Below are 226587 nucleotides of genomic sequence, written 5' to 3' on the forward strand. Positions count from 1 at the left end.
TGGGGTCGTCGATGCTGATGAACATACCGTCGACGGCCTCCGGATGGTCGGTGCGAAAGGCCATGACCACATGGCAGCGGGGCTGAGTGCGGTTTGCATAACCCACCGGGCTTTTCACCGTGATGTTGGTCGCGACCACGACGTGATCGGCCATGACCTGGCCCTGTGCGGTCCCGACCGACCACCGGCCGGGGCGATCGAAGCGGGTGGCCCGGCTGCGCTCGTAGATCCGTCCGCCGCGGGCCTGCACGGCCGCGGCCAATCCCACGAGGTATCGGGCCGGGTTGAACTGTGCCTGATCGCGGAATTCCAACGCCCCGGCCGTCGCGAAGGGCAGGGGAGCCTCGTCGACCACGCGGACGTCGAAGCCGAGCGCCGTCGCCGCCTCCGCCTCGGCTCGGATGTCCTCCCGGCGGCCAGGATCGCAGGTGTAGGTGAAAGCCGATTTCGGCTCGAAATCGCAGTCGATGCGAAGCGTCCCGACCCGTTCGCGAATATGCGCCATGGCGGTCCGGTTCGCCTCCGCGTAGGCCCTTGCGATGTCGGACCCGGCCGTGTCGATCAGGTCGCGATAGATGAGGCTGTGCTGGGCCGTGATCTTGGCCGACGAGCGTCCCGTGACCTGCCGCCCGACCTGACGGGCTTCGAGCACCACGACCGACCTGCCGGCCTCCAGAAGAGACAAGGCGGTGGTCAGGCCGACAATGCCGGCGCCCACGATCGCCACATCGCATTCCTGGGTGCCCGCGAGCTGCGGGAAATCGGTCTTCGGCGCGTTGGCCACCCAGCAGCAATCGGGCTTTCCGGACAGTTCCGTCATGACAAATCTCCCAGATGCGGCGAAGGCCGGAGGGCCGTCCGCCAGGAGACAATGCCCAAGCTTTCGTATGGTTCTGGCCGCGCCTGACAGGTTGGCGGCCCCGACCGACCTCTCCCTCCTCGCCGCCGGGACACCACCGGGCCGGAACAATGGGCCCTGCGCACTGTTTGTGGGCGAACGGCCGACGTGCCGGCGAGGCACGGCCATGGTGCCGGCGCGCTCTATGACACGTCCTGTCATCGCGTCGAGCGGATCCCGCTTGCGGGACATGCTCGCGGTACTGGAGGATTGCCCATGAACAACGATTCCTTTGCGGCCGCCTGGGGGCCGCGCATGCTCGCGGTTCTTCGGATCGTCACGGCCCTCATCTTCCTGGAGCACGGCACCCAGAAGATCCTCGGCTTCCCGCCGCCGACCGGTCCGACGCCGCCGGTCTTCTCCCTGTTCTGGGTCGGCGGCTTCATTGAAATGATCGGAGGCCTGCTCCTCCTCGTCGGCTTTCTCACGCGTCCCGTGGCGTTCGTGCTCGCGGGCGAGATGGCCGTGGCCTACTGGATGGTCCACGCACCTCAGAGCTTCTTTCCGGCCCTGAATGGCGGCGATGCGGCCATTCTCTACTGCTTCGTCTTCCTCTACCTCGCCGTGGTGGGACCCGGAGCGTGGAGCATCGACACGTCTCGACGCAGGTCCGGCGCGGCGCCTGCCGCGAACGATCGTCTCCGATCCACCTGACGTCGATCTCGCGTCGGATGCTGGAGAACGCTCCCTGAGCCGGAGCGTCAGCGGTCGTCCTGGCTGTCGTCATCACCATCGTCGCCGGATCCGCCAGGCATCGTGCCGCGGCCGGGGCCCATCATTCCCCGCCCCATCATCCCCGGTCCTGGCATGCCGCGCGCGCCCATGCGGACGAGGACGTGCAGCCGCCGCTTCTGAGCCTCGTCGAGGGTTGCATAGAGCGGTGACGCGGCGTCCGCGAGCTTACGCATGGCGTCCGCTCCCTGGCTCATATGGTCGGCCATGCCACGGAGGAGGCCGATCGGATCGCTGGCCATCATTCCCCGGGTCTGGCGCATGGCCTGCATGTGGCTGAGATGAAGCGTGGCCAGGTTCCGGATCGCCGTTTCGACGGGGGGCCACAGCTTTTCCTGGTCGGCGGACAGCTTCAGTCCGGCGTGGATCGCCGCGATGTGGGCGTCGATGAAGGCGTTCATGTCTTCTGGCGAGAACCGGCCCATCATGCCGCCGGGCATGCGTTGGCCCTGCATCATTCCCCGTCCCATCATCTGGCCCATCGGCGTTTGCGTCACGGATTGGGCCGGCGCGGTCTGGGCCAGGACGGGCCAGGCCAGGACGGGCCCGGCAAGGGCGAAAAGGGCGGCGAGAATAGGTGTCCTCATGGCAGGCTCTCCTTGTTCGGCCGATGTCTCGTCTAAGAAAACCAATGGGTCCGCTTTCCGTTTCAGATGCGATGCCCCCTTGAAGAACCATGAGATCATACTAAATTAGTATCATCTTATAGATAGCAGGTATGCGTATGCCCAAGTTGGACCTCGATCTGGAGACGTTCGAAAAGCAGGCCACGGACGTGGCCGACATCCTGCGGGCGCTGGCGAACGAGCGCCGGCTGATGATCCTGTGCAAGCTGGTGGAATGGGGCGAGGCCAATGTGACCTCGCTGACCGAGGCCGTGGGCCTGTCGCAATCGGCCCTGTCGCAGCATCTGGCCAAGATGCGGGACGAGGGCATCGTCGCGACCCGGCGCGAAAGCCAGACGATCTGGTACCGCATCGCCGACCCGCGCATCGAGCAACTCTTCGCCACCCTCTACAGCCTGTTCTGCAAGCAGGCCAAGGCAGAAAAGTCTGCCTAACCGGGAATCTGTCATGGAGAACTTCACCCCTCTGTCCGCCCTCGCCGGCGGCCTTCTGATCGGCGCATCCGCCGCCCTCATTCTTGTGCTCAACGGGCGCATCGCGGGCATCAGCGGCATTCTCGGCGGCCTGCTCCAACCGGCTCGAAACGAGATCGGCTGGCGCCTGGCCTTCCTGGCCGGGATGTTCATCGCCCCACTGGCCTATGTGGCGTTCGGCGGAGCCCTGCCGACCGTCGTCCTCGACACCTCGCTGCCTGTTCTGATGGCGGCCGGGCTGATCGTCGGCTTCGGCACGCGCCTGGGAGCCGGCTGCACCAGCGGCCACGGCGTCTGCGGAATCGGCCGCGGTTCCCCGCGCTCTCTCGTCGCCACAGGCGTCTTCATGGCCACCGCGATCGCCACCGTGTTCGTCACCCGCCACGTCCTTGGGATGTAAGCCATGCCCCTGATCGTTTCCGCCTTCGCATCCGGCTTGCTGTTCGGTCTCGGACTGATCGTCTCGCAGATGGTCAACCCGGCCAAGGTGCTGGGCTTCCTCGACATCTTCGGCAACTGGGACCCGAGCCTGGCCTTCGTCATGGGCGGTGCGGTCGTGGTCTCCGCGCTGGGCTACCTCGTCGCCAGACGCCGGGGCGTGCCCGTGCTCGCGCCGCGCCTGGAGATCCCGACCCGGCGCGATCTCGACCCGCGCCTGATCGGCGGTGCCGCATTGTTCGGCATCGGCTGGGGCCTCGTCGGCCTGTGTCCCGGCCCGGCGCTGGTCGGGCCGACCTTCGGCCCGGCCGAGATCTTCGTGTTCGTCGCCGCGATGATCGCCGGCATGGCGGTCTTCCGCCTCGTGCCTGCCGACTGGCCGCAGGTCACCTTCCGGCGCGAGGCCACCCGCGTGGATGGCTGAGGTTCAAACACCGGAATCGAGACGGGAGGACATGATCGACGTCGCGATCATGAACACGGCGATACCGACGATCATCGCCAGGCGATCAGCGGCGAACACAAGGGGCCAATGGAAATTGCCTGCATGGGACCCGGGATCCGGCTCCAGGCAGCCTTAAGTCAGGCACACATCACACGGGTTTCGACGGCCTAATCGCCCCCTCACCACTTTCAAGCAACGCCGGCTGGAAACCGGCCCGCACGCCGGAGCGATCCTGCCGGTTCCGGAGCAGGAACGTGGCTTTCGCGCCTGCGAGAGCCGTATCGACGATGGCGAGCCCGAGGCCGCTGCCGACGGCGCTGCGGTGGCGTCCGCGGAAGAACCGGTGGGTCACCTGGCCGATCTCGTCCTCCGGAATGCCCGGGCCTTCGTCCTCCACTGCGATCGAGGGCGGATCCGTATCCTCATCGAGAAACCACCGTACGCGACCGCCCTCGGGGGAGTGCTGAACCGCGTTCTCATGCAGGTTGCGGACGGCAAGATGAAAAAGATCCCGGTTCATTCCGACCCTCGCCCGGTAGAGCGCCGGGTCGATCTCGACGCGGATGCTCGCCTTGCCCGAACCGAGGCTTGCCGCAACCTCCTCGAGGGCGGGGCCGACCGTGATCTCCCGCGCTTCGCCGTTGTCCCCCGCGGCATCGAGGGCGGACATGGCCAGCAATTGACGCACGAGGCGGCTGGTGTGGTCGACGGCCACAAGAGTTTGCCTCAACGCCCCTTCGCGCGTCTCGGGATCCTTCGCCGCCAGGGCGACCTGGACCTGGGTGCGCAGCCCGGCCAAAGGCGTCCGAAGCTCATGTGCCGCAAAGGCCGTGAAGCTGCGCTCGTGCTCGCGCGCCGCGACCACCTTGCCGAAGAGCCCGTTCAGGGCTTCGACCACGGGGCGGATTTCCGACGGCGGCGTGCCGACATTGATCGGACTCAGATCCTCCGGCCCGCGCATCTTGAGGCCTCGCGTCAGGCGGCGGAGGGGCCGCAATCCCTGTCCGACGCTGGCCCAGATCAGGAAAGCCAGCACCGGCACCATCAGGGCGGCCGGCAGGAGCAAGCCGCGAACGAGATCGGTCACGAGGCGGTCGCGCAGGCCCAGCCGGTCGCCCACCAGCACCCGAACCCCCTTGTCCCGATCGGCGACGGCATAGATGCGCCAGGGCTCGCCATTGACCTCCCGCTCCGAGAACCCGCTGACCTCATTCGACAGTTCCGTGTCAGGGGCGCCGATCGAGCGGCCGATCAGCCGGCCGTCGAAGGACCAGATCTGACACGAGAGCTGGCGTTCGTAGCCGAGGTGAGCCGGTTCGGGCAGGGGAATGGACGCGGCGGGCTGATCCGCCCGGGCCGTCAGCGCGATCTCGCCGCTGGTCACCAGCGAGCCGACCATGCGGGCAGATTCCATCAGGCGGGTGTCGAGGACATGCTCCAGCTGGCGCTTGCTGTCGAGGTAGATCCAGGCGGCTCCGGAGAGCCAGATCAGACCGGTGGCGGCGATCAGGATCACGAACAGGCGGCTTCGGATCGAGTTCACGTCAAGCGCTCCGAAGGCGATAGCCGAGGCCGCGCACGGTCTCGACGGCGTCGCGGCCGACCTTGTCGCGGAGATGGTGGATGTGGACCTCGACGGTGTTGCTCTCCACATCCTCCTGCCAGCCGTAGAGGCGATCGGCGAGCTGGTCCTTGGACAGCACCGTGCCGGGATGCATCATCAGGGCCTCGAGGATCGAGAACTCGCGCCGCGACAGGCTGACGGGGTGGCCGCCGACCTCGACCGTCCGGCGGCCCGGATCGAGTTCGATGCCGTTCCACGACAGGGTCGGCGTGGCCCGTCCGGCGGCGCGTCGCGAGATCGCCCGCAGGCGGGCCGCGACCTCGTCGAGGTCGAACGGCTTGCCGAGATAGTCGTCGGCTCCGCTGTCGAGTCCTCCGATGCGGTCCGCCACGGTGTCCTTGGCCGTCAGCAGCAGGACCGGCGTCGCGTGCTGACGCCGGCGCAGCTCGCGCAGGACATCGAGGCCTGAGCCGTCCGGCAGCATCAGGTCGAGCACGATGGCGTCGAACTCGGCTGTGGCCAGCGCCGACCGGGCGTCGCCGCAGGAGGGGACAGCGTCGACCGTAAAGCCATGAAGCCCGAGGCCCACCCTCAGGCCGTCGAGCAGCACCGTATCGTCTTCAACCACGAGAATTCGCATCGAGCACCTCCACGGGCTCACTGGCCCGCTACCCTTAAGGCTGCCTTAAGGTTGGTCGGGCGGATCGGAGACAGTCGTCCTGTCGCGGGGAATCCCTTGTCTCAGAATCTCATCCGAATGTTGTTCGCGCTCACGGCGCTTCTTGTCGGATCCGCCGGCGCAGGAGCCCAGTTCGCGATCCCCACGCCCGATGAAGTCTTCAGGCTCAACGTCTCTAAGGGCAGCGACGGCAGCGTCAACCTCGGTTGGTCGATCGCCCCGGATATGTATCTCTATCGCGACAAAGTGATCGTCTCGACGGCGGATTCGAAGCAGGTTCCCGTCGAAACCGGTCCCGGCCAGCCGAAAGACGATCCGACCTTCGGGGAGACCGAGGTCTACCACGACGCGGCCCACGCCATCGTGACGGCCGCGGCGCTCGAAGCCGCAGGCTCGCCGCAGATTCTTCGGGTGACCTACCAGGGCTGCGCCGACAAGCTGGGCATTTGCTACCCGCCCGTGACGAAATCCGTGGACCTGACGGCGCTTACGGTCGAGGAGGTCGATGCGCCGAGCGTCACGTCCAGCCGTGCCGGCGCCGATCAGGGGGCGTCGGCGACATCCGCGCCGCCATCCGTCGCCGCTCCGGCACAACCGAACGCGGGTGCCGACAGCTGGATGAGCGGCAGCCTCGTGTCGGTTCTGGCGACCTTCCTCGGCTTCGGACTGCTGCTGACCTTCACGCCCTGCGTGCTGCCGATGATCCCGATCCTGTCGGGCATGCTCGCCCGCAGCGGCGGGCAGCTCTCGGCGGGGAGGGGCTTTGCGCTCTCGACCACCTACGTGCTCGCGATGGCGGCAGCCTACGGCCTTCTCGGCGTCGCCGCCGCCTGGTCGGGCCAGAACCTGCAGGCTGCCTTGCAGACGCCCTGGGCGCTCGGCGCCATGAGCGCGCTGTTCGTGGTCCTGGCGCTGTCGATGTTCGGCCTGTTCGAGCTCCAGCTGCCCGCCTCCTGGACCAGCCTCGTCGCGGGCCGGACGTCGGGCCTTCGCGGCTCGCTTCCCGGTGCGGCGGTTCTCGGGTTCACGTCGGCCCTGATCGTGGGTCCCTGCGTGACGCCGCCGCTGGCGGGGGCGCTGCTCTACGTGTCCCAAACGGGCGACATGATGCGCGGCGCGGCGGCCCTGTTCATGCTCGGCCTCGGCATGGGCCTGCCGCTGATCGTCTACGGCACCGTCGGCGCAAAAGCCCTTCCAAAGTCGGGGCTGTGGCTGGTGCGGGTCAAGCAGGCTTTCGGGGTCGTCTTCCTCGGCGTCGCCATCGCGATGATCTCCCGGATCGTACCGCCCCAGCTCTCGCTCGCCCTGTGGGCCATGCTCGCTATCGCGACCGGCGTCTTCCTCGGTGCCTTCGACGCCGCGCTTTCCTGTCCCGTTCGCCGGCTGGCCAAGGCGGCGGGGATTGCCGCTGTGCTCTATGGCGGCACATTGGTCGTGGGCACGGCGGGCGGGGCGACCGACCCGTTGCGGCCGCTTGCCTTCCTGGCTCGCGGATCCGCCGCGGCCGTCACCGCCGAGGTGGCGTCCATCCGCATCACCACGCCCGAACAGTTGGATGCGGCGGTTCAAATGGCGCAGGCGCAGGGCAGGCCGATCCTCGTCGACTTCACGGCCGAGTGGTGCGTGACTTGCAAGGAGATCGACCGCAGCGTCTTCGCCGATCCTGCCGTGCAGGCAAGGCTCGCGGACGTTGCGTTCATCCGCGCCGACGTGACGGACTACAACGAGGCCAGCCGCACGCTGATGAAACGCTTCGGCGTCATGGGGCCGCCGACGATCCTTTTCCTCGACCCGAAGACGGGGCAGGAGATCGCACCGGTCCGGACCATCGGCATGATCGATGCGGATGGCTTCCTGCAGAAACTCGCGGCGGCCGGTGCATGATGGCGGACAGACCCTCTCGTTCCGGCGCTGTGACCGGAACCGATTTGTGGCGGCGGCGAATGCTCCTGACCTTCGCGGCCTGTCTTCCGGGCCTGGCATTCGTCCCTTGGCGCACGTACGCACAGGCCGCACGACCGGCCTTTGCCCAGATCACCGACCGGAAGGGGTTCGATGCGGCGCTCGGGCGCGCCCGCGCTCAGAAGAAGCCGGTGCTGGCGTACTTCACCGCGGAGTGGTGCCCCATCTGCAAGAGCATCGATGCCCGCGTCTTCTCCCATCCCGTCATCGAGCGGCGGCTCGAGAGCATCGCTCTCGTACGGGCGGACGTGACCGCCGTCGATGCGGGCAGCCGGGCGCTCATGGAGCACCTTCGGGTGCCGGGCCCTCCGACGATGTTCGTCATCGATCCGAAGGATGGCCGGGAAATGCCCAGGACCCGCCTGACCGGAGCCGTCGACGCCAACCTCTTCCTCGACACGATCAATCTCGCCGGTCTCTAGGCCTGGCCTGCCTTTTCAAAAGATCAAGGAGCCAATCATGCCCCGCCCCACGCAGTCTCCGTTCGCTGCCCTCTTGACGGCGCTGTTCTTCGTTTTCGTCATGCCCGCCGCGCCGGCCTCAGCCCAGGACAAGGCCGTTTCGGTGGATGCGATCCTGAACGACCCGCAGGCGCCGGCCGCCGGAAATCCCAAGGGTGACATCACCATCGTGGCGTTCCTCGACTACAATTGTCCGTTCTGCAAGAATTCGGCCCCGGACCTGGAGAGGATCGTGAAGGCCGACGGCAAGATCCGCCTTGTCTACAAGGACTGGCCCATCCTCACCCCGGCCTCCATTCACGGAGCGCAGCTGGCGTTGGCGGCCAAGTACCAGGGCAAGTACGAGGAGGTTCACCATGCCCTCATGGGCATTCCGGGCAGGAGGATCGCCAAGGAGACGATGACCGAGGCGGTCCAGAGCTCCGGCGTCGACATGGAGCGCCTCGACGCGGACCTCAAGCAGCACGGCGCCGAGATCCAGGCGCTGATCCAGCGCAATCTCGACCAGGCCGACGCGCTCGGGCTGTCGGGAACGCCGGTCTACCTGATCGGCCCGTTCAAGGCGTCAGGAGCGCTCACCTACGAGCAGTTCCAGCAAGCGGTCGCCCAGGCCCGTGCCCAGGGCCGGCAATAACCCGCGCCCGCTTCTCGTCCCGTTTCACATCCCACTGCCTGTCAGGATATCCATGTTCAATCTCCCAAAGCTGGTCCAGCCAGCCGGTTTGCTACGCGTCTTCGCCCTGATCCTCCCGGCCGTCCTGGCCGCCTGCACCACCACAGCCGCACCGCCGCAGGCTGTTGCCGTCCCTGCCGTCGATTCCGTCACGGCCGGGCGCTATGCCGCGGTGACCACCGACAGGCATCCGGTTCCGGGCGTCGATCCTGCCAGCCTCAAGCCGCGCAACGTGCGCCAGCTCGTGGACTACGCGACCACCGAGAAGCCGGGGACCGTTGTGGTCGATACCGACGCCCGCTTCATCTATCTCGTGCAGGAGGGCGGCAAGGCGCTGCGTTACGGTGTCGGTGTCGGCAAGGAAGGGCTGGAGTTCAAGGGCACGGCGACCGTGAACCGCAAGGCGCAGTGGCCGACCTGGACGCCGACACCTGACATGATCAGGCGCGAGCCGAACCGATACAGGAAATGGGCCGGCGGCATGAAGGGCGGCACCGACAATCCGCTCGGCGCCCGCGCCCTGTACCTGTTCAAGGGCGGCCAGGACACGCTCTACCGGATCCACGGCACCAACGAGCCGGAGACCATCGGGCAGGCCGTCTCCTCCGGCTGCATTCGGATGATGAACCAGGACGTGATCGACCTCTACAGCCGCGTTCCGACCGGCGCCAAAGTCGTCGTCCTGTGACGACCACTCTCCCATTGCAGCGATATCGAACCCGAACGGAATGACACCATGGATTTCAACCGACGCCGGATCATCCGGGGCGCCGCGCTGACGCTCCTTGCCGCCTCGTCCTTCAAGGCCGCCCACGCCCAGAGCGGGGAGGGGTGGCATCCGCTGAAAGGGGATGACGGCAAACCGGTGCCGAATACCCGCCTGCCCGTCGAACTGACCGGCGAGATCGAAAATCTGCCCGGCGTGATCTGGGTCGGCTCGAAGAGCACCGCCGTCACGCTCTACGAGTTCTACGACTACAACTGCCCCTACTGCCACGCAGCAGCCAAGGACCTGCATGCTCTCGTGAAGAAGAGGCCGGACCTGCGCCTCGGTCTGATCAACAACGCCATCCTGTCCCTTGGATCGATGCAGGCCGCCAAGGTGGAGTTGGCTCTTCTCATGCTGAAGGGGCCGGCCGTGGCCTACGAGTTCCACCGGCGGCTGTTCGCGATGCCCGGCACGAAGGATGGCCAGCGGGCACTCGAGGTCGCCGAGGGCCTCGGGAGTCCCCGGCGCCAGATCGAGCGCGCGGCCGACAGCGAGAAGGTCGGGGGGATGCTGCGCGAGCAGATCCAGCAAGCGGCCAACCTGGGTCTTGCGGCCACGCCCTCCTTCGTGGCGGCCGGGGTCGGGGTTCTGGGCTATCCGGGGCCCAAGGCCGTCGGCAGGATCGTCGCCGCGATCGACCGGTGCGGCGAGGTCGTCTGCTCGTCATAGGAAGCCCGGGGCCAGCTCGCGTCGGCGATCCCGTCCTTAAGGTTGCCTTAAGGTTGGCCATGAAGCTGCCGGGTCGACGGGCCATCGACGACGTCATCGGTCGCATGATCTCGCCCGGCCTCGACAAAAGCGACGTCAGCACATTCGCGGAGATACTGGATGGATTGGAAGCTGCTCATCGGCTACAGCGTGGCTGGCATTGCGGCTCTTTCGCACGCGGGCCTGACGAGCGGTTCCGACCGCCGGGCAAGCCGACACACATCGTCCAAGCAGGTTGCCGTGAGCCGTGGAAGTCCGGCCGCGCCCGCAGCCTCACCCACTAGGCCGGCCGTCTCCGCAGCCACGGCGCAATCGAGTGCGGCCGGTGACGAATGGATCGTGGCCGATGTCGACAAGCTGGCCGATGACGCATGGGGCAGGGCAGTGCGCTTGGGACGGGACCTGACGGTCGCCACCTATGCCCATCTCGGGCCCGAGGTCGCCGACGCCGGCAAGCGCTATGCCGGCAACAACCTGGCGTGCCAGAGCTGCCACTTGGATGCGGGAACCAAGAAATTCGGCTTGCCCTTCGTGGGGGTGTTCGGCGACTTCCCGCAATACCGGTCCCGCGAGGGCGAGGTCGGCACCATCGAGGATCGCGTCAACGGCTGCATGACCCGCAGCATGAACGGCAAGCCGCTGCCCGTCGATTCCACCGAGATGAAGGCGTTCGTCGCCTACATCAAGTTCGTGTCCACGGGCCGTCCCATCGGGGGCAAGACCGAGGGACGCGGCTCAGGCAACATCCCCGAACTCACCCGGGCGGCCAGTCTCGAGCATGGCCAAGAGGTCTATGCGCAGGCCTGCGCCGCCTGCCACCAGGCGGACGGGCAGGGCGTCAGGAAGGGCATCGCAGGCGATGCGCAGGGCTATCAGTTTCCGCCTCTCTGGGGCCCGGACAGCTTCAACGACGGCGCGGGCATGAACCGGCTGATCTCGGCGGCCAATTTCATCCACGGCAACATGCCGCTGGGCACGACCTACGATGCGCCCGTCCTGTCGGCGGAGGATGCCTGGGACGTCGCCGCGTTCATCCAGTCCCAGTCCCGCCCGGCCAAGGCCGATCTCGACAAGGATTTCCCGAACCGGATGCAGAAGCCGGTCGACGCGGGCTACGGCCCCTACATCGACGGCTTCGACCGGGAGCAGCATAGGCTCGGACCATTCGGGCCCATCCGGGACAAGATCAAGGCGCTGAAGGAATCGGAGGCCGGAAAGGCACCGGCAAATTAGGTGGTCGACGTCTCCCGACCGGATTCGCGCTCGTCAGCAACATCCCATTCACACCATCGCGGGTCGTATGGGGAATCTCTGCCCCCTACATCGGCCCGCCCGAGCCGTAGTTGCGGCTGAGATAGTCGACAATCGTCTTCGCGTCGGCCTCGTCGACGGGCGCGCCGTAGACCTTGATCATCTTGGTGACCTCGGCCTCCCAGAGCTTCCGGTCCGGGAAGGGAGAGTTCATCTGGATGTAGTCCAGGCTGTGGCAGGCGGCGCAGTTGTTCGTCACCGCATCGCGGCCAGGAGCATCCTTAAGCGTGATGGCCGTCTCGTCGGCATGTGCGGCGGCGGAGGCGGTGAGGGCGAGACCGACGACAAGCAGCTTCCTCATGGCAGGCCTCATGCAATGGTGACGCTGACGCGATGCATCAGGTTATGATGGTACCCGGCGGGATTCTGGATCAGGGTCGATGTCTGGGTCTGCCCGATCGCATTCGTGGCTTTGGCCATGAGGGTCAAAGGGCCTTTGCGGTCCGTCTTGATCGGAAATGTCCAGGGCCGGAACGAGTAGCGGCCTGTGTCCGGGCCAAGGGTCGCCCGCGTCCAGGTCTGGCCCTCGTCGGTGGAGACCTCGACCGCCACGATGCCGTAGCCGGCGTCCCAGGCGACGCCCTTGACGACGAGCGGTGAACCCATGCCGATGGTGTCACCCGCAGCCGGTGTCGTGATGATGGAGTTCACGACCATTTCGGTGATCGGCGTGTTGGCGGCGGTCTCCTGGCTGAGGAAGCGCTGAACGATGGGGAACTTGCCGGTCGGAATGCGATAGGCCCCCTTCATCCAGAAATTGTCCTCGGGCGTGGAGCGGGCGGAGATGCCGGTGACGTGCTTCATCCAGTAGGTTGCAGTCCATCCCGGAACGACGATCCGTGCCGGCGCACCGTTGAAGTGGGGCAGGGGCCGCCCGTTCATCTCATAGGCCACGAGCGTGTCGGGATCGAGGGCCTTCCAGATCGGGATGCTTTTGACGAAGTCCGGCGTCGTGTCGAGGGGCGGCCCGTCGGCGCCTTCGAGGGCGATCTCGACGGTCTCTTTCGCGATACCCGCCCGGTCGAGGATGTCCTTGAGCCGGACGCCCTTCCAGCGGGCGTTGCCCATGGCGCCATAGCCCCACTCGACACCGGCCACATGCGGATCGAACAGGCCCCGGCGATTGCCGGAGCACTGACAGACGGCCGCGATCTCGACGGGCGTGAAATCCCGCCTCAAGGCATCGAGCGTCAGTTCGAACGGCGTCGTCGCTCCCTCGCCGCCGACGGCGAGTCGCCAGGCGTCCGGATCGACCTCGGGAATATCGGACAGGTGATATCGGACGAAGAAGGCCTCGTTGGGCGTGAACACTTCGTTGAAGTAGTGAAGCGGCGTTTCGTAGTTGGGCGGGCGATAGCTCAGCTTGATGAGAGGCGCCTTGCCGGGAAGGGCTTCCAGGACGGCCTCGGTCTGGACCCCGGGCGGAAGCTGCGGATCGAGCGTGAGGGCCTCCGCCGCCCGCGCCTCCCGCAGGAGGGCCGGAGCCGTCAGGGCAGCGCTGCCGACACCGATCAAAAAGGATCTCCGTGTGGCCATGGGCGTTCTCCCGTACCGTATAGCTGGGCTATTCGGGAAGAGTAGAGCGCGATGATCGCTTGTCGAGTGAGACTGCGGAAAAGCAACGCGAACGGGCAAGCGCGTTTGGGGGCCAGGGAACACGGTACCCGATTCTGCGGCCCAGTTGCCGCGCACAAGACAGGCGGATCACCGTCTTCGACGATGGCGGGCATTGATCTTCCTCAACTTGCTCGAGTGGTACTCGGATAGGCTGACCATTGCCTCGGTCAGGCATCGTCTGCCGATCCGAGCAGCCCGAATGCACAGGGAATTCGCCGCAGCTTGGGGGAGACCGGCCATGAGCTTCAAAAAGGTCCTGATCGCCGTCGACGATAACCCGATTGCCGCGCATGCGACCGATGTCGGCGCCGAACTGGCGCGTGTGCCTTCGGCGGAGGTGGCGCCGATCCGCATGATCGATCTGGCCGTCGCGCCGGACGCCCGCATTCCCGCCGAGGAGTCGGCTCTCCTCGGCAGCGTCGCCGAAACCGTGATGCGCCGCGCGCCATGTCCGGTCATCACCGTTCGGGCCAAGGAATGACCGACCCGCCAAAGGATTTGGCCGAGGAGGCGATCGGCGGCCGTTCGGCTCAATCGACGTTCCCCGTTGCTGCGCCGTGCCGCGAAGCGGGCCTCTCGATCACTGAAGCGGGACAGCGGCTGGCGCAGGAAGGTCCTAACGACGTACCGGACAGAAAGGCTCACCCGCTCCGCAGCTTTGCGGGCAAGTTCTGGAACCTGTCGGCCTGGATGATCGAGCTGATCGCCCTTGTTTCCCTCATTCTCCACAAATGGGCCGATCTGTGGATCGCCCTCTTGCTCCTGCTGGTGAACGCCATGTTGAGCTTCTTGCAGGAGCAGCGGGCCGCCACCGCCGTGGCGGCCCTGCGGAGCAGGCTGCAGGTCAGCGCCCGGGCCTTGCGCGACGGGGCATGGCAGGCGATCCCCGCCCGAGAGCTGGTCCGTGGCGATGTCATTCGGCTGCGGTCCGGCGACTTCGTTCCGGCCGACGCGCGGGTCATCGATGGGACCGTGCAGGTTGATCAGTCGGCCCTCACGGGCGAGTCGCAGGAGGTCGCCGGAACCGGCGGAGACGTGCTCAATTCGGGTGCGATCGTCCGGGAGGGCGAGGCCACCGCGGTTGTGGTCGCGACTGGGCCACGGACGTATTTCGGCCGGACCACTCAGCTGGTCGCGAGCGCCCATCCGAAACTGCACGTCGAGGAGGTCATCGCCCGGGTGGTCAAATGGCTCTTCACCATTGTCGGGATTCTCGTTGGGGTGACGGTCGTCGCCGCGACCGCCCAGGGGCTGCCCTTCTCCGAGATTTTGCTGCTGTCATTGGTCCTGCTGATCAGCGCCGTGCCCGTTGCCCTTCCTGTGATGTTCACCGTCAGCATGGCTGTCGGGTCGATGGAGCTCGGCCGCCGCGGCGTCCTCGTCACCCGGCTCAGCGCGGCGGAGGACGCGGCGAACATGGATGTCGTCTGCGCCGACAAGACCGGAACCCTTACGATGAACCGGCTTTCATTCGCGGGCGCCCGGCCTCAGCCCGGCTTCTCCGACGCGGATGTCCTGCGCTGCGGTGCGTTGGCTTCCAACGAGGCTGATCAGGATTCGATCGACGTCGCTTTCCTGCGGGCCGCTCGTGACAGCCAGGTGCTCGAGGGGGCGGGACGAATCCTGTCGTTCACGCCCTTCTCTCCCAAGACCCGCCGGACTGAGGCCGCCGTTGAGGACGGCGACCGTCAAATCCGGGTGACGAAGGGCGCCCTTCGGACCGTGGCGGAGCTGGCCGGGCTCGATGCCGCTGCCGTGGCCATTCTGGAGAATTGGGGCTCAGCCGAGGCGCAGAAAGGCTTCCGCATCCTCGCCGTTGCTCGGGCGGAAGGCGAGGGGCGATGGCAGCTCGTCGGCTCGGCGCTGCTGCATGATGCGCTCCGGCCCGACTCGCGCCATCTCATCGAGGAGCTCCATTCGCTCGGGGTCAGGGTCAAAATGCTGACGGGCGACGCCATTCCCGTCGCCCGAGGAGTCGCCCGCGAGCTAGGTCTTGGCGACGTCATCCGCGCCCCGGAACTGCGGGTCGAGGGAGATGCCTCGGATATTCGGGTGAGAGACCTCGTGGAGGCGTCGAGCGGCTTCGCCGAGGTGTTCCCGGAGGACAAGTTCCTCGTCGTCAAAAGCCTTCAGAGTGCCCACCACATCGTTGGCATGACCGGCGACGGCGTGAACGACGCCCCGGCCCTCCGTCAGGCCGAAGTCGGCATTGCGGTCAGCAGTGCCACCGACGTGGCCAAGCGGGCCGCGAGCGTCGTGCTGACGACCGAGGGACTCGAAGGCATCGTGGACCTCGTCAGAAACGGCCGGGCCATCTACCAGCGTGTCCTCACATGGATCATCAACAAGATCGGGAGCACGATTCTCAAGGCGGGTTTCGTCGTCATCGCATTTCTCCTGACGGGTCAGTTCGTCATCTCCGCCTTAGGGATGGTGCTGCTGCTCTTCATGACTGATTTCGTCAAAATCGCGCTCTCGACGGATCGGGTCCGGCCCGCGCAGAAGCCCGAGACATGGAACATCGGCCCGCTGGTGATGCTTGCCGTCATCCTCGGCCTGGCCATGCTCGCCGAGGCCTTAGGCCTACTGGCGATCGGGTGGCGCCAATTCGACCTCGGCCACCACCCGGGCCAGCTCCAGACGTTCACGTTTCAGACGCTCTTGTTTTTTTCCGTCTTCGCGATCGTATCGATCCGCGAGCGCAGGGCGTTCTGGGCTTCCTGGCCGGGAAGCATACTGGCTTCGGCGCTGGCCGCGGATGCGCTCGCCGGAATCCTGATCGGCCTGTACGGGCTTGCCGGACTGCGGCCCCTGGCGTTCACGCAGACCATCTGGATCATCGGCTTTTCGCTCGTGTGCTGCCTCGGCGTCAACGAGGTCATCAAACGCCTGTCCTTCGCGTACCTTGGCGTGGAGCCTGCCGTCACATGAGATGCGGCAGGCCGCAAGGGCCCGCCGATTTGTGATGTCCGCAGGAGCGCGCCGGAGTTCCGACACCTCGCCGTTCTCTTAACCGATCGCCGCCATGCCGATGGCCACGAAGCGCGTCCCGTCCTTATTCTTGATCCGCAGGAGGAGGGCCTTCTTTCCCTCCTTCCGGGCTCGTTGGACGTCCGCCCGGACATCTGCCGGGGTTGCGACAGCTTGGCCGGCAACCTCGAGGATGACGTCGCCCTCCTGGACTCCTTTGGCCGCAGCCGCGCTGGACGGATCGACATTCAACACGGCAACGCCTTCATCGCCGGCCCCGGGGACCGAGGAGGCAGGTGCCAGACGAAGCCCAAGCTGCGGACCGCTCTCCGGCTGCGTCTGGGCGCTGGCGGTCTTCTCGTCAGGCACGCTTCCGAGCCGGACGTTCGATGTCTGCGCCCGGCCTTGGCGCAGATAGGTCAGCTGGACAGAGGTTCCGGGTGTGAGCGCGGCGATCTTGCGGGACAGCTCGCGCGCATTGGCAATGGCCTCGCCGTTCACCGCCGTGATCACGTCGCCGGCCTTGAGCCCCGCATCGGCTGCCGGTGTGCCGTCCTCCGCGCGATCAATCAGGGCACCCTTGTCGGAGGAAAGCCCGAGGCCTTCGGCGAGATCCTTCGTGAGCGGTTGTATCTGCACGCCGAGATAGCCGCGGATGACCTTGCCGTCTTTTTCGAGCTGGGCGACGATCGACTGAACCGTATCCGACGGGATCGCGAAGGCGAGGCCGACGCTACCACCGGAGGGCGAGTAGATGGCCGTGTTCACGCCGACGACCTCACCGGCCAGGTTGAAGGTGGGGCCGCCCGAGTTGCCCTTGTTGATCGGGGCGTCGATCTGCAGGAAATCGTCGTACTGGCTTTCCCCGATGTCGCGGCCTCGCGCCGAGACGATCCCGGCCGTGACGGTGCCGCCCAGGCCGAAGGGGTTGCCGATAGCCACGACCCAGTCGCCCACGCGGGGCTCGGACGTGGCGAGATGCACGAACGGGAAGTTGCCGCCCTCGGTCACCTTCAGCAGCGCGAGATCCGTCTTCGGATCGGTGCCGATGACTTTTGCCGGCAGGGTTCGGCCGTCGTCCGTCGTGACCTGGACGCTCCCGGCATGTTCGACGACATGGTTGTTAGTGACCACATAGCCGTCGGCCGAGATGAAGAAGCCCGATCCCAGAACCTGGCCCGAGTGGGACTGCGGCCGGCGGTTCTCATCGAAGAAGCGGAAGAGGTTTCGCAGCTGCGGAGGGATCTGGTCGAGATCGCGTGAGGAGAACGGAAGATTGTCGGAAGCGGTGCTTTCAAGCCTGACACGCACCGCGACGACAGACGGCTTGACCTTCCCGATCACGTCGGCGAACGAGAACGCGCCCGGGTTGTCATTGACCGCGGGAGAGGCTGGCGATGTGCTTTGCGCGAAGGCGGGCGTCGAAGATCGAAGGGCTGCCGTGCCCACACCGCCTGTTACGAGAAAAGCAACGGCAGCAACGGAGGCGAGCGCACGCCCGGCGCGCGCACGGGTCCGAACAGAGTTCTGGTCTGACATAGCGTCAACTCCGTGAACGGGTTCAGCCGCGTCAGCGGCATTCCTTCCATATCGGCAGCCACCATGGACGTGTCCTGGCCTGCGGATTAAGAGTTGTTCATGATCATCCGATGCTGCCGAATCCCTTCTCCTTGAGGGCGCCGGTCGTGCAGGCGAGAGCGTCATCGAACGCTATGGAAACGGTCGTCGCGAGAAGCAGTTCACCGCCTTCTCTCTGGCTCGGAATCCGTGGGCGGATGGCGGGAGGCTGCGTCGATCTGAGAGCGCAAGGCTTCCAGATCGTATCCGGCGTCCGCAGCCGTCCGGAGAATGACGTCAGGGACGAGATGGCGGGCCGAGGCGAGGGCCCACAGGCTGGCCGAGCGCGTGCCGGTCCGGCAGAAGGCGAGCGTTGGCCCGGCGGTCGCCGTGAGGGCCTCCTTGAAGGCCTCGACCCGGTCAGGCGAAAGGCGACCGGGAACGACCGGGATATGCCAATAAGGAAGACCCAAACGCCGCGCTGCCGCTGCGAGGGCGTTGCTCGGGGGCTGATCCGGAGCTTCGCCATCCGGGCGATTGTTGATGATGGCGCGGAAGCCTGCGGCGGCGGCTACCTTCAGATCCTCGGGACGCAGCTGAGGCGAGACCGAAAGGTGATCGGTGAGCTTGGCGAATTGCATGGATCGTCTCCTATGGGTTTGAGAACTTCCGATGACGTTGCTTCAGCCTCACAGCAGGTTGAGGCTGCGCACCAGCATGTAGACGGCAACGACGAAGATCAGTCCGGCAAAGACGGTGTCGAGCGCGCCTTTCCTGACGGCCAGCTTCGAGGCGAGGCTCGCGCCCAGCAGGCCGCCGAGGATCCCGCCGCCGATGAACAGGGCGGCCAGGGCCCAATCGACCCAACCGGAAAGAGCGTAGTTCGCTGCAGTGGTCAGCCCGAATCCGGTCACGGCCACCAGCGACGAGCCGACCGCGTAGAGGATCGGCATGCCCGTCGCCAGGATCAGCCCCGGGACGATCAGGAAGCCGCCGCCGATGCCGAAGAAGCCGGAGAGCGCCCCCGTCGCCAAGCCGATTCCGACGAGCTTCAGGACGTTGTCTTTTCCGAGCCGGACATCGTGATGGCCCTCGCCCGAACGCTTTCGCAGCATGAGAGCGCCGACAATCATCATCAGCATGGCGAACAGGGCGAGGAGCTTCTGGCCGTCGACCATCTTGCCGAGCGTCGACCCGCCGAACGCACCGACGATGCCCGCGGCCGTGAACACAAGGGCACAGCGCCACTTCACGTTTCTCGCACGCGCGTGATTGCCGAGGTTGACGGCTGCATTGGCCGCCACGGCCACGGCGCTCGTGCCGATCGCCACATGCGGGTCGGTGACGCCGACCAGGTACACCAGCAGCGGCACGGCCAGGATCGAGCCGCCTCCACCGACGAGGCCGAGCGTGAAGCCGACGAGCGAGCCGGAGGCCAGTCCGAGCGCGCTCTGGATGAGCGAAAGCGTCATTGTGTTCTCCTGAGCCCGCACCTCCGCGAGGCTCGCGGGCCAGCCTTCTTTTAATTAGGCATTGCTTATTTAGTGACCGCTCATATATTGTCAACGGCAATCACGAGACGAACCACCGAGGAGGTTCAGACCATGTCGGGCCAACCCATCATCCGGGCGTTCTTCGACGAGCCCACCAACACGATCAGCTATCTTGTGGCGGATCCCGCGACCAGGAAGGCGGCGACCATCGACCCGGTGTTCGACTACGACCACAACTCGGGCACCGTCGACACCCGGTCCGTCGAGGCCATGCTGAAGGCGGCCGGGGAGGCGGGCTACACGGTGGAATGGACGCTGGAGACCCATGCCCATGCCGACCATCTCTCCGGCGCGCCCTACATCAAGGCCAGGACCGGGGCGAAGATCGGCATCGGCGAGCACATCAAGGACGTGCAGAAGATCTTTCGCCCGATCTTCAATGCCACCGACCTCGATCCGGACGGTAGCGACTTCGACCACCTGTTCAGGGACGGCGAGCGCTTCACCATCGGTGAACTCGACGTGGAGGTGATCCACACCCCCGGGCACACCCCGGCGGACATCTCCTACAAGATCGAGGATGCGGTGTTTGTCGGCGACACGATGTTCATGCCGGACTATGGCACGGCCCGCGCCGACTTCCCGGGCGGCGACGCCCATCAGCTCTACCGCTCGATCAAGCGCCTGACCGGATTGCCGCCCGAGACGCGGCTGTTCATGTGCCACGACTACAAGGCGCCGGGCCGCGACACCTATGCCTGGGAGACCACGGTCGCGGAGCAGCGCGAAAGGAACGTGCACGTGAAGGAGGGCGTCGGCGAGGACGAGTTCGTCGCCATGCGGACCGCCCGCGACGCCAAGCTGGCGGCACCCCGGCTGCTGCTGCCCTCGATCCAGACCAACATCCGGGCCGGCAAATTCCCGCCGGCGGAGGCGAACGGCGTCCGGTACTTGATGATCCCCGTGACGCTCAAGGGCGGGGCCGAGGACGTCGTCTGATCCGTCCATGGCGCCGGCCGGACCAATGGCCGGCGCACACCGTCCTGTCGGAACCGCCTCAGGAGCCGCCACGCCTGGCGCTCGGTCAGGCGCAGCATCGTGGCGCCGTGGCGAGCGGTGAGGCGGCCTTCAGCGCGGCGAAGCTCCCGTCCGCTCATCTCCACCCAGCCCATGCCGAACTCCCATGCACGTCCGTCCAGGGGAGTGTGACATTCCTCGTTTGCTCCGGTGGGACTCTGCCATGTCACCAATGCCGAGTCTGTAATCTGAAATTTCGCTGATTTTTCAACGATCAGCGTTTTCCTGACTTTGTGTCCAATCTCATCAAACTCGAGCCTACAAAGATCGATGCGCGCCAGATGGTGCGTGTTGCGGCACGCCTATAGGGCACCTCAGCACCCAATCTCGCAAAACCTGACGAGCGCAACGATCGGCTCTCCGACTTCCATCGCCGTTTCCTGAGCTCGTACAGCCCAGCCAATTTCTCGATCAGAGACAGCGCGAAGCAACTGAAATCCCTGATCGAATTCCTGACGGAGCGCCTTGCCGCTCTCGATGTCCAGGATGAAGATGCCGGAATCGTGCAGGAACTGCATCTGCTTGCGAGATGCTCTGCCCCCGTGATCCCTTCATTTTCTCAAAGTCTCAATCGTACTTGGTCCCGACTTGCAGAGAGGAACCAGGCCAATGCTATGTCATACGCATCGGTTTGATATTTTGGAGCCGGGACCAATTCTGCTCAATTACGCTCCGGAGTTCGAAACCTTGGGACCGGATGTCTATCATCCGGCCGAGAAAGGCGGGCGGAGCCGAAGACTTGCGCAGCATTATGCGACGTTTGATCCGAAGACCGGCGAGGTCAAGGTCATCCGCCTCATGACCCAACCTTTTCTCCAAGGCGAGACCAATAAGCTGACCGGCCATATCGAACGGCCGATCGAGCCGACGCTGCCGACGACCGACATGACCAAGTATATCGAGTATGGGTTCAAATCGATTGAAGAGCGCTGGCCATTGGATGGACTGGAGAACGAATGGCTGGTCAACTGTCACCTGATACGCACCCATGCCAGGGGGCCGCAGCAAGGCGTGCCGGTGCCGGAAGGAATCCATCGGGATGGCGTGGATTTCCTGATCATGGGAGCCGTGTCTCGAAACGGCATATCGGGTGGCGTATCGCACATCTATGAGTCGCCCGACCAGAAGCCGATCTTCGAAACGACGCTCATGCCGGGCCAGGCGATCTTGGTTGACGATCAGAAGCTGTACCACATGGCATCGTCGATCGTTGCCACGGACGGCGAGGGGCATCGCGACATGATCCTGATGGGTTTCCATTTCTGGAGCCGCAATCACTACCGGTTCGATTGGCGTGATCACGTCTACGATCCCAACGTGCACAAGAAGCCGAAATAGCCTTCAGGTGATCAAAGCTCCTCGCTTCTTCAATTCTGTCGAAGAGGCAAGGGCTCCCATCCGCATTCACCTAAACTCGCAAATCTGAAGATATGCTATAACGTCTGATCGAATTTCCCTGGAGAGGAAACGCATGGACAATATAGGACCTTACCTTCCCGGTCTCTTTGCGGTCTACGCAGGGATCGCAGTTGCATTTACGAGCCCTGGCCCGAATTTCCTGGCGGTGGTCTCAAGATCGGTCGAGAACCGTTCCAATGGTATATTCACAGCGCTCGGGATCAGTTTTGGAACGGGAGTTTGGGCGCTCTTCGCCGCGACGGGGATCACGGCACTTCTCAATGCCAACAAATACGCAGCCTATGTATTAGGCGCCTTGGGCGGCTTGTATCTTTGCTGGCTCGGGATAAAATCGCTCAAATCGGTCAGACAGAAGAGCAGCCTGAGTATTCAGGAAACATATATGGCGACGTCGACCGAGCGTCTGAAGAGTCTTCGCGATGGGCTTTTCATTCAGCTAACCAATCCAAAGAGTGCGATCTTTTGGCTCTCCGTGACGTCCCTTGCCGCCACCCCAGCAACCCCCGCATTGATTATTTTTCTGCTGGTGGCAGGATGCCTGACGATTGCAATCGCATGGCATCTACTGCTCGCTTTGGTGTTTTCCTCTGGCCCAGCCAGGAACTCATACCCTAGCATAAAGCCCATGATTTCCTTTGTCTTTGGGTTCCTGTTCTTGGGATTCGGGCTTCGGCTGGTCTACAATAACTTTCCTGGGCTTTATTGATACTGATACAGGTTCTTCAAGCAAAACAAGGCTTGTAAGCGCGATGAGGGAAGACTGGGGTGCCAGCATCTGCATTGGTCGTCGGAGCCGGCATCAATGGGCTATTGATCGGCCTCGAACTCGTGCGCCGAGGATGGACGGTTCGCATTCTTGACCGCGGTGGCATCCCGAACGAGAGGTCTGCATCCCACGGAAGACACCGCCTGATTCACCCTTGGAAGTCTAAAGGTCACGGCGAACTTTCCGACGCAAAACTAGCCCTTGCTCTACGGCATGAGCTGCTGAGCGAAATCGGCTATGACGGATTTGTCGGAACCGGCGTGATCGTTGTCAATTCCGACGAAATAACCGGCGTCCTCAGCAAAGCGTATTCTAGAAGTGCAGAGAATATTAGCTACGATGATACTTGCAAATTAATGCCGCAATTGGCGGGCGGCCGATTTCTGAATTCGACGCTTTATCCCGAATACGGCTGCCTGTTGGCCGATCAAATCCTGTATGCGCTGGCAGAATACTTGAGCAAGCAGGGCGTGGGGCTTCTGCCGCATCAAGACGTGCACCGCATCGATCAGTTCGACGGCAGGGTGGTGCTGTCGAACGGCGACAAGCTTCAGGCCGATCTGGTCTTTGTTTCGGCGGGCGCCGGCACCGGCCATTTGACCGGCATGCGCGAACCTTCAGGAGGCTATAAAGGAACTCGTGCCTAAAATCCTTCAACGGAATAGATTGCCGTTCTGCCCGTTTGTTACTAGGGCCTGTTAGGTCTTGAGCCACTCGAGAGCGGCGGCGAGGCAGAGTATGCCCGGCGAAGGCACTTCACCGCCGCCAGGCACCTGGGTCATTGAGAGCGGCAGCGGCCGGTCTTGGTTGTTTCACGGTCGCCGTCGTCATAGTTGATGCCGATGGTCTCACCGCCCAATGAAGCTATCTTTCCAGGATACCACTTGCCGGCACCCTTGAAGTTGCATTCGACACGACCGCCGATGACCCAGTCGTATGGCCTTACAGCAGCGACAGATAGGGTCTCGCGATCACCGTCGTCGTAAGACACGGTGATTTTTCCACCGGATACGGCTTGGATAACGCCCGGATACCAGTAACCGGCACCTTTGTAATTGGCGAGAACCCAGTCGCCCTTAGACTGCGCTTGAGCTGAACCGATGCCGGCGATGAGGCTCATGGCAAGAAGCCCGAGCTTAAGTGAATTTTTCATATTGCCCCCAAGAGACCGCACGATCACGGTCCCATTCGCGAGTATAGATACCCAGCTCAAGAAGCAATGACGCTTCGGCAATTTGGCAGCTTATACTTTACAGTACTTTATGATTACAGTTGTGTTTTGAGCATCCACTCTAGGGCCTTTTAGCGCTTGAACTCATTGCGTCTGAGGGCGTTTTGCTCGTCCTGAATGAGGAGGAGCCATGCTGACGGATGCACAATGGGCGATGCTGGAGCCGCTGGTGGAGCAGTGCCGTCCCAAGGGCAGGACGCCGCCGCAGGATCTGCGCCGGACGTTCGCGGCTAGCCTCTGGCGTCATGAGAACGGCGCGAAGTGGCGAGCTGTCCTCTCTGAGTTGGGTCCCTGGTGGCGCGCCGCTCAGACCTTTATCCGCTGGGCACGCCTGGGTGGTCGCTGATCGCGGCTATTCAAGTCACAGCTTCCGCGAGAACATCCGGAGCCTCGGTGCCAAGCCGGCGATTCTGGCCAAGGCCAATGAGGCGCCGGTCACCTGTCCGGACGGGATCTACACCAACCGCAATGGTGTCGAGCGGCTCTGGGCCAGGCTCAAAGAGTGGCGAGCCGTTGCAACCCGCGATAAGAAGACCGCCCGATCCTTCCTGAGCGTCCTCTGTCTCGCCGCTACTCTCGACTGGATCAAGCGCTAACAGGCCGTAGTCGCATTTTTTTGTCTCGTCCGGCTTGCTCGCCGACCCTGACTTGCGGCCGGTGGAAGAACATCAGAAGCAACGAGTCATCGGCCGGCGCGTCGTCAGACGGGCCAAGGCTCCTTTCACCCCTTCATGCCACCGGTTTAAGGACGTGCTTGTGATCCGCTCGCCGCCCACCCAGGCCGCTACGAGACATCCCGCGGCCAGGGCCAGGCACAATATAGCAGTAGCCCAAGCGGGATATTCTCCCGGCCAGATCCATCCGAACGCTATAACAGCGGCCAGCCGGAAGGCGAGCCGAACCAAGGGAGGTGAGAAAGCGGGACGCTTGACGGCCATTCAGCACCCGTCGGGAGCCGGAGGCATGGGAGCATCCAGCCTCCTCAGAAGCCCCACCTGCGCACGAACCATAGCTTCACGAGGTGGGTCAGAACCATATAGGCCAGCAGCATTCCCGCAATGATGGGCCAATAGCTCCAGGGCAATGGCGTAAAGCCGAGCGCCGCACCCGCCCATGAGAACGGCAAGGCAATCCCAATCGCACAAATGATGATCGTGGTCGCGATCAGCGCTGGGCTCGCATGGCTCTCGATGAAGGGAATTCGAGCGGTCCGAATGATGTGGATGATCAACGTTTGCGTCAGCAAGGACTCGACGAACCACCCGGTCTGGAAGAGAGCAGGGTTGTTCCACGCGTGAAACACAAACAGCATGACGCCATAGGTCATGTAGTCGAAGATCGAGCTGATCGGGCCGATGAAGATCATGAACTTGAAGATGTTGCTGATGTCCCAGCGCCGCGGTGTCGCCAGGAAATCCTCGTCAACGTTATCCGTCGGGATCGTCGTCTGCGAGAAATCGTAGAGAAGGTTGTTGGTCAGGACCTGGATCGGGGCCATCGGAAGGAAGGGCAGGAACATGCTTGCCCCGACCACGCTGAACATATTGCCGAAATTCGAGCTGGCCCCCATCCGAATGTACTTGAGGATGTTGCCGAAGATGCGCCGCCCCTCAACGATGCCGTCCTGCAATACGAGCAGGTTCTTTTCCAGAAGGATGATATCCGCCGAGTCCTTGGCGATGTCGACCGCGGAATCGACCGAGATCCCCACGTCCGCGGCTTTCAGGGCGGGGCTGTCGTTGATCCCGTCGCCCAGGAAACCGACGACATGGCCGCTGGCACGCAGCGCCCTCACGGTTCGTTCCTTCTGCGTCGGAGTAAGTTTGGCGAAGACAGAGGTATGGGTGGCCACGTCGGCGAGTTCCCGGTCGCCAAGCCGCTCGACCTTACTGCCGAGCAGAATCTCTCCAGGGTCGAGGTTCACCTCACGGCAGATCTTACGCGTGATGATGTCGTTGTCGCCCGTCAGAATTTTCACCCTCACGCCCTTGCCGGCCAGGGCGGCGATCGCGGCTCTGGCGGTCTCTTTCGGAGGATCGAGGAAGGCGATATAGCCAAGCAGCGTGAGGTCGCCTTCGTCATTGAGCGAATAGGCCGCCTTTGGTGGATCGAGTTCCTTGTAAGCGACCGCGATGACCCGGAACCCGTCGGAATTCAGCGCAATCGTTTCCTCTTTGGCGATCTGGAAATGGCTCTCGTCGAGGCGGCCGATCTCGTCCCCAATCTCATACCCTGAGCAGACTGCGAATATCTCCTCGATCGCCCCCTTGCAGATGAGGATGTGCTTGCCATCCTTGCGGGCGACCACGACGGACATGCGGCGGCGGGTGAAATCGAACGGGATTTCGTCCACCTTCGACCAGCCGCCGTCGGCTCCCCAAAGCGGATGGAGGTTCACGTGCGCCAGGACGGCATTGTCGAGGAGATTGCGCAGACCCGACTGGAAATGGCTGTTGAGGAAGGCATATTGCAGGACTTTATCGGACTCTTCGCCCCGAATGTTCAGGCAGCGCTTCAGGATGATGTGATCCTGCGTGAGGGTGCCTGTCTTGTCCGTGCACAGAACATCCATGGCGCCAAAATTCTGGATCGCATTGAGCCGCTTCACGATCACCTTGTCACGCGACATCGCCATCGCGCCCTTCGCGAGATTGACGGTCACGATCATCGGCAGCATCTCCGGCGTCAGGCCAACAGCCACGGCGACGGCGAAGAGAAGCGCCTCCAGCCAATCGTGTTTGGTGAGACCGTTGATGAGAAAGACCGTCGGCACCATGACGACGATGAACCGGATCATCAGCCAGGTGAAACGATTGATCCCCTCGTCGAAGGCTGTGGGGACGTGCTGCTCGGCAAGCTCATCGGCAAGCTGGCCGAAATACGTTGCTCGGCCCGTTCGCAGGAGGACGCCCTCACCGTATCCTGAAACAACGTTGGCTCCCATGAAGCACAGGTTGGGCACATCGAAAGGATCGTCGTGGTCGGTGTCGCTCGCCTGGGCATGCTTTTCCGCTGGCATAGCCTCGCCGGTCAATGCGGACTGGTTGATGAACAGGTCCTTGGCCTCAAGGAGGCGCAGATCCCCCGGGATCATATCTCCGGCCGACAGACGCACGACATCGCCGGGCACGAGCTGCTCGATCGGAACTTCCGAGAATGATGTTTCGGTGTGCGGGGTTTTGCGGCGCACGGTTGCAGTCGTATGCACCATGGCTCTGAGCCGCGCGGCGGCGTTGTTGGACCGGTGCTCCTGAACGAAGGCCGTGACGATCGCGAGCACCACCATCGTGACGATCACCACGGAGGCCCGGACGTCACCAAGAAAATAGGAGACGATTGCCAGCGTCAGGAGGAGCGCATTGAGCGGATTGCGCGCCCGTCCCCAGAGTTCCTGCGGGATCGTGGCCCGGCGCTCCCGTGTTGCCACGTTCAATCCGAACTGCTTGAGACGCCGCTTCGCCGCAGCCTGGGACAGACCTTGCGGCGTCGATCCCACGCGGGCGCAGGCGTCGAGGGGCGAGAGCCGACTGACGGCAAAGAGATCCGGGCCGCTTTCAGGCTGGTCGGGGAGGGGTCGGTTGGTGACTCTGGCCCGCCTCGATGGAGCATCCATGGTTCACCTCGGTCTCCGGCTCACCTAGTGTGACACGAGGATCGGAATCGCGGATGCCAGGAGCATCGATCGCGTCGCGCCGCCGAAGACGAGTTCGAGCCACAGGGGATCCGAGTAGCCACCCATCACCAGCAGGTCGTAGTGCCCGTGCTCGACTTGGTCCTGGAGGGCTTTGTGTTCCGCAACCGACGTGACCCGGAAAATCTCGCCCTCGGCACGGATGCCATGCCGACGCAGGTGCGCGAACAGGTTTTCGATGTCCGCCTCGTCCGGTTCGGCCGCAGCGGCGACGATGGAGAGGATCCGAACCGTTCGCGCCAGTTGGAGCAGCGGCAATGCGTCGTGGACCGCCCTGACCGCCTCGCGGCTGCCGTCCCAGGCCACTGCGGCACGCGCGAACAGGCAGGGCGGCGCCAGGGCCGGCACGACCAGCACGGGGCGGCCGCAGTGCTGCACGACCGAATGGGCGACGGGCAGCGGATGGGCCTCGGGCGGACCTTGCCATTCGGACTGGCCTACGATGACCAGATCGGCATAGCGGGCGTGAGCGCTGATGCCCTCCGCGATGTTGCCGGACGCCTCGGACCAAGAGGTCTCCGGCAACTGCGCGATAGCCTCTTCGCGGAACGCCGCGGCGGCTGCACGGGCCCTTGAGGAAAGGCCGGCGGAAATGTCTTCGGCCACCCTGTCGATCAGGCTCGGCTTGTATCGCGGCGGCACGTCCGGCGGCGGGATCACGTGCAGGCCCGACAGCCGGGCGCCCGTGCGGCGGGCCAGATCGACGGCGACGCCGACCTGGCGGCGTCCGGCGTCGCTCCCATCCACGTGTATCAGGATGTCGCACAGCATGGCTTGTCTCCGAACCGCTGTTCCGGACAGGAGCGAAGCCGGTCAGGAACGGGCGTGGACCACTCCACCGCATCATAGCGGCGGCCGCGGCGCATTGAGCTACGTCAAGGCAGCGCAGGGAACCGTGCAGGAGGGTCGTCGCGGTATGGTCTACGGCCCACGGAGGACGCGCGATGGGGTGGTTCCGATCCGTTATGGTCGGCTTGGCCCTGTTCGGCGCATCCGGCGCATTGCTGCCAGCCCGAGCCCAAACCGCGGTCGATCTCGCGCTCGTCATCGCGGTCGGCGTCTCCGCCTCGATGGCCCCTGATGAGCAGGACCTCCAGCGCGAGGGCTACGCCGAGGCGTTCCGCGATCCGCTCGTCCACCAGGCCATCCGCGACGGCGTCATCGGTGGGCAAGGGACGTTCCTGGTGCCGGCGCGGGAGCGGGCGCAGTTCCAGGCGGCCATCGGGCTGAAGATCCTGCGGGAGGCGTCCAGCGCCCCCGGAGGACTTCGCCCCCTGGTGATCCCGGCCCAAAGTCAGGAAGTCCGCATTGATTGCACATCCGGCGCGAGAGAATGCCGGGCCGGCGCCGGGAAATTGGCTGCGGCGGCCCGACCGAGCCGCCAGACCTGAAGCGCTTCGGCCTCCTTGGAACGCGGGTTCCTGCGATGACCCTTTGTCGTTTGTGGAGGCGCCTTGATCCGAGCTCCCGCTTCGTGGCGCGACGCTTCGCCCTCAAGCTCCTGATCCTTCTCGCCTTTGCAGGAGCGCAGGCAATTCGACATTATGGCTTCTGGCAGGCCCTTCTCACCCTTCTCCTCCTGTCGGGAACGCTGAGCATCGGCCTCGCGTTCGCCAACCGACAACGGCCGGACGTCTCGACCCTGACCTGATGGGACGATGCGCTGGCGTTCTTCCTGCTGGGCGTGGCCATGCTCCAGGTCGTGTAAGTTCCCCAGAGCGTTCAGCTCGGATTCTCAAGGCTGAAGGCGCCCGTCGCCTCGTCATAGGCAAAGACCTCGGCGTAGCGGGCCCAGGATGTCACGGCACGGAGCGTTTCCTGCGCATAGTCCTCCGACATGTGGTCCTCCAGCTCGTCCTGGAACCGGATTGCCGGCGCCCGGTGGCTCGGTCTCTCATCGAGGATCCGCTTGATGTGGGCAGCGAGGGGGACGTAGCTGATCAGATGCTGAGCGAACAACCGCTTGCGGTCATCGACGTCAAGATCGACGAAGCGCCGGCCGGCTTCGGTCAGCCGAATGTCACCCTCGGCCACCTCGGCAAACCGAAGAAGCTGAAGGGACTCAGCGATCGGAAACAGTTCGTCGACCTCCAGTCCAAGCTCCTCAGCCAGCCGGGGCAGATCCGCATCGCCGTTGAAGGGAGGCGTCACGAGCGCCTCCATCAGGCCGGCGAGCCGGTTGGTTGAGCCTCCCGGCAGGATCATGCCGATCCCGTTGCCCGAGGGCAGGCCTTCCTTGGCCGGAGCCGCCGCCACCCTGGCCGTCATGCGCCCATAGATGTCGTCCACCAGCGCCCGGAATTCCGGATCGAGCCGGTTGCGCGGTTGCGGCAGCTCGACCATGATCTCGGCGACGATCCGCCCAGGGTTGGACGAGAACACCAGAATGCGGTCGCACATCAGCACCGCCTCCTCGATGTTGTGCGTGACCATCAGGATCGCCTCGATCGGCATGCGGCCCTCGGCCCACAGCTCGAGCAGGTCGGTACGCAGGGTCTCGGCGGTGAGCACGTCGAGCGCCGAGAACGGCTCGTCCATCAGCAGCACCTGCGGATGCACGACGAGGGCGCGGGCAAGGCCCACCCGCTGACGCATGCCTCCAGACAGTTCCTTCGGGTAGGCGCTCTCGAAACCGTCGAGGCCGATCAGGTCGATCGCTCCCAACGCGCGCTGGCGCCGCTCCTCGGACGGCAGGCCTTGCGCCTCCAGGCCGATCTCGACGTTCTCGAGTACCGTCAGCCAGGGAAACAGCGCGAAGGACTGGAACACCATCGCGACCTCGGGCGCAGGGCCGTCAACGGGCCGCCCCCCGATGGCGACCGTGCCGGCGCTCGGGGGCAGCAGGCCGGCGATGATGCGCAGCAGGGTCGACTTGCCCGAGCCCGAGCGACCGAGAAGGGCGACGATCTCGCCCTCGCGCAGCGTGAGATCGACATCGTCGAGGACCAGCAGGTCGCTCGCGCCGCCCTTGTGGTACAGGTGCTTGAGCCCGCGGACTTCGACGAGGGCGGCATTGGGGTTGGCGGGGGCATGCATGGTGCGATCTCCCTCAATCGAGACGAAGCCGGCGCTCGGCATAGACGTAGAGCGGGCGCCAGAGCAGGCGGTTGAAGATGACGACGAAGAGGCTCATCACGGCGACGCCGAGCACCACGCGTGGATAGTCGCCTGCCTCGGTCGCGCGGGCGATGAAACTGCCGAGCCCGGTCGCCTCGAGACGGGTGTCGCCCCAGCTTGCGACCTCGGCCACGATGCTGGCGTTCCAGGAGCCGCCCGAGGCCGTCAGGGCGCCCGTCACGTAATAAGGGAAGATCCCGGGCAGGATCGCCTTGCGCCACCACTGCCAGCGGCGCAGCCGGAAGAGGGACGCGGCCTCGCGCAGGTCGGTCGGGAAGGCGCTGGCACCGGCGATGACGTTGAACAGGATGTACCACTGCGTCCCGAGCACCATCAGCGGCGACAGCCAGATGTTCGGATCGAGAGCCTTGGTGGCGATCAGGACCACGAAGACTGGGAACAGCACGTTGGCCGGAAAGGCCGCCAGGAACTGGGCGACCGGCTGCACCCGCTGTGTCCAGGCCGGCCGCAGGCCGATCCAGACGCCAATCGGAACCCATACCAGCGACGCGATGAGGATCAGGACGAGAACGCGGATCATGGTGACGCATCCGTCGACGACCGCTTCCCAAAGGTCGGACGGGCCGAGGGTGGCGTGCACATAGGCGAAGATCGTCCAGGCGGCCCAGAGCGTGCCGGCGAGCACGACGACCAGCCAGGCCGTGTCCTGCAAGCGCCCAACCGGCTGGCCGACCTCCTGCCGGGTCCACGTCCGCTTCGTCCGGGCCGTGGCCCGCATGAGCCGGTCGGCCAACCAGCGCACGGGCGCTCCCGCCCGCTTCACGAGCCGCGTCCGGCGCACGAGGTCGTAGACCCACGAGCGCGGGCGCTGTTGGGCCGCGGTCTGCTCGAACCGGAACTTGTCGGCCCAGGCGACGATCGGGCGGAAGACGAGCTGATCGTAGAGCAGGATGACGATGCCCATGGCGAGCACCGCCCAGGCGACCGCCGCGATGTCCCGCCGCTCGATGGCGAGCGCCAGCCACGAGCCGATGCCGGGCAGCTTGATGGTGGTGTCGCCGACCGTAATCGCCTCGGAGGCGACGACGAAAAACCAACCGCCCGACATCGACATCATGGTGTTCCAGATCAGGCCCGGCATGGCGAAGGGCACCTCGAGCCGCCAGAACCGCATCCAGCCGGACAGGCGGAAATGAAGGCTGACCTCATCGAGATCCTTCGGCACGGTGCGAAGCGACTGATAGAACGAGAAGGCCATGTTCCAGGCCTGGCTGGTGAAGATGGCGAAGATCGCCGCCGCCTCGGCCCCGAGCAGGCTGCCGGGGAACAGGCCCAGGAAGAAGGTGACCGTGAAGGTCAGGAAACCGAGCACCGGCACGGATTGAAGGATGTCGAGCGCCGGCACGATGACCAGTTCGGCGCGCCGGCTCTTGGCCGCCCAGGTCGCGACCGTGAACGTGAACAGCAGCGACAACAGGATCGCGACGAACATCCGCAGCGTCGTTCGCGCCGCATAGTCGGGCAGGTTGGCGAGATCGAGGCTGACGGGCGCGATGTCGAGCTGCGCGAGCGGCTGGGCCATTTCGTGGGCCCCGCGGGCGAGCACGACGAGGCCCGCGCCGAGCAGCAGGAGAAAGACGAGATCGTAGATGTTGGGCAGGGCGCGCCGGACTCCCGCCGCGAACGGCGGGAAGACATCGCGGCGCTTGTCGAGGAAGGTCGACATGGCTCACCTTTAGGTTCGGTCCGCCGTCAGCGGCCGAGCCCGGGTGAGCCTGATCCTGAAGCGATCAGTCCCGGGCCGCCGTTGACGGCCAATAAGATCGACTGTGACTGTCGCTGGGCATGGGGTTCGGGTTCCTATGGGCCGCTCGGCTGTCCTGGGACGAACCGTGCAGTTAGAGTGCCAATGCCCCTGGCAAGGGCGTCCGTCAAGAGGGGAATGCACAATGCAGCGATCAAGCTTGTCGGGCAGTTGTTTCTGGCAGCGCGATCGTAGACGTGGCATGTCGGACAAGATGGACGAGCCCCTGGCTCAGGCGGCTTCAGGGCATCGAGCTGCCACTGATCGCCAACGTCATCAACATCGGCGCGGATCTTGGCGCCATGGCCAATGGCGCAGGCAGCGCTGAAGGGCGTCAATGCGGCGGTCGTCGGCCTGCTCCTGGCCGCGCTGTATCATCCGGTCTGGACGGCGGGGATCTTCGGCCCGTCCGACTTCGCCCTGGCCGCGACCGCGTTCCTGCCGTTGTTCATGTGGAAGACGCCGCCATGGCTGGTGGCGGTCCTGAGTGCCGTCGCCGGAGGGGCCATCTCAGCACTGTGACGGTTCAGTCTAAAGGTCTGGATCTGGCACACCTGTGAAGTAGCTCGAATGTCTGCTGAGGGAAGGGGCCGCGGACATTCCTGAAGCACTGGCACAATCTATTCCGGTGACCCGCTGCGCACTGTGCCGTCCAACGGCTCCGTGCCAAGACGAACCCTCAGATGACATGATCTGTGCCAAAGAGAAATGCCAGTGTCATGGGGCGCGAACGATCAGCTTGCCGTGCCGGTCATCAGCGCCGGTACGCGGCCTGCCCCTTCTTCAGCAACTTGCCGGCCTTTTTGGCATCAACGTGGTCTCTGACCCGAAACTCTTTGTCATGGAGCCGATTGTAGGCCTCGAAAAAGACCTCAACGTCAGCAAGCATTGACGGGTTCACGTCGGCAATCGTTCGAATATGCTCATGGGCATGAGCATGGACAGCAACGGCGATCAGTCGGTCATTGCGCTCCCATTGGCCGTTCTTCTCCCGCTCATGAGCTCGGATAGCGCCAACCAAGCGTGCTCTCGTTCGTGTGCCCACCGCGACGGGCTCGTCGAGCAGAAGAAGGACGTCGAGGGGATCGCCATCCTGTCCCAAGGTGGATGGAATGAACCCGAAGTCGAGCGGAAATGTCATGCCTTCGGGCAGAACGAACTTGAGATCGAAGGTCCCTGCCTCCGTGTTGTAGGCGTATTTGCTCCGGCTGTGCCTCGGGGTTTCAACAAGCACAACGAGATCTCCCGTCTCCGGATCGAAGGTTGGAAGTCGGGTCAGAGGCTTAAGCTTGGGCATGAACGATAATGTCGCAGACCGAGGGTATGTTCCTGAGCCGATGCCGTCTGCCAGTCCACCGTGGGAAAGGCGCCGTCAGCGCGATCGGAAGAAACGCGTTGTTCCGCTCGTCCAACGGTAGCGGACGTCGGCGATAAAGTTATGCAGGTTCCGTGTCGATGCCCGCCTCGGCTAAATCCTTAAAGCCCCCGATGTTAAAGACGGCTGTGTCGCCCATGTCCTGGAGGGTCTTGCCCGCGAGCGCCGAACGGCCACCAGATGCACAATGCAGAAGGATAGTCTTGTCCTTTCGGAACGCTGGGTTGTGGTACTGGCTGTCCGGGTCGGCTCGAAACTCCAACATCCCCCGCGAGACGTTCACCGCGCCTTCGATCCGTCCTGTCTGCTGAACCTCCGTCGGATCACGGGCATCGACGACGAGTGCATCACCGGAGTGTATCTTCTCTGCTGCTTCAGCAGGGGAGAGCTTCGGAACAACGGAATGGGCCTCGGCTAACAAGTCCTTGACGTTCTTAGCCATGGCTCCCTCCGAACGGATCGCCGCAATTGGGGTAGCAATCAAGGGCTCAGCCTACCAGATGGTCCTATCAAGAAAACCAAAGATTTGGGCGCGGTTGAATATCTGTTGGGCAGCTTGCCTCCTCAGAGGCTATCGTCCCTGGATTGAGGCGAGCCGCTCGAGGATGAAGGCAGGCCTCAAGCTCCGTGGAGAAGGCCATCAGGAACGGGTTCGGAGCGCCGAAGGTGGCGAGCAGGACGCCGAGCTCCGGCGCCACGCGCTGCCTGATTGCGGGTTTACGGCTCAGGCCGGGGCGTCGTGGCGACGCTGGGCGGCAGGATCGGATAGGTGACCTGCGGCTGGTCTCCGGTCAGCGCCTGCAGGAAGGCCGTGATCCGGTCGATCTCCTGGTCCGTCAGCTCTGACCCGAGCTGGCTCGTGCCCATCACCGCCACCGCCTGGCGCAGATCCCAGCTCTCGCCGCTGTGAAAGTAGGGCGGCGTCAGGGCGATGTTGCGCAGGGTCGGCACCTTGAACACGTATTCGTCGCTCACCGTCTTGGTGACCATCAGCCGGCCCTTGTCCTGCGGCGGCAGGATGTCGGCTCCGGGTTTCTGCACCACACCGAAGGGCGCGTACATGCCGCCGCCGATGTTGATGCCGCTGTGGCAGGAGGAGCAGCCCTTGTCCATGAACACGCGAAGGCCTTCGGTCTGCTCGGCTGTCATCGCCTTGTCGTCGCCATTGAGCCAGCGGTCGAAGGGTGCGTTGGGCGTGATCAGCGTCGCCTCGAAGGCCGCGATGGCGTCCCGCACGTTGGCGAACGTGATCGGATCCTGCTGGCCGGGGAAGGCCTTTTGAAACGGGTCCGCATAGCCGGGAATGCCCTTGAGCTGCTGGACCGTGTGCGCCTCGGTGGTGGCCATCTCGATCGGGTTGACGACCGGGCCGCCGGCCTGGGCCCGCAGGTCCTCGGCGCGGCCGTCCCAGAACTGGGCCGTGTTGAAAACGGAGTTGAGCACCGTTGGCGCATTACGCCCGCCACGCTGCCAGCGATGGCCGATGGAGGTCTTCTCGAGATCGACCCCACCCAGACCGACGATGTGGCAGGAGTTGCAGCTGATCGCATGGCTCTCGGACAGGCGCGGCTCGAAGTAGAGCATCTTCCCGAGCTCTACCCGGGCTGGCGTGGTCTCGATGCCCTTCACGGCCGGTGGAGTGGTCGGCAGCGGTTGGAACGTCGCCTTGGCGGTGGTCCGGAGATCGCTCTGGGCCAGCGCCGCTCCCGCGACAAGGCCGCAGGCTGCGACGGAAACGAGCAGGACAGTCCTCATGACACATCCCTCCTGATGCGGCACGAACGGCTTTCAGAATCGTCCCATACGGGTCCAGTGTCTCGGACTATTCGGAATGAGGGGCGGGATGACACCTCAGGACGACCTCCGGCGAGGGTCATCATTGCGAAGACGAGTCAACGGCGCTCCCGCAGGCTCGTGATGTAGGTCGTCACATCCCGGAGTTCCTTTGGCTCCAGAATGATGTTGGGCATCGTCTTGTGCGATGTTCGTAGTGCCACGGTCAGGGCAGTCGTGGTCATCCCGGGCACTCGTGCGATCCGCTCGAAGCTCGGCGCCTGTTGGCGGGGAGAGTGGTACTGGCCCGGCTCGACGGCATGGCAGGAGGCGCAAATCTCGCGAGCAACCTGGTGGCCGGCCCGTGGGCTGCCCGCCCCTTGGGCGTGCACGGCGCTCGGTTCGCTGAGGAGAAGAAGGACTGCCATGGCAGTATGACGGATCATGGATTGCTCCTCCGCGCTGTTGTCCAATGAAGCAGCCACACCGGAACGATAACCTGGCAAGAACGGCAAGATCCCAAATGGGGACTACGACTCTGGTCACCTCACAGCTCTTGATCCGATCGCATCCTATTGCCGAAGCAGCCTTCGTGGCCAGATGACCTGAAGGATAGCCGCAATTCAGACGGCATTTGCGGCTGTGAAGTTTGGTCCGTACGTGCAGGCGCTTACTGGTAGTCGAGAGGGGAGATCCATGAGAGGCGTTCCAGTTCTTGCAAGTGTCGTGGTGCTCACTCTCATCGCTGGACCAGCGTTGTGCGCCGGCAACCCGGAACAGGGGCGGCGACTGGCGGAGCGATGGTGCGCGTCCTGTCACCTGGTTGGCCCCGGACAGCGTCAAGCCTTGGCCGATGTCCCAACCTTTGCATCAATCGCACGACGGGAGGACCTGTCGGAGTCTCTCCTGGCGGCGTTTCTGACGGCGCCCCATCCGCCGATGCCCAACCTGAGCTTGTCACGCCAGGAGATCGCCGACGTGCTGGCCTATATCAGGAGCCTGCGCTAGCCACGTTCCTCCTGCCGGTTCTCAGACTGGGTTCATGCGCTCCATCGTTCCGTCGCGGAGCACGAACTGGTGCCACAAGGCGATCACGGCGTGCAGACCGGCGAGAACCAGAATCACCGTGCCGCCCGTCTCATGGATTTCCGCGATGGGACCGGGGGCTCCTTGCACGGACGAAGCAAGGGCGGGCAGGGGAAGGCCGAAGAACGAGACCGGGACGCCCATCCGCGAGGCGGCATACCAGCCGGTGATCGGCAGGCCGATCATGAAAACGTACAGCACCGCGTGCCCGATCTTGGCCATGAGATTGAGCCATGGGCTCTGTGGATCCTCGACCCGGGGCTGGCTGCCCCACCAACGGGCGATCAGCCGCGGCACGATGAGAAGGAGAACCGCGAGCCCGAGCGAGAAATGCAGCAGGGGCGGGTTGAGACGGACCTGCCGTCCGCCCTCGGCCGTGAACCACGCCGCCAGGATCAGCAGAGCCATGGCCCAGTGGAGCATGATGAGGGTCTTCGAGTAGCGTGGCATCGGTAACGTCCTTCCGTGCTGCGTCCTGGCGGCCCGATGCAGACGCATGCAAGTGGGCGCCTCAAGGCTCCCCGCTGTGATGCGTCGGATCGAAGCCATCCGATCCTTCGTCCCGGGAGGTGACCCACCCCGGTCGTTCCACGAAGGTGCTCTCTAAACCGTCCTTCCTGTCATTTCGCTGACAGCCCTTCACAGCACGCCGTCAGCACGCTTTCGCCATCCTTCCGGGCATTCCGGATGCCGCTTCGGCGATCGGATGCAACAGGAGAGACATCATGCGCACCATCACCATCGCCCTCGCAGCGGCCGCAACCATCGCCGGTGCCGTCACGGCCCAAGCCAGCAGCCTCGGGCGGCCCTGCACCACCGCGCCCGAGAGCCAGTGGCTCTCGCTCGATGCCCTAAAGGCCAAAGTCGAGGGGCAGGGCTACAGGGTCCAGAAGGCCAAGATCGCCAAGGCCTGTGGCGAGATCTACGCCCGCGATCCGAACGGCGCCCGCGCCGAACTCTTCGTCGACCCGGCCTCAGGCGAGATCGTCGCGAAGGAATAGGGGACCTGTCATGTCGTTCCAGAATGGAGCGGCTCCGGCCGGCGGCGCGATGCCGCCCGACCGGGCCACCGACGGCAACCCCTCAAATTCCACCATGGTGCGGGTGTGGGATCCCTTCATACGCCTTTTCCACTGGGGCTTGGTGGGTCTGTTCGGTCTCGCCTTCGTCACGGGAGACGAGGCCGAATGGCTGCACCTGGCAGCCGGCTACGCCACTGCCGGTCTGATCATGCTGCGGATCCTCTGGGGCTTTATCGGAACGAGGCACGCGCGGTTCGCGGATTTCGTCCGCTCGCCCCGAGCGACGGCAACCTATCTGTCGTGCGTCGGCCGGGGGCGGGCTCCGCGTTACCTCGGTCACAACCCGGCCGGCGGCGCCATGGTACTGGCGCTGCTTGCCATGATCACGGCCGTTGCGATCACCGGCTTCATGATGACCACGGACGCATTCTGGGGCGCGGAATGGGTTGAGGACCTGCACGAGGGGCTTGTCTATCTGACCCTCGGCCTCGTCGGCCTTCACGTGACCGGTGTCGTTCTCACCGGCTTGTCGCACAGTGAGAACTTGGTCAAAGCCATGGTCACCGGACGGAAGCGGGCCTCCTGAGGCCCGCCTTCTATCTGGACTGGGGCAGACGGAGATCGACCTGCAGGCCGCCCAAGGCGGACCTCGACAGCGAGAGAGAGCCGCCGTAGGCCTCGGCGAGATCGCCCGCGATCGCCAGCCCGAGGCCGCTTCCGGGCTTGCTCTCATCGAGGCGTCCGCCGCGGATAAGGGCTGTTTCGATTCCGGTCTCAGGAATGCCTGGTCCGTCGTCCGCAATCGAGAGCACGACCGCCCCGCCATCCTGACGACCAGAGATCTCGATCCGGTGGTGGCTCCACTGAGCCGCGTTCTCGACGATGTTCCCGAGCATCTCGGCCAAGTCCTGCGGGTCCACGGAGCTCGTCAGGTCGTCGCCAACATCAAGTTTCCATTGCAGCCGCTGGCCCCGGGTGGTGCGGCGTACCACCTCAACGACCTGATCGAGGGTCGGGCGCAAGGGGCGCGGTTTTCCCGCATAGGTCCGGTGCCCAGTACGGGCACGGGCAAGCTCCCGTTCGACATGCCGCCGCATGCCATCTGCAAGCATGGCAATCTCGGTCGCGATCTCGGTTTCGCCCCGCGCCCGGAGTTCCTCCGCGTCCGCCATGAGAACGGTCAACGGGGTTTTCAAGCCATGGGCGAGGTCGCCGGCCCGGGCCCTGGCCTGGGCGACGGCCTTCTCCTGGGCATCCAAGAGGTGGTCGACCTCTTTGGCCAGCGGCCGCACCTCGTCCGGAAAATCCTCCCCAAGCCGCGCCTCACCACCGGTGCGGATTGCGGCCAGCCGGCGTCGAACGGCGTCGAGGGGGCGCAGGCCGACGCTGACCTGGAGCCAAGCGGCGACCGTCAGGAACACTCCAAGGACAACCAGCGACGGCACCAGATCGGACGCGAAGTCCCAGCTCGCAGCTCGGATCTCCGTCCGGCTGATGGCCACCGACACGCGGACATTGCCGCCTCGTAGGCTTGCCGGCAAGCTGACCTCGCGCTCCACAGCGAGAAGCGGGCTTCCGCCCGGTCCAGCAACCGTGTGCTCGTGGATGGCTCCTGGCGCGAGCACGTCCTCCGCCAAGGCCAGCCTGGTGTCCCAGAGCGAGCGCGAGCGCAGAACCGGCCCGTCAGGCTCCACGGCGATTTGCCAGTAGAGCCCGCTCAGGGGCTCCTGGAACCGGGGCTCGGCCGGCGGACGACCGACCTGGAGCGAACCGTCCGGCGTCCGCTCGAGGCCGCTGACCAGTTGCCGAAGATGCGCCTCCAGCTCGACGACCGTCCGCCGCTCGACATGGCGCTCGAACAGCAGGAAGAGGGCAATGCCGGCAATGGCGAGGGCAACCACGATGGAGGCGCTGCCCGCTGCGAAGAGACGGAGCCGGAGGGATCCCTGCTTCATGCCGCACCGTCTTCAGGCACGATATAGCCAAAGCCGCGGCGGGTCTCGATCAGATCGGTGCCGAGCTTGCGGCGCAGCCGACCCATCAACACCTCGACGGCATTCGGCTCCCGGTCATGATCATGGGCATAGAGATGCTCCATCAGCTCGCCCGGCGGGATCACACGCCCGGCATGATGCATGAGGTAGTCCAGGGCCCGGTACTCGAGAGGCGAGAGATTGACCGGCACGTCATCGACCGTGACCCGCATCTGCCGGGTATCGAGTGTCACGGGGCCGACCGACAGGACCGGGGAGGCACGGCCCGCGGCCCGGCGCAGGAGGGCGCGGATGCGGGCCAGCAGTTCCTCCATGGCGAAGGGCTTCGTCAGGTAGTCGTCGGCGCCCGCATCGATGCCCTCGACCCGCTCCGCCCACGCCCCGCGGGCGGTGAGGATCAGGACGGGAAAATCGCGCCGAGCCAACCGCCACTTCTTCAGCACGGACAGGCCATCCAGCTTCGGCAGTCCGAGATCGAGGACAGCCAAGTCATAGTCCTCCGTATCGCCGCGAAACCAGGCCTCTTCGCCGTCGGCAACGGGATCGACCGCGTGGCCCGCGCCTTCGAGCACCGCCTGGACCTTGCGGGCAACCCGGGGATCGTCCTCGACCAGCAGGATGCGCATCAGTGCTCCTCCTCCTGCTTCACAATCCGACCTGAGGCGGCGTCGACATAGACCTCCACGAGGGCGCCGCCGGGCCGAATGACCCTGAACTCGTAAACCCAGCGGCCATGCTCGCGCTCGAAGGACACGCCGACGATCTCGCCGCCGAGATTCGAGCGCACGCGCTCGAGAATGTCCGCCAAGGGGAGCGCTTCGCCTCGCTCCACGGCGTGACGGGCACGGTCGTGATCCCGCTCCCGGTCGGCCCAAGCGGATGCCCTCGGCAAAATGGCCGCCAGACACAGGACACAGCGGATCACATCTCGACGGCTCACGGAGAACATGCCGCCCTTATGCGCTTCCGAAGCTGTCAAATCGCTGACATGGATCAACAGCCAGGCGCCAGCCGCTCTTCTGCAGAATGCCATCATCAGGTCAGGCATGAAGCTTCGACCGAGGTGGGAGACAGACGATGCGCACGATCATTGCAGCCGCCATACTGACGTTCGGTCTTGCGGCCCCGTCACTCGCTGAAGAGAGGCAGGTGGCCTGCTCGGCGACCGACGCACAAGCAGTCGCGCCGGCGAGCACAGTCCGAAGCAGCCTCGAGGATCTCGGCTACAACGTGGGTCGGATCGAGACTGAGCATGGCTGCTACGAGGTGAGGGCCGAGAACGGCAGCGGATACCCGATCAGGGCCCTTTACCACGCGGGCACGGGCGAACTGGTGCAGGCCGGCCTCGCGCGGGACTGATCCGTTTGCACTTGCTCGCGAGACGGTTCGCAGAAACGGTTCCGCTGGACCGATCAGATCTGGCGAAGCCTGCGTGTCACGAGCTTGCTCAATTCCCGCAGCCACAACACCGAACTGGCGACCATGGTGCAAAACAGCCAATCGTGTACGCTCAGGCTCACCGTCGAGAAGGCATGCTGGAGGACCGGGATATAGATCACGGCTGCCTGCAGCAGAAGCGACAGGCCGACCGCCAGCCAGAGCCAGCGGTTCCCGAACAATCCTCGTAGGGCGCTCTGCTCGTCCGAGCGGGCATTGAAGACGTTGAAGATCTGGAACAGCACCAAGGTCGTGAACGCCATCGTCTGCCCATAGCGCAGGCTGCCAGTGCCTTCGATCAGCCCTCCGGGCAGCGATGCGTCGAGAACGGCGAGCGTGCCCAGAGCCATGACAATCCCGACCAGGGCAATGCCGCCCCACATGTGGGCCGTGATCACGCCCTCGCCGGCAGGGCGTGGCGGCGCCTCCATAAGATCCGCGTCGGCGGGATCGACGCCGAGAGCGAGGGCTGGTGCGCCGTCGGTGACCAGGTTGATCCAGAGGATCTGGGTCGCCACCAGCGGCAGCGCGATGCCCCCAGCCGCATCGGCGGACAATCCGATCATGTCGGCTAGCACCACGCCGAAGAACATCGTCATCACCTCACCGATGTTCGACGACAGCAGGTAGCGCAGGAACTTCCGGATATTAGCGAAGATCGCCCGCCCTTCCTCCACGGCGGCCACGATGGTGGCAAAGTTGTCGTCGGCCAGCACCATGTCGGCGGCTTCCTTGGACACATCTGTGCCGGTCAGGCCCATGGCGATGCCGATATCGGCCGTTTTGAGGGCAGGGGCGTCGTTGACGCCGTCGCCCGTCATCGCGACCGTCGCGCTACCCCTCTGCAGGGCTTGGACGATCCGCAGCTTGTGTTCGGGGTTGACGCGTGCGTAGACCGAGACCTCGCGGACCGTGCGATCGAGGATCTCCTCCGGCATCCTTTCAAGCTCGGCGCCCGTGACCGCGCGCCTGTCGGCCGTGATCCCAAGCTCCTGCGCAATCACCGCGGCCGTCCTCGGGTGATCGCCCGTGATCATGATCGGGCGGATGCCCGCGTGCTTTGCCCGCGCCACAGCCTCCTTGGCCTCGTCACGCGGCGGATCGATCATGCCAATGAGGCCGAGGAAGACTAGATCCTTCTCGATACCCTCATCGAAGTCTTCGTGCCTGAAGCCGTTCCTCGGCAGCGGACGGAAGGCAACGCCAATGGTGCGCAGGGCTCCGCCCGCCAAGTCCTCGTTGCGGCGGTGAATCTCCTGCCGTCGCTCCGGCGTGAGCGCCAACGCCTCTTCGCCCACCTGCTCGCGCGTGCATCGGGTGAGCAGAACATCCGGTGCTCCCTTGCTGAAGGCAAGCAGGTGCTGCTCCTGCTCCGCGTCGGCGTGGAGCGTGCTCATCAGCTTGCGTTCGGATGAGAAGGGGATCTCTGCCAGGCGAGCAAACCGCGCATCGAGGATCTCGGCCTCCAGTCCCGCTTTGCGGGCGGCGACAATCAGGGCCCCCTCGGTCGGATCACCCTGGATGGTCCATCGTCCGTCACATTCCTGCAGCACGGCGTTGTTCGCCCGGTCGGCGGCGGCCAGCACCCGCTCCAGTTCGATCCGAAGCGCTCCCTCAACGGGCTGCCCACCCTCGAGGTGAGGCAGGCCGTCAGGCGAATACCCGGTGCCGTCGAACGTTACGCTGCCGCTCGCGGTCACGACCCAGCGCACGGTCATCTCGTTCCTGGTGAGCGTGCCGGTCTTGTCAGACGCGATCACGTCCGCCGAGCCGAGCGTCTCGACCGCTGACAAATGGCGGACAATGGCGTTGCGCCGGGCCATACGCTGTACGCCGAGGGAGAGCGCGGCCGTCACCACGGCCGGCAGCCCCTCCGGCACGGCCGCCACCGCCAGGGCTACCCCGAGGATGAGCACATCGAAGACCGCCGAGAAGCCATGCACATCCTCGACGAGAAGGATGGTGGCGATCATCACGATGGCGATGGCCACCACCGTGAGGCCGAGGATCCGGCCGACGCGGTCGAGTTCCTTTTGCAGCGGCGTGGCCTCGTCGGGTGCGGCCTCCAACATCCCGGCGATCCGGCCCATCTCGGTTTGCGGGCCGGTCGCCGTCACGACGGCCTTCCCACGGCCGCGGGTGACGGAGGTCCCACTGAAGACCATGTTGATGCGGTCGCCCAAGGTGACCTCTTCCGCGATCTCCGCCGTGTCCTTGATGACGGGCAGGCTCTCGCCGGTCAGCGTCGCCTCCGCCGTCTGGAGGCTGGTCGCCTCGATCAGGCGGCCATCGGCCGGGATGGTATCGCCCTCTTCGAGCAGGATCACGTCGCCCGGCACAAGCTCCCGGGCCAGGATGCTCGTACGGGTGCCGTCCCGGATGACCGTGGCACGGCCTGCCGCCATCTGGCTGAGGGCGGCGAGAGCCCTCTCGGCCCGGGCCTGTTGAACATAGCCCATCAGGGCGTTGAGCAGGACAACCGCCAGGATCGCCAGAGCTTCATAGGGCAGGGCCGTCTCGCGCTCGTAGATCCATAAGCCGAAGGAGACGCCGGTTGCGACCAGAAGCAGGATGACCAGCACGTCTGAGAACTGGCGGAAAAACTTCCTCCACTCGGGCACCGGCTCCTCAGGGGCGAGCTCGTTGGCGCCGTACCGCTCCAGCCGCCGGGATGCCTCATGCCGGCTTAGACCGTTCTTCGCGTCGGCCTCAAGCTCAGACAGCACGGCCAAAACCGCCTGCTGATAGGGCAGGGCTTCGTTGCGGTCCTCGACGGCAAACTTCATGCACCCATCTCCCACAGTCCTGCAGCGGCTCGCATGCCCAGCCCGTCCTGCTGACAGCACACTCGTAGACTGTCCAAACTCTAGCGCTCCCGGACTGACGCTTCGTTCGAGAGCGCGGTCGGCGGATACAGCACGACCCGCTCGTCCGGCCGCAGCCCGCTCGAGACGGCGGCCATCCGACTCGAACGGTGAGCAACCGAGACTTGCCGCTCCCGCGCCACACCGTCACCAACGACGAACGCGGCCCAGCCATCGCCCCGCCGGAAGAGAGCGCTGGTGGGAACGAGGGTGGCCTTGGGAATTTCTTGGACAATGATCCCGGCCTCGACCCGGTAGCCATCGCCCAAGGTCGCCCACTCTTCCGGTGGCGAGGTGAGGTCGATCACCACCCAAACCCGCTGTTCCTCCACCCCCAGCGCCGACACCTTGGTGAACGCGGAGGGCTCGACCACGCGAACGCGTCCCTGGAGGTCGCGAGGCCCACCCCAGCGTGTGATCTCGACCGGGGCACCCGGCCGGATGGCGACCGCGTCGGTGGTGAGCACGTCGACGATCACTTCGAGGTCGTTGGGATCCCCGATCTCGACCACCGGAGTTCCGGCTGAGACAACCCCTTCGCTCTCCTGCGTCACACGCAGGACGCGCCCGCTCACCGGCGCGGTGATCTCCCAGCCATCGCCAGGCTCGGGCTGGTCGTAGCGGCGCAGCATGGCCCGGGCCTGATCGAGCTCGTGTTCGGCCGCGTGCTTGCGTAATTCGGCGGCCTGCAGGTCGCGTTCGGCGAAGCGAAGGCTGAGCTCTTCCCGCTCCAGCTGCTGAACCGCGGCCACCCCCTTTTGTTGCAAGGTCCGGACGCGCCGGACGTCGGCCTGCGCCTGCAGGAGCTGGGCCTGGGCCCGTTCCCGGCGAGCGTCCGCCTCGTGGATGGTGGCCTCGGCAGCGCCCACCCGCTCTTCGAGTTCGCGCCGGGTGCGGGGATCCAGAAGCTGCGGCAGGGAGGGCAGGAGGTTCGCCACACGACTGTTCGCCTCCACGGGATCGCCGGCCTTCACTTCCAGGCGCAACAGGCGTCCGGCGAGCGGTGCCGAGACGACATAGCGGTCCCGGACCCGGGTCCGGCCGTCCTCCTCCACAGTGGCACGGAAGGGGCCCTCAGTCACAGTGCCGATTTCGACCAGGACGGGTTTGGGCCGGAAGGCCCAGTACAAGGCTCCGCCCAGCACCGCCGCCACAGCCACCGCCACCAGGATCCGCGTGAGCCACCGCATGTCAGTCTCGCGTCTTGAGGACGGCGACGAGGTCGAGCCGGTCGATTCGGCGGCGCACCAGCAGGGCACAGCCCACCCCGGCAGCCACGACGGCAAGGGCGGCGGTCGCGAACGTCGCCGTGCTGATCACCGGCGGGATCCGAAAGGTCTCGGTGTCACGCAGCCCGAGCAGGAGCCCGACGATGCCCTGTGCCATGGCAAGCCCGAGCGGGATGGCGACCAGCATCTCGATCCCGAGTTCGGCCAGCAGGATGCGGGACACCTCGGCCCGGCTGAAGCCCAGGATCCGCAGGCTGGCGAGTTCCCAGGCACGCTCCTGCAACGCGATCCTGGCGCTGTTGTAGACCACGCCGACCGCGATGATGAGGCCGAAGACCGTGAGCACGACGGCGGAGATCACGATCATCCCGGCGATCTTCTCGTCGAACACGCGCAGCCAGACGGCCTTCACGGACGTGGAAACGACGCGTGGATACCCGGACAAGTGTCGCGACACCTCGGGGGCAAGGGCCGGGTCGATCCGCAGCGCCGCATGGGAGACAAGGTCCCCTTCGCGCATGAAGCGGTTGAGGCTGCCGATCTCCATGTAGGCGCTGTAGCCGAGCATCTCGTCGACGAGGGCCACCACCGGGAGCCGGCGGACCGGCCTCTCGCCTTCGAGAACCTCGATCGTCAGGGCCGAGCCGATCCCGACGCCCAGCCTGTCGGCCAACCCGGTGCTGATCATCACGCCGTCGCTGGGTAAGGGAAGGGCGGCCAGGCTGCTGTCGCGTGGCACCCGCAGTTCCGATCCCTCGGCCAAGCCGGTCAGTCCGATCCGGTAGGTGCGGTGCCTGGCCCGCAGACGGACCGGGACGATCCGCTGTCCCTCGACGGCAAGGATCCCCGGAATGTGCCCGATCTCGCGGACCGCCCGGCCGGACACCGGGTCCGTGAACGTCACGAAAGCGTCGCCCCGCTCGATGCCGTCGAACTGCACCGCGACCATGTGGTCGAGGGCATCCCACCAGAACAGGCCGAGCACGATCATCGGCACCGCGAAGGCCTGCCCGACAATGGTCAGAAGGGAGCGAAGCGGGCGTCCGACGATGCCCCGCAGGATCATCTTGGCGCCGGGCCGCAGCCGTCCCCCCGCCAGGGCTCGGCTGAAGGCGGCGGGCGCCGGCGGGCGCATCGCCTCGGCCGGCGTGAGGCTCAGAACCCGGCGCACGGAGGCAAGGACGCCGGTCACCGCCGCCCCGAAGCTCACCGCGAGCGCCACCACGGGCAGCCATGGCGGGAACGTGTAGACCAGCTCCGGGAAGCGGAAGAACGGGCGGTAGTTGTTGAGCATGCCGTGACCGTACCAGATTCCGACGGCGACACCGGCGAGGGACCCGAGGGCACAGATCGCGGCGACGAACTTCACGTAGTGCAGGCCGATGGGAAGCCTCGGGAAGCCCAGTGCCTTGAGGGCCGCGATCTGCTCGCGCTGCGCCTCCACGAGCCGGCCGAGCACCACGTTGAGCAGGAAGGCCGCGATGCCGAAGAACACCACCGGGACCGTGATCGCGAGCGTCCGCTGCTCTGCGAGCTCGTCGGACAGGAAACGGTGGGACGGCTGATCGCGGCGCTCATAGGCTCCGGGTGCGCCATAGGGATCGAGCCGGTCGTCCAGTGCCGCCATGACGGCGGCGGCAGACGCGCCGGGTGCGAGCGACACGGCCAGGTTGTTGAAGGCGCCCTCCATGTCGAAGGCCGCGGCGACGGCATCCTCGCCCGCCCAGAGCACCACGAAGGTCCGGTCGTCCGGCAGCGGGTTGCCGGGACGTGAGGCATAGATGAACTCGGGCGAATGGACGATGCCCGCCACACGGAACGTCTGGAGGCGTCCGTTGAGGATGACCTCGATAGGATCGCCAGGAGCGACGGCCCATGTCTCCGCGAAGCCGACATTGACGAGGACCTCGTCCCGCCGGAGCTGGTCGATCCAGCGTCCCTTGACCAGGTGAAGCTGATTGAGCTGGGGTTGCCCATCCGCCGGGATCGAGATGACGCGGCCCGCCACCGAGAGGTCGGATTGCGGCCAGTCCACGCGAACGTCCTTGACGACGCGAGCCTCGACGAGCGCGGCTCCCGGGATCTCGGACAGGGTGGCGAGCAGGCTCTTCGGTGCCCGCTTCACGTCAGCCCAGACATCTGCGAACCGGCTCTCCCGGTAGTAGGTCTCTTCGGTGGTCAGAAGCGATACAAAGGTGCTGACCGAGCCCACCAGCACGGTCACGCCAGTCGCCACGAGGAGGGCGATGGTGAAGACCTGGCCTCGCAGGCTCCGGAGGTCGCGCAGCACCTTGCGGTCGAGAACGCTCACCAGGTCAGCTCCTCGGGCGGGAGGCGACGCGGGTTGACGTCGATGCCGACGATGCGCCCGCCGCTGAGGCGCAGGACGCGATGGGCCATGCCGGCAATGGCGGTGTTGTGGGTGATGACGATGGTGGTGGCGCCGACCTCCTCATTGGCCCGGGCGATGGCGGCGAGCACCAGCTTTCCCGTCTCGACGTCGAGCGCCCCGGTGGGTTCGTCGCAGAGCAGGGCGTCGGGGCGCTTGACGATGGCGCGGGCGACGGCAACCCGCTGCTGCTCGCCGCCGGAGAGCTGGGAGGGGAAGTGATCGAGCCGGTGGCTCAGGCCAACCAACGCGAGAGCCTCCTCGGGTCTCATCGGGTTGTCGGCGATCTCGGCGACGAGTTGCACGTTTTCGCGCACGGTGAGGCTGGGGATCAGGTTGTAGAACTGGAACACGAAGCCGACGTGCTCGCGGCGGTACTCGGTCAGCTGCGCCTCGGAGGCGCCGGTGAGCTCGTGATCGCGCCAGGTGGCCTTGCCCGAGGTAGGCGCATCGAGCCCGCCGAGGATGTTGAGAAGCGTCGACTTCCCCGAGCCGGAGGGGCCGAGCAGGACCACGAACTCGCCCTGGTCGATGTCGAGATCCACATCGCGCAGGGCATAGACGATGGCCTCGCCCGAGCCGTAGGTCTTGCACAGGCCACGGGCGACGAAAACCGGAGCCGGCGCGCGTGACAGTGCCGCTTCGCTGATCGACGGGTCCTCGGTGATGGAGACGGGCATCGGGTCCACCCGGGCACCTCCTCACTCGTTCTTCTCATGCCCCCAAGACGTGCCAGACCCCTTGAGCAGGCGCAAGCGGCGTCGAGGGGTCTCAGGTCCAGGCCCTCCGTCGATCGAGGTGATGGATCCGGTCCATCCGGAGGCTATGATGCCACCGTATCCGTTCCGTCGCTGCAACAGCTGCACAGGGTAATCCAGCCGATCGTCGTGATCCTGCCCGCCTTGGGGAGCGGCGAACACTCATATCGCGTTGAAGGGTTGCGGGAGATCAAGGCGTCTGTCGCAAATCCGTCCACCATTGCTGCAATGGTCTGTTTCTTGGGCCTGGGCGGGAGGGACGACATGATCGAGAATATCAAGAGCATTCTGATCGGCCTGACGAAGGAGTTCGGCCCAGACGAGACCTCGTCCGCCCTGGGCTACGGCCTTTCGCTCGCGCAGCAGGCGGGCGCTCACGCCACGGTGCAGGCCGTCTCCGTCAAGCTGGACCTGTCGAGTGCCGGGATCAGCAAGGTCGTGGCCGGCCTCGTGCACGAGGAGAACCGGCGCCTTCATGCTCTTGCCCAAGCGACCGCCCGCAGCGCGCAGGCCGATGCCGCGGCAGCGGGGATAGCCTGCTCCGTCGAGAGCCCGCATCTCAGCTATCCGGAACTGCTGGCGGGGTTCAGGACACAGGCGCGCCTGCATGACCTCACCGTCATCGACGCCGAGGCCGAAACCCTCGCGCCCGACCGGGGCCTGATCGACGCCCTGCTGATGGACAGCGGGCGACCGCTCCTGGTCGTCCCGCCAGGGCAGGATGCGTTCCGCGCCCGCCGCATCATTCTTGCCTGGGATGGCAGCGGACGGGCGGCCCGGGCCGCCGCCGATGCTCTGCCGTTCCTGCGGGCGGCGGAAACCGTGGAGGTGGTCGCCGTGATGGGGGAGAAGGAGCTCCCCGCCACTGTCACCGGGGCCGACATCGCGCCGCATCTGACCCGCCACGGTGTCAACGTGATTGTCCAGGCCTTGCCAGCCCTGGAGGGCGACGTGGCCGAGACGTTGCGCAACCATGCCTCCCTGACCCGTGCCGACATGATCGTGATGGGAGGCTATGTCCACTCCCGGCTGCGCGAGCTGGTGTTCGGCGGCGTGACCCAATCTCTGCTGAGACAAAGCCCAGTGCCGTTGTTCATGGCCTATTGAGGCCAAGAGGCTCTCAAGCCACGTCGGGAGATCGGAGTGGAAGTCAAGCATTTTCATGGCGCACAGACACAGGACGCAGGAGGACGACCATGCCCAGGATGAAAGTCGCCATTTTCGTCGAGCCCGGACGGATCGTTCTCGACGAGAAGCCGATCCCGGATATCGGGCCGCTCGACGCTCTCATCCGGATCACCACCACCACGATCTGCGGCACGGACGTGCACATTCTCAAGGGTGAGTATCCGGTGGCCCGCGGCCTCACCATCGGCCACGAACCCGTCGGCGTGATCGAGAAGCTCGGCTCAGCGGTGCAGGGGTACCGGGAAGGCCAGCGCGTCATTGCCGGTGCGATCACCCCGAGCGGGCACAGCGAGGCCTGCCTGTGCGGCTGCCATTCGCAGGATGGGGCGGGCACGAAGCACGGCTGGAAGCCGATGGGGGGCTGGAAGTTCGGCAACACCATCGACGGATGCCAGGCCGAGTACGTGCGGGTTCCCGATGCCATGGCGAACCTTGCCCCGGTGCCGGATGAGCTGACCGACGAACAGGTGCTCATGTGCCCGGACATCCTGTCGACCGGCTTTTCCGGAGCGGAGAGCGGGCGCATTCGCATCGGCGATACGGTGGCCGTCTTCGCCCAGGGTCCGATCGGGCTCTGCGCCACCGCAGGCGCCCGGCTGATGGGCGCGACGACGATCATTGCCGTCGAAAGCGTGCCCGCGCGCATGGAGGTGTCGCGCCGCATGGGCGCCGACCACGTGGTCGACTTCACGAAGGCCGATCCTGTCGAGGAAATCAGGCGTCTCACCGATGGGCGAGGGGTCGATGTCTCGATCGAGGCGCTCGGGCGCCAGGAGACCTTCGAGGCCGCTCTGCGCGTGCTCCGTCCCGGCGGGACGCTGTCGTCTCTCGGCGTCTATTCGAGCGACCTCAAGATTCCGCTCGACGGCTTCCTGGCCGGGCTCGGCGACCATACGATCCGGACGACTCTCTGCCCGGGCGGCAAGGAGCGCATGCGGCGTCTCATCGGAGCGGTCGCATCGGGGCGGGTCGACACCCGTCCGCTCGTGACGCACCGGTTCACACTCGACCGGATCGAGGAGGCGTACGACCTGTTCAGTCATCAGCGCGACGGGGTTCTGAAAGTGGCGATCAAGCCTTAGCGCACGGCCGGCTCGATCTCAGCCAAGCGCTTTTGGGGCTCGTGCGTCCGATAAATCGGAGGCGACAGATGGACGAGGACATCAGACAGACGATCCTGACGCTGTTGGACCGGCATCGGATCATGACGGTTGCTACCCTGAGACCGGATGGCTGGCCGCAGGCAACGACCGTCGGCTATGCCAGCGAGGGCCTCACCCTCTACTTCCTGTGCGGCCTGGACAGCCAGAAAGCCAGAAATCTGGCGCGGGATGACCGGGTGTCCCTGACGATTGACCATGACACGTCGGACATCATGGCAATCGCCGGCCTGTCCATGGCGGGGCATGCGCAGGCGGTAACCGACCCGGCCGAGGCGGGCAGGGTGATGCAGTTGCTGATCGGGAAGTACCCGGAGCAGACCTCCCTGCCAGGACCGATGCCAAGTCCAGAAGAGGTGCGCATCTTCCGCGTGACGCCGACCGTCATCTCGGTGCTCGACTACTCCAAGGGCTTTGGACACACCGAACTCGTCAGCGTTGCCGACGCTTCGAAGGAAGCTCTGGATGTCGTCGAGGAGGCCGATGAGGAGTCCTTCCCGGCGAGCGATCCGCCGGCGTGGACCCGGACGACCACCCGATAACGATGACACGGGTCCGGCCGGGACCGTAAGGCCGTGGCGCCGATTGGCTCCGGAAGAGGAAGTCCCTCAACGGGGCCCGTACCAGACTTGCCGTGGTAAGCGCGTCCCCGCCGCAGCGAAGGCCGCCGCGTCGCGGGAGATACACCAAACGGCTCGCCCCGGGCGGCCTAAGGCTGAAACGCGATCACGTCGCGAGCGTGAATGATGCGGTAAGCGAACCGGTCGCCGATCATGGCGGCAACGGGTATCATCTTTCAACGGGCATCCCCACCATAGACGCAGACTTGGTCAATTCCGGGCGGAAGAGACACATCCGACAGCGCATGGAAGCCTTTGCGAATTTCGATTGATAACGGTCTGGGCGATGCCCGAAACACCGGAAAATAAGAAATCGGATTCGATTGGTTTTTGAGCGATTTCGTCGAACGTGATTTGGGTTCGCAGCACCTTCCCTTCAAACTGATCCATCTTGTTCATTGGTCGAACGATTGGACCTAAGCCTCAGACAAGAATGGAGGTTTTGGCCGATGTTCGGGCATCAGCACGGCCGTCCCCGGATCCATGATCCTCACCGGGGGAGACAGGCGAGAACGGAGGGATAGAGGGTGTCTGGAAATTTAAGTGGCTGCATTCGAGCCTGCTTCACGCTGGGCCCAACGATGGGAGTGCCAAAGTAGTGCTTCTGTAATGGGCCGTTTGGTGTCAATCCCCTGAGTGATAGTCCTGTCGCCGAAGTCTTGCTTCTGTTCGGGGTCGGCGCGAGGCCGCCCCACCATGCCATCAGAGAGGATGCGGTCAGCCCATCTAGGACGCGTGTTCCACCCGATGGGTGCTCACGGCACTACTTACGGCTTGACCGCCTCCATCGTCCCGGCGACGGGACCTCAGGGGAACAGGACGAGAGCCGCCCTGTTCCGAATGCTTGCTCCTCCTATGCGGCAACACCCTGCCGGCTCCAGCGGAAGGTGGTGCCGTCGATCCAGATGCGATGCAGAATGACCGCAAGTTTCCGGGCCAGCGCCACCTTGGCCCGCCGCATGCCGCGCCGCTTGGCCACCTCGAGCGCCCAGCGCTTGAGCGCCGAGAAGCGCACGGCCCGCGTCAGCAGGATGTGGGCGCCCTCATACAGCGCCGTGCGCACCATCGGGTCACCCACCCGGCTCACCGCTCCCGTGATATCCGTCTCGCCTGACTGATACTTCTTAGGGGTCAGGCCAAAGTGCGCTCCCACCGCCCGCGAGCGCGAGAAGCGCTCGGGATCGTCCACCGCGGAGGTGAAGGTGACTGCAATCAGCGCTCCGACGCCTGGCACGCTCATCAACCGCCGGCAGACCTCGTTCTCCCGGGCGATCGCCAGCATGGCGCGATGCGACCGGGCAAACTCCGTCTGCAGAGCCTCTCGGGCCCGTAACATGGCCTCGGCGATCTTCTCCAGCATCTCATGACCTGCCGTGAGGGTGCGCACCCGCGTGGCGAACTGGCCCTTGCTGATCGCGCCGATCTTCAGGCCGAAGCCGCGCAACAACCCACGCAGGCTGAGTCGATATCGCGCATCTTGGCCTGCAGCTGCTTGCGGGCCATGAGCAGGGCCCGGACCTCCTGCGCCGGCGGCGACTTGCAGTGGACGGGCCGGAACCAGCCCATGCGCAGCAGCTGGGCGATGCCGCGGGCATCGCGCCGGTCGGTCTTGACGATCATGGCCGAGAGCGCCGCCTTCACATGCCGGGTCTCCAGCAGCACGACCTCGAACCCGGCGTGCAGAAGGCCGGCATGCAGCCACTGCGAGAGCGGCCCGGCCTCCAGGCCGACGCGGGTGAGTGGCAGGTCCAGGCTGGCGAGGAAGGTAGCGAGCGCCTCAGGCTCACTGGCGACCTTCGCCTCGCGGATGATCTGCCCGGAGGCATCGAGGATGCAGACGCTGCTGAGTTCCAAAGACACGTCAATTCCAGCATAGTAGTCCATGGCTGTCCCTCATGATGCTTGGGGCCGATCACTCGGACCCCGGTTCAACACACATCACTCTGAGGGACAGCCACCCGTTCCGCTACCTCGTGAGCGGCAGGCCCATTACGGCATCTAGGAGGCCGGTAAGGGACGATCAGCCGACTGAGCCGGACACCATGCGGCATCCGAGACCTTGCGTCCCGAACTGCCGTCACTTGGGCTTGAAGGCGTCTCCCTGTTGCTCATCTTCCGGCTCGGTCGACTGAGGCGGCGGACCCATGGGGCTGCGGGCGATATGCAGCCTCGGCTCCATGCATTCATGCAGAAGACGCAGAATGATGACCCGTGCCGCACCGCCCGAACTGCGCTCCACGGCATAATAGAGCATGTGGGCCGCCGCTCCGCGCCGCCCGGCCGCATGCTCGAGGTGGAACGCCCGCAGGCCGGGCAGGATGGTTCCCCGGTCCCACGAACTGCCGCGCTCGGGATCAGCCGCGACCATCTTCACCCCTTGCGTGATCAGGCGGCGGTAAACCTCTCGCTGGGGTGCTCCGAACTGTTCCCTGGTTTCGCGAAGGACCTTCGCAAAGTCGGCTTTCGCCGTCTCAGTGATGCGATAGGCGGTCACGGATCATTCCTGTCGATCTCGTCCAGGATGTCCTCGATGGGGCGTTCGTCCACTCGACCGTGCTTCCAGTCCTCGATCCCGACCGCAACCGCGCGTCGGAGGATTTCCATTTTCTCCTGCTCAGCCGCCTTCTCGCGATGGAGCAAGCGGAGAGCGTCCCGGACAACTTCGCTCTGTGAGGAGTAGCCTCCGGTCTCAACCTCCCGCTCCACGAAGGTTGCGAGGTTGGCCGGAAGACTGATGTTCATGGTGGGCATGTGGATTCTCCATGCATATGCCTACCTTTAGCATTTATGGCAAAATTTGCCAACAACGTACTATTCTTGCCAAGACGTGGGCCTCCAGGTGCGATCCGCTCCCAAGGATCCTCCGACCGACGCACCGTGACCGTCGGCCACCGGGCACTTTCCGAGGTCTCCGTGTCCGGACTTTCGGACACCGATCGGTCCGATGTGCGGATTTCCGAATGCGACCCGCCGTTGCGTGACCGTGCTTTCCCCAGGTAGTCCATCGTGGGTGAGGGCTGGCACGGCCCTTGCTACGTCTCCTTCCGCTACAAGACATTCGGGAGGACACCCGTGAAGCGATGCGATCTGCTTGTCGATGTCGGGCGCCGTCGGTTTTCATCAGGTGCCGGCATGGTCACGGCGGCCGCGGGCAGGGGGAGGATAGCGGAACCCCAGCCGGAGGGCCAACATCGTCATGGTGCCGCCCGTGCGGAGGCGCGTGATTGCGGCGCCCTCAAGAGCGTGTGTCCCTTCACGCGCTTCGAAAGATCGCGTGTTTGGCGGAATAGAAGGCGAGGGGCCGCCCGTGGCTGATCAGATAGCTCTTCAACGTCTCGAAATACGCCAAAGCGCTTTCGGATGGGACAAACCGCAGCGCCACCAACCGGCTGGTGGCGTCATCGATGAAGACGATCAGCGTGCATCGCGGGCCACGATCCTCGAACCAGCGGTGCTCGCTGCCGTCGATCTGCACCAACTCGCCAAAATGATCGCGGCGCAAACGCGGCTGATGCAGCTGACGCCGCTGCTTGCGCGACAACCAGAGGCCTTCCTCGCGCATCCATGTGCGCAGCGTCTCCCGCGAGACCCTCAGGTCGTGGCGCTCCAGAAGCATCTGGCATGCGAAGGTCGGTCCAAAGTCGCGGTAATTCTCTGTGACGTAGGCGATGGGCAACTGCCGGACATGCGGCCCCAGCCGTCGATTGGACGGCCGTCCGCGGGCCCGGTGCCGCAGACCGGCCGCACCATGCTCGGCAAACTGGCGGGCGAGCCGATGCGCCTGGCGCCGGGTGACGCCCATGAGACCGGCCGCCGCGGTCATCGTTAGGCGGCCTGCAAAAACCGATGCCAGCACCTCAGCGCGGCGAAGTTCTCGTTCGCTCATCTCCACCCAGCCCATGCCATACTCCCATGCACGTCCGTTCAGGGGAGTGTGACATTCCTAGTTTGCCACGGTGGGACATTTTAACTTTGCGCTGTGGAATCAAGCCGAAGTGCGACGGTTGAAGTGTCATGGGGCCACTGTCGGTCAGGGGCTGCCGGGGCGGGGCTGGTCAGGGTTGCACGGCCTCGGCAGCCCCGAATCCAATGAGGTCATCAGAACCTCTTTGGGCATGCGATAGCCCAAGCATTTGCGCGGGGTCGAATTGAGCCGATCGCAGATCTCAAGCAGAGCCTCCTCAGGCAAAGCGGCAATGTCCGTATCCCGTGACAGAAAGCGTCGAACCCGGCCATTGGTGTTCTCGACCGTGCCTTTCTGCCAGGGGGCCTGCGGCTTGCAGAAGTAGCTGTCCATCCCGAGCTTGCTCTTGAGCAGCGGGTAGCGGGCGAATTCAGTACCACGATCGAAGGTCACTGATTGCCGGGCCAAGGCGGGCAGGGCCTTCAGCTTGCCAATCACCCCTGCCACCACTCCCGTTGCATTCCGGTCCGGATTGCGGGTCAGGATCGTGTAGCGGCTCTGACGCTCGACCAGTGAGGTCAAGTTGGCCTTGCCGAAGTCCTGTCGGAACGCGATCAGGTCGCCCTCCCAATGCCCAAAGCTCGTGCGTGCGCCAATTTCAGGCGGACGCAGCTCGATGGTGTTCTCAAGCGGAATGGTGAGGCCTCGCGGCTTGCGGGCGTATCGGGTTCGGCGGCGGTGGCGGGCCATGGGCAGATGCCGGAACAGCCCAAGAGCCTTGCCATGCGGGCTGTAGACGAACGCATAGATCGTCTCGTGCGTGACGCTGCCCGGGCCTTCAGGCTCGATCTGCAACCGCCCGGCAATCTGCTCTGGAGACCAAGCGGCCTGCAGCCGCTCGACCACATAGGCGGCCAAAGCCGGCTGGCGGGCAAGCTTGCCCAGGCGAGCGCGCCGGCCGTGCGCCATCGCGTGGGCGGCGACATGAAAGTAGCCGCGGTACAGCGGCTCCTCATCCTGAAACCAATTCCGCCTGATCTCACGATAGAGCGTTGAAGGATGGCGGTTCAGACGTTGGGCAATGACCCGCATTGGGATCTTGGCGGAGCGCAGTCGAAACAGTTCGCGGCGCTCATCCAGGCTCAGGTGAGTGTAGGGTGGATTCATCCAAGGTCCTCGTGCGAAGCATTACTCTGTAACGCCTTTCGCACTTCAGATTAGAATCCACCCGCCTACATCTGGGATTCGCATAAGATATATTATGGAACTTGACGATGTTGGCGGTACCGGACCGCGTCACCCTGCCATCGGAACGGCCTACCCGAGGATGTTCGTCACCCAGAGCACCAGTTCGGACGCGGCCTTCCCGAAGGCGTCGTTCAGGCCCGCTGCCGCGGTCGCGGCATCGGTCCCCTTGACCGGAACGCTGGCATGCACGATGCGTGCCCCGACGATCCGTCCGTCCGCGGACAGGATCTTGGCCGAGAACTCCACATCGGCGCTCGGCTCCGGGAGCAGCTCCAGCTGGAAGCTGCGAATGTCGATCAGCAGCTGGTAGTCGGCGGTCAATCCTTCCGTTGGGAACGATACCGATTGCGGATAATTCGCGTTCTCGAAGCTCTGAACGACCTTCGCCTGCAGGAGCTTCGGCAGGCTGTCGCCCCACTGCGCGTCCAGCGCAACGCTTTCGTCGGTCTGGGGCCGCGTGAGGATTTTCTGGGTCTCGAACAGGGCGAGCGCGGTCGGCTCCGGAACGACGATTTGTCCGTGCGGAGCCTTGTCCGGTGGCGAGATGGCAACCGGGGCCGTCAGGTCATAGAGCACGGCCGGTGTCTTCGGCTGGCCTCCGCCGCCCAGGCGCTCCAGAGCCTCCAGGATCCCGTCGATGCGGTCCGAGTTGCGCGCGAGCACCTCCGAGAACGTCTGGAGATTGGCAAGCGTGCCATGCAGCGGCTCCGCATTGTCGGCGATGAGAGTGTCGATGCGATGCAGGGCTTCCCGCGCCGCCTGGCTCAGATCCTGGCTCGCGGCCGGATCCGCCTTGAGCATGGGCGCACCGTCCGTGGCGGTGGGACGCGGCGCCGTGGCAGTACCACCCTGCAAGGCGATGGACGGCGGGCTCATGAGCCCCTGGGACGCGAGGCCGACCTGAGTATCGGCCCGGACGGGCGTTTTGGGGTCGATGGCGACCGTGGCGATCACCTGGTGCGGATCGTCCGGATTGAGCCGAAGCTCGGTGACCGCCCCGGCCGTAATTCCGTTGAACAGAACCTGTGATCCTGGCAGCACCCCCGTGACAGGGCTCTCGAAGACGATCCGATAGGTATCCCGCTCGCCGAACCCTCCTGAGGCACGAAGCCAGTACGCGAAAGCGAATCCCGCCGCGATGACGCAGAGCGTGAAGAGCCCGATGAGAGAATATCGCGCCGTCGTCTCCATGATCCCGCCTTCACGGCCCCCGGGAGGCTATCGAATGTCGCCTAGAGCATCGGACCCAAAAGTGGACCTGCATTTTTGGGACAGATCCGATGCTCCTTCCTTAAATGGGCCTTAAAAGGGCGCATCGTTTGAGCGAAAAACCGGGTCCACTTATTCGCACGATGCGCTAGCGCCCTCGGCTCATGGTGACCGAGACCTGCGACAGCTCGGTGCCCTGGGATCGGATGCTCACCGCCTGCCGCGCCCCTTGCGGAGCCATGGCGATGCCGGCCGTGAAGCCGGGCCCCTGGGCGACCGCATCGATCCGGCCGGCCGAGATCCGGCCGGAGATGCTCCCTTGCATGTTGCGCGTGGTTTCCATCCACAAGCCGGTGACGCGCCCCCCTTGGGCGTTGATGTCGGTCCTGAGTTCGAAGGTGTAGCTGTCGCTCCTGCACTGCAGATTCTGCCGCAGGTTGGTGCCGGCGGCCGCCACCGCGTACGTGGCCTGACAGCGAAGGCGCTCGATGGTCCCGTTCGACAATGCGACCGTGCCGGCCCCGGACCACGATCCGGCAAAGCCGGAAAATGGGCTCGAGGAGGCCGATTGGGCCTGCGCATCGACCGACGCTCCGCACAGCAGGAGCGCCAATGCGCCGAGAGGCAGATGGCGCGTGGGGACAAGAGCGTTCAGCAGGCCTGTGGGCATGGTCGCCCCCTATGGCATTCGACCGGAATGCAAGCGTAGCGCCGATCGGGCGACTTGGCGAGGTGGCACGTGCGCGCGCGGTCGGCCCCTGCTGACGGCCCTGCCCCGCCACGCTCAGGCGCAGCAGGTGAGGCCGTTCACCTAAGCCGTGGCACCGTATCGCGCCGAATGACGCCCGGCGCAGCCTCGTTTCCGCGCATTATGGCACTTCGATCTGCAAACCGTCATAGGCCGGCTCGATGGCGGCCGGGAGTTCCCGGCGCAGCGCCTCGTAATCGAGATCGGTGTGCAGGTTCGTCAGGATCGCACGCTTGGGCCGGACTTTCCCGATCAGGTCCAGCGCCTCGGAGACCGAGAAATGCGTCGGGTGCGGCGTATGGCGCAGGGCGTCGATGATCAGGACCTCGAGGCCCTCCAGATAGCCCAGGCTCTCTTCCGGCATCCGGCTCACGTCCGGCGCATAGGCCACGCTGCCGAACCTGAATCCGAGGGCATCGATGTCGCCGTGGAGCATCCGGAACGGAACCGCTTCCACCGGACCGCTCGGCCCCGGGAGACTGGTCATGACGCCCGGGATCAACGGGCGCATTTCCAGGATCGGCGGATAGCTGCTGCCGGCCGGCGTCTTGAAGCAATAACCGAACCGCATCTGCAGCAGCTCGGCGGTCATGCGGTCGGCATAGACCGGGATCCGCTTGTGCATGACGATCGCCAAGGGCCGCAGATCGTCGATGCCGTGAATGTGATCGGCGTGCTCATGGGTATAGAGAACGGCGTCGAGACGCTTCACGTCGGCCTCGAGGAGCTGATCCCGGAGGTCCGGCGTGGTGTCGACGAGGACGCTGGTCGAGGCGTGGCCCGGTACCGTCCGCTCCACGAGGATCGAGCAGCGCCTGCGGCGATTCTTCGGATTTTCCGGGTCGCACGCGCCCCAGCCGACGCCCACGCGCGGCACACCGGCCGAGGAACCGCATCCCAGGATGGTCAATTTCAAGGTCATTGCGCCTGCTCGGAGATCGTGTCGGCCAAGGCAGCCTTGGAAAACAAGCGGTAGAAATTGTCCGTCGTGATCCTGGCGATCTCGTCCGCGGACACGCCGACAATGTCCGCCAGAACCTGCGCCGTATGCGCCACATAGGCGGGCTCATTGGTCTTGCCCCGGAACGGCACGGGAGCGAGATAGGGCGCATCCGTCTCGACGAGCAGTCTCTCTCGCGGAACGGCAGCTGCGATCCGGCGGATCTCTTCCGAGTTCTTGAAGGTCAGAATGCCGGAAAACGACACGTACAATCCGAGCTCGACGCCGACCTCAGCCAGCTTCGCGCCCGACGAGAAGCAATGCAGGACCGCGCCGAACCGCCCTCGCCTCATCTCGTCCGAAAGGATCTTGATCATGTCCTCGTCGGCGTTGCGCGCATGGATCACCAGCGGCAGACCGGTCGCGCGCGCGGCCTCGATATGCGTGCGAAACACCTTCCTCTGCACGTCGCGGGGACTCGTGTCGTAGTGGTAGTCGAGGCCCGCTTCCCCGATGGCGATGCAGCGCGGATGAGCGGAAAGCTCCACCAGGCGGTCTGCGGGTACGTCGGGCTCCTCGGCGGCATTGTGCGGATGGGTGCCGACCGTGAAGAAAATGCTGCCATGCGCCTCGGCCAGCGCCCGGTAGGTCTCGTAGCGCGCCACATGCGTGGAGATCGTCACGAGCCGGCCCACGCCGGTGGCCCGGGCCGCTTCCAGAACCGCGGGGAGGCGGGCCTGAAGGTCGGGAAAATCCAGATGGCAATGACTGTCGACCAGCATCGGTGAAGACGCCCTCCTCCGGGCCGTTAACCATGCGGGTTGCATAGATCGGATCGGCGGGTTCGTCTAGCGACGAACCTCCTGGGTCGTGGCGGCCGGCTCGTCGTCCTCGCGGGCTTCCTTGCTCCGCATCCTGCGGAGCTTCTCCTGATGCCTGCGGACGATGAGTTCCTCCATCTCGTGGGGCCATGTCACGGGAACCGTCAGGCAGACGCTCTGGGCCGGCAGGACGTCGCACCAATCCTTGATCAGTTGCTTGTAGCGTCGCCCGACAGGTCTGATGTTGCGGTCCAGATCGTAGAGGCCCACGGGCGTGACCCGGTTGTTTTCCACGCGCAGAGCCACGTCCCAGTCCACCTGATCGGTCAGGGAATACCAGGTGAAACCGACGATCGGCACGCCGTTGTTGCGGACCCTGAGAACGTTGGCCCATTGCTTCCAGAGCCAGTCGACGGCCTCTTCGCCGGTCGGCCCTTCCATCAGGTTCGTTTCGGTGTGCATCACGGGCAGGCGATAGCGGTCGTAGTACTGGCGCGTGATCTCGTCGTAGCCGAACACGTCTCCGGCGGCTTTCGAGGATCCGTCCGCCCTCACCCGGTGTTCGTTGGTGAGGTAGTAATCGTTGCCCATGATGCAGTGATGGCGCAGGGACGACCGATTGAGGAAGAAGTGGTATTCGTTGCGCGTCATCCCGTTGTCCATGAGGAACTCGTACATCTCCGAGTCGACGCGGCGGCCGTAATTCAGGTCGAGAGAGAGGAAACGCCGGGCATTCATGATCTCGGCCGGCTTGATCGCAGCCGGGTTCTCCGCGTGGAAGTACTCCGAGGATTCGCTCTGGATGAAGAGAACGTCCGGGCGCACCTTGAGGATGCGCTCCATGGCGAGCACGTTCGCCTTCACGATGTGCTTGAGCGCCGTGACGAAGGCCCGGTCGCTCCGCATCTGCTCGTTCCACCACCCGTAGGCCGCCGAGAAGGTGGCGCAGACGAACATCTCGTTGATGGGGGTGTAGAGCTGCACCCAGTAAAAGCGTTGCGCGAAGGCCTCGGCGTAACTGGCGAACAGCATTGGAAAATCCGGATTCTGGAAATTTTCGATCCAGTCCGGAACGCCGAAATGGCACAAATCGACGATGGGAATGATGTTGCGGCGTTCAAGCTCGCCGAAGGTCATGTCGGCAAAGGACCAGTCGTAACGCCCGGGTCCCAGAAAGGTCCTGTGCAGGGGCGGCCCGTAACGCAGGACCTGGATGTCGAGATCGGCCAGGAGCTCGAAATCGGTGAGCCAGTTTTCGTAATGGCCGCACTTCTCCATCTCGTCGATGCGGGTGCGGCCATTATTGATGGTCGGGATGCTGTTCTCGATCCCGGTCGCAAACATGAAGGTGGTGTACATGTCCCACTTCCGCTGAAGGCCCGGCAGGGCCTGTCAAAGCGGAAGCGTCAGGATGCTTCCGCCTCGACATAACGCGGGAAAATCGGAGCCGGTTGCGGGAGCGGCGTTCCCGCTGCCAGGCGGTGCTCGGGTCCTACCGCCGAAAGAACCCGGTTCTCGGGGGCGACCGACAAGAGGTCGAGAAGCTTGACCGCGGCGGTCGGCACGAAGGGCTGGGCCAGGATCCCGACGGCCCTCAGAACCTCCGCCGTGACGTACAGGACGGTGCCCATGCGTTCCGGATCGCTCTTGCGCAGGACCCAAGGCTCCTGGGACGCGAAGTACCGGTTCGCCTCGGCGACCACGGCCCAGATTTCGGCAAGGGCGGTGTGGACGGCGAAATCCTTCATGGCCGCCCTCGCCTTCTCCGGCAGCGCGTCCGCGAGCCAGAGGATGTCCTGGTCGGCCTGCGTGAGTTCGCCGCGCCGGGGAACGGCGCCTTCGCAGTTCTTGGCGATCATCGAGAGCGACCGCTGGGCCAGGTTTCCGAGGTCGTTCGCCAGATCCGCGTTGATGCGGTTGACGATCGCCTCGTGCGAGTAGTTGCCGTCCTGTCCGAAAGGCACTTCGCGCATGAAGAAATAGCGGATCTGGTCGACGCCATAGGTCTCGGCGAGATCGAACGGATCGACCACGTTGCCGACCGACTTCGACATCTTCTCGCCCTTGTTGAGCAGGAAGCCGTGGCCGAACACGCGCTTGGGCAGCGGCAGTTCCGCCGACATGAGGAAGGCCGGCCAGTAGACCGTGTGGAAGCGCACGATGTCCTTGCCGATGATGTGAACGTCCGCGGGCCAGTAATGCCAGCGCGGATCGCTCTCATCCGGGAAGCCGCAGCCGGTCAGGTAATTGTTGAGCGCGTCGATCCAGACATACATCACGTGCTTCGGATCGCCGGGCACCGGCAGGCCCCAGTTGAAGGTGGTGCGGCTGATCGAGAGATCCTGGAGGCCCGAGCGGACGAAGCTCGTGATCTCGTTGCGGCGGGTTTCCGGGCTGATGAAGTCCGGTTGGGCCGCATAATGGGCGAGCAGGCGGTCCTGATAGGCGGAGAGGCGGAAGAAATAGCTTTCCTCCTCGATCCATTCGACGGGGGTTCCCGTGGGCGCGCGCCAGCTGCCGTCCGGCTGTTTCGTCAGTTCGCTCTCGTCGTAATAGGCCTCGTCGCGCACCGAGTACCAGCCGGAATACTTGGAGAGATAGATGTCGCCCTTCTCCTGCATCCGCCGCCACAATTCCTGGGTGGAGGGCAGGTGATCAGAATCCGTGGTGCGGATGAAGCGGTCGTAGGAGCAGTCGAGGCGATCGGCCATCGCGCGGAATTTCGTCGCCATCTCGTCGACGAAGACCTTCGGCGTCGTTCCGTTCCGGTCGGCCGTCTGCTGAATCTTGAGGCCGTGCTCGTCCGTGCCGGTCATGAAGAACACGTCGTAACCGTCGATGCGCTTGAACCGGGCGATCGCGTCCGCCGCGACGACCTCGTAGGCATGGCCGATATGGGGGGCGCCGTTCGGATAGGAGATAGCCGTGGTGATATAGTACTTTTGCTTGTCGGCCATGGCGGAACCTTGAAAATCCTGAAATCTCGTCGACGAACCCGACGCGCGCTCAGGTTGCCCGCCGAACCGCGTGAGCAAGATCGTCGAACAGCGTCAGGATGAAGGGCCGGCGGTCGAGGTTGAACACGTCGATCTCGCGAGCCGTCCGGGTCATCTTCTCACACACCTCCACCAAAGGCGCAAGGCGTGCGGGACCGATGCCGGCCTGTTCGCGCAGCTTGCCGGAAATCCACCGCTCGATGGTTTCGAGGGCAAGCTCATAGCTGTCGTCGGCGTCCCGCTTCGCGAGCGCTTCGGCGAGCGCGTGGATCTGCCTCGCGTCGACCCGCGGCAGGCCGTCGAGATGCCTTGTCACCTGCTCGATGAACGCAACCTTGTCCGCATCGAGCAGTTCCAGGGTCCGTCGCACGGATCCTTCGCCGAAAGGCAACGCCTGTTCGATCAGCCCGCCCGGCATGTCGGCCCAGGGCTCCCCGAGGGACCGGATGGCGGCCTTGATCTGGTCGGCGTCGAGCGGGCGCAGAAGCAGGCGCCGGCACCGTGACCGGATGGTCGGAAGGACCCGCTGGGGGGCATGGCTGACGATCAGGAACAGGGAGCGCGGCGGTGGTTCCTCGATGACCTTGAGGAGCGCGTTGGCGCTGGAAATCGTCAGATCCTCGGCGCTGTCGACGATGCAGACCCGGTAGCCTCCGTCGGCGGCCGTGGAGCCGAACATGTTCAGAGCCTTGCGGACGGCATCCACGGGAATGGTCGTCGACGCGGCTTTCTTGTCGGTGGCGGGGGCCCGCCGGAGGACGGACAGGTTCGGATGCGAGAGCGCGGAGACCTGCCGCGCCACGCCCGAATCCGGCGGCATGTCCAGGCTGTCGAGCGCCGGATCCTGGCCTCGGCGCGGGTCGAGGGCGGTTCTGGCCAGGCGATAGGCGAGGGTCGCCTTGCCGATGCCCTGCGGCCCGCCGATCAGCCAGGCATGGTGGAGCCTGCCGCTGCGAAGTCCCTCGATGAAGGCCCCCTCGCCTTCCCGGTGGCCGAAAAAGGCGAACTGGTCCCGCGGGTGTGGAGCCCCGTCGAACTGGTCGGGCTCAACGGCCCCTTGCACGTCACGCGACATCGAGGGGCCTCTCGGCATGTTCGGTCAGTGCCGGGAGCCGTTCCCGCAGGGTCGCCCAGATCGCGGCCTCGACCTCGTCCGCCGATTGGTCGGCATCGATGACGGCGCAGCGCTGCGGGGCGGCCCTGGCAATGGCCAGGAAGGCCTGGCGCAGAGCCCGGTGAAACGCGAGATCCTCGTCCTCGAAGCGATCCACCCCCTCGCCTTTTCGCGCCCGGCGCTCTCCGGCGCGGGCCAGGCCGGTCTCCGCCGGCATGTCGAGGATGAAGGTCAGGTCGGGCCTGGTCCCGGCCAGGGTCACGCGCTCGAGGTCGTCGATCAGGGACGGCGGGATCGCGCCGGAGGAGCCCTGGTAGGCCCGGGTAGAATCCGCGAAGCGGTCGCACAGGACGTGGGTGCCGTTCCGCAGCGCCGGGACGATCACCCGGTCCAGGTGGTCGATCCGGGCGGCCGCGAACATGAGGGCTTCGGCGAAGGGTCCCAAAGGCTTGGCGCGGCCGGCCAGAATGAAGGTCCGGATGGACTCGGCCAGGGGCGACCCGCCGGGCTCGCGGGTGACGAGCGTCGGGTGCCCGAGGGCCTCCAGGCGCTCGTTCAGCCTTGCGATCTGGGTCGACTTGCCTGCGCCCTCCCCGCCTTCGAACGTAATGAACCGACCCGCCATCAAATTCTTTCGATGACGCTCGAAAAAGCGCGCCGCACCCAGCCCGTGCCGAATTCCAGCAGGCCGTCCAGAGCGCGTTGGCTCAGGGTGCCCTCCTGAATGTCTTCATTGGCGTAAAGCGGCAATTCGAGCGCCTGCATCTCACCCCGGTTGACCTGAAGCCGGGCCACTTCGTCCCCCTTCCGGATGGGAGCCTTCAGAGGACCGGTATAGAGGATGCGAGCCGTCACCCGCTCGCTGTCTCCTCGCGGCAGAAGTACACGAATAGGCTTCATGGAGACAAGCGGCAGGGAACGCTTGGAGCCCCCGAACACCTGGGCCTCGCCCACGACCTGTCCTTCCGTGAAGAGTTCCCGGGATTCGAAGGCCCTGAAGCCCCAGTCCAGGAGCTTTCGGGATTCGTTGGCCCGGTCCCGGGCCGTCTTCAGGCCGTTGACCACCACGATCAGGCGCTGGCCGTTCTGGACCGCGGATCCGATCAGGCCGAAGCCGGATTCGTCGATATTGCCGGTCTTCAGGCCGTCGGCCCCGATATCCATGGCCAGCAACGGGTTGCGATTGAGCTGGCGGATCTTGTTCCAGGTGAACTCCCGCTCTCCGAAGAGCTTGTAGAGATCCGGATAGGTCTCGATGATGTGGATGGCGAGCTTCGCGAGGTCGCGCACGGTCACCTTCTGCTCCGGATGGCCGTATCCGGTCGCGTTCCGGAAGGTCGAATGCGTCAGGCCGATGATGCGTGCGCGCTCGTTCATCATCCTGGCGAAGTTTTCCTCCGTGCCGGCGATTCCCTCCGCGAGGGCGATCGCGGCGTCGTTCCCGGACTGGACGACGAGCCCTCGCAGCAGATCCTCGAGGCGGATCGTGCTGTGGACCTGGGCGAACATCGAGGAGCCGCCCGAGCCCGCCCCACCCTTGCGCCACGCATTCTCGGAAATCGTGAAGGTGCTGTCGAAGGAAAGGCGGCCGCTCTTGATCTCGTTGAACACGACTTCCGCCGTCATGGTCTTCGCCATGCTGGCCGGGGCCGTCAGCTCATCGGCGTTCTTCTCGTAAAGGACGCCGTGACTGTCGGCATCCATCAGAATGGCCGTCGGAGCGTTGGACTGGAATGTCTGCGCCCGTGCTCCGTCTGGAGCAAGCCCGGCCAATGCCAGAGCACCGAGGGCAAGAAACGCGGTCGCGAGGGAGCGGGCAGACATTATTTGACGCATCGTAAGGGATCCAGACTCTTCCGGTAGGAGAGCCTGAATCTGTAGCGCGTCAATGGCAAATCAACGTTGCGTCAGGATAAGCTGTGCGCGGTCGCACAGCCGCACTGGCGGGGCACAAGCGATGGTCCGCCCCGTTGGTTTTCAGCGAAGAATGAACGTCGACTGGTTCAGATTGCTGAAGCTGCTGCTCTTCTGGAAGCCAGTGTGCGGAGCTTCAGGAGACGCATAATACAGGCCGGCCACCACAGGGCGCGACGGCGGCAGGGCCGTCGAGCCCGCGGAACTCATGGTTATACGGGGGCTGCTCGCGCCCGGTATCGTGCCCAGATCGAAGGGCCGCTCCGGCGGCAGCGGAACATTGCCCTGGGCCGAGAATGCAACCCGCTGGGGCATGGCAGGCACGGCGTCGATGCCGTCGTCCGCCTCGTCGCCGCCGATTCCGATGGCCTGACGCGGCGCATTGGCGGGACGCGGGGTCGCCTGAGCGATCATGGTCGGCGCGGTATTCGTCAGAGAGGCCGGCCGGCCGTCCGTGCGAAGGCTCGCGAGAAGAATCCGGTCGTCGCTGCCGTTGGTCGATGCGCGGCCGACATATTCGACACGGACCCGCGCGGTCCCCTGCCGGCGGAATCCGAGGGCGTCGGCCGCACGCTCCGAGACATCGATGACGCGGTTGCCGTGGTACGGGCCCCGGTCGTTGACGCGCACGATCATCGAATGACCGTTCTGAAGATTGGTGACGCGCGCATAGCTGGGAAGCGGCATCGTGGTATGGGCCGCGGCGACGGAATCCCGATCGAAGACCTCGCCGTTGGCGGTCATGCGGCCATGGAAGCTGGGGCCGTACCAGGAGGCGAGGCCCTCGGCCGGACGGGGCGTCTCGGTCGGCACATAGGTCTGGCCGGCAATGGTATAGGGCTTGCCGACCATGTTGCGCCCGCCGCCCTTCGGGACCGGCTGGCCGTCCGCGACGACCTTCGGGCTCGGGGCAACGCCATATTTCGGATCGATCCCGCCCCGGACGTTCGAGGAGCAGTTGGCGACGGTCAGAGCAATGGCTGCAACGCCTGCCACACGGATGAGAGCTTGGCAGTCGAGGGCCACGATGCCCGTCAGGCCGCCTTTCGCTTCAGCGCGATCACAATGCATGGTGTTCCGCATCCCCTTTTCGCACTGCGCATGGCGGCGCCCGACTCTGCCCGAGCGCCAACCAAAGTGCTTTTGTCGCCTTAAAAGGAAGTTAAATGGCCCCGCTTGTCAATCGCAAAGCTGCCGGATTGTTAACAACATTGCCGTCTGCGCAAAGCCCGCGCTCGCCATAGAACAGCCGACAAGAACCTTACTGCCGCATGGTAACGTAGAGAATATTGCCGGATTCTAAACTTCGAATACGATGGGAACTTCGATGCGGCGCACTCGCGCAAATCGCTCCCGAGCATCCGAACGACTTAATTTTGCCATATTCTGCCGTGCGCTCGGGACTGTGCATGCCGCCGGTCCGCCCAGGGTCGGAGGGAGGCCCGTCGGGCCCATGAATTTCGTTGTCCCGTTGTCCCAATGACGTTGACGGCAATGGGTTTAGGGCCTTAGAGAACGGTTGGGTCCGGCCTTCGTTGACCCAAAGCCGGAGGGGTGGCCGAGTGGTTTAAGGCAGCGGTCTTGAAAACCGCCGTGGGTGCAAGCCCACCGTGGGTTCGAATCCCACCCCCTCCGCCATCTGCCACTTCATTGCTTCGTAAAGTGAAGCGATTTTGCTTCAGTGGCGCGTTCGCCATTCATTTCAGCCCACATTCCTCTCGCGACTGATGCGGTCTTATTTGCGGCGAGGCGTGAAATCCGCATGCTTGGCTATGGCCTCAATGCCGACGATGGCCCGGTCGGAGGTGCCGCGCGAGCCCATCACCTTTCTTCAACGGGAAGGGCTTCGCCCCGTGGCGAAGCCGCATCGGCACCGGGGCCCAGACACAAGAGCGTCGATGGCGTCTCGGATATTCATCGGATGCCCCCGTCCCAAAATGCCAAGCCGTCGTCACATCCTGTCAAGTCTTTGTGGGGCCTCGCTGTATGATGGCTGCCGACCGGCACTCACAGCAAACCGGGATACCGCCCCCTTCGCTCCCGTGCTTCCGAACGTGCCGATCCCGGTATCTGTCATTCGAGGACCACGGTGCGCCCCATGAAGCGTCAAGGGCTGTTGAAGAGCGAGAGAGCCGATGTCGGCACGGCGGTTGACGCCGGCGTTCGAGAGAGGATGAAGCGGAAGGACTTCGAGAACGAGCTCAGGAAGCTCCAGGTCAAACTCGTACGCCTGCAAACCTGGGTCAAGGCGACGGGCGCCCGGGTCATCGTGGTGTTCGAGGGCCGCGACACCGCCGGCAAGGGTGGCGTGATCAGCCGGATCACGCAGCGCGTGAGCCCCCGGGTATTCCGCCATATCGCCCTCCCGGCGCCGACCGAGCGGGAGAAGAGCCAGCTCTACATTCAGCGATATATCGCCCACTTCCCGGCCGCCGGCGAGATCGTGCTGTTCGACCGCTCCTGGTACAACCGGGCCGGGGTCGAGCGCGTGATGGGATTCTGCACCGATGACGAGTACGAGCGGTTCATGCGCCTTGTGCCGCCGTTCGAGCAGGAGATCGTCGATAACGGCATCATTCTGCTCAAGTACTTTCTGGACGTCAGCCAGGATGAGCAGCGCCGGCGTTTCGCCGACCGGATCGAGGATCCGGTCAAGCATTGGAAGCTCAGTCCGATGGATACCGAGTCGGTGCGCCGCTGGTGGGATTACACGCTGGCCTATCAGGAGATGCTGCACGGCACCGACACGCCGCAGGCTCCCTGGACCATCGTGCCGTCCGACGACAAGCGCCGGGCCCGCCTCAACCTGATCGCGCACATGCTCGGCACGATCCCGTACGAGAAGGTCAAGGTCGATCTGCCGAAGGTGCCCAAGGCCGAGCCGAGACCGAAGGGGGCCGATGACGGACTGCCCGCACGGCACGTCGTTCCGGCACGATACTGACGGCCCAGCGCATCGGACGTGAAAAGTGGGCACCGGTTTTGCGTGAAAAGATGCTCACAAACGGAGACTGACAGCATCGGATGTGGGGTCGATGCCACAGCCGAAGCAGTAGAGGGAAAACCCGGAACGCGGTCATGGCCGGTTCGCACCCAGTGGATCCTCTTCCTCCCGGCCCGATAGAGGCTGCGACGAGACCACCTGCGGCCGAGGGTCACGCGACAGGCGGGCACGAGGCCGAAGGCCCGAGCCATGAGGGCGTGACGCCGGACGCCCGTGGAATTGGCCGCGCGGCCGGAGGGTTGCGTTGGATGCCCGGCCTCGGCACCCTCCTCCGGTACGAGACCGCATGGCTGGGGCACGACGTCGTGGCCGGTCTCGTGCTGGCGACCATGCTCGTCCCCGTCGGGATCGCCTATGCCGTGGCGTCCGGCCTGCCGGGGATCTGCGGTCTCTATGCCACCATCGTCCCGCTGCTGGTCTACGCCGTGTTCGGACCGAGCCGCATCCTCGTCCTGGGCCCGGACTCGGCCCTCGCCGTCGTCATCCTCGGCGTCGTGCTTCCGTTGTCCGGCGGAGATCCGCAGCGCGCCATCGCCCTGGGCGGGATGATGGCGCTCGTGTCGGGAACGGTCCTGATCCTCGCTGGACTGGCGCGCCTGGGTTTCGTGACCGAGCTCCTCTCCAAGCCGATCCGCTACGGCTACATGAACGGCATCGCCTTGACCGTGCTGATCAGCCAGCTCCCCAAGCTTTTCGGCTTCTCGGTCGAGAGCACGGGACCCCTGCGTGACCTGTGGGCGATCGGCGGAGCGATCCTGGCCGGCCGGACGAACTGGGTGGCGTTTGCGATCGGCCTGGGAACGCTGGCGACCATCCTGCTGCTGCGGGGACAGAGGCGCGTGCCCGGGATTCTGGTCGCAGTCGTCGGCGCGACCGTCCTTGTCGGCATGCTCGGCCTCGCGGAGAGCCACAACGTCTCGATCCTCGGCTCCCTTCCCCAGGGGCTTCCCCGTTTCGCGATCCCCTGGATCGGGATCGGCGAGATCACGTCCGTGCTGATCGGAGGCTGCGCCGTCGCCATGGTGTCGTTCGCCGACACCAGCGTCCTTTCGCGCGCCTACGCCGCACGGACCCGCACCGTCGTCGATCCCAACCAGGAGATGGTGGGGCTTGGAGCCGCCAACCTCGCCACCGGATTCTTTCAGGGCTTTCCGATCAGCAGCAGCAGCTCGCGCACGCCGGTGGCGGAAGCCGCCGGTGCGCGCTCGCAACTGACCGGCATCGTCGGTGCGCTCGCCATCGCCTTGCTGCTGCTGGTGGCACCCGACCTCTTGCGGAACCTGCCAACCTCCGCCTTGGCGGCGGTTGTGATCGCGTCCGCCGTCGGCTTGTTCGAGATGAGCGACCTCAAGCGGATCTACCGCATCCAGCGCTGGGAATTCTGGCTGTCGGTCGCGTGCTTTGCCGGCGTGGCCGTGTTCGGCGCCATTCCCGGGATCGGCTTGGCGATCGTCATTGCGGTGATCGAGTTCCTGTGGGACGGCTGGCGGCCCTACTCCGCCGTCCTGGGCCGTCCGTCCGGCATCGAAGGTTACCATGACGTCACGCGCTATCCGGAGGCGCGCCGGATTCCCGGTCTGGTCCTGTTCCGCTGGGATGCCCCGCTGTTCTTCGCCAACGCGGAACTGTTCCGCGAGCGCCTTCTCGCCGCCCTGGCGGAATCGCCGACCCCGGTCCGGTGCGTCGTGGTCGCGGCGGCGCCGGTCACGAGCGTCGACGTGACCGCGGCCGATACCCTGACGGACCTGGACGACGCCCTGCTGGCGCAAGGCATCGAGCTCCGGTTTGCCGAACTGAAGGATCCCGTCAAGGACAAGCTGCGGAGGTTCGGGCTTTTCGACCGGTTCGGCGAGACGCGGTTCTTCCCGACCATCGACGCCGCCGTGTCGCGATATTGCGGAACGACATGAGAGACGCTGTCGCGGCATCGCTCGCCTTCTACGGCGTGGGGGCCGGGATCAGGTAAAGAATGGCCGCGATGATGAGGTAGAGCGCCAGGAGCTGCGCGCCCTTGAACCAGTTGGCTTGGCCCGTCGTGGTGACGGTCGCTCCGAGCAGCACCGCCCCGAACAGCATCCACATCTCGGCTTGCGAGAACATCAACCGGAACTGCGGCTGCCCCATGCCCGGCGCGACCAAAACCAGGATGGGAGCCACGAAGAGCGCGATCTGCACACAGCTTCCCAGGGCGATGCCGATGCTCAGATCGGGACGGTTCGCCCGGCCCATGGCGATGGCCGACCCGGTCTCGGCCGCCCCCCCGACGAGCGCGAGCACGATCACGCCCATGAACACCTGAGACATGCCGAGCGCATGCCCCGCCTGCTCCGCGGCGCCGACGAGGATCTCGCTCATCCAGGCCGCGCCGAGAGAGGCAACGAGCAGGGTCGCAATGCCCCTTCCAAGGCGCGGGTGCTCCTCGGCCGCCTCCGGCGCCGGTACGTTGAGTTCGGCAAAGGTCTCGGGGTGGGTTCGCAGGGAGTAGAGCAGGAACAGCCCATAGAGGCCCAGAAGGACGATCGCCACGACGAGGTCCAGGGTGGCGTGCACGCCAAGATGGGGCTCCGCTTCGAGGGAGCGGTGGAACGCGCTCGGCAGCGCCAGGCTGATCCAGGCCAGCACCATGGTCGACGCGTAGATCCGCACCGCATCCGGGTTGTATCTTTGGCCGTGGTGGCGCAGGCCGCCGAGCAGGAAGGAGAGGCCGAGAGCCACCAGCAGGTTGGCCAGCAGCGCTCCGACGATCGACGCCCGCACCATCTCCAGGAGCCCGGCCTGCAGGGCCGCCATGGCGATGATCAGCTCCGGCAGGTTGCCGAAGGTGGCGTTGAGGAGCCCTCCAACCGTGGCGCCCGTGTGGGCGGCGACCTGTTCGGTTCCCTGGACGATGAGCCTGGCGAACGGCACGATGGCCAATGCCGCGCAGAAGAAAACGATGCCGGCCGGCACGGTGCCGGCGCGGTCGAGCATGGCGGCGGCGGGGGCAAGAACCAGAAGCCACAGGAGGGAGGGTTTGAGCAGGGACGACCTGACGAGATGAGGCACGGCCGCGGGGGCTGCGTCAGGATAGGGCTTGTCCGTCATGACCTTGTTCCCCGGCGGGACCCTGGCAATGGTTCAACCGTAGCGCGGCTCGCGCGCTGCGCTTGACCAGCAGGGACAATCCATTGACGGTTTGGGCCACCGGTCCCGCGGGCGAGCGCATCGTTCGACGTCGCAGGTCCAGCTTTCTCGGCGGATCAGGCTTGAGCGCCGGAGACGATCTCTCGACAATTGCACCCCCGACCCGCCGGAATCCTGTGAGGGCGATGGGCCTGTCCGTGACCGCATCGGACCGCGCGATAGCGCGGCCTCATTGGCGAAAGAGCTTCGTGGGGCGAGGCGTCCGATCGTCGAAGCTTGCGGAGAACGGGATTCTGAAGACGAGCTCGTCGGCGGCGTTCACGACCTCGATGATGTAGCCGCGTGGATGCCGGCCGCTGGCCGCCAACACAGCCTTGACGTCCCGGGCCGCGTCGAACGCCTCGCGATAGGCGGTCGCCACGTCGGGAAAATCGAGCCCGAGCTCGTCGCGGCTCAATTCCTGGCGAACGCCCCTGACATGAAAGAAGAAGCGAGGCACGACACTCCTCCGTTCCCGCGGTGTGCCCGACAAGGCCTATCCTGACCCGGCCGCCGGCCACCTGCTTGTCCGCTTAGGACAATCGCTTGGCGTTTCGTGACCCAGGGCTTCCGAGGCGACTTATATCGATCGGTCCCATGGACGGTCGGGTCCGGAAGTCCGCGGCCACGCAAGGACCAGAGAACGGGCGGCGGCTGGTCCGGGTTGCGGTCCCGTCCGTGTCCGAAACTGCCAACGAGAAGTCTCAAACCATCAAGTCGACCGCGGTTCATTTGCGTAGATTGATGCTTGCCGGAACCAGCAGGAGATCAAGATGCGAAAGGGAATGATCGGCGCCGCGGCGGCCTTGTTCATCATCGGCTCGCCCGTGGCCCATGCACAGCAAGCCACCACCAGCCCAGGCGCATCATCCGATGACGAAAGCCTGAGCCAGGCCGATTTCAAGATGCTGACCGACATTCGGGTCGGCGCGATCAAGGCCGCTCTGCAACTCACTCCGGAGCAGGAGAAGCTCTGGCCCGCCGTGGAAGCTGCGATCCGCGCCAGGGCCGAGACGCGCTATCGCCGGTTGGCCGCGCTCGGGGAGCACATGGACCAGGGAAATGACGTCGACCCGGTGCAGCTCTACCGCCAACGCGCCGACGTCCTGACGGAACGTGCGGCAGGACTGAAGAAGCTCGCCGATGCCTGGCAGCCGCTTTACCAGAGCCTCACGCCCGACCAGAAGACCCGGCTGCGCGTCGTGACGGTGCATGCGATCGAGGGGCTTCGGACCGCGATTGAAAACCGCGCCATGGACCAGGGTGACGAGGAAGATGCAGACCCTGGGATGCTCCCCTATTAGGGTGCTGCGCCAGCACGCCACACGCCCGATGGCGGAGGTGGAAACGACAAGGATGGAGGATAGCCATGCGGCCCATGAAATCCCTGTACTGCGCCGGCCTGGCGCTCGCGGCTCTCACCGCTCTCGCCCTTGTCCCGGAGCCCGCGACAGCAGTCGTTTACTGCAAGACGGTCGGCGTGCCGAAAGGCTGTGTCGCGCGCCCGGTCGCGCCCGTGGCCCGACGTGCGGTCGTGACACCCGGCGTCGGCGCTCCCGGCGTCGGCATTCGCCCCGGTACCCCGATGAACCGCGGCGGCCCGGTCAATCGCGTCGGCCGGCGCTGACCGTGTCGCGCACCGGCCCGGTTCGAGCCTCGCCACGAGGCGGCTGCGCTATCGCAGCCGGCCGCCTTTAGCACGCCAAGCGGTGGGCGTCTGGCCCGACCAGCGCCGGAAGGCGCGGGTGAAGGCGCTGGCTTCCGAATAGCCGAGCGCCGCCGCGATCTGCCCGAGCGGCACCGCAGTATCCTCCAGCAACTGCCGGGCGATCCCGAACCGGATCTCGTTCGTGATGGACCGATAGCCCGTACCGGTGTCCTTCAGGCGGCGGGTCAGGGTGCGGCGGTGCATCGCCAACAGACCGGCGATGTCTTCGGCCGAGCAGCGATGGCTTGTCATCCGCATGCGCAACAGCCTTCGAATATCGTCCGAAAACCCGGAGCCCGCATCCGCCCGCATCTGTCGGAGCCGCTCCTCCAGCATCACGTGCAGCAAAGGATCGGCTCCCGCCACCTTGCGCTTCAAATCGTGGGCCGGGAACACGAGAGTGGCCGTCTCCTGGTCGAATCGGACCGGGGCCCGGAAATGACGCCGGTAGGGTTCCGTCGCGGCCGGCGCCCTATGCGGCAGGAACACTTCCGTCGGATGCCAGTCGGAGCCGCACAGGCTGCGCAGCACATTGACCGAAACCGCCACGGCCGCTTCGGTGATCTGCTCCACACTCGTGCTGTCAGGCTGGTAGGCCGCATAGGTGAGCAGAGTCATGTCGCCACGGACGGTCAGCGAAACAGCCACGACCCTGTCCTGGACGCTGAGGTTGGACACGAGCCCATCGAGGGCCGCGCCCACCGTCTCCGAATGCTGCATCAGCCGCCCGATAAGATCCATGGACAGGATGGTGGCGTGCTGGCCGACCAGCAGCCCGAAATGGGGACAGTTCGTGCGCGTCACGCAGAGGGTGTACAACCGGGCCAGGGCGGCGAACGGAATGACATTGGCGCCGTCCCCGAAGAGGCGCGGATCAAGGCCCGCGTCGCGGATCACCGTATCTGGATCGAGGCCGAACTCGCGCAGAGTCGGAACGATCTCTTTCGAGACTCCCAAGTGAACGTGGCCGGGCGGCAACGTTCGGACGGACGACCCCGCCAGGACGGAAGCGGAGAATGTGATTGGTTTCTCTGAGCCCATATGCGTGCTCTAGGACGCAGGCGCGATCCTGTCGGTCATCGACTTGGCCTATTTAGATCGACTTGGCCCACGTAGATCGACTTGGCCCACGTAGAAATGAAACGACTCGTGGAAATGAAACGACTCGTGCAACGGCACAATCGGCTTTGTCTGACGCGAAGATATTGATAAGGATCAAAATGGCTCTCTTCAATATTGTCGACTTCGGAAATTAATAGGTACTAAGAAGCCATTCTTAATGATAAAGTTGCCGCCTGCGATCTTAGACCAACGTTCTTACGGACATCATCGCCTCTGCGCCCCATCAACAATATGTGAACGAATAGCCGGCGATTCTATTCTACGATTTATCTGTTCGGAATCGAACGTCAGGTGCTCGAGCATGGACAAGCACCGCGCGCGTAGCGTGCCCTCTTTCAAGGGTGCAGACGGTGGTCGCGCACTGAAATGGATCTTCCTGGGTCACCAGGACGATGCGTATGAACGCTTTCGCCTCGTCATGGCAGAGCAGCGAGCGTCTCAGCCGAGCTCTTCCTGAACGGACCATCGGCACCGTTCGCACTGCGGTCATCGAGCCTCCTCAACGAACCCAAAAGTGGGCCCCGATCTTGCGTGAAGAGATTGTCCAGCACTGTCCACGGCAGCACGATCCACTGATCGGCCGAGCCCGACCACTCCATGTAGGTCATCCAGGTAGGTCACCGCAATTCGCCCAATGACGCCCTCGCGGATCGCGGCCTGGACGAGCGGATCGCGAAAGGCCTCGGCGTAGCCCTCGCGCTGGAGGTCCTGCTCATCAGGGGCCATCGAGGCGGAGACGCCGACCGCGATGACGAGCGCGAGATCGACCGCGGTTTGGGCTCGGGCTGGCAGCAATGCGCCGGATGCGCCGAACAGGGCCAAGCCGACCATAACGGATCGGAACCACCCCATCGCGCGTCCTCCGTGGGCCGTAGACCATACCGCGACGACCCTCCTGCACGGTTCCCTGCGCTGCCTTGACGTAGCTCAATGCGCCGCGGCCGCCGCTATGATGCGGTGGAGTGGTCCACGCCCGTTCCTGACCGGCTTCGCTCCTGTCCGGAACAGCGGTTCGGAGACAAGCCATGCTGTGCGACATCCTGATACACGTGGATGGGAGCGACGCCGGACGCCGCCAGGTCGGCGTCGCCGTCGATCTGGCCCGCCGCACGGGCGCCCGGCTGTCGGGCCTGCACGTGATCCCGCCGCCGGACGTGCCGCCGCGATACAAGCCGAGCCTGATCGACAGGGTGGCCGAAGACATTTCCGCCGGCCTTTCCTCAAGGGCCCGTGCAGCCGCCGCGGCGTTCCGCGAAGAGGCTATCGCGCGGTTGCCGGAGACCTCTTGGTCCGAGGCGTCCGGCAACATCGCGGAGGGCATCAGCGCTCACGCCCGCTATGCCGATCTGGTCATCGTAGGCCAGTCCGAATGGCAAGGTCCGCCCGAGGCCCATCCGCTGCCCGTCGCCCATTCGGTCGTGCAGCACTGCGGCCGCCCCGTGCTGGTCGTGCCGGCCCTGGCGCCGCCTTGCCTGTTCGCGCGTGCCGCAGTGGCCTGGGACGGCAGCCGCGAGGCGGTCAGGGCGGTCCACGACGCATTGCCGCTGCTCCAACTGGCGCGAACGGTTCGGATCCTCTCCATCGTCGCCGCTGCGGCCGAACCGGACGAGGCGGACATCGAAAACCTGTTCGCGCACCTGCGTCGGCATGGCATCCGTGCCGAGGGCGAGATTTTCCGGGTCACGTCGGTTGCGGAACACAAAGCCCTCCAGGACCAAGTCGAGCACGGGCACTACGACCTGCTGGTGATGGGTGGCTACTCGGATCCCCTGTGGCTCGAACTCGTCTTCGGCGGCGCGACGCGATCGATGCTCCTGGCATCCGCGATTCCGATCCTCGTCTCGCATTAGGGATGGGCGGTCCATGCGGTACCAGCCCAAGCCCCCGCACGTCCCGAAGATCATCGGAACGGCCGTGCACCGCCTGAGGGAGCATCCCCTCGCGCGGATCGGACCGGGCTTGATCACAGGGGTCGCCGACGACGATCCGAGCGGCATCGCAACCTATTCGCAGGCGGGCGCACAGTTCGGCCTCAACATGCTGTGGACGATGCCGCTGGCCTTCCCGCTGATGGCGGCCGTCCAGTCGATGTGCGCCCGGATCGGCCGGGTGACCGGCAAGGGTCTGGCCGCCAACATCAAGGCCGCCTTCCCGCCGATCGTGCTCCAAGGAATCGTGCTGCTGCTCCTGATCGCCAACACGTTCAATATCGCCGCCGATGTCGCGGCGATGGGCGAGGTGGCCGAACTCGTCACCGGGTTCAGTCGTCACCTCATGACGGTGGCGTTCGTGCTGGCGACCCTGGCCCTTCAGGTCTTCGTTCCCTATCACCGCTACGTCTTCTTCCTGAAGTGGCTGACCCTCTCGCTGCTGGCCTATGCCGCCGTGCTCTTTACCGTGCACGTCCCCTGGGGCGAGGTCGCATTGCGCACGGTCTGGCCGTCCTTCACGCCGAATGCCGCTGCCGCGACCATGGTGGTCGGGGTCTTCGGTACCACGATCAGCCCCTATCTGTTCTTCTGGCAGGCCTCCGAGGAGGTCGAGGACATGCGGGGCACTGCGCCTCTCCTGCGTGATCCGCAGGCCGCCTCCCGAGAGTTGCGCCGCATCCGATGGGACACCTGGAGCGGCATGCTCTATTCCGACGCCACGGCCTACTTCATCATCCTGGCCACTGCGGTCACCCTCCACGTGGCCGGCGTAACGGACATCGAGACCGCCGCGCAGGCCGCGGGCGCATTGCGGCCCCTGGCCGGCGATTTCGCGTTCGTGCTGTTCGCCCTCGGGATCCTGGGCGTCGGGCTGATCGGCGTGCCCGTTCTCGCGGGCTCGGCCGCTTACGCGGTGTGCGAAGCAATGAACTGGAAGTGGGGCCTCGAGCGCAAGGCCACCGACGCACGCGGATTCTACGGCGTCATTGCGGTCAGCGTGCTCGCGGGGCTCGTCATCCAGTACTCCCCGATCAGTCCTATGAAGGCGCTCTTCTGGAGCGCGGTGATCAACGGCGTCGTGGCCGTGCCCCTGATGGTGGTGATCATCGTGCTGGTGTCGCGGAAGGCGGTGATGGGCGCCTTCACCGCGACACCCGGAATCCTCGTCCTGGGTTGGGTCGCCACTGCCGTCATGGGAGCTGCCGCAGTGATGATGATGATTCCTGGATAGCGCCGGCCCAGCGCCTCGACCTGCGCTTCGACCTGCGCCGCGAACTCGTGACGCCGGAGCGGGTGAAGGCCGACGCCCTGTATCGCGGCGCCGCGTTCGGCCAAGTCCCCTGTTCCGGTCAGGGCTTGATCTCCACCTCCCCTTCCAGGGCTGCCTTGTCGAAGTCGGTGACCAGAGCATCGACGCGGATCTGCCACCGTCCGGGCTGTGGGATGATGAGGTTGTCGACGTGCCATGAACCGTCCCCATCGCGCCGGGCGGCGCGCGTGATGGGCTCGATGCCGGCGGCGGGACGGGCGAGTGTCAGGGTCACCTCCTTGGGATCGAGCGGCGCGAAGTCCCCGGTCGTGAGCGTCATCGAGGCTTGAACCGGTCCGGCGCGGCTCGGGCTGAGCGTCAATTCGACCATCGCTTGTGCCGTATGGATGTGCGTGCTTACCGGCTCCGTCGCGGTCTCCAAGAGAACTCTGGGCGGCGGGGTGAAGCGCCAGGTCGCCACCAGCCCGAGGATCACCATGGCAAGGGCCACCTCTCGCATGATCGAGCGAACCAGTGCACGGCTCGCGGCCGGAACTCGGGCCAAAGCCGGCGTCAAGCGTTGCCGGTTAAGGGCGGCGAGAGCGAGGAGAATGATCACGGCAGTCAGCTTGGCGAGAAGCACGCGCCCATAGGCGGTGGAGAGAAGAGCGGCCGGGGTTGCGACCTGGATGACGCTCAGGGTCAGCCCGGTGAGGACGAGAAGGCCAACCATCGGCACCGCCACGGTCGAGAACCGGCGCACGATCGGCGATGATGCCTTGCGCATCCTCCCGACGACCAACGCGAGCGGCGCGAGGCTGCCGACCCAGAACGCCGCCGCCACGCCATGCAGGAACACCGCGGGCCGCGTCAGCCATTGCGGCTCGGCAGCGCTCGCATGTCCGCTGAGGGCAAGGGCCAATCCGGCCCCGCCCAGTCCCAACAGGGCCAACCCGCGGCTCGCCCTTCCGGCCACACCACTCAGGGCGAGCCACGCGCACAGGAGTGCTCCGACTCCGGTCATGGCCGTCGGCCCGAAGGACGTCGAGATGCCCGCGTGCCAGGGATGCGGCGACAGAAGCAGCGGGAACGATGCACCGAGAACGTCCAGCCCTTGCAGCCCGACGGACACGATGGTCGCGCCCAACCCGAGCCCCATGGCAGCGCGCATGATCCGCAGAGCCGCCTGCGGTGTCGCCCCCGGCGCGATCCAGAGAGCGAAGACGCCGCCGCCCGCCCCGGCAAACAGGCCGATATACAGAGAAAGCCGGGCCAGCCAGATGGCCGCGGCAACAGGCTCATCGAGACCGGCGGGCCGCGAGGCCGAGGTCGGTGCCCCGATGGAAAAGACGATCGAGCCGGCGACGGGATGGCCGTCGGACGAGATCACCCGGTAGCTGACGACTTGAGTGCCCTGAGGCAGGTTTCCGGGCAGGCTGAGCGTGACGGTGCTGTCCCGCGCCTCGGTCTTCAGGTCACCATGCGCTATGCCTTTGGCGTCGGTGAGTTGCACCCTGAGCGGCGCGACCGGCTCGTTGAACCGCAACTGCACACGAGAAGGAGCAGCCGTGAGAACGGCTCCGTCGGCCGGAATGGCCTCGATGAGCGAGGCATGCGCCTCAGCCCGCCCGCCCAGGAGCCCGCCCAGGAGACCGCAGACGAGCAGGAGTGTGCAGACGATCTCGAGTGTGCAGAACAACAATGGGCGAAGCCAGATCATGCCAGCCTCCAGGGCACGCCCGCGGGCGTGCCCTGGCCTCCGATCAGTCGGTGACCTTCGGGCGCAGCCTCACGCCCGGTGCCGGGGACTTGTAGTCGTCCGCCTTCCGTCCTTCGGCCGGGATCTCGATCCAGCGATCGGCCTTGCCGCCCGCGCATTCCTGCACAACAGGGAAGTAGAGCATGGTGTCCGGCTTGAGGCCGTCGGTCAGGAAAGCCCGGAAGACGAACTCGTCATAGTGCTTGTCGAGCAGCTTGCCGGTCCAGACGATCTCCCGCACACCTTCGGTCGTGGGGGCGCCGTGGTAGTCGTATGACTGCTTGTAGGGGGTCTCGACCGTGTTCAGCTCCCAACCCGCCTTGGGCATGGGCTTGACGGCAATCACCCCCTCCGGGATCTGCACCCGCAGCTTGAGCGTCGGCTCGCCCTCGCAGCCGTGCGCCACGCGCAGGACGGCCTTGTAGGTCGAACCGATGGCGGCTGGCTGGGGCTCCAACGTGACATGGGCCAGAGCCAGGGAGGAAACCAGGCAAAGGGGAGCGGCGGCGGCGAGCGTCCCGAGATGGTGGATTCTGTTCATCGGATGTGTCCCGTGATTGTGTTGATCGAACGGAAGACCGATCAGACGGGACGCGGCGGGGCACGGGCTCCGAGCCGCAGGGCCAGGATCGCCGCGAGCGCGATGACACGGCTGGCTCGTCCCCGACCTGTGGATAGTCTCCTCATGGCAGGGTAAACTACAGGCCGCCCTTCAAAAAGCCATGGGTCAGCGCATCGTGCGGACGCGGCGGGCCGCGCTGGCGAACAGTGGAATCCACTTTTCACGCCCGATGCGCCAGGACGCCTTCGGGCCTATTTCCAAACACAAAAAGATCCTTCCGAACAGCTCCTTATTCTTCGCTTGTCGTACGTTTCCGACACCTGTTGGACTTTCCTTGGCGCATGTTGGAATCGCTTGTGCGCACGTGACCGCTCGTGCATCAGGAGGCCCTTTAGGGATCGCCACGAATCCCACGGGGCATACTTCCATGAACAATTCGACCCAGACGCGGGCCACATCGGTGGGCCTCAAGGCGAGGCTCGCGACAGGCACCGCGCTCCCGCTCCTCCTCATCGCGCTCGGGGGAATCGCTTCCCCCGCCACCGCCCAGATGGCGATGCCGTCGTACTGCTCCGGCGGGAACGTCGGGTATACCTGCGGCGCTTCCGGCGTCACGGCCTCGCCCGACGATTCGGGCTTGCCTGCGGACCTGACGGTCGATACCGGGGGTGAGACGATCAACGGCACAGTCACGTTCAATCGCCCGAACGGAGCCGTTGGAAACCTGCCGATGTGGCTTCTGGTCACCGGCACGACGGAGATTGTCGTCCCTCCCTTGATGACCGCCTTCGGCATCGGGGTCTCGAACCCTGAGGGCGACATCCACGCGGAAATCGGTTCGGGCGTGACCATCCGCAACCTGCCTCCGATAACCGGCTTCGGCATGGGCGTCTTCGTCGGCGCCTCCAAGGGCAGCGCCACGCTCGTGACGGACGCGGATATCGAGACCAGGGGCGACGCCGTTTCCGCTGTCGTCCTCGGCGGGAGCGCCTCGATCTCCAACAATGGCACCGTCACCTCGCGGGATGCGGGCGGCCTCGTTGCGCAGAACCTCTCGACGACCCCCTTCCTCGTGCGGATCACCAATCAAGGAACCGTGGATGCCTACACGAACGCAATCTCCGCGGTCAGCTCCGGCGGCGATGTCGTTGTCGAGAACGAAGGCTCCGTGACGGGCCGAGGCAATGCCTCGGTCGGCATCGAGGCTCGGGCGTCGAACGGCACCGTCCGCGTCGTGAACTCCGGAACCGTCACGGGCCATGACGGCATCCTGTCGCTCTTCGGCGACACCACCATCGAGAACGCCGGCTCCATCCAGGCGACGGGCGGCGATGCCATCCGCCTCGGCAACGGCAACCACTCCCTCGTCCTGAAGAAGGGGGCGGCCATCGTCGGCGGCATCGTCGCGGGTGGGACGCTGGCCATCGACGCTCAGACCGACATGACGATCGCCGGCGGCATCCGCGAGGGCGGCAACCTGCCGGGATTCATGGTCATGGATGTCGGTCCCGGCGGCACTCTCGCCCTGACCAAGAAGGGCTCAGGCACCCTGACCCTGACGGGTGACAACACCTACTCGGGCGGCACCCGCATCGAGGCAGGCGTGCTCGCGGTCGAGCGCGACGCCAATCTCGGCTCCGCGGGAACCCCGGTCGTCTCCAACCTGTTGCGCGCCGCGGCATCTCCCCCGGCCCCCGTCAACGGCGGCATCACCCTCGCGGGCGGCACGCTGCGCTACCTCGCCGGTTTCGACAGCGCCCGCACGCTGACGGTCGAGGCGGCAGGCGGCACCATCGACACCAACGGCAGGAACGCCTCCCTGTCGGGCCTCGTCCTGGGTTTCGGCAACCTGAACAAGGCGGGCCTCGGCACGCTCGCCCTGACGGGCAACGGCAGCGGCTACGGCGGCACCCTGTCCATCAACCGGGGCGCCATCGCGCTCGTCGGCGGCAGCCTCGGCGGCAAGGTCGACATCAAGAAGGACGGCTCCCTGCTCGTCGGCGACGGCAAAGTCGATGGACATCTGCTGGCGGACACCACCAACAACGGCAGGCTCGTCTTCAACCAGACCGGAAACTACGACTACACCGGCGACCTCGACGGCGGCGGCGCCCTCGTGAAGAAGGGTTCGGGCGAACTCCTCCTGAGCGGCGAATACCGCTACACGGGCTCGACCGTCGTCGAAGGCGGCTCCGTGCGCCTCGCGGCGGGACTCAGCCAGGAGACGGACCTCGTCATCGACGGCGGCACGTTCAATCTCAGCGGTCGCGATCAGACCGTGTCCGGCCTTTCCGGCCGCAGCGGCAGGCTCCTGCTCGGCAACGGCAACCTCGTCGTCGACCAGGGCGAGGGTTCGACCTTCGGCGGCGCGATCAACGGATCGGGCACCTTCACGAAGATGGGTGCGGGTCGCCTCGACATGACCGGCACCAGTCCCTTCACGGGCGGCACCTTCGTGAACGGCGGCACACTGGCCGTCAACGGCTCGCTGTCCCGCTCGAACGTGACCGTCAACAACGGCGGCGCCCTCGGCGGAAACGGCACGGTCGGCGGCATCGTGGCCGGCAACGGCGGCATCGTCGCCCCCGGCAACTCCATCGGCAACCTGAAGGTGTCGGGCGACGTGACCTTCGGGCTCGGGTCCATCTACGTGGTGGAGGCGAACGCGGCCGGACAGGCCGACCGGATCGACGCCACGGGCAAGGCCGCCATCTCGGGCGCCACAGTCCGCGTGCTCGCGGAGAGCGGCACCTACAGCCCCACCACGAACTACACGATCCTGACGGCCGGCAACGGCGTCGCGGGGACGTTCGCGGGCGTCACCTCGAACTTCGCGTTCCTGACGCCGAGCCTCGCCTACGGCGCCAGCGACGTCATCCTCACCCTGACCCGCAAGGGAACGGGCGGCGGCGATACACCCGTCCGGTTCTCCGACGTCGCGGTCACCCGCAACCAGTTCAACACGGCCGAGGCCGTGGAGGGTCTGGGCAGCGGCCACCGCGTGTTCGACGCGGTCCTCGGCCAGAGCGTCCCCGGCGCCCGTCTGGCGTTCGACGCCCTCTCGGGCGAGGTCCATGCCGGCGTGGCGGGCACCTTGATCGAGGACGGCCGCCTCGTGCGTGACGCCGTCATGAACCGCCTCGTCGGGCCGTATGACAAAGACCCGTCGAAGTGGGGCTTCTGGGGCCAGGGCTTCGGCTCCCGGGGCCGGAGCGATCGCACGGCCGACGCGGGTTCGCTCGACCGTTCCACGACGGGGTTCCTGATCGGTCTCGATGGTGAGGTGACCAACGGATGGCGTCTGGGCCTCGCAGGTGGCTACACGTCGACGTCGCTCGACCTCGATGCGCGCAGCTCGTCGGCCTCGGTCGACAGCTACCATGCTGCGATCTACGGCGGCACGCGGCTCGGGAGCCTGGGCATCCGTCTCGGCGGCGCCTATGCATGGAACGATGTCGATACGTCCCGTTCCGTCGCATTCCCCGGCTTCGCAGACAGCCTGAACGCCGATTACCAGGCCCGCACGGGTCAGGTGTTCGGTGAGGTCGGATACCTCTTCGATCTTGGCGATGTGAGGATCGAACCGATCGCCGGGCTGACCTACATGAACCTCGACGTCGACACCTTCCGCGAGATCGGCGGCGCCGCAGCGCTCGACGGCCTCGGCGGCAGCCAGGACGTGACCTACTCGACGCTCGGCGCTCGCGCCTCGACCGACCTCGCGATCTCGGACGACACCACCGTGATCGCGAAGGGCATGCTCGGCTGGCGTCACGCCTTCGGCGACGTCACCCCGGCCTCACTGCTCGCATTCGGCGGCGGCGGCAACCCGTTCACGGTTTCCAGCCTCCCGGTCGCCGCGGACGCGCTCGTCATGGAAGCCGGCCTCGGGATCGAAGTCGGCAGCGCTGCGACCGTCGGCGTCTCGTATGGCGGCCAATACGCCCGCAAGGTGCAGGACCACAGCATCAGGGCGGGCCTCGAGGTCCGCTTCTGATCCGATTGACCGGACTCCCCTGGGAAGACTCATGCCGTTCCCAGGGGAGTTCTGGTCCCAGGGGAGTTCTGGTCCCAGGGGAGTTCTGGTCCCAGGGGAGTTCTGGTCCCAGGGGAGTTCTGGAGATTTGTCGGGCCGCAAGAGCCACCGAACCGGATCGGGCTCATCCGATAGCTTTGCACGATCGGGACATCGCTCAAGCGAGGGAGCGAACGACCGCGTGAGCTGAAATCAAGCCGAGTACACGTCAAGCGCTCAGTCGGCGCCGGCCACAATGCGACCGCATCCAAGTCGGTGGCCTCATCGGTTGAATTCCCCTCGAAGCATGGAACCGGGCTCGGACCGGTTCGGTTGTCACGCATCGACCTCCACACCGTTGATCCCCATGCTCCCCCTCGGGCCCGCTACCCTCCACCTATGCATCGATATGCAGCGTCTCTTCTCGGCAGAGGGACCATGGCCAACCCCATGGATGGAACGTGTCCTGCCGACCGTCGCCCGGATTGCCGAGGCTGCCCCGGAACGCACGGTCTTCACACGGTTCATCCCGCCGTACCGACCTGACGACATGGCAGGCATGTGGCGCGTCTATTATGAGCACTGGCGTGAGGTCACCTGCGAGTATCTCGACCCGCATCTGTTGGAACTCATGCCGCCGCTGCAACGGCTCGTGCCTCCTGCCCTCGTTCTGGATAAGCCGGTCTACTCGGCCTTTGCCGGCCACAGGCTGCGCGACCTCGTCAGGGCGCAAGGCATCGACACTCTCCTGATCACCGGGTCTGAAACCGATATGTGTGTTCTCGCGACCGTGCTGGGTGCCGTGGATCTCGGGTTGCGCGTGGTGATCGTCTCAGACGGTGTCTGCAGCTCCTCCGACGAGGGCCACGATTCGCTTCTGACGCTTTATTCGAAGCGCTACAGCTATCAGGTCGAGACAGTCGGCAGCGAGGTCGTATTGGCCCAATGGCCATCATAGGATACTGGACATCGCATTGGGAGCCTCTGCGGTTCGAAGACATGGATGCCCGGCTCAAGGCCGGGCATGACGACACAGGGCAAAGGGCAATGGAAATGACCGGGAGCGTGTCGGAACCATGGCTCGCCCCTTGGCGCGAAACCGGCGCCCACTTTTCACGTTCGATGCTCTGGCGACTTCTCGGCGAACGCCTGGACGAGGATATCCGTGAGGCGCCCCGATCGTGCGGGAAGTCTCGTCGGCCTCAGAGCACGAAATCGGCGCTGTCGAAGGTATGCCAGCCAAGAACCTTGATCGCGAACTCGGGTCGGCCGTCGCCGTTGGTGTCGGCCGAGATGTAGGTATTCCCGTCTCCAGGGTGATAGGTGTGAAGTTCGCCCGGGACGTTGTGGAACCGCTCGGTGCCGATGAAGACGAAGGGCTGCTTCCCATCCGCGGTCGTGTCCGCGTCGATGTAGTGAAGGTCGATGACGTCGGCCCCGTGCTCGAAGTCGACGATGGTGTCGCCGCGGGCCTCGTCAGCGAAATCGAACACGAAGGCGTCGCTCCCCGGCCCACCCTTCAGGGTGTCCATGCCGCCTCGACCTTTCAGGATGTCGTTGCCGGCCCCGCCGTCGAGGAAATTCGAACCGGAGTTGCCGCTGATCCAGTTGTTGAGGGAATTGCCCGTACCGTCGATGTCGGCCGTCCCTTCGAGCCTCAGCTCTTCGATCACCTGCCCGTACAGCGAATAGCTCACGGTGCTGACGACGTGGTCGAACCCGCCCCCGGCTTCCTCGTATGCCTTGTCCCCCGGATTGTCGACGTAATACCAGTCATCACCGGAACCGCCGTACATGGCATCCGCTCCGGTCCTGCCGTCGAGCGTGTCGTCTCCGGAAAGCCCGTAGATCCTGTCGTTGCCAGCCGTGCCATAGAGATGGTTGTTGCCGAAATTGCCGTAGATGGTTTCGCCCGAGGCACCGGGAAACGGTCCGGACGTGGTGGGCGTGGCGCTTCCGACGTCATTGGCCTCGGCCCGCTCGGCGGCGTTCGGCGTCCCGAAGTTCTGGGTCACGAGCACGACAGCCCTGCCGTTGAAGTCGGCTTCCTTCAGGCCGATGCCGATCTCCTCGAACGAGCCGTTGACGATGTTGGCGTAGTGCTCGGGCGAGTTGACGAGCATGGCGTGCAGCTTCCGGACGGTGGCCTCGTTGAGCGCGCCGCTCGTGTAGCCGATGTTCTCGCCCCATCCCTCCCAGCCGTAACCGGCCGCCGTCATGCGGTCTCCCGCGTTCGAACGGTCGATGCCCGTATGCGAGACGCTGTTTGCCTGGTCCATCCAGGCATTGTGGGCATCGGAGGAGTTGAGGAGCTCGCCGTCGAACCTGAGCGCCTTCACGCCCGCCTGGGCGCGGGTCTCGTTGACGAGCTGGAGGAAGTAGGTCTCCAGGGGAGTTGGAGTGCTCATTGCCGCATCTGCCTCTTGTGCAACATATTGCACGCTTGGACTGCCGGTCGGACCGGAAAAGTAAAGATGACCGATGTAACTGCAAGATGCAGTAAGTTGCAATTATAAAAAGAAAACGTTTTCAAATACTCATTATATAGTTTGAATTTCGAATTATTTATCTGGATTCATCCAATAAGTTTTACTGTCATCGACTTCACCGGCAGGATCGATGGACCGCAGATACGATGCCTTTAGAGCCTCGAACGCAAAAGCGGGCACCGGTGTTCACGAACGTGGCCCTTCGGGTCCGCTCAAACGATGCGCTGTTCCATAGGGGAGCATCGGATGCGGGTTCGATGTCCCGTCCGATGCGCTGGAGCCGTTTCCACTTGCGTGGAACCGGCTCTGAACCGGCCGGTCTCAGAAGCGGACGTTGAGGCCGATGCGGCTGATCCAGCCGTCGTTCTTGAACCGGTAGCCGACCCGATCGCCGGCGCGCGCCAGCGTCAGGGTCTCGTCGGCGAGCTTGTAGTACAGCGTCTCGCTCGTGAGCGACAGGCTCGGCGTCAGCCGGTGCTCGGCGCCGGCGCCGACCACGAAGCCCGGGCGCCAGCCGGTGCGGCGCGCTGCCGGGCCGACGCCCGGCGGCACCACCGTGATCGCGCCCTGGTGTTCGATCTGCGCCGTGGCCAGGCCGCCCGTGACATAGACCAGCGACGACGCGACGAAGGGCGCCAGGCTCGGCAGCACGAGCCCGACCCGGCCCTTGAGCGTGCCGAACCAGCGCAGCTGCGAACTCAGGTCGGTGCGCAGCGCGAACGGGCCGTCCACGCCGAGGCTGCTGCGGCCCTGGCCCACATCGAGCGCGCTCAGATCCGCCTCGAGGCCGGCGACCACCTCGCCGACCTGCCACAGATAGCCGACCTGCGCACCGCCGCCGAGCCCGCTGGCGCGCAAGCCCGCCCGGGCCGGCAGCGCCGCCGGCGCGACACCTGCCGCGTCGGTGCGGACCGCCTCGCCGCTGTCGCCGAGCCAGGCGCCGTGCGCGCCCAGATACCAGCCGCTCCAGCTCACGGCGGGCGCCGCCGGCAGCGGAAGCACGGGCGCGGCCCGCGGCGGCAGGTCGGCGGCCGAGGCTACGGCCGGCCCGGCGAGCAGGACGGACAGGGACAGCAGGAGGCGTTTCATGAGGATCTCCGGAAGGGGGGCGGATGCGAGCACGGATGGCGGTCAAAGCCGCTCATGGCAGGGCGGGCCGGGCGGCGCAGGTCGCGCCCGGCCCGGGGGCTTACAGGATCACGTCGCCGGCCGCGAGAGGGCCGACGATCCGGATCTCGAAATCGGCCCGGCCGTCGCCGTCGACGTCGCCCATCAGGAGGCCGTTGGCAAAGCGCAGCTCGCCCGCCCGGCCGGTAAAGCCCGTGGCCAGGAAGGCCGCGCTCTCCTGCGGGTGCAGGAACGGGCCGTCTGCGCCGGTCCAGCTGAACGCCTGGTTGCCGGCGAGCCGGGTGTTGGCGTCGATGCCGCGCAGGTCGATCCGGTCGTGGCCGCTCTGGAAGTCATGGATGACGTCGCGCTGCGCCCCGACCCGGCTCTCCGCGACCGTCGTGAAGACGAAGACGTCGCGGCCGGCGCCGCCCCCCAGCTGGTCCCGGCCGAGCCCGCCCACCAGGGTGTCGTTGCCGGTCCCGCCGAGCAGCGTGTCGTTGCCGGCGCCGCCGTCGAGCCGGTCATGGCCGCTGCCGCCGTCGAGGCGGTCGTGGCCGGACCCGCCATAGAGCCGGTCGTTGCCGGCATCGCCGTAGAGCCGGTCGTGGCCGGTGCCGCCCGCCAGGGTGTCGTGGCCGGAGCCGCCGAGCAGGGTGTCGTTGCCGGACCCGCCCTCGAGGCGGTCATGGCCGGCCTCGCCGAGGAGCCGGTCATGGCCGGTGCCGCCATAGAGATGGTCGTCGCCGATGCCGCCGGCGACGGTGTCGTTGCCGGCATCGCCGTAGAGCCAGTCGTTGCCGCCCTTGGAGCCGATGTAATCGTTGCCGCCGCCGCCGTGCAGGGTGTCGTCGTCGGCCCCGAGCACGATGTGCTGGGCCGCGCCGTCGCCATACACCACCTGCGAGCCGGCCCCGCCGGTGACCCGCACGGCGCCGAGGATCGTCGCGAACGCGACGTTGTCGAGCGCGATCACGGTGCCGGCCGACAGCCCGCGCGCGTCGATCACGAGCGCGGTCGCCGGCGCCTGCGCGCTGCTGTCGCCGCTGATGACGAGCGGCACGCCCGCCACCGCGCCGGCCTGGGTGAGCGTGAGCGCCTGGACGAGGAGCGGCGTGTGCGCCGGCAGGCCGGCCAGGAAGCCCGCGCCGCCGCCGCTCAGCGTGGTGCGGTCGGCCGCGCCGGCATGGGCCTGGATCTCGCGGATCAGGTCGGCGAGCGAGGCGCCGGCGGCTTTCGGCGCCGCAAAGCCCGACGCGGTCAGGCCGAGCCCGACCCCGACCTGCACCGTGAGCACGGGGCGCCCGCCCGCCGTCACCAGCGGAATGTCGGCATACAGGGCGCTGCCGTCGGTCTCGCTCCGGCCCGCCGTCACCACCGGGATCGTGACCACCTGCGACACCGAGCCGTCGAGGTTGGTCGTCTCGGTGCGGTCGACGACCGCGACGCCGTCGACCAGCGGCGCTCGGGTGTCGAGGGCCAGCGCCAGCGGGGCGCCCGCGCCGCCCGCATTGCCGGCGGCATCGGTGTAGGTCCCGGCCGTGACCGCGATGGTGGCCGTGCCGCCGCTGACGCCGGGCTCGGGCGTGAACACGGCCGTGCGGGTCAGGCCGGTGCCGCTCAGCGCGCCGAGCGTGCCGCCGACCACGCTGATGGCGTCGAGGGTGAAGCTCGCGCCGGGGTCTTCGCTGAAGGTGAACGTGATGGTGGCGGTCTCGTGGGCCTTGAGCGCGGCGAGATTGCTGGTGATCGTGAGGCCCGGCGCCACGGTGTCGAGCGTGTAGGCCTGGCTGCGCACGGGGCCGGTGTTGCCGATGGCATCGACCACGCGCACCGCGATCGTGTGCGTGCCCTCCGTCAGCACGGCCGCCAGCGACCAGGAGGTCGGCGTCTCGCTGAGCGCGGGCGTCCAGGTACCGCCGTCGTCGAACGACACCTCGACGCGTTCGCCTGCGGCCAGGGCGGCGCTCAGGGTGCCGGCAAGGGTCTGAACGGCCGTCCTCGTGACGAAGTCGGTGGCGGAAACGCCGCTGTCGTCCGAGAGGGCCATGCCGGTCACCTGCGTGGCGGGCCCCTCCGTGACGACCTGGATCTCCAGCGGCGGCGAGGCCAGCCCGACATTGCCGGCGGCATCGGTCGCCACGGCCGTGATGGTGTGGGCGCCTGCGCCGAGCGTGGAACTGGTGATGCTCCAGGTGCCGTCGGTGGCGACGGCGGAGCCGATCTCGGTGACGCCGTCATAGAGCCGGACGGTGGCGCCGATCTCCGCGGTGCCGGTGAAGGTCGGGGTGGTGGCGCCGGTGATGTTGTCGGTATTGGAGATCCCCGTGTCCGAGGCCGCCGCCAGATCGGGCGCGGACGGCGCGGACGGGGCCACGGTGTCAAAGGTCAGCGTTGGCGTCGTGCCGGCCCCTCCGGCGTTGCCCGCCGTGTCGGTATAGGCGCCGGCCGCAACCGTGATGCTGGCCGTTCCGCCATCGGTGTCGACGGCAGGGGTAAACACGGCCGTGCGGGTCGTACCGGTGCCGCTGAGCGCGCCGAGCGTGCCGCCGACAACGCTGATGTCGGCGTGCGTGAACGTCGCTCCCGGGTCCTCGCTGAAGGTGAAGGTGATCGTCGCGCTTTCTCCACTCTTCAGCTGGGATGCGCTGCTCGTGATGCTCAGCGCCGGGGCGGTCATGTCGATGGTGATGTCCTGGCCGGTGGCAACCGCACTCTCGTTACCGGCAGCGTCGATCGCCCTGGCGTGGATCGTGTGCCTGCCCTCAGCCAGCGCGGCATCCGGAGTGATGGACCACGTGCCGCCGACGGCAATGCCGCTGCCGATCACGTTGCCGGTCGTATCGTACAGGACCACGGTGGCGCCGGCTTCGGCGCTGCCCGTGAATGTCGGACGGGCGTTGGCCGTGATCCTATCGGAATTGGACAGGCCGGTGTCGCTGCCGGCGGCGAGCACTGGGGCGGTTGGCGTGCCAGGAGCCAGCGTGTCGAAGGTCAGCGATGGCATTGAGCCAGCCGCACCATTGTTGCCGGCGGCGTCAGTGTATGAACCTGCCGGCACCGTGATGCTTGCCGAGCCGCCATTCACGCCTGCGGTCGGCGTGAAGGTCGCGGTCCGGGTCGACCCGCTGCCGGAGATGGCGCTTAGCGTCCCTCCCGAGACCACGATGTCGCCGGCGGAGCCATCCCACGTGAACGTCGCTCCCGGATCCTCGCTGAACGTGAAGGTGATCGTCGCCGTCTCACCGCCCTTCAGCTGTGCCACGTTGCTGGTGATCGTGACGGCTGGGGCACCGGTGTCGATAGTCAGGGCGAACGGGCCGGACGCCGCGCTCGCGTTGCCGGCGGCGTCCGTGACCCGGGCAGTGATCATATGCGAGCCGTTCGACAGCGGCATGCTGCTGGTCGCCACCCAGCTCCCGTCGGCATGAACCGTGGCCTGGGCGATCACGGTCACGCCGTCGGTATCATACAGGCGGATCGTTGCGCCGGGTTCGGCACTGCCTGGACCGCCGAGGAAGGTCGGTGTGCTGTCGCCGGTGATGTTGTCGGTGCTGGACCAGCCGGTGTCGCTGCCGGCCGAAAGCCCTGGGAGAGAGGGGGTATTGGGAGCGATGCCGTCGACCGTCACGCCGGAGGTCGACGGGACGACGTTGAGGGACAAGGCCGCATCGTTGCCTGCAGCATCCTTCAGCGAGCCGCCGTTGAGCTCGAGACATGAGATGGCGATGCCATTGGCATCCGACTGGCCTGTCTGAATCGTGTACCGGAACGTCAGGGTCGCCGACCCGGAGCCCGAGACGAACGCGGCGTAGACCGTCTGCCCGCCGATGTCGATCGCCAGGCGCGGCGCGCCGCCGTCGGTCGCGACGATCACGGTCTCATCGAAATTCACCGTGAAGGTCAATTCCTGGCCGACACCATAGGTGCCGTTTGCGGGCACGGCGAGGGACGTGACGGACGGTCCGGTCGTGTCGACGCCGCCGGGATCCCCATAGTAGTAATGCAGCGGCTCGCCCAGACCGTCCTGGGCGACGATCATCAGCTTCCCGTCGGCACCCATCGTCAGGGTTACGTCGTTGTACGTCGCATTGGGAGAGAGAGGGACCTCGTTGCCGGGCACCCAGCCGCCTCCCGCCGTGCGGACATAGACCTTCGCGCCGGAGAGACCGTCGAACCAGGCTCCGCGGTCCTGGACCAGCAGGTATTCCACGCCGTCCTTGGCAAGATATCCGCTGCCGACCGGTATCGTCCCTGATCCCGTGACGATTTCGGTCCTGACCCAGGAGCCGGAGGCGTTCGTCATTTCGTAGAGGATCACGTCCTCGGCGAGATCGGCGGCGGCGTCGTCAACCTCCGCGTAGAACACGTGCAGGTTTCCCTGCGCGTCGAAGAACTGCGTGGTGAAGTACTCGGGTGCGGGAGCACCGACCGTCAAGACCTTCTCGGGAATCCACGAACTGTCCGGTCCCGGCGCCTTGGTCGCGAGGTAGACGGACCCTCCCCAATAATTCCAACCACCGGGATCATCGCCCTGCGTGTAGACGATCCTCAGGGTACCGTCGGGCGCCACCGCCAGCTCCGGGTTCGCCACCCGTGCGTTTCCACCGGGATCGGTGCTGTGGGCAACGGTCTCGCGCACCCAGTTCCCGCTCCCGTCCATTGTGGCATGGACGATGTCCGAGCCGGTGCCGGGGCTGTAGATCTTGTATGCCAGGTGGACATTGCCGGTGGCATCCTGCGCGAGGCTCAGGGAGTCGTCGAACCCGAACTGGTTGGAGCGGCGATCCACTTCGGTGAAGGTCCAGTCGCCGCCCGGAACGAACTTGCCATGGATCAGGATGCGCTCACCGAAGTTCCCGCCCGGATCGTTGTCAGCCGCGAAGGAGTTGAAGACGACATGGATGGCGCCTTCGGCATCGACCAGGAAATCGATGATGTGCCCCATCGCGGCACCGCCCGTGGCCTCCTCGTAGAGGTCGTAGGCGGCAACCTGGGTCCACGTGCCGTCGTCATACCGTGACACGACGAACGATCGGTTGTCGTTGAAGGAGCCTAGGTAATGCTTGCCGTCGGCACCAAGCATGGCATCCGGATGTTTCCAGTTCGCATCGGATGTCGGAACGATGTCACTGCTGAAGCTGTCGGAGGAGAGGATCGTGGGTGCCATTCGCTTGGTGCCTTACAGTCGTTCTTCGGGCCGGCGGTCGCGGCTCCGGCAATTGTCCTGAATTCATTTCCTGGCCCGGAACTGGATGATCTCGGCGCTCAGGACCATTGCCGATCAGCCGGTCAGGTTGGGCCGAGAGTTCATGGCTTTCGACGAGCGCAGCTTTGCCCGCCAAGAGCTGGCGCGGGTCGGTGAAGGAGGTTTGGGAGCAGCGGCGTAGCGATGCTGTCGGGAGCGCGGCCGCGCAAAAAGGACGCTTCCGCCCTGCGAGTTTCCCGTCTGCATCGATGCCCCACTGGTACCAAGCTTGGCGCTAACGTGCGTCAACACCCGAGCCTTCTGCGGCTCTGCCTGTTAAGACCTTGAGTGCAAATGCTCTGCATGCAGATGACCTTAGGTCAACACATTCTGTTGCCTGCCGAACAGCATCGTCCTTTGCGGCAGCGGACCTCTGCGCGTCGCCGCAAGACGATATTCGCCTTGCAGATCATAGGCATACGTGCCTACACCCCGGAAAAGATCCGCTATGGCAGAATTCGATCTGGAGGACTTCCGAGGCCGCATGTCGCAATTTTGCAACGCTCGAGAACCTCGGACGCGGGAAGTGGATTCCACTTTGGGGCTGATGCTCGAGCTCGGCCCGCGCGATGCCAACGGTCAAGCACACTCGAGCCAGTCAGCCGCATGAGATGAAAGCGTTGGTGCGGCCTCAAAGGCCGCCCGGGTCCTCTCGGACCTCGCAGAGCTGCACAGGGATAGCATAGGGATAGAATGAGACGTCAGCGCCTCAGACGCCTGACATTCGCCCGCACACGCTTGCGATACCCCTTGACGACCTTGTGGGCCGACCCGCCTGTCGCCACCGTTGCCGTCGCCTCGGCAAAGGCAGCGATCTTCTCCGTCACCATCAGGGTGGATTCGGCAGGCGTGCCCCGACCGCGAGCGATCCGGCTCAGCCGGGTCCAGATGACGATCTGAGACTCCAGAGCCAGCCTGTTCGTCTCCAGGGCCAGTTTCATCCATGAGAACAGCATCCGTGCCCCCGCTCCTCTTGCCGCGGCACACCATACCGCTCCTTGCCTGTTCCCGGGCCTGTCGACCCGCTTCCCGTAACATCCTTCTCCCCAAAATTCACAACGACCGGTGCGTGCATTTGACTCATGACGTAACGAGAACATAATAGGAACATCCTCAACACGAACGCGAACGGGCACGGGGTCATGCATGCCGGGCAACAGGACAGGCTTGCCGATTTACGGCTCCGGATTGCCCGGCATGAAGGCAATTTCAGCAGAACCAAGCCCCTGCCCTTCGGCCCCCCTGAGATCGACGGCCATCTCCCCGGCGGCGGCCTCGCGCGAGGCGCTCTGCACGAGATGATCGAAGCGGGACCTGCGTCCGAGTTCGCAGGCTGCACGACCCTGTTCACCGCAGGGATCGCGGCTCGCCTCAAGGGACCCGTGCTCTGGTGCCTGACGCGCCGGGACCTGTTCGCTCCGGGTCTCCTGCGCGCAGGTCTTCATCCCGATCGCGTGATCTATGCCGAAGCCGAACGCGAGCGGGAAATCCTGCCGCTCATCGAGGAGGGGCTGCGCGAAAAAGGATTGGCAGCCGTGGTGGGCGAGGTCACGCATATGGGACTGACCGCCTCGCGCCGTCTGCAACTGGCGGCTGAAGCCACGGGCGTGACCGCCCTGGTCATCCGGCGCTGGTGGACCGTCGCCGAGAAGGATCTGGTTCACCTGCCGACCGCCGCCGTCACCCGCTGGCGCATCGCTCCCGCCCCGTCCGAACTGATGCCGGCTCCTGGTCTCGGACGGGAACGCTGGCAAGTCGAACTCGTGCGCTGCCGTGGCGCCGAACCCCGTACCTGGATTCTGGAGGCTTGCGATGCGAAGGGTCGTCTCGCTCTACCTGTCGACATGGCCGACCGATCGGATCAGGCGGCGGACCGGCAGGCCGCCGCGTCATGAGCCGCTCGTGACCGTGCACGCGGTTGGATCGCGCCGCCTGATCCGCTCGGCCTGTGCGGCCGCCCAGGAGGCCGGCCTGCATGTCGGCATGCCGCTCGCCCAGGCGCAGGCTCTGGTGCCGGACCTGCATGTGGTCGAAGCCGCGCCCGACGAGGATGAAGCATCCTTGCGGGACCTCGCCCGCTGGGCGATCAACTACTCGCCCGTGGTGGCGCCCGACCCGCCGGACGGGCTCTGGATCGACATTGCGGGCGCGGCGCATCTCTTCGGCGGCGAGGAGGCATTGCTCGATGACCTCACAGGCCGGCTGACGCGGCATGGTATCGCGGCCAAAGCGGCCGTGGCCGATGCGCCGGGAGCGGCGTGGGCGGTGGCCCGCTACGGCGCCGGCGGCCTCGTGCCGACAGGCCGCACCGTGGATGCGGTGGCGCCCCTGTCGATTCGTGCTCTCAGGATCCCTGTCGACAAGCTCAGTGCCTTGCACCGGCTCGGCATCGAGTGGATCGGCCAGCTCGCCGCCATGCCGCGCGCCCCTCTGATCCGTCGCTTCGGACGGGATGTGGCGCTGCGGCTCGATCAGGCCACGGGCCACGTATTCGAGCCGATTACTCCGCTCGTCCCCAAGGAAACGCCGACAGCGGCTCTTGCCTTCTCGGAGCCGATCGGCCGGCTCGATGACCTCAAGGATGTCGTGATGCGCCTGTCAAAAGACCTGTGCCGGCAACTGGAGCGTCGCGGAAAAGGCGTGCGCCGTCTCGATCTTCTCTGCCAGCGCATCGATCAGAAGAGCGTCTGCCTGCGGATTGGAACCGCGAAAGCCAACCGGGATGCGGCGCATCTCGCGAAACTTTTCGACGAGCGGCTGCAAACCGTCGATCCCGGCTTCGGCATCGAGGAGATCGTGCTTGTCGCGAGCAAGGTCGAGCCGCTGGCCGAGACGCAAATCCATGCTCGCGGCCTTGGGGAGGAGAATGCCGGTGAGGCGGATATGGGCCAGCTCGTCGATCGGCTCGGCGCCCGCATCGGCATGGCGAAAGTTTATCGGCTCTCGCCCGTTCAAAGCTTCGTCCCCGAACGCATGGCGCGCAAGGTTCCGGCGCTCGCGCCGGCGACGGGTTCGGTCTGGCCCGAGAGCCTGCCGCGGCCCACGCGCCTGCTCGACCCGCCCGAGCCCGTGGTGGCGACCGCCCTGCTCCCGGATCATCCGCCGCGCTTCTTCATTTGGCGCAAGGTGAAGCACACGGTCGCCAAGGCCGACGGCCCCGAGCGCATCACGCCGGAATGGTGGAACGGCGACAAGGGCTCCGCCGCTCGCGACTACTACCGGGTCGAGACCGAACAGGGCGGCCGCTTCTGGATCTTCCGCGATGCGCCCACCGCCGAGGGTGGACGCTGGTGGATGCACGGGTTCTTCGCATGACCAGGCATTCCGCCGGCCCCATCTACGCCGAGCTTCAGGTCACCACCCATTTCTCGTTCCTGCGCGGTGCGTCCAGCCCGCAGGAGCTGTTCGAGCAGGCGAAGCTCCTCGGGATATCGGCGCTCGGCATCACCGACCGCAATTCCCTCGCGGGGATCGTGCGCGCCTACGAGGCCTCGCGGGACACGGGCGTGCGGCTGATCGTCGGTTGCCGTCTCGATCTGAGCGACGGCACGTCGCTCCTCGTCTATCCCATGGATCGGGCCGCCTATTCGCGCCTGTGCCGGCTGCTCAGCCTCGGCAAGAGCCGCGGCGGCAAGGGGCAGTGTCATCTCACGTGGGATGATGTGGCCACCTGGAGCGAAGGGCTGCTCGCCGTTCTGCTGGGCGATCATGACGACGACATGCTCAGGACCAGCCTCGCCCGTCTCAAAAGCACTTTCGGCAACCGCGCCTACATGGCCCTGATCCGGCGCTTCGCTCCCAACGAGCACCTGCGCCTCCATGCCGTCGAACAGGCGGCGCAAGTCGCCCGGGTGCCGACCATCGCCATGGGCGATATTCTCTACCACCACCCTTCGCGCCGGCGCTTGCAGGACGTGGTCTCCTGCATCCGGCAGGGCTGCACCATCGACGAGGCGGGCTATCGCCTCGAGCGTCATGCCGACCGCCACCTCAAGGATCCGATCGAGATGGAGCGCCTGTTCGAGCGCCACGGGCAAGCGTTCCGGCGGGTCCGCGAGATCCTCGACCGCTGCGCCTTCTCGCTCGACGAGCTGCGCTACCAGTATCCGTCCGAGACGGAAGGCGGCGAGACGGCGCAGGAGAAGCTGGAACGCCTGACCCGGGAAGGTGCGCGGCATCGCTATCCGGACGGCATCCCGGATGTCGTCGCCGCGACCTGCCGCCGCGAGCTGCGCCTGATCGAGGAGCTGGGCTACGCCCCCTACTTCCTCACCGTCCATGCCATCGTCTCCTTCGCCAGGTCGCGCGGAATCCTGTGCCAGGGCCGTGGCTCGGCCGCGAACTCCGCCGTCTGCTTCGTGCTCGGCATCACCTCCATCGACCCGACCGAGCATGACCTGCTCTTCGAACGTTTCGTGTCTCAGGAGCGGCGGGAGCCGCCGGATATCGATGTCGATTTCGAGCATGAGCGCCGCGAGGAAGTCATCCAGTGGATCTACGACACCTATGGCCGCCATCGCGCGGCGCTCACGGCTGTCGTCTCCTGTTACCGCGCACGGGGCGCGGTGCGTGAAGTCGGCAAGGCGCTCGGCGTGCCCGAGGACGTGACCGCGGGACTGGCCAGTCTCGTCTGGGGCTGGGGCAATGACGGCGTGTCGGACAAGGAAGCCAGGGAGCTCAACCTCAACCTCGACGATCCGCGCCTGCGCATGACGCTGGAACTCGCCGGCGAACTCATCGGCGCTCCGCGCCATCTGTCGCAGCACCCGGGTGGCTTCGTGTTGACCCAGGATCGCCTCGATGAACTCGTCCCGATCGAGCCGGCCGCGATGGAGAACCGGCAGGTGATCGAGTGGGACAAGAACGACATCGACACCCTCAAGTTCATGAAGGTCGACGTGTTGGGACTGGGCATGCTGGGCTGCATGCGCCGCGCCTTCGATCTTCTGCGCGAGCACAAGGGCGAGGACCGCGACCTTGCCAAGATCCCGCCCGATGATCGACCGACCTACGCCATGATCCGGAAGGCCGACACGGTGGGCACGTTCCAGATCGAGAGCCGCGCCCAGATGGCGATGCTGCCGCGCATGAAACCCGAAACCTTCTACGACATCGTCATCCAGGTGGCGATCGTCCGGCCGGGCCCGATCCAGGGCGACATGGTGCACCCCTATCTGCGCCGGCGCGAAAAGCGTGAGGAGGTCGAATATCCGCGCCCCGAACTCAAGCGCGTGCTGGAGAAGACGCTCGGCGTGCCGCTCTTCCAGGAACAGGCGATGCGGGTGGCCATCGAATGCGCCGGCTTCACGGCCTCGGAAGCCGACCAGCTCCGGCGTGCGATGGCAACCTTCAAGATGACGGCCGGCGTCTCCAGGTTCCGCGAGAAGCTGATCACGGGCATGACCGATCGCGGCTACGACGCGGACTTCGCCGAACGCACCTTCAAGCAGCTCGAGGGCTTCGGCTCCTACGGCTTTCCGGAAAGCCATGCGGCGTCCTTCGCCAAGATCGCCTATGCCTCGTCGTGGATGAAGTGCCACCATCCGGACGTGTTCTGCTGCGCCATCCTGAACGCACAGCCGATGGGCTTCTATGCGCCCGCCCAGCTGGTGCGGGACGCCCAAAGGCACGGGGTCGAGGTTCGTTCCGTCGACATCAATCATTCCCGATGGGACTGCACCCTCGAGCCGACCGGAAACCCGAAGCGTTTCGCCGTGCGGCTCGGGCTCCGGATGGTGCATGGCCTGGCGAACGCCGATGGCGCCCTGATCCCGCTCGCCCGGGCGGAGCGCCTCTACTCATCCGTCGAGGACCTGTGGCGGCGAGCCGGCATTCCGGTCTCCGCTCTCGAGCGGCTGGCCGAGGCCGATGCCTACGGCTCCATCGGGGTGCAACGTCGCGACGCGCTCTGGACCATCAGGGGCCTGTCCGACGAGGTCATGCCGCTGTTTGCCGCGGCCGACGAGCGGGACCGGCTCATCCGGCCCGAGACGACAGAGCCTGCCGTCGACCTCGTGCCCATGACGGAGGGCCGCGAGGTCGTGGAAGACTACCGCTCGAAGGGCTTGACCCTGCGCCGGCATCCCCTCGCCTTCCTGCGTCGGGAATTGACGGAGCGGCGCATCCGCTCCTGCGCCGACCTCCAGAACGTCAGGGATCGCCAGCGGGTCACGGTGGCGGGCCTCGTGCTGGTGCGCCAGAAGCCGGGCTCGGCCAAGGGCGTGACCTTCATGACCATCGAGGATGAGGCCGATGTGGCGAACATCGTGATCTGGTCCGCCGTGTTCGAGAAGCACAGGCGGCTGATCCTGTCGTCCGGCATGATCGGCTGCCGAGGCCGGTTTCAGCGGGAGGGAGACGTCACGCATCTCATCGCCGAGCACTTCATCGACCTGTCGGACCTCCTGGGGTCGGTCGCCGATCGCGATGGCGAACTGCGGCTGCGGGGCGGACGCGGGGACGAGGCAAGGATCGGCACACGTGATCGGGCCCGCAGCTCGCCGCGTGACGCCATGAAACGGCCGGGGGCCGACGAGACGGATCTCGAGCGGGAGACCGTCATCAAGGTGGCGGCGCGAAACTTTCGTTGACGACCGCCCGGCGGCCGCACGCCGCCCTCGGGCGCGACGAGCCGGGCCATTGCGAACAAAACGGGAAACGGGATTTATAGTGGCCCAAAGGAATGATTCGCCCGTGTCTGTGAACCCCGCCTATCTCGACCACCTCAATCCACGGCAGCGTCAGGCGGTGGAGCACGGCGTCTCGGCCAACGGCTCCCATCCGGCCGCGCCGCTGCTGGTCATCGCCGGGGCCGGATCGGGCAAGACCAACACCCTCGCACACCGCGTGGCCCATCTGATCGTCAACGGCGCCGATCCGCGCCGCATCCTTCTTCTGACCTTCTCCCGCCGGGCCGCGGCCGAAATGGCCCGCCGGGTCGAGCGGATCACCGGACAGATCCTGGGCCAGAGCGCGGGCGTGATGACCGATGCCCTCACCTGGGCCGGGACGTTCCACGGCATCGGCGCCAGGCTCCTGCGCGACTACGCGCCCGAGATCGGTCTGGATCCCGCCTTTTCGATCCATGACCGCGAGGACTCGGCCGACCTGATGAACCTTGTCCGGCACGAGCTCGGGCTCTCCGCGACGGAGAGCCGATTTCCGGCGAAGGGAACCTGCCTCGCGATCTATTCCCGTTGCGTGAATGCCGAGGCGGCGATCGAGGACGTCCTGCGGGTCTCATATCCGTGGTGTGCCGGATGGGCCGCCGAGCTGCGCCAGCTGTTCGCCGCCTATGTCGAGGCCAAGCAGCGTCAGAACGTCCTCGACTACGACGACCTCCTGCTCTACTGGGCCCAGATGGCGGCCGAGCCGTCGATCGCAGCCGAACTCGGCGGACGCTTCGACCATGTCCTCGTCGACGAGTATCAGGACACCAACCGGCTCCAGTCCTCCATCCTGCTCGCCCTCAAGCCGGGCGGTCAGGGCCTCACGGTCGTCGGGGACGACGCCCAATCGATCTATTCCTTTCGGGCGGCGACCGTCCGCAACATCCTGGATTTTCCCACGCAGTTCAGCCCGCCGGCCGAGATCGTCACGCTGGACCGCAACTACCGCTCGAACCAGCCGATCCTGGCCGCCGCCAATGCCGTGATCGAACTCGCCTCCGAGCGCTTCACCAAGAACCTCTGGACCGACCGCATGTCGGCCGAGCGGCCCCAGCTCGTGGCCGTGCGCGATGAGGCCGATCAGGCCCGCTACGTGGTCGAGCAGGTGCTGGGAAACCGCGAGGCCGGCATCAGCCTCAAGCAGCAGGCCGTGCTGTTCCGGACCTCCCATCACAGCGGCCCGCTCGAGGTGGAGCTGACCCGACGCAACATCCCGTTCGTGAAGTTCGGCGGCCTCAAGTTCCTCGACGCCGCTCACGTCAAGGACCTGCTGGCGGCGCTGCGCTTCGCCCAGAATCCGCGCGACAAGGTGGCCGGCTTCCGCCTGATGCAGCTTCTGCCCGGCGTCGGCCCGGCCTCGGCCCAGAAGGTGCTCGATCGCATGCATGACGCTGCCGATCCGGTCCAGGCCCTCATGGAGGCCCCTGCCCCGCCCCGGGCGGGAGACGCGTGGCACGCCTTCGTCGACACGATCACGCAGCTTCGCGCGGGAACGGCGGGTTGGCCGGCCGAACTCGAGCACGCGCGCGCCTGGTATGAGCCGCACCTCGACCGCATCCATGAGGATGCGACAACCCGCAAGGCCGATCTCATCCAGCTGGACCAGATCGCGGCCGGCTATCCCTCCCGCGAGCGTTTTCTCACCGAACTCACGCTCGATCCGCCGGATGCGACGAGCGATCAGGCCGGCGTGCCTCTGCGCGACGAGGACTACCTGATCCTGTCGACGATCCATTCCGCCAAGGGGCAGGAGTGGAAATCGGTGTTCGTCCTGAATGTGGTCGACGGCTGCATACCGTCGGACCTCGGCACCGGGACCACGGCCGAAATCGAGGAGGAGCGCCGATTGCTGTACGTGGCCATGACCCGGGCCAGGGACCATCTGCATCTACTGGTGCCGCAGCGCTTCTTCACGCATCAGCAGGCCGCAACGGGGGATCGTCATGTCTATGCCGCCCGCACCCGCTTCATTCCCAGTGCGCTCCTGAAACTCTTCGAGCGCGTGTCGTGGCCCACGGCTGTACCGGATCCGGCCGCCGCCTCCTCGACCACGAGACATGTTCGGGTCGATCTTGGCGCGAAGATGCGCGGCATGTGGCGATAGCAGGCGCGAATTCATGAAGCTCAGGAGCGTTCGCGTTCAATCAGGCCCGTAGGCTCCTTGCCCTCCGGGAAAGTCCGGTGTCCCCGTGTTGAGCCGACCTGTGACATCTGAGCTTCGATTGCGGCCTTGTCGATCACCGACCAGACCCCTTTGATCCGGCCTGCCCTGAACTCGTAGAAGACGTTTTCAGTGAACGACACGCGGCGGCCATTGACCGCCAGGCCGAGGAAACTTCCCTTCGGCGAGCAATCGAACCTGAGGCGGGCGGCGATGAAGGGCGGCTCGCAAACCAGCCGTTCAGCCTCGAACCGGAGATCGGGGATTTGCAGGAAATCATTCTCGAGCATTGCTCGATACCCTGAAACGCCGAACGGGCGATCGTTATGACTGACCTCCTCATGCACGAACTCGCCTAGGCGGGGCCAATCCTGCGTATTGAGACAGTCAAGGTATGCCCGATAGATCGACCGGAGGTCGGAGCTGGTCATGCCGTCCTCTCACGTCATGTGAGCTGTCATGTCACGAGCCTCTTTATAGGGCCGGATAAAGCTGCGTATGAGCCTGTTTCCTAGAGCCTCGGATGCGGGAAGTGGATTTGCACTTTTGGGATCGTTCCGATGCTCTCTTCTGGAAAGAGCGCATCGTGCGAAAAACCGGGCCGCTTTTTCGCACGATGCGCTCGTTCGGAAGCCCGGTCAGGTCACGCGATTCCCATGCTGGATCCAACGGGTTTTCGACACTCTAGGAATGCGGACAGCCTCGCTGGCTCTCGATAGACTTGATCTTGGCATCGACCAGATCCGCCAGCGCACTGTCGGGCGTGAGAGCACGCAAATCCTTCGATGCCTGCTTGAGCTCAGCCAATGTCGCTCCGTCGACAAGCGTCCGCTCCGCAACTTGCAGAGCTTTTTCATAGGACATCGGTCAATCCTCTGGTTCTCAAATGAACCCCAGAAGGCCTTCAGAATGCGACTTTCATGCGCTCTCCAAGGGGTCATTTGGAGGTCCAGGCGCTTCACGGGCGCGAAAGCCCGGCGAGCGCCCGACGGCACGGCCGACCGAGAGACGCCGCCTTTTCCGGAACCCGGGCCGGAATGCATGATGCCCCCTCCTTCCATCATCGTCATCTCCGATGAGGTCGACCGATCCTGGGATTCCAGCCGAAAATTTGCCGGCGGCAGGTAAAAGTAAAACTTGCCGGCACCTCCCCGATTCGCGGCCGCTTTCAAGGGGCCCTCTTGCAAACCCTCTTGTAAAAATGTGATTGATCCCTATATCACTCCTATCGATTTTGGCCGGATAATCGAGCCGTTTCGCCGGCGGCTTTGCCGGGCGCACGTTCAGACTCTCTCCAAACCATCGACGGACCGAGTTGAGGTCGCACTTGGCGTGCCTTCAGTGACGTGCATCCCTGTCAGCCGCGAAAGGTTGGTCTCATGCTCATGGGCGTTGTGACATTTTATAACGATATGAAAGGCTCCGGCTTTGTCCGGCCGGACGATGACACGCGCAGCCTCGCCGAAGGCCGGAAGGCCTAAGGATGATGAGGCGTCCATCATGAGCGCCAGTCCGACGCCGCTCCCGGATGGAGCGGCTTTTTCTTTGAAAAGCTCCATCATTTGATGGTCAACCAAGTGAGGAAGCGATGAACACTTTTCGAAAGACCCCTCCTGCGAAATCCGTGATGTTCGTAGTGGACTATGACGATGCCCGCAGAGCCTATCTGTGGATCGACGATCCTGCGAAGGCCGGCGACATCCGGGCCGTCGGCGCAATTGCGCGGGCTCAGCAAGAACAAGGATCGCTGCCGGAAGGCACGATCGCCAACATCAGACGAATCCGATAGCCGGCCAGCTTGGCCGATCGACGTATGTTGAGACCCATGAGTGGAATGAAGCAGAAAGATTTCAGAGACCGGCTGAATGCCGCCAAGGACGCAAAGCAGGCGATGGCCGCCAAGTTCAATCAGCGGCCGGGCCCCGACGATCCGGCCGTTGCGGAAAAGCGAGCCGCCCGGGCTGCCGTGAGCGCCGCGCGGGATGCCCGCATGGCCGAGCGGGAGGCCCTGCGCGTTGCCGAGAATGCCCGCCTTGCCGCGGAGCGCGAGGCTCTTGCAGCAGATCAAGCTGAGCAGGAAGCGCGCGCAGCCGCCGAGAAGGCAGCGAACGAAGTCAAGCTGGAGGCCGAGCGCAAGGCTGCCCGTGACGCTCGTTACGCTGCCCGCAAAGCACGGAAGTAGCGGCCTCCAACCGGCGATATCCCATGAACGGTATATCGCCTCAATCCGCCGACGGCAAGGAGATCCGCCGATGTCTCATAAGTTCAAAGTCCGGCAACTGGTCCGACTGAAGCAGCCCGGATTCTCTCATGGCCCGACCGGTTCCACCGGTATTTACGAAGTCGTGCGGCTCATGCCGGCCGATCAGACCGGGGAGGTTTCGTACCGGATCAAATCGGGCTTCATCGAACGAGCCGTTCGCGAGAGCGAGATTCAGGGTACGTAATTCTCTGGACCATTCGATCAACTTCCATCAGACACATGCTGCCGTGGCATGAGTTCCACGAATAGAAAGGACATCCTTTGCAGGTTTTGGTACGCGACAACAATGTCGATCAGGCGCTCAGAGTGCTCAAGAAGAAGATGCAGCGCGAAGGGATCTTTCGCGAGATGAAAGCACGGAAGTCCTACGAGAAACCCTCGGAGCGCAAGACGCGGGAGAAGGCGGAAGCCGTGCGGCGCAGCCGCAAACTGGCCCGTAAACAGGCCATCCGGGAGGGGCTGATCGCCGCTCCCAAGCCCAAACCCCGTTTTTCCGGACCGCGTCGGCCCGCAGCAGTTCCCAGCACCGCATCCCGCGCTCCGGCGGGAGAGTCTAACGTCTAACCGGATCCGGGAGCATCGACGGCGGGAGCGGGAACCGCTTCCGCTTGAAAAGATGCCCAGGGTCCGACCCTTCGAGCAGCGAACGCAAAAGCGGGAACCGGCTTTACGTGAAAAGGTGCTCGAAAACAGAAACTTGCAGCATCGGATGGTGTTCGATGTCACGTCCGATGCTGTAAGTCATTCACGAGACTAAACTCCTTGCGACGGCGGCGATGTTCTTTTTCGCAGCATGCCTTGCATCCGCCACAAGGACGCATCAGATAACGGCGATCGACATTTGGTCGGACAATCGAGCCGTAACGCCTCGGCATGCCGGGCGAAGGTTCAGACACCCTCCCAAACTTCGACGAACCGAGCGAGCGGCCGCACTTTCGCAAGGAGTTTGAGCTCCCTTGCGCCGGTGCAGGCGACGCCCGAGAGCAGTGAGTTGAGTTCAGCGACAGGATGAGGAACCGCGCAAGCGGGGCCGGCGCACTGCCGGGGCCCCGCAGATCCAGGCTGCTGACGCCGGATCGGGAGCGCGGAGGCCGGCACCCTCGACCGCCGATTGATTCCAGAGCATCGAACACGGAAACGGGAACCGTTTTGCGTGAAAAGATGCCAAAAACCATAGACTTACGACATCGATGCAGGTTCGATGTCGCACCCGATGCTCTAAGGGAGCAACCCAGCATGCAGCGTATCCGCTCATTCCTGTTCGATCTTCTGCTGGCCCTTTGGACCGGCCTGTTCATACCCCTTCTGGCGATTCTCTGGCTGTGCCGCTCCCCGGAGCGTGGCGTTCGGCTGGCATCCCGGCTCTGGGCGCGCGGTGTCCTCGTCAGCCTGAAGTGGCTCGTTGGCCTGACCTATGCCGAGCGGGGTCAGCACAAAATTCCCGACGGCCCCTGCCTGATCATCGCCAACCACCAGTCGACGTGGGAGACGCTCGCGTTCCTCATCCTGTTTCCGGATGTGGCCATTGTTGCGAAGCAGGAGTTGCTGACGATTCCTGTCTTCTCCTGGTTCCTGCGCAAGTCGCCGATGATTCTGATCGACCGGGAGGGCGGCTCGAAGGCGGTGAGGAAGATGGTCGAAGAGAGCCAGGCGGCGCTGGCGCAAGGCCGCTCCGTGCTCATCTTCCCCGAGGGAACCCGAAAATCGGTCTCCGAGCCGATCGAGTTCAAGCGCGGGGTGGAGTTGCTTTATGCTAGGCTCGGCAGACCGGTTCTTCCCGTTGCCCTGAATTCGGGCCATTTCTGGGGACCCGGCCAGTCCTACAAACGCGCCGGGACAATCTCCGTGTCTTATCTCGACCCGATTGCCCCGGGCTTGGCCGGGCCTGAATTCACACGCAAGGCGGAGCAGCTTCTCGAGGCGGAGAGACAGTCCTCGTGGCCTCAGGCAGCTTGAAATCAGCGTTCAAGGAATATCCGAAGACCGGCGTCTCGCCGGGTTCATGCCGCCACCAACCGTAACGGCAGGCCGCCCCCAGGTGCCCTACCGTCCACCCTCCAGCTCGATATAGGGCTCGATGCTGGCATAGGGCAGCGTAAACTTCTCGCCTCGGAACAGCATCGGCACATCCTGACCGCCTCCCAGGCCCGCGGTGAGCCTGCCACGGACCGTGAAGGTCTCGCCTGCCGTCACCGGCCCCCAGATTTCATCGAGGTGATCCTTGACGCCGAGCTCGTTCAGGCGGGCGTCGACAGCCTGCATCCGCTCATGGGATGGTAATTCCCGGAGGCTGCTCATGAGGTCCTCGCGCGTGGAGGCATAGGCCGGGTTGCGCACCTTGTAGCGAAGCTCGGCATCCTGGACGAAGCGCCACACAGAACCGATCACCATCTGTTCCTGTTTGGTCAGCGGCTTCTTCGCCGGCTTCTCGGTCTTCTTTCCCGCCTTGGCGCGGGCAGGAGCTTCGGCAGGCTGAACATCGGCGATCAGGGCCCACTTGCTCGACCACTCCACCGCTCGGTAATCGCCCTTGGTCAAACGGTCGGTAAACTCCAGGATGTCCTGATCGATGGGACGTTTGGCGCCACTGGACTCGAAATATCGCAGTCGCATGTCGTCCGGAAGCAGCAGGTAGAAATTGTCGCTTTTGACATCCACATCGAAGATGTTGGTGACCTTCACAACCTGATCCCGCACGGACTCAGCCTCGACTCCATCGCCCGTCGGATACACCATTGTGCCTTTGGGAACCCGGATGTAGCCGTCCACTTGAATTTCCGACATATGAACTTCGTCTCTCTTCTGTGATGTCAGGATTGACCTGAAAGCCTGTGAAGGCTCGAAAATGGGAACGGCACCCGAAGGTGCCGTTTCTGTTGCTAGGCTGTCCCGAGCCCCGGATGGTTACGCCGCGAGGCGCACCGCACCCATGTCAACGTTGTCGTTGGCATTTGTGAATTTGCACTATCAAGGCCGTAGCTCAGCCTAATCGCAGCCTAGCCTTTATCGCGCCCAGTCGAACCCATGTCGCCCCCATCACAAACACATCGAGGCACCGGCCTGCCATATCCGGAAGCCACACGCTTGAACGATCCTGCCAAGCTGGACGGCTGATGTGCTTGTGGTGGAGGCGGCGGGAATCGAACCCGCGTCCTAAACGCCTATTCCACTCTGCCTCTACGATCATAGTCAGGTAAGCCTGACTTCTCCCGTGTATACCTTTGAAAGCTAAACTTCCAGTCCTCGTGTCAGCATACTTTTACCACCGGGCGATCGCCGCCCTCGCCTCCACATGCGGCGGATCTTCATCATTGCCCTACCGAACATGCCCCGATCCCTGTGATGTGCCCCATGCGGGGCCGCCTCATGGAGCTGCCTTGGCTACACACCGGCACCCATTCAAGCTACATTCCGCGAGGACCGGCGCTTAAGCGAGGCTGCATGAGGGGGACGCGGATTGGATTGGGACAAGATCAGGCTCTTCTGTGAGGTCGCGGAGTCCGGAAACTTCACCCGAGCCGGCGAAAAGCTCGGCGTCAACCAATCGTCAGTCAGCCGTCAGATCAATGCGCTCGAACAGGAATTGAAAGTTCCACTGTTCCATCGACACCCTCGTGGCCTCATTCTGACGGAGCACGGAGATGTGCTCTTCAAGGCGTCTCAGGAGATGCGCCTGTGCCTGGAGACGACTCGCCAGCGCCTCACCGAAACCAGCGAGCACCCTGCGGGAGATCTCAAGGTTTCGGCCACCGTCGGCATTGGCGGAATCTGGCTGGCCCGACGCATCAAAGAATTCCTCGATCTCTATCCCGAGGTGCGGATCGAGCTGATCCTGACGAATGGCGAACTCGATCTTGCCATGCGCGAGGCGGATCTCGCGATCCGGCTGCGCCGTCCTACGCAGCCGGATCTGATCCAACGGCGCCTGTTTACGATCCAGTATCATGCATACGCATCTGCCGCTTACCTGGAGCGCTTCGGGGAGCCCGTACGGCCGGAGGACCTCGACCAGCACCGCATCGTCAGCCTCGGCGGAGACCAGCCGGGGTTCATTCTGGATTTGCACCACCTGACGACGCTCGGTCGGCACCCGAAGGATCCCCGCCCGAGCCATCTGGTGGTCAATGACAGCCTGGCCCTACGGAATGCCATCGAGAATGGCGCCGGAATCGGCATGGCCCCGGACTACGCGATGAGCGGCAAGCCGGGGATCAGGCAGGTCCTACGCGACATCGAGATGCCGTCGCTCGATACTTACCTGGTGTATCCGGAAGAGATGCGCTCTGTCGCCCGTCTCCACGCCTTCCGCGACTTCCTGATCGCAAAGGCCCAGCAATGGGACCATTGATCCAGGTCACGGCTCGCCTGAGAAGTGCCGCAAACCCTTCTGCGCAGGCGCCTGGAGCCTCGGACACGAAAGTGGGAACCGGTGTTGCGTTCGATGCTCTATGAGACCGCTATCGACTTGAGGGCCCGCCTGACTGCAAGGCGCGCAGCATCGACATGCCCTCCCGCGAGCAACTCATCGACGATCCTGAGAGCCATGACGGCGTCGGGCCGCTGGCTGGCGTCCGGTACCAAGGGATCAATGCCGTGTGCCGGTCCTGCGCCTCCAGTGAGCTCGTCGCTGTGCCCCAGAAGATAGGCCGGAGTGCATTTGAGGACGGCTGCGAGGCTTGCGAGGGATTCCTCCCCCGGATCGCTTGCGCGCCCCGTGATGATATCCTGGATGAAGCCCGCTTCGAGCCCCGCCTCCAGGGAGGCCCGTCGCCAGGAAATCTTGAGGGCGCTGACCCTTTCTCCAATGCGCTGTCTGAGAGCCCCGTTCACGCATTGCTCCTTCGGTCAGATGCGGTGGAAACAAGAAAGGCGAGGAGGCGGTCCATCCGCGCCGTCCCCGCCAGCCTTTCGGCAAAGGCCATCTTCGGCCGGACATGGTTAAGGAATGGCAAATTTAACGAAACCGCGAAGGCGGCTCGGCTGCTCCGCGAGGCTGCTACGGCATCGGACGTGACATCGAACCCATAATCCGATGCTGTCAGTCTCTTTATGAGCATCTTTTCGCGGGGAAGCAGGTCGCTCGAACAATCGGTTGCGTTGCGCGACGAGGACGATAGATGAGACATATGCTTCCAATGCGACAAACAGGCTTTTCCGTTCTTCTCACGCTGACGGCAATCACGACGCCGATTCAAGCCATATGGGCGCAAGGCAGACTGGATGAGGGCCCGTTCGCTCCTGCCGAGATGATCCCCGAGAGCCCCGCCCGCTGCCCTGAAATCAAAGATGTGATCCGAGACGTGCCGACCCCGTCCGGATTGGACCGGATCGACTTCAGTGCGGCCGGCGCTCTCAGCCTCGTGCACTTCGACGGCGTGCTCGCCTATATGGGAATCTGCGCCGAGCCGGACGCGAAGGTCCTCTGTGTGACCTACAGCACGAACGATCTGAAGGTCGGCGAGACCGTGATCGTGACCGGAAGCTATCGCAAGATGGCCGAGAACTTCGTCGTTCTGGATCCGTGCCTGACCCGTCGGCCGGAACCATAGTTCCCGGCCCGGAGCGGCCTTGCACACATCCTGACGGGATCAGCAGAGCACTCCATGGCTCGAACTTGTCTTTTTTCCTACGGCCGACCGGGCCGCCGCCATTGTCGCCTCATTGTCGCCTGCCACGGTGCGCGCGAGGAGCTGGCCCCCCTGTCGCGCCACCCGGGTCATGACTCCAGCGGCACCTCCATGCCGTCATGGATGACTTCCCCAAAGGTGAATGACGGCCGGTGCAATGAGAGACACGCCTGAGAGGAACAGGAGGAGGAACACGATGCGCCGCATCGTGGCGGGTGACAATGGCGGCGGCCAGCGGCGAGCAGCGAAGGTCGCGCCCATCACGGCCGGAATGGCCACAAGCCCGGACAGGGTCGAATTCGATGGAATATTGCCGGACACCTCCACAAGACCGATGCGGAATACCGCGTTCAGGGCGAAAACCGTGACCAGGGTTTCGCGCACCTTCACAAGCGGCATCGGCTGACGATAGAAATGATAAACGAGAGGCGGGCCGGCGGTTGAGAACATCCCGCCCATCAGACCGGCAATTCCGCCGAAAAACAGGAATGATCCATGGCCGGAACGCTCCGGAAGCGGCTCAGGCTTTCGTGCCAGTTGCAGGCTCGAGACGACGATCACCAGACCGAGGACGAGGCGCAGAAAATCGACATGGCTCCCAGCCAGCCATTCAAGCAACCAGTAGCCGACGAACAGCATCGGAACGCTCGCCATCATGACGAGGCGGAACTGAGACCACGCCACATCGCGCCAGCCCTTCAGGAGCATCTGCGTGGCATTCACGAGGGTCAGCATGCTCACGATCAATGCCGCATCGGGCAGAGACAAGAGCCCCGTGAGACCGACCCCGCCCATGGTGATGAGGCCGAAGGCGAAGCCCGTCAGGGTTTGCGCATACGCAGCGGCGCCCGTCAGGATCAAGAAGCCAATGAGCACCGAAAGGGACATCCGTCGTGGTCTTCCTCAAACTTGCGAACAGCCCCGGAAACGGAGCCCGCGTGATCGAACAATTGCGCGCGGCCCGGCGGAGATCGGCGCGCCCGCCGGGAGGCGTGCAACTTCAGGTACGGAACAGGGGAAATCTCGGGCCACGGCCCTGGTGGTCTCAACCGGCCATTGTCACGATCAAAGGTCCGCTTCGGGTTGCGACGACGGTATGTTCGTACTGAACGGTCGGGGCTTCGGGACTGCTATAGAGCGTCCATGGATCATCGCCATCCTCGGCCCACTCCGCGCCCAGGGACAGGAACGGTTCGACGGTGAACACCAGGCCGTCGCTCATGATGCGACGCTCGGAGGAGTCGGGCCAAGTTGCGATCTCGGTCGGCTCCTCATGGAGCGACAAGCCGACACCGTGACTGGCAAGGTTTCTGACGAGGCTGTAACCGTTTTTCCGCGCGAAGCTCCCGATGGCCTGACCGATGCCTGCCATCGGTTTGCCGGCCCCGACCTGCCGCAGGCCCGTCCACATGGCCCGCCGGCCATCCCGGCAAAGACGTTCGATCGCGCGGGTGACGGGCGGAACCGCGAAGGAGGCTCCCGTATCCGCGAAGAAGCCGTTCTTCTCGGCCGAAACGTCGATGTTGACCAGGTCGCCCCGCTCGATCCGCCGGGCCCCCGGGATGCCGTGAGCGATCTCTTCGTTCACGCTGATGCACGTCGCCCCGGGAAAGGCGTAGGCCAATTCCGGAGCCGGCCGCGCCCCGGCCGATTCCAGCAGCTTTCGCCCGATCCGGTCGAGGTCGGAGGTGGTCATGCCCGGCTCGATCGCTTGTCCCATCGCCTCGAGGGTGTTGGCGACGATACGCCCGACCTCCTTCAGGCAGTCGAGGTCGTTTTCATTCGAGATTGTCATATCAGGCTCTTCCGAAAGCCAGGACATAGCGCTTATGGACCCGACTGACAAACGAATGCGCTGAAACCGGACGGGCTTGGTGAGGCCCCCGCACGCCGAACGGAGACGTCCCGGGGACGTGCTTATGCCCAGCAGAGGGGCATGCCGTCCGCTCGTCGGTTCGGTCTGCGTGGGATCATTGCCCGGCTGTGCCAGTCCTGCCGGCCTTCATGCGGACCCCGCACCAGGAGGCGGCGAACAAGGCGATGGTCTTCGTCGTCCGCAGAAGAGACGACAGGGATACCCGCTCGTCGACCGCGTGAATGTTCTCGGTCACCGGTCCATAAACGAGAGACGGTATTCCCGCGTGGACCGAGTAGACGGCAGCGTCCAGGTAACAGGCCATCACGTAGGACCCGAGCGGCTCCCTCCGGGAAGGGTGGGCGAGCCGATGAGCGTCGGCCAACATCGCCTCGGCATCCGATCCGGGGGCCAGGACGTAACCCGCATGCATGACGCCGACCCATTCCACGGTCGGGGCCGGGCCACGGGATAGGAGAGGATCATCCGCAATCGCGCCGGCGATGAAGTCTTCGAATTCCCTTGCACGCGCCTGGGGACCGTCACCCGGATAAAAGCCGATGCGGCCCTCGAACCTGCAGCTCGACGGAACCGATGCGATCCATTCGCCGCCGGATATCGTCCCGATGGTGAGGGCAGCGGGATTTTCGACGTCCTCGAAGAAGGCGCGCTCGGCCTGCTCGGCGTTCCATCGCGCCTCAAGCTTTTTCAGAAGGTCGATCAGCCGGATCGCTGCCTCGATTGCGCTGACGCCGCTGCTGACCTCGCGCGGGTGCGCCGGGGTTCCGTATACGGTGATACCGAACTTGATGACGCCGGAATTGGCGCGGACGAGCTTCTCGTCGGTCGGTTCGGGGATGAGGACCAGATCGGCGAGACGGCCGTCCGCCAGCGCCATGGCGGCCCCGTTCCCGGTGATCTCCTCCTCGATGACCGAGTGGATCTGGACCGGCGCCGCGAGCTCGAGACCCGCCGCTTCGATGGCGTCGAGCGCGAAGATCGCGGCTGACAGACCGGCCTTCATATCGCCCGAACCGCGCCCATAGAGCCAGTCGCCGTTCCGGATCGGTTCGAAGGGCGGGTATTGCCAGCGGGCCGGGTCGCCCGCGGGAACCACGTCGACATGGGCGTTGAGGATCAGCGAACGGCCTTCGACTTCAGGCGGGTTGCGGGTTCCGATCAGGTTCCACGAGCCGCTCAAGTCCATGGTCATTGGAGAGAATGCCGGGTGCTTGCCGATCAGCGCGGGATCGATGGGCAGACGGCTGACCTCGTAGCTGCGTGCGAGAAGGGCGGCCTCGACGAACTCCTGGACGGCCGTCTCCTGCCCTCGCAGGGATCGATGGCGGACGAGACCGGACAGAAATTCGATCTGCGCATCGAACTTCGCCTCGACGGCATGGAGAATGCGATCGCGCACGTCCTGCTGAATCATTGTCATCGTTCAGGAACCACAAAAGTTATACGGTTTTCCGCCCGTTCAGGCTCGGATGCCCCGCTGAAATGCGTCGGTCTCAGGAGTTGACCTGTGCTGCCGGGCAAGCACGATCGTCTTCTCGAAGTTAATGTTTCCTCAAGCGAAAGGCTCTCGGTAGATCAGCGAGCCGGCAGAGAATATCTCTTTTCTCGCCTCGCGAATCCGAGAATCTCTCTGCAAAATCGCCCGGGAGAGCGCGTTCAGTGCAACACGTTCTCACGACGGGAACTTCGTTGAGAGGTTCGCACGCGGGCAAGAGGCGCGCCGTTCAAGCGCGCGCCCGCACCTGCCCGAAGGCCTCGGCCAGAAGATGGACGCCTCTCTCGATCTGCCGTGTGTCCAGGGCGGAATATCCCAGCATGAGGCTGACGTGATCGACCAGGACAGCGTCCGCGCCCGAATCGTAGAGCGGCGCGATGGAACGCACGCCAACTCCGACGCGGCGCGCGGTCTCGATGAGGTCGGGCTCGAGGCGTCGCGGCACGTCCGGGAACCGCACGACGATGTGGAGCCCGGCATTCGCGCCCTCGACGGCGATTCGGTCCCCGAACGTCACGCGCAGCGCATCGAGGAGCGTCCGGCGCCGTTCGCCATTGAGGCGGCGCATGCGGCGCACATGGCTTTCATAGACCCCGCCTTCGATGAGCGCCGCCAGTGCCTCCTGCTCGGTGGCGGGCGAATGCCTGTCGGTCAATCGCTTGGCCCGTGCGAAGGCATCCTGCAAGCCGTGAGGGACGACCAGATAGCCGATCCGCAGGGTCGGCGAGAGTGTCTTGGAGATGGTCCCGAGATAGATGACGTTGTCACTGTCCTCCAATCCGTGCAGCGGCGGAACCGGATTGATGTCGTAGCGGTACTCGCTGTCGTAATCGTCCTCGATCACGCAGGCGTCGTGCTGCCGCGCCCATTCGATCAGCCGGTGGCGGCGCGGGATCGGCATCACGCCTCCGAGCGGGAACTGGTGCGAGGGCGTGACGTAGGCCAGCCGCGCGCCGGTTCCGGCCAAAAGGTCCGTCCGCAGCCCATCGTCATCGACGGCAATCGGAACGGGTGAGGCGCCCGTCGCGGCGAAGATCTGCCGGGCCATGGCATAGCATGGGTTCTCGATCACGAAGCGGTCGCCCGGATCGAGGAACAGGCGGGCGCACAGGTCCAGCCCCTGCTGCGAGCCGTTGACGATGATGATCTGCTCCGGATCGCAGCGCAGCGTCCGAGATCGCCAGAGATAGCCCTGCAAGGCCGTGCGCAGCCGTCGCGATCCCTGAGGATCGCCATAAGTCAGGCGCTCCGGTCGCCGCGCCATGGCCGCGTTGATCGCGCGTTTCCAGAGTGCCGCCGGGAAATCCGATGGCGCGAGATCGCCGTAGCGGAAGTCGGCGATCAGCGTGCCGGCCTCTGTCCTGCCCCACGGCGCCGCGGTGCGGATACGCTCCCCATAGGCAGAAAGACGGATCGGCCGCGCGCTCTTCGATGGCTTGCGGCAGACGTCCCTGTCGACCACAGCCGACGCGACACGCGGCCGCCTCCCCTGGCGGACCGTGATGAAACCTTCGGCCAGGAGTTGTTCATGGGCGGCTGTGACCGTCGTCCTGGAGACGCCCAGTTCGAGCGCGAGGGCGCGCGACGACGGCAACGGCCCATCCGTTCCGAACACGCCGCCAAGGATCTGGTCGCGCAGCGCTTCGTAGATCTGCCGCGCTCCGATCCCCTGGCGATATCCGCTGCCCATTGTCGACTGGACCATCAATTTTGCCGCAAACTGGACGTTCTGTATGGGCCAGTTTGCCGTTATTCGGAGAGAATTCCAAGGGGGCTCCGCCGGTCCATATGCGGCGACGTCATGCAACCTGAAGCCGACCAGCGGCAAGCGATGGAGGCATCGTGACACACGACGACGCGACACTGTCGCCCGACGATATCGAACGCTTCGGCTCCGACCCGCTCTCCTCTTTCCGCGCCAATCTGGCATCGGTCGAGGAGCGCATCGCACGCGCCTGCGAGCGTGCCGGACGGGAGCGCGCCTCCGTGCGGCTCCTTCCGGTCACGAAGACGGTACCGGCCCATATCCTGCGGTTCGCCTTCGAAGCCGGCATGTCCTCCTTCGGCGAGAACAAGATCCAGGAAGCCGTTTCGAAGCGCGAATCCTTGAGCGATCTCGCCATCGACTGGAGCATCGTCGGACATCTCCAGACGAACAAGGTCAAGGTCCTGACCCGGTTCGCCCATGAGTTCCACGCGCTCGACAGCCTGCGGTTGGCCGATCTCCTCAACGAGCGGTTGGAGCGCGAGGATCGCTTCCTCGACGTCTATGTGCAGGTCAACACCTCCGGAGAGGAGAGCAAGTTCGGCCTGCATCCGGACGCGCTCCCGCCGTTCGTCGAGTCCCTGGACAGGTTCCCGCGCCTGAGGCCGCGCGGGTTGATGACGCTTGCGCTGTTCAGTTCCGACATGGCGAAGGTGCGGCCGTGCTTTACCCTGTTGCGCCGGCTGCGCGACGAGGCCGTCCGACGCAACGGCGCGCTGACCGAATTGTCCATGGGCATGTCCGGCGACTACGAGGAAGCGATCGAGGAAGGGGCGAGCGTCGTGCGCGTCGGCCAGGCGATCTTCGGACGGCGCCCTACTCCCGACGGCCATTACTGGCCCGGCCTCGGGGGCAACGCGTGATGCGGGTGATCTCCATTCAGGGCTTGCCGACCGACCGCTACCCCTTCCTATTCGTCAGAACCATGGACGTTGCATCATGAGATTCCCCAGCGGCCTGTCCGCCTTTCCGATCACCCCCGCCGATCATGCCGGCCGCGTGGACGAAGCCGCGCTGCGACGGCTGGTGGGCCGCCTGGTTGCGGCCGACGTCGATTCCATCGGCCTGCTCGGCAGCACGGGCACCTACATGTATCTGACCCGCGACGAGAGGCGCCGCGCCATCGAGGCAGCGCTGGACGAATCCTCCGGCTGGGTTCCGGTCATTGCCGGGATCGGCGCGTTGCGCACCGACGAGGCGGTCGCGCTCGCCCGGGACGCCAAGGACATCGGTGCGGCGGCTGGCCTGCTCTCGGCGGCCTCGTATACGCCGCTCACCGACGACGAGGTGTTCGAGCATGTCTCGGCCGTGGCGCGCGGGAGCGGACTGCCGATCGTGATCTATGACAATCCGGGCACGACGCATTTCAAGTTCACTCCGGACCTCGTCGGCCGCCTCGCCGGGGTGCCGGGCATCGTTGCGATCAAGAACCCCGGTGTCGGTGCGGATGACACGGCGCAGCACCTTGCCGGACAGCGCGCGATCCTCCCGCAGGACTTCTCGATCGGGTGCAGTGCGGATTGGACGGCGGCGGAGACCATGATCGCCGGTGCCGACACGTGGTACAGCGTCCTCGGCGGCCTGTTGCCCAGTGTGTGCCTGAGGATCGTCAGGGCCGCCCGACAGGGCGACGCCGCCGAGGCGCGCCGGCTCGACGGCATGCTGGAACCGCTTTGGGACTTGTTCAGGCAGTACTCGAGCCTTCGCGTCGTCTACGCGCTCGCCGATCTCCTAGAGATCTGCCGCACCGAGCCGCCACGGCCCATCCTGCCGCTTTCCGCCCCGGCGAAACGCCACGTCGCCGATACGCTGGCGCGCCTGCCGGCGGATATCCTCGCGTGATCGGCCCCTCCCCCATGACGGCAACCCGCCGCGCAGCTCCGCCGGGCTCTTAAGCAGACGCAGGAGCAGGTCCGGCATCACGCCTGGGAGATGGCCCGGATCGGCGCTGAACTGGATCCGCTCCTGCCGCACCCGCCGGAAGAGCCAGCCAGGGTCTGGGCACAGTTTGTCCAGGATCCGCCTGAGGGGAAGTCGGAATCACCCGCTCGTGCCGGGCGATGGCGTCCAGGATGAGCCGGCGGTGGTCCTGCCAGAGCACCATGGTCTCTTCCAGCAGGCGCAGCAGGTCCCTGGCCGTGGTGCTATCCCGGCCATGCTCGGTTATCCTTTGGATCAAGGCGATCTGCCCGGCGACACGCTGCTCGCCCGCCACGAGGTGCCGATCCGCCAGGATCAGATGTGCGCGCTCTCGGTCGAGGTCACCGGTCATGGCGACTCTCCTCAGCCATTCAGGCGGGAGCGCACATCTCTCTCAGCCACCAGCGCCTGTGAGGTCCGACATGCTGGTGATGACGCCAGTATGCGCTCTTTTCGATCAGCCGTCCAAGTTTGATCCCGAATGTCCAGCGATCCGTTTGCGGAACACCCGCCAAGCTCGATTGATGGTCGTCTTTGCGTCAAAAGATGCTCGAAATCATCGACTTCCGGCACCGGCTGCAATCCCAAACGGGGGTTCCACATTTCACGTCCGATGCTCAAAGGCCTCCTGAAACGGCAACAGCACCCTTTAGGGGTGCTGCGCGGAGGCTGGCGAGCGATTGCGGGCGCCGAAACGCCCGCAACGTCATGCCATGGGTTGAGCGCGCGAACGCGCGAAACCGGCAACGCCGCCGAGAACGACCCAGAAAACGAGACTGGTCACCGACGCCATGACGATGAACTCATGCGCCAACGCGTGCGGGACGGGAGACTCGAAGCTCTCGGGTTGAGGCGCGCCCACGAGATGCGGAGCCACGATGAGCGCGACCGCCAGAACGGCAAGCGGCAAGGATTGCTTGAAGACGAGGAGGGCGAGCCCGATGCCGGTCGCCAGAACCGTTGCAACCCACCAGACCTGACGCTGACCGAGTTCCGCAGCGGGCATCGCTGGGAGTTCGGGCGGAAGCCCGAGGCCGGGCGCGAGCGTGAACACAGCAAACCCCGCCAGCCCCCAGAAGATTCCCTGACGCCAGCCGGTCAACCCGCCTCTCAATTCCGAGGCGGCCACGAGCAGAAGCGCGAAGCCGATGGCCGTCACGACATTGGCGAGAGCCGTATAGGCGGAGCGCTCGAAGCCGTCCTTCGGCGCCCAGCCCTCCTCGTCGTGATCGTGCGTGTGAGGGATAGCCGCCGCGTTCGGCGCGGCGGCATGATCGTGGGCAGGCTCGGCTCCCTCGAAGGTTTCCGCTTTCAGGATCAGGGGGACGGTGCCGGCATATTGCATGGCCGTCATCGCGAGGCCCGCCGCAAGACCTGCAAGAGCCGCGATGAAGACGATGTTACGGAAGATTGCCATCACTCGAACCCTTAATGGCAGGGGAACGCGAGCGAGTGGCGAACGTCGTGCGCCGCATTGTGGATGGCCTCGATATGCGAGAAGCCCGCGATCCCGACGACGAAGAGACCGAGGAATGCGGCGAGGCCGATCTGCGCGAGCCGGGACGTTGCGGTCGCCGACGACGGAATCGGAAACGAGGTCTGGTGAGTGCTCATGAGCTGTCCTTTGTCCTCCACCCGAGGACTTCGAGAGGTTTGTCGACGCCGGCAGGTCTCCTGGCTCACGGATCAGCGCGCTTCCTCTTGCCTTCCCGGGTGTATCCCAGTGGCGCAGCGAGGAACGCTCTCCGCCTACAGTTGCGGGGGCAGCCACGGCATTGGGCGAAAGACGCCCGCACCGTATTCCCTTGCTATCCCAAAAAAGGGACCGGCATCTTAGCTATAACCCTCTTTCATCAAACCACAAGGGTGCGAAAGCAGACCTGGCTCTCCCTCACGGGTCGGCAACCATCGCAAGCGCCCGCCGGATATCGCGGCTCGTCAGGTGGAAATTCTGCTCCGCGGGCATGTCGACCCGGCTCATCTTGACCTGAGCCGCCCGTTCGAAGGCGTCGCGGTTCGTCCGGAAATACGCTTCGCAGATGTCCCGGCCGCCCTCCCCGCTCAAGGAGCGGAATGCCAGCCGGTGGATGAAGCAGAAGCCTTCGTGCCCGCGTGGCCGGAACGCCAGGGCATCGACGTCGTGCCGCCATATCGGGCCGTCATGTCGGGTCGTCATGCGCCATGTCGCCTCGGAATATCCGACCTCGGGATAGTCGACTCCGGCGCCCTCATGCTCCGCCCCTCTTCAGGAGATAGATGTCCATGATCCAGCCCTTCTTCTCCCGAAGGGTCCGACGGACCTCCTCGATCCGGTCTTTGACCTCTTCAACGGGACCGGCGATGATCGTCTCGTCCGGCATCCCGACATAAGCCCCCCAGTAGATATGGGAGTCCCTGGCCGGGGCCGACTTGAAGCTGTTCTCCCCGTCGAGCATGACCACGATGCTGTCGGCATCGCCCGCACGGCCTTGGGCGAGCTTGCGCCCCGTCGTGATGTGAACCGCCTCGCCGATGTCGTTCAAGGGGATCTTGTGGGCGGCCGCCAGCGCCTGAACGCTGCTGATTCCCGGGATCACCTCGTAGTCGAAGCTCACCCTGCCCTGCGCCAGGACGTGATGGAGGATTCTGATCGTGCTGTCGTAGAGCGCGGGATCGCCCCAGACGAGGAAGGCACCGCATTCGTCCGGCCCCAGTTCGTCGCGGATCAGGCCCTCGGAGACGGCGGCCCTCGCCCGGTGCCATTCCTCGACGCCGTGCCGGTAATCCGCCGACCGGGCGTCGCGCACGGGATTGCGGGCGCGCACGATGCGGTAATCGGGATCCTCGATGAAGCGCCGGCAGATGTCCTCGCGCACATCGATGAGTTCGCCCGCAGCCGCTCCCTTGTCGACCATGAAGAAGACATCGACCTCGTTGAGCGCCTTGATGGCCTGAATGGTCATGTGATCGGGATTTCCCGACCCGAGGCCGATGACGTAGATCTTTCTCATGCAAGGCCCTCTTCGCGATTGGGATGCGCCGCGCTCGTGCTTCGTCCGGCGAAACCGGCAAAGGCCGCTTCCAGGCGCAGCCAGTCCTCATCGGAGCCCGGCAGTCCGAAGCGCAGGCGGTGCGGATCGTCCTTGAAACGCCGGATCCAGATTCCACGCTCCCCGAGATGGGCGAAGAGGCTTGCTGCGGCAGGGCTCTCGACCATCCGGTAGAGCGTCGTTCCCACCGAGGCCGTTCCGAGCGCCTGCCGCAGGAGCGCGTCGAGCCGACCGGCATCCCTCGCCCGCGCCGCGGCGGCGGCAAGCCGCCATCGGTTGTCCCGCAAAGCCATTCTCCCCACCTCGATGGCAGGCCCGGTCACCGCCCAAGGCCCGAGCGCCTCCCGCAGGAGGCCGGCCACGACAGGCTGCGCGACGGCAAATCCCAATCGTATCCCCGCAAGGCCGTAAGTCTTTCCGAACGAGCGTAGAACGATGGTCCCGTCGGGGAGAGACGGCACGATCGTTTCACCGGAATCGAAATCCGCGAAGGCTTCGTCCACCACGAGCCAGCCGCCGCGTCGATGATGCCGCGCCGCCAGCTCGACCAGCGTTCGCCGCGGAAGAAGCCGGCCGTCGGGGTTGTTGGGGTTGACGACGACGAGAACATCCGCGTCGCGGCCGTCATCGGGCGTGACGATCTCCGCCACCTCATGCCCTGCGCCGCGCCAGGCATGCGCGTGCTCGGCATAGGTCGGCCCGATGACGGCAACCTTCGAGCGCGGCCGCAGGTGCGGCAGGAGGCTGATGAGGATCTGCGTGCCCGGAGCGGCCACGAGTCCCCCCGTTTCCGTCGCTCCATAGGCCTCGGCGGCGGCGGCTTCCAGATCCGCGTGGGCGTCGGGCGGAGGCAGCCGCTCGAACGAGGACGCTGGCAAGGCAGGCAGAGGATACGCTATGGGGTTGATTCCCGTCGACAGGTCCACCCACGGCTCGGGTGCATCGGGAAACAGCCTTCGGGCTTCTCCGAGATTTCCGCCGTGCAGGATCCGTGTCTCAACCATTCGATTCAACCCATGTCATGGTCCGATAGCTTCCTGGTTCTGGTCCTCGCCCTCGCGGTGGAGGCGGCATTCGGCTATCCCGGCCGTCTTTATACGCGGATCGGGCACCCCGTCACCTGGATCGGGAGGCTGATCAAGGCGCTCGACCGCTCCTTCAACCGCGAAACCTGGAGCGCCGGCCGACGCCGCGCCGCGGGCCTCCTCGCCCTTCTCGTGCTTCTCGCCGTGACAGGCCTTGCGGCTCGGTCCATGGAATTCGCACTCGCAGCCACGGGTCCGATCGGATTCTGCGCCATCGCGGTTCTGGCCAGCAGCCTTCTGGCGCAGCGCAGCCTTCACGAGCATGTGGCGGCCGTCTCGACAGGATTGCGGGAGCACGGGATCGAAGGCGGGCGTGCGGCCGTCTCGATGATCGTCGGGCGAAACCCGCAGAGCCTCGACGAGGCCGGTGTCTCCCGCGCCGCCATCGAGAGCCTTGCCGAGAACTTTTCCGACGGCATCGTCGCCCCGGCTTTCTGGCTCGGCATCGGCGGCCCGACCGGCGCCGTTCTCTATAAAGCTGCGAATACCGCCGACAGCATGATCGGACACCGCACGCCCCGGCACGAGGCCTTCGGCTGGGCAGCCGCGCGCTTCGACGACCTGGTGAACCTGCCGGCCTCGCGCCTGACCGCCCTTCTCATCGTCATCGCCGCCGCCCTGAACCGGAACGCCTCGCCGCGTGCGGCTCTGCGCGCTCTGTTTCGGGATGCTCGCCATCATCGGTCGCCCAATGCCGGATGGCCCGAGGCCGCGATGGCGGGCGCCCTCGGCCTGCGGCTTGCCGGACCGCGCATCTATGGGAATGTACGCGTCGAAGACCGGTGGATGGGCGACGGACGCGCCGACGCGACGGCGCAGGACATCGACCGGGCGCTCGTCCTCTATCGGACAGCCTGCACCCTGCTGTTCGGGCTGGCCCTGACCATCCCGATGCTGATCTGGCTTATCGCAAGCTGAGTTCCAGAAGCCGTTCGCAATCCAGGTGTTTTTCCAGATGGTCGGCGAAGCGGTCGAGGATGTCGTCCACGAGCGCCTCGTAGGCCAGATCGCTCGGCTCGGCTCCGACAAGCCGGAGCCAGCGGGCTCTTTGGCGGTCGTCGGCGAACAATCCGTGGACGTAGGTTCCCGTCACCCGCCCGTCCGCCGAGACGGCGCCGTCGAGACGACCATCCTCCAGCCGGGCGAACGCCTGCACCGACACGCTCTGCCGCGACGTCTCGCCGACATGCATCTCATAGCCCGACAAGGGGATCCCGTCCGGGATCGTCGTTCCCGTGACGGCCTCCAGGCGTTTCGTTTCCGTGAGCGTGCTGGCCACGTCGAGAAGCCCCAGCCCCTCCACGGAACGGCCCGCCTCTCCCTCGATCCCGAACGGATCGTCGATCCGCCGTCCCAGCATCTGATAGCCGCCGCACAGGCCGAGGACCCGCCCTCCCCGGCGGCAATGGGCCTTGATGTCGATGTCCCATCCCTGGGCGCGGATGAACAGCAGATCGTCGATGGTGGTCTTGGAGCCGGGCAGGAGGACGAGCGCCGCCTCCGCCGGAAGAGGTTCGCCGGCCTCGATCAAGGCGACCTGAACGCCCGGCTCTTCACGCAGAGGATCGAGATCGTCGAAATTGGAGATCCGCGGTGTCACCGGCACGGCGATCAGAACGGAGCCTTCGTTCGGCCCGGCTCCGGCCCGACGAAGGCCGAGGCCGTCCTCCGCCGGAAGGCGTTGGGCATCGGGAAAGTGCGGCACGAGCCCGAGCGCGGGCCAGCCGGTGCGCTCCGCGATGAAGCGCATTCCGTCGTCGAACAGCGCCGTGTCTCCCCGGAATCGGTTGACGATGAAGCCGCGCACCATGGCGGCATCGGCCTCGTCGAGCACCGCCCTCGTGCCGACAAGGCTCGCGATGACCCCGCCCCGATCGATATCGCCGACGATGACGACCGGCACTCCGGCGGCGCGGGCAAAGCCCATATTGGCGATATCGCCGGCGCGCAGATTGACCTCCGATGCGGAGCCTGCGCCCTCGACGAGGACGAGGTCCGCCTCTTCGCCGAGGCGGGCGAAGCTGTCGAGCACGGCGGCCATCAGGCGCGGCTTCCAGGACTGATACTCCCGGGCCCTGGCGGTTCCGACGCGACGCCCCTGCACAACCACCTGCGAGCCGGTTTCGCTCTGGGGCTTGAGCAGAACGGGATTCATGTGAACGCTCGGAGGCACGCCCGCGGCCCGCGCCTGGAGCGCCTGGGCGCGGCCGATCTCGCCGCCGTCCGCGGTGACGGCCGCATTGTTCGACATGTTCTGCGGCTTGAACGGGCGGACCCTGAGGCCGCGCCGCGCGAAGACACGGCACAGGCCCGCGACGAGGAGCGACTTGCCCACATTCGAGCCGGTCCCCTGCACCATGAGCGCGCGCATCAGTACTCGATGCCTTCCTGCGCTTTGACGCCGGCCGCGAAATGGTGCTTCACCAGGGTCATCTCCGTCACGAGATCGGCCGCTTCGATCAATTCCGGCTTCGCGTTGCGCCCGGTCACGACGATGTGGAGATCCGCTCTTCGCCGCCGCAGCGCCACGACGACATCGCCAAGGGGCAGGTAGTCGTATCGCAGGGCGATATTGAGTTCGTCGAGGACCAGAAGGCGGATGTCCTCGCGGGCCATCAGCTCCTGCGCCTTGCTCCAGGCCCGCTCGGCGGCGGCCACATCGCGGGCGTGGTCCTGGGTCTCCCAGGTGAATCCCTCACCCATCGTATGCCACTCGATCTGGTCGGAGAACCGGTCCAGGGCGAGACGCTCGCCGGTTTCCCAGGCTCCCTTGATGAACTGGACGACGCCGACGTTGAAGCCCCGCCCCAAGGCCCGCAGCATGAGCCCGAAGGCCGCCGTCGACTTGCCCTTGCCGGGCCCGGTATTGACGATGAGGAGCCCTTTCTCGACCGTCTTCGAGGCGACCTCGCGGTCCTGGACTTCCTTGCGCTTGATCATTTTGGCGCGATGGCGCGCCTCTTCATCCGGGGTCATCGGGTCCTGCATCCGTATGAGAAGCCCGCACCATGACGAGCACGGGCGAGGAATTCAAGGTATGCTCATCCTCGGACGAAGGCTTGCCCATCCTCGGAGGAAGGCTTGAAAGATGGCCTCCGCCCCGGTAAGCATGGTGACGACGGTGCCCCGGCAACGGGGTGAAAAGGGAATGCGGTGAGACACCGCGGCTGCCCCCGCAACTGTGAACGGCGAGCCTGCGCTCCACATGCCACTGGGAAGAGGTCCCGGGAAGGCGGCTGCGCAACGCATCGACCCGTGAGCCAGGAGACCTGCCGTCGTCAACAGCTTCTCTCGGGTCTGTCGGACGGGGTGTGCCGACGGTGACCGTAGTCGAACGATTCGCGATCGTTCGGTTCCGTCCGTGGAAGCCCAACCGGCCTTCAGGTCTCCCGACGGAGAGATACATGCCTGCACGCGTTCTGCCCAAACCCTGCTTTCTTGCCAGAACCCATTTTGTTGCCCTGCCCGGCGCGATGTAGCCGAAGTCCATGGCTCCCGATTCCGAAGAGATCTGCCTGCACGTCTGCGTCACCTGCCGTGAGGCCGGCGGCCCGGACGACACGGCGCTCAGGCCCGGCGCGCTCCTTCACAAGGCGTTGACCGAAGCACTCGCTCGCCCGGACGCCCCGAAGGTGCGAATCGAAGCGGTCGAGTGCCTCTCCGTGTGCAAGCGCCCCTGTACGATCGCCGTGTCCGGACCCGACCGGTGGACCTATGTCTATGGTGATCTGAGCTCCGAAACCTCGGTCGAGGCCATCCTCGACGGATTGCGCCGCTATGCGGCAACCTCCGATGGTCTCGTGCCCTGGCGCGAGCGGCCGGAGGTTTTCCGAAAGGGCGTCGTGGCCCGCATTCCCCCTCTCAAGACCAACAGCGCGGCTTGATCGAAGCTGCTGAAAGGTTCGCCTCCATGAGCGATCTGACCAAGATCCCCTGCACCATCGTGACGGGTTTTCTCGGCGCCGGAAAAACCACTCTGGTGCGTCACCTTCTGGAGAATGCCGGCGGCCGTCGTCTCGCGGTTCTCGTCAACGAGTTCGGCGATCTCGGATTCGACGGCTCCTTCATCGAAGGCTGCGGCATCGAGGGCTGCACGCAGGAGGACATCGTGGAGCTGCCGAACGGTTGCCTGTGCTGCACGGTGGCGGACGATTTCGTGCCCGCCCTGAACACCCTTCTCAACCGGCCGAACCCGCCGGAGCACATTCTCATCGAAACCTCGGGCCTCGCCCTGCCGAAGCCCCTGGTGCGGGCCTTCAACTGGCCGGATATCCGCTCGCGCGTCACGGTCGACGGCGTGATCGCCGTGGTGGACGGCCCGGCCGTCGCCTCCGGCGCCTTCGCGGAGGATCCCCAGGCGCTGGAAGCCCAGCGTGCCTCCGACAGCTCGGTCGATCACGAGAACCCGCTGGAGGAGGTCTTCGAGGACCAGCTGCTCTGCGCCGACCTCATCCTCCTCAACAAGACCGACCAGATGGCATCGGGCGACAGGGCGAAGGTTCTCGCCGCGATCGACGAACATCTGCCGCGCGCCGTGAAAGTGATCGAGACAGCGCATGGCAGGATCGATCCGGCCGTGCTGCTCGGCCTGGGCGCCGCCGCCGAAGCCGATCTGGAGGCACGCCCCTCCCATCATGAGACGGCCGACGATCACGACCACGACGATTTCGAGAGCGTCGCGATCCCGGTCGGTCCTGTCGCGACGCCGGAAGCGCTCGTCGCCCGCGTGGAGCGCGCGGCGGAGGCGGCGGGCGTGCTGCGCATCAAGGGCTTCGCACCGGTCGACGGCAAGCCGATGCGCCTCGTCGTCCAGGGCGTCGGTCAGCGGATCGCCCATCACTTCGACCGGCCCTGGAAATCCGGCGAAGCGCGGGACGGGCGCATGGTGGTGATCGGCCTCAAGGGCTTCGACGTGAAGGCCGTCGAGTCCGCTCTGCGCAACGGGTGAGATGCACCTTCTCCCGGTCACGACCGTATCCCTCGACGAAGGCGCGGAGGCCATCGACCTCCAGCAGCCTCCGGGGGATATCGTGGTCCTGTCCTTCGCGGACAGCGACCTCGGCGCGCTGGCGGCTGCCCACAGGCGCAGGCCGGACGGACCGTCGCTTCGTCTGGCTTCGCTCCGCCGCCTGCGCCATCCTCTGTCGATCGATCTCTATGTCGATAAAACCGCCGCGAGATCGCGCTTCGTTCTCGTGCGCTGCCTCGGAGGACGCGATTACTGGCGCTATGGCCTGGAGCGCCTGTCGGAAACCTGCCGCGCAGAGGGCGTGAAGCTGGCCGTGATACCGGGCGACGACCGTCCCGACCCCCGGCTCGCGGCCTACGCAACCGTTTCCCCTGCCCTCTGCGACGCGCTGGAAACCTATTTCCAGGCCGGCGGCATCGACAACATGAGGCGATTGCTGGCGCGGATCGGCGCCGAGATCGGCGGCGCGGATGGAGCGGCGGAGCCGCCGCGCCCCTCTCCTCGGGCCTTCGCCTGGACGCCCGAGGAAGGAATCGTCTCGCCGGAAACGCTGCTCGCCCGCTGCCCGCCGCAACGCCGGCTCGCGCATGTGCTCGTTTACCGCTCAGTGCTTCTTTCAGGCGACATGCAGGCCGTCGAGGCTCTGTCCGCGGCGCTCCACGCACGCGGCATCACTCCGCTCGTGCTCGCGGTCTCGAGCCTGAAGGATCCGGAGGCCGTCGCCGTCCTGCGCCGTGCGATCCGGCTCCGCCGGCCGGATGTGATCGTCACGACGACGGCATTCTCGGCGCGCGACGAGGTCGGTTTCGTGCTCGATGAAGCGGATTGTCCCATCCTCCAGGCGATTCCCGTCGGCAGCCCGAAGGACGCCTGGGAGGCTTCTCCGCGTGGTCTCTCCGCTGCGGATCTCGCCATGCAGATCGCCCTGCCGGAATTCGACGGGCGCATCGCGGCCGGGCCGATCTCGTTCAAGGCCGAGGAGCCCGCCGATCCCGCCCTGAGCTTCTCTCATCGAATCCAGGCGCCGGACGCAGCCGGCATCGACATGGTGGCCGCCATGGCGTCCGCCTGGATCCGCCTCGGCCGTGCATCACGCGCCGAGCGGCGGCTGGCGCTCGTTCTCTCCGATTATCCGGCGCGCGGCGGCCGCGCCGGATTTGCCGTCGGGCTCGATACGCCGGCCAGCGCCTGCGCGATCCTCGATCTGCTGCGCGATGCCGGGTACGACGCCCACAGGGACTTCACCGCCGCCGATCTCATGCCGCGGCTGACCGAGGGCGAACCCTCCTTCGCGGTTCCGCTCGCAGCCTACCGCGCCTGGCTCGGCGGCGTGCCCGAAGAACTGAGAACCGCAATCGATGAACGGTGGGGCGTCCCGGAGAACGATGCGGCCTTGGACGGCGAAGCCTTCCGCTTTCGCGCGATCCGCGCCGGCAACGTTCTTGTCGCTCTGCAACCCGACCGGGGGCACGGACAGGACCGCAAGGGCTTCTATCATGATCCGGAATGCCCGCCGAGCCACGGCTATCTCGCGTTCTATTGCGGTTTAAGAATCCTGGAAGACATCCACGCCCTCGTGCACCTGGGCACCCACGGGACCACCGAATGGTTGCCCGGCAAGGCGGTGGCGTTGTCCCCCACCTGCTGGCCGCGCCTCGCCACCGGCCCGCTCCCCGTGATCTATCCCTTCATCGTCGACGATCCCGGCGAGGCCGCTCCCGCCAAGCGCCGGATCGGCGCAGTGACCATCGGGCACCTCACGCCGCAGACCGGTGACAGCGGCCTCACCGGGGAGGCGGCGGCTCTGCGCGAGCTGGTGGAGGAGTTTTCCTCCGCGCAGGTCCTTCATCCGGGGCGCGCCGATCTCGTCGCCCGGGAGATCCTGGAGCGGGCAAAAGCCGGCGGCCTTGCCGCGATCTGCGGGGTCGACGACGCCATGCCCATGGACGAAGCTCTGACGCGCCTCGACGCCCATCTCTGCGATCTCGGCGAGGTGACGATCCGCGACGGCCTCCACATCTTCGGGCAGGCTCCCGTCGGGTTCGACAGTAGCAGCGCCGGCGAACGCGAAGGCCTGCTCAAGGCACTCGATGGGCGCTTTGCCGTTCCGGGTCCCGCAGGCTCGCCCACGCGCGGCCATACGGACGTTCTGCCCACCGGCCGCAATCTCACGACGCTCGATCCGCGCGCCATTCCGACGCGCGCGGCAACCGAACTCGGCTGGCGCGCGGCGGCGGAAGTCGTGCGGCGCCATCTGCAGGAGGAAGGCGATTGGCCGCGCCGGGTCGTGATGGACCTGTGGGCCTCGCCGACGCTTCGCTCCGGCGGCGAGGATATCGCTCATGCGCTCGCTCTCATGGGCGTTCGCCCGGTCTGGGACCATGCCTCCACCCGCGTGACCGGCTTCGAGATCGTGCCGCAACCGCTGCTCGACCGGCCCCGCGCGGACGTCACGGTGCGCGTCTCGGGTGCATTCAGGGATACGTTCCCCGACCAGATCGCCCTCCTCGATCAGGCAGCGCGCGCCGTGGCTGCGCTCGACGAGGAAGACGACTGGAACGAACTCGCGGCCGCCCGCCGTCGCGGCGAGGCGCTTTCGCGCGTGTTCGGATCGGCGCCGGGCACCTACGGTGCGGGCGTATCGGCCCGCGCCTTGGACGGAGAATGGAGCGGCAGGAACGATCTCGGCCGCACCTATCTCGAGGGCACCTCCCATGCGTTCGGGGCTTCGGGGGCTCTGGGCGTGGATGAGAGCTTTCCGGCCAGGGTCCGGCAGGCGGAAGCCTTCGTGCATGTGAGCGACGTGGCCGAGCGCGACATCCTGGACGGCGATTCCGCCGCCGATGCCATCGGCGGCTTTGCCGCTGCCGCCGAAGTGCTCGGCGCATCCCCGGCGCTCTACAGCCTCGACACAAGCCGGCCGCAGAACCCGAGGGCCCGCATTCTCCATGAGGACGTGGATCGGCTCGTGCGCGGTCGCCTGACGCATCCACGCTGGATCGAGGGCCAGCTCCGCCATGGCTGGCGCGGCGTTGCCGAGATCGCACAAGGGGTCGATGCGCTCTTTGCCCTCGCGGCCACGACGGATGCGGTGTCATCCGGAGCGTTCGATCTCCTGTTCACGGCGCTTCTGGCCGATGAAGAGCTTCGCAAGCGGATGGCGGACGCGAACCCGGCCGCCGCGCAGGCCATCCGGGATCGCCTCGCGCAGGCGAGACGGCGGGGATTGTGGCACAGCCGCCTCAATTCCGTGGCAGTGCTGTTCGAGGATGCCCGGCAAGAGGGGACGGCCCGACAGGAGGGGACGGAATGACAGCCGCGAGCACCGTCACGCGCAGAGGCTGGTGCCCGGGCGTGCGCCGCCCGATGGCGACCGGCGACGGTCTGCTCGTGCGCCTTCATTGTCTCGGCGGCAGGCTGCCGGCCGATCAGGCGCGCCTCGTCGCCGATGCCGCACGACGTTTCGGCAACGGCCATCTCGATATCACGGGACGCGGCAACCTGCAGCTTCGCGGAGTGCGGGACGAGACTTACCCAAAGCTGCGCGCGCTCCTCGATCGGGAAGGCCTCGTCGAACCCGAAGGAGACGGCCCGACCCATCCCACCGCAACCTCCCCGCTCGCGGGCATCGATCCGGACGATTGTTTCGACACCCTGGCCCTCGCTCAGGTCGTCGAGGACACGGCCCGCGGCATAGACGGTCTTCCGGCCAAAGTCTTCATCGCCGTCGATGGCGGCGGATCCATGCCGCTCGATGCCATCGGGGCCGACCTTCACCTGCTGGCTCAGGATGATGGCGATGCCGCCGCCGTCGGCGTCGCATCGCCCGAGGGTCCCGAGTGGATCGGCGCGACGGACCTGTCGCGGGTGCCGGAGGCGGTCGCCGCCATCCTGTCCGGATATGCCGGGATGATAACGGCCGGGCGGACCAAAGCCCGGCGGCTGCGCCATCTCGAGCGGAGCCTCGTGCGCGAACTCGCCGATGCCGCGGCGCTCGGACCCGCCTCTTCTCCTGGCGCCCGTCCTTCGTCACCACGGGCCGGTATCGTCGATGCCCATGGCGGCAAGGCCCTTCTTCTCGCCCTTCCCTTCGGGCGTTGTGGAAGCGCGCAGCTCGAGCAGGTCGCCGCATGGAGCGAGCGCTTCGGCACGGGGGAAATCCGCCTGTCGTTCACGCGCGGAATTCTGCTTCCTGGCATCGCGGTCACCAGCCTTGATGCGATCCTCGATGAGGCCCGCCGCTCGGGCTTCATCACCGACGCGGGGGATCCCCGCCTCTCCCTGCTCGCCTGCCCCGGCAAGCCCGACTGCGCCAGCGCCTTGACGCCTGCTCCCGCCGACGCTTTGCGGATCGCAGGCGCCTGCGGTCATCTTCTGGCGGAAGGCGCCACCCTTCACGTCTCGGGCTGCCGAAAGGGCTGCGCCCATCCGGGCCGGGCCGACCTCACGCTGGCGGCCCGCGGCGATGGCCGCTATGACGTCATTCCGAACGCCTCCACGCAGGATGCCGCCTGCCTCCACCTTTCCATCGACGATCTCATGACGCGCTTATTGCCTCTCAGAACCCTGGACGACCTGCGCCACGCTCTCGCCGAGAATGCGCGATGAGCAACGCCCGCGACTACATCCGCGTAGGAGCCGAGATCTATCGCCGCTCCTTCGCGATCATCCGCAGCGAAGCGGACCTCTCCCGTTTTTCCGGCACGGCCGAACGCGTTGTCGTGCGCATGATCCACGCCTGCGGCATGACGGATCTGCCTGCCGATGTCGGTCTTTCGTCCGACTTTGCCGAGACAGCGGAGAAAGCCCTCAAGCGCGGTGCGCCGATCCTGTGCGATGCCAAGATGGTGGCGAACGGCATCACCCGCTCCCGGTTGCCCGCGGACAACGCGGTCATCTGCACTCTCGACGATCCCCGCGTTCCCGCGATGGCAACAGACCTCGGCAACACCCGCTCGGCGGCCGCCATGGAGTTGTGGCGGGAGCACCTCGAGGGTTCCGTCGTGGTCGTCGGCAACGCGCCCACCGCCCTGTTCCGCCTCCTCGAAATGCTCGATGCGGGTGCTCCGAAGCCTGCGGCGGTGATCGGCATTCCGGTCGGCTTCATCGGAGCGGCGGAGTCCAAGGACGCCCTGGCCCGGGATGGCCGAGTCCCTTATCTCGTCGTCCATGGGCGGCGCGGCGGCAGCGCGATGGCGGCCGCAGCGGTCAATGCCCTGGCCCACCCCATCGAGTGAGGCAGGCATGACCCAGACCGCCATTCGCTTCTTCGGCCTCGGGCTCGGGCCCGGTCATCCGGACTATATGACGGTGCGCGCCCGCAAGGTGCTCGAGACGGCCGACCGGCTCGCCCATTTCTGCAAGCGCGGAAAACGGGGCAATGCGCGTGCCATCGCCGACGCCGTCGTCGGTGCGGACCCGGAGCGGGAGATCGCACTCGTGTATCCGGTGACGACGGAGATCCCGGCCGATCACCCGGATTATGCCGCCGCGCTCAAACCCTTCTACGAGGCCTCGGCGGACAAGCTCCTCGCGGAGATCGAAGCAGGCCGCACGGTCGCCCTGCTGTGCGAGGGCGACCCCTTCTTTTACGGCTCCTTCATGCATCTCTGGTGGCGTCTCAAGGACAAGGTGCCGACCGAAGTCGTGCCCGCTATCTCCGGCATGTCGGGTGCCTGGACCCGGGCCGGCGCGCCGATCACCTGGGGCGACGACGTGCTCACCGTGGTGCCCGGAACGTTGACCGAGACCGAGTTGACGCGACGCCTCTCCGGTACGGACGCCGCCGTGGTGATGAAGCTGGGTCGCAACCTGCCGAAGGTCCGCAAGGCTCTTGCCTCCGCGGGACTTCTGGACCGTGCGATCTATGTGGAGCGCGCCACGATGGCGGAGGAGCGGATCGTTCCGCTCGCCGATCTGCCGGAGACGATCGAAGCTCCCTATTTCTCGCTCGTCATCGTGCCCGGACAAGGGAGGCGCGTATGACGGGCCGGATCACCATCGTCGGCCTCGGCCCGGGCGATCCGCGCTGGCTGACGCCGGCTGCCAGCGAGGCCCTCGCCTCGGCAACGGACCTCGTCGGCTATGGCCCCTATGTCGGCCGCGTGCCGGAACAGCCCGGTCAGCGCCGCCATGTCTCGGACAACCGCGTCGAACTCGACCGCGCGCGCTTCGCCCTCGATCTTGCCGCCAATGGTGCCCGGGTCGCCGTGGTGTCCGGAGGAGATCCCGGCGTGTTCGCGATGGCGGCGGCGGTGTTCGAAGCGCTCGAGACGGGCGATCCCGCGTGGCGCGGCCTCGATATCCACGTCGAGCCCGGCATCACGGCGATGCTCGCCGCCGCCGCCCGGGTGGGCGCGCCGCTGGGCGGCGACTTCTGCGCCATGTCGCTCTCCGACAATCTCAAGCCCTGGGAGGTCGTCGAGAAGCGTTTGAGAGCGGCCGTCGAAGCCGATTTCGTCGTGGCGCTCTACAACCCGATTTCCTCCGCAAGGCCCTGGCAGCTCGGCGCGGCGCTGACGATCGTCGCCGAAACACGAGGCCCCGATACGCCGGTCATCCTCGCCCGCGCGGTCGGGCGTCCCGATGAACGCATTCGAATCCTGGCGCTCGGCGAGGTGGAGGCCTCGCTTGCCGACATGTCCACAATGGTGATCATCGGCGCAAGCACGACGCGGCGGATCGTGAAAGGCGACGGCGATACGCCCTACGTGTACACGCCCCGCTCTTACGGAGTGCGGGCGTGACGCCGTTCGAGCCAGTCGAGAGCCGCGTCTGCCGTGGCAACCTCCTCGACGCCCGCAGGCACGCGGGGCCGCGCCACGACGATGACCGGCAGGCCCAGAATCCGCGCAGCCGCGATCTTCGGATAGGTCGCGGCGCCGCCCGAATTCTTCGTCACCAGCACGTCGACCCGCTCGCGCTCCATGAGCGCATGCTCGGCAGCCTCGTCGAAGGGCGCGCGGTCGCGAATGGCGACGACATTCGGAACCGGAAGCGCATCGCCGACGGGCTCGATGGTCCGGACCAGGTAAGTGTGCCAGGGCGCAGCCGCGAAGTGAGAAAGCTCCATCCGGCCGATCGTGAGAAAGACACGGCGAGGCGTCTCTCCAAGCGCGGCGACCGCGGCTTCCATGGACGGCACATCGATCCAGCGATCGCCCTCCTGCCGGGTCCAGGGCGGACGGCGCAGGGCGAGCAGCGGCACCCCGGCCCTCGCGCAGGCTTCAGCGGCATTGCGGGACATGATGGCGGCGAAGGGATGCGTCGCATCGGCCACCGCTTCGATATCCTCATGCCGCAGGAAGCGGGTCAGCCCCTCCACACCGCCGAAGCCGCCGATGCGTGTCGGGATCGGCAACGGATGCGGGTCGCGGGTACGGCCTGCGAGAGACAGGAGAGGGTTGAAGTCGGCCCGGTTCGCGAGCCGCGCCGCGAGCGCGGAGGCTTCCGTGGTGCCGCCTAGAACGAGAATGCGCATGAACTCCTTTTCTCCGAATTCCGCGCCCGAGTCGACCGTCCCTCGGTCGGGCGCTGCGCCGGGCCGTCCCTGGCTGACCATCATCGGCATCGGCGAAGACGGGCGCGCGGGCCTGTCGGCGGCCGCCCTCGCCGCTCTCGACGGGGCGAAGCTCGTGATCGGGGGCGCGCGCCACCTCGACTTGGCCGCCCCTCTTTCCGCGCGTACGCTCGCGTGGCCGAGCCCTTTTTCTGACGGATACGGGTTGGTGCTGGAAAGACGGGGCGAGCCCACATGCGTGCTCGCGACGGGCGACCCCTTCCAGTACGGCATCGGCGCCGAACTTGCCCGCCTGGTCCCGGCCGAGGAGATCGTCAGCTTTCCACAGCCCTCCGCCTTCAGCCTCGCGGCCGCGCGCCTGGGCTGGTCGTTGCCCGAGTGCGACTGCGTGAGTCTTCACGGAAGGGCTCTCGAACGGGTCGTGCCCTCTCTTCAGCCGGGCGCGCGCATCATCGCCTTGTCGTGGGACGGCAGCACGCCGGGCAGACTTGCCGAATTGCTGAAGGCAAGAGGTTTAGGCTCCTCGACGGTCACCGTGCTCGAGGCCATGGGGGGATCGCGCGAGCGCATCCGATCCACGACCGCAGCCGGCTTCGCCATCGCGGACATCGCCCCGCTCAATTCCGTCGCCATCGAGGTCGCGGCTGCGGACGATGCCCGCATCGTTCCCCTGGCGCCGGGCCTTCCCGACACGTGGTTCGAGAATGACGGTCAGCTCACGAAGGCGGAAATCCGCGCGTTGACGCTCGCGGCGCTCGCACCGAGAGCGGGCGAATTGCTGTGGGACATCGGCGCGGGTGCGGGTTCGGTCGGCATCGAGTGGTGCCTGCGCCATCCGCGAAACCGCTGCATCGGAATCGAGGAGCGTGAGGACCGGGCCGAACGGGCGCGCCGCAACGCGGCGGACCTCGGCGCCACAGCCCTGGAGATCAGGCTCGGTCGCGCTCCCGAGGCGCTCACCGGCCTGCCCTCTCCGGACGCGGTGTTCGTCGGCGGCGGCGCATCCGAACCCGGAATCTTCGACGCGGCCTGGACGGCGCTCAGGCCCGGTGGGCGCCTGGTCGTCAATGCGGTGACCCTTGAGACCGAAACGTTGCTCGGCACTCTTCATGCCCGTCACGGGGGCCTCATGCGGCGGCTGGCGGTTTCTCGCCTGGACCGCATCGGCGCCATGCACGGCTGGCGAGCGGCCATGCCCGTCACGCAATGGGTGGGGACGAAGCCATGATCGTGGCCGGTGTGGGATTCAGGCGGGGCGCTGCCGCCGACGAGATCGTCGCGCTCGTGGAACAGGCGCTTGCCCGCGCCGCGATGGCGAGACATGAGCTGGATCGGCTCGCGACGGTCGAGCCGCTCGCCACCCTTTCGACGTTTGCGGAAGCCGCCCGCCGTCTTGCCGTCACGCCCGTCTGTGTTGCAGAACAGGCCCTGGCCGCCGCGGCCCCGCGCGGGCGCACGCACTCGGGGCGCTCCATGGCGGCCCACGGGGTCGGATCGGTCGCGGAGGCCGCCGCGCTCGCGGCGGGAGGACCGCGATCGGAACTCATCCTGGAGCGCATCGCCTCGGCCTCCGTCACCTGCGCCCTCGCACGAGGGGAGATACGTTCATGACCGTTCACTTCATCGGAGCAGGTCCGGGAGCCGCCGACCTGATCACCGTCCGCGGGCGCAGTCTCGTCGAAAGCTGCCCCGTCTGCCTCTATGCCGGCTCCATCGTGCCGCCGGAGATCCTGTCCTGGTGCCCGCCCGGTGCACGCCTCGTCGACACGGCGCCGCTCGATCTCGAGGCCATCACGGCGGAATATGCGCGAGCGCACGAGCGCGGCGAGGATGTCGCGCGCCTGCATTCGGGCGACCTGTCGATCTGGAGCGCCATGGGCGAGCAGATCCGCCGTCTCGACGGGCTCGGCATTCCCTATACGATTACGCCCGGCGTTCCGGCCTTCGCGGCGGCGGCGGCCGTGCTCGGGCGAGAGCTGACCGTGCCTGAAATCGGCCAATCGGTGGTTCTCACCCGCACGTCGGGCCGGGCGTCCTCCATGCCGGAGACGGAGAGCCTCGCGCTGTTCGCCGAGACGAGGGCGACGCTCGCGATTCATCTCTCGATCCACGTCATCGAGAAGGTTGTCGAGGATCTGCTGCCGGCGTACGGCGCCGATTGTCCCGCCGCCGTGGTCTGGCGCGCGTCTTGGCCCGACGAGCGGGTCCTGAAAGGCACTCTTGGAACCATTGCCCCCATGGTCCACGCGGAAAAGCTGGAGCGAACGGCCCTGATCCTGGTGGGCCGCACCCTCGAGGCGACTGATTTCCGCGACAGCGCGCTCTACTCGACGGATTACGACCGACGCTTCCGTCCCAGCCTGCGCAAGGACACGCGATGAAGCACATCCCGCCCTTCGATCCCGGATCAGGCGAGAGCGCGGAAACACGCCTGGCGCGCCAGAGCCGCGTCACGCCATCGCTGACCCCGGGAACCGTCTGGCTCGTCGGGGCGGGTCCGGGCGATCCAGGGCTGCTGACGCTCCATGCTCTCAACGCCCTGGCGACGGCGGATGTGATCGTCTACGACGCGCTGGTCGGACCGGATATCCTGTCGTTCGCCCGCGCGGACGCCGTGCTCGAATTCGCGGGCAAGCGTGGAGGCAGGCCCTCGGCGGTTCAGCGGGACATCTGCGAACGGCTGATCCAGCTTGCCCGCGAGGGCCGCCGGGTGCTGCGGCTGAAAGGGGGCGATCCCTTCATCTTCGGGCGAGGCGGCGAGGAGGCGCTGGCGCTTGCCGAGGCCGGAGTCTCGTTCCGCATCGTTCCAGGAGTGTCGAGCGGCCTCGCATCGCTGGCGGTCCATGGAGTGCCGGCGACGTTCCGCAAATCCAACCATGCGGTCATTCTCGCGACGGGCCATCCGGCCCCCGGCGAGGATATCGACTGGGCCTCCCTGGCCCGCACGGGCGTTCCGATCGTTCTTTACATGGCCGTTTCGAGCATTTCGTCGATCGTCGGCGCTCTGATGGAAGGAGGGTTGGCCGGCGACACGCCGACGCTCACCGTCCACGAGGCGACGACGTCCCGGGAAAGCGTTGTGGAGGCAAGGCTCGAAGACCTGCCCGATCTCGCCGGGAAAGGCATGGTCCGCTCTCCCGCGATCATCGCCGTCGGGGCGATTGCGGCCTTTCGCTCCGCCATCGCCGATCGTCTCCTGGCGTTCGGCGACGAGGCGGCTCAGTGACCATCGCTCCCGGCCTTCTCATCGCGGCGCCCCGCTCAGGATCGGGCAAGACGACGATCACGCTCGGACTTCAAAGGGCGCTCGCACGCCGTGGCTTGCGCGTCCGCGGCGTGAAATGCGGGCCGGACTACATCGATCCGGCATTCCATGCGGCAGCCACCGGCGCGCCGAGCTACAACCTCGACAGCTTCGCCATGAGCACGCGCCTGCTGACGGCGCTTGCCGCCGCGTCCGCGGCCGGCGCGGATCTCATCGTCGCCGAAGGATCGATGGGCCTTTACGACGGCGTGCGCCAGGAGATCGGCCGCACCGGGGCCAGCGCCGACATCGCCGCTCTGTTCGGCTGGCCGGTGGTTCTCGTGCTCGACGTTTCGGGGCATGCGCAATCGGCCGCCGCCGTCGCCCTCGGCTGCGCCCGTTTCGATCCGAGGATCACGATCGCCGGCGTGGTGCTGAACAGGGTCGCGAGCGACCGTCACCGCAGGCTCGTGGAGGACGGAATGGCGCGCATCGGCCTGCCGGTGCTCGGCGCGCTCATGAGGACCGACACGCTGACCCTGCCCGAGCGCCATCTCGGTCTCGTTCAGGCCGGCGAGACCGCGGAACTCGGCCTGCGGTTGGAGCGCCTCGCCGATGCGGTGGAAGCCGCCGTCGACATCGACCGTCTCCTCGCCTTGAGCGGCCCGACCCGCATCGACGTCGATGCTCCAGCGCTGGCCCTGCCGCCGCCGGGACAGCGCATCGCCCTCGCGTCGGATCAGGCGTTCTCGTTCACCTACCCCCATGTGCTCGCAGGCTGGCGAGCGGCGGGAGCGGAGATCGTCACCTTCTCGCCACTCGCGGACGAGCCTCCGCCGCCCGATTGCGACATATGCTGGCTGCCGGGAGGCTATCCGGAGCTTCATGCGGGCCGCATCGCCGGCGCGCACCGGTTCCTTCAAGGCCTGCGTGCGTTCTCCACGAATCGTCCGGTCCATGGGGAGTGTGGAGGATATATGGTCCTGGGCGAGGCGCTCGAGGACGGGAACGGCCACGTTCACTCCATGGCGGGGCTCCTTCCCGTCGCGACGAGCTATGCCAGACGCAAGATGCATCTCGGCTATCGGGTCGCGCATCTGATCCACGACGGAGCGCTCGGCACCGCAGGAAGCCGCCTTGTCGGACACGAGTTTCACTATGCCTCGGTCACACGAGGCGACACCTCCTCCGGTGCGGCCTTCGCCACGATCGCCGACGCCGAGGGACATCGTCTCGGACCTGCCGGCCATCGCAGCGGCTTTGTCACAGGCAGCTTCTTCCACGCCATCGCGCGCGAATGACCATCGTTCACATCGCCGCCGCGTTCTTTCGAGAACCGGCATCCTCCCGGCGGTCGCAAACTGTCAAGCCCGCGTCCTCTTCGGTCAAGCAGGCTTCTCAGCACTCTCTATAGTGCCCTCGAGCACAGTGCTCTCGAGTTACACGGCGGCGTCCCGAGCTCCGTCGACGTCCTCAGCCGCATCCAGGTGATGCGAGGCAAAGGCCCGGCTGACGTGAAAGGCTCGTCGTCATATGTTTCTGGTCGATCCCGGACCGCCTTCGATCTCACCGCCATACGGGCCCCGAATTGCTGCGACCGATATCGGCCTGCGGCCCGTTTTTCCCAGTCCGTCGACACCTCGACAAGCCGTGTCAGCTTCCGGCGTGTCAGGCGAAATGCCCCAAAGACCTGACAGAGGAGTTTCCCCATGCCTCATGGAACGTCCACGGATCTCTCCACCGCGCCCACGGGCGCCGGATCGCGGCTGAAGCGGGTCCTTGCCCGCGCGCGTGGCGCGACGCAGGCGGCCCTTCTGGGAGCGACCGCGCTCGTCTCCGCCGCCGCCCTGGCGCCCGCCGCCGCACAGGCGCCTGCCGCCCAGGCATCTGCCCGGCCCAACATCATCGTCATCATGGGCGACGACATCGGCTGGAACAACATCGGTGCGTACAATCAGGGCATAATGGCGGGTCGCACGCCGAACCTCGACCGGCTCGCGTCGCAGGGCATGCGCTTCACCGACTACTACGCCGAGGCGAGCTGCACGGCCGGGCGCGCAAACTTCATCACGGGCGAATTGCCGATCCGCACCGGGCTGACCACCGTCGGGCAGGCCGGCTCGCCTCTCGGCATTCCCGATGAGGCGCCGACCATCGCCACGGTGCTCAAGTCCATGGGTTACGCCACCGGCCAGTTCGGCAAGAACCATCTGGGCGACCTGAACAGGTTCCTGCCGACCGTGCACGGCTTCGACGAATTCTTCGGCTATCTCTATCACCTCGACGCGATGGAGGATCCGTGTCACCCGAACTATCCGCAGGCGCTGCGCGATACGATCGGGCCCCGCAACATGGTCCACAGCTTCGCGACCGATCGGGACGATCCGAGCGAGCAGCCGCGCTGGGGACGGATCGGCAAGCAGCGGATCGAGGATGCCGGCCAGCTCTGCCCGAAGCGGATGGAGACCGTCGACGACGAGATCCTCGATACGACGCTGAAATTCGTCGACAAGGCCCGCAGCGACAACAAGCCGTTCTTCGTCTGGCTCAACCCGACCCGGATGCATGTCATCACGCATCTGTCGGAAAAATACGAGGCCATGCGCACGCCCGAGAACGGCTGGAGCGTCCAGGAAGCCGGAATGGCGCAGCTCGACGACGTCGTCGGCTCGGTCATGAAGTACCTGGACGACAATCGTCTCGCCGATAACACCATCGTGGTCTTCACGACCGACAACGGCGCGGAGAACTTCACCTGGCCCGACGGCGGACAGACGCCGTTCGCCGGCGGCAAGGGCACGGCGCTCGAAGGTGGCTTCCGGGTGCCGGCCATCGTCCGCTGGCCCGGCAAGGTGCCGGCGGGCAAGGTCGAGAACAGCATCGTGTCGGGTCTCGACTGGTTCCCGACTCTCGTCGCGGCGGCCGGCAACCCGGCCATCGCCGACGAGCTCAAGTCCGGCAAGAAGATCGGCGACATGACCTACAAGGTCCATCTCGACGGCTATGACCAGACCGCGCTCATGACCGGCAACGGTCCCTCGAAGCGGAACGAGATCTACTATCTCACCGAGTCGACGCTGAGCGCGGTGCGGATCGGCGACTTCAAGTACCGCTTCACCGATCAGCCCAACGGGTGGCTGGGTGCGACGGACAAGGTGGACTGGCCGATTCTGGTCAATCTTCGGCTGGACCCCTTCGAGCGCACGGGCATGCCCGACGGCAAGAACGGATCGTTGGCCTACTACAACTGGTTCGTCACCCAGTTCTGGCGCTTCGTCTTCGTGCAGCAGGAAGTCGAGAAGGCCGCTCAGAGCCTCATCGAATTCCCGCCGATGCAGAAGGGGGCGAGCTTCAACATGGAGGCGGTCAAGCAGCAGATCGAGCGATCGGTCCATTCGCGCCAGGCCGACTGAACCGGCGGACCGAGAGCATCGGACGTGAAAAGCCGCATTCACTTTCGGGGTCGAATCCGATGCGCTCTCCCAAAGGGAGCATCGAACGGGCCCAAAAGTGGATTTGCGCTATCGGGCCCGCCCGATGATCTAGCAACCCGGGGTTGAGCATGATCTGATGTCCTGAAATGGGATTGCGAGGAGGTCCAGGTGAGACCGGTCATTCACCCCCCGTCGTCGGGCGTGCCCCTTGCGCATCGTGCGAAAAAGTGGATCCGGTTTTTCGCAGGAACGATGCGCTCTTCTAAGAGTGAGCATCGGATTCGATCCCAAAAGTGCAAATCCACTTTTGGGTCCGATGCTCCAGCGCGCTTGTTCCGCCACTTCGTCCTGTCGCTCTGTGTCATCGCCGGAACGGGAGGGGTTGCAGGTGCGGCCGATCTTCCGGCGCCCCAGCCCGTCGTCGAGGCGCTGCCGATGCCGCCGTCATGGACGTTCCGTGTCGTGCCGTATGGCTGGTTGACCTCGCTGAATGGCACCCAGACCGTGCGCGGGCGCTCGGTCAAGGTGAATGCGAGTTTCATCGACATCGTCAAGGAGAGCGACACGCTGGTGGCCCTGATGGGCGATGTCGAGGCTCGCAACGGCCCGATCGCGCTCTTCACCAACGTGGTCTGGACCAAGATCGGCGTCGACCGCGGCAAGGTCCGCAGCCGCGCCCTGGCACCCGGAGTGACCGGAACCCTCGGTACATCGATCGGCCTCGACATCGAGATGGCCATCGCCGAAGCCGGAGCGGCCTACGAGGTCGCTCGCTCCGGTCCGCTGGCCTTCGATCTCCTCGGAGGGGCCCGCTACTGGCATCAGGAGGCCGACCTCTCCCTGGCTGTCACGGCCGGGCTCGACATCGGCGAACTCCAGATCGAGGGAACGCGGGCCTTCGCCCGCTCCGGGTCCGTCGACTGGGTCGATCCGATCATCGGGGCGCGGCTGCGCTACACGATGGCGCCGGGGCACGAACTCCTCTTGCGGGGCGATATCGGCGGGTTCGGGGTCGGAAGCCAGTTCTCGTGGCAGGTGATCGGTGCCTACGGATTCGAGCTCGGCACATACCAGGGCGTCACGTTCTCGGGCGTGATCGGGTACAGGGCCCTCTCTGTGGACTATACCCAGGGTGAGGGGCGGCAGCGCTACGAGTTCGACATGCTTCAGCACGGTCCGCTGATCGGCATCAGCGCCCGGTTCTGAAAGGAGCCGAGACCCACCCTCTCAACCCATCGTCGGATGAACAACCTTCACAGCTTCGCCAGGCCGAAGGATCCACACAGGATGCTCGGCTCTCATGGGCACTGGCCTCTTGGGCACTGGCCTCTTGGGCGCGGGTCTCTCGGGTGCGGGTCTCTCGGGCGCTGGCTCGCGGGACGCCACCGTCGGGCCCGATGGTGATCTGAAGCAGCGCCAGGGCAACGGCGCAAAACGCCGTCCGGACCTGCAGGGGGGCGCCCATGCATTTCCTCACTTTCCGTGTCCGGAACCGAGGACCAACGCAGGCGACGCAGACACCAGATCCAGAGTGCTCTCCCAACCGGGAAGGTCGCGGAATATTCCCGCGCTTCCCCTGTCCTGAGATGGCAACCGATTGTCCAGTTCGATCAAGCGATGCCCGCTCCCGAGGCGCAGAATGGTGCCCACCGCTGTCACGGACGACACAGGAGAAGCTGCCCCATGACCAACTCACGTCTCTCGCGGATCGCCATGGCGGCCCTGATGGCGACCGCCCTCACCTCCCTTGGCGCAACCCTCGGCCGGGCGCAGCCCGTCGAGGCCGGCCGGGCCCTCTCGGCCATGAGCCTCAAGGAGCAGGAAGCCTTCGCCATCGCCAAGGACGCCTATGTCTACGGCTATCCGCTGGTCACCATGGAGATGACCCGGCGCATCATCACCAATGTCGCCCAGCCCAGCGGGAATCACGCTCCGATGGGCCAGCTGGTCAGCCTGCGCGAATACCCGACCGCGGCTTTTCGCGAAGTGACCGCGCCCAACGCCGACACGCTCTATACCTCCGGTTTCATCAATGTCGCCCAGGAGCCCTTTGTGCTCTCTCTGCCCGAGATGAACGGGCGCTATTACCTGTTCCCCATGCTCTCGGCCTGGACCGACATCATCGCCAGCCCGGGCAAGCGCACCACCGGCACCGGACCCCAGACCTATGCCATCACCGGCCCAGGCTGGAAGGGCGCCTTGCCGGACGGGGTCCGGGAGATCAAATCCCCGACCGACATGGTCTGGTTCATCGGCCGGATCTACTCGTCTGGCACGCCGGAGGATTACAAGGCCGTCTGGGCGATCCAGGACCAGATCGGGCTCGTGCCGCTCAGCGCCTACGGCAAGCCCTACACGCCGCCGGCCGGCAAGGTGGATACCGGAATCGACATGAAGACGGCCGTGCGCAAACAGGTCAACCGGATGGATCCCGGTCCCTATTTCAACCTGCTGGCCCAACTGATGAAGGACAACCCGCCCTCGCCGGAGGACGCCCCGATGCTCGCCCGCATGGCGAAGATCGGCATCGTGCCCGGGCGCCCGTTTGATATCGGCCAGCTCGATCCCGAGATGGCCAAGGGTGTCGAGCGCGCCCACCGGGCCGGCTGGGAGGAGATCACCGCGGGCATACCCAATGTCGGCACGCTCGAAAACGGCTGGGTCGTCGCCACGACGCTCGGGCGCTACGGAACGGACTATCTCAAGCGCGCCACCGTCACCGCCGTCGGGCTTGGCGCCAACCTGCCCCAGGACGCAGTCTACCCCACGACCGGCGTGGACTCGGCGGGCGGGAAACTGACCGGAAAGGGGAAATACGTCATCCATTTCGACAAGGGGCAATTGCCTCCGGTCGACGGCTTCTGGTCGCTGACGATGTATGATGGGAATTACTTCTTCGTCGCCAATCCCCTCAATCGCTACACCCTGAGCCAGCGCAACCAGCTCACGCCGAACCCCGACGGATCCATCGATCTCTATCTCCAGAACGAGTCCCCTGGAGCCGCCAAGGAGGCCAACTGGCTGCCGGCTCCGGCAGGCGACATGAACCTGATGCTGCGGCTTTACTGGCCCAAGGAGACCTCACCCTCGATTCTGAACGGCACCTGGAAGCCGCCGAAGGTGGAGCCGGCCGAGCAGCGGCTCACGGCGGCGGATCAGAACAGTCTCGTGTCGACGCCGACGAGCGCCGGCATTCCGGCAACGACCGGCAGCGCCGGACCAGGCCCTGTCGCCGGCTCGTCGACCGTCGGCATCGCGGTCGTGGACGTCCGGACGCTCTACAGCGGCTTCAGCGTGAAGGACCAGATCCTCGGGCACGAGATCTACAACGACAAGGGAGAGCGGGTCGGCCATGTCGTGGATCTCATCGTCGCGCCCGACAAGGTGGCCACCTACGCCATCGTCGGCACCGGCGGCTTCATCGATCTCGGGGAGCACCTGACGGCGGTGCCCGTCAGCCAGTTCACGCTCAAGGACGGCCAGATCGTGCTGGCGAACGCGACCAGGCAGTCGCTGGAAGCCATGCCCCGGTTCGTGCGGGCCAGCAACGAGTAGAAACGGCGGGGCGCCATCCCGTGACGCCCCCGCCTCGCGCATCGTGCGAAAAAGCGGATCTGGTTTTTCGCGAGAACGATGCGCTCTTTCCAGGAAGGGAGCATCGGAGGGAATCCCAAAAGTGGAATCCACTTTTCACGTCCGATGCTCGAGAACACGCGCAATGGAGAGGCCATTATGATCAGATTGACCGCTGTTCTTGCGTTGGCCTTCGTGGCGACAGGGGCGCTGGCGCAGGTCGGCCCATCGACCACGGGCCGGCCGTGCGAGGCCGACCGCGCATTGGTGGACGCCCGTGGCGCAGTTGTCCTGAGCACGGGCCAATACACCTATGGCCGTTTCGTCAGGGATGCCCGCTACTGCCAGGTCGATCAATATCCGCAGCCTGCCTACGTGCCGAGCGACGACGCGGCCCAGTGCTTTGTCGGCTACCGCTGCGCGGACGGGCCCGACGACGGGTTCTGACCGCGCGGCCGCCGAGGCGGCGCTCCATCGGAAGGGCTCCTCCGAAGGCAAAGTCACCTCGCGGGATGAGCAGCGAGGCGGTGCCGAGCGGTTCGGCGCTCGTCTCCGGATCGGGCGGTTGCCCGGCCGCTCACGACACACCTGCCCGGCTGCGGAACGCTCGACCGGGATGCTCCGCTGTGTGCCTTCAAGACGCACCTCCTGTCCGATCATTGACCAATGCGGGCGTTGGGTATAGCTTTTGAGCGAACTTGACAGGAACCTCCACGGCTCGACGAAGGTGGAGGTTCTTTCGGAGGACGCGGCGTTCCATGCGCTCTCCCCTGGTTCGTCTAAAGCGGTTTTCAGCTTCATTGGAGCGATTGCTTTAGCCGAGAACGTGTCGCCTTCTGTTTCATACCGACAGCCTCTACAGGTAAGGATGAACGGGGATGGCTGTAGCGCTCATACTGGTTCTGGTCGCTGTCGGCTCGGTGGTTTTCCATCTCCTGAGCCCCTGGTGGTGGACGCCCATCGCGTCGAACTGGGCCTATATCGATACCACGATCATCATGACCTTCTGGATCGCCGGGGCGGTCTTCGTCGCCGTCGTTCTGTTCATGGCCTATTGCGTCTATCGCTTCCGCTATCAGCCCGGGAGGCAGGCGCATTACGAGCCGGAGAGCAAACGGCTGGAGCTGTGGCTGACCATCGTCACGGGAGTGGGCGTCGCGGCCATGCTGACGCCGGGCCTGTTCGTCTGGAGGCAGTTCATCACGGTGCCGCAGGATGCGACGGACGTGGAGGTCGTCGGCCAGCAATGGCAATGGAGCTTCAGGCTGCCCGGGCCCGACGGCAGGCTCGGCGCATCCGACGCACGCCTGATCAGCCCGGACAACCCTCTCGGAATCAGCCGCGAGGATCCGGCGGGACAGGACGATGTCGTGATCGAGGGCGGCGAGCTGCATCTGCCTATTGGCAAGCCCATCAAGGCGCTGCTGCGGTCCGTCGACGTCATTCACGATTTCTACGTGCCCGAGATGCGGGCGAAGATGGACCTGGTGCCGGGCCAGGTCTCCTATATCTGGTTCACGCCGACCCGGACCGGTACTTTCGAGATCCTCTGCGCGGAACTCTGCGGCGTAGGGCATCCGCAGATGCGCGGAACCGTCGTCGTGCAGGAGCAGAGTGATTACCAGGCATGGCTGCAAGGTCAGGAGCCGCGCGATTTCGCGCGGGCCGCGCCGGAAGCCCGATGAACAGGGTACCGGCTGCCGGGTGACAAGGGGGCGAAGGAACGGCCAGGGAGTGCGTCCTGATGGTTGATGTCCCGCTAGGTTCCATCGGAGCGGTCCCCGCCCCCGATGTCGAAGATGTCGAGCTCTACCACCCCCATAGCTGGGTGACGAAATACGTCTTCAGCCAGGACGCGAAGATCATTGCCATCCAATATTCCTTCACCGCCCTCTCGGTCGGCCTGATCGCTCTCGTGCTGTCGTGGCTGATGCGCCTGCAGCTCGGGTTTCCCGGCGTCTTTTCGTTCATCGACGCCAACGCCTATTACCAGTTCATCACCATGCACGGGATGATGATGGTGGTCTATGTGCTGACGGCGCTCTTCCTCGGCGGTTTCGGCAACTACCTGATCCCTCTGATGGTCGGCGCGCGCGACATGGTCTTTCCCTATGTCAACATGCTGAGCTTCTGGGTCTATCTCCTGGCCGTGCTGATCCTGATCGCGAGCTTTTTCGCACCGGGCGGGCCGACCGGCGCCGGATGGACCCTGTATCCTCCGCAGGCGATCCTGTCGGGCACCCCCGGGGGACAGGACTGGGGCATCATCCTGATGCTGGTTTCCCTGATGGTCTTCATCATCGGTTTCACGATGGGCGGCTTGAACTATGTGGTGACGGTGCTTCAGGCCCGGGCGCGCGGCATGACCCTGATGCGCATGCCCCTGACGGTCTGGGGCATCTTCACCGCGAGCTTCATGGCGCTGCTCGCCTTTCCGGCCCTGTTCGTCGGCGCCGTGATGATGCTGTTCGACAGGGCGCTCGGCACGAGCTTCTTCATGCCGTCGATCGTCGAGATGGGCCAGCCTCTGGAGCGCAGCGGCGGAAGCCCCCTGCTCTTCCAGCATCTCTTCTGGTTCTTCGGCCATCCCGAAGTCTACATCGTCGCCCTGCCGGCCTTCGGCATCGTGTCCGATCTGATCAGCACCTATGCGCGGCGCAACATCTTCGGCTATCGCATGATGGTCTGGGCGCTTATCTCCATCGGCGCGCTGAGCTTCGTGGTCTGGGCGCACCACATGTACGTGAGCGGGATGAACCCGTATTTCGGGTTCTTCTTCGCCACGACGACGCTCATCATCGCGATCCCGACGGCGATCAAGGTCTATAACTGGATCCTGACCCTCTGGCGCGGGAACATCCACCTCACCGTCCCGATGCTCTTCGCGCTGGCCTTCATCGTCACCTTCCTGAACGGCGGGCTCACGGGTCTTTTCCTCGGCAACGTGGTGGTGGACGTTCCCCTCTCCGACACGATGTTCGTGGTGGCCCATTTCCACATGGTGATGGGCGTCGCCCCCATCCTCGTGATCTTCGGCGCGATCTATCACTGGTACCCGAAAGTGACCGGCCGGATGATGAACGACACGCTCGGCAAAATTCATTTCTGGGTCACGTTCCTCGGCGCCTATGCGATCTTCTTCCCCATGCATTATCTGGGCCTCATGGGGGTCCCGCGCCGCTATTACGAGATCGGCGAAATGAGCTTCGTCCCACCCTCCGCCCATACGCTCAACGCCTTCATCACCATCGCGGCGCTGATCGTGGGCGCGACCCAGCTGCTCTTCGTCTTCAACCTGTTCTGGAGTCTCCGGAACGGGCGCACGGCCGGCGGCAATCCCTGGCGGGCGACCACCCTGGAATGGCAGACTCCGGAAACGCCCCCTCCGCACGGCAACTGGGGCAAGACGCTGCCGGTGGTCTATCGTTGGGCCTACGATTACAGCGTTCCGGGCGCGGCGGAGGACTTCATCCCGCAAAATCAACCCAACGCTCAGGTCCCGTCGGGAGCCGTCCATGGGTAGCATCCTGCTTTTTTTGACGGCGCTTTTCACGATCGGAACCTGGTGGCTTCTGCGCCAGGGAGTGATGTCGAAGCCTTGGCTGGAACAGGGCGTTCTCGAAGAGCCGGTATCGGGGCCCTCGCCGCCGTCGGCTGAGAAAGTCGGGCTCGGCGTCTTCCTGGCGGTCGTCGGTTCCCTCTTCGCGCTCTTCATCAGCGCCTATGCGATGCGGATGCAGTTCCCGGACTGGCGCGACGTCCCGCTTCCGAAGGTGCTCTGGCTGAACACGGCGATGCTCGTTCTCAGCAGCGTCGCCTTGCAGAGCGCGCGCAACGCGGCTCGCGACGGTGATGAGGACAGGCTCAAGATCGGCCTTCTCGCGGCGGGCGTGACCGCACTGGCTTTCGTGTCCGGGCAGGTTCTGGCCTGGCGCCAGCTGACGGCGGACGGATACGTCCTTGCGTCCAATTCGGCCAATGCGTTCTTCTACGTGCTGACGGGGATTCACGGGCTGCACGTCATCGGCGGTCTTGTTGCCCTCGGAGGAACCGCTTCGAAGGCGTGGCGAGGCGCACCCATCCGCCGCCTGCAGCTCAGCGTGGACCTTTGCGCCACTTACTGGCACTTCCTGCTTGCGGTCTGGCTCGTCCTGTTGAGCATCCTGACGGGCTGGGCGGGGACCTTCCTCGTCATTTGCCGGCAGGTACTGAGCTGAAGGGATATCCTGGCATGACCGAGCAAGCCTTTTCAAACCTCCAGGCAGCCCGCGACGACAATTCCGGATTGCGCAGCATCGCCGTCGACCTGGCCTCCGACAGACAGGCCTTCAGGAATGTGCCCTGGGGCAAGGCGATGATGTGGATCTTCCTGCTCAGCGACACCTTCGTCTTCAGCAGCTTTCTGATCGCCTACATGACCGCGAGGATGTCGACGACCGTCCCATGGCCGAACCCGAGCGAGGTCTTCGCCCTCACCATCGGCGGCAGGCCTCTCCCGCTTCTCCTGATCGCCATCATGACCTTCGTCCTGATCAGCAGCAGCGGAACCATGGCGATGGCGGTCAATTTCGGCTACCGCCGCGACCGCAGGAAAACCGCCATGCTGATGCTGCTGACGGCGCTGCTCGGCGCGACCTTCGTCAGCATGCAGGCCTTCGAGTGGACCAAGCTGATCCACGAAGGCGTGCGCCCCTGGGCCAATCCCTGGGGGGCGGCTCAGTTCGGCTCCACCTTCTTCATGATCACGGGCTTTCACGGAACCCATGTGACGATCGGCGTCATCTTCCTGCTCGCCATCGCCCGAAAGGTCTGGCGGGGCGATTTCGACGATCGCCGCCGCGGTTTTTTCACCAGCCGCAAGGGCAATTACGAGGCCGTCGAGATCATGGGGCTCTACTGGCACTTCGTGGATCTCGTCTGGGTCTTCATCTTCGCATTCTTCTATCTGTGGTGAGGGGCTTTCCATGGCACAGGCAACGGCAGGCGCATCGGCTCACGTGCAGGGGCAGCAGCATCCGATCAAGCTCTACCTCGTCGTCTGGGCTTGGCTGTTCATCCTGAGCACCGGCTCGTATCTGGTCGACTATTTCCAGCTCGAGGGCGGTCTCCGATATTCCCTCATTATCCTGTTCATGCTGCTGAAGGCGGGGCTCATCGTCGCCGTGTTCATGCACATGGCCTGGGAGCGTCTGGCGCTGGTCTACGTCATCCTGGTGCCGATGAGCGCGCTCCTGGTGTTCGTGGCCATCATGGTCTTCGAGTCGGACCACACGCTCCTGTCACGGCTCACGTTCTTTGCCGCCGGACACTGACGTCGGGCGACTTCCGGCTGCGACCTACAGCATCGGGCATGAAACCGAACCCACATCCGATCCTTTAACAGTTTGGTTTTGAGCATCTTTCCACGCAAAAGTGGATTCCGCTTGTCACGTCCGATGCCCTCGTCAGGTGCCGTCGAAAGACCGCAGGACCGCCCTGTCCGCCGGATGGGTCTCCTCGGCCGGAGGCGGTTCCACCACGCGCCTGTAAAGATGCCAGGTCGCATGTCCGAGCACCGGCATCACGATGGCGAGCCCGACGAACAGGGGAATGGAGCCGACGAGCAGCGCCGCCGCGATGATCAGGCCCCAGAGCGCCATCATGAGGGGATTTTCGACGACCGCCTTGACCGAGGTATAGATCGCCACGGCCACGCCGACATCCCGGTCGACCAGAAGCGGAAAGGAAATGACGCTGATGCTCAGCACCACGATGGCGAAGACGAAGCCCAGAAGGTTGCCCCAGACGATCAGCCTCATGCCTTCGGGGGTCGTCAGGACCTGATGGATGAACTCCGGATATGACGTGGGGGCCGCGTAGCCGAACAGGGACTGGTACAGCATGCGCGCGCTGGTCAACCACACGAGGAAGATCACCAGCAGAATGACGCCCATGCCGATGATCGACGGGATGGCGGGGGAATTCAGGACCGCGAAGGCATCCCGCCAGGACGTGGGCAGGCCCAGCTCCCGCCGCCGGCTGATCTCGTAAAGGCCGATGCCCGCGAACGGCCCCACCAGGGCGAAACCCGTCGCCAGCGGATAGAGAAGCGGCAGAGCATTCGACGTGAACGTGAGTGCGGCGAGGCACGCCCCGAAGATCGGATAGATCAGCCCGAGAAACACCAGATGGGACGGCATGGCCAGGAAGTCGTCGAAACCTCTCGACAACGCTTCCTTCAGGTCGGCAGGCGTGATTTTTCGTATGACCGGATGGGCCGGGGTTTCGCTTGCGCCGGCGACGATGTGAAATTGAGCCATGGCCGCACCTCCGAAGCTGAACCTTGGCAGCCCAGATCACGGTCATGTTGCTTCGCCGGGAAGGGTCACGCGCAACCGCAACCTGTCGCGCGATCATACTCGCAAACGGAGCGGTTGTCGTCGAGGAAATGGTGGTCCCGCCAAGCTATGGCCGGCCCGTCCTTGCTCCCAGAACCGCGAGATTCATGATAAGGTCATCCGTCCTGCGGTCAGGGAGAGCTCCATGGATTCCCGACTTCTCCTTATCTGGATCGGCGCCCTGCTCATCATCTGCGGCGTGGTCTACGGAGCGGCTCTGGCTCTCTGGGGCGGGCGCCTGAGCGATGCGAGGCTTGGCAGTTCGCCGAAGGCGGAGGCGAGCCTGGAACCGCGGCAGAGCACACGGTTCTTCAGCTTCAAGACGCATTGGCCCGCTTTTGCCCTGGTCCTTATCGGAGCCATTCTCATCCTGACGAAAACGGCGTTTTAGGCTGGCACGTTTCCGATCGGCGGCGCGTGTCCCGCGACCAAATGGTCAATGCAGACCCCGGATGAGACCTTGCAATGGTTTCGGCCGTTCCTTTGAATCTCCGGTCGACGTGCCGTGCTCACGACAGCGCGCGGTCCGGTGTGACCGGTTTGCCTTTGTGCAAGTTTGCCTTTGTGCACGCGAGATCGATACCGCGCGGCCTTGCAGGAGATCCGAATGACGAAGACCGTCACTGCCCTCTTCCACAGCGAGCCGCATGCAACGGCCGCCGCGAACCACCTCGAGCTGGCCGGTATCTCCCGGGATGCCATCGCCATCTGGTCGACCCCGCACAATCTCGCGTCATTCCTCGAGGACGAGGGCCTTTCGCGGGCCGATGCGCATGCCTATGCCGAGGGTGTCATGCGGGGCGGCTCGCTGGTCATCGTGAAAAGCGACGACATCGAGCGAGTCGTCAGCATTCTGGATCAGGAAGGCGTGCTGGACCTCGACGAGCAGCAGGCTTCCTGGCGCTCCGAAGGGTGGCAGGGAGAATTGACCGCGAGGTCCACGGCCGGAGCCGAAGCTCCCGTCACCGGGGAGCTGGATGAGGTCGTCCACGGCCGCGTCCGAATCCAAGGGGCCAAGCAAGGGTCCGAGGCGGAGCGTCCCAGACAGGAATAGCCGTCGCGCCTTACCCGGCTTCAGGCCGGTGCCCGGCGAATTCCTCCTGCGTGTCGATGTCCTGCACGACGGCGGGATCATGGGTCGGCCATTCCAGCACGTCGTGTCGTGCGCGAAGGATGGGGCCCGCCCCGACATCCCCCGAAAGTCCCTCGATCGCGGCCTGGAGCTTGCGAGAGATCACGACCGGATTTCCACGCTGCCCGTTCCATGTCGGAACCAGAGCCGCCGGCTCCCCCTCTTCCCGCCAGCCGGTCACGAGCTCATCGATGAGCTCGGCCGTCACGAAGGGCATGTCCCCGAGGAGGACGATTGCGGCGCGGGCCGATGGCGGAAGCGTGGAAAAGCCGGCCTTCAACGATGTCGAGAGCCCTTGAGCGAACAGGGCGTTGTGAACCATGTGAACGGGAAGCCCCGAGAGCGCCGATTGAACCTCCGCGGCTCGGTGTCCCGTCACCACGACGACCGGATGGGCCGTGGACTTGACGGCGGCCTCGGCCGCATGGCGGACCAGGGCCTTGCCGCCGAGCTGCGCCAGAAGCTTCGGCTCCGCGCCGAAACGGGTGCCGCGCCCGGCCGCCAGAAGGATGGCCGCGGTCTCGCCCGGTCCCCGGGTCATTCCTCTCCCTCGCTTTCGCCGCCTTGGCGCGGCTGCGGCCGGGATACGATCTCCATGAGAAGCCCGCCGACCCCGAGAGACATGATGTCGGCCCGTGTCACGGGCACGTCCGCCAGAAGGCGCTGCAGGATCCAGTCGAATCCGTTCTCCTTCGGAGACCGGGCGCACCCTGGGGCTCCGATCACCGGCTTGCCCGCGATCGATCCGACGAGGAGCAGGTTGCCCGGATCGACCGGCATGCCGAAATGCTCCACCCGTCCACCCGCCTTCTCGATGGCGGATGGAATGACGTCCCGGCGATCGGCGATGGCCGAAGCGCCGAAGACGACGATCAGCTGCGTGTCGCTCCGGGCCTGATCGGCCAGTTCGTCCGCCAGGGGAGCCGCCTCATGAGGAATGCGGCGATCGGACACGATCCTCGCTTGGGCGGGTTCCAGCCGCCGCGAGAGCGCCGCGAGGGTCTTGTCGACGACGCTCGGCTTGAGCCCGGGCAGGAGCGTGGATACCACCCCGACCGAGCGACGTGCGTAAGGCGCGACGCGCAGCGCGCTCTCGCCTGCCCGCGCGATCCCATCCCGCAGCAGGAGCTCCGGTATCGCATAGGGAATGATCTTGACGGTGCCGACCATCTCGCCTGCGACGACCGGTTTGTAGGCAGGCAAGGTCGCGGCCGTCATGGCCTCGTCGACCGCATTGAGGCCGTCGATGGCCTTGGCGTCAACGAGGAGAAGGCCCGCAATCCCGGCATAGAGATTGGAGCGCCCCGTGAAGGGGGCTTCGATGACGATGTTGTCGCCCGCGAGGGCGCGGGCGAGCCGCAGCGCCGCCTTGTCCTCGGCAACGTCGTCCGGCTCGAACCGGGCGGCGATGATCGTCTCGACGCCTGCCTGCTTGAGCTGCAGCGCGATGTCCTCCGAGATGACGGTTCCTTTTTTCACGACCGTTGTGCCTGCCCGCACGCTATGAGCAGCAAGCGCCCCGATGGCCTCATCGACGGAAACGGGACCAAATTTCACGCCGGACGCCTCCGCTCTTTCCGCAGGGTCGCGACAATCTCCGCCAGAACCGAGACGGCGATCTCGGCGGGTGAGACGGCTCCGATATCGAGGCCGATCGGCGCATGGATGCGGGCGAGGTCCGTCTCGGTGAAGCCGGAGGCCGTCAGGCGCTGAACGCGACGCTCGTGGGTTTTGCGGGAGCCGAGCGCGCCGATGTAGAAGCATTCCGACCGCAGGGCCGCCGCGAGCGCGGGATCGTCGATCTTCGGATCGTGGGTAAGCGCCACGACCGCCGTATACCGGTCGATGCCCATCTCCGGCAGCACGGCGTCGGGCCACTCGGCCCGAACCGGCACATCCGGAAAGCGCTCCGGCGTCGCGAAAGCCGTGCGCGGGTCGATGATGGTGACGTCGAAATCGACGCCCCTGGCCATGGGGGCCAGCGCCTGGCTGATATGCACGGCGCCGATCACGACCACCCGCACCGGCGGCGCCTGCACGCCCAGGAAGAATTGCCGGTTTCCCTGCTCGACAAGGCCGCTCTTGCCTTCGCGAAGCCGCTCCCGCAGCTCCTGCGCGAGCGGGTCGCCTGAGACCTGCGCCTCTCGGACGAGACGCTGCTCGCCGGAAGCGACATCGGTCACGAGGACGGCGGCCCGCCGGGCCGCCCGCTCCGTATTGAGATCAGCCAGGAGGCTCAGCCGCATGCGGTTTCCTTCATCTCTTCGGACGGGCAATGGCGGAAGGAGCGAACGAACAGAGGTCGCGCATCCTAATCCACGCGCTCCACATAGATCCTGATCCGCCCCCCGCACGAGAGCCCGACCTGCCAGGCGGTCTCGTCGGCCACTCCGAATTCGAGCATGCGCGGTTGTCCGTCGGCGATGACGTCGAGCGCCTCGGTGATGACCGCGCCCTCCACGCAGCCGCCGGACACGGATCCGAGAAAATTCGTCTCGGCATCGATCACCAGATGACTGCCGACAGGGCGCGGCGCCGAGCCCCACGTCTCGACGACGGTCGCGATGGCGACGCCCCTGCCCTCGCGCTTCCAGGCTTCCGCTGACTTGAGGATATCCGTATCGGTCGAGAGCATGATGATTTCCCGGCGAAACGAGCGCTTCCGAGGAACGCTCGCTCACCGATACTGCCACTATGGCGGCCTCGACCGCAACCGGTATGCGAGGCAATGCCTGCGGGCGACGGACCAGGGCATTGACAGGCACCGGTATGCGGCGTCTGATCCGCTTCGAGGACGCATTGTCGGATGGCTCGCGGGCAGCATGCTGGACGAGATCTACAGCCGGAGAATCTTGGAATTCGCGGCCGACATTCCGCTTCTCGGCACGCTGCCGGACGCGGATGCCAGCGCGAAGGCCCACTCGAAATTGTGCGGGTCCACGGTCACCGTTCATCTGAAGCTCGACGGGGATGTCGTCACGGCCTTTGCGCACGAGGTCAAGGCCTGCGCCCTCGGTCAGGCCTCCTCGTCGATCATGGGGCGTCACGTGATCGGCTCGACGGCCGAGGAACTCCGGACCGTTCGGGAGGAGATGCACCGGATGCTGAAGACGGGCGGACCGGCCCCCGCCGGCAAATGGGGGGATCTGGCCCTGCTCGAGCCCGCGCGGGCCCTGAAAGCCCGGCATGCTTCCATCCTCCTCACCTTCGATGCCGTTGTCGAGGCGCTGACAAAGGCGACGGCCTCCGAGGAGAACCCGAACCCGTAAGGGTCCGGACACGGCCCCATAGACGGCGCATGGGGGCCACGGTTGGCAGGTGACGGGCCTGCCGGGTTTGCACATACTCTGGCGCATCGTGCGAAAATGCGGACCCGGCTTTTCGCAGGAACGATGCGCTGTTCTATCGGGCAAGCATCGAAGTGATGCCAAAAGTGGAATCCACTTCCCGAGTCCGATGCTCTAGCATCAAGGCCGCTTGACAGAGGGAGGAACGGCATGGCGATGACGATGCAAGGGGAAGTCACGCTTCCCGCCGATCGGGCGACGGTATGGGCCGCTCTCAACGATCCGGAGATCCTGAAGGCCTCGATACCCGGTTGCCAGGACCTGGAGAAGATCAGCGATACCGAATTCCAGGCGATCGCCAAAGTCTCGGTGGGACCCGTGAAGGCGACGTTCAAAGGCGGCGTCACCCTCTCCGATCTCGACCCGCCCAACGGCTATACCATCGGCGGCGAGGGACAGGGCGGCGTCGCCGGATGGGCCAAGGGCGGCGCGAAGGTGCGCCTCGAGGACGTCGAGGAAGGCACGAAGCTGATCTACGACGTGGAAGCCAATGTGGGCGGCAAGATCGCCCAGCTCGGCGGGCGCCTGATTAACGGAGTCGCCAAGAAATACGCCGACGAATTCTTCGGGAATTTCGCCAGAATCCTGTCTCCGACGGAGTCCGCCGCGTAAGCCATCATGGGCGTCGTTCGGCACGATATTCCAGTACTTGACCGCTCAACGGGGGAGGTTCACACTCGCGTCTGATGGATCGCGCCCGCGCGGTCGTCCAACAAGAAAACCTGTCGGTACCTGAGACCGCCTTAAGGTTGGCCGGGTTGCCGGCGCCTGAGGAGGATTTCACGCATGACCACCGTCTCGCTGACGGTGAACGGACAATCCGTCACCGCAGATGTCGATCCCCGTACCCTGCTCGTTCAATTTCTCCGCGACGATCTCCGGCTGACCGGAACCCATGTGGGTTGCGACACCAGTCAGTGCGGCGCCTGCGTCGTTCATCTGAACGGCCAGGCCGTGAAGGCCTGTACGATCCTTGCTCTCCAGGCGGACGCGAGCGTCGTGACCACCATCGAGGGCATTGCCCAGGGCGGCGAGCTGCACCCGATGCAGGCGGCCTTCCGCGAACATCACGGCCTCCAGTGCGGCTACTGCACGCCGGGCATGATCATGTCGGCCATCGATATCGTGAACCGCAAGGGGAACGCTCTCGACGAGCAGACCATCCGGGCCGAGCTCGAAGGCAATCTGTGCCGGTGCACGGGCTATCACAACATCGTCAAGGCGGTCGCCGCCGGTGCGCAGGCCATGGCCCAGGCTCCGCTGCCGCGGGCGGCGGAGTAAGGCGACGCGATACGCCCGTTCAAGGCACGACGCTCCCGCGAACAGGCGCGGTGCGCAGGCGGGCCTCGAAGCAGAAGCTTTTCCCAGGGCCATCTCCGAGGTGCCGCTCTGCTTTCGCCCCCGCCGAGAGCAAAGCGGCAGCGAGCGCAAAAGCGGAAACCGGTTTTGCGGGAAAGGCTGCTCAAGATCGAAATGTTGAAGCATCGGACGTGAGTTCGATTCCACGTCCGACGCTGTAGGAAGACAAGGGAGGATTTCATGACCGCAACAGGGATCGGCGCCCCCGTCCGCCGGAAAGAGGATCAGCGTTTCGTCACCGGCCAAGGGCGATATGTCGACGACTTCAATCGACACGGCCAGACCTACGCCTATTTTCTGCGTTCGCCGCACGCCCATGCGGTCATCCGCTCCATCGATACCGGCCCGGCCAGGATCATGCCGGGCGTCGTGGCCGTCTTCACGGGCGAGGATCTCGCCGCCGACAGGATCGGGGGCCTCATCTGCGGCTGGATGATCCATTCCAAGGACGGGTCCCCGATGAAGGCGGGGCCGCATCCGGCACTCGCGCAAGGAAAGGTGCGCTACGTGGGCGATCACGTGGCGGTGGTGATCGCCGAGACCCTCGCCCAGGCCAAGGACGCCGCCGAAGCCATCGTGGTCGATTACGAGGTTCTCCCGGCCGTGGTCGACACCGCCGGCGCCGCCAAAGCGCCGGTGCAGGTGCATGACGTCTCGCCCGACAACACCGTGTTCAACTGGCATCTCGGCAACCGGGACGAGACCGAGGCGGCGTTCGCGCGGGCCAGGCACGTGACGACGATCGATCTCGTCAACAACCGGCTGGTGCCGAACGCCATGGAGCCCCGGGCGGCCCTCGGCGAATACGATCCCGGCACGGACAGCTACACGCTCTACACGACAAGCCAGAACCCCCATGTGGCGCGCCTCGTGCTGTCGGCCTTCATCGGCGTCGCGCCCGAGCACAAGCTGCGCGTCATCGCGCCCGATGTCGGCGGCGGCTTCGGGTCCAAGATCTTCATCTATGCCGAGGAGACGGTGTGCGTCTGGGCGGCGAAGAAGGTCAAGCGCCCGGTCAAGTGGACGTCCGACCGGAGCGAGGCCTTTCTCGCCGACGCCCATGGACGCGACCATGTCACCCATGCGGAGATGGCGACCGACGAGAACGGCAGGATCCTGGGCCTTCGGGTCCATACGACCGCGAATCTCGGCGCCTATCTGTCCACCTTCTCGTCCTCCGTGCCGACCTATCTCTACGCCCCTCTCCTGTCGGGCCAGTACGACATCCCGGCGATCTATTGCGAGGTGGACGCGGTCTACACGAACACCGCCCCCGTCGACGCCTATCGCGGAGCGGGACGGCCCGAAGCGACCTTCGTGGTCGAGCGTCTCATCGAGAAGACCGCACGCGAACTCGGCCAGGACCCGGCGGAGTTCCGGCGCAGGAACTACATCACGCAGTTTCCGCACCAGACCCCGGTCATCATGAACTACGACACCGGCGACTACGCCGCCTCGCTCGACAAGGCGCTCGACCTCGCCGATTACACGAACTTCCAGGCGAGGAAGCAGGAGAGCGCCCGGCGCGGCAAGCTGCGGGGGATCGGGTTCTCGAGCTATATCGAAGCCTGCGGCATCGCGCCCTCCCAGGCGGTGGGGTCCCTCGGCGCAGGCGTAGGCCTGTGGGAATCCGCCGAGGTGCGGGTCAATCCGACCGGTTCCGTCGAGGTCCTCACGGGTTCGCACAGCCATGGCCAGGGCCATGAGACCACCTTCGCTCAGCTCGTATCGGACCGGCTCGGCGTTCCCATCGACCAGGTGAGCATCGTCCATGGCGATACCGACAAGGTGCAGTTCGGCATGGGAACCTACGGCTCGCGTTCCGGCGCGGTCGGCATGTCGGCCATCGCGAAGGCGCTCGACAAGGTCATCGCCAAGGGCAAGAAGGTGGCGGCCCATGTTCTCGAGGCCTCCGAGGGAGACATCGAGTTCAAGGACGGCAAGTTCGGCGTCGCCGGCACGGACCGGACGCTCGGCTTCGGCGAGGTGGCCCTTCAGGCCTATATCGCCCACAAGTTCTCGGGCCAGGATCTCGAGCCCGGCCTGAAGGAGGGAGCCTTCTACGATCCCACCAACTTCACCTTCCCGGCCGGCGTCCACATCTGCGAGGTCGAGATCGACCCCGATACGGGCGTCACCACGATCGAACGCTGGACCGCGGTGGATGATTTCGGCGTGATCATCAATCCGATGATCGTCGAGGGCCAGGTTCACGGCGGCATCGCTCAGGGCGTCGGACAGGCGCTCCTGGAAGGGGCCGTCTACGATCCGAGCGGGCAGCTCGTGACCGCCAGCTTCAACGACTATTGCATGCCGCGCGCCGTCGATCTGCCGTCGTTCCAGGTCGGCATGACGGTGACGCCCTGCCCTTCGAATCCGCTCGGGCTCAAGGGCTGCGGCGAGGCGGGCGCCATCGCGGCTCCGCCCGCCGTCATCAACGCGATCACGGATGCCCTCGGACACGAGGACATCGCCATGCCCGCCACGCCCCAGGCCGTCTGGCGGGCGGCCCGGAAGGCACGCATGCCCATGGCGGCGGAATAAGGGAGGACAGGGATGTACGCTTTCGAATACCACCGCCCGACGAGCGTCCAGCAGGCCGCGGACCTCGCGAGTCGGTTCGAGGAAGCCAAGTTCCTCGCCGGCGGGCATACGCTGTTGCCGACCATGAAGCTGCGCCTCGCGGCTCCGGCCGATCTGATCGATCTCGGCCAGATCGCGGAGCTTCGCGGAATCGAGCGGGCCGGTGACGCGATCACGATCGGCGCCATGATGAAGCACGCGGAAGTCGCGAACTCGGCCGATATCCGCGCAGCCATCCCGGCCCTGGCCGAGCTGGCGGAGCTGATCGGCGATCCGCACGTGCGCAACCGCGGCACCATGGGCGGCTCCGTCGCCAACAATGACCCTTCCGCCGATTATCCGGCGGCGTGTCTCGCCCTGAATGCGACGATCGTCACCGGCAAGCGGACGATTCCGGCGGACGACTTCTTCCAGGGCATTTTCACCACGGCGCTGGATGAGGGCGAGATCATCACGTCGATCTCGTTCCCCATTCCGTCACGGGCCGGCTATGCGAAATTCCGCAATCCGGCTTCGCGCTATGCCCTCGTCGGCGTCTTCGTGGCCCAGCATGCGGATGGGGTCCGGGTCGCCGTGACGGGAGCGGGCTCCAACGGCGTCTTCAGGGTGCCGGATATGGAGGCGGCCCTGAACCGGAATTTCGCGGTCGAAGCCCTCGACGGCATCTCCGTGCCGGAGGGTGAGATGAACAGCGACATTCATGCGGATGCCGCCTATCGGGCTCATCTCGTCGGCGTCATGGCCCGCCGGGCGGTGGAGGTGGCGGTCACTCGCGGCTAGCGCATCGAACGCAAAAGTGGGACCCGGTTTTGCGTGACAAGATGCTCAAGGACATGGACGTCAGGACCATGGACCGACAGCATCGGATGTGGGTGCGATGTCGCGTCCGATGCCGTCGGCGAACCGCCGCCCTTGCTCTGGGGTATCTCAGCTGCAAGACTGGGAGGAAGGCGAACAGGCATGCATGCCCGGGTGTCCCGGGCATGTCTTCTCAGGGAGCATCGAAGCCTTGGCTGATCGACCCGGTTCCATCGACGAGACGCTAGCCCTTCTCGAACGCGCCGGCTATGTCGCCGACCGTCCGCTCGCGACGGTTCTCTTCCTCGCGCTGAAGCTCGGGCGCCCCCTCTTCCTGGAAGGAGAAGCCGGCGTCGGCAAGACGGAGATCGCGAAGGTTCTGTCCTCCGCGCTCGGGCGAAGCCTCATTCGCCTGCAATGCTACGAAGGGCTCGACGTCGCATCGGCGGTATACGAGTGGAACTATGCCGGTCAGATGATGGCCATCCGGCTTGCCGAAGCCGGCGGAAACGTCGACCGCGACACCCTCGAAAGCGATCTGTTCTCAGAACGATACCTCGTGAAGCGGCCCCTTCTGCAGGCCCTCGAACCCGATACGGCCGGAGCGCCGGTTCTCCTGATCGACGAGCTCGACCGCACCGACGAAGCCTTCGAGGCCTTCCTTCTCGAAGTTCTGTCGGACTTCCAGGTGACCATCCCGGAACTCGGCACCATCAAGGCGGAACATCCGCCGATCGTCATCATCACCTCGAACCGCACCCGTGAGGTCCACGACGCGCTGAAGCGGCGCTGCCTGTATCACTGGGTCGATTACCCGAATGCCGAGCGCGAGCTCGCCATTGTCAGGAGCCGCGTGCCGCATTCTCCCGGGCGGCTCTCTCGGGAGATCGTGGCCTTCGTGCAGGCGATCCGGAAAGAGGACCTGTTCAAGGCGCCAGGCGTCGCCGAAACGCTCGACTGGGCCTCGGCGCTCGTGGAGCTCGATGCGGTGGCGCTCGACCCGGCCCTCGTGTCGGACACGCTCGGGGTTCTGCTCAAGTATCAGGACGACATTCAGAAGATGCAGGGCAGCCGGACGAAGGAGATGCTCGACCGCGTCAGGAATGCGTTGGAGGCACCGGAGTGACCGACACCCCTGTGCGGGACGAAGGTCGTCTTGGGGATAACATCGCCTATTTCGCACGAGCCCTGCGGAGCGCAGGCCTGCCGGTCGGTCCCGGCGCGGTCCTCGATGCGATCGCGGCCGTCGAGGCTGCAAGGATCGGCACGCGCGAGGATTTCTACTGGACACTCCACGCCGTCTTCGTGAAGCGGCACGAGCACAGCATCCTCTTCGACCAGGCCTTCAGAATCTTCTGGCGGCGGCGTGCGCTGATCGAAAAACTCATCGCCCAGATGTCGCCGATCTCTCCCGGGGGACAGGAGGAGAAGAAGCCGCAGGCCGGCGCATTGCGGGTCGCCGAAGCCCTGGCGACACCGCGGCAGGACCAGCCTGAGCCCGTCGAGAAGGCCGAGTTCACGGCCCGTCTCACCGTCTCGGAGCGCGAGATTCTCAAGACGAAGGACTTCGCGCAGATGTCGGCCGCCGAGGTCGCCGCCGCCAGGCGCCTCATTGCCGAAATGTCCCTGCCGCAGGAGGAGATGGTGACGCGCCGTTTCCTGCCGGATCCCCGGGGACGGCGGATCGATCCGCGCAAGACTTTCCGACGGTCGCTGCGGGGTGCGGGCGCGGGGATCGATCTGGCTTACCGCTCTCCCGCCGTGCGCTACGCGCCGGTGGTCGCGCTCGTGGACATATCAGGCTCGATGGCGGAGTATTCCCGGCTTTTCCTGCATTTCCTGCATGCCATCGCGGAGAAGCGCCGGCGCGTTCACTCCTTCGTCTTCGCAACCCGCCTGACCAATATCAGCCGGGAGCTGGCGAGCCGCGATCCCGATGAAGCCCTCGCGCGCGCATCGAAGCGCGCTCAGGACTGGGAGGGCGGCACGCGGATCGCTCACGCCCTGCACGACTTCAACCGTCACTGGTCCCGCCGGGTGCTCGGGCAAGGGGCTATCGTTCTCCTCTTCACGGACGGCCTCGAGAGGAACGTGACGCGAGAGCTGACCTTCGAGATGGACCGGTTGATGCGCTCCAGCCGCCGGCTGATCTGGCTCAATCCGCTCCTTCGTTTCGACGGATTCGAGGCCCGGGCCTCGGGCATCCGCGCGATGCTGCCGCATGTCGACGAGTTCAGGCCCATTCACAATCTTGCTTCGATGAACGATCTTTGCCGGGCCCTGTCCGGGCAGGCGAACGAGGGAACCGAACCGCGCCGATGGCTGCGCGTCTCGTGATCATCGGAGATGAGTTCCCCCCCCCGCGACGGATGATTTAACGGAGTGGCTGCCGTGGGCTCGCGCCGGCGATCACCGTGCGGTTTCGCCCCCTTTCCTTCGCCTGGTACAGGGCCTGGTCCGCAGCCTCGATCAGGTAGGCGTAATCCGGATGGCCTTCATGGGCCGCAACGCCGATGGACGCCGTCACCGTGAGATGCGTTCCATCCGGAAGATGCATCTCCCGGGACATGAGCGCCTCGCGGATCCGCTCGGCCACCGTGAATCCGGGCTCCGCAGCCGTTTCCACCAGCGCGACCAGGAACTCCTCGCCCCCGTACCGGAAGACGAAATCGCTCAGACGCACCGTGTCGAGGACAGCCTCGGCGACCTGCCGCAGCACCATGTCCCCCGCGGAGTGCCCCCAGCGATCGTTGATCTGCTTGAAATGGTCGACATCGATCATCAGAATCGTGAACGGAGATCCGTTCTTGCCGGCGATCGAAATCTCCCGGCTCAGAATGGATGGAAGGAAACGACGGTTCAATGTCCGCGTGAGGGGATCGCGCCCGTTTTCCAGCCCGGCGACACTCTGGAAGAGATCCGCGAGCAGGAACTTCATCTGCTCGATGAGAGCTTGCAGCCGCCCGAGTGTTTCCGTCAGATCGGGCCCGTTCGTCGCCCGAGCCTCCTCGATTTTCGGAAGCAGGACCTTGTCCACCTGCTGCATGGCGCTCTCGATGCTTTCGAGAGCAGGAACATCCTGGAACATGACGCTCGCACGATGATGCAGCCACAGCCCGAAGGGTGAGCTGCAGATCGGCTTGAGATCGGCACCCGCCTGGCTGCCGAAGAGGGAGAACAGCACGCTCTGGCTCCACTCCATCAGCGCGGCGCGCTGGCTTTCCCGTTCGAGCGTAATATCCTGCCCCAGGGCAAACAGTTTGAACGCCTCGTCGAGCTGCGCCCGCCGCGCCATGCCCGAGACATAGGCCTGACTCATCAGGCGCATGGCGTAATCGATGCGCTGGTCGAGGAGAATGATCGCCTCTGCGAGAACTTCGCGCGGGAGATCCAACTTGACGAGATGGGCCGAGACCGCCTCCTTGATGAGGGAGGCCCCCTGAAGAACCAGGTGAATAGGAATCTTGATCCGGGCATGGACGTCGCCGATCGCCCTCTGGCGCTCATCGAAGGCGGACGGATCGTTATCCCATCGCGCGTGCAGGAGTTCCAGGAGCCAATTGCGCAGCGAAAGACTGAGCCGGTTGTGCACGGTGCTGTGGCTGAGAAAGGCCGAGGCGGCTTCGTCCGCGAGGAGCGTGTCATAGAAGAGCTTGACGAGGCTGTCCGCTCGTTCCGTGACCACCGAGAGCAAAATGCCCCGGGACTCGTCCCGTGACCGATCGCCCGGCGACCTCACGCCGGAGAACCTACCTTCGCTCTGTTCCGCCATTCCCTGCCGGCTCCTGCCCTGGTGCTTCGACAGGCTCGCTATCGTATCGGCCCCGAAAGTGGAAGGCACATTCGGGGCAGAGGCTTAACGATGAGCGACCCGCATGCTGAAGCGGCGCCTTTACCGGCACCCCTGTTGGGCCTTGCGCGTCATGGCGGTAAAACCCTTCAGCGGAAAACTGTACTCTGTCTTGTTGCCGCGCCTCGATGTGGCTTCGATTGTGGCCACGCGTCCCTTCTCGAGCGCGCGGACGAATTCGGATTCGCGTTCGGTGCGACGCAGCCAAGCGTACTTGCCGCGGGGGATCATCGTGAACCTCTTGCCATCCACATCGACATGGATCGCCGTCGGTGCGAAATCATAGCCTGTTTGCAGACTGGCTTCCGTCCGAACCGCGCCGCGATTGAGCCAGCGAACGAACAACGTCACTCGCCCATGATCGAGCTGCTCCGGCTTCTTCGATGCCGCGTCGGAAAAGACGTAGCACGCGGAAATATTGCCTTCTCTCGTTTTCCAAGCACTCCAGCGTTCGTTCGATCCGAGCATGCGGGGGCTCTGCGCAAATGCGCAGGAGCTTGAAAGGACGACGAGAGCAAGGGCCGTGCTTGTGATTTTCATCTACGAGATACTCGCCTTGGTGTTGCAGGAGCCCGCAAACTTCCAAGGCGAGGTTACTCATTGGTAAATTTTTACGTGCTGAAATTCCGGAAGACGACGCGCAGTCCAATTTCGGCAAATTCCGTAGCGGCTTGCCGCCCGTTCAACAGGTTGTGAACACGGTGTGAATTCCACGACCGTCCGAGACCCGGCCGAATGAACCTGGTTTCGATGCCGCAACGCTCCCGAAGGGGTCGTTCAAGGAACGTCGCTTTGCGCGGCCATGACCTTGGCGGATCTCATGAGCGTCACGAGCGTCTGGGCATGGAGTTCGCCCGTGACGGGAAGCCCGGCCGCGCGCTGAAACTTCTCGATGGCCTCACGTGTCGAGGGACCCATCGCACCGTCGGCCTTGATCGTTCCGAAACGCAGCTGCGACAGTGCTTCCTGAGCGGCCACGATATCCTCTTTCGTAGGGCGCGGCTTGATGCTCAGAATTTCCGGCGACATTCCGACGCCTGGAAAAGCACCGCCCTGCTGCGCCGTGGCCAGCTGCTCTCGCGCCTTCGCCATGTCATCGGCAGCCTGCTCGGATTGCGTCGTGAGCTTCTGGATCTGCGACTGGGCATTCGAAAGCTCCTGCCGGAGATCTGCGAGTTCCCTGGCGCTCTCTTCGGTCTTCTGGCGTTGCGCCGAATATTGAGCCTGATAGTCCTGTAACGCAGCCGACTGCGTGCGGAGCTGCTCATCGAGCCCTGCAAGATTCCATGTGGAATAGAGAGACAGGCTCCAACCCGTAATCCCTGCAAGGATGAGCAGAGCGACAACGGTTCGATTCAAATAGATCCCATGTCCTTTCTGCTTCAGCGGCACGATCGTTCCTTCAACATTCCATTTCAGATTGGCGCGAGCGGTTTGGAAATAACCTAGCTGAAATCATGGTCAAAGCATGACCGTGCTGTCTGAAACGTCGCCCCTTCGTCGTGCTCTTCCGGTGATCGGGAGCTCGTATCCGATCCGCCGCAATCCATGTCGGCGGCGTACCGGGAATGTTTGCCCAGCCACGTTCGGGCCACATTGGCGGAGTTTAGGAAAGGCCTTGTGTTTTCGCGACCAAGCACGAGGAGAAATGATGACGGCAAGACACATGGCCGATCAGCGGACATTCAGCCATGTCCTCATCCTGGCGCTCGCGATCGGAGCCGCGACGGGTTGGGGCATGTGGTTCCTCTCCGGTCAGCGCTCCGACCGTATCGAACGCGAGCTGAGGCAACAGGTCTCGACACTCGCCCAGAGCCAGATGCGGATGCTCCACGAGCGCGAGACCGCCGAGGCTGCGAAATCCGACCTGGCGTCTCTCCAATCGCAGACCGCAGCATTGCGAAAGGAGATCGAGGAGCTGACACAGCGCCGCGACACCATTCAGGCGGGCGCGCCCGCGCCGAGTGCTGCCGAAAATGCGCCACCCGCGGCCGAGCGGACGAGCACTGCGGAGACTGGATCGGCGACGTCCCATCAGCAGGAGCAGGTCGTGGTCTCGACGGCGCAGAAGGCCCTTACCAGGCTCGGATATGGCAGGCTCGCCGCAGACGGCGTCATCGGGCCGAGCACACGGCAAGCCATCGAAGAGTTTCAATACAAGAACGGCATACCCGTGACCAGGGAGCTGGATGCGGCGACATTGCAACGGCTGGGCGGCCTGAACAGCGTGGCGGCGGCGGAGTGACGGCACTCCTCTCCCGAGCCTTCTTCGGGATCGGGCGGCCGACGGCTGTGAGTCGCAGCGACGCAGCCATGATCGGTCCGTGATCGCAGCGAGCCGATAGATGCAACGGTACAACGCCTACCGGGGGCATCGCATCGTACCCGTCGAGGCCCCAAAAAGCTCTCCCGCTCTGCCATAACGCCAAATTTATCTGGTAATGGCCTTGCTTCCGGCCGGGGACGTCAACCATATTGGGCGACATAGCACCCCATCTCGGAGTTCCGCCCGCGCTCCCCACCCGGAAGGAGATCGCTCACCTTATGCCCATTGACACGCCCCTCCTGGCCGTCGTCATCCTTCCGTTCATCGGGAGTCTCGTCGCTGCGTTCCTGCGTCAGGACGCCAGGAATGGCGCGGCCTTCCTGGCCGGAACCATAGCGTTCTGCTGCACAGCCCTCACGGCCGCCCAATACCCCGCCGTCAACCATGGCGGCGTGCTGCGCCTGAGCGTGGAGTGGCTGCCGACGCTGGGGCTGGATTTTACGCTGAGGATGACCGGCTTCACCTGGCTCTTCTCCATGCTGGTGACGGGCATCGGCTTTCTGGTCGTGCTCTATGCGCGCTACTACATGTCTCCGGCCGATCCGGTGCCGCGCTTCTTCGCCTTTCTTCTCGCCTTCATGGGCGCGATGCTGGGCATCGTGCTCTCCGGAAATCTGATCCAGCTGGTCTTTTTCTGGGAGATGACCAGCCTCTTCTCCTTCCTGCTCATCGGCTACTGGCATCATAACGCGAGCGCACGCGAAGGGGCCCGCATGGCTCTGACGGTCACGGCCACGGGCGGCCTGTGCCTTCTCGTCGGCGTCCTGCTGCTCGGCCATATCGTCGGCAGCTACGATCTGGATCGGGTCCTTGCGTCCGGCGCCCGAATCCGCGGCAGCGATCTCTATCTGCCCGCCTTGATCCTGATCCTGCTGGGAGCTCTCACCAAGAGCGCGCAGTTCCCGTTCCATTTCTGGCTGCCCCATGCCATGGCCGCGCCGACGCCGGTCTCGGCCTATCTGCATTCCGCCACCATGGTGAAGGCGGGCGTGTTCCTCCTGACCCTGCTCTGGCCCGTTCTCTCGGGGACGGACGCCTGGTTCTACATCGTGGTCACGGCGGGCCTCTCCACGCTTCTGCTCGGGGCTTACGCGGCCATCTTCCAGCAGGATCTGAAAGGCCTTCTCGCTTATTCCACCATCAGCCATCTCGGCCTGATCACGCTTCTGCTCGGGCTCGGCAGTCCGCTGGCGGCGGTCGCGGCGATCTTTCACACCATCAACCACGCGACCTTCAAGGCCTCGCTCTTCATGGCCGCAGGCATCATCGATCACGAGGCCGGAACCCGCGATATCCGGAAGTTGAACGGGCTGTTCCGCTTCATGCCGATCACAGCCACCCTGGCCATGGTGGCGGCGGCCGCCATGGCCGGTGTGCCCCTGCTCAACGGCTTTCTCTCGAAAGAGATGTTCTTCGCCGAGGCCGCGGCCTATCACGTCGATTCGCTTCTCGACCACTCCCTGCCCTACTTCGCCATGCTCGCCAGCGCCTTCAGCGTGGCCTATTCCCTCCGGTTCATCCATGGCGTGTTCTTCGGCAAGCCGGCGACCGATCTGCCCCGCACGCCGCACGAGCCTCCGCACTGGATGCGGTTTCCCATCGAACTTCTCGTCCTGCTTTGCCTGCTCGTGGGAATCCTGCCGGCGCTGACCATCAAGCCCTTCCTCACCGCGGCGGTGCGCGCGGTTCTGGGGCCGGATATGCCCTATTACAGCCTTGCGGTGTGGCACGGCTTCAACGAGCCTCTGCTCATGAGCGTCATCGCCCTCACCATGGGCATTCTTCTCTATTGGCTTTTGCAGGGCTATCTCGCGAAAGGCATCGACGGACCTCCGCTCATGCGGCGCCTCAAGGGCCAGCGCATCTTCGAGCGCATTCTCGTTGCGATTTCCTGGCGTTGGGCGCGCGCTCTGGAGCGGCTGATGGGCACGAACCGCCTCCAGCCGCAACTGCGCCTGCTCGTGGCCTTTGCGGTTCTGGCGGCGCTCTGGCCGCTCTATCAGCATGGGCTGCGGGTCGGCTCCCGGGTCAGCACGGAGTTCGATCCGGCTTTTCTTCTCCTCTGGATCGTCGGCTGCCTCTGTGCCGTCGGCGCGGCCCATCAGGCCAAGTACCACCGCCTCGCGGCCATGGTTCTCATGGGGGCCGCCGGGCTGGTCACCTGCATCACCTTCGTCTGGTTCTCGGCGCCCGACCTCGCCATCACCCAGCTCCTGGTCGAGATCGTGACCACCGTGCTCCTGCTCCTGGGCCTGCGCTGGATGCCGAAACGCTTCGAGAGGGCCGATGAGGGCCTCTTCGCCGGCTTCCGCGCAAGACTGCGGCGAGGGCGCGATCTCGCCCTCGCCATCGCGGCGGGCACCGGCATGTCGCTGATCGTATATGCGCTGCTCACGCAGCCTCTGCCCGACACCATTTCACGCTACTTCATCGAGAACGCCTATTCAGAGGGCGGCGGCCGCAACGTCGTCAATGTCATCCTGGTCGATTTCCGCGGCTTCGACACCTTCGGCGAGATCGTGGTTCTGGCCGTGGTGGCGATCACGGTCTTCTCGCTGCTGCGGAGGTTCCGCCCGGCCCCTGAGAGCGTCGATGCGCCCGAACAGCAGCAGATGCAGGACGCCTATGACGACGCGAGCCCGGACCGGGCGGTCGGCGATACGCTCTCGGACTATCTCGCGATCCCGTCCGTGATCATGCAGTGGCTCTTCCCGGTGATCGGGGTGTTCGCAATCTATCTCTTCCTGCGCGGTCACGACCTCCCGGGAGGCGGCTTCGCGGCGGGTGTCGCGCTCTCGATCGCCCTCGTCCTTCAGTACATGGCGGGCGGAACCCGCTGGGTCGAGGCGAGGCTGCGCATTCTGCCCATCAGCTGGATGGGACTGGGGCTCCTCTGCACCATCTTCACCGGCGCGGGGGCTTGGGTTTTCGGACGTCCCTTCCTCACCTCACATTTCGAATATGTGGAGCTTCCCCTCATCGGGAAGGTGCCCGCGGCAACCGCGCTCCTGTTCGACCTCGGCGTGTTCGCCGTCGTGGTCGGCGCCACCGTGCTCATCCTGATCGCGCTGGCTCACCAATCCATCCGCAGCCCCCGCATGGCCCGTGCGCCGCTGCCGTCCCCGCAACCTTCGACCGTGAGGGACGACGCATGATGGAGCTCATCTTCGCGGCGGCCGTCGGCATCCTGACCGCCTCGGGCGTCTGGCTTCTGCTGCGCCCGCGCACGTTTCAGGTCATCATCGGACTGTCCCTGCTCTCCTATGCCGTAAACCTCTTCATCTTCGCCATGGGGCGGCTCAGGATCGGCGCGGCGCCGGTCCTCGAGAATGCCCAGGCGACCGACCCGGCGCTCTACGCGGACCCGCTTCCGCAGGCGCTGGTCCTGACGGCCATCGTCATCGGCTTCGCGATGACCGCCCTCTTTCTGGTCGTCCTGCTGGCCTCGCGCGGGCTTACGGGAACCGATCACGTCGACGGCCGGAAGGACGCGCAAGGATGACCTGGCTCGATCATCTCATCATCCTGCCGGTCCTGCTTCCTCTCGTGTCGGGCGCCGTGATGCTCCTTCTCGACGAGCGCCGCCGTGTCCTCAAGGGCATACTCGGGATCGGGACGACGCTCGGACTGCTGGTCATCTCGATCGCCCTGCTGCGCATGGCCGATACGGCACCGGCTGCCGCGGACGCCTCGTCCGTCATGGTCTACCGGCTTGGCAACTGGCCCGCGCCCTTCGGCATCGTGCTCGTTCTGGACCGCCTCTCCGCCCTGATGCTCGTTCTGACGAGCGTGCTCGGTTTCGCATCGCTGCTCTACTCGCTTGCGCGGTGGCATCGAGCCGGACCGCGATTCCACACGATTTTTCAGCTCCAGCTCATGGGTCTCAACGGGGCCTTCCTGACCGGCGACCTGTTCAATCTCTTCGTGTTCTTCGAGGTGCTGCTGGCCGCCTCCTACGGGCTTGTCCTCCACGGAGCCGGACTGCTTCGCGTCAGGGCCGGCCTTGCCTATGTCGCCATCAATCTGACCGCTTCGTTCCTGTTCCTGATCGGCGCGAGCCTCGCCTACGGCGTGACCGGCACCCTCAACATGGCGGATCTCGCCTCGCGCATTCCCCATCTCTCCCCTGGGGACGCCGCTCTCATGGCGACGGCCGCCGCCATTCTCGGCACGGCCTTCCTGATGAAGGCAGGCGTGTGGCCGCTGTGTTTCTGGCTTCCGACCACCTATGCGGCCGCCTCCGCGCCCGCGGCTGCGGTCTTCGCGATCATGAGCAAGCTCGGGATCTATGTGGTCCTGCGCCTCTGGATGCTGATGTTCGGGGCGGATGCCGGATCCCTGGCCGGATTCGGCGGCATGTGGCTGCTCCTGGCCGGCATGCTGACCATCGTCTTCGGGACGGTGGGCGTTCTGGCCTCGCAATCCATGTCGCGGCTTGCCGGGTGCAGCGTCCTCATCTCGTCCGGCACCCTCGTCGCGGCGATCGGCACGGGAAACGACGCGGTCGTCGGTCCGGCGCTGTTCTATCTCATCAGCTCCACGCTGGCGATCGCCGCCTTCTTCCTGCTCGTGGAGCTGGTCGAGCGCATGCGCGATCCCGGCGCTGACGTACTGGCCGTGACGATGGAAGCCTACGGCGAGGACGACCTCTTCGAAGAGGAAGTGGGCGTCGCCATTCCCGCGACCATCGCTCTGCTCGGAGGCAGCTTCATCGCCTGCGCCCTTCTCCTGGCGGGCTTGCCGCCCTTGTCCGGATTCATTGCGAAATTCGCCATCATGGCAGCGATGCTCGGAACCGAAGGCGCAATCGCCGTCCAGACATGGGTGCTGATCGGGCTGCTGATCGTCTCGGGTCTTGCGACGCTGCTTGCGATGACGCGAACCGGCATCAGCACCTTCTGGGCGCGTCTGGACGACAGCGTCCCCAGAGTTCGGATCATCGAGATCACACCGGTTCTCTGCCTTCTGGCCCTCTGCCTCGGCCTCACCGTCGCGGGCGGCCCGGTCATGCGCTACCTCGACGCGACCACTCAGGCCCTGCGCGAACCACAGAGCTACGTCAACGGCGTGCTGTCGCCGCCGAAGACGGAACATGCCCGGGAGGAGAGCCGACCATGAGCTGGTTCCTGCCCTTCCCGCTTCTCTCCGCCGCACTCCTTGCCCTGTGGCTTCTCCTGAACCAGTCCCTGTCGGCCGGGCACGTGATCCTTGGCAGCGTGCTCGCCGTTCTGGGCTCGTGGGCCATGGCGGCGCTGAGGCCGGACAAGCCTCGGATCCGCCGCCCATTTGCAGCCCTGCGGCTCCTGGGCCTGGTCTTGTTCGACATTCTGCGTTCGAACATCGCCGTCGGACGGATCATCGTGCGGACTCGGGAGCCCGGAGCGAATGCCGGCTTCATGACCATCCCCCTCGACATGCGCAGCCGCCATGGGCTTGCGGTTCTGTCCATCATCATCACATCGACGCCCGGTACGATCTGGGTGAGTTACGACGCCGCCAAAGGCACCCTGTTGCTCCATGTGCTCGATCTCGTCGATGAGACCGTATGGATCGAAACGATCAAGTACCGCTACGAGCGGCTGCTGATGGAGATCTTCGAATGAGCAGCCTCATTTTCACATGGTCCATTCTCGCGGCACAGATGATGCTCGGTCTCGCCATGTGCTGCGCAACCTATCGCCTCCTCGCGGGTCCGCGGGCACAGGACCGCATCCTGGGGCTGGATACGCTCTATATGAACGCGCTTCTGATGGTTCTGACCTTCGGGATCAGGGTCGGCAACACGTTCTATTTCGAGGCGGCGCTCATCATGGGGCTCCTGGGCTTCGTGGCGACCGTCGCACTCGCGAAATTCCTCATGCGCGGCGAGGTCATCGAATGAGCGGCGCGGGCGAACTGCCGGCTTGGGCCGCGCTGGCGACGGCATTCTTCGTGTTGCTGGGGGCAGGCGTCACCCTCATCGGGTCGATCGGTCTCCTTCGGCTCGGCAGCTTCTATGCGCGGGTTCACGCACCGACGCTCGGCACCACCGTCGGCATGGCCAGCATCCTGGCGGGATCGGCCCTGTTCTTTAGCGTGCTTGAGGTCCGTCCCGTTCTTCATGAGATCCTCATTGCCGTGTTCGTCACCCTGACCACCCCGGTGACCCTGATGCTCCTCGTCCGCGCAGCGCTCTACCGCGACCGCACGGAAGGCAGCGGCGACATTCCGCCTGCGGACGATGCGGGAAACCCCGTTTCTCCGGAGGAGAGCTGACGCGGCGAGGCGAACAGGCCTGCGCGCCCGGCGCTAGAGCCTTTTCCGCAAAAGTGGATGCCGGTTTTGCAAAGAAAAGGCGTCTTTCTCAAACAACAGGAGCCTTTTCCATGAACCGAAGTTCATGGAAAAGGCTCTAGCGCATTGTGCGAAAAACCGGATCCACTTCGCCGAAAAAGGCGCTAATCGAACGGTCTCCGAAGCCTCACGCCTGGGCCGCCGCCCCCTGGCGGGATCAATTGGGCTCCGCCATCTTCGAAGGCGGCGGCGACCTGCGCTGCGGTCACGGGATTCAGGACATGACGCCCGTTCTCGAAATCGCGGATCGTGCTGCGCGAGACATTGGCGCGCTCCGCCAGCTCTTCCTGGGTCCAATCGAGGAGACCACGCGCGGCACGGCATTGTTCAGGAGACAGAAGCGGCATTCGAAACGTTCTTGCTGAGCCAGCACGGTGACAGACCCGAGTGAAGCTAGTGCGCTCGACCAGTGAGCGCAAGCCATGGCGCCGGGATCGCGGATTCGCGAAAGCCGACAGGGGATGCATGGGCATCGAGGCAACCATGTGCGGCACCTCACCGACCGGAGGCTTCCGTCATGCGAGAATTGATCATCAAAGGATGATCGCCATGGCCCACCATATCGTGCCGTTCGTGCTCGGTATCATCGCTCCCCTCACGCTGATCACCTGGCTCGTGTTCCAGTAGCCGGCACGACCATACACGGCGGAATCGCAACAGTCGAAATATTGTTTCGATTGCGACGTCAAGCGTCTTTCTTTGCCGGGAGACGTTGTGTATCCCTGCTGTGTCCCTTCATCCTCTCGGGAGTCACGAGCAATGAGTCTTGAATCCGTCCGCGCATTTTTCTCGGCGAACGCACCGGACATCGAGATTATCGAGATGGAAACCAGCACGGCCACCGTGACGCAGGCTGCGGAGGCCCATGGGGTGACGCCGGGGCGGATCGCGAAAACCCTGTCTCTCCGTGTCGGCGACCGCACCTTCCTGGTCGTGACCCGCGGCGATACGCGTCTCGACAACAGGAAGGTCAAGGCGGCGTTCGGGGGCAAGGCAACGATGCTGGATGCCGAACAGGTTCAGTCGCTGACCGGCCATCCTGTCGGGGGCGTCTGCCCGTTCGGCCTTGCAACGTCTTTGCAGATCTATTGCGATATTTCCCTCAAAGCGTTTGACGAAGTGGTTCCGGCTGCCGGATCCATCCATACGGCGGTCCGCATCTGCCCCGAACGCATGGCGACCCTCGTCGGAGCGGAATGGGTCGATGTCTGCCAGGAGCCGGCGGCATAAGGTTGCCGGCAATGAAAAGAGTTCATTAACCTTAAGCATTATTGCTCGGCGCATCGATATTTGGTTAATACTTTGCTATGAACGACAGAAATTCACATCCCGGCACCGATGCTCTCGCAAAGATTTGCGATCTTTTCGTGCTGGCAGTGGGCCTCGGCCTCCTGAGCCTTGCGCTCAACGTCGTCCGTGTTTGAACCCGAGATACGTGCCGGCTCGGACGTGCCGTAAATCCACAGATCCTTAACCCGCTGCGGCTAAATTTACCCCCGCCGAGGGTTGCGCCGATCGTTCACGACGTTTAGCAAGCCCGCACCGTTCGACGACTAAACCACTTCGGAGGAGCCTGAATGCCCCACGAAGCGTATTGCGTTGCATACCGCGACCGCCGTTGGTCTGTCCTCCACCAGGGCCGCGACCTCGGCGCCTTCCATTTTCGGACCACTGCGCTCAGATTCGCCGTGACGTCGGCCTATCGCGCCGGTGCGTCGCCTCACCAAAACGTCTATGTTCTCGATCGCAACGGCGCGCTTTACACGGTCTGGAATTGGACCAGAGACGGGATCAGCCTCGATTCCGAGTGAAGCGTTGCGCGAGCAGGACGGCTACACCGATTTCCGAACCGGGACCGATTATTCGGGCGCAAACGCGGTTCCGCCGCGCCGCAGTTCCATCCTTCCCTCGCGATCCAGGCGCATGATCTTGAAGGTCGGAGGAATGATGAGCCCCGCCATCGATGCAATCACTGCACAGGTCAACAAGGTCGCCATCTGAAGTTCCCCCTCGAGCCGAATCTGCTCCGGCAGGGATGAGCTTGGGATTTGATGCTTGCGGGAACCTTGCGACACGCCTTCGGCTCCCCGACGAACAGCCGTATCGCCTGTTCCGAAGGATGTCGCTCGGTGGCCCAAACGAAAAGCCGGCCCGCGGGCCGGCTTTCGGTCGATGGAGAGGGAGCCAGACCTCTCAGACCCAGCCGCCGTCCACGAGATAGGTCTGGGCCGACATCGCGCTCGAATCGCCGGAACCGAGGAAAAGGGCGAAGTTCGCGATGTCCTGAGGCACCAGCTTACGCTTGACGCATTGCCGCTTCAGCAGCTCCTTTTCCCCTTCCGGAGTGAGCCAGAGGTCGATCTGGCGCTGGGTCATGATCCAGCCGGGAACGATGCAGTTCACGCGGATGTTCTTGGGCCCCAGTTCCCGGGCCAGGGCACGGGTCAGGCCGACCACGGCGGATTTCGCCGTCTTGTAGGCCACGAAGGAATCGTCGCTCACCATGTAGCTCGTCGAGCCCATATTGATGATCGATCCCTCGCCGGCCTTTTCCATGTCCGGAAGCACCGCCTGGGCCGCGAAGAACTGATGGTCGAGGTTGGTGGCGAACCGCTCCCGCCAATAGTCCGGCGTGACCTGATCGACCGTATGCCGATCGTCCCTGGCCGCGTTGTTGACCAGAATCGTGATGGGTCCGAGCGCCTCACTCGCGCGGCGGATCGCGGCCTGCAGGGCCGGGACATCGCGGACGTCGCTGTGCTCGAAATGCACCCGCTCGCCGAGCTCCCTCGCCAGCGCCTCACCGGCTTGCGCATTGTAATCGAGGATGGCGACCTTGCTGCCCTGCGCATGGAAGGACCGCGCAATGCTCTCGCCGATGCCGCTGGCGCCCCCGGTGATGAGGACCGTCTTGTCCTTCAGGGAGCCGTAAATCGTCTGGGTCATGGAACTCTCGTCTGGATGTGGATCAGTCAGGGCGTTGCGGCATCCGTCCGCTGCAACGCCCTGAGGCGGGCTTACTCGCTTCCCTTGGTCTTGGGCACGTAAGGTCCGTTGCCGTCGAAGGTGTAGGCGGTCTTGACCGTGGTGTAGAACTCCTGGGCGTAGCGGCCCTGCTCGCGCGGCCCGTAGCTCGAACCTTTGCGGCCGCCGAACGGCACGTGATAGTCGACGCCCGCGGTCGGCAGGTTGACCATCACCATGCCGGCCTCGGCATGGCGCTTGAAGTGGCCGGCATGCTTCAGGCTCGTGGTGCAGATGCCCGACGACAGCCCGAACGGCGTGTCGTTGGCGATCGCCAGCGCCTCGTCATAATCCCGGGCCCTGATCACCGTCGCCACCGGCCCGAAGATCTCCTCGCGCGCCACCCGCATCCGGTTGTCGACCTCGGTGAACAAGGCCGGCGCGAGATAGAACCCGGGCGCCTCGCGCTTGAGCAGCTCGCCGCCGGCCACCAGCCGGGCGCCCTCGTCCTGGCCGATCTTGATGTACTTCAGATCCTGATCGAGCTGGCTCTGGTCGACCACCGGGCCGATCTGGGTGCCGCTCTTGAGCGCATCGTCGATCACCAGCCCCTGCATGCGCGCCTGCATGGCGGCCACGAACCGGTCGTGGATGCCGGCGGTCACGATCAGGCGCGAGGACGCGGTGCAGCGCTGGCCGGTCGAGAAGAACGCCGAGTTGATCGCGCACTCGACCGCCACGGCGAGGTCGGCATCGTCGAGCACCACCATCGGGTTCTTGCCGCCCATCTCGAGCTGGACCTTCTTCATCGGGTCGGCCGTGATGCAGGTCTGGGCGACCCGCCGGCCCGTCGGCACCGAGCCGGTGAACGAGATCGCGGCAACCTTCGGGCTCTGCAGCATGGCCTCGCCGACCACCGAGCCCTTGCCCATCACCAGGTTGAACACGCCCGCCGGCACGCCGGCCCGGATGATGATCTCGGACAGCGCATGGGCCGAGGCCGGCACCAGCTCGGCCGGCTTGAACACCACCGTGTTGCCGTAGGCGAGCGCCGGCGCGATCTTCCAGGCCGGGATCGCGATCGGGAAGTTCCAGGGCGTGATCAGGCCGACCACGCCGACCGGCTCGCGGGTGATCTCGACATCGACGGCCGGGCGCACGGAGGCCAGCTTGTCGCCGGCCAGCCGCAGGCACTCGCCGGCGAAGAAGTGGAAGATCTGGCCGGCGCGGGTGACCTCGCCGATGCCCTCGGGCAGGGTCTTGCCCTCCTCGCGCGAGAGCAGGCGGCCGAGCTCGTCCTTGCGGGCGAGGATCTCGTCGCCGACGGCCTTGAGAATGTCGTGGCGGGTCTGGATGGAGGAATGCGCCCAGGCCGGGAAGGCGTCGTAGGCGGCGTCGATGGCGGCCTGCGCCTCGGCGGCCGACGCCCGGGCGAACTCGCCGATCACGTCCCGGGTGTCGGACGGATTGAGGTTGGCCGAGGCTTCCGTGGCTCCAACCCATTCGCCTGCAATGTAGTTCTTCGTCATTTGCGTTCTCCATTCCCTGTGCAGGCCCAGATGCGCCCTTCCCTCCCGAAAGGCAAGACGGCCGGGCCGCCCGGTCTAGGCCTGGAGCATTGATCCCACTATGGAACAGCGCATCGCTGCGGAGCGGGGCCTTGTGTCACTTCTTCCGATTATAGACATCGAGAGACACGGCCGCGAGCAGCACCAGTCCCTTGATGACCTGCTGATAGTCGATTCCAATTCCGAGGATCGACATGCCGTTGTTCATGACACCCATGACGAAGGCGCCGATGACGGCTCCGGTGACCTTTCCGACGCCGCCCGTCGCCGATGCGCCGCCGATGAAAACGGCCGCGATGACATCGAGCTCGAAGCCGAGACCGGCCTTCGGGGTCGCCGTGTTGAGGCGTGCGGCGAAGATGAGGCCCGCGAGCCCCGCGAGCACCCCCATGTTCACGAAGGTGAGAAACGTCAGCCGCTCCGTCTTGATGCCCGAGAGCTTAGCGGCCTTCTCGTTGCCGCCCAGAGCGTAGATGCGCCGGCCGATCGTCGTGCGGTTGGTCACGAAGGCATAGAGCGCGATCAGCACCGCCATGATGACGAGAACGTTGGGCAGGCCGCGGTACGTCGCCAGCAGATAGCAGAACGCGATGACGAGAACCGCCAGGAGAGCGTTCTTGAAGACGAAAAGGCCGAAGGGCGCAGTCCCCACATTGTGTTTGAGTTGGTTCGCACGGCTGCGGGCGCTGAAGGAGACCAATGCCGCGACGCTCGCCACGCCGAGGAACAGGGCGGTGTAGTTGAACCCCTCCCCGCCGAAGACGTCCGGGATGAAGCCGGAACTGAGACGCTGGAAGACGACCGGGAACGGTCCGACCGACATGCCGCCGAGAAGCGCCAGCGTCAGCCCTTTGAAAACGAGCATGCCCGCCAGGGTCACGATGAAGGACGGTACCTTGAAATAGGCCACCCAGTAGCCTTGGGCCGCACCGATCAGGCCGCCGACCGCAAGGCATGCGATCGTCGTCGTGACGGGATCGATCCCCCACCGGACCATCATGATCGCGGCCAGGCCGCCGACGAATCCGACGATGGAGCCGACCGAGAGATCGATATGCCCTGCCACGATGACGAGCAGCATGCCGAGCGCCATGATGACGATATAGCTGTTCTGCAGAACCAGGTTCGTGAGATTCAGCGGGCGCAACAGGGTGCCATCGGTCACGACCTGGAAGAACAGCATGATCGCCAGAAGCGACAGCAGCATTCCGTAGTCGCGGAAGTGGGATTTGACGAAGTCCAGCCAGGACGTCGGCTGGGGAACGTGAAGCTCGTCGGCCGTTCTCGTATCCATCTCAGCGCCTCCCCGACTTGACGATAGCATGCATGATTTTTTCCTGTGAGGCCTCGGCGACGTCGAGCTCCGCGATGATCGCACCCTCGTTCATCACGTAGATCCGATCGCACATCCCGAGCAGCTCCGGCATCTCGGACGAGATCAGGAGGACACCCTTGCCGGCCTCGGCCAGGCCGTTGATGATCGTATAGATTTCATATTTGGCGCCCACGTCGATTCCGCGGGTCGGCTCGTCCAGGATCAGGATCTCCGGGTCGGAGAAGAGCCATTTGCTCAGGACGACCTTCTGCTGGTTGCCGCCCGACAGGTTCACGGCTTCCTGGAAGACGTTGGCGGAGCGGATCCGCATCCTCGCCCGGTAGTCGTTGGCGACGGCGAGCTCCCTGATGTCGTCGATGACGAGCCTGCTCGATACCCCTTCGAGATTTGCCAGCGTGATGTTCTTGCGGATATCCTCCTCGAGAACGAGGCCGTAGGTTTTCCGGTCCTCCGTGGCGTAGGCGATCCCGTTCGCAACGGCTTTCTCGACCGTACCGACATCGATCTCCGTGCCGCGCAGGAGAACCCGGCCGGAAACGTTCTGACCGTAGCTGCGGCCGAAGAGGCTCATGGCGAATTCCGTCCGGCCGGCGCCCATCAGCCCTGCGATGCCGACGATCTCGCCGCGCCGGATGCGCAGGTTGACGTTCTTGACCACCTGCACGTTCGAATGAAGGGGATGGTAGGCCGACCAGTTCTCGACCTGGAAGATCGTCTCTCCGACATGGGCCTGCCGCTTCGGGTAGCGATCGGCCATGGTGCGTCCGACCATGCCGCGGATGATCCGGTCCTCGCTGATCGCCTCGGCCTTGCAATCCAGGGTTTCGACCGTGCTGCCGTCACGAAGCACGGTGATGGAATCGGCGACCTTCGATATCTCGTTGAGCTTGTGCGAGATCAGGATCGAGGAAATGCCCTGGGCCTTGAACTGCAGGAGCAGGTTCAAGAGCGCGTCGCTGTCCTTCTCGTTGAGGCTCGCCGTCGGCTCGTCCAGGATGAGCAGCTTGACCCTTTTGGAAAGGGCCTTGGCGATTTCGACGAGCTGCTGCTTGCCGACGCCGATATTGGTCACCAGGGTATCGGGCGCTTCGTCGAGGCCGACGATCTTGAGCAATTCCTTCGTGCGGGCGAAAACCGCCGACCAGTCGATGACCCCGTATGTCGCCTGCTCGTTGCCGAGGAAGATGTTTTCCGCAATCGACAGAAGCGGCACGAGCGCCAGCTCCTGGTGGATGATGATGATGCCGAGCTCTTCGCTGTCGGCGATGCCCTTGAAACGGCGCTCCTGCCCCTCGTAGACGATCTGCCCGGAATAGGAGCCGTGCGGATAGACGCCGCTCAGCACCTTCATCAGCGTCGACTTTCCGGCGCCGTTCTCGCCGACCAGCGCATGGATCTCGCCGGATTTCACGGTGATGTTGACGTTGTCCAGCGCCTTCACGCCCGGAAACGTCTTGGTGATCCCCCGCATCTCAAGGATCGCGTTCATCGCTCACACCTCAGGCAACTCGAGGACAAGGCGCGGAGCCTTTCAGAAATGAGCAGGGACCCTGCGCAACGGCGCAGGGTCCCTCACCCGTTCGAGGCTTACTTGAACTGCTCTTCCTTGTAGTAGCCGCTGCCGACCAGAACGTCCTTCCAGTTCGAGGCGTCGACATTGACCGGCTTCAGCAGATAGGCCGGAACGACCTTCACGCTGTTCTCGTAGGTCTTGGTGTCGTTCACCTCCGGCTGCTTGCCCGACAGAACGGCGTCGACCATGTTGGCCGTGACCTTGGCGAGTTCGCGGGTATCCTTGAAGACCGTCTGGGTCTGCTCCTTCGCGAGGATCGACTTCACGGAAGGCACTTCGGCATCCTGGCCGGTGATGATCGGCATGGGCTGCTGGGCGGAACCGTAGCCGACGCCCTTGAGCGAGGAGATGATGCCGATGCTCAGGCCGTCATAGGGTGAGAGCACCGCATCCACGCGCTTGTCGGTGTAGTAGGCGGAGAGCAGGTTATCCATGCGCGCCTGGGCGACGGCGCCGTCCCAGCGCAGGGTCGAGACCTTGTCCATGCCCATCTGACCGCTCTGCACCTTGAGCTTGCCGCTCTTGATGTAGGGCTCGAGCACCGACATGGCGCCGTTGTAGAAGAAATAGGCGTTGTTGTCGTCCGGCGAGCCGCCGAAGAGCTCGATGTTGAACGGCCCCTTCCCTTCCTTGAGGCCCAGAGCCTTCTCGATATAGCCGCCCTGCAGAACGCCGACCTGGAAGTTGTCGAAGGTCGTATAGTAGTCGACATTCTTCGAGTTGCGGATGAGGCGATCATAGGCGATGACCTTGATCCCCTTGTCGGCGGCCTGCTGAAGAGCGTCCGACAGGGTGGTGCCGTCGATGGAGGCGATCACCAGCACCTTGGCGCCTTTGGTGATCATGTTCTCGATCTGGGCGAGCTGGTTCGGAATGTCGTCTTCGGCGTATTGAAGATCGACGTTGTAGCCCTTCTCCTTCAGCGCCTTGACCATGTTGTTGCCGTCGTCGATCCAGCGTGCGGACGATTTCGTCGGCATGGCCACGCCCACGGTACCCTTATCCTGCGCCAGCGCCGGGTTGAGAAGGCCCGCAGCTCCGATCGCCAACGCTGCGATTGCAGTCGTGAAAGTCCTCAAGGTCGTTCTCCCTTATGATCCTATGGCCGAGCCGGGCGGTCCATGGTTGTGCCGGCTCATATCTAGAGTTCCGATACGGCGGGCCTAGGCGGCTTAGGATCTCCTCGTCCGGAGGAGCATCGTCCAAGCGCCGGCGTCCTGAGCAGGCTCTTCTGGAGGAGCCCTTGAGCATCGCATATCAGGCGATTTACCCGTGAAAGTCACGCGCTCAATCGCCCAATAATACTATAATACTATTTTGCCATAGAGAAGTGCCCGGAGCCGATCGCGTCCGGCTCGGCCGCGGTGGGAGAGTTCGCGTTTAATCGCTTGTAAAAGCGTGGGTTTCGATGCTCGTGAGGGCGTCTTCGCCGTGCTTGATCCGGATGCGCTCGGCGGCCTGCATGATCAGGTCGGACATGGCCTGGCTGGCCGCCGGAGGGTCTCGCCGCTCGATCCCATCGAAGACGGACTGATGCTGCTCCATGACCTTCCGGAAGCTGTCGTCGCTCGACACGGGCGAGCTGATCGTGAAGGATGTCGCAAGCGCTGCGCCGATGACGGAGCCGATGGATTGCAGGAACGGGTTCCCGGAGGCCTCCAGAATGGCCTGATGGAAGGCAAGATCGGCCTTGGTGAAGCCCTGCCGGTTGGTCGCGCAGCCATACATCGCCTGAAGGGCGCCGCGCATGTTCTCGAGTTGCTTGGGGCTCCGTCGCAGGGCCGCGGAGGCGCAGGCGAAGGGCTCGAGCGTCTGGCGGATCTCGAAAAGCCACCCGAGGAACTTCGCGTCGACCCCGAGTTCGAGGTGCCATTCGAGGATATCGGAGTCGAACATGTTCCAGTTGTTCCGGTCCAGAACCTTCGTGCCGACCTTGGTCTTGGACTCGATGAGCCCTTTCGCCGCGAGGGTCTTCAGGGCCTCGCGGAGGGCCGTCCGCGAGACGCCGAACAGTTCCATCAGCTCGGCGTCGCCCGGCAGGATGCTGCCGACCGGAAACCGTCCCCTCATGATGTTCTGGCCGATGCCGTGCGCCACGAGATCGTGGGCGGATCGCGTTCGCGCGGGCTTCTGCAGATCGTTTGCCAAAACCATGGGCTGCCTTACCTCTATCTTGCCCGGATCGATGCCGCCGACAGCCCCCTCTGAAGGACGATGAAGGCGAACAGGAGCGCCCCGATCGCGATCTTCGTCCACCAGGAACTCAAGGTTCCCTCGAAGGTGATGTAGGTTTGGATCAATCCCTGGATGAGCACCCCGACCAGCGTGCCGATGATTGTCCCGGAGCCTCCCGTCAGAAGCGTGCCGCCGATGACGACGGCCGCGATCGTGTCGAGCTCGACCCCGGTTGCTGCGAGGGAATAGCCCGCGGAGGTATAAAAAGAAAAGACGATTCCCGCCAAGGCCGCCAGAAAACTCGACAGCATATAGATCCTGACCGTGGTCTTTCCGACCGGAACGCCCATCAGCTGGGCCGACGTCCGGTTGCCGCCGAGAGCGTAGACATTCGCCCCGAAGCGCGTGAAATGCGCCAGCACGGTACCGGCGGCGAAGACCAGGAGCATGGCCATCGCGATGAAGGTCAGGCGCCCCCCTCCCGGAAGATGAAACGCGATATCCGTGATCTGGCCATAGGCCGGGGCATCGATCGGAATGGAATCCGTCGTGAGCACGAAGCACATGCCGCGCGCCAGGAACATCCCGGCCAGGGTGACGATGAAGGCCGGAAGCTGGAAGGCATGGATCAGCACGCCCATGCCGGCGCCGAACAGAGCCGCGATCCCGAGGATCAGACCGAAGGCCAGATAAGGGTCGACGCCGTAGCGCTCGATCGCCACCGCGAGGAAGACGCCGGTGAACGCGATGACGGAGCCGACCGACAGGTCGATCCCGCCCGAAAGAATGACGAAGGTCATCCCGACCGCGACGATCCCCAGAAAGGCATTGTCGGTCAGAAGATTGCCGATGACGCGGGTCGAGGCGAAGCTCGGGAACTGCGCGAGGCAGATCAGGTATCCGGCGACGAACACGGCCAAAGTGATCAGAACCGGCAGGTGACGGCGGATCATGCCTTACCCCTTCTCCAGATGGCCCGGAAGGCCGCAAGGACGGGCGACTGCGCCAGCAGAACCGCCAGCACGACGATGGCCTTCACGATCAGGTTGTATTCCGGCGGATAGCCGCTGAGCAGAATGCCCGTGTTCATGGCCTGAATGATGAGCGCCCCGACCACCGAAAGGCCCAGACTGAACCGCCCGCCGAAGAGCGACGTTCCGCCGATGACCACCGCCAGGATGGCGTCGAGTTCCAGCCAGAGACCCGCATTGTTGGCATCGGCGCCGCGGATGTCCGCCGTGATGATGAGGCCCGCGATGGCCGCGCACAGGCCGCACCACATATAGACCGCGACGATCACGGCCTTCGTGCCGATGCCCGCATAGGCGCTCGAGCGCACATTCGCCCCGATGGCTTCGATGAACAGGCCCAGAGCGGTCCAGCGGACGACGAGATGGGTGACGAGCAGCATCGCAAGCGCGATGACGACGGGCATCGGCAGCATCAGGAAGGAGCCGCTGCCGATGGCCGCGAAGCCTTCGCTGACGAAGGTGATGATCTGCCCTTCGGTGATGAGCTGGGCGAAGCCGCGCCCCGCCACCATGAGAATGAGGGTCGCGACGAAGGGCTGGATTTCAAGGACCGCGACGAGGATTCCGTTCCAGAGGCCGCAAGCCAACCCGATGCCGACGGCCGCCGCCAAGGCCACGGGAAGCGGGTAGCCCTGCGCCGTCAGGGCGGCCGCCATGGCTCCGGCGATGGCCATCACGGCGCCGACCGAGAGATCGATGCCGCGCGTCGCGATGACGAGCGTCATCCCGAGCGCCAGGATCGCGACCGGTGCGCCGCGGTTGAGCACGTCGATCAGGCTGCCGAACAGCCGCCCGTCCTGGAGGCGAAGGGCGAAGAAATCGCGGAACACCAGCCAGTTGACGAGAAGAACGACCGCGAGCGCCGCGATCTGCGGCAAGCCCTTGGGGAGCGATCGAGGGGCGATGGCCTGCATGACGCCGCTCATTGATGGCCCGCGATCGTCGTCATGATGGTATCGGCATTCACATCGCCTCCCGAGAGCTCGCGCACGTGTTTCCGGTCGCGGAGCACGACGACGCGGTCGCTGTAGGACGCGATCTCCTCCAGCTCGGACGAGATGACGAGCAGGGCGAGACCGTCCTCGCAAAGGCGTTCGATCAGGCGGATGATCTCGGCATGGGCGCCCACATCGATGCCGCGGGTCGGCTCGTCGAGGATGAGAAAGCGCGGCTCGGTCGCGAGCCAGCGTGCCAGCAGCGCCTTCTGCTGATTGCCGCCCGAGAGCAGGCCGATCGGCTTCTCCGCATCGGGCGTGCGGATGTCGAGGAGCCTGATGAAGCGGTCGGCGATCTCATCCTGCTTGCGCCTGGGAAGCATATGCAGCCAGCCGCGCTGTGCCTGAAGGGCCAGGATGATGTTCTCCCGGATCGACAGCTCCGCGACGATGCCTTCCGTCTTGCGGTCCTCGGGGGTGAAGCCGAAGCGCAGCCGGGACGCATCCCGGGCGGATGCGATGCGCACGGGTTTGCCGTCGACATAAGCCTGTCCGCTATCGGCCCTCTCGATTCCGAAAACGAGCTTCGCCGTTTCGGTCCGCCCCGATCCGAGGAGCCCGGCGAGCCCGACGACCTCGCCCGGGCGAACGGCAAGATCGAACGGTTCGAGGAGGCGGCGCCGGCCGTAATTCTCGAACGCCACGAGGGGAGCGCCCGTGACGGAGGACCGCTGGTTGCGGTGGAGGGCTTCCGCCGCGAGTTCGCGGCCCAGCATCATCGCGACAAGTTCGATGCGCGGCAGTTCCGCCGTCTGACGGGAGCCGACAAGCCGCCCGTTGCGGAGAACGGTGATCCGGTCGCACACGGCATAGACCTGGTCGAGAAAGTGGGTGACGAAGACGATCCCGATGCCGCGCGCCTTCAGGTCGCGGAGAATCCCAAAGAGGGTTCCGACCTCCTGGGCGTCCAGGCTGGCGGTCGGCTCATCCAGGATCAGCACCTTGGCCGAGAGATCGACGGCACGGGCGATCGCGACGATCTGCTGAACGGCGACGGAGAAGCTGCCCAACGGGTCGGCCGCGTTGATGTCGAGGCCGTAGGTCGAGAGGAGTTCGGCGGAGCGCCGGCGCATCTCGCCGGTCCTGACGAGGCCGAACCGGTGCGGCTGCCGGCCGATGAAGAGATTTTCCGCCACGGAGAGATTGGGAAGGAGATTGACCTCCTGATAGACGGTTCCGATCCCGAGCGAGAGAGCATCCGCGGGATCCCTCGCTTCGATGTCACCGCCATCGAGGCGGATGCTTCCCGCATCGCGCCTGAAGACCCCCGTCAGCACCTTGATCAGGGTCGACTTGCCGGCGCCGTTCTCGCCCAGAAGACCGTGGATCTCGCCCGCATGCAGCGTGAAATCCACCCGATCGAGAGCCTGAACCCCCGGGAATCCCTTTGTGAGGCCGCCGATCTCGAGGAGACCGGGCCGATCGTTCACTGCCTGCATGCCGCCTTGCCCGCTCACCGCGACGTCGCCGTCTCCGGCAAAACCTGAGAGGCGACAGGCGCCGTCGCGCCTGCCGCCATCGTGGTCGAAGGCTCAGTACAGGTCCTTGCGCCTCTCGTACTCGGCCGTGGCCGTCTCGGGCGTGAAGACCTTGGATTCGGTCTGAATCCATTTCTTCGGCGCGGTGCCATCCTTCTTGTACGCGATCAGGGCATCGAGCGCTGGGCCCGCCATGTTGGGGGTGAGCTCGACGGTCACGTTCGCCTCGCCGTCGCCCATCGCCTTGAAGATGTCAGGCACTCCGTCGATCGAGACGACCTTGATGTCCTTGCCGGGCTTCAGGCCCGCCTCCTTGATGGCCTGGATCGCCCCGATGGCCATGTCGTCGTTATGGGCATAGACGGCGCAGATGTTCTTGCCGCCGCCTTCGGCCTTGATGAAGCTCTCCATGACTTCCTTGCCCTTCGTGCGGGTGAAGTCGCCGGACTGGGTGCGGATGATCTTCATGCCGGGATTGGCGGCCACGACCTCGTCGAAGCCCTTCTTGCGGTTGATCGCCGGGCTGGAGCCGACGGTGCCCTGCAATTCGACGACGTTGCACTTGCCGCCGGTTTCCTTGGCGAGCCACTCGCCGGCCACCCGTCCCTCATAGACGGTGTCGGAGGTCACGGCCGTGAGATAGAGGGAATCGTCCTTGGTCTCGATGGAGCGGTCGAGCAGAACCACCGGAATCTTCGCCTCCTTGGCCTCCTTGAGAACGGCGTCCCAGCCGGTGGCGACGACCGGAGCCAGAAGGATCGCGTCGACTCCTTGAGCGATGAAGGAACGGACGGCGCGGATCTGATTTTCCTGTTTCTGCTGGGCATCGGAAATGCGCAGGTCGACGCCGCGCTTGTCGGCCTCGGCCTTGGAGACCTTCGTCTCCGCGGCCCGCCAGCCGGATTCCGATCCAACCTGAGAAAAGCCCACGGTCATTTTGTTCTGAGCGTAGGCGACACCCGACGACATCATCAGCGCAGCCATGCCGATTGTCGTCAGAAGATGACGAGCCTTCATGCGTTTCTCCCACTGCTTTGTCTGATTTTAGACTTTAGCAGCCTTAACAGCCGCGTATTTATCATATTATATACAGCGCCAGTGACAACCATCCGACGATAGTCGTATTTCATCATTTTCCCTGAGCCGCTGCCTCGATTTGTTAAGGCGCCACGACATGAACGAAGACGGAAAACACCGGCTGCGCAGCCAAGCCTGGTTCGGGCGCCAGGACAAGATGGGGTTCTATTACCGCTCCTTTCTGAAGAACAGCGGGTTCCCGCAGGATCAGTTCGAAGGGCGTCCGGTGATCGGGATCTGCAACACCTGGTCCGAGCTGACGCCGTGCAACGCGCATTTCCGCACGCTTGCGGAGCACGTGCGCTACGGGGTGCTGGATGCCGGCGGCTTTCCGCTCGAGTTTCCGGTCTCGTCGCTCGGCGAGGTCACCATGCGGCCGACCGCGATGCTCTTTCGCAACCTCGCGGCGATGGACGTGGAGGAGGCGATCCGGGCCCACCCGCTCGACGGCGTGGTCCTGCTCATGGGCTGCGACAAGACCACCCCGGCCCTCCTGATGGGCGCGGCCTCCGCCGACCTGCCGACCATCGGCGTGTCCGGCGGCCCGCAGCTGCGCGGCGTCTATCGCGGCAAGAGCATCGGCTCGGGCACCAACATCATCTCGATGAGCGAGCAGCTGCGCGCCGGGGACGTCACCCTCGCCGAGTTCCACGAGGCCGAAGGCGCCATGAACCGCTCGGCCGGGCATTGCATGACCATGGGCACGGGCTCGACCATGGCCGCGATGGTCGAGGCGCTCGGCGTCGGCCTGCCGGAGAATGCCGCCATCCCGGCCGCCGATGCCCGCCGCAATCACCTCGCCCGCATGGCCGGCCGGCGCATCGTCGAAATGGTGCGGGAGGATCTGGTCCTCTCGAAGCTCCTGACCCGCCAGGCCTTCGAGAACGCCATCCGCACGCTCGCCGCCATCGGCGGCTCGACCAACGCGGTCGTGCATCTGCTTGCGATCGCAGGCCGGGCCGGGATCGACCTGACCCTGGACGATTTCGACCGGCTCGGCCGGGACGTCCACTGCCTCGTCGACCTCATGCCGTCCGGCCGCTTCCTGATGGAGGATTTCTATTATGCGGGCGGCCTGCCGGTGGTGCTGCGCAGCCTCGGCGAGCGCGGCCTGCTCCACAAGGAGGCGCCGACCGTGAACGGCCGGCCGATCTGGGAGAACGTGAAGGACGCCCCCTGCTGGAACCGCGAGGTGATCACCCCGTTCGAGGAGCCGTTCAAGCCGGACGCGGGCATCGCGATCCTGCGCGGCAATCTCGCGCCCGACGGCGCCGTCATCAAGCCGTCGGCGGCCTCGCCCGCGCTGATGCAGCATACGGGCCGGGCGGTGGTGTTCGAGACCATCGAGGAGCTGCACGCGCGGATCGACGACGACAGCCTCGACATCGACGAGAGCTGCGTCATGGTGCTGAAGAACTGCGGCCCGAAGGGTTACCCCGGCATGGCGGAGGTCGGCAACATGCCGCTGCCCCAGAAGCTGCTCAAAAAGGGCGTGCGCGACATGATCCGCATCTCGGATGCGCGCATGTCGGGCACGGCCTACGGCACGGTGGTTCTGCACGTGGCGCCCGAAGCGGCCGCGGGCGGTCCGCTGGCCCTCGTCCGCACCGGCGATCTGATCACGCTCGATGTTGCGGCGCGCAGCCTGCATCTTCATGTGGACGCTCAGGAACTGGAGCGCCGCCGCGCCGCCTGGACGCCGCCGGCGCCCCATGCCTCCCGCGGCTACGTGAAGATGTATGTCGATCACGTCATGCAGGCGGACAAGGGCGTCGACCTCGACTTCCTCGTGGGGCGGACCGGCTCGCCCGTTCCGCGCGACAATCATTAATCGCTCGTTTTATCAAGCAGTTCGGCAAGGAGAGAAAATGTCTTCGCTCGGCAGGTCGTCAATCCGCCCCTATCGCGGTGTATATCCGGTGGCTCCGACCATATTCGACGACGCTGGTCGCCTCGATCCCGAGGGGCAGAAGCGCTGCATCGATTTCATGATCGACGCGGGCTCGGATGGTCTCTGCATCCTGGCCAACTATTCCGAGCAGTTCCTGCTCAGCGACAGCGAACGCGAGAGCGTGACCCGCACCGTTCTGGATCATGTGGCGGGACGGGTTCCGGTCATCGTCACGACGAGCCATTTCTCGACCGACATCTGCGCCGACCGCTCGAAGCGGGCGCAGGAGGCGGGCGCCGCGATGGTGATGATCATGCCGCCGTTCTTCGGTGCGACGCTGCGCGTCTCGGAAGCGGGCATCTACGAGTTCTTCCGCCGCGTGTCGGATGCCATCGACATCCCGATCATGATCCAGGACGCGCCCATGGCCGGAACCTCCCTGTCGCCGGCCTTCCTGGCCCGGATGGCCAGGGAGATCGCCCATGTCTCCTATTTCAAGATCGAGGTCGCCGGCACCGCCGGCAAGCTGCGCGAACTCATCGCGCTCGGCGGCGAGGCCATCGAAGGGCCCTGGGACGGCGAGGAGGCGATCACCCTGATGGCCGACCTCGACGCCGGCGCGACCGGCGCGATGACGGGCGGGGGCTACCCCGACGGCATCCGCCAGATCATCGATCCCTACTTTGCCGGCAACCGCGAGGCGGCGCTCGTGGCCTATGAGCGCTGGCTGCCTCTGATCAACTACGAGAACCGCCAGTGCGGCCTCTTAGCCGCCAAGGCGCTGATGAAGGAAGGCGGCGTGATCCGGTCGGACTTCGTGCGCCATCCGCTCCAGCCGCTGCATCCCGAAACCCGCAAGGGCCTCATCGAGGTCGCAAGCCGCCTCGATCCGCTCGTGCTGCGCTGGGGGCTCTGACGGGGAGGCTTCTCTTCCCGGTCTGAAGAGGGCGCAGCCGCATCCGGCTGCGCTTTTTCGCGCTTCGCGTGTCAGCGGTCCCGCCGTCGCCCGAACGGCCGACTCTCCGGCCAGAAGGCGAGCGCCGTGACCGCGACAGCGATCAGCAAAAGCATCACCATCGTCTGCACGACGCCGAACAGGGGCGCGTCCCTGGCCATGAACAGGCCCGTGACAACGCCCGCCACGATCATGATGATCCGCGCGATCCAGCCGAACATATCGCACTCCGTCTTCCGAGAGGGGCGCCGTTCCGGTTGCCGGAGGAGAGTGCCCACTACTCCTGGATCGATTCCAGATAGGCCATGACATCGTTGACCTGGGCGGCATCGAGCTGAAATTCGGGCATGGAGGGATGGCCCGTGATGATGCCCTCGGCCAGGGCTTCGGCCAGATCCTCGATCGGGTAACGGCGACCGAGAGAGCGAAACGCAGGCGCCTCCTGCAAGGGGCTTTCGCCGACACGACCGACCGCGTGGCACATGGCGCAGTTCGTCTGGACGAATGTGCGTCCGCGCTGAATGCGCCCCTCCTGGGCTGACACGGACTGGGCACTCACGAAGACGGCGACGACAGCGATGCACGAGCGCCACATGACCAGTGCTCCTCCAACCTTCTCGATCGCGTTCTAGAGCATCGGACCCAAAAGTGGACTTGCACTTTTGGGATCGATCCGATGCTCCCTTCTTGGAAAGAGCGCATCGTTCCTGCGAAAAACCGGATCCACTTTTTCGCACGATGCGCTAAGTCCGCGCTTCGACTCTGTTGAAGGCGTGAAGTTCCCTATCCTCGTCTCGGATGGAAACACATTGCCCTTCGACGAAGCGATACTCGTTGAGACGATACCCTGCCTTGGCGTCGATTGCACGCTTGCGATCGTCAATGAGCCGGGTCGCGCCATCCGACTCGCGGGACTGGATTGGAAAACCTGCCGCCCAGGGACAGCTCCTAGCGCAGCCGATAGGCCTCCCGGGCATAAGCGTCCATCATGCGCTGCGTGTTGAACACCGGCCCGATCCTGCCAATGGCCTGCTTCATCATGCGGATCCAGCCGCGGCGATCCTCCGCGTAGAGCGGCAGGATGGATCTCTCGAGCTTCTCGTACAGAATCCGGGCATGTTCGGCGTAATCCCCTTCCGGCCCGATTCCCCATCCGGTCACGCCCTCGTCGCAGCCTTCCGGCCACCACCCGTCGAGCGTGCCGACATTGAGCACGCCGTTGAACGCCGCCTTCATGCCGCTGGTCCCCGAAGCCTCGAGCGGAGGCTGGGGCGTGTTCAGCCAGATATCGCTGCCCGCCACGATGCGTTTTGCGATGTCCAGATCGTAGCCGGGTACGAAGGCGACCGGAATTTCGGCATGATGCGCCTGGCGCACGATATCGCGGATCAGTTCCCGGCCTCCCTCATCATGGGGATGGGCCTTGCCGGACATGACGATCTGGAACGGACGGCGCCGAGAGATGTCCGTCAGCCGTTCCCAGTCGCTGAACAGCATGCCGGCCCGCTTGTATCCCGTCATGCGGCGCGCGAATCCGATGATCGGGAGATCGCGGCCGAAGTGCCGTCCCGCCCGCTCCCGGATCAGGGCGATCAGCTCGTCCTTGGCGTCCAGATGAGCGCTCCAGACGTCATCGTCGGACAGGTGGACCGCGCCCGCGAGCGTTTCCGGCTGCACGTCCCAGTCCGGGGAGATCCGGCCGAACAGGCGCGCGAAGGCCGGATGGGTCCATTGCCCCGGATGAACGCCGTTCGTGACCGCATGAATGCGATATCCGGGAAACATGCGCCGTGTCGTCTCGGCATGGCGAGCCGAGACGCCGTTCGCATAGTCGCTCAGATTCAAAGCGAGCCGTGTCATGTTGAGCCGGTCCTCGCCGGCGAGCGCCTTCAACGAATCGGCATCGATGAAATCTCCGAGAATGCGTGAGACGTCCCCGTAACCGAAGCAATCGTGCCCGGCCGCGACCGGCGTATGCGTGGTGAAGACACAGCGTCTCCTCACCGCTTCGACGTCATGATCCCGTGCTGCCGCGCGGGCTTCTCGCTTCAGCAGCGCGAGCGGCAGAAAAGCGGCATGGCCCTCGTTGAGATGATAGGTATCGATGGCAAAACCCAGCGACCTCAGGACCTGCTCGCCCGCGATGCCGAGAATGATTTCCTGCTTGAGCCGGTACGCCTCATCGCCGCCGTAGAGCCTGTGCGTGACGCCGCGATCCCGCAGATCGTTCCGGTCGATATGCGTGTCGAGCAGGATCACCGGCACCTTGTGCCCGCGCGAGGATGTCCATTCGTAGAGCCACGGACGGACCCAGACGTCCCGGCCCTCGATCGTGGCGGCCATGACGTCCGGGAGAGGCGTCGCCCAATCCTCGGGCTCCCAGGCGTCGGCCTGGTCGATCTGCCACCCCTTCGCGTCGATCTCCTGCCGCAGATAACCCTGGCGGCTGGCAAGCGTGACGAAAACCATCGGGAGGCGCAGATCGGCGGCCGACCGGACGGTGTCGCCGGCGAGAACGCCGAGCCCGCCGGAATAGGTATGCATCTCGCGCCGGAGGGCGATTTCCATCGAGAGATAGGCGATCCGCGTGTGAGGCAGGTAGGATTCGATGGCGGACACTGATGCTTCTCCATGGCGTCTCGAAGCGTGAGACGCCTGCGGTGGCCGTCAGGAACGAGGGCAGGAACGAGGGATGGCCTTCAGCGGTGCGATGGGAGCCGACGCCGTTTGCCGCGCGTAGAGGCGCTCGACATCCTCCCGTCGGCACAGTCCCGTTCCGGGAGTCATGAGCGTCGCGGCCCCCGCGGCCATGCCGAGGCGCACAGCGCTGCGCAGATCGAGACCCTGGACGAGCCCGAAGCAGACGGCAGCCACCATGCTGTCCCCTGCCCCCACCGCCGAACACACGGGAACGTCGATGGCGGGCAACCTCTCGTATCCCTGTGAGGTCACCAGAAGCGCCCCGTCAGCGCCCAGCGAGACGAGCATCGCTTCGGAGACGCCCCGGGCGATCAGCTCGGAGGCTCCGTCGACCTGCTCGGCCTCGCTGCTCAGCTCCCTCCCGAGCCATTCCCGCAGCTCCCGAAGGCTGGGCTTGATCAGATATGCGCCGGATCGCAAATGGCGCAGGGCCTCTCCGGAGGTGTCGAGCACGAAACGTGCGCCCACCCGCCCGGCGAGATCGGCAGCGTCCTGGACGAAATCCGGCGACACCCCGGGAGGGAGGCTGCCGCTCAGGACGACCATCCGGGCGCCCTCGGCGGCACGGGCGATCTCGTCGAGGCAGGCCCGGCGTTCCGCCGGGGTCAGCTCCGGCCCCGGCATGACGAAACGATATTGAAGGCCGCTTCTGCGCTCGTCGATCGTGATGCTCTCCCGCGTGACGCCACCGATGGGAATCGTCCGCGCCGGGATGTCCATTCCATCGAGAAGGTCTTCGATCATCGCCCCGGTCGGACCTCCGGCCGGAAAGACGGCGAGCGCCCGCCCGCCGAGGGTCTGGACGACCCGCGCCACGTTGATCCCGCCCCCGCCGGGATCGTGCCGGACGGCGCCGCAACGGACCTTGTCCGTCGGCACCACCGCGTCCGCGCTCGTCGAAACATCGAGCGCCGGATTCAGGGTGATCGTTACGATATCCGGCACGCCCGCGACCTCCATGTGCTCGCCCCGTCGAATTGTTATAGGGCGCGCGACGGGAGCCCCTACCCGCATGAGACGGGAAACCTAGATCCTGCGTCGGGGCTTTGCCTCTCGTGGGATCCTCGAACGTCAAGGTGAGATCGGCATGTCATCGGCTCTGTCTTCCACGCTGCCCGGAACTCTCGAACCCGACCTCGCGAAGGTGCTGGATTACTGGAAGGACCTCATCCGGAGCGAGAATTCCATGCCGTTCTCGGACGACGTGGACCTGTCCCGCCTGCCGGACCTATCGCCCTCGCTCATGCTTCTGACCGCTTTCGAGAACCCCGACAGGTTCCGGTTCGAGACGGCGGGTGATGCGGTCGTCCGGGATTACGGCGCTGCACTCGCGGGCCGGTTCTCCGACGAGGTGCCGCAGAAGCCTCCCCTGGAGGAGTTCACGGAGCAGTGCCTCATGACGGTCGCTCGGAAGAGCCCGACATATTTTCGCTCCCCGGCGGCAGGCTATGCCCGCCTGGTGCTGCCGACATGGGGCGAAGGCCATGTGATGACGCTGCTCGGTGCCGTCACGAAGGCTCCTTGAAGCATCGGAGGTGCCATCGAACTCACATCCGATGCTTCAACCTTTTGATCTTCGAGCATCTTTTCCCGCAAAACCGGTTCCCACTTTTTGCGTTCGATGCTCTCCTTTCCTGAGCATCTTTTCCCGCAAAACCGGTTCCCACTTTTTTGCGTTCGATGCTCTACCGCGCGATCTTTTCGATGGAGACCTCGCAGGCCGCCCTGCCGGTCCGCTCGAACGCCGTGACATTGGCGATGGTCGTTTCTGCGATGTTCGTCAGCGCTTCCCTGGTGAAGAAGGCCTGGTGCCCCGTCATGAGCACGTTCGGGAAGGTGAGCAGCCGAGCGAACACGTCATCGTCGATGAAGCGCGCCGAGAGGTCCTCGAAGAACAGGTCGGCCTCTTCCTCGTAGACGTCGAGACCGAGATAGCCGATCACCCCGTCCTTCAGCCCTCGCAGGACGGCCTGCGTATCGATGACGGCCCCGCGGCTCGTGTTGATCAGCATCACGCCCCGCTTCATGCGCCGCAGAGCCGCTTCATTGACCAGATGGCGCGTCGCGGGCGTGAGCGGGCAATGCAGGGTGATGATGTCGGACGCCGAGAACAGGTCCTCGACCGGCACATAGGTCACGCCCATGCCGAGGCAGGTCGGGTTCGGCTGGGGATCGAACGCGATCACGCGGCATCCGAGCCCGATCAGGATGCGGCACATCACCTCGCCGATCTTGCCGGTTCCCACGACCCCGGCCGTCTTGCCCGCGAGATCGAAGCCGAGGAGGCCCTCCAGGGCGAAGTTGCCCTCCCGCACCCGATTGTAGGCGCGGTGGGTCATGCGGTTGAGCGTGAGGATCAGGGCGAGCGTGTATTCGGCGACCGCGTGGGGTGAATAGGCCGGCACCCGGGCGATCGTGATCCCCAGACGCCTGGCCGCCTCGAGATCCACGTTGTTGAATCCTGCCGAACGCAAGACGACGAGCCGAATGCCCCTGGCGCCAAGCGCCGCCAGCACGTCGGCGCTCACGTCGTCGTTGACGAAGGCGCAGACCGCATCCGCGTCCGCCACGAGTTCGCAGGTCTCAACGGAGAGCCGCGCCTCGAAAAAGATCAGGCGGTGTCCGGTGCCCGCACAGGCCGCCTCCAGAAAGCGCTGGTCGTAAGGCTTCGTGCTGAAGACTGCGATCCGCAATGGCTCCTCCTCGTGTCGGGGCCCGGGGCCATACGCCCACAGGCTTCGGATCTTAAACGATCACGCGGCGGAAACGTTGACCCGCAACAAGGGCGAATCCGCCCCCGGCACAGCGCCGGCCATGGAACAAGCTAGGCCGTTCAAGGGCTTACGCCTCTTCGACCCTGAGGACAGCAAGTCTGTCCGGTGTTGTAAACGCGGGCCCTCTGTTGTAAGGCATTCCCGCGCCTCAGTCGCGCGCTCCCTCGCCCGGAGCGCCTGCGCGGAGCGTGACGTCAACTTGAGAAGGTTCTCTCGGAGCGCCGGGATACCGGGCTCGCTGCGCGCCGGATGGCCTGCGCCGTGCGCCCGCTCAGGGCTCCCTTGCCATGATTTCGCACGGAAAGCCCCGCTACGGCCGCCTTCCCGATGTCCTTACAGTCTCTAAAAGTGGAATTTCGCGGATGAATGCTCCCGCACCCAAAGTCTCGTTCGTCTCCCTGGGCTGCCCGAAGGCCCTGGTCGATTCCGAGCGCATCATCACCCAGCTTCGCGCTCAAGGTTATCAGCTGACCAAGGAGCATGACGGGGCGGACGTGGTCATCGTCAATACCTGCGGCTTCCTCGACAGCGCCAAGGCCGAGTCCCTCGAGGCCATCGGCGAGGCCATGGCCGAGAACGGCAAGGTCATCGTGACCGGCTGCATGGGCGCCGAGCCCGAGCAGATCCGCGAGCATTTTCCGAACGTGCTCGCGATCACGGGTCCGCAGGCCTACGAATCCGTCGTATCCGCCGTTCACGAGGCCGCCCCTCCCGCGCACGACCCCTTCGTCGACCTGGTGCCTCCGCAGGGGGTGAAGCTTACGCCGCGCCACTATGCCTATTTGAAGATTTCCGAGGGCTGCAACAACCGCTGCACCTTCTGCATCATCCCGAAGCTGCGCGGCGACCTGGTCAGCCGCCCCATCGGGGACGTGCTGCGCGAGGCCGAAAAGCTCGCCAGGGCCGGCGTGAAGGAGCTGCTGGTCATCTCCCAGGACACCAGCGCCTACGGCCTCGACATCAAGTACCAGCCGAGCCTCTGGAAGGATCGCGAGGTCCGCACGCGCTTCTACGACCTCGGCAAGGAGCTGGGCGAGCTCGGCATGTGGGTGCGCATGCACTACGTCTATCCCTACCCGCATGTGGACGAGATCATCCCGCTCATGGCGGAGGGCAAGATCCTTCCCTATCTCGACATTCCCTTCCAGCACGCCTCGCCGAGCGTGCTCAAGGCCATGCGCCGTCCCGGCAACCAGGAGAAGACCCTGGATCGCATCAGGAAGTGGCGTGAGATCTGCCCGGATCTCGCCATCCGGTCGACCTTCATCGTCGGCTTCCCGGGCGAGACGGAAGACGACGTGGATTTCCTGATGCAGTGGCTTCGGGAGGCCAAGATCGACCGCGCCGGATGCTTCCAGTACGAACCCGTCCAGGGTGCACCCGCCAACGACATCGCGGGCGCGGTGCCCGACGAGGTCAAGGAGGAGCGCTGGCACCGGTTCATGCAGACCCAGCAGACGGTCAGCGCCCGGCTTCTGAAGGGACGCGTCGGCAAGACCCTGCCGGTCATCATCGACGAACAGGGCGCCACCGTCGCTACGGGCCGCACCAAGTACGACGCGCCCGAGATCGACGGCGTCGTCTACGTGGCGTCAAAGACCCCGCTGAAGCCGGGCGAGATCGTCAACGTGACGATCGAGAGCTCGGACGAATACGATCTGCACGGGACGGCCGTTTAAGCTCGGATCATCCTGCTACTAGTGCATCCCCGCGCAGGCGGGGATGACATAATCTCGATGGGGCCGCTGCGCAGAACCCGCTCCCACTTCCCGCGTTCGATGCTCCACTTGCTTGAGCATCTTTTCACGCAGAACCGGTTCCCACTTCCCGCGTTCGATGCTCTAATCGGTCTGCACCGCCGTCTCGATGTCGGACGGATCGATCTGGCGGTCGAGACCGGCCCTGAGCTTGTCGCGGTCGAGTTCGCCTTCCCACCAGGCCACGACGATCGTGGCGACGCCGTTGCCGGTGATGTTGGTGAGCGCCCTCACCTCGCTCATGAACTTGTCGATGCCGAGCAGAACCGCCATGCCGGGCACGAGGGCCGGGCTTACGACGGTGAGCGTGGCTGCGAGCGTGATGAAACCCGCACCCGTGACGCCGCTTGCTCCCTTCGAGGTCAGCAGCGCCACCACCAGGATGGTGAGTTGCTGTCCGAGGGTGAGATCGAATTTGAGCGCCTGCGCGATGAACAGGGTCGCGAGCGTCATGTAGATATTCGTGCCGTCGAGGTTGAAGGAATACCCGGTGGGCACGACGAGGCCGACGACGGATTTGGAGCAGCCGAGCCGCTCCAGCTTCTCCATGAGCTGCGGCAGCGCGCTCTCGGACGAACTGGTGCCGAGCACGATCAGAAGCTCGTCCTTGAGGTATCCGACGAATTTGAAGATCGAGAATCCCACGATCCGGGCGATGATGCCCAGCACGACGAACACGAACAGGGCGGCCGTCGCGTAGAAAGTGACGATCAGCCCGAAGAGGTTTCCCAGCGCCGTGGGACCATAGCGGCCGATCGTATAGGCCATGGCGCCGAACGCGCCGATCGGCGCAGCCTTCATGATGATGGCGATGACCCCGAACATGGCGTGGGCCGTATCGTCGATGAAGCTGCGCAGCTTGTCGGCCCGCTCGCCCAGGGCGAGCAGGGCAAAGCCGAAGAGTATCGCGAACAGCAGGACCTGCAGGATCTCGCCCTGCGCGAAGGCGCCTACCACGCTGTCGGGGATGATGTGCAGGAGGAAGTCCACCGGATGCTGCTCGGCGGCCTGTCTGGTGTAGGTCGCCACGGCGTTCGGGTCCGGCGTTCCCGAAAAGCCCGCTCCGGGCCGCACGAGATTGCCGATAAGCAGGCCGATGATGAGCGCGAAGGTGGACACCACCTCGAAATAGACCAGCGCCTTGATGCCGACGCGCCCCACCTTCTTGGCGTCCTGGATATGGGAGATGCCCGATACGACGGTGCAGAAGATGATGGGCGTGATGACCATCTTGATGAGCTTGATGAAGCCGTCGCCGAGCGCCTTGATCCAGTCGCTCTCGGCGATGTGCGGCGCGAGCCAGCCCAGGAGGATGCCGAAGAAGATGGCGATCAGAACCTGGATGTAGAGCACCTTGTACCAGGGCTTGTGGCTGCGGGCGGGAAGAGCCGCGCGTTCGGCAGTGACAGAAATGGTCCTCATGGCGCTTGACCCCGAACCTGGAACGGATCGCAGGCCTGCCTGCCCTCCGCCGGACCGCCTCGACCGGCCCGTGTCGGGCGGAATCGCCAAGCTTCAGGCATTGCGACCTCCAGCCCGATAACGCAGCAAACCGCCCCGGGTCGCATGGGAGCGGCGCTGTCGGGAAGGCGGTCAGGATCCGTATTGCTCGTCGGTGACGTGCTCCATCCAATCGACCGCCTTGCCGTCGAGCACTTCCTGAATGGCGATGTGGGTCATGGCCGTCGTCGGAGCCGCGCCGTGCCAGTGCTTCTCGCCGGGTTCGAACCAGACCACATCGCCCGGACGGATGTCCTCGACCGGGCCGCCCTCGCGCTGAACCCGGCCGCAGCCCGCTGTGACGATCAGCACCTGTCCGAGCGGATGGGTATGCCAGGCGGTCCGGGCGCCGGGCTCGAACGTGACCGCGTTGCCCGCCGCCCGCGCCGGAGCACTTGCGGGAAACAGCGGGTCGATGCGGACCGTGCCGGTGAACCATTCCGCGGGCCCTCGACCGGAAGGCTGTGAACCGCTTCGCTTGATCTCCATGCTCGCTCTCCCTCGTCCTCGGATGCTGGAGCATCGGACGTGAAAAGTGGATTGCACTTTCGGGATTCCCTCCGATGCTCCCTTCATAGATGAGCGCATCATTCATAACGGATGAGGAGGCCGCGGCGAAGCCCTGCGCCGCGATACGCTTTTCCCCCTCGGGGAGCGGCCGTCAGATGATGAGGAACGCGGCCGCGCTCAGGTCGATCTTGCCGACGGTGGCGAACTTGATCTGGTGCTGAGGTCCGGTTCCGTCCGGATCGTAATACAGCGCCCCGGTGCTCTTGTTGTAGATGATCCTGTCGCCCTCGGCATGAGCCTTGCCGCCCGCCCAGAAACTGTCGGCGCTCAAAATTCCCTTTTTGCCGATATTCCCGAAGACGGAACGGCTCAGCCGAATTTGATCGGTCCAGGGGTTGAAGTCGGTAATGACATCGACGTTGTCGGGTCCCAGAGGCGTGTCGAACACGAAGCAGTCGTAACCCTCGCCGCCCGACAGCCTGTCGTTGCCGTCGCCGCCCTTGATCGTGTCGTTGCCCGTGTCGCCGAAGAGCTTGTCGTTCCCGGCGTCGCCGCTGAGGAAATCGTCGTTCCAGGAGCCGTACAGGACGTCGTTGCCGTCGCCGCCATAGAGGTAGCCGTTACCCGGTCCGCCATAGAGCGTATCGTTGCCGTCCTGCCCGTAGAGACGGTCCACGCCGTCGCCGCCGTAGAGCACGTCGCGCCCGTCGCCGCCATAGAGGCTGTCGCGGCCGTTTCCGCCATAGATGGTGTCGTTGCCGCCCGCGCCCTTGATCAGATTGGCGGCATCGTTGCCCGTGATGGTATTGTCTGCGCTGTTGCCGACGAGCGTGACGGCTCGGCCGCCCGTCGCCTTCAGGTTCTCGATGGCGCTGCCGGCGGTGAGCGTGTAGCTGACGCTTGCAAGGACGGTATCGGTGCCGCCCCTCGCGCTCTCGACGATCCTGGTGTGCGTGTTGGCGATCACATAGGTGTCGTTCCCGAGGCCTCCTTCCAGCGTGTCCGAACCGCCCCCGCCGATGAGCACATTGTCGCCGTCATTGCCGATGATGTGATTGGCGAACTTGTTACCGGTGAGCGTGAGCCTGCTCGTCCCCGCGCGGGCCTGAAGGACCTCGATATACATCTCGTCGGGCAGCGTATAATGCGTGCCGGTAATGACCGTATCCCGGCCGCCGCGATAATATTCGACGACCCGATCCCTGACATCGTCGACGTAATAGGTGTCGTCGCCGGTCCCACCCACCATGGTATCGGCGCCCTTGCCGCCGTTGAGCACGTCGTTTCCGGCATAGCCTTCCAGGTAATCGCCATTGGATGATCCACGCAGGACATCGTCCCCGGCCATGATCGTCGCGGCTGCGACCGCGCTGGTGCGGTGGAACGCGGCGAGGCCATTGCCATACGTGAACCGCGCGAGGGTGTCGGACGCGCTGCCGAAAACGATCCAGGGCTTGTCCGGCGCCCCGAACGTGATCGCGGAAACGTCGCCTTGCGTGAGCGAGAGGCTCGCTCCGTAATAGGTGACCGGCACCGTGCCCTTGCTCGTGCGGATGTTGAACGAGGCGATGTTCGGATCGAGATCCTGGGACAGCGAGATCCCCGTCGCGGGCGCGGCGAAAAGATCCTTGAGCCGGAAGCCGGACGGAAGGCTGCCATAGAACTGGACGTAGGCCATACAACTTTCCTGTCGGTCGTTTCACGCATGCGGGGCATGTCCGCGCGCGAAGTCATACCGTGCAGGAATCTTTGCCGCAATCGCAATCGGGCGGATGCTCCGGACCGATCGCGAAAACCTTCGCCGCGAACCCATCACCCTATCGCATATCATACAATAGACCTGCTTGCGCCGAGGAAGCGCTGCTGTTGCCATGGCGCCCCGGACATCGATTCCCCGGTTCCTTATGCGCTGACAGCCAGGATTCCCAGGATGCCAACGGTGCAGTACAGGCGTGAGATCGACGGCTTGCGGGCCGTCGCGGTTTTATCCGTTATCTTGTTTCACGCCGGTGTCGAGAGTTTCGCCGGCGGCTTCGTCGGCGTCGACGTGTTCTTCGTCATCAGCGGCTATCTCATTACGTCTCTGATCCTCGGCGAGAAGGCCGCCGGTCATTTCAGCTTCCTGCGGTTCTACGAGCGGCGAGCCAGAAGGATCCTGCCCGCGCTGTTCCTCGTGATCGTCGCAACGATCCCGGTCGCATGGCAATTGCTGCTCCCGGACCCGATGAAGGACTTCGCCCAGAGCGTCGCTTTCGTGTCCTTCTTCTCGTCCAACATCCTGTTCTGGAAGGAAAGCGGGTATTTCGACACGAACGCGGAGCTGAAACCGCTGCTGCATACCTGGAGCCTGGCGGTCGAGGAGCAATATTACCTCCTCTTTCCGCTGATCCTGCTCGCTTTTCTGAGAAAGGGCAGAAGGTGGGTCGGGATCGCCCTCGCGTCGCTCTGCCTCGCGAGTTTCGTGGCCGCGCAATCCGGCTCGACGAGCAATCCCGTCAAGACCTTCTATCTGCTTCCGACGCGCGGCTGGGAGATGCTGATCGGAGCCCTGATCGCGCTGTATGGCTTCAACCGCGAGATCGCCTGGGCGTCATCCGCCACGGTGACGAGATATGTCAACGAGGCTGCAAGCCTGATCGGCCTCGGCATGATCGCGTGGGCGGTCTTCGCCTTCGATGAAAGAACCCCTTTTCCAGGCGTTTACGCGCTTGTGCCGACCGTCGGCGCGGGGCTGATCATCCTGTGCGCGTCTCCCGAGACATTCATCGGGCGGGCTCTCGGCTGGAAACTGCCGGTCGGAATCGGTCTGGTCAGTTACAGCTTCTATCTGTGGCACCAGCCCATGTTCGCACTGGCGCGCTACTGGAAGCCGGATATCGAGAAGGGTGTGCTGCTGCTTTTGGCCGGCCTTGCCGGCGTGCTGGCCTATCTGAGCTGGCGCTATGTGGAGCGTCCGTTCCGGGACAGGACGAGAGTGGGCAGACCGCAGATCCTCGCCTTCTCGGTCATCGGCAGCGTCCTCCTGGCCCTGTTCGGCTGGGCCGGCCACGCATCCGACGGATTCCCGGCGCGCTATTCCCCCGAGGACCAATCGTTGACAATGCCCAGGGACCGTCAGGCCGACTATGTCTGGCAGCGGTTCAACGAACGCGCCCTGAAAGACTTCGACCCGCAAGGCGGACGCAAGATTCTCGTGATCGGGGACAGTTTTTCCGCGGATCTCGTTAACGCCCTCTATGAATCCGGCCTCGGTAACGGGATTCAGATCTCGACCTACGGAGTGAGCGGAAGTTGCGGCAATCTCTACTTGACGATGGATCTTCTTGCCAAAGTACATCCGAAGGATCGCGCATTCTGCGCGAAGCAGAACTGGTATGCTGACGACAAGCTCCACACCCTGATGCAGCAAGCCGATGCGATATGGCTGATTTCGAGCTGGCAGGCTTGGCAAACGAACCTGCTGCCCGAAAGCAAGCGAAACCTCGAAAGAGAGTTTGGCAGGAAGGTGCTCGTCTTTGGACGCAAGGACGTTGGCACGATCAACTTGAGACAGATGATAGCCTTGTCGGAGAAACAGCGTATCGAGCTTCAGACGACCATGCGATCCAGTCATATCAAGGTCAACGCGTCGATGCTGAAAACGCTGGGGCAGGACTTCGTTGACGTTTCAAAGCTCCTTTGTGGACATCGCACCAAATGTCACCCGTTTACGAAGGACGGAAAGTTGATCTCGTTCGACGGCGGGCACTTGACGCAGGATGGCGCCCGATATCTCGGGCAACGGATTGCCGAGAGCATCGAGACGCGCAGACTCATGGGCTTCTCGAACTAGAGCATCGCGCGAAAAAGTGGGCACCGGTTCTTCGCGAAGAACGATGCGCTGTTCTATAGGCGGAGCATCGCGCGCAAAAGCGGGCTCCGGTTTTGCGTGAAAAGATGCTCAAGCCATAGGCAGCCGGCACCGGAGGCGGGATCGATGCCGCGTCCAATGCCGTGGGCACCTTGCATCGGCCAAAAGCCCGTATCGTCGTTCACGACAGAAGAAAGGCGGAGCCCTGCTCCGCCCGCTCGGTCAGATGTGGATGGCCCGCCCGTAGGCGTCGAGGACGGCCTCGTGCATGGTCTCCGAAATCGTCGGATGCGGGAAGACCGCGTGGATCAGCTCCTCTTCCGTCGTTTCCAGATTCATGGCGATCACGAAGCCCTGGATCATTTCGGTTACCTCCGCGCCCACCATGTGCGCGCCGAGCAGCTGGCCGGTCTTCCTGTCGAAGATCGTCTTCACCATGCCGTCCGGCTCGCCGAGCGCGATGGCCTTGCCGTTGCCTACGAAGGGAAAGCGGCCGACCCGGATGTCGTAGCCCTGCTCCTTCGCCTTGGCTTCGGTGAGGCCCACGGACGCGACCTGCGGATTGCAATAGGTGCAGCCGGGGATCTTGCCCTTGTCCATCGGGTGCGTATGCAGGCCCTTGATGGTTTCGACGCAGATCACGCCTTCGTGCTCGGCCTTGTGCGCCAGCATGGGCGCGCCCGCCACGTCGCCGATGGCATAGATGCCGGGCACGTTCGTGCGGCCGAGGCCGTCGGTCACGATGACGCCGCGCTCGATTGTGACCCCGATCTTCTCGAGGCCGAGATTCTCGATATTGCCGACGACGCCGACCGCCGAGATCATCCGCTCGGCCGTGATCGTCTGCGTGCCGCCCTTGCCGTCGTCGATGGTGGCGGTCACCGAATTCGCGCCCTTCTCCACCTTCGCGACCTTCGCGCCGGTGAAGATCTTCATGCCCTGCTTCTCGAAGCGCTTGCGGGCCAGCGCTGCGATCTCCGCGTCCTCGACGGGCATGATCTGCGGCATCACCTCGACCACCGTCACCTCGACTCCCATGGTGCGGTAGAACGAGGCGAACTCGATGCCGATGGCGCCAGAGCCCATGACGAGCAGCGACTTCGGCATGGAGGGCGGCACCATCGCCTCGAAATAGGTCCAGATCAGCTTGCCGTCCGGCTCGATGCCCGGCAGCGCGCGCGGACGGGCGCCGGTGGCGACGATGATGTGCTTGGCGGAATAGGTGCCCGGTTCCAGCACGCCCTTCGGGGTCGGGTGCTGCGGCTGCATGGCCGGCTTCTTGGAAGCCGTCACCACCACCTCGCCGGGCTTCGAGATCGAGGCCTCACCCCAGATCACGTCGACCTTGTTCTTCTTGAGCAGCATGCCGACGCCGCCGTTGAGACGCCCCGACACGCCGCGCGAGCGCTGCACGATCGCGGCCGCATCGAAGCCGATGCCCTGGGCGGAGAGCCCGTAATCCTTGGCATGCTCCATGTAGTGGTAGATTTCCGCCGAGCGCAGGAGCGCCTTGGTGGGAATGCAGCCCCAGTTGAGGCAGATGCCGCCCAGGTGCTCGCGTTCCACGACGGCGGTCTTGAACCCGAGCTGCGCGGCGCGGATCGCCGCCACGTAGCCCCCCGGCCCGCCGCCGATGACGATGATGTCGTATTGATTTGCCATGGAATTCCCCCGTCATGCCCGGGCTTGCCCCGGGCATCGACGTCTCTTCGCGCCGGGTCTCGTTGAAGGAAGGCGTGGATGGCCGGCACGGGGCCGGCCATGACGTTCGGTGCTAGACCAGCATCCCCATCGGGTTTTCGATGAGCTGCTTGAAGGCCGCCAGGAGTTCCGCGCCGAGCGCGCCGTCGACCACGCGGTGATCGCAGGAGAGCGTCACGGTCATGGCCTGCACGACGGCGGGAGCGCCGTTCTTCACCACGACCCGCTGCTCGCCCGCGCCGACGGCGAGGATCGTGCCGTGCGGCGGGTTGATGACGGCCTGGAAGTCCTTGATGCCGTACATGCCGAGGTTCGACACCGCCGTCGAGCCGCCGGTATATTCCTCCGGCTTCAGGCGACGGTTGCGGGCGCGGCCCGCCATGTCCTTCACCTCGGCCGAGATGGCCGTGAGCGTCTTCTGCTCGGCCTTGCGCACCACGGGCGTGAACAGGCCGCCCTCGATGGCGACGGCGACGCCCACGTCCGAATGCTTCATCTTCAGGATGCGGTCCTCGGCCCAGACCGAATTCGCGGCGGGCACGCGCTGGAGCGCGATGGCGAGCGCCTTGATGACGAAGTCGTTGACCGAGAGCTTGTAGGCGGGCTTGCCGTCCTTGTCCTTGCCCGCTGCCGCATTGATCTGCTCGCGCAGGGCCATGAGCGCGTCGAGCTCGCAATCGAGCGAAAGATAGAAATGCGGAACGGTCTGCTTCGATTCCACGAGGCGCTTGGCGATGGTCTTGCGCATGCCGTCGAGGGGCACTTCCTCGTAGGTGCCGGCTTCGAACATGGCCTTGACCTGATCGGCGCCCATGCTCGGCGCCAGGACGGGAGCCTGCGCGGGCTTCGCGGCCGGAGCGGCGGCTGCCGCAGGAGCGGCGGCAGGATTCGCACCACCGCCCTGGAGGGCTGCGCGCACGTCCTTCTCGACGATGCGGCCATGCGGGCCGGAGCCCAGGATCGAGGCGATGTCGATGCCGCCTTCGCGGGCGATGCGCTTGGCGAGCGGCGAGGCGAAGACGCGGCCGCCGCCGGCCTGCTGTCCTGCCCCGTTAGGCTTCGCGCCCTGCGCGGGACCGGCGGGAGCCTGGTCGACGCGGGCGTCTTCCCTGTGAGCGGCCCGATCGCCCGGAACCGCGTTGGCCTGCGGCGCGGGAGCCGCGGCGGCGGCAGCCGGAGCCGGCGCAGGCGGAGCCTCGGCCTTCGCGGGCGCCGGAGCCCCGCCGCCGGCGGGAGCCGTGACGCTCTTCGGGTCCTCACCCTCGCCGGCGATCAGGGCGATCACCTGATTAACCGGGACGTCGGCCGTCCCTTCCGGCACGACGATCTTGGCGAGGACGCCTTCGTCCACCGCCTCCACTTCCATGGTGGCCTTGTCGGTCTCGATCTCGGCGATCACGTCGCCGGATTTCACCGTATCGCCTTCCTTCTTCAGCCACTTGGCAAGGTTGCCCTTTTCCATGGTGGGAGAGAGAGCGGGCATCAGGATATTGATGGGCATGGCGTTTGGATCCTGATCTTGAATCAGTTGACGGCTTGCGACGAGCCGGGATCGGTCGGGTTGTCCAGCTCGGCTTGAATGCCTGAAACGATCTCCGCCAGGGCCTCCTCTTCCGAGAAGTCGGTTTCCATGGCGTAGACACGCGCGGCGTGGCGGGCGAGATCCACCAGGAGCACGCCCCAGGTGAACGGATCGTCGAAGGCGCGGCGCAGCGCGATGCTCACCGCTCCGTCGACCACCGAAGCCCTCAGGATTTCGACGCCGCCCTTTTCGAGCGCATCAGGCGGCACGTTGAGAGCTTCGAATTTCCGCTCTTTCATGGTCTCACCTGTAGCAGACGGCCTTCACCGCCTGGACCACCTCGGCGACGGACGGGAGCGCCAGCTTCTCGAGGTTCGCTGCGTAAGGCATGGGCACGTCCTTGCCCGTCACGCGGATCACCGGCGCGTCGAGATAGTCGAACGCGTTCTCCATGATGCGCGCGGCGATCTCCGCGCCGACGCCCGATTGCGGGTAGCCTTCCTCGACCGTGATGCAACGCCCGGTCTTCATGACGGAGGCCACGATGGTGTCGGTATCCATGGGACGGATCGTCCGCAGGTCGATCACCTCGGCGTCGATGCCTTCCTTCTCCAGCTCCTGCGCCGCCTTGAGCGCATAGGTCATGCCCATGGAGAAGGACACGATCGTGACGTCCTTGCCCGCGCGATGGATCCGCGCCTTGCCGATGGGAATCGTGAAGTCGTCGAGTTTCGGAACCGGGAACGATTGTCCGTAGAGAATCTCGTTCTCCAGGAAGATCACCGGGTTCGGATCGCGGATGGCGCTCTTGAGCAGCCCCTTCGCGTCGGAAGCCGTGTAGGGTGCGACGACCTTGAGGCCCGGAATGGCGGAATACCACGCCGAGAAGTCCTGGCTGTGCTGCGCCGCCACGCGGGCGGCCGCGCCGTTCGGACCGCGGAACACGATGGGCGCGCCGAGCTGGCCGCCGGACATGTAGAGGGTCTTGGCCGCCGAGTTGATGATCTGGTCGATCGCCTGCATGGCGAAGTTGAAGGTCATGAACTCCACGATGGGGCGCAGGCCCGTGAAGGCCGCGCCGACACCGACGCCGGCAAAGCCGTGCTCGGTGATGGGCGTATCGATCACCCGCCTTGCGCCGAATTCCTGGAGCAGGCCCTGCGTGACCTTGTAGGCGCCCTGGTACTCGGCGACCTCTTCGCCCATGACGAAGACGTTCTCGTCCTTGCGCATCTCTTCGGCCATGGCGTCGCGGAGCGCTTCGCGGACGGTCATGGAGACCATCTCGGTGCCTTCCGGAATTTCGGCCATGGCGTCGTAACCGGTGCGGTTCGTGATCACCGAGGGAGCGGCCGGCGTCGAGAGATCCGTCTGCTGCGGACGCTCGGCCGGAGCCGGACGGTCCGCCAGGCCTTCCGCCTGCATGTCCGGAACCGGAGCGGGCTGCGCGGCCGGCTGAGGAGCCGAGGGACCCTTCGACGAAACCGAGGACACGTCCTCGCCCTCGCCCGCCAGGATCGCGATGGGGGTGTTCACGGCGACGTTGTCGGTGCCGTCGGAAACCAGGATCTTGGCGAGGACGCCCTCGTCGATCGCCTCGACCTCCATGGTCGCCTTGTCGGTCTCGATCTCGGCAAGCACGTCGCCGGGCTTGACCTTGTCGCCTTCTTTTTTCAGCCACTTGGCCAGTTTGCCCTGCTCCATGGTGGGCGAGAGGGCAGGCATGAGAATATCGGTCGCCATGAAAGACTCGTGTTGATTGTCGCTGCGGCGAAAGTTTCGGAGCGGCGCTAGGGCGCGCCGCCATGAGTCAGTGGAGCGTAGCCTTCAGGACCATGCTCAGAGGAGGATATCCGTGTAGAGTTCGGCCGGATCGGGCTCGGGATCGTGCGTGGCGAACTCGGCCGCCTCGTTGACGATCTCGCGCACCTTGCTGTCGAAGGCCTTCAGCTCGTCTTCCGACAGCTTCCAGCTCTCCAGCAGACGGCGGCGCACCTGCTCGATGGGATCGTGCTCCTCGCGCATGCGGGTCACCTCGTCCTTCGTGCGGTACTTCGCCGGGTCGGACATGGAGTGGCCGCGGTAGCGGTAGGTCTGCATCTCGAGAATATACGGCCCCTTGCCGGAGCGGGCATGTTCGATCGCGCGCCGGCCGGCGGCATAGACCGCCCGGACGTCCATGCCGTCCACCTGCTCGCCCGGAATGCCGAACGACACACCGCGCTTGGAGAAATCCGTCTGCGCCGAAGCGCGGTTCACGGCCGTGCCCATCGCATAGCGGTTGTTCTCGATCACGTAGACCACGGGCAGCTTCCAGAGCTGCGCCATGTTGAAGCTCTCGTAGACCTGGCCCTGGTTCGCCGCGCCGTCGCCGAAATAGGTCAGGCAGACATTGCCGTTCTCGCGATAGCGATTGGCGAAGGCGATGCCGGTGCCCAGAGACACCTGCGCGCCGACGATGCCGTGCCCGCCGTAGAAGTTCTCCTCCTTGGAGAACATGTGCATGGAGCCGCCCTTGCCCTTCGACAGGCCGCCGCGGCGTCCGGTCAGTTCGGCCATGACGCCCTTCGCGTCCATGCCGCAGGCAAGCATGTGACCGTGGTCACGGTAACCGGTGATCACCTGGTCGCCCTTTATCGTCGCCATCTGCATGCCGACGACCACGGCCTCCTGGCCGATATAGAGGTGACAGAAACCGCCGATGAGGCCCATGCCGTACATCTGGCCGGACTTCTCTTCGAAGCGGCGGATCAGCAGCATATCGTTATAGGCTGCGAGATCCTGATCCTTGTCGAATTGTGGGGTATTGGGGGCAGCTCCGCGCGCGGAGCCTTTGCTGGAAGTGGACTTGTTAGCCGCGCCTGCACCGGCACGGCCCGCCTTGCGGGCAGCAACAGCCATCGGTTCCTCCGAAGGGTTTCCTCGACGAAAGTTGTAGCGCAGCGGAAACCGGAAATCGAGAGGCCCAAACGACGTTTTGCGCTGCACAATGAATCGCGCAACGCATTGATTTGGCTTTGTAATTCGCGATTAACAGAAATTCAGTTAATTCATTCTTTGTGGCTAGTGCGGTCAAGGGCCGGTGATGATGACGAGATCGTTCTTGTGGACACGCCCTAACATTACGCGCGCACGCTCCTCGAGAAGGTCGCGGTCGATCTGGTCGCTCCGGAGCAATGCGATGCGACGCTCCCAGTGAGTCCGCTCGTCCTTGAGATCGTCGAGCTCCTTGTTCAGATCGGCCATCTGGGCTTCGTATTTCTGCTGAGCCTCGATGCCGCGCGCGCCGCTGTGAGCGTGGTGAACGAAGTAAGCCGCGACCGCCGCCGAGATGCTGTAGAGCACCAGCGGAATCAAAAACCGTCTCAATCGTCTGCGGATCACCATGGAGATGGTTTGTACCCGCACATGGTTAAGGAGCCGTTTAGCGCATCGTGCGGACCGGGTTCGCAGCCGTCCGGACAACGCAGAAAGGGCCGCCTCCCGGCGGCCCTTGCTTAACTCACAAGTAGTTATTTTATTACGCCAGCGCCTTCAGGGCGGCGCGGCCTGCATACTTGGCCTGGGAGCCCAGCTCCTCCTCGATGCGGATGAGCTGGTTGTACTTGGCCAGCCGGTCGGAGCGGGCGAGCGAGCCGGTCTTGATCTGCCCGCAATTCGTCGCGACCGCGAGATCGGCGATCGTGGAGTCTTCCGTCTCGCCGGAGCGGTGGGACATGACGGCGGTGTAGCCGGCGCGCTGGGCCATGTCGACCGCGTCGAGGGTCTCGGTGAGCGAGCCGATCTGGTTCACCTTCACGAGAAGCGAGTTGGCGACGCCCTGCTTGATGCCCTGCGAGAGGCGGTTGACGTTGGTGACGAAGAGGTCGTCGCCGACGAGCTGGCACTTGGAGCCGATGAGATCGGTCACGGCCTTCCAGCCCTCCCAATCGTCCTCGGACATGCCGTCCTCGATGGTGGCGATGGGATAGGCCGCGACGAGCTTCGCCAGATACTCCGCCTGCTGCTGCGGCGAGAGGGTCTGGCCCGTGCCCTCGTAGCGATAGGCGCCGTCCTTGAAGAACTCGGTGGCCGCGCAGTCGAGGCCGATCACCATGTCCTGGCCGGGCTTGTAGCCCGCCTGCTCGATGGACTTCATGATGAAGTCGAGCGCCGCCTCGGCGGAGGGCAGGTTGGGAGCGAAACCGCCCTCGTCGCCCACATTGGTGTTGTGGCCGGCGTCCTTCAGGGCTTTCTTGAGGGTATGGAACACCTCTGCGCCCATGCGCACAGCTTCCGACAGGGTCGGCGCGCCGACCGGCAGGATCATGAATTCCTGGAAGTCGATGGGGTTGTCCGCATGCGCGCCGCCATTGATGATGTTCATCATCGGCACCGGCAGGACGCGGGCCTGGGTTCCGCCGACATAGCGGTAGAGCGGGAGCGTCGAGGCCTCGGCGGCGGCCTTCGCCACGGCGAGCGAGACGCCGAGAATCGCGTTGGCGCCCAGGCGGCTCTTGTTCGGGGTGCCGTCGAGCTCGATCATGGTCTCGTCGATGGCCACCTGCTCCTCGGCGTCCATGCCGCCGATGGCGTCGAGAATCTCGTTGTTCACCGCATCGACGGCCTTCAGCACGCCCTTGCCGAGATACTTGGACTTGTCGCCGTCACGAAGCTCGACCGCCTCGTGGGCGCCCGTCGACGCGCCGGAGGGAACGGCCGCACGGCCCATGGAGCCGTCTTCGAGGGTGACATCCACTTCGACGGTGGGATTGCCACGGCTGTCGAGGATCTGGCGGGCGAAAACGTCGATGATCGCGGTCATGAAGCAGACTCCTGAGGCTGAAGAGCGGCCGATGCGGCCTCACGTCATGGAATGGCTTATTGACCGAAACGCCGAAGCGGGCAAGGACGAGAGCAGCCCATGACCTCCTGATCCAAGGTGAAATACGATGACGGAGACCCATCTCCAGCTCGGTCAGACGACCGCGACGCCCCTGTCCCCCGAGGAAGCCACCCTCGACCGGGTGCCGAACCCGCACCCGGACACGGATTATCTCGCCCGGTTCACGGTGCCGGAATTCACGTCCCTGTGCCCGGTGACGGGCCAGCCCGATTTCGCGATTCTCGTAATCGACTACGCACCGGGCCCGTGGCTCGTCGAGTCGAAGTCGCTGAAGCTCTACATGCACAGCTTCCGCAACCACGGCGCCTTTCACGAGGATTGCACGGTCGCCATCGGCAAGCGCCTCGCCGGGCTCCTCGAGCCCCGATACTTGAGGATCGGCGGCTATTGGTATCCCCGCGGCGGCATTCCGATCGACGTGTTCTGGCAGACGGGCGAACTGCCGAAGAACCTCTGGCTGCCCGACCAGGGCGTCGCGCCCTACCGGGCCCGCTGAGGAGCCGGCCGCCTCAGCACCATGGAGGCGGTCAGGCCCACGCCCAGGATGATCAGCGCGGCCGTGGCGGTGGAGGCGGCGAGGCCGACATGGCGCAGGCCGAAGCCCATCGCCACGACCCCGAGCGCCTGCCCGCAGAAGAACGAGAAGGCATGGAGCGCGACCGCGGACGCGCGCGCCTGCGGCGCGACCTCCGTGACCTGGGCCTGAAAGGTGTTGTGGAGCATGTAGAAGCCGAGGCCCATGAGCAGCAGGGCGGCGAAATCGAACCTCCAGTCCCCGGCAAAGCCCAGGGCCACGAGTGCCGCCGCCGCGCACAGACCTCCACCGAGGAGGATCCGGCCGATGCCGAGATTGTTCAGCATCCAGGTCACGAGCGCGGAATAGACGAGGCCGCCGATGGCGAAGCCCCCGATGGCGAAACCCGCCTGCGCCGCGCCGCCCCCGCCCCGCTCCTCGAGCAACGGGGCGATATAGGGGAAGATGCCGAAGAGCGCGATGGCTTCGACGAAGACGGAGCCGAAGAGAAACAGCGCGCGCGGATTGGACAGGATGTCCCGGTAGCGCAGAACGGCCGCGCGCGGATCGAACCTGCCGCCTGCCGCGGCGCCGCGAAAGCCCACGACCGTTGCGGCCAGGGCGCAGGCCATCATGACGGTGGACAGGCCGAACACCCCGCGCCACCCGATCCACTCGGCCAGCAATCCCGCGAGCGACGAACCCGCGAGCTGGCCGATGATGATCGCCACGAGATAGCGGCTGAGCGCCACCTGACGCTGCGCCATCTCCACCCGGTCGCCGATGAGCGCGATGGAGAGCGGCACGGCCCCTCCCGCCGCCGCGCCGGCCACGATCCGCAAGCCGAACAGGGTCGGCGCATTGGGCGCGAAGAACGACCCGGCGAGCGCCAGGAAGAGAAGCGACAGGGCCACCTTCATCACGCGCTCCTTGCCGAGCGCATCCCCGATCGGCCCCAGGACCGGCTGAATGAAGGCATAGGGCAGCGCGAAGGCGGCGGAGAGCAGCGCGATGGTCTGCGCCGGCGAGTTCAGGTCGCGGGCGATCACCCCGACCATGGGCTCGACCGCGCGGGACGAGAAGGTGCTGGCGAAGCCGCTGACGGCCAGGATCAGGATGAGATTGCGCGAGGACATGACGCTCGGGAGAGAAGGGCCGCAGGAGGGACCCTTCGCTCAATATCATGGCCTTCCAGGAGGGGGAGAGGCAGGAATGCAGACCTGCCCCCTCCGGAAGTCATGCGCGCCTTCGCGGGGATGACGGTGGAGGGCGGGATGACGACGCGGTCTGGACGATCTCGCGCGGCCCTCAGGCCACCCGGCCCTTGGCCAGCGCGTCGAAGGCCTTCAGGCCGGCGAGCAGGCCCTCGAGCTCCTTCAGAGGGACCATGTTGGGCCCGTCGGAGGGAGCCTTGTCCGGGTCCTGGTGCGTCTCGATGAAGACGCCCGCCACACCCACGGCGACCGCCGCGCGGGCCAGCACGGGCACGAACTCCCGCTGACCGCCCGAGGTCGCGCCCTTGCCGCCGGGCTGCTGCACCGAATGGGTGGCGTCGAAGATCACCGGCGCGCCGGTCTCGGCCATGATCGGCAGGGAGCGCATGTCGGACACGAGGGTGTTGTAGCCGAAGGAGGCGCCGCGTTCGGTGAGCATGACGTTCGGGTTTCCGGCCGCCCTCACCTTCTCGGCGACGTTCGCCATGTCCCAGGGAGCCAGGAACTGGCCCTTCTTCACGTTCACGACCCGGCCCGTCCTGGCGGCGGCGATGAGAAGATCGGTCTGTCGGCACAGGAAGGCGGGAATCTGGAGGATATCGACCACCTCGCCCACGGGAGCGCATTGGTCGTTCTCGTGCACGTCGGTGATGACGGGAAGGCCGAATCTCTCCTTCACCTCGGCAAAGATGGAAAGCGCCTTGTCGAGACCGATGCCGCGCGCGCTCGAAATCGAGGTGCGGTTCGCCTTGTCGAAGGACGACTTGTAGACGAGGCCTAGGCCGAGCTTGCCCGTGATCTCCTTGAGCGCCGCCGCCATCTCGAGCGCGTGGTCGCGGCTCTCCATGGCGCAGGGCCCGGCGATGATGCTGAGCGGAAGGTGATTGCCGAAGCGGACGGAACCGGCCTCGACGACGGCGGGGGTCTGTTGGGTATCGGTCATGATCCCGTCCCCCTACTCCGTTTCGGGCCGGACGGGAAGCGGCGATGACGACGAAGGTTCCGCACTGGAACCGACCCGACCGGGGCAAAGACGTGGATGCCCGGCTCGAAGCCGGGCATGACGATGGTCGAAGGTCGATGGAGGTCTCAGAAGGTCATCGACGCCGCATTGATGATGCCTGCCGACAGGGAGGATGCGCCGAGGAACAGGGCGGCCGCCATCTCGCCTCCGGCGATGCGCTGGGAGAGATTCGGCATCAGGATGCGCACCAGCCAGTACACGACGATCTGAACCGCCAGGGCCACCAGGCCCCAGACCATGAGATCGACGATGCCCTGCGCGTGGACGATGGCGCTGCCGAGCGGCAGGGCGAAGCCGACGAGGCTGAAGCCGAGGGCGGTCGAGGCCGAGATCACGTTCTGGCGGATCAGCGCGAACTCGTTGTGCATCGTCGCCAGCGTATAGACGCCCAGATACAGCACGACGAGTGCGACGGCGATGAGGAAAAAGACCAGGAAGTCGAATAAACCCGCCAGAGTGGAAGTCACGGATAGCCCCTACGATTCATTGCCACGATCGTAATGGGGCCATGGTTAATTTATTGTGTTGCCTCGAACGCGACGGCGACCCCGAAGGCGGCGCTCGCCGGCACGACGAGCCTGCTGCCGACGTGCTGATAAGGCATTTCCGCCGCATCCAGGCGCTTTGACAGGGCCGGCAGGTCCTCCACCCGCAAGGTGAAGGCCACGAAGCAGGGCTGGTTCATTTCCGCTTCGACGGACACGTAGCTTTCCGCGGCGTCGTCCGGCGTCATGACGTCCAGGTGAGAATCCGCGAGACGGAACGACAGATCGTGCAGGGCCGGACTCGTGGGAACAGCGCCCGTGAAATCCGTCAGAAACCTCTTGCAGCGGTCGGGATCCGGCGCGGCCAGGGCGACCGTCGCGAGCCCTGTGGCTCCGTTCTCATGCACTTGAAAGGCCGGGTTCCAGAAATTCTCGGGAAAATGCTGCTGGCAAACGAAGAAGCCCGCCTTCGGGGCCGCCTTGTCGGCCGCGAAAGCCAGGGAGAAGGCCACGACCGTCTCCGTCCCGTCGGGCCTCCTGCCCTTGCGCTCGAAATGGAACGGCTCGAAGGCTCCGATGCCCTTCTCGGCGAAGGCGGCGGCGTCCGCCTTGGCGTCGGGGCTGTCCAGCACCAGCATGGCCAGACCTTCACGATCGTTCAGATAATCCCGGACGAAGGCCCCGAAGCTGAAGCGGCCCTGCTCGTGAGGCGGGATCCGGGCCCCCTCGCCGACGGTGATCAGTTCGAGGAAGGCGCCGGGAAACTGGACGATCCGGTTCTCCGTGCCCCATGAATGCCGATTGCGGGCGCCGACCTGGAAACCGAGGCGCCGATAGAGATCGGCGGCTTTGTCGAGGTCGTGAACGGCAATGACGAGGTGGTCGATCCGGCGGGTCATCAAGCTCTTTCCTGTGTACCGCCCATAGATTTAGTGCGCCCGGTGGAGTTTGGCCAAGTCCCCGCGCACGGTCCGGCCCGGATACCCGCGGTTCCGGGTCGAACGGCCGAGAGCATCGGACGTGAAAAGTGGATTTCCCCTTTCCACGTCCGATGCTCCCTTCTTGGTAAGAGCGCATCGTTTGAGCGAAAAACCGGGGCCACTTTTTCGCACGATGCGCCAGAACGCGAATGCCCGGCACGAGGCCGGGCATCATGGAAAACGGAAGGGCGTGACGGCGGAGGATGCCTCACACCAGCCGGCTCTGCTCCACGGCGGCGTGAATGAAGCTCTTGAAGAGGGGATGCGGCTCGAAGGGCCGCGACTTCAGCTCCGGATGGTACTGGACACCGATGAACCAGGGATGGTCCTCGTATTCCACGATCTCGGGCAGAACGCCGTCGGGCGACACGCCCGAGAAGCGCAGGCCCTTGGCTTCCAGCCGCTCGCGGTAGGACATGTTGACCTCGTAGCGGTGGCGGTGGCGCTCGGAGATCTCCGTGCCGCCGTAGATCTCGGCCACCTTGCTGCCGGGAGCGAGCTTCGCCTGAAAGGCGCCCAGCCGCATGGTTCCGCCGAGATCGCCCCCCGCCACGCGCTTCTCGAGCTCGTTGCCGCGCAGCCACTCGGTCAGAATGCCGACCACGGGCTCCGGGGTCGGGCCGAATTCGGTGGAATTGGCTTCCTTGATCCCGGCGAGCGAGCGGGCCGCCTCGATCACCGCCATCTGCATGCCGAAGCAGATGCCGAAATAGGGCACCTTCCGCTCGCGGGCGAAACGGGCCGCCCGGATCTTGCCCTCCGCGCCGCGCTGGCCGAAGCCGCCCGGCACCATGATGCCGTGAATGCCTTCGAGGAACGGAGCCGGATCCTCGTTCTCGAAGATCTCGCTCTCGATCCAGTGCAGGTTCACCTTCACCTGATTGGCGATGCCGCCATGATACAGGGACTCGATGAGCGACTTATAGGCGTCCTTGAGGCCCGTATACTTGCCGACGACGGCGATGTTCACCTCGCCCTCGGGGTTGTGAACGCGCTCGGAGATCTTCGTCCAGCGGCTCAGGTCCGGGCTCTTGGAGCCGTCCAGACCGAAAGCGGCCAGCACTTCGCTGTCGAGCCCGGCCTCGTGATAGGCGAGCGGCACGTCGTAGATCGAACGGGCGTCGCGCGCCTCGATCACGGCCGTCTCGCGCACGTTGCAGAAGAGAGCCAGCTTGCGGCGCTCATCCTTGGGGATCTCGCGATCCGTGCGGCAGAGCAGGATGTCGGGCTGGATGCCGATGGATCGGAGTTCGGCGACCGAGTGCTGCGTCGGCTTCGTCTTCAGCTCTCCCGCCGAGGGAATGAACGGCAGCAGGGTCAGGTGGACGTAGATCGCCTGGCCGCGCTCCAGGTCGTTGCCGAGCTGGCGGATCGCCTCGAAGAACGGCAGGCCCTCGATATCGCCGACCGTGCCGCCGATTTCCACCAGCACGAAGTCGAAGCCCTCGTTACCCGTGAGCACGAAGTCCTTGATGGCGTTGGTGACATGCGGAATCACCTGGATCGTGGCGCCGAGATAGTCGCCGCGCCGCTCCTTGGTGATGATGTCGAGATAGATCCGGCCCGTGGTGATGTTGTCGGCCCTGGAGGCCGGAACGCCCGTGAAGCGCTCGTAATGGCCCAGGTCCAGATCCGTCTCGGCGCCGTCGTCGGTCACGAAGACCTCGCCGTGCTGATAGGGACTCATCGTCCCCGGATCGACGTTGAGATATGGGTCGAGCTTGCGAAGCCTGACCTTGTAGCCGCGTGCTTGGAGAAGCGCTCCCAGGGCGGCCGAAGCCAATCCCTTGCCGAGCGAAGACACCACGCCGCCGGTGATAAATACGTACCGCGTCATGGACCCCTATCCATCAATAAGGAGCGCCGATTCGCAATGCGCGAATCCTGCCGCCCCGAAACCATCCACAAAAGAAGAGGGCCGGAGTTCCGGCCCTGCTGCTTGGCTTACTGCTGAGGCGCTGCGGGCGCCGGCGCCGGAGCATTGGGCGCAGGAGCCGGATTCGCCGGCTGCTCGCCCTGGAGACGTTGCAGCTGCTCGAGCACGCTGCCTCCCTGCGGCGCAGCGGGCGCCGTCTGGCCGGCGGGAGCCGGAGCGGCCCCGTCGAGAATCGAACGCGGTCCCCGGCTCGTCGTCGCCATGACGGTCAGCGCAATGCTCGTCACAAAGAACAGACCGGCGAGAATCGCGGTCGCGCGGGTCAGGGCGTTGGCCTGGCCGCGGCCGGTCATGAAACCGGACACGCCGCCGCCTCCGCCGCCGCCGAGCCCCATGCCGCCGCCTTCGGAGCGCTGCAGGAGAACCACGCCGATCAGGGCGAGCACAATGACCAGGTGGATAATAATGAGAACTGTTTGCATCGTTCCAAAAACCTCAAGCGGCTGCGCTTGAAATGCGTCAGCCGCTCGCAATCCGTTCGTTGCGGCGGCCTGTAGCATAGGTGGGCGCAGGATCAAAGACCCGCAAGGGCGCTTTTGTTGTAGAAGCGCCCCGGAAAACCAAGACCCCGGCGCCATCCCGCACGGGCGGGGCCCGTCGCCGCGACGCAGCGGAGGAGAAGCATGCCCCCCGCCTCGTTCTGCATCGTCGCGACCCCGGGATGGCGGCGGGTGTGACGTCAGCCCAGATAGGCCCCGGCGATCGCGAGGAAATCCGCGGCCACGAGGCTCGCGCCGCCCACGAGAGCGCCGTCGACGTTCTCGACGCCCATCAGCTCGGCCGCGTTCGAAGGCTTCACGGAGCCCCCGTAGAGAATCCGCACCCGGCCGTAATCCGCCTTGCCCACGAGGCGCTTGAGTTCCTCGCGGATCGTGGCGTGCATTTCGGCCACGTCGGCGGCGGTCGGGGTCAGGCCCGTGCCGATGGCCCAGACGGGTTCATAGGCCACCACGAGATTGTGACTGTTGGAATCGGCCGGGATCGAACCGCGCAGCTGCTTGCGGACGACCGAGAGAGCCTTGCCCGCCTCGCGCTCCTCGCGGGTCTCGCCGACGCACACGATGGCGGCCAGTCCTGCCCGGTGGGCCGCGACGGCCTTGGCGCAGACATCGGCATCCTTCTCGCGGTGGTACTGCCGGCGCTCGGAATGCCCGACGATCACATAGGCGGCCCCGGCATCGGCCAGCATCTCGGCCGAGAGATCGCCCGTGAAGGCCCCGGATTCCTTGGCGTGGCAGTCCTGGCCGCCGATCGCCACCCGGGTGCCGAGCGACATGTGGGCGAAGGCCGACACGAGCGTTGCGGGCGGGCAGACCACGAGATCGGCCTTGGCCCGCAGGCCGGGTGTGTATCCCGCATGGATCTCGCCCAGGACCTTGGCCGCGGACCTCATCAGACCGTTCATCTTCCAGTTGCCCGCCACCAGCGGGCGCGGCCTATCGACGCTCATTCCAGAACTCCTGTCACGCTTGATAAGTTGGAAGTACAGAGGCTTAACTCCGGTTTCAACCCGACTTGCCCTTTTCCCCGGGCCTTTGATGGGCTATCGGCCTGTTGAATGAGTTTTTTGAGAACGGGTTCACGATGCTTCGGAACATGCGCAAGGCTGGGCAGACCCTGGTCGGCAAAATCATCGCCACCGTCTTCTTCGTGGGGCTGATCATCAGCTTCGCGATCTGGGGAATCGGCGACATCTTCCGCACGAGGCCGGAATCGACGGTCGCCGAGGTGGGCAAGACCCACATCTCGGTCAATCAGGTTCGTAACGCCTACACGAACCAGCTTCAGCAGCTGAGCCGGCAATTCCGCACGGTGATCAGCCCCGAGCAGGCCCGCCTGTTCGGCCTCGACCAGCAGGTGCTCAACTCCCTCGTGACCGAAGCCGTCATGGCCGAGGAGGCCAAGCGCCTGGGCCTGTCCGTCTCGGACGAGCTCGTGGCCCGCTCCATCGTCGAGAACCCCGCCTTCAAGGGCCCCGACGGCCAGTTCAACCGCGCCCTGTTCGATCAGGCGCTGCGCAATGCCGGCCTCTCGGAGCCCGGATTCGTGCAGGAGCAGCGCTCCGCCATGGCGCGCGCCCAGCTGGCGGACGCGCTTGCCGGCGACGTGACCGTTCCGGCCGCCGCGAAGGAAGCCCTCCACCGCTTCGCCGCCGAACGGCGTACCGCCACCTATCTCGTGCTGAATGCCGGGATGGCGGGGGACATCCCGGCTCCCACCGACGAGCAGCTCAAGAGCTTCTTCGAGGAGCACAAGGCCGGCTACCGTTTCCCGGAATACCGCGCCGTCAACGCCATGGCGCTCGACGCCGCCGCCATCGCCAAGCCCGACGATGTTTCGGAAGCCGATGCCCGCCAGTTCTACGACCAGCAGAAGGCGAAATACGGCCAGCCGGAACGCCGCACGATCCAGCAGATCCCCTTCACGTCCATGGACGACGCGCAGGCGGCGTCCGCCAAGATCAAGGAAGGCACCGATTTCGCCGCCCTCGCCACGGAGCGCGGGGTTTCCGCCTCGGGCCTCGAACTCGGCACCTTCTCGAAGGCCGAGATGCTCGATCCCGCGGTGGCCGATGCCGCCTTCAGCCTGCCCGAGGGCGGCGTGAGCGACCCGGTCCAGGGCCGCTTCGGTCCGGTGATTCTTCGCGTGACCCAGATCCAGCCCGAATCCGTCCGTCCCTTCGAGGAGGTCGCGGCCGAAATCCGTGGTGAGATCGCGCGCGAGCGCGCCCAGGACCAGATCGAGCGGATCCATGACGAGATCGAGGATCTGCGCGCCGGCGCCAAGCCGCTCGCCGACATCGCCAAGGAGAAGGGCCTGACCCTCGTCCAGGTGCCGGCCATGGACGCCCAAGGCCTCGACAAGACCGGGAATCCGGTGAATGCGCCCGACCGCGACGCCCTCGCCAAGGCGGCCTTCGCGTCGGATATCGGCGTCGACAACGAGCCTCTTCGCACCGCCTCCGGTTTTGTCTGGTACGACGTGACGGGAATCGACCCCTCCCGCGAGAAGACCCTCGACGAGGTCCGCGATCAGGTCGCCGCGCAGTGGCGTGAGGACCAGGTGAGCCAGCGCCTGGCCGAGAAAGCCACGCAGCTTACCGAGCGCCTCGACAAGGGCGAGGCCATCGAGGCCGTGGCCCAGGACGTGGGCGTGGACGCGAAGACCGCGACCGATCTCGCCCGGAACGCCGCGAAGGACGACCTCTCGGCCGATGCCGTGAACCGCATCTTCGCGACCCCCGTCGGCAAGGCCGGCAACGCGGCGAACGGAACCGATTCACGCGTCGTCTACAAGGTCACGGCCGCCACCGTGCCGCCCATGGTCACCACGACCCAGGAAGCGCAGAATGTCGAGACCCAGCTGCGCAACGGCATGAGCGACGACCTGATCAACCAGTACATCGCCCAGGCCCGACAGGATCTCGGCGTCACCGTCAACCAGCGCGCCCTGCAGCAGGCGACAGGCAGCGGCGAATTCTGAGCCATGAGCATCGCGCCCGATTTCGAGACTTTTGCGGAGGCCTACGGGGAAGGCGAAGCGGGTGTCCTGCGCGCCACCCTCGTCGGCGACCTCCTCACTCCCGTGGCCGCCTTCATCAAGCTGCGGCACCACCGGCAAGGCTCCGCCTTTCTGCTGGAATCCGTGGAGGGCGGCGCCACGCGGGGCCGCTTCTCGATGATCGGTCTCGATCCGGACCTCGTGTGGCGATGCCAGGACGGCGTCGCCGCCATCGACCGCAATGCGCTCGCCCGTGACAGGCGCTTCGTCACCGACGAGCGCCCTGCCCTGGACAGCCTGCGGGCGCTCATCAGGGAAAGCGCCCTGCCGCTCTCCGACGAGCTGCCACCCATGGCGGCGGGCCTCTTCGGCTATCTGGGCTACGACATGGTGCGCCAGATGGAGCGCCTGCCCGAAGTGAACGCGGACGTGCTCGAAGTGCCGGACGCGATCCTGATCCGCCCCACCGTGATGGTGGTGTTCGATGCGGTGAAGGACGAGATCTCGCTGATCACGCCCGTGCGCCCGCAATCCGGCATCCCGGCGAAAGCCGCCTACGAGGCGGCGCTCGCGCGGCTCGACGCGGTGACCCACGCCCTCGAGCAGCCGCTTCCCATCGAGGACCGCAGCGATCCGACCGCCATCCATTTCGACCCTCCGGTCTCGAATACGACACCGGGCGAGTTCGAGGACATGGTCGCGAGGGCCAAGGACTACATCCGCGCAGGCGACATCTTCCAGGTGGTGCTGTCGCAGCGTTTCGAGGCGGCGTTCCCCCTCCCGGCCTTCGCGCTCTATCGTTCGCTGCGCCGCGTCAATCCGGCACCGTTCCTGTGCTATCTCGACTTCGAGGATTTCCAGATCGTCTGCTCCTCGCCCGAGATCCTGGTTCGGATGCGCGACGGCAAAGTGACGATCCGCCCGATCGCCGGCACGCGCCCGCGCGGCAAGACCGCCGCCGAGGACCGCGCCCATGCGGAAAGCCTGCTCGCCGACCAGAAGGAGCGGGCCGAGCATCTCATGCTGCTCGATCTCGGCCGCAACGACGTGGGCCGCGTGGCCGAGATGGGCACCGTCCAGGTCACGGATTCCTTCTTCCTCGAATATTACAGCCAGGTGATGCACATCGTCTCGAACGTCGAGGGCCGCCTCGACCCCTCGTTCGACGCCCTCGACGCCCTCGTGGCGGGCTTTCCGGCGGGCACGGTCTCCGGCGCCCCGAAGGTGCGCGCCATGCAGATCATCGACGAGCTGGAGAAGGACAAGCGCGGCCCCTACGCCGGATGCATCGGCTATTTCGGCGCCAACGGCGAGATGGATACCTGCATCGTGCTGCGCACCGCCGTGGTGAAGGACGGGCGCATGGCCGTCCAGGCCGGGGCCGGCATCGTGTACGATTCCGATCCGGCCTCCGAGCAGCAGGAATGCATCAACAAGGCCAAGGCTCTGTTCCGGGCCGCCGAAGAGGCCGTGCGCTTCGCGAGCCAGGCGAGGATCGGCCAGTGACCGTCATAGCCGCAATGCCTCCCTTGACCGGGCCCGCCGCATACGCGAACGTCGGTGCGCCATGACCCGCGTTCTCGTCATCGACAATTACGACAGCTTCACCTGGAATCTGGTGCATCTGCTCGGCCCTCTCGCGACCTCCGTCGATGTCGTGCGCAACGACGCCGTCACCACCGACGAGGTGCTGGCCTCGGGGCCGGACGCCATCGTGCTCTCCCCCGGGCCCTGCACGCCGAACGAAGCCGGGATCTGCCTCGATCTCGTGAAGCGCGCCTCGCCTGAAATCCCCACCTTCGGCGTCTGCCTCGGCCTGCAGGCCATTGGCCAGGTGTTCGGCGGCACGGTGAGCCGTGCGCCCCTGCCGATGCACGGCAAGGTCTCGGAGGTGGAGCATCGGGGAGAGACGGTGTTCCGCGGCATCAACGGCCCCTTCAGGGCGACCCGCTATCACTCGCTGATCGTGGACCGGGAATCCTGCCCGGAGATACTGGCCGTCACGGCCGAGACGGCCGACGGCCTCGTCATGGGGCTGTCGCACCGCTCGCTCCCGATTCACGGCGTGCAGTTTCACCCCGAGAGCATCCTGTCCGAGCACGGGGTGACGATCATGCGCAACTTCTTCGACCTGGCGGCAGCCTGGAACGACAAGCAGCGGCGGATCGGCGCAAGTCCTGTTTGAAACCGAAAGTTCTGCTTGAACCTTCAAGTCCTGCTTGAAACCGCCGCTTAACCCCAAGGCAATGAACCGATGGAATCCTTCAAATCCTATCTCGCTAAAGTCGCAACCGGCGCCGCTCTGACCCGGGACGAGGCGCGATGGGCGTTTGACGACCTGCTCTCCGGCGAAGTGACGCCGGCGCAGGGCGGAGCATTCCTCATGGCGCTGCGGGTTCGCGGCGAATCCCTCGACGAGATCGTCGGCGCGGTGACCGCCATGCGCGGCCGCATGCTGCCGGTGAAGGCGCCGGATAACGCCGTCGACATCGTCGGCACGGGCGGCGACCATTCCGGCAGCTATAACATCTCGACGCTCGCGTCGATCATCACCGCCGCCTGCGGCGTTCCGGTCGCCAAGCACGGGAACCGCGCGGCGTCGTCCAAATCGGGTACGGCGGACGTGCTGTCCTCGCTCGGGGTGAAGCTCGGGCTCGACCCGAAGGGTCTGGAGCGCTGCGTCAACGAGGCCGGCCTGTGCTTCATGTTCGCCCAGACGCATCATGCGGCGATGCGCCATGTGGCGCCCGTGCGCGTGGAGCTCGGCACCCGCACGATCTTCAATCTGCTCGGGCCGCTCGCCAATCCGGCCGGCGTCCGGAACCAGCTTCTCGGCGTGTTCTCGGAAGCCTGGCTCGAACCGCTCACCCAGGTCCTCAAGGAGCTCGGCTCCAGGCGCGTCTGGACGGTGCACGGCTCCGACGGCCTCGACGAGATGACCACCACCGGACCGACCTTCGTGGCCGCGCTCGAAAACGGCGCCATCCGCCGCTTTACCGTGACGCCCGACGAGGTCGGATTGCCGACCTCGAAGCTGGAAGACCTCAAGGGCGGCGATCCCGAGCACAATGCGAAGGCCCTGCGAGCCGTGCTCGAGGGCGCGCGCAACGCCTATCGCGACGTGGCGCTGCTCAATGCCGCCGCCGCCCTGGTGATCGCGGACGCCGCGGCGAACCTCCGGGAGGGCCTGGGGCGCGCCTCGCAGGCCCTCGACGGCGGGGCCGCCAAGGGTACGCTGGAACGCCTTGTCAAAGTCTCGAATGCGTGAGGTGCTGCGATGACCGATGTTCTGAGCAGGATCGAAGCCTATAAGCGCCAGGAAATCGCGGCGGCGAAAGCGGCCGTTTCCCTGGAGGAGATGAAGCGGCTCGCGCTCCAGGCCCCGCCGGCGCGAGGCTTCGCGACCGCGATCGAGCGGCATCTTTCGCAAGGGCGCCCCGCCCTGATCGCCGAAGTGAAGAAGGCGAGCCCCTCGAAGGGGCTGATCCGCCCGGATTTCGATCCGCCGAGCCTCGCCCGGGCTTACGCGGAAGGCGGCGCGACCTGTCTCTCGGTGCTGACCGACGAGCCCTCCTTCCAGGGCAGGCCCGAATACCTGAACCAGGCCCGCGAGGCCTCCGGCCTGCCGGCTCTGCGCAAGGACTTTCTCTTCGAGCCCTATCAGGTCTACGAAGCCCGCGCCTGGGGGGCGGACTGCATTCTCGTCATCATGGCGAGCGTCTCGGACGAGGAGGCCCGCGCGCTGATCGACACCGCCCACGAGCTCGGCATGGACGTGCTCGTCGAAGTGCATGACCGGGCGGAGCTGGAACGCGCGATCCCGCTCGGCACGAAGCTGATCGGAATCAACAACCGCAATCTTCGCACCTTCGAGGTCTCGCTCGCCGTGAGCGAGGAACTGGCCCCGCTGATCCCGGCGGACCGCATCGTCGTCGGCGAGAGCGGGATCTTCACGCTTCAGGACATCGAGCGCCTCACGCGGGTGAAGATCCGCACCTTCCTCGTGGGCGAGAGCCTGATGCGCCAGGCGGACGTGGCGGCGGCCACGAAGCGCCTGCTGTTTGGAGAGGCCGCATGACGTCGCTCACGCATCTCGACGCGAGCGGCGAGGCCAACATGGTGGACGTGTCCGACAAGGACGTCACCAGCCGCACCGCGATCGCGGAAGGATGCGTGGTAATGCGGCCCGACACCCTCGCGCTGATCCGCCAGGGCGACGCCAAGAAGGGCGACGTGCTCGGCACCGCGCGGCTCGCCGGCATCATGGCCTCGAAGCGCACCCACGAACTGATCCCTCTCTGCCATCCGCTGCTCATCTCCAAGGTGAAGGTGGAATGCGCGTTGGACGATGCGCTTCCCGGCGTGCGCGTGACGGCGGAGGTGAAGGTCTCGGGGAAGACGGGCGTCGAGATGGAGGCGCTCACCGCCGTCTCGGTGGCGTGCCTCACGATCTACGACATGGTCAAAGCCGCCGACAAAGGCATGCGCATCGACAACGTGCGGCTTCGCATGAAGAGCGGCGGACGCTCGGGAGTGTTCGAGGCGCCATGAGCCTGATGAGCCTGATTTCGGTCGAGGATGCCCTGTCCCGCGTGCTGGCGAGCGTCGAGCGGCCGGTTTCCATCGAGCATGTGCCGCTGTCCGCCTGCGCGGGCCGCGCCTTGGCGGAGGATGTGAGCGCCCGTCGCGACCAGCCGCCCTTCCCGGCTTCCGCCATGGACGGCTACGCCGTGCGCAGCGCCGACGCGGCGCAGGTTCCCGCGACCCTTGAGGTCATCGGCACCAGTGCCGCCGGGCAGCGCTTTTCCGGCACGCTCGCGCCGCAGCAGGCCGTGCGCATCTTCACCGGCGCGCCGCTCCCCGACGGGGCGGACACCATCGTGATCCAGGAGGACACCGAAGCCGCGGGCCATCGGGTGACCGTGAAGGAGGTGCCACGTCCGGGCCAGCATATCCGCAGGGCCGGTCTCGATTTCGCGGCGGGCGACGTGCTCCTGCAGGCAGGGCTTCGCCTCGATTCCCGCCATATCGCCCTTGCGGCCGCCATGGGACATGCCAGCCTCCCCGTGAGGAGGAAGCCCCGCGTCGCCATCCTGGCGACCGGCGACGAACTGGTGCGGGCGGGCGAGACGGCCGGTCCCGACCAGATCACCGCGTCGAGCCTGCCCGCCACCGCCCTGATGGCCGAGAAGGCGGGCGCGGAAGCCATCGATCTCGGCATCGCGCGCGACACGCTCGAATCCCTGGAAGAGCGGATTCAGGCCGCGCGGGATGCCGGCGCCGACATCCTCGTGACGCTCGGAGGCGCATCCGTGGGCGAGCACGATCTCGTTCAGAAGGCGCTGCGGCGTCAGGGAATGGAACTCGGCTTCTGGCGCGTGGCCCTTCGCCCGGGCAAGCCCCTGATGCACGGCAAGCTCGGAGAGATGCTTCTGCTGGGACTTCCCGGCAACCCGGTTTCCACTCTCGTCTGCACGGTTCTCTTCCTCATTCCGGCCATTCGCGCCCTGCTCGGCGATGCGCAGCCGGACGCGGATCCGGCGGAAGACGCCGTTCTCGGCGCGGACCTGCCCGCCAACGGCCCGAGGCAGGACTATATGCGCGCCTCGCTCGCCGGCGAGGAATTCGAGATCGCCCTGTCCCAGGGCCCGGGACGCATGCTGCTGCCGGTGGCGACGCCGCACATGATCCAGGATTCGTCCGTGCTGAGCATTCTGGAGCGCTCGCAGGCCCTGCTCGTCCGCCCGCCCCACGCACCGCCCGCGCAGGCGGGAGAGCCGTGCCGTGTCATCCGGCTGGAGCGGTTCTGCTGAAAAGAGCCGATGCCGTTTCCTGGCCCGTTCGGTTCGGCATGACGTCGCGGTGCAAGAGGACGCGGCGGTTTGGGGAGTGGCCCGCGCGACAACGTCCGTTGAGGCGGCATTTGCCGTCATGCCCGGCCCTGAGCCGGGCATCCACGTCTTCATGACGCTGCGTTCCGAAGACGTGGATGGCCGCAACGAGTGCGGCCATGACGGCGAGAATCGTGACTGATTCCCAGATCAGGTCCGGGGACGGCCATGACGAAACGGTGTTGTGACCACCTCCGTCGTCACGCCCGGCCTTGAGCCGGGCATCCGCGTCTTGATGGCTCATCCGCTCCGAAGACGTGGATGGCCGCACCGAGTGCGGCCATGACGGCGGGGGTCGTGGCGATGCACGGCCGCTCCGCCGGAGAAGGCCTCTAGATCAAGAAGAAGTCCTTTTCCGTGATGCTGAGGTGTGTGCCGACCGTAGCGAATGCGACCGCCTTGGCGGAGCCGGAGCCGTCCTTGTCGTAGTAGAGAACGCCCTTCTTGTCGTCGTAGATGATGTAGTCGTTACGATCCAGG

211 protein-coding genes, 1 tRNA gene, 1 other RNA gene, 5 pseudogenes and 2 riboswitches (2 of these 220 cut by a window edge) are annotated in these 226587 nt (G+C 65.3%); of the genes and pseudogenes, 105 read left to right on the forward strand and 113 right to left on the reverse strand.

Annotated features, from left to right (window positions below):
- Positions 1-820 carry the 5' portion of an FAD-dependent oxidoreductase gene (locus RE429_RS11610; protein ID WP_414470928.1) on the reverse strand. The gene continues 656 nt to the left of window position 1, outside the view, so the window shows 820 of its 1476 coding nt (coding positions 1-820); its start codon is at positions 818-820; the stop codon falls past the left edge of the window.
- Positions 821-1114: 294 nt separating this feature from the next.
- On the opposite strand from RE429_RS11610, the gene RE429_RS11615 reads away from it, so the two are divergent.
- Positions 1115-1552 carry a DoxX family protein gene (locus RE429_RS11615; RefSeq protein ID WP_414470929.1) on the forward strand — a complete coding sequence of 146 codons (438 nt, stop codon included), beginning with the start codon at positions 1115-1117 and terminating at the stop codon, positions 1550-1552.
- Positions 1553-1599: 47 nt separating this feature from the next.
- Here the strand turns inward: RE429_RS11615 and RE429_RS11620 are convergent, their stop codons facing one another.
- Entirely contained in the window at positions 1600-2217 is a 618-nt protein-coding gene (locus RE429_RS11620) for a Spy/CpxP family protein refolding chaperone (RefSeq protein WP_414470930.1), read from the reverse strand.
- A gap of 137 nt (positions 2218-2354) precedes the next feature.
- On the opposite strand from RE429_RS11620, the gene RE429_RS11625 reads away from it, so the two are divergent.
- Genes RE429_RS11625 through RE429_RS11635 form a run of 3 tightly spaced genes read left to right on the forward strand, consistent with a single transcriptional unit; the run spans position 2355 to position 3591 of the window.
- Positions 2355-2690 (forward strand): ArsR/SmtB family transcription factor, encoded by a 336-nt coding sequence (locus RE429_RS11625; protein ID WP_414470931.1) that lies wholly within the window; start codon positions 2355-2357, stop codon positions 2688-2690.
- Between the two features lie 13 nt (positions 2691-2703).
- The gene (locus RE429_RS11630) at positions 2704-3129 is read left to right on the forward strand and encodes a YeeE/YedE family protein (protein ID WP_414470932.1); all 426 of its coding nucleotides are present in this window, start codon (positions 2704-2706) and stop codon (positions 3127-3129) included.
- 3 nt (positions 3130-3132) lie between these two features.
- Positions 3133-3591, forward strand: coding sequence for a DUF6691 family protein (locus RE429_RS11635; protein ID WP_414470933.1), 459 nt, complete (start codon positions 3133-3135; stop codon positions 3589-3591).
- 169 nt (positions 3592-3760) lie between these two features.
- On the opposite strand, the gene RE429_RS11640 is transcribed toward RE429_RS11635, so the two are convergent.
- Positions 3761-5155 (reverse strand): ATP-binding protein, encoded by a 1395-nt coding sequence (locus tag RE429_RS11640; RefSeq protein ID WP_414470934.1) that lies wholly within the window; start codon positions 5153-5155, stop codon positions 3761-3763.
- 1 nt (position 5156) lies between these two features.
- Positions 5157-5816, reverse strand: coding sequence for a response regulator (locus tag RE429_RS11645; protein WP_414470935.1), 660 nt, complete (start codon positions 5814-5816; stop codon positions 5157-5159).
- 96 nt (positions 5817-5912) lie between these two features.
- Between RE429_RS11645 and dsbD the strand changes: the two genes are divergently transcribed.
- From dsbD to RE429_RS11675, 6 genes are all read left to right on the forward strand, one after another.
- Positions 5913-7739 (forward strand): protein-disulfide reductase DsbD, encoded by a 1827-nt coding sequence (dsbD, locus tag RE429_RS11650; RefSeq protein WP_414470936.1) that lies wholly within the window; start codon positions 5913-5915, stop codon positions 7737-7739.
- Positions 7740-7798: 59 nt separating this feature from the next.
- Entirely contained in the window at positions 7799-8239 is a 441-nt protein-coding gene (locus tag RE429_RS11655; RefSeq protein ID WP_414470937.1) for a thioredoxin family protein, read from the forward strand.
- 37 nt (positions 8240-8276) lie between these two features.
- Complete coding sequence (locus RE429_RS11660; RefSeq protein ID WP_414470938.1) at positions 8277-8912, forward strand: DsbA family protein; 636 nt, start codon at positions 8277-8279, stop codon at positions 8910-8912.
- 52 nt (positions 8913-8964) lie between these two features.
- Entirely contained in the window at positions 8965-9639 is a 675-nt protein-coding gene (locus RE429_RS11665; RefSeq protein ID WP_414470939.1) for a L,D-transpeptidase, read from the forward strand.
- A gap of 48 nt (positions 9640-9687) precedes the next feature.
- A complete protein-coding gene (locus RE429_RS11670) occupies positions 9688-10389 on the forward strand; it encodes a DsbA family protein (protein ID WP_414470940.1) in 702 nt (233 codons plus the stop codon).
- 159 nt (positions 10390-10548) lie between these two features.
- Positions 10549-11661 (forward strand): c-type cytochrome, encoded by a 1113-nt coding sequence (locus tag RE429_RS11675; RefSeq protein WP_414470941.1) that lies wholly within the window; start codon positions 10549-10551, stop codon positions 11659-11661.
- An 85-nt stretch (positions 11662-11746) separates the two neighbouring features.
- Here RE429_RS11675 and RE429_RS11680 read toward each other — a convergent pair whose 3' ends face one another.
- Both RE429_RS11680 and RE429_RS11685 read right to left on the reverse strand, forming a co-directional pair.
- A complete protein-coding gene (locus RE429_RS11680; protein WP_414470942.1) occupies positions 11747-12040 on the reverse strand; it encodes a cytochrome c in 294 nt (97 codons plus the stop codon).
- Positions 12041-12048: 8 nt separating this feature from the next.
- Entirely contained in the window at positions 12049-13275 is a 1227-nt protein-coding gene (locus tag RE429_RS11685) for a molybdopterin-dependent oxidoreductase (RefSeq protein WP_414470943.1), read from the reverse strand.
- A gap of 319 nt (positions 13276-13594) precedes the next feature.
- On the opposite strand from RE429_RS11685, the gene RE429_RS11690 reads away from it, so the two are divergent.
- Together RE429_RS11690 and RE429_RS11695 are read left to right on the forward strand one after the other, a co-directional pair.
- Entirely contained in the window at positions 13595-13837 is a 243-nt protein-coding gene (locus tag RE429_RS11690; RefSeq protein ID WP_414470944.1) for a universal stress protein, read from the forward strand.
- Positions 13834-16287, forward strand: coding sequence for a plasma-membrane proton-efflux P-type ATPase (locus RE429_RS11695; protein ID WP_414470945.1), 2454 nt, complete (start codon positions 13834-13836; stop codon positions 16285-16287). Before RE429_RS11690 ends, RE429_RS11695 begins: the two co-directional genes overlap by 4 nt.
- A 78-nt stretch (positions 16288-16365) precedes the next feature.
- Here RE429_RS11695 and RE429_RS11700 read toward each other — a convergent pair whose 3' ends face one another.
- The 3 genes from RE429_RS11700 to RE429_RS11710 all read right to left on the reverse strand — a co-directional run bounded on the left by RE429_RS11700 (position 16366) and on the right by RE429_RS11710 (position 19355).
- Complete coding sequence (locus tag RE429_RS11700; protein ID WP_414470946.1) at positions 16366-17865, reverse strand: Do family serine endopeptidase; 1500 nt, start codon at positions 17863-17865, stop codon at positions 16366-16368.
- A gap of 200 nt (positions 17866-18065) precedes the next feature.
- Complete coding sequence (locus RE429_RS11705) at positions 18066-18524, reverse strand: TIGR01244 family sulfur transferase (RefSeq protein WP_414470947.1); 459 nt, start codon at positions 18522-18524, stop codon at positions 18066-18068.
- A gap of 48 nt (positions 18525-18572) precedes the next feature.
- A complete protein-coding gene (locus RE429_RS11710) occupies positions 18573-19355 on the reverse strand; it encodes a sulfite exporter TauE/SafE family protein (RefSeq protein WP_414470948.1) in 783 nt (260 codons plus the stop codon).
- A gap of 132 nt (positions 19356-19487) precedes the next feature.
- Between RE429_RS11710 and RE429_RS11715 the strand changes: the two genes are divergently transcribed.
- Entirely contained in the window at positions 19488-20375 is an 888-nt protein-coding gene (locus tag RE429_RS11715; RefSeq protein WP_414470949.1) for an MBL fold metallo-hydrolase, read from the forward strand.
- 392 nt (positions 20376-20767) lie between these two features.
- Here RE429_RS11715 and RE429_RS11720 read toward each other — a convergent pair whose 3' ends face one another.
- Positions 20768-20971: a hypothetical protein gene (locus RE429_RS11720; protein ID WP_414470950.1), complete on the reverse strand. Its 204-nt coding sequence runs from the start codon at positions 20969-20971 to the stop codon at positions 20768-20770.
- Between the two features lie 70 nt (positions 20972-21041).
- On the opposite strand from RE429_RS11720, the gene RE429_RS11725 reads away from it, so the two are divergent.
- The 3 genes from RE429_RS11725 to RE429_RS11735 all read left to right on the forward strand — a co-directional run bounded on the left by RE429_RS11725 (position 21042) and on the right by RE429_RS11735 (position 23285).
- Complete coding sequence (locus RE429_RS11725; protein WP_414470951.1) at positions 21042-21791, forward strand: 2OG-Fe dioxygenase family protein; 750 nt, start codon at positions 21042-21044, stop codon at positions 21789-21791.
- 133 nt (positions 21792-21924) lie between these two features.
- A complete protein-coding gene (locus RE429_RS11730) occupies positions 21925-22578 on the forward strand; it encodes a LysE family translocator (protein WP_414470952.1) in 654 nt (217 codons plus the stop codon).
- A gap of 59 nt (positions 22579-22637) precedes the next feature.
- Entirely contained in the window at positions 22638-23285 is a 648-nt protein-coding gene (locus tag RE429_RS11735) for an NAD(P)/FAD-dependent oxidoreductase (protein ID WP_414470953.1), read from the forward strand.
- 131 nt (positions 23286-23416) lie between these two features.
- Here RE429_RS11735 and RE429_RS11740 read toward each other — a convergent pair whose 3' ends face one another.
- Entirely contained in the window at positions 23417-23791 is a 375-nt protein-coding gene (locus tag RE429_RS11740; RefSeq protein ID WP_414470954.1) for a tudor domain-containing protein, read from the reverse strand.
- A gap of 208 nt (positions 23792-23999) precedes the next feature.
- On the opposite strand from RE429_RS11740, the pseudogene RE429_RS11745 reads away from it, so the two are divergent.
- Positions 24000-24465, forward strand: a pseudogene (locus RE429_RS11745) (transposase).
- Positions 24466-24851: 386 nt separating this feature from the next.
- Here RE429_RS11745 and mgtA read toward each other — a convergent pair.
- Both mgtA and RE429_RS11755 read right to left on the reverse strand, forming a co-directional pair.
- Positions 24852-27482, reverse strand: coding sequence for a magnesium-translocating P-type ATPase (mgtA, locus tag RE429_RS11750; RefSeq protein WP_414470955.1), 2631 nt, complete (start codon positions 27480-27482; stop codon positions 24852-24854).
- 24 nt (positions 27483-27506) lie between these two features.
- A complete protein-coding gene (locus RE429_RS11755; RefSeq protein ID WP_414470956.1) occupies positions 27507-28331 on the reverse strand; it encodes a universal stress protein in 825 nt (274 codons plus the stop codon).
- A gap of 173 nt (positions 28332-28504) precedes the next feature.
- Between RE429_RS11755 and RE429_RS11760 the strand changes: the two genes are divergently transcribed.
- On the forward strand, positions 28505-28951 hold the full coding sequence (locus RE429_RS11760; RefSeq protein ID WP_414470957.1) for a DUF1194 domain-containing protein: 447 nt from the start codon (positions 28505-28507) through the stop codon (positions 28949-28951).
- An 83-nt stretch (positions 28952-29034) separates the two neighbouring features.
- Positions 29035-29211, forward strand: a complete 177-nt coding sequence (locus tag RE429_RS11765; protein WP_414470958.1) for a hypothetical protein — start codon at positions 29035-29037, stop codon at positions 29209-29211.
- Between the two features lie 71 nt (positions 29212-29282).
- Here RE429_RS11765 and RE429_RS11770 read toward each other — a convergent pair whose 3' ends face one another.
- Together RE429_RS11770 and RE429_RS11775 are read right to left on the reverse strand one after the other, a co-directional pair.
- Positions 29283-30596, reverse strand: a complete 1314-nt coding sequence (locus tag RE429_RS11770; protein WP_414470959.1) for an AAA-associated domain-containing protein — start codon at positions 30594-30596, stop codon at positions 29283-29285.
- A 13-nt stretch (positions 30597-30609) separates the two neighbouring features.
- Positions 30610-32364, reverse strand: coding sequence for an ABC transporter permease (locus tag RE429_RS11775; protein WP_414470960.1), 1755 nt, complete (start codon positions 32362-32364; stop codon positions 30610-30612).
- 387 nt (positions 32365-32751) lie between these two features.
- On the opposite strand from RE429_RS11775, the pseudogene RE429_RS11780 reads away from it, so the two are divergent.
- Positions 32752-32964, forward strand: a pseudogene (locus RE429_RS11780) (chromate transporter); the annotation flags it as partial.
- A gap of 232 nt (positions 32965-33196) precedes the next feature.
- On the opposite strand, the gene RE429_RS11785 reads toward RE429_RS11780, so the two are convergent.
- The 4 genes from RE429_RS11785 to RE429_RS11800 form a co-directional block, all read right to left on the reverse strand.
- Complete coding sequence (locus RE429_RS11785; protein ID WP_414470961.1) at positions 33197-33739, reverse strand: inorganic diphosphatase; 543 nt, start codon at positions 33737-33739, stop codon at positions 33197-33199.
- A gap of 139 nt (positions 33740-33878) precedes the next feature.
- Positions 33879-34259 carry a rhodanese-like domain-containing protein gene (locus RE429_RS11790; protein WP_414470962.1) on the reverse strand — a complete coding sequence of 127 codons (381 nt, stop codon included), beginning with the start codon at positions 34257-34259 and terminating at the stop codon, positions 33879-33881.
- Positions 34260-34534: 275 nt separating this feature from the next.
- Positions 34535-35572 (reverse strand): cytochrome-c peroxidase, encoded by a 1038-nt coding sequence (locus tag RE429_RS11795; protein WP_414470963.1) that lies wholly within the window; start codon positions 35570-35572, stop codon positions 34535-34537.
- A gap of 137 nt (positions 35573-35709) precedes the next feature.
- Positions 35710-36036 carry a c-type cytochrome gene (locus RE429_RS11800; RefSeq protein WP_414470964.1) on the reverse strand — a complete coding sequence of 109 codons (327 nt, stop codon included), beginning with the start codon at positions 36034-36036 and terminating at the stop codon, positions 35710-35712.
- Between the two features lie 250 nt (positions 36037-36286).
- Between RE429_RS11800 and RE429_RS11805 the strand changes: the two genes are divergently transcribed.
- Entirely contained in the window at positions 36287-36598 is a 312-nt protein-coding gene (locus tag RE429_RS11805) for a c-type cytochrome (protein WP_414470965.1), read from the forward strand.
- Between the two features lie 21 nt (positions 36599-36619).
- Here RE429_RS11805 and RE429_RS11810 read toward each other — a convergent pair whose 3' ends face one another.
- Positions 36620-37126 (reverse strand): cytochrome b, encoded by a 507-nt coding sequence (locus RE429_RS11810; RefSeq protein WP_414470966.1) that lies wholly within the window; start codon positions 37124-37126, stop codon positions 36620-36622.
- Positions 37127-37401: 275 nt separating this feature from the next.
- On the opposite strand from RE429_RS11810, the gene RE429_RS11815 reads away from it, so the two are divergent.
- Together RE429_RS11815 and RE429_RS11820 are read left to right on the forward strand one after the other, a co-directional pair.
- Positions 37402-37677 carry a PepSY domain-containing protein gene (locus RE429_RS11815; RefSeq protein WP_414470967.1) on the forward strand — a complete coding sequence of 92 codons (276 nt, stop codon included), beginning with the start codon at positions 37402-37404 and terminating at the stop codon, positions 37675-37677.
- 10 nt (positions 37678-37687) lie between these two features.
- Complete coding sequence (locus RE429_RS11820) at positions 37688-38284, forward strand: cytochrome b/b6 domain-containing protein (RefSeq protein WP_414470968.1); 597 nt, start codon at positions 37688-37690, stop codon at positions 38282-38284.
- A gap of 10 nt (positions 38285-38294) precedes the next feature.
- Here RE429_RS11820 and RE429_RS11825 read toward each other — a convergent pair whose 3' ends face one another.
- From RE429_RS11825 to RE429_RS11835, 3 genes are read right to left on the reverse strand one after another with little or no spacing between them, the layout of a single operon-like run.
- A complete protein-coding gene (locus RE429_RS11825) occupies positions 38295-39653 on the reverse strand; it encodes a sensor histidine kinase (RefSeq protein WP_414470969.1) in 1359 nt (452 codons plus the stop codon).
- The gene (locus tag RE429_RS11830; protein ID WP_414470970.1) at positions 39650-40318 is read right to left on the reverse strand and encodes a response regulator transcription factor; all 669 of its coding nucleotides are present in this window, start codon (positions 40316-40318) and stop codon (positions 39650-39652) included. Before RE429_RS11830 ends, RE429_RS11825 begins: the two co-directional genes overlap by 4 nt.
- Complete coding sequence (locus RE429_RS11835; RefSeq protein WP_414470971.1) at positions 40318-40641, reverse strand: PepSY domain-containing protein; 324 nt, start codon at positions 40639-40641, stop codon at positions 40318-40320. The genes RE429_RS11830 and RE429_RS11835 overlap by 1 nt, the downstream gene beginning before the upstream one ends.
- 128 nt (positions 40642-40769) lie before the next feature.
- Here RE429_RS11835 and RE429_RS11840 point away from each other — a divergent pair, with 128 nt between their 5' ends.
- Positions 40770-41051 carry a PepSY domain-containing protein gene (locus RE429_RS11840; RefSeq protein ID WP_414470972.1) on the forward strand — a complete coding sequence of 94 codons (282 nt, stop codon included), beginning with the start codon at positions 40770-40772 and terminating at the stop codon, positions 41049-41051.
- 53 nt (positions 41052-41104) lie between these two features.
- Here RE429_RS11840 and RE429_RS11845 read toward each other — a convergent pair whose 3' ends face one another.
- The 4 genes from RE429_RS11845 to RE429_RS11860 form a co-directional block, all read right to left on the reverse strand.
- Positions 41105-43915, reverse strand: coding sequence for a cation-translocating P-type ATPase (locus RE429_RS11845; protein WP_414470973.1), 2811 nt, complete (start codon positions 43913-43915; stop codon positions 41105-41107).
- 80 nt (positions 43916-43995) lie between these two features.
- A complete protein-coding gene (locus tag RE429_RS11850; protein WP_414470974.1) occupies positions 43996-45183 on the reverse strand; it encodes an efflux RND transporter periplasmic adaptor subunit in 1188 nt (395 codons plus the stop codon).
- Position 45184: 1 nt separating this feature from the next.
- Complete coding sequence (locus tag RE429_RS11855; RefSeq protein ID WP_414470975.1) at positions 45185-47533, reverse strand: ABC transporter permease; 2349 nt, start codon at positions 47531-47533, stop codon at positions 45185-45187.
- Positions 47530-48291, reverse strand: coding sequence for an ABC transporter ATP-binding protein (locus RE429_RS11860; protein WP_414474179.1), 762 nt, complete (start codon positions 48289-48291; stop codon positions 47530-47532). The genes RE429_RS11855 and RE429_RS11860 overlap by 4 nt, the downstream gene beginning before the upstream one ends.
- 342 nt (positions 48292-48633) lie before the next feature.
- Here RE429_RS11860 and RE429_RS11865 point away from each other — a divergent pair, with 342 nt between their 5' ends.
- The 3 genes from RE429_RS11865 to RE429_RS11875 all read left to right on the forward strand — a co-directional run bounded on the left by RE429_RS11865 (position 48634) and on the right by RE429_RS11875 (position 51259).
- Complete coding sequence (locus tag RE429_RS11865) at positions 48634-49476, forward strand: universal stress protein (RefSeq protein ID WP_414470976.1); 843 nt, start codon at positions 48634-48636, stop codon at positions 49474-49476.
- An 89-nt stretch (positions 49477-49565) separates the two neighbouring features.
- Complete coding sequence (locus tag RE429_RS11870; protein ID WP_414470977.1) at positions 49566-50639, forward strand: NAD(P)-dependent alcohol dehydrogenase; 1074 nt, start codon at positions 49566-49568, stop codon at positions 50637-50639.
- 68 nt (positions 50640-50707) lie between these two features.
- Positions 50708-51259 (forward strand): pyridoxamine 5'-phosphate oxidase family protein, encoded by a 552-nt coding sequence (locus RE429_RS11875; protein ID WP_414470978.1) that lies wholly within the window; start codon positions 50708-50710, stop codon positions 51257-51259.
- Between the two features lie 931 nt (positions 51260-52190).
- Here RE429_RS11875 and RE429_RS11880 read toward each other — a convergent pair.
- The 15 genes and pseudogenes from RE429_RS11880 to RE429_RS11950 all read right to left on the reverse strand — a co-directional run bounded on the left by RE429_RS11880 (position 52191) and on the right by RE429_RS11950 (position 67302).
- A pseudogene (locus RE429_RS11880) lies at positions 52191-53221 on the reverse strand (IS110 family transposase).
- A 193-nt stretch (positions 53222-53414) separates the two neighbouring features.
- Positions 53415-53831 (reverse strand): type II toxin-antitoxin system RelE/ParE family toxin, encoded by a 417-nt coding sequence (locus RE429_RS11885; protein WP_414470979.1) that lies wholly within the window; start codon positions 53829-53831, stop codon positions 53415-53417.
- Positions 53828-54088, reverse strand: coding sequence for a type II toxin-antitoxin system ParD family antitoxin (locus RE429_RS11890; RefSeq protein ID WP_414470980.1), 261 nt, complete (start codon positions 54086-54088; stop codon positions 53828-53830). Before RE429_RS11890 ends, RE429_RS11885 begins: the two co-directional genes overlap by 4 nt.
- Positions 54089-54593: 505 nt before the next feature.
- Positions 54594-55238, reverse strand: a pseudogene (locus RE429_RS11895) (ISNCY family transposase); the annotation flags it as partial.
- Between the two features lie 129 nt (positions 55239-55367).
- The gene (locus RE429_RS11900) at positions 55368-56408 is read right to left on the reverse strand and encodes an IS30 family transposase (protein ID WP_414470981.1); all 1041 of its coding nucleotides are present in this window, start codon (positions 56406-56408) and stop codon (positions 55368-55370) included.
- A 150-nt stretch (positions 56409-56558) separates the two neighbouring features.
- Positions 56559-57680: an ABC-type transport auxiliary lipoprotein family protein gene (locus tag RE429_RS11905; protein WP_414470982.1), complete on the reverse strand. Its 1122-nt coding sequence runs from the start codon at positions 57678-57680 to the stop codon at positions 56559-56561.
- A gap of 166 nt (positions 57681-57846) precedes the next feature.
- On the reverse strand, positions 57847-58368 hold the full coding sequence (locus tag RE429_RS11910; protein WP_414470983.1) for a hypothetical protein: 522 nt from the start codon (positions 58366-58368) through the stop codon (positions 57847-57849).
- 199 nt (positions 58369-58567) lie between these two features.
- The gene (locus RE429_RS11915) at positions 58568-59368 is read right to left on the reverse strand and encodes an MBL fold metallo-hydrolase (protein ID WP_414470984.1); all 801 of its coding nucleotides are present in this window, start codon (positions 59366-59368) and stop codon (positions 58568-58570) included.
- Positions 59365-60168, reverse strand: coding sequence for a TatD family hydrolase (locus tag RE429_RS11920; RefSeq protein WP_414470985.1), 804 nt, complete (start codon positions 60166-60168; stop codon positions 59365-59367). The genes RE429_RS11915 and RE429_RS11920 overlap by 4 nt, the downstream gene beginning before the upstream one ends.
- A gap of 66 nt (positions 60169-60234) precedes the next feature.
- Positions 60235-61566 (reverse strand): family 1 glycosylhydrolase, encoded by a 1332-nt coding sequence (locus tag RE429_RS11925; protein ID WP_414470986.1) that lies wholly within the window; start codon positions 61564-61566, stop codon positions 60235-60237.
- A gap of 47 nt (positions 61567-61613) precedes the next feature.
- Positions 61614-63164, reverse strand: a complete 1551-nt coding sequence (gene metG / locus RE429_RS11930; protein ID WP_414470987.1) for a methionine--tRNA ligase — start codon at positions 63162-63164, stop codon at positions 61614-61616.
- A 49-nt stretch (positions 63165-63213) separates the two neighbouring features.
- Complete coding sequence (locus tag RE429_RS11935) at positions 63214-64278, reverse strand: DNA polymerase III subunit delta' (RefSeq protein WP_414470988.1); 1065 nt, start codon at positions 64276-64278, stop codon at positions 63214-63216.
- Positions 64268-64942 carry a dTMP kinase gene (tmk, locus tag RE429_RS11940; RefSeq protein WP_414470989.1) on the reverse strand — a complete coding sequence of 225 codons (675 nt, stop codon included), beginning with the start codon at positions 64940-64942 and terminating at the stop codon, positions 64268-64270. Before tmk ends, RE429_RS11935 begins: the two co-directional genes overlap by 11 nt.
- On the reverse strand, positions 64942-66090 hold the full coding sequence (locus RE429_RS11945) for a D-alanyl-D-alanine carboxypeptidase family protein (protein ID WP_414470990.1): 1149 nt from the start codon (positions 66088-66090) through the stop codon (positions 64942-64944). Before RE429_RS11945 ends, tmk begins: the two co-directional genes overlap by 1 nt.
- A 204-nt stretch (positions 66091-66294) precedes the next feature.
- Positions 66295-67302, reverse strand: coding sequence for a septal ring lytic transglycosylase RlpA family protein (locus tag RE429_RS11950; protein ID WP_414470991.1), 1008 nt, complete (start codon positions 67300-67302; stop codon positions 66295-66297).
- A gap of 477 nt (positions 67303-67779) precedes the next feature.
- Between RE429_RS11950 and RE429_RS11955 the strand changes: the two genes are divergently transcribed.
- The 3 genes from RE429_RS11955 (at position 67780) to RE429_RS11965 (ending at position 71145) form a co-directional block, all read left to right on the forward strand.
- Positions 67780-67869 (forward strand) — tRNA-Ser (locus RE429_RS11955).
- Positions 67870-68404: 535 nt separating this feature from the next.
- The gene (ppk2, locus tag RE429_RS11960) at positions 68405-69175 is read left to right on the forward strand and encodes a polyphosphate kinase 2 (RefSeq protein ID WP_414470992.1); all 771 of its coding nucleotides are present in this window, start codon (positions 68405-68407) and stop codon (positions 69173-69175) included.
- A gap of 308 nt (positions 69176-69483) precedes the next feature.
- Positions 69484-71145: a SulP family inorganic anion transporter gene (locus tag RE429_RS11965; protein WP_414474180.1), complete on the forward strand. Its 1662-nt coding sequence runs from the start codon at positions 69484-69486 to the stop codon at positions 71143-71145.
- A 28-nt stretch (positions 71146-71173) separates the two neighbouring features.
- Here RE429_RS11965 and cax read toward each other — a convergent pair whose 3' ends face one another.
- A complete protein-coding gene (cax, locus tag RE429_RS11970; protein WP_414470993.1) occupies positions 71174-72319 on the reverse strand; it encodes a calcium/proton exchanger in 1146 nt (381 codons plus the stop codon).
- A 268-nt stretch (positions 72320-72587) separates the two neighbouring features.
- Positions 72588-72857 carry a DUF6894 family protein gene (locus tag RE429_RS11975; protein ID WP_414470994.1) on the reverse strand — a complete coding sequence of 90 codons (270 nt, stop codon included), beginning with the start codon at positions 72855-72857 and terminating at the stop codon, positions 72588-72590.
- 325 nt (positions 72858-73182) lie between these two features.
- Between RE429_RS11975 and RE429_RS11980 the strand changes: the two genes are divergently transcribed.
- Entirely contained in the window at positions 73183-73701 is a 519-nt protein-coding gene (locus RE429_RS11980; RefSeq protein WP_414470995.1) for a Spy/CpxP family protein refolding chaperone, read from the forward strand.
- A 65-nt stretch (positions 73702-73766) separates the two neighbouring features.
- The gene (locus tag RE429_RS11985; protein WP_414470996.1) at positions 73767-74024 is read left to right on the forward strand and encodes a hypothetical protein; all 258 of its coding nucleotides are present in this window, start codon (positions 73767-73769) and stop codon (positions 74022-74024) included.
- A gap of 48 nt (positions 74025-74072) precedes the next feature.
- Here RE429_RS11985 and RE429_RS11990 read toward each other — a convergent pair whose 3' ends face one another.
- Together RE429_RS11990 and RE429_RS11995 are read right to left on the reverse strand one after the other, a co-directional pair.
- Positions 74073-75062, reverse strand: a complete 990-nt coding sequence (locus RE429_RS11990) for an AraC family transcriptional regulator (RefSeq protein WP_414470997.1) — start codon at positions 75060-75062, stop codon at positions 74073-74075.
- 651 nt (positions 75063-75713) lie between these two features.
- Positions 75714-76079 carry a DUF1194 domain-containing protein gene (locus tag RE429_RS11995; protein WP_414470998.1) on the reverse strand — a complete coding sequence of 122 codons (366 nt, stop codon included), beginning with the start codon at positions 76077-76079 and terminating at the stop codon, positions 75714-75716.
- 173 nt (positions 76080-76252) lie between these two features.
- Here RE429_RS11995 and RE429_RS12000 point away from each other — a divergent pair, with 173 nt between their 5' ends.
- Both RE429_RS12000 and RE429_RS12005 read left to right on the forward strand, forming a co-directional pair.
- Positions 76253-77077 (forward strand): universal stress protein, encoded by an 825-nt coding sequence (locus RE429_RS12000; RefSeq protein ID WP_414470999.1) that lies wholly within the window; start codon positions 76253-76255, stop codon positions 77075-77077.
- A 13-nt stretch (positions 77078-77090) separates the two neighbouring features.
- The gene (locus tag RE429_RS12005; protein WP_414471000.1) at positions 77091-78389 is read left to right on the forward strand and encodes an NRAMP family divalent metal transporter; all 1299 of its coding nucleotides are present in this window, start codon (positions 77091-77093) and stop codon (positions 78387-78389) included.
- 118 nt (positions 78390-78507) lie between these two features.
- Here RE429_RS12005 and RE429_RS12010 read toward each other — a convergent pair whose 3' ends face one another.
- Together RE429_RS12010 and RE429_RS12015 are read right to left on the reverse strand one after the other, a co-directional pair.
- On the reverse strand, positions 78508-80127 hold the full coding sequence (locus RE429_RS12010) for a copper resistance CopC/CopD family protein (protein WP_414471001.1): 1620 nt from the start codon (positions 80125-80127) through the stop codon (positions 78508-78510).
- Positions 80128-80170: 43 nt separating this feature from the next.
- On the reverse strand, positions 80171-80707 hold the full coding sequence (locus RE429_RS12015) for a YcnI family protein (RefSeq protein WP_414471002.1): 537 nt from the start codon (positions 80705-80707) through the stop codon (positions 80171-80173).
- Positions 80708-81155: 448 nt separating this feature from the next.
- Between RE429_RS12015 and RE429_RS12020 the strand changes: the two genes are divergently transcribed.
- Together RE429_RS12020 and RE429_RS12025 are read left to right on the forward strand one after the other, a co-directional pair.
- Entirely contained in the window at positions 81156-84725 is a 3570-nt protein-coding gene (locus tag RE429_RS12020; protein ID WP_414471003.1) for an autotransporter domain-containing protein, read from the forward strand.
- Positions 84726-85110: 385 nt separating this feature from the next.
- Positions 85111-85701 (forward strand): cysteine hydrolase family protein, encoded by a 591-nt coding sequence (locus RE429_RS12025; RefSeq protein WP_414471004.1) that lies wholly within the window; start codon positions 85111-85113, stop codon positions 85699-85701.
- 244 nt (positions 85702-85945) lie between these two features.
- Here RE429_RS12025 and RE429_RS12030 read toward each other — a convergent pair whose 3' ends face one another.
- The 4 genes from RE429_RS12030 to RE429_RS12045 form a co-directional block, all read right to left on the reverse strand.
- Positions 85946-87151: a CAP domain-containing protein gene (locus RE429_RS12030; protein ID WP_414471005.1), complete on the reverse strand. Its 1206-nt coding sequence runs from the start codon at positions 87149-87151 to the stop codon at positions 85946-85948.
- A gap of 402 nt (positions 87152-87553) precedes the next feature.
- On the reverse strand, positions 87554-88321 hold the full coding sequence (locus RE429_RS12035; RefSeq protein ID WP_414471006.1) for an outer membrane protein: 768 nt from the start codon (positions 88319-88321) through the stop codon (positions 87554-87556).
- A 100-nt stretch (positions 88322-88421) separates the two neighbouring features.
- Entirely contained in the window at positions 88422-93509 is a 5088-nt protein-coding gene (locus RE429_RS12040) for an Ig-like domain-containing protein (protein ID WP_414471007.1), read from the reverse strand.
- A gap of 779 nt (positions 93510-94288) precedes the next feature.
- The gene (locus RE429_RS12045) at positions 94289-94543 is read right to left on the reverse strand and encodes a hypothetical protein (protein WP_414471008.1); all 255 of its coding nucleotides are present in this window, start codon (positions 94541-94543) and stop codon (positions 94289-94291) included.
- A gap of 186 nt (positions 94544-94729) precedes the next feature.
- Between RE429_RS12045 and RE429_RS12050 the strand changes: the two genes are divergently transcribed.
- From RE429_RS12050 to RE429_RS12065, 4 genes are all read left to right on the forward strand, one after another.
- Positions 94730-95482 (forward strand): ImuA family protein, encoded by a 753-nt coding sequence (locus tag RE429_RS12050; RefSeq protein ID WP_414471009.1) that lies wholly within the window; start codon positions 94730-94732, stop codon positions 95480-95482.
- Positions 95400-96902 (forward strand): DUF6504 family protein, encoded by a 1503-nt coding sequence (locus RE429_RS12055; RefSeq protein WP_414471010.1) that lies wholly within the window; start codon positions 95400-95402, stop codon positions 96900-96902. The genes RE429_RS12050 and RE429_RS12055 overlap by 83 nt, the downstream gene beginning before the upstream one ends.
- Positions 96899-100177: an error-prone DNA polymerase gene (locus RE429_RS12060; protein WP_414471011.1), complete on the forward strand. Its 3279-nt coding sequence runs from the start codon at positions 96899-96901 to the stop codon at positions 100175-100177. Before RE429_RS12055 ends, RE429_RS12060 begins: the two co-directional genes overlap by 4 nt.
- A 109-nt stretch (positions 100178-100286) precedes the next feature.
- Positions 100287-102359, forward strand: coding sequence for an ATP-dependent helicase (locus tag RE429_RS12065; RefSeq protein WP_414474181.1), 2073 nt, complete (start codon positions 100287-100289; stop codon positions 102357-102359).
- A gap of 20 nt (positions 102360-102379) precedes the next feature.
- Here the strand turns inward: RE429_RS12065 and RE429_RS12070 are convergent, their stop codons facing one another.
- Together RE429_RS12070 and RE429_RS12075 are read right to left on the reverse strand one after the other, a co-directional pair.
- A complete protein-coding gene (locus RE429_RS12070) occupies positions 102380-102847 on the reverse strand; it encodes an ester cyclase (RefSeq protein ID WP_414471012.1) in 468 nt (155 codons plus the stop codon).
- Positions 102848-103100: 253 nt separating this feature from the next.
- A complete protein-coding gene (locus RE429_RS12075; protein WP_414471013.1) occupies positions 103101-103280 on the reverse strand; it encodes a hypothetical protein in 180 nt (59 codons plus the stop codon).
- Between the two features lie 724 nt (positions 103281-104004).
- On the opposite strand from RE429_RS12075, the gene RE429_RS12080 reads away from it, so the two are divergent.
- The 5 genes from RE429_RS12080 (at position 104005) to RE429_RS12100 (ending at position 106635) form a co-directional block, all read left to right on the forward strand.
- On the forward strand, positions 104005-104205 hold the full coding sequence (locus RE429_RS12080; protein WP_414471014.1) for a hypothetical protein: 201 nt from the start codon (positions 104005-104007) through the stop codon (positions 104203-104205).
- A 36-nt stretch (positions 104206-104241) separates the two neighbouring features.
- Positions 104242-104598, forward strand: a complete 357-nt coding sequence (locus tag RE429_RS12085) for a DUF6481 family protein (RefSeq protein ID WP_414471015.1) — start codon at positions 104242-104244, stop codon at positions 104596-104598.
- Positions 104599-104668: 70 nt separating this feature from the next.
- Positions 104669-104863, forward strand: coding sequence for a hypothetical protein (locus tag RE429_RS12090; RefSeq protein WP_414471016.1), 195 nt, complete (start codon positions 104669-104671; stop codon positions 104861-104863).
- 77 nt (positions 104864-104940) lie between these two features.
- Positions 104941-105243, forward strand: coding sequence for a 30S ribosomal protein S21 (gene rpsU, locus RE429_RS12095; RefSeq protein ID WP_414471017.1), 303 nt, complete (start codon positions 104941-104943; stop codon positions 105241-105243).
- Positions 105244-105915: 672 nt separating this feature from the next.
- Entirely contained in the window at positions 105916-106635 is a 720-nt protein-coding gene (locus RE429_RS12100) for a lysophospholipid acyltransferase family protein (protein WP_414471018.1), read from the forward strand.
- 87 nt (positions 106636-106722) lie between these two features.
- Here the strand turns inward: RE429_RS12100 and RE429_RS12105 are convergent, their stop codons facing one another.
- Positions 106723-107463, reverse strand: a complete 741-nt coding sequence (locus RE429_RS12105) for a hypothetical protein (RefSeq protein ID WP_414471019.1) — start codon at positions 107461-107463, stop codon at positions 106723-106725.
- A gap of 77 nt (positions 107464-107540) precedes the next feature.
- Positions 107541-107922: a transfer-messenger RNA gene (gene ssrA, locus RE429_RS12110) on the reverse strand.
- A gap of 214 nt (positions 107923-108136) precedes the next feature.
- Between ssrA and RE429_RS12115 the strand changes: the two genes are divergently transcribed.
- Positions 108137-109027 carry a LysR family transcriptional regulator gene (locus RE429_RS12115; protein ID WP_414471020.1) on the forward strand — a complete coding sequence of 297 codons (891 nt, stop codon included), beginning with the start codon at positions 108137-108139 and terminating at the stop codon, positions 109025-109027.
- Between the two features lie 98 nt (positions 109028-109125).
- Here RE429_RS12115 and RE429_RS12120 read toward each other — a convergent pair whose 3' ends face one another.
- Complete coding sequence (locus tag RE429_RS12120; protein ID WP_414471021.1) at positions 109126-109509, reverse strand: helix-turn-helix domain-containing protein; 384 nt, start codon at positions 109507-109509, stop codon at positions 109126-109128.
- 305 nt (positions 109510-109814) lie between these two features.
- On the opposite strand from RE429_RS12120, the gene RE429_RS12125 reads away from it, so the two are divergent.
- Positions 109815-110228 carry a hypothetical protein gene (locus RE429_RS12125; RefSeq protein WP_414471022.1) on the forward strand — a complete coding sequence of 138 codons (414 nt, stop codon included), beginning with the start codon at positions 109815-109817 and terminating at the stop codon, positions 110226-110228.
- A gap of 195 nt (positions 110229-110423) precedes the next feature.
- On the opposite strand, the gene RE429_RS12130 is transcribed toward RE429_RS12125, so the two are convergent.
- The 4 genes from RE429_RS12130 to RE429_RS12145 form a co-directional block, all read right to left on the reverse strand.
- On the reverse strand, positions 110424-111194 hold the full coding sequence (locus tag RE429_RS12130; RefSeq protein ID WP_414471023.1) for a TSUP family transporter: 771 nt from the start codon (positions 111192-111194) through the stop codon (positions 110424-110426).
- A 157-nt stretch (positions 111195-111351) separates the two neighbouring features.
- Positions 111352-112101: a type I methionyl aminopeptidase gene (map, locus tag RE429_RS12135; protein WP_414471024.1), complete on the reverse strand. Its 750-nt coding sequence runs from the start codon at positions 112099-112101 to the stop codon at positions 111352-111354.
- A gap of 175 nt (positions 112102-112276) precedes the next feature.
- The gene (locus RE429_RS12140; protein WP_414471025.1) at positions 112277-113602 is read right to left on the reverse strand and encodes an ArgE/DapE family deacylase; all 1326 of its coding nucleotides are present in this window, start codon (positions 113600-113602) and stop codon (positions 112277-112279) included.
- A gap of 304 nt (positions 113603-113906) precedes the next feature.
- Positions 113907-115382 carry a PLP-dependent aminotransferase family protein gene (locus tag RE429_RS12145; RefSeq protein ID WP_414471026.1) on the reverse strand — a complete coding sequence of 492 codons (1476 nt, stop codon included), beginning with the start codon at positions 115380-115382 and terminating at the stop codon, positions 113907-113909.
- Positions 115383-115519: 137 nt separating this feature from the next.
- Between RE429_RS12145 and RE429_RS12150 the strand changes: the two genes are divergently transcribed.
- Together RE429_RS12150 and RE429_RS12155 are read left to right on the forward strand one after the other, a co-directional pair.
- Entirely contained in the window at positions 115520-116305 is a 786-nt protein-coding gene (locus RE429_RS12150) for a YggS family pyridoxal phosphate-dependent enzyme (RefSeq protein ID WP_414471027.1), read from the forward strand.
- A gap of 76 nt (positions 116306-116381) precedes the next feature.
- Positions 116382-117284, forward strand: a complete 903-nt coding sequence (locus tag RE429_RS12155; protein WP_414471028.1) for a dihydrodipicolinate synthase family protein — start codon at positions 116382-116384, stop codon at positions 117282-117284.
- 49 nt (positions 117285-117333) lie between these two features.
- On the opposite strand, the gene RE429_RS12160 is transcribed toward RE429_RS12155, so the two are convergent.
- The 6 genes from RE429_RS12160 to cobD all read right to left on the reverse strand — a co-directional run bounded on the left by RE429_RS12160 (position 117334) and on the right by cobD (position 121395).
- Positions 117334-117714 (reverse strand): hypothetical protein, encoded by a 381-nt coding sequence (locus RE429_RS12160; protein ID WP_414471029.1) that lies wholly within the window; start codon positions 117712-117714, stop codon positions 117334-117336.
- A gap of 354 nt (positions 117715-118068) precedes the next feature.
- A complete protein-coding gene (locus RE429_RS12165) occupies positions 118069-118779 on the reverse strand; it encodes a CbtA family protein (RefSeq protein WP_414471030.1) in 711 nt (236 codons plus the stop codon).
- Positions 118780-118790: 11 nt separating this feature from the next.
- Positions 118791-118976, reverse strand: a complete 186-nt coding sequence (locus RE429_RS12170) for a CbtB domain-containing protein (protein WP_414471031.1) — start codon at positions 118974-118976, stop codon at positions 118791-118793.
- Between the two features lie 32 nt (positions 118977-119008).
- A riboswitch (cobalamin riboswitch) is annotated at positions 119009-119207 on the reverse strand.
- Positions 119208-119253: 46 nt separating this feature from the next.
- Positions 119254-119538 carry a hypothetical protein gene (locus RE429_RS12175; protein ID WP_414471032.1) on the reverse strand — a complete coding sequence of 95 codons (285 nt, stop codon included), beginning with the start codon at positions 119536-119538 and terminating at the stop codon, positions 119254-119256.
- A 52-nt stretch (positions 119539-119590) separates the two neighbouring features.
- A complete protein-coding gene (cobF, locus tag RE429_RS12180) occupies positions 119591-120352 on the reverse strand; it encodes a precorrin-6A synthase (deacetylating) (RefSeq protein WP_414471033.1) in 762 nt (253 codons plus the stop codon).
- Positions 120349-121395: a threonine-phosphate decarboxylase CobD gene (gene cobD, locus RE429_RS12185; RefSeq protein ID WP_414471034.1), complete on the reverse strand. Its 1047-nt coding sequence runs from the start codon at positions 121393-121395 to the stop codon at positions 120349-120351. Before cobD ends, cobF begins: the two co-directional genes overlap by 4 nt.
- Before the next feature lie 12 nt (positions 121396-121407).
- On the opposite strand from cobD, the gene cbiB reads away from it, so the two are divergent.
- A complete protein-coding gene (gene cbiB, locus RE429_RS12190; RefSeq protein WP_414471035.1) occupies positions 121408-122394 on the forward strand; it encodes an adenosylcobinamide-phosphate synthase CbiB in 987 nt (328 codons plus the stop codon).
- Here the strand turns inward: cbiB and RE429_RS12195 are convergent.
- Both RE429_RS12195 and cobO read right to left on the reverse strand, forming a co-directional pair.
- Complete coding sequence (locus RE429_RS12195; protein ID WP_414474182.1) at positions 122381-123835, reverse strand: cobyric acid synthase; 1455 nt, start codon at positions 123833-123835, stop codon at positions 122381-122383. The genes cbiB and RE429_RS12195 overlap by 14 nt on opposite strands.
- Before the next feature lie 11 nt (positions 123836-123846).
- Positions 123847-124452 carry a cob(I)yrinic acid a,c-diamide adenosyltransferase gene (gene cobO / locus RE429_RS12200; RefSeq protein WP_414471036.1) on the reverse strand — a complete coding sequence of 202 codons (606 nt, stop codon included), beginning with the start codon at positions 124450-124452 and terminating at the stop codon, positions 123847-123849.
- 126 nt (positions 124453-124578) lie between these two features.
- Positions 124579-124768: riboswitch (cobalamin riboswitch) on the forward strand.
- A 196-nt stretch (positions 124769-124964) separates the two neighbouring features.
- Between cobO and RE429_RS12205 the strand changes: the two genes are divergently transcribed.
- From RE429_RS12205 to cobJ, 7 genes are read left to right on the forward strand one after another with little or no spacing between them, the layout of a single operon-like run.
- Positions 124965-125360 carry a DUF1636 family protein gene (locus RE429_RS12205; protein WP_414471037.1) on the forward strand — a complete coding sequence of 132 codons (396 nt, stop codon included), beginning with the start codon at positions 124965-124967 and terminating at the stop codon, positions 125358-125360.
- A gap of 26 nt (positions 125361-125386) precedes the next feature.
- On the forward strand, positions 125387-126424 hold the full coding sequence (gene cobW / locus RE429_RS12210) for a cobalamin biosynthesis protein CobW (protein ID WP_414471038.1): 1038 nt from the start codon (positions 125387-125389) through the stop codon (positions 126422-126424).
- A 1-nt stretch (position 126425) separates the two neighbouring features.
- Positions 126426-129758, forward strand: a complete 3333-nt coding sequence (gene cobN / locus RE429_RS12215; RefSeq protein WP_414471039.1) for a cobaltochelatase subunit CobN — start codon at positions 126426-126428, stop codon at positions 129756-129758.
- Positions 129755-131053, forward strand: coding sequence for a precorrin-3B synthase (cobG, locus tag RE429_RS12220; RefSeq protein WP_414471040.1), 1299 nt, complete (start codon positions 129755-129757; stop codon positions 131051-131053). The genes cobN and cobG overlap by 4 nt, the downstream gene beginning before the upstream one ends.
- On the forward strand, positions 131050-131682 hold the full coding sequence (locus RE429_RS12225) for a precorrin-8X methylmutase (RefSeq protein ID WP_414471041.1): 633 nt from the start codon (positions 131050-131052) through the stop codon (positions 131680-131682). The genes cobG and RE429_RS12225 overlap by 4 nt, the downstream gene beginning before the upstream one ends.
- A 7-nt stretch (positions 131683-131689) precedes the next feature.
- On the forward strand, positions 131690-132430 hold the full coding sequence (locus tag RE429_RS12230; RefSeq protein ID WP_414471042.1) for a precorrin-2 C(20)-methyltransferase: 741 nt from the start codon (positions 131690-131692) through the stop codon (positions 132428-132430).
- On the forward strand, positions 132427-133191 hold the full coding sequence (gene cobJ / locus RE429_RS12235) for a precorrin-3B C(17)-methyltransferase (RefSeq protein WP_414471043.1): 765 nt from the start codon (positions 132427-132429) through the stop codon (positions 133189-133191). The genes RE429_RS12230 and cobJ overlap by 4 nt, the downstream gene beginning before the upstream one ends.
- Here the strand turns inward: cobJ and RE429_RS12240 are convergent.
- Positions 133173-133925 (reverse strand): cobalt-precorrin-6A reductase, encoded by a 753-nt coding sequence (locus tag RE429_RS12240; protein WP_414471044.1) that lies wholly within the window; start codon positions 133923-133925, stop codon positions 133173-133175. The two genes, cobJ and RE429_RS12240, sit on opposite strands and share 19 nt — an antisense overlap.
- Here RE429_RS12240 and cbiE point away from each other — a divergent pair.
- From cbiE to RE429_RS12315, 15 genes and pseudogenes are all read left to right on the forward strand, one after another.
- Entirely contained in the window at positions 133924-135192 is a 1269-nt protein-coding gene (cbiE, locus tag RE429_RS12245; RefSeq protein ID WP_414471045.1) for a precorrin-6y C5,15-methyltransferase (decarboxylating) subunit CbiE, read from the forward strand. The two genes, RE429_RS12240 and cbiE, sit on opposite strands and share 2 nt — an antisense overlap.
- Entirely contained in the window at positions 135189-135575 is a 387-nt protein-coding gene (locus RE429_RS12250; RefSeq protein WP_414471046.1) for a cobalamin biosynthesis protein, read from the forward strand. Before cbiE ends, RE429_RS12250 begins: the two co-directional genes overlap by 4 nt.
- The gene (cobM, locus tag RE429_RS12255; protein ID WP_414471047.1) at positions 135572-136345 is read left to right on the forward strand and encodes a precorrin-4 C(11)-methyltransferase; all 774 of its coding nucleotides are present in this window, start codon (positions 135572-135574) and stop codon (positions 136343-136345) included. The genes RE429_RS12250 and cobM overlap by 4 nt, the downstream gene beginning before the upstream one ends.
- Positions 136342-137190, forward strand: coding sequence for a uroporphyrinogen-III C-methyltransferase (gene cobA / locus RE429_RS12260; RefSeq protein WP_414471048.1), 849 nt, complete (start codon positions 136342-136344; stop codon positions 137188-137190). The genes cobM and cobA overlap by 4 nt, the downstream gene beginning before the upstream one ends.
- A complete protein-coding gene (locus RE429_RS12265) occupies positions 137187-138509 on the forward strand; it encodes a cobyrinate a,c-diamide synthase (RefSeq protein ID WP_414471050.1) in 1323 nt (440 codons plus the stop codon). Before cobA ends, RE429_RS12265 begins: the two co-directional genes overlap by 4 nt.
- 408 nt (positions 138510-138917) lie before the next feature.
- A complete protein-coding gene (locus RE429_RS12270; protein WP_414471051.1) occupies positions 138918-140621 on the forward strand; it encodes an arylsulfatase in 1704 nt (567 codons plus the stop codon).
- A gap of 351 nt (positions 140622-140972) precedes the next feature.
- Complete coding sequence (locus RE429_RS12275; protein ID WP_414471052.1) at positions 140973-141848, forward strand: hypothetical protein; 876 nt, start codon at positions 140973-140975, stop codon at positions 141846-141848.
- Between the two features lie 507 nt (positions 141849-142355).
- Positions 142356-143765 (forward strand): annotated as a pseudogene (locus tag RE429_RS12280) (DUF1254 domain-containing protein); the annotation flags it as partial.
- Between the two features lie 234 nt (positions 143766-143999).
- Positions 144000-144197, forward strand: a complete 198-nt coding sequence (locus tag RE429_RS12285) for a hypothetical protein (protein ID WP_414474183.1) — start codon at positions 144000-144002, stop codon at positions 144195-144197.
- Between the two features lie 177 nt (positions 144198-144374).
- Positions 144375-144662, forward strand: a complete 288-nt coding sequence (locus tag RE429_RS12290; RefSeq protein WP_414471053.1) for a hypothetical protein — start codon at positions 144375-144377, stop codon at positions 144660-144662.
- Positions 144663-145093: 431 nt separating this feature from the next.
- A complete protein-coding gene (locus RE429_RS12295; RefSeq protein ID WP_414471054.1) occupies positions 145094-145900 on the forward strand; it encodes a cytochrome c oxidase subunit II in 807 nt (268 codons plus the stop codon).
- 59 nt (positions 145901-145959) lie between these two features.
- Positions 145960-147738, forward strand: a complete 1779-nt coding sequence (ctaD, locus tag RE429_RS12300; RefSeq protein ID WP_414471055.1) for a cytochrome c oxidase subunit I — start codon at positions 145960-145962, stop codon at positions 147736-147738.
- Entirely contained in the window at positions 147731-148432 is a 702-nt protein-coding gene (locus RE429_RS12305) for a cytochrome c oxidase subunit 3 (protein WP_414471056.1), read from the forward strand. The genes ctaD and RE429_RS12305 overlap by 8 nt, the downstream gene beginning before the upstream one ends.
- Positions 148433-148446: 14 nt before the next feature.
- Entirely contained in the window at positions 148447-149169 is a 723-nt protein-coding gene (locus RE429_RS12310) for a heme-copper oxidase subunit III family protein (RefSeq protein WP_414471057.1), read from the forward strand.
- 10 nt (positions 149170-149179) lie between these two features.
- Entirely contained in the window at positions 149180-149527 is a 348-nt protein-coding gene (locus RE429_RS12315) for a cytochrome C oxidase subunit IV family protein (RefSeq protein ID WP_414471058.1), read from the forward strand.
- Positions 149528-149659: 132 nt separating this feature from the next.
- Here RE429_RS12315 and RE429_RS12320 read toward each other — a convergent pair whose 3' ends face one another.
- Positions 149660-150514: a DUF2189 domain-containing protein gene (locus tag RE429_RS12320; protein ID WP_414471059.1), complete on the reverse strand. Its 855-nt coding sequence runs from the start codon at positions 150512-150514 to the stop codon at positions 149660-149662.
- Positions 150515-150737: 223 nt separating this feature from the next.
- Between RE429_RS12320 and RE429_RS12325 the strand changes: the two genes are divergently transcribed.
- Both RE429_RS12325 and RE429_RS12330 read left to right on the forward strand, forming a co-directional pair.
- Positions 150738-150983 (forward strand): hypothetical protein, encoded by a 246-nt coding sequence (locus tag RE429_RS12325; protein WP_414471060.1) that lies wholly within the window; start codon positions 150738-150740, stop codon positions 150981-150983.
- A 216-nt stretch (positions 150984-151199) separates the two neighbouring features.
- The gene (locus tag RE429_RS12330) at positions 151200-151646 is read left to right on the forward strand and encodes a hypothetical protein (RefSeq protein WP_414471061.1); all 447 of its coding nucleotides are present in this window, start codon (positions 151200-151202) and stop codon (positions 151644-151646) included.
- A gap of 10 nt (positions 151647-151656) precedes the next feature.
- On the opposite strand, the gene RE429_RS12335 is transcribed toward RE429_RS12330, so the two are convergent.
- The 4 genes from RE429_RS12335 to RE429_RS12350 all read right to left on the reverse strand — a co-directional run bounded on the left by RE429_RS12335 (position 151657) and on the right by RE429_RS12350 (position 154359).
- Complete coding sequence (locus RE429_RS12335; protein WP_414471062.1) at positions 151657-152265, reverse strand: nucleotidyltransferase family protein; 609 nt, start codon at positions 152263-152265, stop codon at positions 151657-151659.
- Positions 152262-153281, reverse strand: a complete 1020-nt coding sequence (locus RE429_RS12340) for a molybdopterin-binding protein (RefSeq protein ID WP_414471063.1) — start codon at positions 153279-153281, stop codon at positions 152262-152264. The genes RE429_RS12335 and RE429_RS12340 overlap by 4 nt, the downstream gene beginning before the upstream one ends.
- Positions 153278-153970 (reverse strand): XdhC family protein, encoded by a 693-nt coding sequence (locus tag RE429_RS12345; RefSeq protein WP_414471064.1) that lies wholly within the window; start codon positions 153968-153970, stop codon positions 153278-153280. The genes RE429_RS12340 and RE429_RS12345 overlap by 4 nt, the downstream gene beginning before the upstream one ends.
- A 65-nt stretch (positions 153971-154035) precedes the next feature.
- Positions 154036-154359 (reverse strand): XdhC family protein, encoded by a 324-nt coding sequence (locus tag RE429_RS12350; RefSeq protein WP_414471065.1) that lies wholly within the window; start codon positions 154357-154359, stop codon positions 154036-154038.
- Positions 154360-154546: 187 nt separating this feature from the next.
- On the opposite strand from RE429_RS12350, the gene RE429_RS12355 reads away from it, so the two are divergent.
- The 7 genes from RE429_RS12355 (at position 154547) to RE429_RS12385 (ending at position 162148) form a co-directional block, all read left to right on the forward strand.
- Complete coding sequence (locus tag RE429_RS12355) at positions 154547-154993, forward strand: iron-sulfur cluster assembly scaffold protein (RefSeq protein ID WP_414474184.1); 447 nt, start codon at positions 154547-154549, stop codon at positions 154991-154993.
- A gap of 228 nt (positions 154994-155221) precedes the next feature.
- Positions 155222-155683 (forward strand): SRPBCC family protein, encoded by a 462-nt coding sequence (locus RE429_RS12360; RefSeq protein WP_414471066.1) that lies wholly within the window; start codon positions 155222-155224, stop codon positions 155681-155683.
- A 174-nt stretch (positions 155684-155857) separates the two neighbouring features.
- Entirely contained in the window at positions 155858-156352 is a 495-nt protein-coding gene (locus RE429_RS12365) for a (2Fe-2S)-binding protein (RefSeq protein ID WP_414471067.1), read from the forward strand.
- A gap of 258 nt (positions 156353-156610) precedes the next feature.
- The gene (locus tag RE429_RS12370; protein ID WP_414471068.1) at positions 156611-158974 is read left to right on the forward strand and encodes a xanthine dehydrogenase family protein molybdopterin-binding subunit; all 2364 of its coding nucleotides are present in this window, start codon (positions 156611-156613) and stop codon (positions 158972-158974) included.
- A 12-nt stretch (positions 158975-158986) separates the two neighbouring features.
- Positions 158987-159793, forward strand: coding sequence for an FAD binding domain-containing protein (locus RE429_RS12375; RefSeq protein ID WP_414471069.1), 807 nt, complete (start codon positions 158987-158989; stop codon positions 159791-159793).
- 229 nt (positions 159794-160022) lie between these two features.
- A complete protein-coding gene (locus RE429_RS12380; protein ID WP_414471070.1) occupies positions 160023-160937 on the forward strand; it encodes an AAA family ATPase in 915 nt (304 codons plus the stop codon).
- Positions 160934-162148, forward strand: a complete 1215-nt coding sequence (locus tag RE429_RS12385; protein WP_414471071.1) for a vWA domain-containing protein — start codon at positions 160934-160936, stop codon at positions 162146-162148. Before RE429_RS12380 ends, RE429_RS12385 begins: the two co-directional genes overlap by 4 nt.
- A gap of 37 nt (positions 162149-162185) precedes the next feature.
- Here RE429_RS12385 and RE429_RS12390 read toward each other — a convergent pair whose 3' ends face one another.
- From RE429_RS12390 to RE429_RS12400, 3 genes are all read right to left on the reverse strand, one after another.
- Positions 162186-163583, reverse strand: coding sequence for a diguanylate cyclase (locus RE429_RS12390; protein ID WP_414471072.1), 1398 nt, complete (start codon positions 163581-163583; stop codon positions 162186-162188).
- Between the two features lie 120 nt (positions 163584-163703).
- Positions 163704-164129: a hypothetical protein gene (locus RE429_RS12395; protein ID WP_414471073.1), complete on the reverse strand. Its 426-nt coding sequence runs from the start codon at positions 164127-164129 to the stop codon at positions 163704-163706.
- Between the two features lie 309 nt (positions 164130-164438).
- Entirely contained in the window at positions 164439-165020 is a 582-nt protein-coding gene (locus tag RE429_RS12400) for a peptidoglycan-binding protein (RefSeq protein WP_414471074.1), read from the reverse strand.
- Between the two features lie 289 nt (positions 165021-165309).
- Here RE429_RS12400 and RE429_RS12405 point away from each other — a divergent pair, with 289 nt between their 5' ends.
- The 7 genes from RE429_RS12405 to mnhG all read left to right on the forward strand — a co-directional run bounded on the left by RE429_RS12405 (position 165310) and on the right by mnhG (position 172242).
- The gene (locus RE429_RS12405) at positions 165310-165906 is read left to right on the forward strand and encodes a peptidoglycan-binding protein (protein WP_414471075.1); all 597 of its coding nucleotides are present in this window, start codon (positions 165310-165312) and stop codon (positions 165904-165906) included.
- Positions 165907-166205: 299 nt separating this feature from the next.
- Positions 166206-169142, forward strand: a complete 2937-nt coding sequence (locus RE429_RS12410) for a monovalent cation/H+ antiporter subunit A (RefSeq protein ID WP_414471076.1) — start codon at positions 166206-166208, stop codon at positions 169140-169142.
- The gene (locus RE429_RS12415; protein WP_414474185.1) at positions 169142-169489 is read left to right on the forward strand and encodes a Na+/H+ antiporter subunit C; all 348 of its coding nucleotides are present in this window, start codon (positions 169142-169144) and stop codon (positions 169487-169489) included. Before RE429_RS12410 ends, RE429_RS12415 begins: the two co-directional genes overlap by 1 nt.
- The gene (locus RE429_RS12420; RefSeq protein ID WP_414471077.1) at positions 169486-171105 is read left to right on the forward strand and encodes a monovalent cation/H+ antiporter subunit D; all 1620 of its coding nucleotides are present in this window, start codon (positions 169486-169488) and stop codon (positions 171103-171105) included. The genes RE429_RS12415 and RE429_RS12420 overlap by 4 nt, the downstream gene beginning before the upstream one ends.
- Complete coding sequence (locus RE429_RS12425; RefSeq protein WP_414471078.1) at positions 171102-171590, forward strand: Na+/H+ antiporter subunit E; 489 nt, start codon at positions 171102-171104, stop codon at positions 171588-171590. Before RE429_RS12420 ends, RE429_RS12425 begins: the two co-directional genes overlap by 4 nt.
- Positions 171587-171868 (forward strand): K+/H+ antiporter subunit F, encoded by a 282-nt coding sequence (locus RE429_RS12430; RefSeq protein ID WP_414471079.1) that lies wholly within the window; start codon positions 171587-171589, stop codon positions 171866-171868. The genes RE429_RS12425 and RE429_RS12430 overlap by 4 nt, the downstream gene beginning before the upstream one ends.
- Positions 171865-172242, forward strand: coding sequence for a monovalent cation/H(+) antiporter subunit G (gene mnhG / locus RE429_RS12435; protein ID WP_414471080.1), 378 nt, complete (start codon positions 171865-171867; stop codon positions 172240-172242). Before RE429_RS12430 ends, mnhG begins: the two co-directional genes overlap by 4 nt.
- Positions 172243-172424: 182 nt before the next feature.
- Here mnhG and RE429_RS12440 read toward each other — a convergent pair whose 3' ends face one another.
- Positions 172425-172667 carry a helix-turn-helix transcriptional regulator gene (locus RE429_RS12440; RefSeq protein WP_414471081.1) on the reverse strand — a complete coding sequence of 81 codons (243 nt, stop codon included), beginning with the start codon at positions 172665-172667 and terminating at the stop codon, positions 172425-172427.
- Between the two features lie 118 nt (positions 172668-172785).
- On the opposite strand from RE429_RS12440, the gene RE429_RS12445 reads away from it, so the two are divergent.
- The 3 genes from RE429_RS12445 (at position 172786) to RE429_RS12455 (ending at position 174131) form a co-directional block, all read left to right on the forward strand.
- Positions 172786-172947, forward strand: coding sequence for a hypothetical protein (locus tag RE429_RS12445; RefSeq protein WP_414471082.1), 162 nt, complete (start codon positions 172786-172788; stop codon positions 172945-172947).
- 132 nt (positions 172948-173079) lie between these two features.
- Positions 173080-173550 carry a YbaK/EbsC family protein gene (locus RE429_RS12450; RefSeq protein WP_414471083.1) on the forward strand — a complete coding sequence of 157 codons (471 nt, stop codon included), beginning with the start codon at positions 173080-173082 and terminating at the stop codon, positions 173548-173550.
- Between the two features lie 347 nt (positions 173551-173897).
- Complete coding sequence (locus RE429_RS12455) at positions 173898-174131, forward strand: hypothetical protein (protein ID WP_414471084.1); 234 nt, start codon at positions 173898-173900, stop codon at positions 174129-174131.
- A gap of 48 nt (positions 174132-174179) precedes the next feature.
- Here RE429_RS12455 and RE429_RS12460 read toward each other — a convergent pair whose 3' ends face one another.
- From RE429_RS12460 to ytfQ, 11 genes are all read right to left on the reverse strand, one after another.
- Entirely contained in the window at positions 174180-174317 is a 138-nt protein-coding gene (locus RE429_RS12460; protein ID WP_414471085.1) for a hypothetical protein, read from the reverse strand.
- 196 nt (positions 174318-174513) lie between these two features.
- A complete protein-coding gene (locus RE429_RS12465) occupies positions 174514-175266 on the reverse strand; it encodes an SDR family NAD(P)-dependent oxidoreductase (RefSeq protein ID WP_414471086.1) in 753 nt (250 codons plus the stop codon).
- A 71-nt stretch (positions 175267-175337) separates the two neighbouring features.
- Positions 175338-176813, reverse strand: a complete 1476-nt coding sequence (locus RE429_RS12470; RefSeq protein ID WP_414471087.1) for an aldehyde dehydrogenase family protein — start codon at positions 176811-176813, stop codon at positions 175338-175340.
- Between the two features lie 136 nt (positions 176814-176949).
- On the reverse strand, positions 176950-178146 hold the full coding sequence (gene mmsB, locus RE429_RS12475) for a multiple monosaccharide ABC transporter permease (RefSeq protein ID WP_414471088.1): 1197 nt from the start codon (positions 178144-178146) through the stop codon (positions 176950-176952).
- A 1-nt stretch (position 178147) separates the two neighbouring features.
- Positions 178148-179677: a multiple monosaccharide ABC transporter ATP-binding protein gene (gene mmsA / locus RE429_RS12480; protein ID WP_414471089.1), complete on the reverse strand. Its 1530-nt coding sequence runs from the start codon at positions 179675-179677 to the stop codon at positions 178148-178150.
- 98 nt (positions 179678-179775) lie between these two features.
- Positions 179776-180819 (reverse strand): multiple monosaccharide ABC transporter substrate-binding protein, encoded by a 1044-nt coding sequence (gene chvE / locus RE429_RS12485; protein ID WP_414474186.1) that lies wholly within the window; start codon positions 180817-180819, stop codon positions 179776-179778.
- Positions 180820-181141: 322 nt separating this feature from the next.
- The gene (locus RE429_RS12490; protein WP_414471090.1) at positions 181142-181915 is read right to left on the reverse strand and encodes a FadR/GntR family transcriptional regulator; all 774 of its coding nucleotides are present in this window, start codon (positions 181913-181915) and stop codon (positions 181142-181144) included.
- A 14-nt stretch (positions 181916-181929) separates the two neighbouring features.
- The gene (gene yjfF, locus RE429_RS12495; protein WP_414471091.1) at positions 181930-182889 is read right to left on the reverse strand and encodes a galactofuranose ABC transporter, permease protein YjfF; all 960 of its coding nucleotides are present in this window, start codon (positions 182887-182889) and stop codon (positions 181930-181932) included.
- On the reverse strand, positions 182886-183881 hold the full coding sequence (gene ytfT / locus RE429_RS12500) for a galactofuranose ABC transporter, ATP-binding protein YtfT (protein ID WP_414471092.1): 996 nt from the start codon (positions 183879-183881) through the stop codon (positions 182886-182888). The genes yjfF and ytfT overlap by 4 nt, the downstream gene beginning before the upstream one ends.
- A gap of 8 nt (positions 183882-183889) precedes the next feature.
- Positions 183890-185401 (reverse strand): galactofuranose ABC transporter, ATP-binding protein YtfR, encoded by a 1512-nt coding sequence (ytfR, locus tag RE429_RS12505; RefSeq protein ID WP_414471093.1) that lies wholly within the window; start codon positions 185399-185401, stop codon positions 183890-183892.
- A gap of 93 nt (positions 185402-185494) precedes the next feature.
- Positions 185495-186457 carry a galactofuranose ABC transporter, galactofuranose-binding protein YtfQ gene (gene ytfQ, locus RE429_RS12510; RefSeq protein WP_414471094.1) on the reverse strand — a complete coding sequence of 321 codons (963 nt, stop codon included), beginning with the start codon at positions 186455-186457 and terminating at the stop codon, positions 185495-185497.
- Between the two features lie 157 nt (positions 186458-186614).
- Here ytfQ and RE429_RS12515 point away from each other — a divergent pair, with 157 nt between their 5' ends.
- Complete coding sequence (locus RE429_RS12515) at positions 186615-188348, forward strand: IlvD/Edd family dehydratase (protein ID WP_414471095.1); 1734 nt, start codon at positions 186615-186617, stop codon at positions 188346-188348.
- Positions 188349-188385: 37 nt separating this feature from the next.
- On the forward strand, positions 188386-189324 hold the full coding sequence (locus RE429_RS12520; protein ID WP_414471096.1) for a dihydrodipicolinate synthase family protein: 939 nt from the start codon (positions 188386-188388) through the stop codon (positions 189322-189324).
- A 71-nt stretch (positions 189325-189395) separates the two neighbouring features.
- Here RE429_RS12520 and RE429_RS12525 read toward each other — a convergent pair whose 3' ends face one another.
- From RE429_RS12525 to RE429_RS12540, 4 genes are all read right to left on the reverse strand, one after another.
- A complete protein-coding gene (locus tag RE429_RS12525; RefSeq protein WP_414471097.1) occupies positions 189396-189584 on the reverse strand; it encodes a hypothetical protein in 189 nt (62 codons plus the stop codon).
- A 56-nt stretch (positions 189585-189640) separates the two neighbouring features.
- Entirely contained in the window at positions 189641-189958 is a 318-nt protein-coding gene (locus RE429_RS12530; RefSeq protein ID WP_414471098.1) for a c-type cytochrome, read from the reverse strand.
- A 353-nt stretch (positions 189959-190311) separates the two neighbouring features.
- The gene (gene glgP, locus RE429_RS12535) at positions 190312-191982 is read right to left on the reverse strand and encodes an alpha-glucan family phosphorylase (protein WP_414471099.1); all 1671 of its coding nucleotides are present in this window, start codon (positions 191980-191982) and stop codon (positions 190312-190314) included.
- Positions 191983-192030: 48 nt separating this feature from the next.
- Positions 192031-193008, reverse strand: coding sequence for a 1-phosphofructokinase family hexose kinase (locus tag RE429_RS12540; RefSeq protein WP_414471100.1), 978 nt, complete (start codon positions 193006-193008; stop codon positions 192031-192033).
- Positions 193009-193150: 142 nt separating this feature from the next.
- Between RE429_RS12540 and RE429_RS12545 the strand changes: the two genes are divergently transcribed.
- Positions 193151-193588 (forward strand): hypothetical protein, encoded by a 438-nt coding sequence (locus tag RE429_RS12545; protein WP_414471101.1) that lies wholly within the window; start codon positions 193151-193153, stop codon positions 193586-193588.
- Between the two features lie 160 nt (positions 193589-193748).
- On the opposite strand, the gene RE429_RS12550 is transcribed toward RE429_RS12545, so the two are convergent.
- Positions 193749-194756, reverse strand: a complete 1008-nt coding sequence (locus RE429_RS12550; RefSeq protein ID WP_414471102.1) for a 2-hydroxyacid dehydrogenase — start codon at positions 194754-194756, stop codon at positions 193749-193751.
- 443 nt (positions 194757-195199) lie between these two features.
- Here RE429_RS12550 and rimO point away from each other — a divergent pair, with 443 nt between their 5' ends.
- Complete coding sequence (rimO, locus tag RE429_RS12555; protein WP_414471103.1) at positions 195200-196516, forward strand: 30S ribosomal protein S12 methylthiotransferase RimO; 1317 nt, start codon at positions 195200-195202, stop codon at positions 196514-196516.
- 162 nt (positions 196517-196678) lie between these two features.
- Here the strand turns inward: rimO and RE429_RS12560 are convergent, their stop codons facing one another.
- From RE429_RS12560 to RE429_RS12570, 3 genes are all read right to left on the reverse strand, one after another.
- Positions 196679-198016 carry a dicarboxylate/amino acid:cation symporter gene (locus RE429_RS12560; RefSeq protein ID WP_414471104.1) on the reverse strand — a complete coding sequence of 446 codons (1338 nt, stop codon included), beginning with the start codon at positions 198014-198016 and terminating at the stop codon, positions 196679-196681.
- Positions 198017-198187: 171 nt separating this feature from the next.
- A complete protein-coding gene (locus tag RE429_RS12565) occupies positions 198188-198583 on the reverse strand; it encodes a cupin domain-containing protein (RefSeq protein WP_414471105.1) in 396 nt (131 codons plus the stop codon).
- A 172-nt stretch (positions 198584-198755) separates the two neighbouring features.
- Positions 198756-200282 (reverse strand): hypothetical protein, encoded by a 1527-nt coding sequence (locus tag RE429_RS12570; protein WP_414471106.1) that lies wholly within the window; start codon positions 200280-200282, stop codon positions 198756-198758.
- A 252-nt stretch (positions 200283-200534) separates the two neighbouring features.
- Between RE429_RS12570 and RE429_RS12575 the strand changes: the two genes are divergently transcribed.
- Entirely contained in the window at positions 200535-202436 is a 1902-nt protein-coding gene (locus RE429_RS12575) for an acyltransferase family protein (RefSeq protein WP_414471107.1), read from the forward strand.
- Between the two features lie 240 nt (positions 202437-202676).
- Here the strand turns inward: RE429_RS12575 and lpdA are convergent, their stop codons facing one another.
- The 7 genes from lpdA to eno form a co-directional block, all read right to left on the reverse strand.
- A complete protein-coding gene (gene lpdA / locus RE429_RS12580) occupies positions 202677-204116 on the reverse strand; it encodes a dihydrolipoyl dehydrogenase (protein WP_414471108.1) in 1440 nt (479 codons plus the stop codon).
- Positions 204117-204228: 112 nt separating this feature from the next.
- On the reverse strand, positions 204229-205656 hold the full coding sequence (locus tag RE429_RS12585) for a pyruvate dehydrogenase complex dihydrolipoamide acetyltransferase (protein ID WP_414471109.1): 1428 nt from the start codon (positions 205654-205656) through the stop codon (positions 204229-204231).
- Between the two features lie 23 nt (positions 205657-205679).
- Entirely contained in the window at positions 205680-205976 is a 297-nt protein-coding gene (locus RE429_RS12590) for a DUF5076 domain-containing protein (protein ID WP_370437289.1), read from the reverse strand.
- A 4-nt stretch (positions 205977-205980) separates the two neighbouring features.
- Entirely contained in the window at positions 205981-207420 is a 1440-nt protein-coding gene (locus RE429_RS12595; protein ID WP_414471110.1) for a pyruvate dehydrogenase complex E1 component subunit beta, read from the reverse strand.
- Between the two features lie 96 nt (positions 207421-207516).
- The gene (gene pdhA, locus RE429_RS12600) at positions 207517-208578 is read right to left on the reverse strand and encodes a pyruvate dehydrogenase (acetyl-transferring) E1 component subunit alpha (protein ID WP_414471111.1); all 1062 of its coding nucleotides are present in this window, start codon (positions 208576-208578) and stop codon (positions 207517-207519) included.
- 171 nt (positions 208579-208749) lie between these two features.
- Entirely contained in the window at positions 208750-209064 is a 315-nt protein-coding gene (locus RE429_RS12605; RefSeq protein WP_414471112.1) for an FtsB family cell division protein, read from the reverse strand.
- 133 nt (positions 209065-209197) lie between these two features.
- The gene (gene eno, locus RE429_RS12610; RefSeq protein ID WP_414471113.1) at positions 209198-210481 is read right to left on the reverse strand and encodes a phosphopyruvate hydratase; all 1284 of its coding nucleotides are present in this window, start codon (positions 210479-210481) and stop codon (positions 209198-209200) included.
- 127 nt (positions 210482-210608) lie between these two features.
- Between eno and queF the strand changes: the two genes are divergently transcribed.
- Positions 210609-211058 (forward strand): preQ(1) synthase, encoded by a 450-nt coding sequence (gene queF, locus RE429_RS12615; RefSeq protein WP_414471114.1) that lies wholly within the window; start codon positions 210609-210611, stop codon positions 211056-211058.
- Here the strand turns inward: queF and RE429_RS12620 are convergent.
- The 7 genes from RE429_RS12620 to tpiA all read right to left on the reverse strand — a co-directional run bounded on the left by RE429_RS12620 (position 211043) and on the right by tpiA (position 218165).
- Entirely contained in the window at positions 211043-212212 is a 1170-nt protein-coding gene (locus tag RE429_RS12620) for an MFS transporter (protein ID WP_414471115.1), read from the reverse strand. The genes queF and RE429_RS12620 overlap by 16 nt on opposite strands.
- Positions 212213-212384: 172 nt before the next feature.
- Positions 212385-213233, reverse strand: coding sequence for a 3-deoxy-8-phosphooctulonate synthase (gene kdsA / locus RE429_RS12625; RefSeq protein ID WP_414471116.1), 849 nt, complete (start codon positions 213231-213233; stop codon positions 212385-212387).
- A 146-nt stretch (positions 213234-213379) separates the two neighbouring features.
- Positions 213380-213781: a DUF350 domain-containing protein gene (locus RE429_RS12630; RefSeq protein WP_414471117.1), complete on the reverse strand. Its 402-nt coding sequence runs from the start codon at positions 213779-213781 to the stop codon at positions 213380-213382.
- 50 nt (positions 213782-213831) lie between these two features.
- Positions 213832-214698: a VOC family protein gene (locus RE429_RS12635; protein ID WP_414471118.1), complete on the reverse strand. Its 867-nt coding sequence runs from the start codon at positions 214696-214698 to the stop codon at positions 213832-213834.
- 289 nt (positions 214699-214987) lie between these two features.
- Positions 214988-216616 carry a CTP synthase gene (locus RE429_RS12640; protein WP_414471119.1) on the reverse strand — a complete coding sequence of 543 codons (1629 nt, stop codon included), beginning with the start codon at positions 216614-216616 and terminating at the stop codon, positions 214988-214990.
- Positions 216617-216723: 107 nt separating this feature from the next.
- Complete coding sequence (secG, locus tag RE429_RS12645; protein WP_414471120.1) at positions 216724-217137, reverse strand: preprotein translocase subunit SecG; 414 nt, start codon at positions 217135-217137, stop codon at positions 216724-216726.
- Between the two features lie 257 nt (positions 217138-217394).
- A complete protein-coding gene (tpiA, locus tag RE429_RS12650) occupies positions 217395-218165 on the reverse strand; it encodes a triose-phosphate isomerase (RefSeq protein ID WP_414471121.1) in 771 nt (256 codons plus the stop codon).
- Between the two features lie 146 nt (positions 218166-218311).
- Here tpiA and RE429_RS12655 point away from each other — a divergent pair, with 146 nt between their 5' ends.
- From RE429_RS12655 to RE429_RS12690, 8 genes are all read left to right on the forward strand, one after another.
- A complete protein-coding gene (locus RE429_RS12655; RefSeq protein ID WP_414471122.1) occupies positions 218312-220198 on the forward strand; it encodes a SurA N-terminal domain-containing protein in 1887 nt (628 codons plus the stop codon).
- Positions 220199-220201: 3 nt separating this feature from the next.
- On the forward strand, positions 220202-221722 hold the full coding sequence (gene trpE, locus RE429_RS12660; protein WP_414471123.1) for an anthranilate synthase component I: 1521 nt from the start codon (positions 220202-220204) through the stop codon (positions 221720-221722).
- Positions 221723-221783: 61 nt separating this feature from the next.
- Positions 221784-222401, forward strand: a complete 618-nt coding sequence (locus tag RE429_RS12665; RefSeq protein ID WP_414471124.1) for an anthranilate synthase component II — start codon at positions 221784-221786, stop codon at positions 222399-222401.
- Positions 222402-222470: 69 nt separating this feature from the next.
- Positions 222471-223484 carry an anthranilate phosphoribosyltransferase gene (trpD, locus tag RE429_RS12670; protein ID WP_414471125.1) on the forward strand — a complete coding sequence of 338 codons (1014 nt, stop codon included), beginning with the start codon at positions 222471-222473 and terminating at the stop codon, positions 223482-223484.
- 9 nt (positions 223485-223493) lie between these two features.
- Positions 223494-224294: an indole-3-glycerol phosphate synthase TrpC gene (trpC, locus tag RE429_RS12675; RefSeq protein ID WP_414471126.1), complete on the forward strand. Its 801-nt coding sequence runs from the start codon at positions 223494-223496 to the stop codon at positions 224292-224294.
- Positions 224291-224767 carry a cyclic pyranopterin monophosphate synthase MoaC gene (gene moaC, locus RE429_RS12680; RefSeq protein WP_414471127.1) on the forward strand — a complete coding sequence of 159 codons (477 nt, stop codon included), beginning with the start codon at positions 224291-224293 and terminating at the stop codon, positions 224765-224767. Before trpC ends, moaC begins: the two co-directional genes overlap by 4 nt.
- A 5-nt stretch (positions 224768-224772) precedes the next feature.
- Positions 224773-226029 (forward strand): gephyrin-like molybdotransferase Glp, encoded by a 1257-nt coding sequence (gene glp, locus RE429_RS12685; RefSeq protein ID WP_414474187.1) that lies wholly within the window; start codon positions 224773-224775, stop codon positions 226027-226029.
- Positions 226001-226249 carry a hypothetical protein gene (locus RE429_RS12690; protein WP_414471128.1) on the forward strand — a complete coding sequence of 83 codons (249 nt, stop codon included), beginning with the start codon at positions 226001-226003 and terminating at the stop codon, positions 226247-226249. The genes glp and RE429_RS12690 overlap by 29 nt, the downstream gene beginning before the upstream one ends.
- A 190-nt stretch (positions 226250-226439) precedes the next feature.
- Here the strand turns inward: RE429_RS12690 and RE429_RS12695 are convergent, their stop codons facing one another.
- Positions 226440-226587: the end of a hypothetical protein gene (locus tag RE429_RS12695; protein WP_414471129.1), read on the reverse strand. 2531 nt of this gene lie beyond the right edge of the window; the window shows 148 of its 2679 coding nt (coding positions 2532-2679); its start codon lies off the right edge, out of view — the gene reads right to left on this strand; its stop codon occupies positions 226440-226442.

The sequence above is a fragment of the Microvirga sp. M2 genome, from assembly GCF_047497095.1.
In the GTDB taxonomy this organism is placed as follows: Bacteria; Pseudomonadota; Alphaproteobacteria; order Rhizobiales; family Beijerinckiaceae; genus Microvirga.

What these genes read in the sequence shown, in the direction of transcription:
- RE429_RS12515 (WP_414471095.1), top strand. Translation starts at nt 186,615, where the DNA reads ATGAACGAAGACGGAAAACACCGGCTGCGCAGCCAAGCCTGGTTCGGG.
- RE429_RS11710 (WP_414470948.1), bottom strand. Translation starts at nt 19,355, where the DNA reads ATGACGCTTTCGCTCATCCAGAGCGCGCTCGGACTGGCCTCCGGCTCG.
- RE429_RS11870 (WP_414470977.1), top strand. Translation starts at nt 49,566, where the DNA reads ATGCCCAGGATGAAAGTCGCCATTTTCGTCGAGCCCGGACGGATCGTT.
- RE429_RS12590 (WP_370437289.1), bottom strand. Translation starts at nt 205,976, where the DNA reads ATGAAAGAGCGGAAATTCGAAGCTCTCAACGTGCCGCCTGATGCGCTC.
- RE429_RS11695 (WP_414470945.1), top strand. Translation starts at nt 13,834, where the DNA reads ATGACCGACCCGCCAAAGGATTTGGCCGAGGAGGCGATCGGCGGCCGT.
- RE429_RS11845 (WP_414470973.1), bottom strand. Translation starts at nt 43,915, where the DNA reads ATGAAGTTTGCCGTCGAGGACCGCAACGAAGCCCTGCCCTATCAGCAG.
- cbiB (WP_414471035.1), top strand. Translation starts at nt 121,408, where the DNA reads ATGTCATGGTCCGATAGCTTCCTGGTTCTGGTCCTCGCCCTCGCGGTG.
- RE429_RS12240 (WP_414471044.1), bottom strand. Translation starts at nt 133,925, where the DNA reads ATGCGCATTCTCGTTCTAGGCGGCACCACGGAAGCCTCCGCGCTCGCG.
- RE429_RS12635 (WP_414471118.1), bottom strand. Translation starts at nt 214,698, where the DNA reads ATGACCCGCCGGATCGACCACCTCGTCATTGCCGTTCACGACCTCGAC.
- RE429_RS12530 (WP_414471098.1), bottom strand. Translation starts at nt 189,958, where the DNA reads ATGTGGCGCTCGTGCATCGCTGTCGTCGCCGTCTTCGTGAGTGCCCAG.
- ctaD (WP_414471055.1), top strand. Translation starts at nt 145,960, where the DNA reads ATGGTTGATGTCCCGCTAGGTTCCATCGGAGCGGTCCCCGCCCCCGAT.
- RE429_RS11620 (WP_414470930.1), bottom strand. Translation starts at nt 2,217, where the DNA reads ATGAGGACACCTATTCTCGCCGCCCTTTTCGCCCTTGCCGGGCCCGTC.
- RE429_RS11985 (WP_414470996.1), top strand. Translation starts at nt 73,767, where the DNA reads ATGCGGCCCATGAAATCCCTGTACTGCGCCGGCCTGGCGCTCGCGGCT.
- RE429_RS12560 (WP_414471104.1), bottom strand. Translation starts at nt 198,016, where the DNA reads ATGAGGACCATTTCTGTCACTGCCGAACGCGCGGCTCTTCCCGCCCGC.
- RE429_RS12490 (WP_414471090.1), bottom strand. Translation starts at nt 181,915, where the DNA reads ATGGTTTTGGCAAACGATCTGCAGAAGCCCGCGCGAACGCGATCCGCC.
- RE429_RS11860 (WP_414474179.1), bottom strand. Translation starts at nt 48,291, where the DNA reads ATGCCCGTCTCCATCACCGAGGACCCGTCGATCAGCGAAGCGGCACTG.
- RE429_RS11785 (WP_414470961.1), bottom strand. Translation starts at nt 33,739, where the DNA reads ATGCCCAAGCTTAAGCCTCTGACCCGACTTCCAACCTTCGATCCGGAG.
- cobD (WP_414471034.1), bottom strand. Translation starts at nt 121,395, where the DNA reads ATGGTTGAGACACGGATCCTGCACGGCGGAAATCTCGGAGAAGCCCGA.
- RE429_RS12045 (WP_414471008.1), bottom strand. Translation starts at nt 94,543, where the DNA reads ATGCTGTTCTCATGGATGAAACTGGCCCTGGAGACGAACAGGCTGGCT.
- cobJ (WP_414471043.1), top strand. Translation starts at nt 132,427, where the DNA reads ATGACGGGCCGGATCACCATCGTCGGCCTCGGCCCGGGCGATCCGCGC.
- eno (WP_414471113.1), bottom strand. Translation starts at nt 210,481, where the DNA reads ATGACCGCGATCATCGACGTTTTCGCCCGCCAGATCCTCGACAGCCGT.
- RE429_RS11905 (WP_414470982.1), bottom strand. Translation starts at nt 57,680, where the DNA reads ATGGAGACGACGGCGCGATATTCTCTCATCGGGCTCTTCACGCTCTGC.
- RE429_RS12090 (WP_414471016.1), top strand. Translation starts at nt 104,669, where the DNA reads ATGTCTCATAAGTTCAAAGTCCGGCAACTGGTCCGACTGAAGCAGCCC.
- RE429_RS11740 (WP_414470954.1), bottom strand. Translation starts at nt 23,791, where the DNA reads ATGAAAAATTCACTTAAGCTCGGGCTTCTTGCCATGAGCCTCATCGCC.
- RE429_RS12315 (WP_414471058.1), top strand. Translation starts at nt 149,180, where the DNA reads ATGGCACAGGCAACGGCAGGCGCATCGGCTCACGTGCAGGGGCAGCAG.
- RE429_RS12320 (WP_414471059.1), bottom strand. Translation starts at nt 150,514, where the DNA reads ATGGCTCAATTTCACATCGTCGCCGGCGCAAGCGAAACCCCGGCCCAT.
- RE429_RS11625 (WP_414470931.1), top strand. Translation starts at nt 2,355, where the DNA reads ATGCCCAAGTTGGACCTCGATCTGGAGACGTTCGAAAAGCAGGCCACG.
- secG (WP_414471120.1), bottom strand. Translation starts at nt 217,137, where the DNA reads ATGCAAACAGTTCTCATTATTATCCACCTGGTCATTGTGCTCGCCCTG.
- RE429_RS12425 (WP_414471078.1), top strand. Translation starts at nt 171,102, where the DNA reads ATGAGCTGGTTCCTGCCCTTCCCGCTTCTCTCCGCCGCACTCCTTGCC.
- RE429_RS11995 (WP_414470998.1), bottom strand. Translation starts at nt 76,079, where the DNA reads ATGGGGTGGTTCCGATCCGTTATGGTCGGCTTGGCCCTGTTCGGCGCA.
- ytfT (WP_414471092.1), bottom strand. Translation starts at nt 183,881, where the DNA reads ATGCAGGCCATCGCCCCTCGATCGCTCCCCAAGGGCTTGCCGCAGATC.
- RE429_RS12310 (WP_414471057.1), top strand. Translation starts at nt 148,447, where the DNA reads ATGACCGAGCAAGCCTTTTCAAACCTCCAGGCAGCCCGCGACGACAAT.
- RE429_RS11685 (WP_414470943.1), bottom strand. Translation starts at nt 13,275, where the DNA reads ATGGCCACACGGAGATCCTTTTTGATCGGTGTCGGCAGCGCTGCCCTG.
- RE429_RS11670 (WP_414470940.1), top strand. Translation starts at nt 9,688, where the DNA reads ATGGATTTCAACCGACGCCGGATCATCCGGGGCGCCGCGCTGACGCTC.
- tmk (WP_414470989.1), bottom strand. Translation starts at nt 64,942, where the DNA reads ATGGCGGGTCGGTTCATTACGTTCGAAGGCGGGGAGGGCGCAGGCAAG.
- RE429_RS12585 (WP_414471109.1), bottom strand. Translation starts at nt 205,656, where the DNA reads ATGCCCATCAATATCCTGATGCCCGCTCTCTCTCCCACCATGGAAAAG.
- RE429_RS12305 (WP_414471056.1), top strand. Translation starts at nt 147,731, where the DNA reads ATGGGTAGCATCCTGCTTTTTTTGACGGCGCTTTTCACGATCGGAACC.
- RE429_RS12040 (WP_414471007.1), bottom strand. Translation starts at nt 93,509, where the DNA reads ATGGCACCCACGATCCTCTCCTCCGACAGCTTCAGCAGTGACATCGTT.
- RE429_RS12620 (WP_414471115.1), bottom strand. Translation starts at nt 212,212, where the DNA reads ATGTCCTCGCGCAATCTCATCCTGATCCTGGCCGTCAGCGGCTTCGCC.
- RE429_RS11925 (WP_414470986.1), bottom strand. Translation starts at nt 61,566, where the DNA reads ATGTACACCACCTTCATGTTTGCGACCGGGATCGAGAACAGCATCCCG.
- RE429_RS12100 (WP_414471018.1), top strand. Translation starts at nt 105,916, where the DNA reads ATGCAGCGTATCCGCTCATTCCTGTTCGATCTTCTGCTGGCCCTTTGG.
- RE429_RS11935 (WP_414470988.1), bottom strand. Translation starts at nt 64,278, where the DNA reads ATGTCGCGTGACGTGCAAGGGGCCGTTGAGCCCGACCAGTTCGACGGG.
- RE429_RS12205 (WP_414471037.1), top strand. Translation starts at nt 124,965, where the DNA reads ATGGCTCCCGATTCCGAAGAGATCTGCCTGCACGTCTGCGTCACCTGC.
- RE429_RS11715 (WP_414470949.1), top strand. Translation starts at nt 19,488, where the DNA reads ATGTCGGGCCAACCCATCATCCGGGCGTTCTTCGACGAGCCCACCAAC.
- cobA (WP_414471048.1), top strand. Translation starts at nt 136,342, where the DNA reads ATGAAGCACATCCCGCCCTTCGATCCCGGATCAGGCGAGAGCGCGGAA.
- RE429_RS12405 (WP_414471075.1), top strand. Translation starts at nt 165,310, where the DNA reads ATGATGACGGCAAGACACATGGCCGATCAGCGGACATTCAGCCATGTC.
- RE429_RS12070 (WP_414471012.1), bottom strand. Translation starts at nt 102,847, where the DNA reads ATGACCAGCTCCGACCTCCGGTCGATCTATCGGGCATACCTTGACTGT.
- RE429_RS11915 (WP_414470984.1), bottom strand. Translation starts at nt 59,368, where the DNA reads ATGACCTTGAAATTGACCATCCTGGGATGCGGTTCCTCGGCCGGTGTG.
- RE429_RS12000 (WP_414470999.1), top strand. Translation starts at nt 76,253, where the DNA reads ATGCTGTGCGACATCCTGATACACGTGGATGGGAGCGACGCCGGACGC.
- RE429_RS12290 (WP_414471053.1), top strand. Translation starts at nt 144,375, where the DNA reads ATGATCAGATTGACCGCTGTTCTTGCGTTGGCCTTCGTGGCGACAGGG.
- RE429_RS12295 (WP_414471054.1), top strand. Translation starts at nt 145,094, where the DNA reads ATGGCTGTAGCGCTCATACTGGTTCTGGTCGCTGTCGGCTCGGTGGTT.
- RE429_RS11760 (WP_414470957.1), top strand. Translation starts at nt 28,505, where the DNA reads ATGGGGTGGTTCCGATCCGTTATGGTCGGCTTGGCCCTGTTCGGCGCA.
- RE429_RS12520 (WP_414471096.1), top strand. Translation starts at nt 188,386, where the DNA reads ATGTCTTCGCTCGGCAGGTCGTCAATCCGCCCCTATCGCGGTGTATAT.
- RE429_RS12050 (WP_414471009.1), top strand. Translation starts at nt 94,730, where the DNA reads ATGCATGCCGGGCAACAGGACAGGCTTGCCGATTTACGGCTCCGGATT.
- RE429_RS12545 (WP_414471101.1), top strand. Translation starts at nt 193,151, where the DNA reads ATGTCATCGGCTCTGTCTTCCACGCTGCCCGGAACTCTCGAACCCGAC.
- glp (WP_414474187.1), top strand. Translation starts at nt 224,773, where the DNA reads ATGAGCCTGATTTCGGTCGAGGATGCCCTGTCCCGCGTGCTGGCGAGC.
- queF (WP_414471114.1), top strand. Translation starts at nt 210,609, where the DNA reads ATGACGGAGACCCATCTCCAGCTCGGTCAGACGACCGCGACGCCCCTG.
- RE429_RS11810 (WP_414470966.1), bottom strand. Translation starts at nt 37,126, where the DNA reads ATGCCACGCTACTCGAAGACCCTCATCATGCTCCACTGGGCCATGGCT.
- RE429_RS12105 (WP_414471019.1), bottom strand. Translation starts at nt 107,463, where the DNA reads ATGTCGGAAATTCAAGTGGACGGCTACATCCGGGTTCCCAAAGGCACA.
- RE429_RS12440 (WP_414471081.1), bottom strand. Translation starts at nt 172,667, where the DNA reads ATGCCGCTTCTGTCTCCTGAACAATGCCGTGCCGCGCGTGGTCTCCTC.
- RE429_RS12410 (WP_414471076.1), top strand. Translation starts at nt 166,206, where the DNA reads ATGCCCATTGACACGCCCCTCCTGGCCGTCGTCATCCTTCCGTTCATC.
- cobM (WP_414471047.1), top strand. Translation starts at nt 135,572, where the DNA reads ATGACCGTTCACTTCATCGGAGCAGGTCCGGGAGCCGCCGACCTGATC.
- RE429_RS12375 (WP_414471069.1), top strand. Translation starts at nt 158,987, where the DNA reads ATGTACGCTTTCGAATACCACCGCCCGACGAGCGTCCAGCAGGCCGCG.
- RE429_RS12125 (WP_414471022.1), top strand. Translation starts at nt 109,815, where the DNA reads ATGCGACAAACAGGCTTTTCCGTTCTTCTCACGCTGACGGCAATCACG.
- RE429_RS12665 (WP_414471124.1), top strand. Translation starts at nt 221,784, where the DNA reads ATGACCCGCGTTCTCGTCATCGACAATTACGACAGCTTCACCTGGAAT.
- RE429_RS12160 (WP_414471029.1), bottom strand. Translation starts at nt 117,714, where the DNA reads ATGACCGGTGACCTCGACCGAGAGCGCGCACATCTGATCCTGGCGGAT.
- RE429_RS12350 (WP_414471065.1), bottom strand. Translation starts at nt 154,359, where the DNA reads ATGCTCTCGACCGATACGGATATCCTCAAGTCAGCGGAAGCCTGGAAG.
- cobG (WP_414471040.1), top strand. Translation starts at nt 129,755, where the DNA reads ATGACAGCCGCGAGCACCGTCACGCGCAGAGGCTGGTGCCCGGGCGTG.
- mmsB (WP_414471088.1), bottom strand. Translation starts at nt 178,146, where the DNA reads ATGGATACGAGAACGGCCGACGAGCTTCACGTTCCCCAGCCGACGTCC.
- RE429_RS11775 (WP_414470960.1), bottom strand. Translation starts at nt 32,364, where the DNA reads ATGTCGACCTTCCTCGACAAGCGCCGCGATGTCTTCCCGCCGTTCGCG.
- RE429_RS12420 (WP_414471077.1), top strand. Translation starts at nt 169,486, where the DNA reads ATGACCTGGCTCGATCATCTCATCATCCTGCCGGTCCTGCTTCCTCTC.
- RE429_RS12465 (WP_414471086.1), bottom strand. Translation starts at nt 175,266, where the DNA reads ATGACCCAGACGATTTACGGCTCCCTGAAGGACAAGACGGTCCTCATC.
- RE429_RS12020 (WP_414471003.1), top strand. Translation starts at nt 81,156, where the DNA reads ATGAACAATTCGACCCAGACGCGGGCCACATCGGTGGGCCTCAAGGCG.
- RE429_RS11615 (WP_414470929.1), top strand. Translation starts at nt 1,115, where the DNA reads ATGAACAACGATTCCTTTGCGGCCGCCTGGGGGCCGCGCATGCTCGCG.
- cobW (WP_414471038.1), top strand. Translation starts at nt 125,387, where the DNA reads ATGAGCGATCTGACCAAGATCCCCTGCACCATCGTGACGGGTTTTCTC.
- RE429_RS11815 (WP_414470967.1), top strand. Translation starts at nt 37,402, where the DNA reads ATGCGCACCATCACCATCGCCCTCGCAGCGGCCGCAACCATCGCCGGT.
- pdhA (WP_414471111.1), bottom strand. Translation starts at nt 208,578, where the DNA reads ATGGCTGTTGCTGCCCGCAAGGCGGGCCGTGCCGGTGCAGGCGCGGCT.
- RE429_RS11690 (WP_414470944.1), top strand. Translation starts at nt 13,595, where the DNA reads ATGAGCTTCAAAAAGGTCCTGATCGCCGTCGACGATAACCCGATTGCC.
- RE429_RS11830 (WP_414470970.1), bottom strand. Translation starts at nt 40,318, where the DNA reads ATGCGCATCCTGCTGGTCGAGGACGATCCCCGGGTTGCCCGCAAGGTC.
- RE429_RS12175 (WP_414471032.1), bottom strand. Translation starts at nt 119,538, where the DNA reads ATGACGACCCGACATGACGGCCCGATATGGCGGCACGACGTCGATGCC.
- RE429_RS12270 (WP_414471051.1), top strand. Translation starts at nt 138,918, where the DNA reads ATGCCTCATGGAACGTCCACGGATCTCTCCACCGCGCCCACGGGCGCC.
- RE429_RS12130 (WP_414471023.1), bottom strand. Translation starts at nt 111,194, where the DNA reads ATGTCCCTTTCGGTGCTCATTGGCTTCTTGATCCTGACGGGCGCCGCT.
- RE429_RS11840 (WP_414470972.1), top strand. Translation starts at nt 40,770, where the DNA reads ATGCGCACGATCATTGCAGCCGCCATACTGACGTTCGGTCTTGCGGCC.
- RE429_RS12325 (WP_414471060.1), top strand. Translation starts at nt 150,738, where the DNA reads ATGGATTCCCGACTTCTCCTTATCTGGATCGGCGCCCTGCTCATCATC.
- RE429_RS12565 (WP_414471105.1), bottom strand. Translation starts at nt 198,583, where the DNA reads ATGGAGATCAAGCGAAGCGGTTCACAGCCTTCCGGTCGAGGGCCCGCG.
- RE429_RS11790 (WP_414470962.1), bottom strand. Translation starts at nt 34,259, where the DNA reads ATGGCTAAGAACGTCAAGGACTTGTTAGCCGAGGCCCATTCCGTTGTT.
- RE429_RS12570 (WP_414471106.1), bottom strand. Translation starts at nt 200,282, where the DNA reads ATGGCCTACGTCCAGTTCTATGGCAGCCTTCCGTCCGGCTTCCGGCTC.
- RE429_RS12080 (WP_414471014.1), top strand. Translation starts at nt 104,005, where the DNA reads ATGAACACTTTTCGAAAGACCCCTCCTGCGAAATCCGTGATGTTCGTA.
- map (WP_414471024.1), bottom strand. Translation starts at nt 112,101, where the DNA reads ATGACAATCTCGAATGAAAACGACCTCGACTGCCTGAAGGAGGTCGGG.
- RE429_RS11800 (WP_414470964.1), bottom strand. Translation starts at nt 36,036, where the DNA reads ATGATCCGTCATACTGCCATGGCAGTCCTTCTTCTCCTCAGCGAACCG.
- RE429_RS11755 (WP_414470956.1), bottom strand. Translation starts at nt 28,331, where the DNA reads ATGCTGTGCGACATCCTGATACACGTGGATGGGAGCGACGCCGGACGC.
- RE429_RS12460 (WP_414471085.1), bottom strand. Translation starts at nt 174,317, where the DNA reads ATGGCGACCTTGTTGACCTGTGCAGTGATTGCATCGATGGCGGGGCTC.
- RE429_RS12085 (WP_414471015.1), top strand. Translation starts at nt 104,242, where the DNA reads ATGAGTGGAATGAAGCAGAAAGATTTCAGAGACCGGCTGAATGCCGCC.
- RE429_RS11835 (WP_414470971.1), bottom strand. Translation starts at nt 40,641, where the DNA reads ATGTTCTCCGTGAGCCGTCGAGATGTGATCCGCTGTGTCCTGTGTCTG.
- cbiE (WP_414471045.1), top strand. Translation starts at nt 133,924, where the DNA reads ATGAACTCCTTTTCTCCGAATTCCGCGCCCGAGTCGACCGTCCCTCGG.
- trpD (WP_414471125.1), top strand. Translation starts at nt 222,471, where the DNA reads ATGGAATCCTTCAAATCCTATCTCGCTAAAGTCGCAACCGGCGCCGCT.
- RE429_RS11705 (WP_414470947.1), bottom strand. Translation starts at nt 18,524, where the DNA reads ATGCAATTCGCCAAGCTCACCGATCACCTTTCGGTCTCGCCTCAGCTG.
- RE429_RS11675 (WP_414470941.1), top strand. Translation starts at nt 10,549, where the DNA reads ATGGATTGGAAGCTGCTCATCGGCTACAGCGTGGCTGGCATTGCGGCT.
- RE429_RS12575 (WP_414471107.1), top strand. Translation starts at nt 200,535, where the DNA reads ATGCCAACGGTGCAGTACAGGCGTGAGATCGACGGCTTGCGGGCCGTC.
- RE429_RS11680 (WP_414470942.1), bottom strand. Translation starts at nt 12,040, where the DNA reads ATGAGGAAGCTGCTTGTCGTCGGTCTCGCCCTCACCGCCTCCGCCGCC.
- RE429_RS12005 (WP_414471000.1), top strand. Translation starts at nt 77,091, where the DNA reads ATGCGGTACCAGCCCAAGCCCCCGCACGTCCCGAAGATCATCGGAACG.
- RE429_RS11875 (WP_414470978.1), top strand. Translation starts at nt 50,708, where the DNA reads ATGGACGAGGACATCAGACAGACGATCCTGACGCTGTTGGACCGGCAT.
- RE429_RS11630 (WP_414470932.1), top strand. Translation starts at nt 2,704, where the DNA reads ATGGAGAACTTCACCCCTCTGTCCGCCCTCGCCGGCGGCCTTCTGATC.
- RE429_RS12195 (WP_414474182.1), bottom strand. Translation starts at nt 123,835, where the DNA reads ATGGTGCAGGGGACCGGCTCGAATGTGGGCAAGTCGCTCCTCGTCGCG.
- RE429_RS11665 (WP_414470939.1), top strand. Translation starts at nt 8,965, where the DNA reads ATGTTCAATCTCCCAAAGCTGGTCCAGCCAGCCGGTTTGCTACGCGTC.
- RE429_RS11900 (WP_414470981.1), bottom strand. Translation starts at nt 56,408, where the DNA reads ATGAATCCACCCTACACTCACCTGAGCCTGGATGAGCGCCGCGAACTG.
- kdsA (WP_414471116.1), bottom strand. Translation starts at nt 213,233, where the DNA reads ATGACCGATACCCAACAGACCCCCGCCGTCGTCGAGGCCGGTTCCGTC.
- cobO (WP_414471036.1), bottom strand. Translation starts at nt 124,452, where the DNA reads ATGACCCCGGATGAAGAGGCGCGCCATCGCGCCAAAATGATCAAGCGC.
- ytfQ (WP_414471094.1), bottom strand. Translation starts at nt 186,457, where the DNA reads ATGAAGGCTCGTCATCTTCTGACGACAATCGGCATGGCTGCGCTGATG.
- RE429_RS11655 (WP_414470937.1), top strand. Translation starts at nt 7,799, where the DNA reads ATGCTCCTGACCTTCGCGGCCTGTCTTCCGGGCCTGGCATTCGTCCCT.
- RE429_RS12170 (WP_414471031.1), bottom strand. Translation starts at nt 118,976, where the DNA reads ATGAGCACTCACCAGACCTCGTTTCCGATTCCGTCGTCGGCGACCGCA.
- RE429_RS11730 (WP_414470952.1), top strand. Translation starts at nt 21,925, where the DNA reads ATGGACAATATAGGACCTTACCTTCCCGGTCTCTTTGCGGTCTACGCA.
- RE429_RS12075 (WP_414471013.1), bottom strand. Translation starts at nt 103,280, where the DNA reads ATGTCCTATGAAAAAGCTCTGCAAGTTGCGGAGCGGACGCTTGTCGAC.
- RE429_RS12035 (WP_414471006.1), bottom strand. Translation starts at nt 88,321, where the DNA reads ATGAAACGCCTCCTGCTGTCCCTGTCCGTCCTGCTCGCCGGGCCGGCC.
- moaC (WP_414471127.1), top strand. Translation starts at nt 224,291, where the DNA reads ATGACGTCGCTCACGCATCTCGACGCGAGCGGCGAGGCCAACATGGTG.
- RE429_RS11965 (WP_414474180.1), top strand. Translation starts at nt 69,484, where the DNA reads ATGCCCGGCCTCGGCACCCTCCTCCGGTACGAGACCGCATGGCTGGGG.
- cobF (WP_414471033.1), bottom strand. Translation starts at nt 120,352, where the DNA reads ATGAGAAAGATCTACGTCATCGGCCTCGGGTCGGGAAATCCCGATCAC.
- RE429_RS12450 (WP_414471083.1), top strand. Translation starts at nt 173,080, where the DNA reads ATGAGTCTTGAATCCGTCCGCGCATTTTTCTCGGCGAACGCACCGGAC.
- RE429_RS12525 (WP_414471097.1), bottom strand. Translation starts at nt 189,584, where the DNA reads ATGTTCGGCTGGATCGCGCGGATCATCATGATCGTGGCGGGCGTTGTC.
- lpdA (WP_414471108.1), bottom strand. Translation starts at nt 204,116, where the DNA reads ATGGCAAATCAATACGACATCATCGTCATCGGCGGCGGGCCGGGGGGC.
- RE429_RS12355 (WP_414474184.1), top strand. Translation starts at nt 154,547, where the DNA reads ATGCTGGACGAGATCTACAGCCGGAGAATCTTGGAATTCGCGGCCGAC.
- RE429_RS12345 (WP_414471064.1), bottom strand. Translation starts at nt 153,970, where the DNA reads ATGCGGCTGAGCCTCCTGGCTGATCTCAATACGGAGCGGGCGGCCCGG.
- mmsA (WP_414471089.1), bottom strand. Translation starts at nt 179,677, where the DNA reads ATGAACGCGATCCTTGAGATGCGGGGGATCACCAAGACGTTTCCGGGC.
- RE429_RS12030 (WP_414471005.1), bottom strand. Translation starts at nt 87,151, where the DNA reads ATGAGCACTCCAACTCCCCTGGAGACCTACTTCCTCCAGCTCGTCAAC.
- RE429_RS12640 (WP_414471119.1), bottom strand. Translation starts at nt 216,616, where the DNA reads ATGACGCGGTACGTATTTATCACCGGCGGCGTGGTGTCTTCGCTCGGC.
- ppk2 (WP_414470992.1), top strand. Translation starts at nt 68,405, where the DNA reads ATGAAGCGGAAGGACTTCGAGAACGAGCTCAGGAAGCTCCAGGTCAAA.
- ytfR (WP_414471093.1), bottom strand. Translation starts at nt 185,401, where the DNA reads ATGCAGGCAGTGAACGATCGGCCCGGTCTCCTCGAGATCGGCGGCCTC.
- RE429_RS12335 (WP_414471062.1), bottom strand. Translation starts at nt 152,265, where the DNA reads ATGACCCGGGGACCGGGCGAGACCGCGGCCATCCTTCTGGCGGCCGGG.
- RE429_RS11795 (WP_414470963.1), bottom strand. Translation starts at nt 35,572, where the DNA reads ATGAGGACTGTCCTGCTCGTTTCCGTCGCAGCCTGCGGCCTTGTCGCG.
- RE429_RS12395 (WP_414471073.1), bottom strand. Translation starts at nt 164,129, where the DNA reads ATGCTCGGATCGAACGAACGCTGGAGTGCTTGGAAAACGAGAGAAGGC.
- RE429_RS11850 (WP_414470974.1), bottom strand. Translation starts at nt 45,183, where the DNA reads ATGCGGTGGCTCACGCGGATCCTGGTGGCGGTGGCTGTGGCGGCGGTG.
- RE429_RS11825 (WP_414470969.1), bottom strand. Translation starts at nt 39,653, where the DNA reads ATGAAGCAGGGATCCCTCCGGCTCCGTCTCTTCGCAGCGGGCAGCGCC.
- RE429_RS12025 (WP_414471004.1), top strand. Translation starts at nt 85,111, where the DNA reads ATGCTCCCCCTCGGGCCCGCTACCCTCCACCTATGCATCGATATGCAG.
- RE429_RS12455 (WP_414471084.1), top strand. Translation starts at nt 173,898, where the DNA reads ATGCCCCACGAAGCGTATTGCGTTGCATACCGCGACCGCCGTTGGTCT.
- RE429_RS12060 (WP_414471011.1), top strand. Translation starts at nt 96,899, where the DNA reads ATGACCAGGCATTCCGCCGGCCCCATCTACGCCGAGCTTCAGGTCACC.
- RE429_RS12250 (WP_414471046.1), top strand. Translation starts at nt 135,189, where the DNA reads ATGATCGTGGCCGGTGTGGGATTCAGGCGGGGCGCTGCCGCCGACGAG.
- RE429_RS12155 (WP_414471028.1), top strand. Translation starts at nt 116,382, where the DNA reads ATGAGATTCCCCAGCGGCCTGTCCGCCTTTCCGATCACCCCCGCCGAT.
- RE429_RS12365 (WP_414471067.1), top strand. Translation starts at nt 155,858, where the DNA reads ATGACCACCGTCTCGCTGACGGTGAACGGACAATCCGTCACCGCAGAT.
- RE429_RS11920 (WP_414470985.1), bottom strand. Translation starts at nt 60,168, where the DNA reads ATGCTGGTCGACAGTCATTGCCATCTGGATTTTCCCGACCTTCAGGCC.
- tpiA (WP_414471121.1), bottom strand. Translation starts at nt 218,165, where the DNA reads ATGAGCGTCGATAGGCCGCGCCCGCTGGTGGCGGGCAACTGGAAGATG.
- cobN (WP_414471039.1), top strand. Translation starts at nt 126,426, where the DNA reads ATGCACCTTCTCCCGGTCACGACCGTATCCCTCGACGAAGGCGCGGAG.
- RE429_RS11770 (WP_414470959.1), bottom strand. Translation starts at nt 30,596, where the DNA reads ATGCATGCCCCCGCCAACCCCAATGCCGCCCTCGTCGAAGTCCGCGGG.
- RE429_RS12595 (WP_414471110.1), bottom strand. Translation starts at nt 207,420, where the DNA reads ATGGCGACCGATATTCTCATGCCTGCCCTCTCGCCCACCATGGAGCAG.
- mgtA (WP_414470955.1), bottom strand. Translation starts at nt 27,482, where the DNA reads ATGGATGCTCCATCGAGGCGGGCCAGAGTCACCAACCGACCCCTCCCC.
- RE429_RS12055 (WP_414471010.1), top strand. Translation starts at nt 95,400, where the DNA reads ATGCGAAGGGTCGTCTCGCTCTACCTGTCGACATGGCCGACCGATCGG.
- RE429_RS12415 (WP_414474185.1), top strand. Translation starts at nt 169,142, where the DNA reads ATGGAGCTCATCTTCGCGGCGGCCGTCGGCATCCTGACCGCCTCGGGC.
- yjfF (WP_414471091.1), bottom strand. Translation starts at nt 182,889, where the DNA reads ATGATCCGCCGTCACCTGCCGGTTCTGATCACTTTGGCCGTGTTCGTC.
- RE429_RS11700 (WP_414470946.1), bottom strand. Translation starts at nt 17,865, where the DNA reads ATGTCAGACCAGAACTCTGTTCGGACCCGTGCGCGCGCCGGGCGTGCG.
- RE429_RS11645 (WP_414470935.1), bottom strand. Translation starts at nt 5,816, where the DNA reads ATGCGAATTCTCGTGGTTGAAGACGATACGGTGCTGCTCGACGGCCTG.
- RE429_RS11980 (WP_414470995.1), top strand. Translation starts at nt 73,183, where the DNA reads ATGATCGGCGCCGCGGCGGCCTTGTTCATCATCGGCTCGCCCGTGGCC.
- RE429_RS12145 (WP_414471026.1), bottom strand. Translation starts at nt 115,382, where the DNA reads ATGGTCCAGTCGACAATGGGCAGCGGATATCGCCAGGGGATCGGAGCG.
- rimO (WP_414471103.1), top strand. Translation starts at nt 195,200, where the DNA reads ATGAATGCTCCCGCACCCAAAGTCTCGTTCGTCTCCCTGGGCTGCCCG.
- mnhG (WP_414471080.1), top strand. Translation starts at nt 171,865, where the DNA reads ATGAGCGGCGCGGGCGAACTGCCGGCTTGGGCCGCGCTGGCGACGGCA.
- RE429_RS12330 (WP_414471061.1), top strand. Translation starts at nt 151,200, where the DNA reads ATGACGAAGACCGTCACTGCCCTCTTCCACAGCGAGCCGCATGCAACG.
- trpE (WP_414471123.1), top strand. Translation starts at nt 220,202, where the DNA reads ATGAGCATCGCGCCCGATTTCGAGACTTTTGCGGAGGCCTACGGGGAA.
- RE429_RS12225 (WP_414471041.1), top strand. Translation starts at nt 131,050, where the DNA reads ATGAGCAACGCCCGCGACTACATCCGCGTAGGAGCCGAGATCTATCGC.
- RE429_RS11720 (WP_414470950.1), bottom strand. Translation starts at nt 20,971, where the DNA reads ATGCAGTTCCTGCACGATTCCGGCATCTTCATCCTGGACATCGAGAGC.
- RE429_RS11805 (WP_414470965.1), top strand. Translation starts at nt 36,287, where the DNA reads ATGAGAGGCGTTCCAGTTCTTGCAAGTGTCGTGGTGCTCACTCTCATC.
- RE429_RS11865 (WP_414470976.1), top strand. Translation starts at nt 48,634, where the DNA reads ATGATCGAGAATATCAAGAGCATTCTGATCGGCCTGACGAAGGAGTTC.
- RE429_RS12655 (WP_414471122.1), top strand. Translation starts at nt 218,312, where the DNA reads ATGCGCAAGGCTGGGCAGACCCTGGTCGGCAAAATCATCGCCACCGTC.
- RE429_RS11910 (WP_414470983.1), bottom strand. Translation starts at nt 58,368, where the DNA reads ATGCCCACAGGCCTGCTGAACGCTCTTGTCCCCACGCGCCATCTGCCT.
- RE429_RS12605 (WP_414471112.1), bottom strand. Translation starts at nt 209,064, where the DNA reads ATGGTGATCCGCAGACGATTGAGACGGTTTTTGATTCCGCTGGTGCTC.
- RE429_RS12470 (WP_414471087.1), bottom strand. Translation starts at nt 176,813, where the DNA reads ATGACGAAGAACTACATTGCAGGCGAATGGGTTGGAGCCACGGAAGCC.
- RE429_RS11635 (WP_414470933.1), top strand. Translation starts at nt 3,133, where the DNA reads ATGCCCCTGATCGTTTCCGCCTTCGCATCCGGCTTGCTGTTCGGTCTC.
- RE429_RS12430 (WP_414471079.1), top strand. Translation starts at nt 171,587, where the DNA reads ATGAGCAGCCTCATTTTCACATGGTCCATTCTCGCGGCACAGATGATG.
- RE429_RS11890 (WP_414470980.1), bottom strand. Translation starts at nt 54,088, where the DNA reads ATGCCCACCATGAACATCAGTCTTCCGGCCAACCTCGCAACCTTCGTG.
- cax (WP_414470993.1), bottom strand. Translation starts at nt 72,319, where the DNA reads ATGACGGACAAGCCCTATCCTGACGCAGCCCCCGCGGCCGTGCCTCAT.
- RE429_RS11820 (WP_414470968.1), top strand. Translation starts at nt 37,688, where the DNA reads ATGTCGTTCCAGAATGGAGCGGCTCCGGCCGGCGGCGCGATGCCGCCC.
- RE429_RS12360 (WP_414471066.1), top strand. Translation starts at nt 155,222, where the DNA reads ATGGCGATGACGATGCAAGGGGAAGTCACGCTTCCCGCCGATCGGGCG.
- RE429_RS11950 (WP_414470991.1), bottom strand. Translation starts at nt 67,302, where the DNA reads ATGCATTGTGATCGCGCTGAAGCGAAAGGCGGCCTGACGGGCATCGTG.
- RE429_RS12445 (WP_414471082.1), top strand. Translation starts at nt 172,786, where the DNA reads ATGGGCATCGAGGCAACCATGTGCGGCACCTCACCGACCGGAGGCTTC.
- RE429_RS12370 (WP_414471068.1), top strand. Translation starts at nt 156,611, where the DNA reads ATGACCGCAACAGGGATCGGCGCCCCCGTCCGCCGGAAAGAGGATCAG.
- RE429_RS12165 (WP_414471030.1), bottom strand. Translation starts at nt 118,779, where the DNA reads ATGGCAATCTTCCGTAACATCGTCTTCATCGCGGCTCTTGCAGGTCTT.
- RE429_RS11660 (WP_414470938.1), top strand. Translation starts at nt 8,277, where the DNA reads ATGCCCCGCCCCACGCAGTCTCCGTTCGCTGCCCTCTTGACGGCGCTG.
- metG (WP_414470987.1), bottom strand. Translation starts at nt 63,164, where the DNA reads ATGGCCGACAAGCAAAAGTACTATATCACCACGGCTATCTCCTATCCG.
- RE429_RS12010 (WP_414471001.1), bottom strand. Translation starts at nt 80,127, where the DNA reads ATGATCTGGCTTCGCCCATTGTTGTTCTGCACACTCGAGATCGTCTGC.
- RE429_RS12140 (WP_414471025.1), bottom strand. Translation starts at nt 113,602, where the DNA reads ATGACAATGATTCAGCAGGACGTGCGCGATCGCATTCTCCATGCCGTC.
- RE429_RS12230 (WP_414471042.1), top strand. Translation starts at nt 131,690, where the DNA reads ATGACCCAGACCGCCATTCGCTTCTTCGGCCTCGGGCTCGGGCCCGGT.
- RE429_RS12015 (WP_414471002.1), bottom strand. Translation starts at nt 80,707, where the DNA reads ATGAACAGAATCCACCATCTCGGGACGCTCGCCGCCGCCGCTCCCCTT.
- trpC (WP_414471126.1), top strand. Translation starts at nt 223,494, where the DNA reads ATGACCGATGTTCTGAGCAGGATCGAAGCCTATAAGCGCCAGGAAATC.
- RE429_RS12390 (WP_414471072.1), bottom strand. Translation starts at nt 163,583, where the DNA reads ATGGCGGAACAGAGCGAAGGTAGGTTCTCCGGCGTGAGGTCGCCGGGC.